We start from the raw sequence: 230,686 nt of genomic DNA, 5'->3' as shown, positions 1-230,686 counted from the left end.
CTCGACCTCCCTAAAATGGATGTGAGAAGTGTGAAATGAGACCCGCATATTAAGAGACATCAGCTGCAATGGTGATATGGACTCTAAAGATGCTTTCGCTGCTGGATTCACAATAAACAGCCACGATCCTCACCTCAAACACTCTCTTTGTTAGGTTTGTAACATTCTATTAGCTTGGTTGCAGTAATATGCTAAAAAGTCAACAGGGACAAGGGGTTTCGTTGATTTTTTCTAAAGCGGCAAGGGGCATATGATAAAGAATATGTGAAAGTTATGGGAATTTAGAATCTGAATTTGTTTTTTGGACAGAAAAAAGGAGCAGTTCCAGTGAGCTGCTCCTTTTTCCTATATTCGAGATTTAGTTTGAGGATACTTCATCCGCCGGATAAACCAAACCGATTTCCCGCCGGGCAAGGTCCATGATTTCAAGGGTAATGAGCGAATTCCCGAGGGTGTTTGTTTCGGATTCCAGCTTTCCTTCCCGAATCAGGGAAGCAAATTCCTTCGCTTCATCAAACATGGAATTTTCATGCTGGTCCACATTGATTTCTTCTGTTTCTCCGCTGCGGTAACGGATGCGGATGTTTTCCATTGTGCTGAACTTATCAATGACGATGCTTCCTGCTTCTCCCTGAATTTCAGAGGGGAGATAGGAGTCTGTGATCTTCGAGAACATAACGATGGCATCGTGCTCTTCGTATTGAAAGAGGATGCTGCCTTCGCCGTCCACTCCGGATTCAAGCAGGTGAGCGGTGGCCTGGATGGAGTTCGGCCTTCCGAATAGCGCAACCATCGGCGCGATGCAGTATATCCCGATGTCCATCATGGAGCCGTTGGAAAATTCAGGCTTGAAGGCGTTTAGAATTTTCCCTTCTTTATAGGCATCGTAGCGGGAGGAATATTGACAGTAGCTCGCTACGTACCGGCGGACTTTGCCGATTTTGTGCAGGTTTTTCTTGATGGATGTAAAGTTCGGCAGCAGGGTGGTTTTCATTGCTTCCATCAGCAGAACCTGGTTGGCTTTCGCGGCTTCGATCATTTTCTTTAATTCAGCTGAATTCGAGGCGATCGGCTTTTCGCACAGAACGTGCTTTCCGCTGTTCATGCAAAGGATCGCTTGTTCGGCATGCAGCGAATTCGGGCTTGCTATGTAGACTGCTTCAAATTCTTCGCTTGCGGCAAAGTCTTCAAGGCTAGTGTATGTATGCGGTGCACCGTGCTTTTCTGCAAACTCCGCTGCACGCTCTTCTGTGCGGGAATAGATGGCATCAAGCTTAAGCTCACCGGTTTGAGCAGCTGCGTCTAAAAATTTTTCTGTAATCCAGTTTGTTCCAATGACTCCGAATCGTATCATGTCAATCTCTCCTTTGACCATGGTTATCCAATTTTATTTTACCATAATCTTAAAAGAAGAAAACCCGCCGGGCTCAGTGCACCGGCGGGTTTTGCATTATGCGTTTTCAGAAGGAACAGCTGCTTCAGAGTCCTTTGCGTCCTCTTGCTTCTCTTCTTTCTTATCTTCCTGAGGCTTAGCTTCTGTTTCTTTGCTTGCTTCCGCCTCTTCTGAAATGGCAGTTGCAGGCTTGTCTAGAAGGTTTGCAGGGTTCAATGCTTTTCCGTCTTTACGGATTTCAAAGTGTACGTGTACGCCGTTCTTTTCATTTAATAGATTTTTCCCGGCCTTACCGATTACTGCATGCTGAGCGACTGTGTCGCCTTCTTCAACCGCTACAGATGCTAAAGATTGATAGACAGTTGTAACATTATCTTCGTGCTGGATTTCAACTACATATCCAAGAATCGGATCCTTTACAGCTCTTAGTACTGTTCCGCTTAGGGAAGCTGCCACGTCGAATTCCTTACCGTCCTTTTGCGCAAGGTCAATCCCTTGGTTCGGACTGTACGTGTTATTATAGGATACGAGTGCCGCTTCCTGCTCTTCTTTAGAGGCCTTGGAATCATAGAACTTTTTCACGATTTGGATTTCTTCTTTGTTCAGAGCAGGTGCTGTGACGTTCTCTACTGGCTTGGAAACTTCAGCCGCTTCTTCTTTGCCCTTTTCAGTTTGGGCTTTGCCTGGCTGGTCAGCCACTGGCTTCATATCACTGTTTGAAGCCTGGTACCATAGAACGCTCGTTAAAATCAACGCTGCACTGACTAGATAAATTGCCGGAAATACCCAGCGTTTTCTGAAAAACTGCTGAATCTTTGAATGTTGAGAAGTACGATTTTTTTCTTCCTCTCTCATCTTCATCACCTCAGCAATCATTCTGAACACAATTCTGAAAATATATACATTTACGGAAAAAAATTTAAAAACGCTTAGTATGCGCCAGTGATTCTGTCATTATGCAGCAGGATAGGATGATGTTGGTTGAAGAAACTTTTGTATTGGGTGCTGACGATTGCACCGGTCGCTTATATGTGGCTGATTTGGACTCTATCAAATATTCCGGGCGACCCAAACGCCCAGAATTCCTTTGAAGCCGTATTTAAAGACTCTCTCCATCTGATAGAGTTCGGCATTCTTTATTGGCTGTTCGCTTTCGCTTTGGCCATTCATGGCAAGTGGAGTGAACGGACGAGCTTAATGGTGGTTATTCTATGCATTGCCTATGGAGCGGCCGATGAGATCCATCAAATGTTCACGCCTTACCGAACGGCAACCTGGTTTGATTTGTTTAAAGATGCGCTGGGGGTGGCCGTTTCTTTTATTATAATGAGAATGACTTATTTTAAATCGAAGGAATCGAGGATGCACCGCTTTTTCCAAAGGCTTGAAATCCTGGATTGGAGGAATGGACAGTGAAGCTGCGAGCAGCGAGACAAGAGGATTTGCCGAGAATCGTGGATATATATAATACAACCATTTCGTCCCGGATGGTCACCGCTGACCTGAACCCGGTCAGCTATGAAAGCCGGGAGCAATGGTTTAACGATCATAATGAACGCTACCCTCTATGGGTCGCAGAGGATGAATCGGGTGTGATTACGAGCTGGATCAGCTTTCAGCCGTTTTACGGCCGGGAAGCCTATAAGCATACAGCAGAGGTCAGCATTTATATCGATCCCGCCTGCCGGGGAGCAGGTCTTGGTAAAAAACTGCTCCAGGCTGCCATCGATCAATGTCCGGCCCTTCATATCTACACGCTGCTCGGATTTGTTTTTGGCCATAACGAACCGAGCATCCGTCTTTTTGAACGTTTCGGCTTTGAACGATGGGGAACCTTCCCTAATATCGCCAACCTGGAAGGAACCGAGCGGGATTTGGTGATTTTAGGAAAAAGGGTGCAGGAATAAGGGATTATTTCGCAGAATCATAAGGTATGGAAATTATTTCTTTCAAGCGGGGGGACGATTCCTTGGAAAAAAACAACCTATGATTGATGCGGAGCTTTTTGAGATTTCCCAGCTGCTGTTTAACGATCCCACTGCGCCGATGCCCAGTCAGACACTCCTGCAATCCAGCCTGTACGACTACACGATTGAGAGTCTTATATTAATTGAGCACTACCTGGATTCTATTAATGGCTCCAGAGAGCTTGCAGCGGATTACTCCCGCGTCATTCTCCGGATCGGAGCCTATACCGGAGAAGTCATCCGCAGGAACGCTGAACGTGAGTATCATTGGTACGATTATAAGGAAGCCATCCAGCTTCAGCCGATTCTCGGGATATGGGGAGAGCAGATTGACACGAAAGCCGTGCTGTACTGCAGTGCAGCCGATCACACAGTCCTCCCTCTTCAAAAAGTAGGCAAGTACTTGGAAAATGGGATAGAGGATAGCTTGATTGTGTTCGGAAGCTACTTTAAGAGCTGCTGAAGAGGAGCTGTTTTATGGAGGGCCGGCAATTGGTGCCGGATCCATAGGCTGCGTTGCTGATCGTACAGGCGGCACCTGAGCTGCTCCCTACCCTCTTTTCCGACCGGTCAATTCGTGCGGTATTTTGGCGGCAGGATTGCCGCGTACATTATTAGCACCCGCCATCGGATGTTTGCTTTCTAAAAAGAAATACAGCCTTCCGTGGAAGGCTGAGGTTTATTGCCGGGCTGTCAGCTTTGTGAGGAAGGAGTCGGCGGCTGCGAGAGTGGTGCCGTTGTAGTAGTAGCTGACAATTTCCTTGTAGGATTTTCCGTCCATGGCCATGAAGTTGGCTCCGTATTGGCTCATTCCGACACCGTGGCCGTAGCCTTTTGTTTGGATGACCACGTTTCCGTCTTTCAGCGTCCAGGTGAAGTCGGTCGATTTTAAGGCGAGCTTGGAGCGCACGTCCCGGCCAGTTAAGGTCTTGCCTCCGATTTCTACTTTTGCTACGCGATTGCTGGATGTTCGTTCGGTTACTTTTCCGACGGAGCCTGCGGATGTTAGTTTGACGCCGAGTTTTTTTTCAAACTCAGCGACCGGGAAAATTTGCTGATTATAGTATTTCGGTGATTCCTCGTCCCATGGGCTTTTGACGCTGCGTAAATATGGAAGGGCGTTGGCCCAGTAGTCTTCTGAATTTTCGGTATAGCCATTGCTTGTGGAGAAGAAGGACGCGGTGATGGGCTTGTCTTCGTACGTGAGGATTTGCCCGGCTGTTCCTGATACGGCGGTCTGGACTTTTTCTGCACGCCAGCTGTAGTCGCTTCCCCAGATTCTTTTTAATTCTTCTTTGTTTTTGTACACTTGATGGATGACTGTGTCTGTTACGTTCGCTTTTGAGCCAGCCGGAGTGGCAATGCCGGTGCCGGCTGTGAGCTGTTTAACGATGACGGTTCTTGCTGCGAGCGCCTGTGCTTTTAACGCCTCCTCCTCAAAGTCCGCCGGCATTTCAGAGGCGACGACCCCGAATACGTATTCTTCGAGTGGCACGTTTTCTACTTTTTTCGCTGCTGTCCGGTACACGGATACGGCTACGTCCGTTTCGGATTTAATCTGGTTCTCCTGCTTTTCCTTCTGCTCGATTTCTTCTCCCAGCTGTCCGCCAGATTTGCTGACAAAGGGAGAAACTAGCAGTGCCGGAATCATGAGAACTAATACAAAAAGTCCGGCTAGTCCGATCCATAGCGGTTTTAATGAATTCATCCACTTGAGCCTCCTGGTTGAGTATGCTTATACTCCATCCTATGGGCTTGGACAACCATTTATGACTTATATTGGCAAACAAGCGCCGTCCTGCCCGCAAGCGCCTGTTCTCTTATTCTCCCCGGCTGCCGGTGCTCCTGTTCAGCTCTCCTTTCGTTGTTTTATCATCTATTCTGTCAATATGGATTGTTTTCTGCATCGTCAAGACCGCTATTATAGAAGCGCCGGTGGAAAAAAGACGAAATAAGTCATGTCCGGTTGTTTCTGCATCTGCCTGTCTTCTTTCTCCCCATTTTAATCATTTAATTTCAAAAAATTCAGTTTTTTAAAAGTGGAAAGGAATGATTTTGTTTAAATCCAGGTATACTGATAGTGTTCCAGCTTAGCACAGCCAATAAAAAGAACCCGCCCAGATGGCGAGTCCCGTTTTAGTGTATAAAATTATGCATTTAAGTCCGAGACAGCTTTTGGTTCTGCTGTGATGGATTCTTCATTTTGCGAGATCCGTTCGATGTCGGCTCCGATTCCGGCAAGCTTGCCGTGGAAATTTACGTAGCCGCGGTCGATGTGCTTAAGTTCAGTTACACGTGTGTAGCCTTCTGACACAAGGCCTGCCAGAACGAGTGCAGCACCTGCACGAAGATCGGTTGCTGCTACTTCAGCTCCTTGAAGCGCTCCAGGTCCTTCGATGATAACGGAACGTCCTTCAATTTTAATCTCCCCGTTCATGCGGCGGAATTCTTCCACATGCATAAAGCGGTTTTCGAATACCGTTTCTGTAATCATGCTTGTGCCCTTGGCCTGAAGCAGCAATGCCATCATTTGAGATTGCATGTCTGTCGGGAATCCAGGGTGAGGCATGGTTTTAATGTCGATCGCTTTTAATTCTTCAGGTCCAATGACTCGCAAACCATCCTTTTCCTCGATGATTTCGATACCCATTTCCTTCATTTTTGCAACGAGTGATGCGAGGTGTTCAGGAACAGCACCTTGCACAAGTACGTTTCCGCCTGTGATCGCAGCAGCGACCATGAAGGTTCCTGCTTCAATACGGTCAGGAATGATGTTATGGCGGGCGCCTTTTAAGGATGCGACTCCTTCAATCCGGATTGTGCCTGTTCCGGCACCGCGGATTTTTCCGCCCATTGCATTGATGTAGTTTGCCAGGTCAACGATCTCCGGCTCTTTTGCACAGTTTTCGAGGGTGGTTGTGCCCTCTGCAAGTGCAGCCGCCATAATGATATTTTCAGTGGCGCCGACACTTGGGAAATCCAAATAAATTTTAGCTCCCTGCAGTCTGCCTTTTACTTCGGCGTCGATGAAGCCATTTCCTACTTTAATGACGGCTCCCATCGCTTCGAAGCCTTTAAGATGCTGATCAATCGGACGTGACCCGATGGCACAGCCGCCCGGCAGCGCAACTCTGGCGCGGCCAAGTCTTGCCAAAAGCGGACCCATCACAAGGACGGATGCACGCATTTTGCGCACATATTCAAATGGTGCTTCTGTACGAAGCTCGCTGGATGCATCTACAATTACCTGATTGTTTTCAAAATGAACATCTGCACCGAGGTGGCGCAGAACTTCATTAATCGTATATACATCGGAGAGCGTAGGTACATCACAAATAATGCTCTTTTCTTCACTGGCTAATAAGGATGCAGCGATAACCGGCAAAACGGCGTTTTTGGCACCTTCTACCTTAACTGTGCCGTTCAACTTCTGACCGCCGCGGACGATGATTTTTTCCAAGGTATTCCCCTCCGCGTCCCAAATTCTCTATATTAATATTCAGTCGTGATGATTGGTGTTCCTGCGACTACACTAGTATTTTCGCCCAATCCGCCGGATCTAACGGCTATTTGCACATTCATTCTGCCTTGTTCAGCCGGAATCGTTCCCTTCCAGCGTGCTGTGTATGCGGATACCGATACGAACGCTTCTTCTTTAAGCTGTTCAAGCGGTTCTGCGTTAAATTCGTTGAGCAAAGCATCAGCAAGATGCAAAACACCTACCATCTTATCATCTCTACTGCCTTTAATACAAGAGAAAATTGTGGGATTTTCATGAATAATGTCGAATGATTGCTTTTTAACATACTGATAAATGCCGGTCCATTTTTTGGAAGCATTTCCACGTCCATGGACCTGATACAGGATATACGAATTCGATTGAGTGTTTGTGTCGGTTGAAATAATCTGCAGCGTTTCCGTGGCATCCAGATCTTTGTTCATTCTGGTGCCCGCCGCCTTCCATCCATTGCTGGTCCGTTCAATCGACCAATTATAAAGACGATGCTTCTGTGTAAAACGTTTCACATTTTCGGAAAACTTTCCGGCTGGCAGCGAAATATTCTTTTTTGTGTAGAGTGTCCACTCTTCCACTTCAATGCCTTGTTTTATGAAGGCTTCTGCCAGCTGCTGAACCTCAGGCGTTTCAGCGGCCTCGCCAAAGTTCCCGTATACTGAAGCGACGACAGCAAACATGATTCCAGTAATGATGATCTGTTTTATTTTATCCATTCCGTCCACGTCCTCTCCTTACTAACAGTGTTGCCGGAGAGCGTTTGGACATACGTGGAAAAAGTCGTCATTCTTCTACAGATTGAAGCATTTTACAAGGTCTTTTGTACTGTTCAGCGTGGGGTTTAACAGAATCAGAAAGCGCTTTGATTCTTCGGCCAGACCCATGCTGGTCAGCAAAATTGTGCCGCTGGGATTGTTCTACTGCAACCCCTTCTCCACCTATATTCCCAGAGGATTCCGGCGGTAAACTTAAAAAAGCGAAGGGAGTTCTTTTGACCAGAAAAAATAGTCAAGAAAGAAGCTGCTGGCAAGGTAGGCGATGCTGATGGTCAGCAATATAAACAGAACCCGCGCCTGCACGACGCGGCCGCTTCTGATAAATTTGTCGAAATTTAGCGACTGAAGCGCCCACCAGGTGACAGCAATAAAAAATAAATGCGACACGAGTCCGGTTAAAGCATTTTGTGTGATTTCAATCATCCTATTCCTCCAAATGCGATTAGTGAGCGGTTTTGTATGCTGATTTCAGTAAATCACTGAAGATGGGCATGCTTTCACCGCAAAGCAAAATGCTATTTTATCATTTCTTATTCAGTAAAAAAAAGAGGTTTTCACCTCTCCTATTATATCGCCCGGCCGCTGTAAAATGTTTAATAATTAAAAGATGTGCGGGAAAATTCCGAAGAAAACGGTACCAGCTGTGCAGATGATGATGACTGCCCCCGCAGCAGGGTGAAAGCGGAGGGGCTTTTCTTCCTTTCCCTGTCTAAAAAAGATCTGGGTGAATACCTGAAAATAATACACGTACGAAATGATCGTCGTTCCGAGCATGATGGCGGCGAGAAAAATCATCGGTGTTTCGCCTGTAAATGCGCTTAACAGGATGGTCAGCTTCGCCATGAATCCGGCTGTGCCCGGAATACCTGCCAGGGACAGCAGAAAAATCCCCATCAGCACGGCAAGAACAGGAGATCTTCTATACATCCCCGCAAAGGAAGCCATATCTCCCGAACCCGTCTGCTGCTCAGTCAGCATCAGAATGGCGAAAGCTCCGGCGTTCATAAACAGATAGGCAAACAAGTAAAACCAAATGGCATCGAACACGAGCGGCGAGCCCGGGGATGCGAAGGCGACAAGTACATATCCGGCATGTCCGATTGAGGAATAGGCAAGCATTCTCTTCACATTCCGCTGTTTCAATGCAATGACATTGCCGGCAATCATCGTAATGGCCGCTAGGACGGCTATATAAGGCTGCAATTCAATGAAAAGAGGCTCTCCATCCAGAATGGATGCATTTATGAAAATGGTATAAAAGAGCCGGATGATCAGGATAAATCCTGCTGTTTTCGAAACTACGCTCAGGAATGCTGTAACCGAGGTTGGTGCTCCTTCATACACATCCGGAACCCACATATGGTAAGGGGCGGCTGCAATTTTAAAGGAAAGACCGGTAAAAATGATGAAAAAGGACAGGCCGAGAATAAACAGGTGATTGGTATTTTCCAGGCTTTGAAGCGCAGCGCTCATTTCCGTTAATGAGACCGTGCCGGTGATGCCGTACAGGTAGCTCATTCCAAAAAGAGTAATGGCCGTTGCGGCTCCGCCGTTGACAACGTATTTCAGGGCGGCTTCATTGGATTTGCTGTTGTTTTTCTTGAAGCCGGCTAAAATGTAGGAGGAAATGGATAGAAGCTCAAGGCCGACAAAAAGGGTGATGAGATCCCTGCTCGAGCTCATGAACATCGCCCCGAGAAGGGCGGTGAGCCAGAGAGTGAAAAATTCACTCCGGTGCGTCACTTCTGATTTTTTCTCCTGGAAGGATAGGAGATAGATGAGAGCAGCACCGGCCAGCAGCAAGGTTTTAAACAGTTTTGCGAAGCCATCGAGCACGAAGCTTTCTCCAAGAATGCCGTTTGCATCATCCGGATTTAAAAACAGGAGGACCGATCCTGCTCCAACGATGGAGGCAAGCCCTATATAGCCAAGCCAATCCTTGTTGAATTTTTTCGGCAGCAGCAGGTCCAGGACAGAAATGAGGATGACTCCGCCAAGAATGATCCATTCCGGTGTCATCAGCAGCCAATTGTAGGAAAGCAGTGTTTGGGCATCCATTTCTTTATCCTCCAATCCCTTTCATAATGGTTTCAATGGCGGGCTGCAGCGGTACGGCGAGTCCATCCGGGAAAATACCGATTGAAATAATCAGGAGGAGCAGCACCCAGGCGGGGCCTGCTTCCTGCCATCTCAAGTCCTGTATGGGCTCAGCCAGTCCTTTTTCTTTGCCAAAGGTCATGGACAAAACCGCCCTCAGCACATAAACAGCCGTTAAAATAAGACCAAGCGCAGCAAGGGCGCCAAGCTCCGGCTGAACGAGAAAGATCCCCATAAATGCCATTAATTCACTGATAAATCCGGACATTCCCGGAAGTCCGAGTGATGCCATCCCGCCGGCCAGCAGAATACCGGAAAGCTGCGGAAGCCTTTTGGCCAGCCCGCCAAGCTCCCTGATGTCAGTAGTCTGAAAGCGCATCGCCAGCTGTCCGGCGAGGAGGAACAGCAGGGCGGAGATGAAGCCGTGGGAAACCGTCTGAAAAATGGCTCCCTGAATTCCTGCTTCATTCACGGCTCCCAGGCCGATTAGGACGATGCCCATATGCGAGACACTTGAATAGGCAAGAATCCTTTTGAAGTCTGTCTGGATGAGTGCGAGAAGAGCCCCGTATAGAAAGTTGACCGTTCCTAAAATCAGGAAGGCCGTTCCAAGTGTCTGAAACGCTTCGGGGAAAATTCCCATACCGAAGCGGATCAGCCCGTAAGCTCCGATTTTCAGGAGTACGCCTGAGTGAAGCATGACCACCGGCGGCGGCGCCTGGGCATGAACGTGCACCATCCAGGTATGCAATGGCACAATCGGAAGCTTTACACCGAACGAAACAAGGAGTGCAAGCATCAGGCCAAGCTGAAGAGGTTCTGGAAAATTCTTAGCCAGATCAATCAGCTTCCCGATGTTCACCGTTCCGGTGAGGGCAAATAAGTAAACGATGACAATCAGAAGCACGGCCGAACCCGCTCCATTAAAGAGGAGGTAATACCAGGCTGCTTTTTCCCGCTCGCGGAAGCCCCATTTTCCAATCAGAAAGAACATCGGAACGAGAGTCACTTCAAGAAAGATGAAAAACAGAATCAGATTCTCAGCAGCAAAAACCCCGAGCATGCCGGTCTCTACAATCAGCAGCAGGGAAAAATAAGCCTTCAGGCCAGATTGAATCAATGCGGATGAAAAGGCAGCAAGCACTGCCAGGACAGAGGCAAGGGTGAGCATGATCAAAGAAAAGCCGTCGATGCCAAGCTCATAATCCACTGTAAAAAAATACTCTCCGCCAAGACTGACGCTGCCCATTTTGAACCAGGGAACGGAAACCGTGAACCGCTCAATTCCGGCCCCAAGCGCATACTGGACGAGAATGATACTTGAAAGGATGAGAGCCGGCATCGCAGCAAAAACTCCGGTAAGCCTAACCGCCCGCACATGTTTTTTGGGGATAAACAGAAGAACGGCTGCTCCGGCAAGCGGGGAAAACACGAGCAAAGTCAAAACAAGACTGTTCATTTTAAGATCCCCCCTGTCAGCAAAAAGACGGCAGCGAGGAGCGCAAGGCCCAGAAATGCTGCAGCTGCATACACCTGGGTCTGGCCGCTTTGCAGGCTGGAGCCGGCTGTCCCAAGCCCCTGCACAAGCGCTGCGGCTCCTTTAACCAGGGTATCTACCAAATAGCGCTCAATCAATTGGCAAAGGAAAGCGATGGCCCTTACCGCTGCAAGGATAGTCACTTTATACAGCTCATCGATATAGTATTTATCCAGCAGCACCTGATGGATCATCGGAATTTTTTTCCGGATCGCGTTTCTTTGGATCCAGCCTTTTTCGTAAATGGCGTAAGCAAGCCCGATTCCTGCAAGTGAAGCTGTTACCGCGGTGATCATGATCCACAGCGGAGGCGGTTCATGTGCCTCTCCGGGCTGCAGCCATTCGCCCAGACCCGGAAACCACGGGGTATTAATGAATCCGGCAAAAATCGCAAGAACAGCAAGAACCAACATCGGGACAATCATAAGTGGTCCCGATTCTGCCCCTCTCTCAAGCTTTACGCCGGTCTGTACTTCCGGACTTACCGCTGCGGCCGCCTGTCCCGTTTCGTTTCCGAAAACGAGGAAGAACAGGCGGAACATATAGAAGGCTGTGAAAAAGGAAGCGAGGACGGAGATCCAGAACAAGCCCGGATTGCCATGAAGCCAGACCGAGGCGAGAATTTCATCCTTGCTGAAAAATCCGGCAAACAGCGGAAACCCGCTAATCGATAAGGCCCCTGTCAGAAATAAGGGTCCTGTCCACGGAAGCCTTCTCCAAAGGCCTCCCATTTTCCGGATATCCTGAGTATGAACGGCATGGATGACGCTTCCGGCCGCTAAAAACAGGAGAGCTTTGAAGAAGGCATGGGTCAGCAGATGAAAAATTCCGGCCGTGTAGCCTGATGAACCAAGAGCAAGCATCATAAAGCCGAGCTGGCTGACGGTTGAATAGGCGAGCACCCGCTTCATATCCGTCTGCACAAGCCCGATGCTTGCCGCGAAAACAGCTGTCAATCCACCTGTCACCGCCACAACGGTCAGAGCCGTTCCGCTCGCTTCGAACAGCGGGTACATAAGGGCAGTGAGGTAAACACCCGCTGCCACCATCGTAGCCGCATGGATGAGAGCCGAGACTGGCGTCGGACCTTCCATCGCATCCGGAAGCCACGTATGCAGCGGAAATTGCCCTGACTTTCCGATGGCCCCGGCAAAAATCAACAGGGCAATAAGAGTCAGCATCCCGTTAGAAATGGCTCCCGCACCCACGTATTGAAAAATCACATCATATTCAAAGCTGCCTGTTTGAGAGAAAAGAAGGAGCATCCCTGCTAAAAGCCCGACGTCCCCGATTCTAGTCATGATAAAGGCTTTCTGTGCTGCTTTTTTGGCCGATTCCTTTGAAAAATAAAAGCCGATCAGCAAGAATGAGCCAAGTCCGACAAGCTCCCAGAAAACGTAAAGCTGCAGGAGATTGGCTGTCATCACAAGCCCGAGCATGGCAAACGTAAACAGACCAAGGTACGCATAGAAAATGGGTATCCGCTCATCCTCTGCCATATAAACCTTGGAATACATATGTACGAGAAGACTGACGAGGGAAACCGTAATCAGCATAAGAGCATTAAGCTGGGTGATTTCAAAGCCTGCTGTAATGTGAAAATCTCCGATGGAAAGCCAAATGCCCTCTGCTTTAAAGGTTTCGTGCTGAAAACGGTCCGCAAGAACAAGAATGGAAAGCAAAAAGGAAAGCAGCATAAGACCTGTTCCAAGCCATGCACTCCATTGGGCCAGCTTCTTCCCGGAGAGGAGCAGAAGCAGGAAGGAAACGAGCGGAAAAAGCGGTATCAGCCAGGCGAATTGCATCATATTCCCTACCCCCTTTTTCTAGGTTCTGTTTTTCTAATGCTTCATCGTATTGTAATCATCGATCCGGACGGATTTGCGGCTGCGGTAAAGAGCGAACAAGATAGCCAGTCCAACCGCTGCCTCTGCCGCTGCTATCGTGATCGAAAACAGCGCGAAAACCTGCCCGGTGATCGCAGGGGCGGCTCCAAGCTTGCTGAAGGCAACGAGGTTGATGTTCACGGCATTCAGCATAAGCTCTACGCAAATAAGAACAATCACCGTATTTCGTTTAGTCAGGGCTCCGTAAAGACCGATGCAGAAAAGGATCAGGGCCAGAACGAGATAGCCGGAAAGCGGAACCGAGCTCATTGCTTCTCCTCCTCTTCCTCTTTTTTTGCGAGAACAATCGCACCAATTAAGGCGGCCAGCAGCAGAACTGAGGTCAGCTCAAACGGAATAATATGTCCGGTAAAGAGCGCGATTCCGATTTGCTCCGTATTATTTTCATGAAGGGCAGCAGGCTCCCCGGTCAGATCGAGATTGTAAATTCCGATGTACATGACTACGGCAAACACGGCGATCCCCGCAAAAACAAGCCACTTTTTCAACCGCCCTGGGGCCGTCTCTTCCTCATCGGTTTTCCGGGTCAGCATGATACCGAACAGCATGATGATCGTCACCGCACCTGAGTAAATAAGGATTTGAACAACGGCAATAAATTCAGCTGTCAGCAGAATGTACAGGCCAGCGATGCTCAGGAAGGTCAGCACGAGTGACACGAGCATATGGATCACCTTTGTGACATTCAGCATGAGGATCCCGCCTGATATGGCTGTTAAAGAGAGAATGGCGAATGCGGCAAACTCACCTGAAATCATTCGACTTTATTCTCCTTTCGGACATGGGTATCATTTTCATCGAGCCATTTCATATCCTTGAAAAGATGGTCCCGGCTGTATTCCGCCAGCTCAAAATGATTGGTCATGACAATCGCTTCGGTCGGGCAGACCTCCGTGCATAAATCGCAAAGAATGCATATTTCAAAATTAATGTCATAGGTCTCGATGATTTTTCCCTTTTTCGACGGATCGGGGTGTTTTTTTCCGGTTAGCGAAATGCAGTCTGTCGGGCAGATGTGGACGCATTGATTGCAGACGATGCATTTTTCCGGATAAAATTTTTGGATGCCTCTGAACCGGTCGGGAAGCTGCAGCGCCTCATTCGGATAATCATATGTCACTTTTTTCTTCGTCAGATTTTTCAGCGTGTAGGAAAGTCCTTTCCCCAAACCCCGCATGATGCCACTCCCTTTATCGTTTTATCGGAAAAACCATTCCTTTATGAGTGCGGTGATAAAAATGTTTGCCAGCGCAGCGGGAAGGAGAACCTTCCAGCCAAATTCCATCAGCTGATCGGCGCGGAGACGCGGAAACGTAACACGAAACCAAATAAGGACGAACACGACCATGCTGAATTTCAGGGCAAACCAGACGGCTCCGGGTATAAAGCCAAGAAACGGAATGCCATGCCACCCGCCCAGGAACAGAACGGTGGTCAGGGAGGCCATCGCAAAAAAGTACACATATTCAGAAAGCATGAAAAACGCCCACCGGAAACCGGAATACTCCACATGATAGCCGGCCACGAGCTCAGACTCTGCTTCCGGAAGGTCAAACGGCGTCCGGTTCAGCTCTGCAACAGATGCAATCAGGAAAATGAGGAAGCCGACCGGCTGGACAAAGATAAACCAGACGTTCTCCTGCGCCCCGACAATTTCATTTAAATTCAGGCTTCCGGAAAGCAAAACCACGCCAATGACACTCATCACAAGCGGTATTTCATAGGAAATCATTTGCGCGGCTGCCCGCATTCCGCCCAAAAGCGAGTATTTATTGTTCGATGCCCAGCCACCCGCTACCACACCCACAGTCGTCAGTCCGGAAACCGCTATATAGTAAAGCAGACCCACCCCGATGTCCGAGAACTGAAAGGCGTCTGTAAACGGAATGACCGCGAGAACGAGGAAAGCCGGTGCAAAGGCAATAATGGGAGCAAGAATGAACAGCGGACGGTCGGCAAGCTTTGGAATCGTATCTTCCTTTAACAGCAGCTTAAGCACGTCAGAGACCGTTTGCAGCAGCCCCCATCGTCCGCCCACCTGATTCGGTCCGATCCGGCCCTGCATAAATCCCATCACCTTCCGTTCGGCTAAAATACCGTACGTCACAAATCCCAGCACCACAAACATAAAGAGCAGGGCAAGAGAGAAAAAGGCGAGAAAATTGAGCCAGCTCGGCTGAGAGGAAATGAGATCCTGCATCATCAGCCATCCACCTCCCCGAGAACGATATCAATGGCCCCTAAAATGGTAATCAGGTTCGCCATGTTTTCTCCTTCCAGCAGCTTTGGAAGAATTTGCAGATTGTAAAAGGACGGTCTTCTGAATTTCAAGCGGTACGGCTCTTTCTTTCCTTCCGAGGCAATGTAGCAGCCGATTTCTCCTCTGGGCGATTCGATCCGGACGTACGTTTCGCCCTTTGGCGGCTTAATAATCTTCGGCACCTTCGCCATAATCGGACCGTTACCCGGGAATTGCCCGAGAGCCTGTTCAATAATTTTCAGCGATTCTTCAATTTCAGCCATCCTGCATTCATACCGGGCAAATGCATCCCCTTTTGTCCGGACCGGTATCTCAAAGTCAAACCGGTCATAAATAGAGTAAGGCTCATCCTTTCTTAAATCCCACTCTGTTCCAGTACACCGCAGATTCGCTCCGCTCAATGAGTATTCAATCGCTTCTTTTTGCGTATAAATGCCAACGTTCTTCACCCGGTTCAAAAAGATTTCGTTTCCCGATACGAGGTCGTGATACCCCTTGAGCTGTTCTCGCATATATGGAACAAATTCAGCAGCCTTCTCAAGCCACCCATCCGGAGCGTCCCACTTGACCCCGCCGACTCTCATGTAATTAAAGGTCAGCCGGGCTCCCGACAGCTCCGTTAATAGATTGATAATCATCTCCCGTTCCCTGAACGCATATAAAAACGGGCTGACCGCTCCGATATCAAGGAGATAGGTCCCCCACCAGACAAGGTGGCTCGCTACCCGGCCGAGCTCCATAGCGAGAATCCTCAAATATTCTGCTCTTTCGGGTGGCTCAATCCCAGCCATTGTCTCCACCGCATGGCAGATCACGTAATTGTTCGTCATCGCCGATAAATAATCCATGCGGTCGGTGTAGGGGATAATCTGGGTATACTGCAGATTTTCTGCAAGCTTTTCCGTTCCGCGGTGAAGATAGCCGACGACCGGGGTGGCTTCTTTGATGATTTCCCCGTCAATCTTAATGACGAGGCGAAAGACCCCGTGTGTGCTCGGGTGCTGCGGGCCTACATTTAACAGCATTTCCTCTGTGCGGATCACCAGCTACACCTCCACATCATACGGTTCATAATCTTTTCTGAGCGGATGGCCGACCCACTCATCCGGAAGCATAATCCGCTTTAAATTCGGGTGATTCGTAAAATGAATGCCCAAAAGATCAAAGGTCTCGCGCTCCGGCCAGTCTGCACCCCTCCACAAATAGGCCACAGATTCAACCTCCGGCTGACCGCGGTCCAGCTTCGTCTTTAAAACAAGGCTTTGCTTATGGGTATAGGAGAATAAATAGAGGTAAATTTCCATATGAGTCTGAAAATCCGTGCCGTGCATTTCCGATAAATAATCGTACTCCATATCCTTATGGTGGCGTAGCAGCGTCGCTGCCTCCAAATACCGTTCTCTTCTCACCGTAATGGTCGGCACTTCCTTAGAGAGCCGGTTAATTGAAGCCTCCTCCACACTCTCATCGCCAAACGCTTCCCGAAGCAGTGCTGCCGTCCGGTTAAGCCTCGGTTCATGAACAGATGGCAAGGGTTTTACAGGTTCCGGAGTTTCTTTTGCGGCAAGCTTCGCCTTCGCCGCGGCAGCCGCTTTAGCTTTGGCAGCAGCCACAGCCTTTGCTTTCGCCTTAGCGGCATCATCCTCCGCAAAACTTTCCGTCCGGGAAGCCTTCGCAAGGGCGGCCGCCTTTGCTTTTGCTGCAGCGGCGGCTTTTTGCTTTGCGAGCTCTTCTGCACTCACGCCTGATTCAGGCTGCCCCCCCTCCTGCCTTTTTTGCTTGGCCAGGGCGGCCGCCTTTGCTTTTGCTGCAGCGGCGGCTTTTTGCTTTGCGAGCTCTTCTGCACTCACGCCTGATTCAGGCTGCTCCCCCTCCTGCCTTTTTTGCTTCGCCAGGGCGGCCGCCTTTGCTTTTGCTGCAGCGGCGGCTTTTTGCTTTGCGAGCTCGAGGGCTTCGGCTTTTCGCTCCTGGTTCGCTTCAGCGGTAACAGCTGCTTCCATGTTCCGGTTTCGTTCTTCCAGCTTTTTCTTCGCTTCTTCTTTCGCTCTGGCAGCTGCTTCTTTTTTCAGCTGCTCCCTTTCTTTTTCATCTGCCATGAATTAGAGCACCCGCTTTCCGGTTTTCGCCTCGTAGCGGATTTTTTCTTTCAGTTTATTAATTCCGTAAATGAGGGCAGCGGGATTTGGAGGACAGCCGGGGATATACACATCCACCGGAACTATTTGATCGACGCCTTTGACGACCGCGTAGGATTTTATATATGGACCGCCAGCCGTTGCGCATGAACCCATCGCGATCACCCATTTCGGTTCGGGCATCTGATCATACAGCCGTTTCAGGATTGGAGCCATCTTCTTCGTAACGGTTCCGGAAACAATCATCACGTCCGATTGCCTTGGAGATGTCCGAAAGAAAGACCCAAATCGGTCAAGATCGTAGTGGGAAGCGCCGACTCCCATCATCTCAATAGCACAGCAGGCGAGGCCGAATGTAAGGGGCCATAAGGAATTGCTGCGCGCCCAGGCTTTCAGCTCTTCCAGTGTGGATAGGAAGACACTTTGCCTGATTTCCTCCAATTCTCCAGGAGGCAGATTTTCAAGTTTCAAGTCCATTTGAGCACCCCTTTTTTCCATGCGTACATCAGACCAATCAGCAGCATCACCACAAAGATCAGCATTTCAATCAGAGCAAAAAGACCAAGCTTCTCATAGGCGACCGCCCACGGATACATAAACACGGTTTCTACATCAAAAATGACAAACATCAGGGCAAATATGTAATACCGGACATTAAATTGAATTCTGGAGTCATGAAAAGGGTCCATTCCGCTTTCGTACGTAGTCATTTTAGCCTGTGTAGGAGCATGGGGCCGAAGCAGCCGCCCAATCGTAAGGGCAACAGCAGGAAGCAGCGAGCCGAGAAGAAGAAAAACGACGATGATTAAATAATTATTCCAGTATGGATAAAGTGAATCCATGATCCCCCTCCACTCTGCTGATTATTTAAACCTTCTAAATATTCTAATAATGTAACCGCTATCATTATAGCAAACATATCCTGGAAGTGTCGATAACCCGGATGGATCAATCATGCAAGCCGGACAAACATTCTTTTCTTTATAACTATGACGGAGGAGTATTTTCATTACTGTTTTTGGCGAAAGTGTGCCGCAAGAGCTGGCATGCAAAAACCCCCTGCTAAGCAGAGGGCTCGGTAACAGCTGTGGAATGCAGCCTCTTATATGGTTTTCTCAGTCCGTACACTCTTCTTTTTGTTAAGAGACTATGGATTTGGAGCTTTGTTTCGAATTCAATATGGCGGCTGTTAAGAATCACGAAATAAGCCTCTTTTAAATCGAGCCAAAGCTCCGGCTTATTTGGAATCTTTAAGACCTTCTTCATTGCTTTTAAGAATATGGCAGCCTGTAATTCATTAGGATGGTCTTTTATGCGGCTGACGTGAAATGCAATGGTTTTGGCCCAGGCAACGTGTATAAGCAGCCTCAGTATAAACAGCCCTGCTCCCAGGGAAACGATCCAAACTCCCATCCTGCTCCTCCTTGCCCTTCCGATCTGTTTCTTTCATTCTACCTAAATTATGCTTCATTTACTATATTTTTCTTGAATTAGGAAAAGGCTTCTAACTCCTATTTTCTTACATTTACCGTGTTATACTGGCTAAGGACAATTAGAAAGGGGGATTCTATTTTGATGCACGAATCATTCCACATCGAAGAAGAGTATGGCCGGAACCTGCCGGAATTCAAAACAGAATTTGAAGCGATCGCCTATTATTTTGACTATCGATTTGAACAGCTTGCTATTTTAAGTGAAGCTGCTGAATATATGAACTGTAAAGAGCTGAATTACACTCCGGAGAGCCTGATAGAACTTGAAACGCTTTACTTCACATGCTTCCGCACAAATGGGTGGAAAGAGCTTCAGCTGACGATTCACGAATTTGAAACAATGATGTCCATCTACTTCGGAGAGGTAGTGACCCGTCATCTTCCAGATACAGATTGGGCCGTTCAGCCATATCCGTTTGATGAAAAAAAATATGTTCTCGGGCTGAATCGGGGGAAGCATACGGATTACTTTAATAATTTGTTTGAGGATCATTATCTGACCGTGAAGAATGAAGAGGAACACTATCTATATAAGCGGTTTAAAAGAATTGAAGCCAGAATTTGACGGGATTCGGTTCGATTGATATTCCATTATTTTCACAGATATTTTATTAATAGAGCCGGAAACCCGGCTCTTTTTTAGAAGTCCGTTACAGCGGGACCATCCTTCTCTCTTTCTGCCGGAAAACGGCCCATTCTTTGAAGCCAATTTCCTTCAGTTTACTGCGGACTTCCTCAAATTCGTCGCCGACCCGCTCCGGTTTGTGGGCATCGGAGCCGAATGTCACGTTCACTCCATAATGAAGGGCCCGTTCCAGGAGTTCTTCTGACGGATACCACCCGCCGCAGTATTTATTCTTGCCGGATGTGTTAATTTCGATCGCTGTATCGGCCTCCGCTATGATCTGAAGCGTCCGCTCTGCTGCATCCGTCTGGATGGCGGAGAACTCAGGGTAGTAGCCCTTCATTGCATCTATGTGACCGAGAATCTGGAATACTCCGCTACGGACAGATTGTGCAATGAGGCTGTAGTAGTTTTCTTTTGTTTGCAGCTTTTGATTCGCGCTTAACCCTTCCCAGCGGTCTTTCTTGAAAATGCTGGCGCCGTCTACAAAGTGGACCGACCCAATGATGTAATCAAGCGGGAACTTTTCGTAAAACTTCTTATATTGAGGCAAATGTTCTGGAAAAAAATCGGATTCTACTCCAAGAAGCACTTCAATTCTGCCTTCATATTCCTTTTTCAGCCGGAGCACTTCCTCCACATATTCCGGAAAATGGCTTTTTGCCATGGATATGCGGGGAAATAGATGATCCTCTTCAGAATACAGGTGCGGCGAATGATCAGAAATGCCAATCATGTCGAGGTTTCGTTCTATCGCTGCTTCAATATAGTCCCGGATTGGCTGGACAGCATGACCGCATCGATCATGATGTGTATGAAAATCAAATTTCATAGGTTCACTCCCTTTCGGATTCCGTTACCTGCTAGTTTACCAGAAAGTTCATCATTCTTTTAACAGCTTCTTTTTCAGGGCTTTGTAAAATTCCTCCGGATTGTCCGGACGTATGTGGGCTGATGCTGCTTTGTCCGTAAAACCATACATTTTCCTCACCTTAACCGGCTTGATAAACTCTATAACGATGGCCGGGTCTTCTTTAACAAAGTCTGCCAGGATTCCATCAAATACATTTTTATCGTTCCCGTGTGCCTCTTTTTCATAATAGGAGACAGACTGAATTTCACTGTATGAAGCATACAGTCTTTTTTTCAGGCCAAGCTGGAGGCAAAGCGCGTCCTCCGTCAATATGAATGGTTCCAGCCGGACAGCTTGAATTTCCCCAAGTAAAAAGAGGATGGTGTAAATATTAAGCAGGAGCATTACAATGGACAGCGATGGACTAAAAGAGTGAAAAAGCACATGAAAAGCAATCGATTCAATGGCAATGGCATGAATAATCATCACGTTGAAAGCAATGGCACTCGTTTTTTTATGGAAGGTGAAGGTATTGGATGCTGCAGCAGGCTTTCTTTTCCAGGAAAAAAGACTGTAATAGAAGAGGAGAGCTTCGCTGGCAAGAACATCTGCAATTCGGGAAGGGTTCTTAGAGCCTTGTAATGCCAGGTCGAGTCTGTATGTAAATGAGTCGGCAGATGAAGCTTGAACATTCCGGATGAAGCCTGGAAGCTCTCTGACAAGCCTGGTGAGAAAGAAGAGCATGAAAATGGCTTCTCCCCCGATGACGAAATAGGGCAGATACGGATATAAGCCCATATATTCCATGGGGATGATCAGCCAGGCAGCAGCGAGTCCGGCCATTATGACGGGGATGATGCTGCTCGAAGAATATCGTTTGCGAATGATAAGCAGGTAGGCGGCAAGCGGCAGGATAAGGATGCAGTCTAATAAGGAGCCGATCACTACTTCAGGATTACCCGCCGGAAAGCCAGGCAGCCTGTATATCAGGGTATTAGAGCCCAGAATGAGGAAGGCCATCAAAAGCATCCAGCCCCACCTTGGAGCAGAAATTGCAGAAGCCGTCATTTCTTTCCCTCCTTTGATACAAGTATAATTCTTCCAATTTATTTCGCATTCTGATTTTTTGTCTATTTCATGAAAAGGGGCTGCAGTCTGCAAAAAGGTTTAAGATTTTAAAAAAGAGGGAAAAGTTTAATTCGGTCTTTCAACCTTTCTTTAGGGAGCGCTAAAGGAGAAGTGATTACTATATTAATTCGAATCAGCAACAGACACTCGATTATTCTTTATAAGGTGAAGAAAGCGGTAAGAGAAACGAAGAAACGCGGGATCACCATCCCTCTTACCATTCCCGCCATTAGCCAAATGATTGGTTTTTCTGAAGAAAACATCCTTGAAGCCATGGAGCTGGGTCAAGACCCTGCAGCTGTCTCTTAACTGGGGCTGTCCTTTGATTGTTCGGCCATGGAATTTAAGTGAGAGGCTACTAGAATGGCTCCCGAAGCGAGGCACATCCAGAAGCAACCACCACATTTTAAATGATGATTATATAGAAAGAAAAGCGGGTTTCTCCCATACCGGGAGAGACCTTTTTAGTGTTTTCTCCTATCATAGTAATTTTTCGTTCCCTTTTTAAGAGATTTAGCAAATTGACTAATAGGTTTTGGAGCTGCTGAATAGAACTCTTCCAAATATAACAAAAAAAAACGGAAACAGATCGCATACGAAATACAGACCATACGCAAAAACCCCTGGTTCCATTATGGAACCAGGGGTTTTCAGTTTAAATTCGGTTATTTCTTACGTCAATTCGGTTAATGGCCCGGCGCAAAGCAAGCTCTGCACGATGAGCATCAATTTGTTCCGCTTTATCGTTCAGGCGGCTTTCGGCGCGCTCCTTTGAAGCTTGAGCGCGTTCAAGATCGATGTCTTCTGCAGCTTCTGCAGCCTGAGCTAAGATCGTTACGTTATCGGGGCGGACTTCAATGAAGCCCCCGCTAACAGCCACGAGTTCCGTGCTGCTTCCTTTTTTCAGGCGTACCGCTCCCGTTTTCAGAGGAGCAACCATCGGAATATGTCCTGGCAGGATTCCAAGCTCACCGCTTTGAGCTTTTACACTGACCATTTCCACTTCCGCATCGTAAACTGGGCCATCAGGAGTAACGACATTGACTTTTACTGTCTTCATACTCATACCCTCCTATGGACCAGATTAGACTTCAACACCCATGCCTTTTGCACTTTCCACTACATCTTCAATGCGTCCTACAAGACGGAACGCATCTTCAGGAAGATGGTCGTACTTGCCGTCAAGAATTTCTCTGAAGCCTTTGACCGTCTCTTTAACAGGTACATAGGAACCTTTTTGGCCAGTGAACTGCTCGGCTACGTGGAAGTTCTGAGACAGGAAGAACTGGATGCGGCGCGCACGGTGAACAACCAGTTTATCTTCTTCAGAAAGCTCGTCCATACCCAGGATGGCGATGATATCCTGAAGCTCTTTGTATTTTTGCAAAGTCTGCTGAACTTGACGTGCCACATTGTAGTGCTCTTCTCCAACGATTTCCGGAGAAAGGGCGCGTGAAGTGGAAGCAAGCGGATCCACCGCTGGGTAAATCCCCATCTCAGACAATTTACGCTCAAGGTTTGTTGTTGCATCAAGGTGAGCGAACGTTGTAGCAGGAGCCGGATCCGTATAGTCATCGGCTGGTACATAGATCGCCTGGATGGATGTTACAGAACCTACGTTAGTTGAAGTGATACGCTCTTGAAGCTGACCCATTTCAGTCGCAAGTGTCGGCTGGTAACCAACGGCAGAAGGCATACGTCCAAGAAGGGCGGAAACCTCAGAGCCTGCCTGCGTGAAGCGGAAGATGTTATCCATGAAGAAAAGAACGTCCTGTCCCTGGTCATCACGGAAATATTCAGCCATTGTCAAACCAGTCAGGGCAACACGCATACGTGCTCCAGGCGGCTCGTTCATCTGTCCGAATACCATGGCTGTTTTCTTGATAACGCCGGAATCCGTCATTTCATGGTAAAGGTCATTTCCTTCACGTGTACGCTCACCAACACCGGCGAATACAGAGATACCGCCGTGCTCCTGAGCGATGTTGTTGATCAATTCCTGGATCAGAACGGTTTTACCTACGCCCGCTCCTCCGAAAAGACCGATCTTACCGCCCTTGATGTAAGGAGCAAGCAAGTCTACAACCTTGATTCCTGTTTCAAGAATTTCAACCTCTGTGGAAAGATGTTCAAATGTAGGTGCCTGTCTGTGAATTGGGTCACGGCGGGACTCAGCAGCAATTGGAGTGTCCAAATCAATGTTCTCACCAAGTACGTTAAATACGCGGCCAAGTGTCAAATCTCCAACTGGAACAGAGATTGGCGCACCAGTATCCGTTACTTCCGTATTACGCTGCAATCCGTCCGTCGATGCCATCGCGATCGTCCGTACAGTATCATCTCCAAGATGAAGGGCAACCTCCAAAGTAAGTGAGAAAGATGCATCAGCTTCGCTTTTTGCAGCTTGCTTAATTGTAAGAGCGTTGTAAATCTCCGGCAGGTGACCGCTTTCGAACTTAACGTCAACGACGGGACCCATAACCTGTGTAACGCGTCCTTTCATGATCGCTTTCCCTCCTAACTAGCTATATAAAACAGTGTATTTTTTCGATCTATTCGAGCGCTGCAGCTCCGCCGACAATCTCGGTAATTTCCTGAGTAATGGCAGCCTGGCGGGCGCGGTTGAACGTGAGTGTGTAGCTGTTGATCAAATCCTTGGCATTATCTGTTGCATTTCGCATCGCTGTCATACGGGCAGCATGCTCAGACGCTTTGCTGTCCAGCAGAGCTCCGTAAATCAAGCTTTCTGCATACTGAGGAAGCAGCACTTCAAGAATTTCTTCTTCATCTGGTTCAAATTCATAAGAAGTACGTTTGCCTTCAGCTGCAATGTCTGTAAGAGGAAGCAGCTTTGTCTGTGTTACATCCTGCTGAATCGCACTGACGTAATGATTGTAGAAAAGATAAAGCTCATCGAACGTTTCTTCTACAAACATGCTGACTGTCTGGCTCGCAATGTTTTTAATGTCGGAGAAGCCCGGCTGATCTCCGAGCCCGACGATTTCCTGTGTCACGGCAATTCCGCGGCGCTTAAAGAAATCCCGGCCAATTTTTCCGATTGCGATGACCGCATACTCATCACTTGAAGCATGGCGGTTTTGGATGGTCTGATAAACAGAACGAAGAATGCTGCTGTTAAAAGCACCTGCAAGTCCGCGGTCAGACGTAATGACAAGATAGCCGGTCTTCTTTACCTCGCGTTTTAAAAGCATAGGGTGGGTGGCTCCGGTAATTCCGTTTGCCACATTCGCTACGACTTCCTGCATCTTGTTCATATACGGAACGAACGATTTTGCATTGTTCTCAGCACGGTTTAGTTTAGCAGCCGAAACCATTTCCATCGCTTTCGTGATCTGGCTCGTCTTTTTTGTTGAATTGATTTTTGATTTTATATCGCGTAATGATGCCAAAGGTACTCACCACCTTGTTTTTAAACTCCGGTTTTATTCATAAAGGGAAGCTTCCATTAACAGAGGCATTTCCCGCTGTTCATGGTTACTTGAACAAATCGGGCACTTACGGGCAATTTGCGCCACCCTGTTTTCAACAGCTCAAAGCAGCTGCCGCAATGCCCGTTCGTGCTGGAAAATATGAGGGGAAGCACCGTTCCGGCGATCCCTCTGCCGTTCATTACTCAGATACGACGAATGTCTTTTTGAAGCCTTTGATAGCAGAAACGAATGCTTCATCTTCAGGAAGATTTCCGGTTTTTCGGATCTGCTCCATCATATCAGCATGGTTTTGATCAAGGTAAGCAGACATTTCGCTCTCGAAACGGTTGATATCCTGTACAGGAATATCATCCAGGTGTCCTTTTGTAAGGGCATAAAGAATCGCAACCTGTTTTTCAACTTTCAGCGGCTTGTGAAGATCCTGTTTTAGAACTTCTACTGTACGCGCACCGCGTGCAAGCTTAGCCTGAGTTGCTTTATCAAGATCGGACCCGAATTGAGCGAATGCTTCAAGCTCACGGTAAGAAGCAAGGTCAAGACGCAGCGTACCTGCTACCTTTTTCATTGCTTTAATTTGAGCAGAGCCTCCAACACGGGATACAGAAAGACCGGCGTTGATCGCAGGACGTACGCCTGAGAAGAACAAGTCAGACTGCAGGAAGATTTGTCCGTCGGTGATGGAGATAACGTTCGTTGGAATGTAAGCGGAGATATCTCCTGCCTGTGTTTCAACGAACGGAAGAGCTGTCAGGGAACCAGCGCCTTTTGCATCGCTTAGCTTCGCTGCGCGCTCTAGCAAGCGGGAGTGCAAGTAGAAGACATCCCCTGGATATGCTTCACGGCCCGGAGGACGGCGAAGAAGCAAAGAAAGCTCACGGTAAGCAGCAGCCTGCTTGGAAAGATCGTCATAAACAACCAGAACGTGCTTGCCGTTGTACATGAATTCTTCACCGAATGTTACTCCTGCATATGGAGCAAGGAACAAGAGCGGTGCCGGCTGGGAAGCAGACGCAGTGACTACAATCGTGTAATCAAGAGCTCCATGTTTGCGAAGTGTTTCAACAACACCGCGAACCGTGGATTCTTTCTGTCCGATTGCTACGTACACGCAAACCATATCCTGATCTTTTTGGTTCAAAATCGCGTCAATTGCTACAGATGTTTTCCCTGTTTGACGGTCTCCGATAATCAGCTCACGCTGGCCGCGGCCGATTGGAACAAGCGCATCGATTGCTTTAATACCGGTTTGAAGCGGTTCATGAACAGATTTACGGTCCATAACTCCAGGAGCAGGACTCTCGATAGGACGGGTTTTCGTTGTTTCAATCGGACCAAGGCCGTCAACAGGCTGTCCAAGCGGGTTCACTACACGTCCGATAAGAGCCTCACCAACAGGAACCTCCATGATGCGTCCTGTACGTTTGACTTCATCGCCTTCGCGAATGTCCTTGTATGGTCCCAGAATGATAATCCCGACATTGCTTTCTTCAAGGTTTTGAGCCATTCCCAAAACGCCGTTTGAAAACTCAACAAGCTCACCAGCCATGACATTGTCGAGGCCATGAGCACGGGCGATACCGTCACCAACCTGGATAACTGTACCTACATCACTAACTTCAATTTCAGACTGATAGGTTTCAATCTGCTTCTTTATAAGAGCACTAATTTCTTCAGCTTTGATGCTCATGAGTTTCACCCCTATCTGTGATCTATTTTGTAACGAGCTGTTTCTCGATCCGTGCAAGTTTGCCGCTTACGCTTCCGTCATAAATACGGTTGCCAATTCTCAGCTTTACTCCGCCGATCAGCGTTTGATCAATAACGTTATGAAGCTTCAGAGCAGTCTTTCCGATTCTTCCGGCAAAGCTTGCGGATAGTTCGGAGAGTTCCTGTTCGCTAAGCAGGCGTACGGAGTAGACGATTGCATTTTCTGTACCGCGTGCGTCATTCGCAAGTTTTGCAAACTCGTCCGCAATTTCAGGAATGCTGTCTGTCCGGTGCCGTTCCACAAGGATGCAGAACGTATTCAATACCTGACTGGTCAAGGAGCTGAAACCTTCCTTAATCAGATCTTTTTTCTTTCGCAAATCCATCTTTGGATGCTGAAGCAGAGCCATAAGCTTTGGGTTCTGCCGAAAAACTTCCTTCACCGTCATCAGATCATCTTCAAATTGATCAAGCATTTTAGTTTCCTTGGCAATTTCAAAAAGCGCTGATGCATATCGTTTGGAAACTGCGGGATTGCTCATCGGCTATCCCCTGCTTCTTTCAGGTAATCGCTGATCAGCTTTTCCTGTGCCTGTTCATTCAGCTCTTTTTCAATAACTTTGGAAGCGATCATAACGGATAGGGACGCAACCTGACTGCGCAGTGCTGCAACAGCCTGATCCTTTTCCTGTTCAATTTCTTTACGTGCAGATTCTTTAAGGCGCATTGCTTCGTTACGGGCTGTAGCAACGATTTCTTCCTTCTGCTGTTCGCCGATTTTCTTCGCATTTTCAATCAGGCCTTGTGCTTCCTGACGAGCCTGCTTCAGCAATTCGCGCTGTTCTTCAATCAATTTAGCAGCCTCAGTGTTTCTTTCTTCTGCTGAATTAATTTCGTTCGCAATGAATTCTTCGCGTTCCTTCATGATTCCAATAAGCGGCTTCCAGGCAAATTTCTTTAACAGCGCAAGAAGAATTAAAAACGCCAAGAGCTGGAACAAAATATCCCCGCCGTTAAAATGTCCTTCACCGGCAGCAGCACCTAATATAAATAAATTGGGCATTGCGTTAATTCACTCCCTCCAAGGGTTACATGATAAAAAGGATGTTTTATGGCTAGTTTGCGGACAAAAAAAAGAGACGGTCTTGCACATAAGAGAATGGCGAAGGTCTTTTATAAAGATGATCTTCGCCACTTCTTCTTATCTGCTGTGCCTCCTATTGGCCCATTACGATAAATGCAATAACAACCGCGATAATCGGAAGTGCCTCAACCAATGCGACACCAATGAACATTGTCGTTTGCAGCGTTCCGCGCAGTTCCGGCTGACGTGCAATCCCCTCAATTGTACGGCTGACAATCATTCCGTTACCGATACCTGCACCAAGTGCTCCCAAACCTACTGCGATTGCAGCTGCGATTACTCCTAAACTCATCTGTATGTCCTCCTTGTAATGGCTAAAATTTTATTTTATAAATCATAAATCTGCTGTTAGTGATCTGTGCTTACTTTGTGAGCCATGTAAACCATGGTCAGCATTACAAAAATAAATGCCTGAATTGCACCTACAAAGATACTGAATCCCTGCCATGCAAGCATTGGCACAATTGCAGTAACGGTGCCTACTATGCCTCCCATTAAACCATCGGCATACCCGCTTGTCGCCAGACCCGCAAGCAATGTGAGCAGGATTTCACCGGCATATATATTACCAAACAAACGCAAACCGAGAGTTAAAGTGTTGGCAAATTCTTCTATGATCTTAATAGGGAATAAAAATTTCATCGGCCTTACATATTCTCGCAGATATTCTCCTGTCCCCTTCATTTTAATGCCATAATAATGGGTCAGTGCGACAATCATTACGGCCAGGGTCATTGTAACGACTGGATCAGCGGTCGGAGATTTCCACCACAGGTTTCCATCAATGACAACTGAGAACGGAAGACCCAGCATATTCGACACGAATATGTACATGAGAATGGTCATCCCGAGAGTAAGGAACCGGCCGCCTGTTTTCCAGTCCATTGTACTGTTGATGATGTTTTTTACAAAATCCATAACCCATTCTATAAAATTCTGCGCCCCTGTCGGTCTAAGAGAAAGAGTGCGGGTAGCGGCGACAGCAATTACAAAAACAATGATACTGGACACTGTAATCATCATAAGGTTAGCCAGGTTGAAATACAGTCCCATAAACTCAACTACAGGTGCTCCATGATCCAATAATATTCACCTCTCTTCCAGCTATTTGCGTAAGTGTTGAACCATAAAATCTATCATAATAACAATGTATATTGTTATTAATCCAATAACTGCAGGAATCAGAGCTATATGTTCCGGATACCGCATCGCGATAAGCACAGCAAGGCCGGCTGCAGCCATTCTCGAGAGCATGCCCATCGAGCCCGTTCTGCCCCCGTGTTCAACTGCATCCGAAAACCGTTTTTGCCCTCTCAGCATCGTCCACAGATTAAATAGACCGAAGCCTGTTCCAATAATCAGACCCAGAAACACTTCTTTGTATTCAGTTAACCCCCAGCAGGCTGTATAAATTGCCAGAAGGTATAGTATGTATTTCAGATAACGCTGGAACATGGGATGCAGTTCAGACATGAAATGCTCAGTCTCCTGGAAAGTAGTGGCGGACTAGTTTCAGCATGCCGTAAATGCCTGCTGCCAGTCCTGAAAGAAGGCCAATGATTAAAAACAGCGGTGCCGTATGAAGGTAGCCGTCTAGCCATCTTCCGGCGAAAATCCCTACTAAAACTGATCCTACCAAATGTGATAGAATGCCAGACATAAGGGCCATCGCCTGCAACGGATGACGATTTTTACTGTTCATCGACAGCACCCCGCAATCACGGTTTTAAAGGTTTTTTTGAGGGAATGTTCTAGTAATTAGAAGGTTTTGAAAACCTTATCATTACCCTCGTATAGCATATCAATTGGCGCTGGGCTGTGTCAATGTGAATCCATGCTAAAAATTCACAAACCCATCAGCCCGGCACAAATTGTTCACATTTGCTGAAAAAATTAGTGTTGACTATGAAAATCGATTGTGATTACGGCTTCGATGATATCTTCGGAATTGCCTTTCTCCGCAAAAATGAGGGCTTTATAGGGCCCGTCGGGCACGTTTATTTCTTTCCTGCTCAGCACTTTTTTTAACCGGCCTTTTCCTGCATTTTTCACCCAGTCAAGATATCCAATAAAATGATACGATGCAGGGTCGTATAATGCAATGCCAATTTCATCCGCCCCGCCCGGCAGGTACAGTTCATACTGAAGAGTCTCCGGTTCATCACCCGGCTGCAGATCAAAGCCCATCAGCCTCGGATAATCCGGCTCATTCATCATAAAGAGATATGGAATGTCGATTTCTTCACGGCCGGCGTTCATCTTAAGCCACCCCTGGTGGGTTCCGTCAGCCAGGTGAATCGGCGTCCCTTCAAGGACGATTTCCACCTCCCTCGAGGATCGAGGCTGCACGTACTGGGTTTTAGGAAACCGCCATGTCAGACCGTCCGCTCTCCCGGGATAAATAAAGGAAAAACGCTGGACTTTCCCTGAATGATTAATCAGGTTCAGCCTGGCTTTGTGCACAGATCTGCGCTGCCCAGAAGAAAATTGTGAAAAAACAAGGGATCCGGGTACAGCCAATACTTCTGTGTTGACCGCTTTCCATACATCAATCCTCCCTGCCCCCTGCCCAATCGGTTCGTAAAGGGCGGCATGCCGGTCCATCAGCGGTTTTGCCGTGTTCATCAGTGCAGCCTTTATTTCCCCGGGGCTCCAGTCCGGATGGGCTTGCTTTACAAGGGCAGCCGCTCCTGCAACAAGCGGCGAGGCCATACTCGTCCCCTGCAGCTTTTTATATTGATTGCCGGGAATCGTGCTTAAAATCTCCACTCCAGGTGCTACAACATCCGGCTTTATCCCCCAGTTTCCTGTGACTGGCCCCCTTGAGCTGAAGCTTGCCAATGTATCCTGTTCATTCGTTTGAGAAATATCTGCCCGTTCGTGAAGAAGCTTCCGGAGCCTCAGCCCGTCTTCTTTGGAAATGGAAGCAGCCGGGATCGTGATGTTTTTCATATTGCCGGAGAAAGACCCCTTCTGATTGTTATGAACGAGAATTCCGGCAGCCCCCTTTTTCTGCGCTGCCAGCGCCATTTCAGTAAACGGTATTTTCCCTCTTTGAGCGATCACGAGCTTTCCTTTGCTGTCGGCCGGAAACTCTTTTTCCCTTCCAAACCCTGCATACACCATTCCGGCAGAGCGGATGGTTTTCCATTGCGCCGCCCCCTGAAAAGGAATCAGGCGGACAGGCTCCGGCATGCCGGATGTACGAAGTGTAAACGCCTTAATTGGCGGAGTGGAAGCCCCTACCGAAATCGCCTTCTCTGCTGTTCCGGGAGAGCCGAGCGTCCATTTCCCCGGACCTGAATTGCCGCCTGCCGCGACTGCAACAATGCCTTTTTCCACCGCTTTGTTTAACGCAAGACTCGTCGGCCAATCCGGTCCATTTACGTCATTTCCTAATGATAGGTTTAAAATATCCACCTTATCCTTTACGGCCCTGTCGATAGCGGCGATGATTTGTTCAGAGGTTCCCGTCCCCCCTGGCCCGAGTGCTCTGTAAATATAAAGGGATGCATCCGGTGCGATGCCTCTGATCTTGCCGTTTGCAGCAATTATGCCGGCTACATGGGTTCCATGCAATGTCGCCACATCCTCATCCCCCATCGTTTCCATCGGATCCCGGTCATCGTCTACGAGATCGTACCCGCCTGCATAATTTTTCCGCAAATCCGGATGGCGGTAATCCATTCCGGTGTCGATGACTCCTACCTTAATCCCTTTCCCGGTCAGGCGCTGATTCTCCCCGTCAAATAAACCTCTCACCCGGTCTCCCCCTACAAAAGCCACGTAATCTGCTGCTTCAGCTTTATAGGCAGCCACAGGTCCCAAATCTTCGACATACGGACGCGATGACAGCAAAGCCAGGTCTTCAGATGATCCTTCAATTGATGCACCTTTAAACACTTCGCTGTATTCCCGGCGGATTTCCACATTCCGAAAGTCCGTTTTCAGCTCGCTTTTAAACGCTTCCCACCGCTCAGGGGCAACAGCAAAAATTCGTCTCGCAGCCTTGTCCGGACGGTTCCGGTCAGGGAGAGGCGGTTTTTCAGGAAAGGTATAGGTGGCGGATGAGGCATGGGGAAGAAGGAGTGAAAACAGGATAAAAAAAGACATCATTCGTTTTTTCATGGGAACACCTCTTGTCCGTTAGCATTCTCCGGAAAGAGCGGTTTTATGACCGTAAAAAAGGCTCAGACTTTATTTTAAGTCTGAGCCTTGCTGATTATTTTGTTCCGAACATTCTGTCGCCTGCATCTCCGAGACCAGGGACAATGTATCCTTTTTCATTCAGCTTTTCGTCGAGGGCCGCGATAAAAATGTCCACATCCGGATGCACGAGCTTAAATTCTTCAACGCCCTCCGGAGCTGCGATTAAACACATGAATTTAATGTTTTTTGCACCGCGTTTTTTAAGGCTGTTGATCGCTTCGATTGCCGATCCGCCAGTAGCAAGCATCGGATCCACTACGATGAAATCACGCTCTTCCACATCGGAAGGAAGCTTTGCATAGTATTCAACGGGCTTGAGTGTTTCAGGATCACGGTAAAGGCCGACGTGCCCTACCTTCGCTGCCGGGATGAGCTTAAGAATCCCGTCAACCATCCCAAGGCCTGCGCGCAGTATCGGAATGATCGCCAATTTTTTTCCGCCAAGCACGTTAGATTTTGCAATCGTGACCGGTGTTTCCACTTCTACTTCTTCCAAAGGAAGGTCACGGGTAATTTCGAAGGCCATCAGGGTCGCCACTTCATCTACCAGTTCACGGAAATCCTTCGTTCCTGTTTTTACATCTCTTATGTACGTAAGCTTATGCTGAATTAACGGGTGATCAAAAACGTATACTTTCCCCAAACCGCTCAACTCCTTATCAATATCTCGTACCTGTTTCATCGCACTTCCATTGATTCTACAGAAAAAGGGCAAGGGTTTCAAGAGGAAGGTTTTTATGAAAAAGCTGGAAAAGGAGCAGCCGCATCAGCTGCTCCCTTCCTGTCCGAACCGGATCCTTCAGTAAAGCGGAAATCTGGAGGTAAGAGCCTCAACGCGTTCCGCTGCTTCTTTCTGCTTTTCCTCATCTTCGCTGTTGTTTAATGCAAGAGCAATAATCGAAGCGATTTCGTCCATTGCTTCCAGCCCAAAGCCGCGTGTCGTTACAGCGGCTGTTCCAATTCTAATGCCGCTTGTTACAAACGGGCTTTCCGGATCGAATGGAATCGTGTTTTTGTTTGTTGTTATGCCGATCTCATCCAGAATTTTTTCTGCGGTTTTGCCCGTCAGGCTGAGTGACCGGACATCAAGAAGAACGAGATGATTGTCCGTACCGCCGGATACGAGATTCATACCTTCTTTAACAAGGGACTCACCAAGGCGTTTCGCGTTCTCAATGATTTTTTCGCCGTATTCTTTGAATTCCGGCTGCAGGGCTTCTCCGAAAGCAACAGCTTTAGCCGCGATGACATGCATAAGCGGACCGCCCTGAATTCCAGGAAAGATGGATTTATCAATCTTTTTAGCAAATTCTTCTTTACAAAGAATCATTCCTCCACGAGGACCGCGAAGTGTCTTGTGAGTCGTTGTCGTTACGAAATCCGCGTAAGGGACGGGGTTCGAATGAAGCCCTACTGCTACAAGACCCGCAATATGAGCCATATCCACCATGAAGTATGCACCCACTTCATCCGCAATCTCACGGAACTTCTGGAAGTCGATTTCGCGCGGGTACGCACTTGCACCTGCAACGATCAGCTTCGGCTTGTGCTCAAGCGCCTTCTGGCGAACATCTTCATAGTTGATGCGGTGCGTTTCTTCGTCTACTCCGTATTCCACAAAGTTGTACTGAACACCGCTGAAATTAACGGGGCTGCCGTGGGTAAGGTGGCCGCCGTGGGAAAGATTCATACCAAGTACTGTATCTCCATGCTCCAGGATGGTAAAGTAAACGGCCATGTTTGCCTGGGCACCGGAATGCGGCTGAACGTTTGCATGCTCAGCACCGAAGATTTCCTTCGCGCGGTCGCGCGCAATATTCTCAACGATATCCACGTACTCACAGCCTCCGTAATAGCGTTTACCCGGATAGCCTTCTGCATATTTGTTCGTCAGCACAGAACCTTGCGCTTCCATTACCGCTTCACTTACAAAGTTCTCAGATGCAATGAGCTCGATCTTCGTCTGCTGCCGTTTTAGCTCCTGCTGCATCGCTTCAAATACGGATAGATCCTGCTTCTGCAAAAATGTCATGTTTATATCCCCCTTGATTGGACAGTAGTGGCTTGCTTATATGCTCCTATTTTACACACATTCTGAACGAAATGTAAAAGACAATCGGCTGATTTTTGAAAAAATAGAGCTAATACCGAACTATAGAGAGTTGATTGAAAGAGATTGTTCGAAATAAGGGGGATGGCGGAAAGCAGGGAATTATTGAAGGAGCAGTTTTGGCAAAGGGGGGCTATATGAATTGGACAGATTCGTGAGCGAAACGGACAAATCATCTGGGGGAATGGACAAATAGAATCGATCAGATTCGTGAGAGGAACGCATTAAATAAGGCGGTATAATCCCAAATAAAATGGAACGGTTTTTGGCGCTTTAACAGGTTTTCTGCCCAGAACTTCAATTAATCCCGCCGTTTCCACCCCTTCCCCGGCCAAAACTAACCACTTTTCACTCTGCTATATCATTCAAGTTAAGCCTATGGGAGGCCTGCTGTTATATGTAATGCTCTTCGGTTGATTAACAGAAAAATGAAAGAGGCTGAGACAAAAGTATTTTAGCTAAAGGTAAACCCGAACTATTAGCTGAGATTTTTACAAAATCTTTCGTCTAAAAGTTCGGGTCTTTATTTGTTGTTAATAGATTTGTGGAACTTACACATATTCTTTAAAAACTAGTGGAATGGAGCGGAGGACACTCGACTCCTACGGGAAATAGAGGAAAGGCTGAGACCCCGCAGGCGAAGCCGAGGAGGCTCAGCTTCCTCCCCGTGGAAAGCGAGTGGCCGTAGCGCAATGAAACGATCTTGTTTTTATTGCTGACGAATTAAAAAATACCAGCATAATATTCGTCTTTAAGCATGGTTAATTTAGTTATGTCCCATCCTCTCCAGTATTACCCCCAGGCCTCTCTATGGGCGCCAGCAAATTCACTTAAACTAACCGGCTTCTTCCCAGTGACCGTTTCAACTGTATTGGTAACACGGTCTTCTGCACCGTTTGAAATCTTTTCTTCCAGTCCTGTCATAAAAGCGGCATACTCTGGTGTTAAGCCTCCTTGAACCATAGCCTGCTCATACTGGCTAAGAGGAAGGTTTCCGTATTGAATGGGGGTGCCGGCTGCATGGCCGATGATCGAGACAGCTTCTGAATAGCTCAAGCTCTCCGGACCGGTAATGATGTGGCTCGTGTTATGCGGCTCTTGATCGATCAATGCACGAACGCCAACTTCCGCAATGTCATCTGCACTGACAAAACCGATTTTTCCATCACCGGCTGCCGACCAAAGCTTGTTTTCTGATTTAATGGTGTGAAGGTGGTGAGGGGCCAGGAAATTCTCCATAAAATAAGAAGGACGGAGAATGGCATATTCAGGTGCCAGCTGCTTGACAGCGAGCTGCAGCTTCCCAAACACTTGACCGTCATCAGAGACGATGGCCGCACCGAGCATGACCACCCGTTTCACTCCGGAATTCAAAGCTTTCTTCAAAAAAGGCAGAACGGCAGGCAGCGGATCAAGCACACCGACCGGTGCAACCAGGTACAATTTTTCAATCCCGTTAAATAGTTCAGCAGGACATTGCCCGCTGTGCCAGTCGAAAGGCACATGCTCTGCACCAGCAAGCCTGGGAACCGATCTGCTGGCAATGCGGATAGAATAGCCGCGTTCCAGAAGCTTGGAAGCAATGCGGCTTCCTGTTGTGCCGGTTCCGCCAGTAAGTAAAATAGTCATGCTATTGACTCCTTTTTAGAAATTTTAGAAATGCCTGAGGTTCATTATTGTAAGCGCCAATAAAGATAAGCGGATTCCAGTAATCTTTGTAACGAAGGATTTTTCCTTCCTCATACTCAATGACACTAATATATTTTTGGTTGTAAGGCAGTCCTGTTTCCAGAATCACTGCTTCGCATTCAAACTCCACGATTACTGTATTTTGGCCTTCGACTGGGTAGTAGTTCGGCTCAGAAAAATGGGTGAAATTCATTTTTTCGGGAAAATCATTCACATGATTGTAGATGGCATCAATCCCTTCCAGTTTTGTTAAAACACCAGAAGGGGCATAGGGAATTTCAAATACGGCGTCTTTATGCCAGATTGTCATCCACTGTTCAATATTGTTTTCCAGCATGTCTTGAAAAAATTGATCCATGATCTTTACGTATTCATTCATCATCATTGCAGCTCCTTTTTTGACTGATTAGTCCAAAATAAGTGAAAGAAAAGCCTCCTATTCAATCCAGAACAGACAGGCTGACTTTCGCATAGCTTTCCAGTGCATCAAAGCTTTTGTTCGTTTTCGCAATAAAGGTAAGGGACAGTCTTGATTGATTCAGGTAGCGGGCAAGGTTTCTTAAATCACCGTGCCGATTTGTGAACTCACCCTCTTGCTTTCCGCGCAAAAGAGCATCATAAAAGGCATCTTCAAGCAGCAGCGACTGCCTGCTGAAGTATTCGGCAAGCTCTTTCTGAAAAGGAAGCTGTTCGACTGCACTATTGATAATGTAGCAGGCGGCAGAACTTTCCGGGTCCTTCAAAGCCCTGATACCTTCAGCAAAAATATCATGGACAGCTTCTTTAACTGAACCCGCTTCACTCAGTCTTTGGACAACCAGCTGATTTTTCGCCTCCAAATACGCTTTGACGGCGGAAAGGAAAAGGTCCTTTTTCGTGCCAAACGTGTCGTATAAACTTTGCCGGCCAATCTCCAAATGCTTGAGCAGCTCTGGAAGCGAGGCACCTTGATAGCCCAGCTGCCCAAACACTTCAGCCGCTTTGCGCAAAACAGTGACCGTATCAAATTCTTTGCTTCTTGCCAATTGCATTCCCCCCTTCAAGTACAGATTATCCTTTTTGGACTGATTAGTCAAATAATAATATTGAGAAGGAAAAGGGACCAACAAAATAAAAAACAGGGAGACAACGCTCTCTGCTTCAACATGTTATCCCAAGGCCCCGCCATTCTCTCAATACCTTTTTTATACCACTGAAGAGAATCCTTCTTACAGCGCTTCTTGGACCCGTTGCCCTCACTAACACGGTCCACATAAACCAAACCGTACCGCTTTTATAAAGGAAACAATGTCGATGATACCCCCGAACATTTCATAACGCAAAAAGAACCGCCTCGCAGAGCGGTTCTTCCTATTTGCAGGATTCATTTTCATTTGCCGTTTCATAAACGGCACGGACCCCGCCAATCAGCTTCGGACGCGTTTTAGCCATGGTAACATGGGCGTGTCCGATTTGGCTGAGGGTGCTTCGGACCGGAACGGCGACGTGCTTCAGATGCATGCCGATGAAGGTATCTCCGATGTCGAGGCCGGCGTCTGCTTTTATATGTTCGACGACAGCTGGATTGGCCATGGATTTAAAGGCATGCGCCGCCATGGCTCCGCCGGCTTTCCTGACCGGGATGACGGTGACGGTCTCGAGGCCGTGCTTTTCGGCTGCCGTTTTTTCTACAACCAGTGCCCGGTTCAGATGTTCACAGCATTGAAAAGCAAGGAAAATTTCGTGTTTTTTGCTAAACCGGGAGAGTTCTTCAAAAATCATGGCTGCGGCATCAAAGGTTCCGGATGTACCGATTTTTTCGCCAATGATTTCACTCGTGCTGCAGCCGATGACGAATAGGCTGTTTTTTTCAAAGGTGATTTGGCTTTCGAGGTCATCCAGGATTGTTTGGAGTTCGGAGCGCCATACTTGGACTTCTTCCATGTTGGTTCACCTCTTGTTAGTTGTTTTCGTATTGCCCGATTTTACCGATGCGGTTCGCGTGCCTTCCGCCTTCAAAATTGGATTGCAGCCATGTTTTGGCGATGTCGCGGGCAAGCCCCGGACCGATGACACGCTCACCCATGGCGAGGACGTTGCTGTCGTTATGCTCGCGTGTGAGCCTTGCACTGTATACGTCATGGACAAGGGCGCAGCGTATACCTTTTACTTTGTTTGCTGCAATGCTCATGCCGATGCCGGTCCCGCAGATCAGGATGCCTCTGTCGGCTTCTCCCGATGCGACTTTTTCGGCAACAGGAACTGCGTAATCAGGGTAGTCAACTGATTGATTGCACTCGCAGCCAAGGTCTTCATAGGAAATGCCCATTTCATCCATAAGGGATTTGATTTCTTCGCGGATTTTCATTCCGCCGTGATCTGATGCGATTGCAACTTTCATTATGCTGCCTCCAGGTTCAGTTAGTTTTCCAGTTTTTCAAGAAGAAGCTTCATCATGTTTTCCAATTCGTCTCTCGTGGCCCGGTACATTTCCTGGGGGCCTCCGTAAGGATCAGTGACATCTCTTTGTTCGGAATCGCTGTGGACAAATTCGGACAGGGTCCAGATTTTATTTTGAGATAGCGGAAACCGCTCAAGCATGAGCTGCTTGTGACTGGCTGTCATGGTGAAAATATGTGTAGCCCAATCGACGCTTTCCTCACTCAGCAGGGTGGAACAATGATTGAAGGCGATCCCTTTTTCTAAAAGGACATCTTTTGTATAACGCGAAGCATCGCTTCCATCCATTGCAAAAACCCCGGCTGATCTCACCTTTATTTCTTCCGACCGCTTCATAAACTGCATAAGCGCTTCGGCCATCGGGCTTCTGCATGTATTGCCTGTGCAAACAAAAAGGACATTCGGCACCGCTTCCACTCCTCTGCTTTCGTCTCGCTATTTATCGCTGCTCCCGATTCTCGGGTGATTAATAATCGTAATTATCTATATTGTACTACTAACTGGACAGAGGACCAAGTCCTCCAAACCGGTTTGGGGTAGATTCAGGGATCTGAATCAAGGATCAGAAAAAACCACTCACCCCAAGCTCATCTTAGACTACTTTAAGAACTCTCTGTAAATGTTTGCACCGCATTGGATTATAATAGAATAAGAAGCTTGTCCATTTCATTTTTTTCTCATACATAAGCGAATTCAACCTGTTTCTTATCATGAAGGAGGAACCCCCACTATGCTTTTTAAAAAATCAGCAGGACCATACATCCTTTTAACTCTGCTATTCATTGCTCTGCTGGCATTGCTGCTGACGGCTATCCAACGTTATTTTCATTCCTCTGAAATCAATCTATTAACAGAAAAAGCAGAGGAGCAAAACCTTGAATATGAGTTGGTTATTCATAACCAATTGACTAACTCCTACAGTTTCACTATTACGGAGTAAGTAAGCTTCCCGGGCTGCTGCAGACACTCGCTTATCCAAAAGCCCTAAAACAAGTGAAAGAGCCGCATCCTCTCTAAAGGATACGGCTCTTTCTCCGTTCGGCAAGCCTTCTACAAAGGAAGCAAAAGCTTGACCCCAAAGGCTAAAAGGATGGTTCCTCCCAATATTTCGCTATAATTGCCAAGCCACCCCTGCACCCTTTTGCCGATGATGAGTCCGGACCATGTAAGCACCATGCTGACGATGCCGAACATCAAAATGGCAAGCATCGTCCTTGCGCCGTATATCCCGAGCGTCAAGCCGACAGAGAAGCTGTCCAGGCTTACACTTAGGGCAAATAAGAGCAGGCCGAATCCCACTGGGGTGATGAGGGGAGCTTCTTCTTTTTTAAAGGAGGCGATCACCATTTGAATGCCGAGAAGAATGAGGAGCCCTCCTCCTGCATAGGCAGCAATCGCACCCAGTTTATCGGATAACAGCTTGCCGAGTCCCATGCCGGCGAGCGGCATCGCGATATGAAAAAGACCGATGACCAAGCCGATGAAAAAAATTTGCCGGAGTCTCAGGGAAATCATGCCCATTCCCAAGCCGACAGAGAAGGCATCCATTCCCAGTGCAAAGGCCATCATAAAAAGGGTTAGAATCTCCCCGATTAACGCTTCTAAACTCATGTATTCCCTCCTCGGACATGCCTGTTTCAGCATATGTCTGTCCAATGAGGGTTAGAACGGGTTATTCGATGGTTACCCGGTGTCCGGCGGCTTTCTTCAGCCGATTCATGACCGCCTGTCCGACGCCGTCCTCCGGAAACGCTTCGCTGTAGATGAGATCAAGCTCCCTGTTTTGATTAAAGCGGCGGAGAACACTGTACAGGTTGGCAGCGATGGTTTCAGGGCTTGCCAGGCTGCCGCAGGCAATGATTTCATCTGCATGGAGCACCTGTTTGTTTTCTTCCGTGGTTAATATGCCTACCTTTTTCCCTTCTGCCATTGCCTCATCGGCGAGACTCTGGAGAAAGGACAGCGAGCCTTTTACGATTGTCAGCGGAGCATTCGGAGCATAATGGGTGTATTTCATGCCAGGGGATTTGGGCGCTTGTGTTTGATCCGTCAACGCCTCGTCCATGGCCACTGGTCCGATCACCTCTTCAAGCTGTTCCTTCGTGATGCCGCCGGGTCTTAAAATGACCGGGACTTGTTTCGTACAATCCAGGACAGTAGACTCTACTCCGACCCCTGTAGGCCCTCCATCCACAATTCCGGCAATTCTTCCGTCCAGGTCCTGAGCGACATGCTCCGCTTCTGTCGGGCTTGGTTTGCCTGAAAGATTTGCACTTGGGGCCGCAATCGGCACGCCGGATTGTTCAATCAGTGCGAGGGCAATCGGATGATCCGGCATACGGATTGCTACCGTTGATAAACCGGCTGTTACGCGTGAAGAGAGCATTCCTTCTTTTACAGGCAAAATAACAGTAAGCGCGCCTGGCCAGAACATGCTCATAATTTTCATGGCATAGGCGGGGATTTCCCTTACAAGCTCTACCGCCTGTTTATGATTGGATACATGAACAATAAGAGGGTTATCCCCAGGTCTTCCTTTTGCTTTATATATTTTTTCAACGGCTTCATCCGAACCTGCATTGGCTCCAAGTCCATATACAGTCTCAGTCGGAAAAGCAACGGTTTCATTGTTGGCAAGCAATTCAGCTGCTTGAATAACTTGTGGATAAAGCTTGGATGAGTCCAGGTTTTTATCCACAGTCCAGTGAATCGTATCCATTTTTATCTGACTCCTTATTTACCTTGTCTTTAAGGCTTTCCCAACTAGTCTACCACCGACTGTCCCTAAGTAAAAGCGGGGAACAGCAATAAGCTTTATCCACAAAATGTGGATAAAGCTTCATTTTCAGTGGATAAGTATGTTGATAAAGTAATTTGACCTATATTTTTCATGAATTTTTCAGGTATTCTTAACCATAACGGCTGAGCCCTCTGCTGCAATGGATGTCTGGACATGCTTGGAATTCCGGAGCACTTCGGGAAGTTCTGTCTCCGCAGCCTGCTGAAATCCGATAAGTCTCAGGAATTCGATTGAGCCGGCGCCGCCTGCAATAAGATAATAATGTTTGAGCTTTTTTTTCCGGCCAACCTCATGAATGCTCTTAAAGAGCGATAGAATGTAAGCCTGGTCCAGCTTGTCCGATACAACTAAAGATCGAAGAAGCCCGATTTCGCCAAACACTTCAAGCCCGATGCAGGCGGCTACGTTGTGATCGGCATCTGTCATCATAACGAACTGGTCTATTTTTTCTTCTATTCCCGCAGCATTGGACCCCGCTGCTTCCACAAACTCTATCAAACGGCCGGCATCGGCTGCTTCCGCTAATTTGAGCTGATAAAACATCGTTCCACCCCATTGTCCTTTGTTACTCCCAATGTATGCGGAAAACTCTCAAATATGCGGAAAGGTTTATGAAAACAGCCCGCCCAGCCATTCAGCCAGAAAGAATTTCACTTCAGGCTCTGCATTTTCCCTGCTCTCTGACGTTACTTCGGCGAGCTTCTTCTCTTCCTGCTCTGCTTCTTTTTCCTGGGCTTCTACCGCCTCTCCGGTTGAAAAGTCCAGAAAGCATAGCGGAGGGAAAAGAACACACCACCAGTTCGCGCCTTCTCCATTCCCGAGGGTGATGAGGATCGCCTCATAGTCTCCTGCCGGATAAATGAACTCTCCGTACAGCTTTGTCGGGAAGTGGACGCTGCTGCCGTATTCTACTTGAATGCTTTGGCTGACTCCTTCTTTTTCCATCACTTTTCTGGCGATGCTCTCTACCGTTTCCATCTTAGAGCGGATCAATTCCCTCGCATCTTCAATAGAAGAAAGATCCTTTACCCATTTCGTAACCTCTTTGTTCACTTCATCTCTTATTTTCAATTTTAAAGCCTGATCCTGCGGTCCATCACTGTTTGCGAGGATTCTCAGGCGGATGGCCTCCTCCGGAATAACGACCGGTCCGTTCTGCTCTGCCGCCTCCGCTCTCTGGGCACCTGCCGGCTGCTGCTGCGTATTTAAAAGCGCTCCCGCTGTCATAATCAATAAATAAATGATAGCCAATGTTTGTTTTTTCATTTCTCCTCAACCATCCCTTCTCTAGCAACAGTATGGCCGGGAGAGAAAAAACCTAAACATGGAATTTCTAAAACTATGAATCTATTCTTGTGAGAGTGACCGTATTTCCTTAAAAAGCTTTTTATAGTAGCCCGCTGCATGGGGAACGAACGCAGCTTTGCCGGCCCATTCCTCAAACGCCGTTCTCTTCCCTGAGATGTCTTCCCGAAAACCGGTGACGCGCACCCGGCTTCCGCCTCCGAGAATCATTTCTTCATAGTCAGCCAGGTTCGCTTTGACCACACCCGCCACTTCTTCCTTCTGCAGAGAAAATTCCCGGATAGGAGCTGCAGCCAAGTAAACATAGACATGGGCGAGCTCTTTATCGATGATCTCCCCGCTTCCCCCGGTCCAGGGAATCACTCCGAGAGGATGCAATTCATGGAAACAAACGCTTAAGCCCAATTCTTCCTTCACTTCTCTAATCCCATCCGCCGCTGTCTCGCCGGCAAGCAGATGGCCGGCAGCGGTAATGTCGTAAAGCGAAGGATAGTCCTTTTTCAATGGGCTCCGAAGCTGAAAGTACAGATCGATTCCGTCTTCAGACCGCTCCGCAATCCAGCAGTGGAACGTCTCATGCCAGAACCCCTTCTTATGAACTTCCTGCCTTGACGCCGTGCCAATCGGACGGCCCTTGACGTCAAAAATTCTCAGAAGCTCCTGATCCATCTTCTTTCTCCTCCCCCGGCCCCTCTATATTTCCGCAAATACCATCCGATCTTTGCCATTGATGTCCCAAACGACTTCAACTTTTGCTTCCGGAAAGGCTTTTCGCAGCAGATCCGCCACTGCTTCCCCCTGGCCTGCACCAATTTCAAAAGCAGCCAGTCCCGGCTTGCTCATAAGGGCCGGCATGCCGGCGCAGAGCCTCCGGTAGAAATCAAGCCCATCTTTTCCCCCTGCGAGCGCCCTTACCGGTTCATGATCCTTCACCACTTCTGACAGCTTTACAATGTCTTCGTCCGGTATGTAAGGAGGGTTGGAAACGATAAGATCAAACGTCTGGCCAAAAAGCGGCTCAAGCAGATCGCCATGAAGGAACTGGACATCTGCTCCGTTTGCAGCGGCATTCCTGGCCGCCACTTCCAGTGATTGCTCAGCGATATCTGTTCCGGTCACGGTCAAATTTTTCAATTCCAGGGCGAGCGTGATGGCAATGGCCCCTGATCCGGTTCCGATATCTGCCGCAGCCAGCGGCTTATCTTCCGGCAGATGGGATTGAACTCTTTTTTTTAAGCCCTCAATCAATTCCTCTGTTTCGGGTCTTGGAATCAGTACTTCCTTATTTACTTCGAACTTTCGTCCGTAAAATTCTTCATATCCGGTTAAGTGCTGAACCGGAACACCTTCTGAATGCTTTTTCACATCCGATTGAAAGGCTTCCAGTATATCTCCGCTGACTTCCATGCGAAAATTAGCCAGCAGCGAGGACCTGTTCATCTGAAGGTGGTGCCTTAACAGCCATTCCCCCGCATTTTCATCCCTGTCCGCATCCGTTAAAAAAAGAGAAGCCCATTTAAGGGCTTCAAATACAGTTGTCATCAAATATCCGCCTGTTCCAGCCTGCTGGACTGATCCTCAACGATGAGAGCTTCGATGACTTCATCAAGCTTTCCTTCAAGGATTTGGTCAAGCTTTTGAATGGTCAGACCGATGCGGTGGTCTGTGACACGGTTTTGAGGAAAATTATAGGTGCGGATCCGTTCAGAACGGTCCCCGGAGCCTACGGCAAGCTTTCGGTTTTGATCGTACTCAGCCTGGGCTTCACGCTGGAATTTATCATAGACGCGGGCACGCAGTACCTTCATCGCCTTTTCTTTGTTTTTAATCTGGGATTTTTCATCCTGGCAGCTTACAACGGTCATCGTCGGAAGGTGAGTCAAACGAACCGCTGACATGGTTGTATTGACACTTTGCCCTCCTGGTCCGCTTGAAGCAAACGTGTCGACACGAATATCCTTTTCATGGATCTCCACTTCGACTTCCTCTGCTTCAGGCAGGCACGCAACCGTAGCGGTTGATGTATGGATCCGCCCGCCGGATTCTGTTTCAGGCACCCGCTGTACACGGTGTGCACCGTTTTCAAACTTCATTTTGGAATAAGCGCCCTTACCGGTGAGCATAAAGATAATTTCTTTATAGCCGCCTACCCCTGTTGAGTTCGCTTCCATTACTTCCGTTTTCCAGCCCTGAGCCTCCGCAAAACGGCTGTACATCCGGTATAAGTCTCCTGCGAACAGAGCCGCTTCATCCCCGCCGGCTGCACCCCGAATCTCCATGATTACGTTCTTATCATCATTCGGATCCTTCGGAACGAGCAGGAGCTTCAATTTGTCATTGAGCGCCGTTTCCTGTTCCTGAAGCTCGGACAGCTCTTCTTTAACCATTTCGCGCATATCCGCATCAAGCTTTTCATCAAGCATCGCTTTCGCATCCGCTATTTGCTCTCTTACCGCTTTGTATTCTCTGTATGCTTCCACTGTATCAGACAGATCAGACTGTTCTTTTGAATATTCTCTCAGCTTTTTGGTGTCACTGATAATATCAGGATCCATCAGGAGCTGATTTAATTTTTCATAACGTTCTTCAACCGCTTGCAAACGATCTAACACGTTCTTCACCTCTGGAGTTTCCTAGCTAATACATTCAGCCGGTCTAATTTTAACCCCCGCACTGGATGAACCGTAAAACCGCCTCTTTATAGCGTGGCGATGCGTTCAGCTGCAGGGAGACGAAATGAACCCCCATAGCTGGAAGTCTCATTTTATCCATAACATTCTAATTATAGTACAGGAAGGGCAAACAATCAAAAGCAATTTCATATGGTAAAGTATAGAGAGAAAACAAGGGAACGCGGCTGATGACAGGATTGCTGCAGCCATTTTGCTCATCGCTGCTCATTTCATCACCGCTTTTATAACGGCGATTCTTATTGCCGGAAAAATGATCATAAAGGGGAGCTGGACATGTCATTTAAAAGTCTTTACATTTATCTTGTGCTGTTCGCGACACTGATGATGTCAATTGGAGGCTCAGTCGGGGTCTTTATGTCCGCAGCAGACTATGTTTCCCCTCCCTCCTATTACCAAAGCTTCAGCGACTTTAAAACCATGAAGCAGGAAGATCCGCAAAACACGCGATCCGAGGCGGAAATCCGCAAGCAATACGAAGAAGCTGAAGAGAACGAAAAACAGCGGGCCCGGAGCCATGCGTTAAACGGCATCATAAAAAGTCTTGGATGGATTGTCATTCCATATCCAGTCTTTCTATATTTCCAGCGCCAAGTCCGCAAAAAAGAATAAAAGGAGATTCGTATGCTGACCAATATCCATCATATCGCCATTATTTGCTCTAACTATGAACGTTCCAAAGCTTTTTATATTGATATTCTCGGCTGCCGGGTCATCCAGGAAACCTTCCGGGAAGAGAGAAATTCTTACAAACTCGATCTCAGCGTAGGCAGCAGCGGGCAAATTGAACTGTTCTCTTTTCCAGATCCGCCTCCCCGCCCGACTCAGCCTGAAGCACAGGGCTTGAGGCACCTCGCCTTCTCCACAGACAACCTGGACGAAGCAGTAAGAAAACTTGCCGGGTACGGGGTTGAATGTGAACCGGTCCGGATGGATGAGCTCACCGGAAAACGATTCACCTTCTTCAAAGATCCGGATGACTTGCCACTCGAGCTTTACGAAAGCTAATTCGACAATCATTCCCGCATTCCCACTACCTTTGCCGAACAGGTTCTTCTTTTGTCTACCGGAAAGGAGAAAGGGGAAAAGAAGCGAATTCCTTCTTATCAATAGATAGGGGGAATGTCTGATGAACACTGCCGCCGTTGCTAAAGAGCTTGGGGTTTCTACGAAAACTGTACAGCGCTGGGTAAAACAGCTGGAGCTGCCAATGGAGCGCAACGAGCTTGGACACTATCATTTCCGGGAAGAGGATCTAAATACATTGAAAGGCGTAAAGGAACAGCTTCACAGCGGTGTCCTCCTTCAGGATATTAAAGCAGAAACCGCACCGCACGCTGCCCCTCCCGAAGCCGAAGCAGTCCCCGTTTCAAACAGTGCCGGCCCCCGGGCTGCCGAGCTTGAAGACCGCCTGAACCTGATGGAGCAAAAATTAAACCATAAAGCAGATGCCGTCGTTTCCTACCAGCTTCTCCAGCACCGCAGAGAGATGGAGGAACTGAATAAAAAGATCCATAAACTCGAGCAAACGATTGATATCCTCTTTGCCCAGCTTCCCGAAGCCAATCCGGAGCCCGTCCTCATGTTCGAAAATCAAAAGCTGAATAAACGCAAAGGGCTGTTGAAGTCGATCTTTAGTTTGTAGGGTTGGATTGGGGTTTGGCGGGGATTTTGGTGTTTGACGGATGGAGTTTGGTGTTGGTGCCTGAGCTTTAGTATAGCAGGGGAAAGCGGGGACTGGCCAAGGTGCCAGTCCCCTGCTGCTTCACCGCAGTGAGGGACAGAGACCCGCGTCTCAAACCCGCTGCGGTGCAAGGGATTGGCGAGAAGGTGCCGGAGCTTTAGTGCTTTAGCAGAGTTGGGGTCAGGCGCAGGGCCTGACCCCACATGCTTCACTGGAACGTATCTAAATGAGGTTTTCCAATGCTCCAATCATGTATTCTTCATTGGCAAGTAAAAGCTCTTCGACCAATTCCGCAGTGATAATAAACTTGACCTTATAGCCATTCTTAATCATTTCAATACCTAGCCGAGAATTAGTGAGTTTTTGTCCAAAGTTTGGGGTTAATCCGCTATTTCAATATATAGAAATAAACCCGACAAATTAGTTAGACTGTTTAGGCCGCATCATTCATTTCTTGACTAGATATTAGCTTTTTCCTCTTTTATTATCTCAAACTTTTCCCATCGATTTCCACAATATTTACAGCGGTAATCAATTTGATATTTTGTGGTCGTAAATACTCTACTAGTTTCATATTTTCGACCTGTATTATTCCCATTACTATCTTTAAATTCCTTTTCTACATTAAACAACTCATCTCTGCTATCAACCTCATATTGTCCTACTAGTTTACGTGCATGTGCTTTATGACAGACTGGACACGCTCTCTTTCTTCCCCTAATCCATTTAAATAATACAAACACCGCAATTAGCACTATCAAAACTATATGTTGTATGATAAATAATCCTAGCGGAATAAGAATCATCGTTCCTAAAACTAACCACAACCATTTCCGAGTAATTTCTTTTGTCTTTTTTTCAACCAGTAAAAGAATTAAGGTAATAATCACCATTCCCAAATAACAAACTCCATATATAACAATACCTTTTATAATTTGTCCTAACTGATCTGCTGTCACCTGGTATGGAATAAGTCCTATTCTTCTAATTCCTTCTTCGGAGTAATACACCTTATAAGTAGCAACTGGAATAATAGTTCCGATAACAATAACTCCTGTTAATATTGACATAGTTATTTTCTTCACACCAGAAATATTAATGATATATAATATGTGTATTAGGAAGAGTGACACTATAATTGCCAATTCAACAGCCTTAAAAACTCCACTTTGAAAATATAAATTATTTAAAGGCTCTACTCTTACATATGAAGAATATCCATTCAAAGAAACAAAAATAAAAAAAAGAACTAGTGAATAAATAATCGCAGTAGACTGTGCTGTAAAAATGAGAATTTCGTTAATTGAAACAATTGGTTCCTTTCTTATTCCCTTTGACAAATTTTTCAACGTGTTATATTGATTCTTATATTGTTGTACAATTCTACCCAACAAACCTGTCTCTTTTGTTTCCTTACTATTATTCTTGTGAATATCATGCTCATTGTTATGATTATTACTTGTTTCACTGTTCTCTGTTTTGTTATTTAAAATCTCTGATTCTTTTAAATAATTTTCATGCCTTAAGTTATTAATATATTCAATAATCACTTCATTGTCTTTTAGTTTTGTATTAATATCTAGAACCATATCTAATCCCCGTAAAACAATATACCTTATAATATTATTCAAACATTGAGGCATTTCCTTTTTCAAAGGCAACACATGTGTAAATGAATGATCATTGAAAAAACTTATTGAATCATTATCTTTTAGTTCTACTTTTGATGTATCTTCAATATAACAACGACAAGAATAAAGTAAATTATAGTTTCTAAAGTACCACCTAAAATTATCATCGAGTATGCCTTCTTGTGCCCTTAACTTCAAATCCAGCATAGTAAGGTCCCAATAATCTCTTATTCTTTTATCGCTTCCTCTTATACTATTGTATGTGAGTGGTACTAAAGTGAAATTCCCAATTGAATGTGATATTTTTGCGAAAACTTCAAACTTTACCCAAATATCTCTATCCTCATCTTGTAAGTGTTTCATCCAATTATCAATTTGTTCAAGAAAATATAAATATTTATGCGTTTCTCTTATTTTATAAGCAAGTTCCTTATTCAATTGATATCTATCGAGATAATTTTGTTCCCAATTAGGTTCAATATATTCTAGTATCCCTCTCATAAACTGATTAAACGTTGTTGCGAACGAATTGACTGTATCAGATTCTAATTTAATTGTGTCATTAATAGTAAATTCTCTATACTTATTGTATGTAACATTTTCAACATTCGGACTAATTAATTGTAATAAAAACTCTTTCACCAATTCTGTGGTATCACCATCAAACCTTGTCGTATAGAGGTTCATGCTCGTTGCAATTTTATAACGTAGTAAATTTTTCAAATCTTGTCCATCTACATATTCCAATGATATTCCAAAATACTTCAAAGTGCTCCAATTTGCAATTTTGCTTTCATCTAAGACAGCCAGCTTTTTTACATCAAAAAAAAGATACTCTGTTACTTCAGCCCATGATGAGTACTGGTTTAATTGTTTAATTCCGTTGATAAATTTATGCTCGTTCAATAATATTCCTTCCTTCATATTGATATTTAAATGGTGTACTGCACGAGTTATCCAGCAAATGTTATATAAGTTACTGTGTCATCAAGAGTTCGAAAAAAGAAGGAATGTGCATATAAATTGTCTCCATTCTCATTAAAATATTGTATTTGTTCATCTGGGTTTTCTACCCAATCAAGTCCCAAGTCTATATCTTCAGATATTCCCTTTCTGAACTGTCTTTTACTTTACAATCCAGAGAACCCCAATCAATTAAGTGGTTATCCTCTATTTTTAACTTTTATACCCAAGCACCATCAGGTTCCGAAGATTTTAGATTGTTTTCACTAATAGGAATTGCGTTGTATTCTTTTATTGTATTTTTACAGCTTCATACTCTCTATTTTCTAGAGATTCTTGTATTTGGTCTAGAATTTCCTGTTCAGATTTTTCTTGGTTTTGTTCTATATTTTCTGTATGTGGGTCTATTACTTGAAAATAATTACCTTTTTCTTTAAATACTACGTATCCTGCCACCTTCTAAAATATTTTTTTCATACCTTATGTTTTAATTTTTATCTGATTCATTTCATAAACTTAAACATTAATTAAAAAACTAATTTAACGAATTTTCATAATTCTAGTCCTTAGTCTCCCAACCATTTTGAGGTATGAAAAAAGGAGTACCTTCTCAAATTCTTGAATAATGTAAGTGATCAAACCGACATTTATGTAAAGAAAGAGGTTGTCCCCAATGTCTATTATACGACAAGGAATTTTGTTTGACATACACGTTTTTTATGATATGAATCCATCAAAGCGATTTGAAGCTATTTTTCTGCCATTGACATTGAACCGATTGTTTTTGCAATTTCTAACAAGTCTGTCTACGAAGCTCCTACTGAGTTAAACTATGCTGCTATGACTTACGCTTTGGTCGAGCGTATTCATCAAGGGATTCCCTCTTTCTCACGTCTAATCGGTAAACTGAACGAATCACAAATTCTTGAAAAAGAGCGATGGTAAAAATGAATTTCGGTTTGGGTTTAAAGCCCATTTAGTCGTTGACCCACCCAGCATTTTTACAAATATTACTTACATTCTAATCCCATACTTTTTTAATAGTTAAACCTATACTGTTTTAATTTTTATAGTAATGGAAAGAGTGTATCCAGTTACACTAGACCACTATGATACATCTTTTTTATCAACACTTTAATAATATTTATAGGTAATCACTATGATCGTTTATTAAATTTGGAATATATATACTGACAAGCTACATTGAAAAGGGTAACTCTCAGTTTCTGAGGGTTTCCTCTATCCAAATGGAAAAACCTCGTTTACTTATGATACGGCCCACCGCAAGCGGGGACAGAGACCTGCGTCTCAAACCCGCTGCGGGGCAAGGGATTGGCGAGAAGGTGCCGGAGCTTTAGTGCTTTAGCAGAGTTGGGGACAGGCGCCTTTCCCCGCTATTATCCCAGCAGCGGTCCTCTTGAGGTGGTTGGCGAGAGCCATACCTGGCCGGTACCGCGGAAGGTCTGCAAGTATCCTTCCCCGCTTGTGGCTGAACCGATGATGCCTTTGGCGGAGCGTTCCACGGTAAATTGGATGCCGCCCGTTCTTAAGATGGCAAAGTTTCCGTCTACTTTAAGGGTGTCGTTATTCAAGTCCACTTTTACGACAGCGTTTGCTGGCACCGGGCTGCTTAATACAATAATTCCTGAGCCGGTCAGCTTCGTCTGAAATAGGCCTTCTCCTCCTCTTGCTGCCGATGAGAGGTTCTTCATGGACTCAATGCCCACCTCCACCGTCGATTCACAGCAATAGAACATGCCTCTGTCGACGATGATGGAATCGCTGTCGATTTCAAGCATCAGAAAATGGCCGAAGCTCGGTTCGAGGAAAATGTCACCGGAACCGTTGTATTTTGGTTTAACCCCTGATTCGTTTGTCAGGACATTGCTTGCGAATTTTTTCATCATGCCTTTTGCCCCGCCAAGAGAGTTGTCCATTTCGATGCTGCCGAGCATGTAGTGAAGGGCGCCGGCTTCTGTCGTAATGCTGCCGTTTCTCAGTTCGATGGCGATTTGGCGAAGCCCCATGCCAAGCTTCTTCGCATAGTACATATCTGTGGGAGAGGTCAGATAGGTGCTTCCATTCAGGTCATTAAACTCCACAATCTTAAATGTGGCATTCTGTGTTTCCAGCTGCTCAATTACACTGTAGACTTCCTGGTTATTTTGGACAATCACGGCTTCTCCTCCTATGTATGTGGTTCAGTATTAATCGTACCACATTTTGGATAAAGCTGTATAAATGACCTTTGCCGCTTAACAGGCTTGAAAAGGGGGTTCTTCAATTGAGAAGGCGGTATTACCTCCGTCCCCCGTTTCGATAAAGAATTGGGGGACGGAGACAGGAACGGTTTACCCTTACTCCCCCAACGCTTTTGAGCCCAGGGGGACAGAGCATGTTCAGTTGACATAATTGGGGACGGAGGTTTAACGCTTTAGCAGAGCGGGGGTCGGAGGCAACACAGGGGAGTGCGCATTCAAAAACTAAACCAAATCCTTACCAAAGCAAAAAAATGCACAGATCATGATCTGTGCATTTTTTGCTTTGGTAAGGAAGGCTTCGCTTAATTATGCGAAGCTTCACTTTCTTCTTTTTTAAAAGCCGGCTTGCCAGGCACCTCGTGATGGTGGCGGCAGCGCGGTTCGTAGGATTCGCTTGCTCCGACAAGAATGATGGGGTCCTGGTAGGCGGCTGGTTTGCCGTCAATGAGACGCTGTGTCCGGCTCGCGGGCGATCCGCAGACGGAACAGACGGCCTGGAGCTTCGTAACGGTCTCCGCAACGGCCATCAGGTCCGGCATGATGCCGAATGGCTCTCCGCGGAAATCCTGATCAAGTCCTGCTGCGATTACACGGTGGCCCCTGTCTGCAAGGGTTGTTACGACTTCCATTATGCCGGCGTCAAAAAACTGAATCTCATCAATGGCCACCACGTCCGTGTCTTCGTCGACCATGTTCAGAACGTCAGCTGAAGAAGGGACAGGGGAACAAATAATGGTGGTTCCATTATGGGATACGACTTCTTTCTCACTGTATCGGTTATCAATCGATGGCTTAAAAACGAGAACGTTTTGTTTCGCATATTGTGCGCGCCGCACTCTGCGGATCAGTTCTTCTGATTTTCCCGAAAACATGCTTCCGCATATGATTTCGAGCCAGCCGCTGAATTTCATCACATACATGCAAACGGCCTCTCCCTTCATTTGGCTGCTAGGCTGCCAAAACGCGGCACAGCCTTTTTCTCCGGTGCTTTTCCTTTGTTATTCTAAGCTGCAAGACCGTTTTACATGCCAATAGTCCCTATGTAAAACGTCTTTTTTCGTGAAAAAAACAGGCAAGTGTGAAGACTTGCCTGTTTTTGTTTCGATCTATTCCAAAATTACTTGATTCCGTATTTTTTATTGAAACGGTCAACACGTCCGCCGGCTTCAGCGAATTTTTGACGTCCAGTGTAGAATGGATGGCACTCGGAGCAAGTCTCGATGCGTACATCTTCTTTGACAGAACCTGTTTCAAATTCGTTACCGCAAGAACATTTAACCATAACTTTTTTGTAGTTAGGATGGATTCCAGCTTTCATTCTTTTCATCTCCTTCTGCCCTGCATTCTTACCGAATCCAGAGTTATCTTGTTCATAAGATGGAATTCATTTGAGTGAAATCATCTATCTGAACGGCATATGAAAAAATTATAACAGGGGTTCCTCATGATTGCAAGAAACAAAATTGGAATCATAAAGGAAATCCCTGCTGATTTTTTCTAAGACCTTCTTGAGCCTGCTGTGCCCGGCTTCATTTCTGCTGTCAGCATTTCAAAAAACTCTTCATTGCCTTTTGACTGCTTTAGTTTGCGAAGGAATTTTTCGACAAAATCCGGCGAGTCTGTCATTGACTTGCGGATCGCCCATAGTTTTTCGAGATGGTCCTTCTGAACAAGTAGCTCTTCTTTCCTTGTTCCGGAACGGCGGATATCAATCGCAGGGAAGATTCGCTTTTCCGCAAGGGAGCGGTCAAGGTGAAGCTCCATATTTCCTGTTCCTTTGAATTCCTCGTAAATGACATCATCCATGCGGGAGCCCGTATCGACCAGGGCAGTTGCAAGAATTGTTAAGCTTCCGCCCTCTTCAATGTTCCGTGCAGCCCCGAAGAAGCGTTTCGGACGATGGAATGCAGCCGGATCAATCCCTCCGGAAAGTGTACGTCCGCTTGGAGGGATGACAAGGTTATAAGCACGTGCCAGACGTGTAATGCTGTCCATCAGAATGATGACATCCTTTTTGTGCTCAACAAGCCTCATGGCACGGTCGAGGACGAGTTCCGCTACCTTGATGTGGTTTTCCGGAACCTCATCAAAGGTCGAGCTGACGACATCGCCTGCAACAGAACGTTCGATATCGGTTACTTCCTCTGGACGCTCATCAATAAGGAGAACAATCAGTTCTGCTTCCGGGTTATTCGTTGTAATGCTGTTGGCAATCTCTTTAAGGAGCATCGTTTTTCCTGCTTTCGGAGGGGCAACGATGAGACCGCGCTGGCCGAAGCCCACTGGTGCAATTAAGTCCATAATCCTTGTGGACAGCATGTGCGGCTCGGTCTCGAGAATGATCTGACGGTCAGGATACAGAGGGGTAAGTGCAGGGAAATGCACCCGTTCCTTCGCTGATTCCGGGTCGTCGCCATTTACGGCATCGACATGAAGAAGACCGTAATAGCGCTCGTTTTCCTTTGGAGGACGAACCTTGCCGGAAACTTTATCGCCATTTCTCAAATCAAAGCGTCTGATTTGGGAAGCGGAAATATAAATATCCTCTGAGCTTGGAGAATAGTTAATCGGTCTAAGGAAGCCAAAGCCCTCAGACTGAATGATTTCAAGAACGCCTTCCATGAATAGAAGGTCTTCTTGTTCTGCATCTGCTTTTAAAATCGCAAAGATGAGTTCTTTTTTTGTCAGCTTGCTGTAGTAAGAAATTTTGAAATGACGAGCATGCTCGTACAATTCTTTCAGCTTCATATTTTCTAATGAAGAGATGGAAACCTTACTCATGTAAACACCACACTTTTACCATATAAAATAGACATACCGGTTTCTTTCCGCCCTATATGTACGATGGACATTGAAAATTGGATTTCAGGATAGAGAAGGAAAAGAAGGAAAAGCTTTGAAGTAGTTGAAGCAGTGAAATTGTGATTGCAGCACTCTTTAGTTTTACCTTATTTCATCCGATTAATCAATACGTTTTCATAGACGTAAAACATTTGAAATAAAAGAGCGGCCGGAGCATGAGCTGCTCCGGCTGCTTTTGTTCTTACCTGATTACAAGATTTGGCTTCTTTTTCAGGCTGTGCTGACCGTCAACAAAACGGACTGTGCCTGATTTAGCCCTCATAACAACGGATTGAGTCGTTCCGCTTGCGGCTTTGAACTGAACGCCTTTCAGCAGTTCTCCGTCTGTTACGCCGGTCGCAGCAAAAATGGCGTCATCCCCTTTTACCAGGTCTTCCATTAAAAGGACTTTGCTTACATCAAGACCCATTTTCAGACAGCGGTTCAATTCCTGGTCATTTTGCGGAAGCAGCTTGCCCTGAATTTCTCCGCCCAGGCATTTTAGCGCTGCGGCTGCAAGCACTCCTTCAGGGGCTCCCCCGGAACCGAAAAGAATGTCTACACCTGTATGGTCAAAGGCTGTATTGATCGCACCCGCTACATCCCCGTCATTGATCAGCTTAATGCGGACGCCAGCCTCGCGCAGTTCATTGATGATGCCCTGATGGCGCTCACGGCTCAAAATCGTAGCTACAACGTCTTCAATCTCTTTGTTTTTTGCCTTCGCTACCGCGCGGAGGTTGTCGATGATCGGTGCATTGATATCAATGCATCCTACCGCGTCAGGCCCTACTGCAATCTTGTCCATATACATGTCCGGTGCATTGAGCATATTGCCGTGGTCCGCTACCGCGATTACAGCCAGAGCATTCCAGCCTCCCTGAGCGAGAATGTTCGTCCCTTCGAGCGGGTCAACCGCAACGTCTACTCTTGGACCGTACCCGTTTCCAAGCTTTTCGCCAATGTAAAGCATCGGGGCCTCATCCATTTCCCCTTCCCCGATGACAACCGTGCCTTTCATTGGAATTGTGTCAAAGACATCCCTCATGGCAGATGTGGCAGCATCGTCTGCCTCATCTTTTTTCCCGCGGCCCATCCAGCGGGCAGATGCTAGTGCTGCAGCTTCCGTTACGCGTACTAGTTCCATCGACAAACTTCTTTCCATCTTTGGTTCCTCCCCTTTGCTGTACCTTTACTATGTATGACCCGCTTTTCATAAAGAAAAGCGGGATAAACATTGAACCTCAATTATGAATTTTGAATTTGTTCGATTTCTTGGTCGGTTAATTTTTCCCGCCAGATAGACGCTCCCATATTTGTCAGCTTTTCTTCAAGCTGGCTGTAGCCCCGGTCTATATGCTCAAGACCTGTCACTTCCGTCACTCCGTCAGCCATGAGGCCTGCAGTTACAAGTGCAGCCCCTGCCCGAAGATCGCTTGCTTTCACCTTCGCACCCTGCAGCTGGCTTTTGCCGGCTACTATGGCCGAGCGGCCTTCCACTTTGATGGAGGCTCCCATGCGCCGGAGTTCATCAATGTGCTTAAAGCGGGCTGAGTAGATGGTATCAGTGACGACGCTTGTCCCATTCGCCTTCGTTAAAAACGAAGTGAACGGCTGCTGGAGGTCGGTCGGGAAGCCAGGGTAGACGAGTGTTTTTACGTCAACCGGCTTTAATTCCTTCTGTCCGCCGACTATCCAGATCTGATCATTGCTCGTTTCGATATGAACGCCTGTTTCCCTGAGTTTGGCAATGAGAGATTCCATATGAAGCGGAATCACATTATCCACAAGCATTTCCTTCCCGGCAGCCGCACCGATGATCATATACGTACCGGCTTCAATCCGGTCGGGAATAATCGTGTGGCGGCACCCATGGAGGTTTTCGACTCCGTCGATCCGGATGACATCTGTTCCTGCTCCTTTGATTCTGGCGCCCATACTGGTAAGCAGGGTGGCCACATCAACGATTTCAGGTTCTTTTGCCGCATTTTCAATAATGGTTCTTCCTTTAGCCAAAACAGCAGCTAGCATAATATTAATGGTCGCTCCTACACTGACTACATCTAAATAAATACGGGCTCCCCTCAGCTCTTCTGCACGCAGGTAAATCGCACCCTGCTCATTGGTCACCTGTGCGCCCAGAGCCTCAAATCCCTTTATGTGCTGGTCAATCGGACGCGGTCCAAGATGGCACCCTCCCGGAAGGCCGATGACCGCTTTTTTGAAGCGGCCAAGCATCGCTCCCATCAAGTAGTAGGAAGCTCTTAATTTTTTTACCTTCCCGTTCGGCAAAGGCATTGAAATCATATTTTCCGGCTGGACATGCATTTCACCGTTATGAAAATCGACTTTTCCTCCGACTTCCTCAAGCAAATCCTTTAAAATATGCACGTCTGATATATCGGGTAAACCTTCAATAATGACGGGTGATTCTGCAAGGATTGCAGCAGGAATCAGTGCCACAGCGCTGTTCTTCGCGCCGCTGATTGTAACAGATCCCTTTAGCAGATCGCCGCCTGCAATATTTAACTTTTCCATGGTGGTCTCCTTCCTCGGAAGCTGACATGTAACGCTGCTCTTTTCAACAAATTCTCCATAAAACCGACAGAACATACGCTGTATATGAAAATTAACATGCGTGATATTCGCAAGGCTGAAATAAGCCTGACTCCATTGTAAAATAAATCCCATTGAAGCTCAAATAGAGGGCAGCAAACACACAGCTTTTTCATTCTCCACAGACGCTTAAATGGCAAGCTGAAAGCTTGCCATTTATCTCTGTCTATTCACGTTCCTATTATTCTATGAACGGCTGTTCCAGTCAGCGAGGAATTTTTCAATTCCCTGATCTGTCAGCGGATGCTTAAACAGCTGATGGATGACCTTAAGCGGAAGCGTTGCAATGTGCGCCCCGTTCAAGGCTGCTTCTGTCACATGCATCGGGTGGCGGATGGAGGCGGCGATAATTTCTGCGTCCAATCCGTGAAGGTCAAAAATCTCAGAAATAGAGGCAATTAAATCCATGCCGTTCTGACCGATATCATCCAGTCTTCCAAGGAATGGTGAAACGTAAGTGGCTCCTGCACGGGCAGCGAGAAGCGCCTGGTTCGCGCTGAAAATAAGCGTTACATTTGTTTTAATGCCGAGCTCCGAAAACTCTTTGACCGCTTTTAAGCCATCCGTTGTCATCGGAACCTTTACCGTAATATTTGGAGCGATTTTAGCTAATTCTTTGCCTTCTTCAATCATTTCTTCGGCTTTTAAAGAAATGACTTCTGCACTTACCGACCCTTTAACTATGTCCGTAATTTCTCTTAGTCGATCATGAAAGGAGATATTCTCTTTGGCTACTAAACTCGGGTTTGTGGTGACGCCCGCAAGGATGCCCATGCTTTCGGCTTCTTTGATTTCTTCAAGGTTTGCTGTATCAATGAAAAATTTCATTTTTTCCCCGCTCCCTTATAAAAATCTGAAAACTGAATCTTGTTATCGCTTACTTTCATCACCTTTGAAAACCGTCTTGCATAAGACGGTTTTCAAATTGTGCGGATTAAGCTCTGTTGGAAGAACCGAATTCGCGCATTTTTCCTTGAACCGTTTCTTTAATCGCATCGCGTGCAGGTCCAAGATATTTACGTGGATCGTACTCTTCAGGCTTCGCAGCAAGAACTTCACGAACCGTTCTTGCAGATGAAATCTGGTTCTCTGTGTTTACGTTGATTTTTGCTGTTCCGTAAGAGATCGCTTTTTGGATATCGTGAGTCGGGATCCCTGTTCCGCCGTGAAGCACAAGTGGAACTCCGGTAGCTGCGCCGATTTCTTCCATCTCTTTGAAGCCGAGGTTAGGCTCGCCTTTGTAAGGGCCGTGAACGGAACCAAGAGCTGGAGCAAGCGTATCAATTCCAGTACGCTCAACAAGCTCCTGGCACTCTTTTGGATCAGCGTAGATTACGCCTTCAGCGATTACGTCATCTTCCTGTCCGCCAACTGTTCCAAGCTCAGCTTCTACCGATACGCCGTGGAAGTGGGCAAGCTCAACTACTTTTGAAGTTGTAGCGATGTTCTCTTCGAACGGGTGGTGGGAAGCATCGATCATAACAGATGTAAAACCTGCGTGGATTGCTTTTGCACAAGACTCAAAGCTTGAACCGTGATCAAGATGAATGGCAACCGGTACAGTTGTTTTGTATTCATCCATAAGTGCTTTTACAAGCGCAACAACGGTTTTGAAGCCGCCCATGTAGCGTGCCGCACCTTCAGATACACCTAGAATTACCGGTGATTTTTCTTCTTCTGCCGCTTGAAGAATCGCTTGAGTGAACTCAAGGTTATTCAAGTTAAATTGACCAACAGCGTAGCCTTCGCTTTTGGCTTTTTGAAGCATTTCTGTCATTGATACTAAAGGCATCTCGAATAGTCCTCCTTATATAGCCTGATTTTGCTAAACCCGAAAAGCTTATCAAATCCAGCTTGACCAGAAAAATTCCTGTATATGTAACTAAGAAATGGATGCATAGCTTTTCTCAAACAATAGCATACCAATAACAAGAAAAATCGGCAACTTTTCAATACAAGTCGAAAAATTCTAACAGTTTATCCGTTTGAGCGGATAGGAAGATGCTTTTTGACTGCGGCGCGGATCTCATCAATGTCGAATGATTTTGCAAAATGGGTAAGCGCCCCAAGGTCTTTCGCCTCCTGAATCATATCCAGTTCTCCATAGGCTGTCATGATGATCACCCGGATATTCGGTTCCACAAGCTTCATTCTTTTCAGGATTTCAATTCCATCCATTCCAGGAATTTTCATATCAAGCAAAACAAGGTCCGGAGGGGTTTGCTCCAGAATTTCAAGCGCTTGGAATCCGCTTGCCGCCTGGTACGTATCATAGCCTTCTTTTTGGAAGACTTCGTTTAAAAGAATCCGGATTCCGTACTGATCATCAACAATTAAAATTTTTTCTCCTGCCATTTCTGCACCTCTTCACGTTTTATCCTTTTAGACCTATGATACTAATTCTTTTTGGATGGTCAATTTCCTGCCTGATATTGGACAATGTTAAACTTTTTGTCTTTTGCCGGAGGATTCCGTATAATTCCTGTGGAAAGCAATCGGAACGTGAAGGAGTTTTTGCATGCTAAAAATATTTACTACCCAGCTTTCCGGTCAATTTCAGCGGATCCAAAGCCAGGAGGAATTTTCAATAGAAGATGGCGGAAGGCTTCTTGCACAGGGCTGTGCAGGAGACGGAACCATCTACATTCATGGCTTTGGCGAGCTTTCGGGAATTGTTGCGGAAGCGGTTGACAGCCTCGAGCCCTTCCCAAACGCAAAGCCTCTTTTTGAGGAAAAAGGCAGCATGGCATCTGTCCTGCCGGCTGACAGGGTGCTTATTTTTACCCGCTTCGCGTCAGATGAGGAGGCTGTGAAGCTAGCGGAGGCCCTTCAAAAGGATGGAATTCCTGTTGTGGCAGTATCTGCGGTTGACGGCGAAAACAAACTGGCTGCCGCTGCAGAGATCCATATTGATTCCAAGCTGAAAAAACCGATGATCCCTGCCGAAGACGGAAGCCGCTACGGTTTTCCTGCCATCATGACCGGACTTTATGTTTATTACGCTTTGCGGTTTACGGTGGAAGAAATACTGAGTGAATACAGGGAGGAAATCTAGGCAGCGGTACTCGCTGATGCTGATGCCGGGATGATAGAACGGTGCTGCTTGCTATGCGGGCAGATGCCTGGTGCCTCCGACCCTCGTAAAGATCAGGCAGCGGGGTCGGGGGCAGACACCTCTCCCCCTTACTCTCCCAGCGCTTTTGCGGGATAGGGGACGGAGCGAGACAAGTAGACATAATAAGGGACGGAGGCAGCCTCCGTCCCCTTTTTTCTGCCTGTTCAGGGACGGAGACGCGGCCTCGCAATCTCTTGTCATGCTTGGCTTCAATCAGAGTGGGGCCGGAGGTTTAGCGCTTTAGCAAAGCAGGGGACGGAGGCAAAGGCTGGTTGCCTATGCGCCGCCCTGTCCAGCGGGGCCAGCTGGTTTGACAGCAAAAGTTTGCACAGCAAAAAGTGCTCAGAGCATGGCTCTTGAGCACTTTTTGAGGCACCGCAGGGGATTGTCCCTGCCTGCCGTTTTACAATTTTTCGGATGCTTTTAATGAAGCCTGGATGAAGTCGCGGAAAAGCGGCTGCGGTCTGGTCGGCCTGGATGTAAATTCAGGGTGGAACTGAGACGCTACGAACCATGGGTGATCCTTGAGCTCGATAATTTCCACTAATCTTCCGTCAGGGCTCGTACCTGAGAAGATGAATCCGGATTCTTCCATCGCCTGACGGTATTCGTTGTTGAATTCATAACGGTGGCGGTGGCGCTCATACACTACTTCATCGGCATAAGCTTCCATCGCTTTTGATCCTTCGGTAAGTTTGCATGGATAGATTCCAAGACGGAGAGTTCCGCCAAGGTCTTCTACATCTTTTTGCTCAGGAAGCAAATCGATGACTGCATGCGGAGTCAATGGATCAATTTCTGCAGAGTGCGCTCCTTCAAGACCGAGTACATTTCTTGCATATTCAATGGAGGCTACTTGCATTCCCAAGCAGATTCCAAGGAACGGCACGCGGTTTTCACGGGCAAATTTCGTTGCGGCAATTTTGCCTTCGACACCACGGTCTCCGAATCCGCCCGGAACAAGAATTCCATCAGCATGAGCGAGTAGGCTGCTCACGTTCTCATCCGTTACTTCTTCTGCATTGATCCAATCAATGCTGATGTCTGCATCAAACGCATAGCCTGCATGGCGGAGTGCTTCCACTACAGAGATATACGCATCCTGAAGCTCTACATATTTCCCGACGAGCGCAATGCGGGTCGTTTTGGAAAGGTTCGTCACGCGGTGGACAAGCTCTTTCCATTCTTCCATATTTGGCTCAGGGCAATCAAGCTTCAGATGATCGCAAGTAATGGTGTCGAGTTTCTGGTCCTGAAGGGCGAGCGGAATGGAGTAAAGTGTATCTGCATCGCGGCACTCAATAACAGCTTTCGCATCGATATCGCAGAATAGGGCTATTTTATCCTTCATATCCTGAGAAATCGGCATTTCTGTCCGGGCTACAATGACATTCGGCTGGATTCCAAGGCTTCTAAGCTCTTTCACGCTATGCTGGGTAGGCTTTGTTTTCATTTCACCGGCAGCTTTAATGTAAGGCACAAGCGTACAGTGAATGTACATCACATTGTCGCGCCCGATATCGCTTTTGATCTGACGGATGGCTTCAAGGAAAGGCAGGGATTCAATATCTCCAACGGTTCCGCCGATTTCAGTAATCACGACATCCGCATTCGTTTCCTTGCCGGCACGGAACACTTTGTCTTTGATTTCGTTCGTAATATGGGGAATAACCTGAACGGTACCGCCAAGGTAGTCGCCGCGGCGTTCCTTTTTCAATACGGTTGAATATACTTTTCCTGTTGTCACGTTGCTGTATTTATTCAGGTTGATATCGATGAAACGCTCATAGTGTCCAAGGTCAAGATCCGTTTCAGCGCCGTCACCGGTCACGAATACTTCACCGTGCTGATACGGGCTCATCGTTCCCGGATCCACGTTAATATAAGGATCAAATTTTTGAATGGTTACATTCAATCCTCTGTTTTTAAGCAGGCGGCCCAGTGATGCCGCCGTGATGCCTTTGCCGAGCGATGAGACAACACCGCCGGTCACGAAAATGTACTTTGTCATTTGATGGTCTTCCCCCTCGCGAGATGCAATCTTTGTATAATTTGTGCTAAACTCAGCCAATTTAGTAAAACAGCAGAGCTTTTCTGCAGCACGGATTCAATGAAGCTTGTTTCTTTGCTTCCTTATGGCAGGAAGCTTTAAATATGGAAATATATGTGTATGCTTCCTGAAAAAATAAGAAAGCCCCCTTCCAATTGCTCAGAAGGGAGCTGATATTATTCATCATCATTCAAGCACTTTAAAAGAGCCCAAATAAAATATTACCTAGTTCAATGTCGAAAGTCAAGATGATTTGTTAATCCTTTTCTTCCTCATCTTCATCCAGGTCCTCTTCGTCCTCATCATCAAGATCTTCGTCCATCAATTCATCGAGATCCTCTTCATCCGCATCATCATCGGTATCATCGGTATCCGCTTCTTCTGCGTCATCTTCCACGTAATCGTCGAGATCGTCGAAATCAAGATCCTCTTCTTCTTCCTCTTCAAAATCATCCGCTTCGAAATCATCCACAACAGCTGCTGCTTTCTTTTTCTTTGTTTTCTTTGCTTTGGGCGCAACGGTCATTTCTTCCTCGAGCGTATCAACCGGGTACCAATTACGAAGACCCCAGCGGTTATCGCCAACTGCAATAAAACGGCCGTCAATATTCAAATCCGTATAGAATTGAGCAATTTTCTCCTCGACCTGCTCGTTTGTTAAACCAAGCATTTTTGTCAGTTCCTTCATCAATTCATGAAAATCAATGGGCTGTTTTTTTTCTGCCATTAACTCACGGGCAACTTCAATCAATGCCATTTCTTTTATTTCTTCTGCAGAGTATTGAGCTAAACTCAAAGTAAGGCACTCCCTTTCCTATTCGTACAAGCTTTATTTTAAGCGCTGACGGCGCAGACATGATCGTCCGGACCCTCCCGCCTTTATGTAAATCCGTTTTACACATAAAATCATATCTTTCATTATAAACAAATTCTAGCACTTTATGCTAGCGTATTCGTAAATTAAAGGTCTACTGAAGCTGCCTGTACGGAGCCGCATCCCTATGAAAATCAGAAGGCCGCCTGGAACTGTTGTTCAGCAAGAACTGAAACGAAGAAGTTTCCCGCGGATTTTGTTCCGGCTGACAGAGTCCTTAAAAAGCCAGGCAGCGATCCTGCACTGCCTGACTGATCCTTACATATTTCTCCGGTATTGCCCGCCTGCTTCATAGAGAGCAGAGGTAATCTGCCCAAGGCTTGCATATTGAACCGTGTTCATTAGTTCGCTGAAAAGGTTGCCGTTTGCTCTCGCTGTCTGCTGGAGTTTTTCAAGGGCTGCAGCCGCTTCCTTTTCATGCTTCTTTTGAAAGGCTTGAAGATTTCGAATCTGTGTTTCTTTTTCTTCTTTGGATGCACGGGCAATTTCCATGTTATCCAAATCTTCTTCGGAAGGCGGGTTTGGATTCAGGTATGTGTTGACTCCGATGATCGGCAGGTCGCCGTTGTGCTTTTTCATTTCATAGTGCATGGATTCATCCTGAATCTTGCCCCGCTGATACTGGGTTTCCATTGCACCGAGTACCCCTCCGCGTTCATTGATGCTGTCAAATTCATCTAAAACGGCCGCTTCAACCAGATCTGTCAGTTCCTCAATGATGAATGATCCCTGCAGCGGGTTTTCATTTTTCGTTAATCCATGCTCTTTTGTGATAATCATCTGAATGGCCATTGCCCTGCGCACCGATTCCTCGGTAGGTGTTGTAATCGCCTCGTCATAAGCATTCGTATGAAGCGAGTTGCAGTTATCATGGAGAGCCATCAGCGCCTGAAGCGTGGTCCGGATATCATTAAAATCAATTTCCTGCGCGTGCAGGGATCTTCCGGAGGTCTGAACATGGTATTTCAATTTTTGGCTTCGTTCATTGGCTCCGTATTTATCCCTCATGACGGTTGCCCAGATCCTTCTTGCCACACGTCCGATTACCGTGTATTCGGGATCAAGGCCGTTGCTGAAAAAGAAGGAAAGGTTTGGTGCGAAATCATCAATGTTCATACCTCTGCTCAAATAGTATTCTACGTAAGTGAAGCCGTTCGAAAGCGTGAATGCAAGCTGGGAGATCGGGTTGGCCCCAGCTTCCGCTATGTGGTAGCCGGAAATGGAAACGGAATAATAGTTTCTTACCCTCTGACTGATGAAATATTCCTGGATATCCCCCATCAGCTTTAATGCAAATTCAGTCGAGAAAATGCACGTGTTCTGCCCCTGATCTTCTTTTAAAATATCTGCCTGCACCGTACCTCGTACCGTTTGCAGCGTATAGGCTTTTGTTTCTTCTTTTTCTGCTTCGCTTAATTCGCGTCCGAGCTCCTCTTTCTTCCGGTCGAGCTGCTGCTGGATCGCGGTATTCATAAACATGGCGAGAATTATCGGCGCCGGACCATTGATCGTCATGGAAACAGACGTGGAAGGCGCACACAAATCAAAGCCGGCATACAGCTTTTTCATATCGTCAAGCGTGCATATGCTGACACCGCTTTCTCCGACTTTCCCATAAATATCAGGACGGTGGGCCGGGTCTTCTCCGTACAGGGTCACAGAGTCGAACGCCGTGCTGAGGCGCTTCGCAGAATCATCCTTTGACAGGTAGTGAAAGCGGCGGTTTGTGCGCTCCGGTGTTCCCTCCCCGGCAAACTGCCTTTTCGGGTCTTCCCCCTCACGCTTGAATGGAAATACTCCAGCCGTGTATGGGAAGGATCCAGGTACATTTTCCCTGTAGATCCAGCGCAAAATATCTCCGGCATCTTTAAACGACGGGAGGGAAATCTTCGGAATTGCCAACCCTGATAAAGAGACGGTTTTCAATTTTGTGATAAGCTCCCGGTCCCGGACCTTTGTGACAAACTGGTCGGCCTGGTATTTTTCCTTTAATGATTCCCAGCTTTCCAGATGATGTCTGGATTCCTTCGTCAGCTCCTCCAAGGCATGGTTTTTCAGCTCCTGCAATGTAGATGCGGCATCTGATTTGCTTTCAGGGAGAAGCTCAAGGACCCCGTCCAGCTGATAGATTTTTGTCGCGATTTTTGCTTGCTGCACGGCCTTTTTATGATAGCTTCGAACGGTCTCGCTGATTTCGCGAAGATAATAGCGCCTGTCACTTGGTATGATGACATTTTGCTTTTTAACGTCTGTTACCGTTTCAAGAGAAGAACTCCATTCTTTTCCTGTTTTTTCACGAATGGTTTGCAGGAGTGCCTGGAAGAGGGTATTTGTTCCGGGATCATTGAACTGGCTTGCAATTGTGCCGTAAACCGGCATTTCGTCGAGGTCCTGTTCGAAAAGGGTGCGGCTCCGCTGGTATTGCTTTTGAACCTGCCGCTTCGCATCCTCTGACCCTTTGCGCTCAAACTTATTGATGACAATGAGATCGGCATAATCGATCATATCGATTTTTTCCAGCTGGGTCGGAGCACCGAACTCACTCGTCATTACATATAAGGACAGGTCACAGATTTCGGTAATTCCTGCGTCCCCCTGGCCGATTCCGCTTGTTTCCACTACGACCAGGTCATAGCCCGCTGCCTTTACAACAGAAATCGCATCCTGAATGGCCAGTGAAAGCTCGGATTTTGACTGCCTCGTGGCAAGACTTCTCATATAAACTCTCGGATTAAAAATGGCATTCATGCGAATCCGGTCCCCGAGAAGGGCCCCGCCTGTTTTTTGCTTCGTAGGGTCAACAGAAAGAATGGCAATCTTCACTTCCGGAATTTCATTCATAAAACGGCGGATTAATTCATCCGTTAATGAGCTCTTTCCCGCTCCACCCGTTCCGGTGATCCCGATAACAGGCGCAGCGGATTCCGACCTATGCAATTCCTCGATCACCTGCTCCAGCGCAGCCGCTGCTTCATCCTTCTGTCCAGCCCTCGTCTCCGCAAGCGTAATCAGCTTTGCAACAGCCGTAACACTGCCTTGCTTCAGCTCATCAAGCTCCCCGGAAAGCTTTGAAAAGGTTGGAAAATCACATTCCTCGAGCATCTGATTGATCATGCCCTGCAGTCCGTTTTTCCGGCCATCCTCCGGTGAGAAAATCCTTGCAATGCCATATTCGTGCAATTCTTTTATTTCCCGAGGAATAATGACACCGCCTCCGCCTCCATAGATTCGGATGTTGGGGGCCCCTTTTTCCTTCAGCAAGTCGAGCATGTATTTAAAATATTCTACGTGTCCGCCCTGATAGGAAGAGATGGCAATACCCTGGGCGTCTTCCTGAATCGCGGCATTCACGACCTCTTCCACAGACCGGTTATGGCCGAGATGAATGACTTCGGCTCCGCTTCCCTGCAAAATTCTCCGCATAATGTTGATCGAGGCGTCATGGCCGTCAAATAAACTTGAAGCTGTTACAAAACGTACCGCATGCTTTGGCTTATAAATAGACATGTTCCGTTTTCCCCCTTGTTTCACCGCCCATCCCCCTGTGCGGCGATTGTCTATTCCGGCTGCTCATGAAGCCGGTTAATGCCGGTTAAAATGAGAGAGGTTTGTGAGGAAATGTATTCTTCAATGGTACAAAGCTTTTGAAGCGCCCATCTCCGGAATGCCCACATCTGCCCCTGAACGAAAATGTTATGGGCCAGCAGCTTTTTTTCGCTCTCACTCAGCTTAAAGGCGTCGTTTTTCATGCAGTTCTCTATCACATTCTCAAACATTCCGACCATTTCCACTTCCTTTTGGAGGACATAGGGCAGCGCATCCTTTGAGAGCGACTTTGCCTCCTGATACATCACCAGCACTTCATCCTGCATGTCATCGATGACCCGAAAATAGTTGGCGATCGCACTTTCAAGCCCTTCTATCGTTCCGTGCTTCGGATTAATGTCTTTTTCCAGCCTGCTTCTTACCTCGTCATAAATCGTGTCGCACACAAGGTAAAGGACATCCTCTTTCTGGCGGATGTATTCATAGAGCGTGCCGATGCTGAAGCCAGCCGCTTTTGCTATTTCACGGGTGGTCGTGCGGTGAAAGCCTTTTTGTTTAAAAAGACTCACCGCTCCTTTGATCATTTGATCCCGCCTTTTTTTTATCAGCCGCTCATCCTTTACGGAAGCCAGTACCTCTCTTCTCATACGATCGGCCCCTTTTTGCCCGCATTATTTTGTAAGCATTCTGGAGATAACCAGTCGCTGAATCTCCTGGGTTCCTTCATAGATCTGAGTGATTTTCGCATCGCGCATATAACGCTCCACCGGATAATCCTTCGTGTAGCCGTAGCCTCCGAACACTTGCACCGCTTCAGTCGTAACCCTCATTGCAGCGTCTCCGGCAAAAAGCTTAGACATCGCGGATTCTTTCCCGTATGGCAGCCCTTCCGATTCAAGCCATGCCGCCTGGTACGTTAACAGCCGGGCGGCTTCAACGCTCGTGCCCATATCGGCGAGCTTAAAGCCGATTCCCTGCTGGGCGGCAATCGGCTTCCCGAATTGCTGGCGCTCTTTCGCATAGGCTACTGATGCATCCAGCGCCCCCTGGGCTATTCCGACAGCCTGAGCAGCAATTCCGTTTCTTCCGCCATCCAGCGTCATCATGGCGATTTTAAAGCCCTCTCCTTCTTCTCCGAGCATGTTCTCTTTAGGAATGCGGCAATCCTCAAAGATGATTTCTGTTGTCGGCGAGGAACGGATGCCAAGTTTCTTTTCTTTTTTTCCGACAGAAAATCCCGGATAGCTGCTTTCTACGATAAAGGCTGTGGTGCCTTTATGCTTCCGGGTGGCATCGGTGACTGCGAAAACGATGTAAATATCAGCAATCCCGCCGTTTGTAATAAAGATTTTTGAGCCATTCAGGATATAATGATCTCCATCAAGCTTGGCATAGGTTTTCATTCCGCCGGCGTCAGACCCGGAACCCGGCTCGGTAAGTCCGTACGCTCCGATCTTTTCTCCCAGTGCCATTGGCTTTAAGTATTTCTGCTTCTGCTCTTCATTGCCGAATTTATAGACAGGCCATCCGGCTAGGGAGGTGTGGGCGGAAAGCGTAACCCCTGTTGATGCACATACACGGGACAGCTCTTCAACTGCAATTACGTAAGCAAGATAATCGCTTCCGATACCGCCGTATTCCTCCGGCCATGGAATTCCCGTCAAGCCAAGCCCGGCCATTTTATCAAAAAGCTCTCTGTCAAAACGTTCTTCTTCATCCCGTTCTGCTGCGGTCGGCTCCACTTCGTTTTTAGCGAAATCCCTGACCATTCTGCGGATCATCTCATGTTCTTCCGAAAGTTTAAATTGCATCTGTCCCATCCCCCGTTTTCAATTTGTCATATGTTTGGAAATAACCATCCGCTGAATCTCACTTGTTCCCTCATAAATTTCGCAAATCTTCGCATCCCGGAAATACCGCTCCACCGGATAATCCTTTGTATAGCCGTAGCCTCCGAATACCTGAATCGCTTCCGTGCTCACTTCCATTGCTGTTTTAGAGGCAAACAGCTTTGCCATGGAAGCTTCCTTTCCGCAGGAGATTCCATTTTGGCGCATCGATGCTGCCTGATAGATTAAGAGCTTTGATGCTTCCACATTTGTTGCCATATCGGCGAGTTTAAAGCCAATTCCCTGCTGGCGGGAGATCGGCTTTCCAAATTGATGGCGCAGGCCCGCATAGCTGACCGACTGTTCAAGAGCCGCTTCGGCAATTCCGAGCGATTGAGCGGCGATTCCAATCCGTCCGACATCAAGGTTTCCCATCGCGATTTTAAAGCCGTGCCCTTCCTCTCCAAGCAGATTTACGGCTGGAACGTGACAGTCTTCAAGTGTGATCTGGACGGTGCGCGACCCGTTCAGCCCCATTTTGTGCTCATCCTTGCCGATCACGAAGCCTTTCGTGTCCTTTTCAACGATAAATGCCGAAATGCCTTTGCTGCCTGCGGCCGGACTTGTCGTGGCGAAAACGATGTAAACATCCGCTTCTCCACCATTTGTAATAAACACCTTGGAGCCATTCAGCACGTAGTGATCTCCTTTGAGAACGGCCTTTGTCTTCAGGCTTGCCGCATCTGAACCTGCTCCCGGCTCGGTGAGGCAGAATGCCCCAAGATACTCTCCTGACGCAAGCTTCGGCACATAGTGATTTTTCTGTTGTTCGCTTCCGAAATAAAGAATCGGGTTCGTTCCGACTGATGTGTGGACGGATAAAATAACGCCGATGGTGGCGCTGACTTTTGACAGCTCATGAATGGCGATGATATAAGAGGTAAAATCCATTCCCGCTCCCCCGAACTCTTCAGGGATCGGGATGCCCATAAAACCGAGTCCGCCCATTTTTTTGAGAATCTCCCTTGGAAACTCCCCCTGCTCCATCCGTTCAACAAACGGCTCGATTTCCGTCCTGGCAAAGTCCTGAACCATTCTCCTCATCATGTATTGCTCTTCTGTAAATTGAAGATTCACCGTTCATCCCCCTTGTGCTTAGGCGTACTCGTAAAAGCCTCTGCCAGTTTTTTTGCCCAGCCATCCCGCTTTTACATATTTCCGCAGCAGCGGACACGGACGGTATTTGTCATCACCGAAGCCTTCATGCAGCGTTTCCATAATGTACAGGCATGTATCCAGTCCAATAAAATCAGCGAGTGTCAGCGGCCCCATCGGATGGTTCATCCCAAGCTTCATCACTTCATCAATCGCCTCAGGGCCGGCGACACCCTCATACAGGGTAAAGATCGCTTCATTGATCATCGGCATCAAAATCCGGTTTGAGACGAAGCCGGGGAAATCCTTTACTTCAACCGGCACCTTCTGGAGATTGCGGGTCATTTCCTCAACCGCTTCATATACCGCATCCTCTGTCGCCAGGCCGCGGATGATCTCGACGAGCTTCATGACGGGTACCGGGTTCATAAAGTGCATCCCGATCACTTTTCCCGGACGATTTGTCGCCGCTGCAATCTCCGTGATCGGCAGCGATGACGTATTGGTTGCTAAAATGGCTTGAGGTCCGGCATGTTTATCAAGCTGGGTGAAAATGGACTTTTTGATCTCCATATTTTCTACCGCTGCTTCAATGATCAGTTCTGCTTCTCCAGCCTTTTGGATCTCCAGTGAAGGCTCAATCCGTCCCATGACGTGTTCCTTTTCTGCAGGCGCCAGTCTTTCTTTGTCCACCTGCCGCTGCAGGTTTTTAGAAATTGAAGCAAGACCGCGTTCCAAAAACTCTTCTTTTACATCCTGCAATATGACGCGAAAGCCGGCCATTGCACAAACCTGGGCAATTCCTGAGCCCATTTGGCCTGCACCGATTACCATAATGGTTTGAATAGTCATGTCCCATCCCCCTGAACTTATTGTTTTACACTTCGATCATGATGGCATCGCCCTGGCCGCCGCCGCTGCAAATGGCGGCAATCCCAATCCCGCCGCCCCTTCTTTTCAGCTCATGGATGAGGGTAAGCAGAATGCGGGCTCCGCTGGCGCCGATTGGATGGCCCAACGCGACTGCTCCGCCGTTTACGTTTACTTTTTCCGGGTCAAGGCCTGCAAGCTGATTGCTTGCAAGTGCTACAGCTGCAAAGGCTTCATTGATTTCAAATAAATCTACGTCCGCTGGTGTCTTCCCTGTTTTCCTAAGCAATTCGCTGATGACGAGCCCCGGTGTTTTCGGAAAATCCTTCGCTTCCAGCGCTATCGCTGAGTGGGCAAGGATGGCTGCCAGCGGTGCTTTCCCTTCTTTTTCGGCCCGTTCCCCGCTCATCAGCACAAACGCCGCCGCCCCGTCGTTTACGCCAGGCGCATTGCCTGCCGTTATCGTTCCGGTCTGGCCAAAAACCGGTTTAAGGGCCGCAAGTCTTTCCAGGGATGTATCGGGCCTGGGTGCTTCATCTTTATCCACGATGACAGGATCTCCTTTGCGCTGCGGAACATGTACCGGCACGATTTCCTCACTGAAAACACCTTTATTGGCCGCTGCTGATGCACGCTGGTGACTCCGCAAAGCCCACTCATCCTGTGCTTCTCTCGTAATCTCCAAATCCAGGGCGGTTGAGTTTCCATAGGTGCCCATATGGACTCCTTCAAAGCTGCAGGTCAGTCCGTCATGAACCATCATATCCTTAACCGGAGAATCTCCCATGCGCACGCCCCATCTTGCTTTCGGCATGATATAAGGAGCATTGGACATGGACTCCATTCCGCCGGCAACAATGACGTCCTCATCCCCTGCCCGGATAATCTGATCGGCCAGCGTAACACTTCTCAAACCGGAGGCACATACTTTGTTGATGGTTTCGGTTTTTACCTCCCATGGAATACCGGCGTAACGGGCTGCCTGCCGCGATGGAATCTGTCCCTGTCCTCCCTGCAGAACATTCCCAAGGATCACCTCTCCGACCTCATCCGGCTTGACACCGCTTCGTTTCAGCGCTTCTTTGACGGCAATTCCACCGAGCTCTGATGCTGTTAATGCCTGCAATGCCCCTCCAAATTTACCAAAGGGAGTACGTGCGCCTCCGACAATGACCGTTTTTCCCATTTTGCATTCCTCCTCTATTTATAGTAAACGCTTTCAAAAAACCGACTGAACGCTCGCTCAGTTTCCCCAAAAAGGGAGAGGCAGCAAATAAAATGCCGCCCTTTTCAGCCCTTTTATGCAATCTCCTTCTTGATGTCCCCGAAGACCGCTTTTTCAAGCAGCTCGGCCACATCATACGTCGATACCGTTTCTTCCACTTCCTTAGCCTTGGTGCCGTCACTAAGCATCGTCAGGCAGTACGGACAGCCTGAGCTGATGACCGTTGGGTTCACGGCGAGAGCCTGTTCGGTCCTCGCTACGTTAATCCGGGTTCCTGTGTCCTCTTCCATCCACATTAAGCCCCCGCCTGCGCCACAGCACATGCCTGACTCACGGTTGCGGGCCATTTCAATGAGCTTGACGCCAGGTATGGCTTTTAACAGATCCCTTGGCGGATCGTACACTTCATTGTAGCGGCCCAGATAGCAGGAATCATGAAAGGTAATGGTCTCATTTACTTCATGGGAAGGCTTGAGCCTTCCTTCTTTTACAAGCTGGGCAAGCAGCTCTGTGTGATGAAAAACCTCAGCCTTGAGTCCGAAATCCGGATACTCATTTTTGAAAATGTTATAGGCGTGAGGATCAATCGTTACGATTTTCGTCACTCCGATTTTCTCAAATTCATCGATGTTTTTCGCTGCAAGCTCCTGGAACAGGAACTCATTCCCCAGGCGCCGCGGCGTATCTCCAGAATTTTTCTCCTTGTTGCCGAGAATGGCGAACTTCACGCCTGCCTCATTCATCAGCTTAGCAAAGGAGAGAGCGATTTTTTGGCTGCGGCTGTCAAACGAGCCCATGGAACCGACCCAGAACAAGTACTCAAACTCTTCATCCTTCTTCTGAAGCTCCTTCACCGTAGGAACCTGGACGTCCTCTCTTGCCTCGCGCCACATTTCGCGTTCTTTCCGGTTTAATCCCCAAGGATTCCCCTGGCGTTCAATGTTGGTCATGGCGCGCTGCGCATCCGCATCAAGCTTGCCCTCGGTCAGAACGAGGTAGCGGCGCAAATCGATGATTTTATCAACATGCTCATTCATAACCGGACACTGATCTTCGCAGTTCCTGCAGGTAGTACATGCCCAGATTTCTTCCTCTGTAATGACTTCGCCAATGAGGCTTGGATTGTAGGCGGAGGCAGCAGCGGCTTCCCGGGAAGCCTGGCCTGCAGAAGACATTGCCAGCTGGTTTCCCTGCGTATTGGCAAAAGCGAAGGCCGGGACCCATGGGGTTTGGGAGGTAACCGCTGCTCCCTTATCAGTCAGGTGATCCCTTAACCGCAAAATCAGATCCATCGGTGACAGCATTTTGCCGGTCCCTGTCGCCGGGCACATATTTGTGCATCTTCCACACTCCACACACGCATATAAATCAATCAGCTGCGACTGGCGGAAATCTTCTATTTTCCCAACCCCGAACGATTCCTGGGATTCATCCTCAAAATCAATTTTATCCAGCTTTGCAGGCGGCCCGATTCTTGAAAAGAAGGTGTTTGCCGGACCTGCAATCAAGTGGGCATGCTTTGATTGCGGAACATACACAAGGAATGTTAGCAAAATCAGCAGATGCACCCACCACGATACATAAAACACTGCAATCGAAGCGGTTTCATTCATGAATCCAAGAATATATGCGAGGGATGAGGCAATCGGTTCTGTCCACGTTAACTCATGGTTATGCCAGATAATCGCCATCGCATTTCCAAGCAGAACCGAAAGCATAAGCCCCCCGATAAAAATAAGAACAAGGCCCGCTTTAAAATTGCGCTTCAAACGGACAAGTTTTTCGATATACCTTCTATAGAACGCCCATACTACAGCGATCAGAATGACAAACGTTACAATCTCCTGGAAAAAAGTGAACCCGGGATACAGCGGTCCAAGAGGCAGATGCTGCCCGGGTGCTATTCCTTTTATGATAAAGTCCACAGCTCCGAACTGGACAAGGATGAACCCGTAAAAGAACATCACATGGATGATTCCGCTTTTTTTATCCTTAAGCAGTTTTTTCTGGCCAAACACGTTAACCCAAATCCGGTCTAAACGTTCCTTCCATTTCCCGTCAAACTCTTCTTTTTTGCCCATGCGGATGTACGTGATCCGCGAGCGGATTAAATGAACAAACAGCGCAACAGCGTAAGCGGTTACAAGCAAGAAAGCCACCAAGTTGATCCACAGCAGTGTGCTCATTCTTTTTCCCCCTATCCCGTGTGTATGTGATTCTCCCTTAAGTGCGGAAAATTTTTAAAACAAACAAATATTCTGAAATCATCCCTACACTCATCATAAATATGAATGAGCATTCAGTCAATCCTTTTCTCCCATTCTTTTTTCATAAATTTCCTTGTCTCGTCCATCATAAGGGTACACCCTTATTGGAAAGAAGGAACCTCTCGATGGTCTTTTTCATTCTCATACTTCTTCTGCTTTTGATCACCGTTTGGATGCGAATTGATTTCTCCCTCGGGTACAGCAGGCACGTCAGGAAGGCGGGGCTTCAAGCCTATCCGCTGCGCAAAGGCGGGCTGCATTTTTTTTCCGACGGCCAGGAATTTTACGCCGATTACTTTCAAGCGATCCGGCAGGCCTCCTCATCGATCTGCGCAAGCTTTTTTATTATCAAAAATGATGAAGAAATCAGTCAGACCTTTCTTAACCTGCTCGGGGAAAAGGCGCAGGAAGGAGTCCGTGTGTTTTTAATGATGGACCGGATCGGTGCAATAAAGGCGCCAAACAGACTTCTTAATAAAATAAGCAGCCAGGGGGTTGAAGTGATCTATTCCCATAAGCCGAAGTGGCCGTTTCTTTTTTTCACCATTCAGGCGAGAAATCACCGGAAGATCACAGTCATTGACCACCACATCGGATACCTTGGCGGGTACAACATCGGGAAGGAATACATCGGCAAAAACCCAAAGCTCGGTTATTGGCGCGATTACCATCTTAAAATTACCGGAGCCGGGATTCAGGATCTGGCCCAGCAATTTCGAAACGACTGGAGAAATGCAGGCGGAAGCTACATGGAACGGCCAAAAGCAGTGCCTGCCGGGAAAGGAGAAGCCGCCTACCGTTTCGTATCAAGCTACGGGAAGTCCTTGGATGATCAGTTCCTATCCTTTATTCATAAAGCTAAAAAAGAGCTGATCATCTGCACCCCATACTTCATTCCAGGCCAAAAACTGCACATTGAACTGCTTCAGGCTCTGGAAAGAGGGGTAAAAATTAAAATTGTTGTGCCTATGCGCTCTGATCACCTGCTCGTCAAGGAAGCCGCTTTTCCGTATTACGGCCCTCTTCTTAAGGCAGGTGCTGAAGTATACCGATTTTATCTGGGCTTTTACCATGCCAAAATCATTGTTTGCGATGATGATTTTTGTGACATTGGCACCGCAAACTTTGACAAGCGAAGCATGTACCTGAACGATGAAATGAATGCTCTGATCTATGACCGCGAATTTACTGCACAGGTCAAAACGAGCATCTTGAAAGACATAAGGAATTCAGAGCAGCTCCTATACGAAGATTATATGAAAAGACCGCTTTGGCAAAAAACAAAAGAAAAAGCCGCATCCGTCGTTTCATTATTTTTGTAATGCCCCGGGTGCGGCAGAAACGGAGAGAGTTATGAAATTACGGTTCGGCTATGTCTCAAATGCCCTTTCTCTTTGGGATTGTTCCCCCGCAAAAACGATGACCTATGCGAGGCATCAAAAGCTTGATGAAGGTGAACGGCTTGAAGCTCTTCGCCGGGTAACGAAGCAAAACCTGGAGCACACACTCCGAATTATCCATTACAATATTGCCCATGAAATCCACCTGTACCGGTTCTCATCAAGTCTCGTTCCCCTCGCCACCCATCCGGATGCCAGCTGGGACTTTATCAAACCGTTTCGGGATGAATTTCAGAAAATCGGTGACCTCGTAAAGGAAAACAGGATGCGCACCAGCTTTCATCCAAACCAGTTCACTTTATTTACAAGCGACCGGGCTGCCATTACGGAGAATTCAGTCAGAGACATGGAGTACCACTACGACATGCTCAAGGCTATGGGGCTTGAGCAGGAAGGATTGATCAACCTCCATGTCGGAGGCGCCTATGGGGACAAAAAAGCATCAGCCGAACGGTTTTTTGACAACATTCAATCCCTCTCCCCTGATGTTTATTCAAGAATGACACTGGAAAACGACGACAAAACCTACACAGCCGCAGAAACGCTGCAGGTTTGTGAAAAAGGGGACATCCCCCTCATGTTCGACTATCACCATTATCAGGCAAACAAGAACGAAGGAGAAGAACAGCTCGAAGACCTCCTCCCGCGCTTTTTCCAAACATGGAAGCGGGTCGGCCTCGCACCGAAAATACATATTTCCTCACCAAAAACCGAAAAGGAATACCGGAGCCACGCAGACTTCGTTGACCTTGAATTCATCATGCCGCTTTTGAAAATGCTAAAAGAATTTGATGTGGACGCAGATATGATGATCGAGGCGAAGCAAAAAGACTTAGCCTTATTCAAGCTGGTGGGAGAAATTGCGGGGATTCGCGGGGTGAAGCGTGTTGATGGCGGGAGTGTGGTTTGGTAGAGGTTAGTGTCCGGCCAGCCTCTTCGGGTGCGCAGGCACACCTGCAGTGCATGTCTTACATAATGGGCTGCCAGAGGTCCGGCTTGGATGGCGAGTTTCACAGTGGGGGGCTGCACAGTGGGGAGGGCTGCTCGGTAGAGGGCCGCACGGTGGAGGGCTGCTCGGTGGAGGGCTGCTCGGTAGAGGGCCGCACGGTGGAGGGCTGCTCGGTGGAGGGCTGCTCGGTAGAGGGCCGCACGGTGGAGGGCTGCACGGTGGAGGGCTGCTCGGTATAGGGCCGCACGGTGGAGGGCTGCACGGTGGAGGGCCGCCTCCGTCACCGGCTCTGCTAAAGGGATAAAGCTCCGGCACCTCTTCTGCCCGGCTCTGCTGTGGCAGGGGATTGCTGTGTTTGTGCTCCGTCCCCTTGTTTGCTGGAAAATGGGGGTCGGAGGAAACCTCCGTCACCGGCTCTGCTAAGACTAAAGTTTCGGCACCGGGCAAGGCACCGCCCAACGACAAACACCAAACGCTAAAAGACGTTCCACCGAAAAATTTTACATCACATCATCTGAGCAGGTATACTGTTGGGTCTGTCCCCCGCCCTGCTAAAGCACTAAAGCTCCGACACCTGCTCTCTCAACCTTTTCGTATCAAGTCTTCCGGAGGGCAGGTCTCTGTCCCCACTTGCGGTGAAGCATGTGGGGACTGGCACCGCGCCTGTCCCCCGCTCTGCTAAAGCACTAAAGCTCCGGCACCACCTCTCAAACCCTTTGTGCCGCAACGGTTTGAAAGCCCCTTCCTCCTTCCCCCGCCGCTTTAAAGCGAAGCGGGCCAGGCACCGCCCAACGACTAACGACAAACCACAAACCACAAACACAAAACACAAAACACAAAACACAAAACACAAAACACAAAAACCCCCTGTACCAAACCGATACAGGGGGTTCACGCACTTACATCTTCTCCGGAGCGGATACTCCGATCAGGGTAAGGGCGTTGTTCAGTGTTTGCTGTGTGGCTTTCATGAGGGCCAGGCGCGCTTTTGATTTTTCTTCGTTATCCGGGTCGAGCACTTTTTCTGCGTTGTAGAAGCTGTGCAGGGTGGATGCCAGTTCAAAGATGTAGTTGGTTACGCGGTGCGGAATCCGTTTTTGGGCCGCTTCGCCAACGACTGCCGGGAATTCGCCGAGTTTTTTCAGCAGTTCGATTTCTTTTTCGGAAAGGGCTCCGTCCAATAGATTTTCTTTTCCGCAGGACAGGCCTTGGTCCTCGCCTTGACGCAGCATGCTGCAGATTCGCGCATGGGCATATTGGGCGTAGTATACAGGGTTTTCGTTGGATTTGGATACGGCCAGGTCCATGTCGAAGTCCATGTGGGTATCTGCGCTTCTCATGGCAAAGAAGTAACGGACGGCGTCGAGGCCGACCTCTTCGGTTAGTTCGCGCATTGTGACGGCTTTGCCCGTCCGTTTGCTCATTTTCATTTTTTCCCCGTCTTTATACAGGTGGACGAGCTGGATGATTTCGACTTCCAATGTGTCCTTGCTGTAGCCAAGCGCTTCGATTGCCGCCTTCATCCGTGGAATGTATCCATGATGGTCGGCTCCCCATACATTGATCAGCTTTGTGAAGCCGCGGTCCAGCTTGTCTTTATGGTAGGCGATATCCGGCGTCAGATAGGTATAGGAACCGTCGTTTTTAATCAGGACGCGGTCTTTGTCATCGCCGAATGCGGTGGAACGGAACCAGGTTGCTCCCTCTTCCTCGAAAATATGGCCTTTTTCGCGAAGCGCTGCAAGGGCCTGATCGATTTTCCCGTTTTCGTACAAGGTGGATTCAGAGTACCAGACATCAAATGGAACGCGGAATTCGTCAAGGTCCTTTCTAAGCTTAGCCGTTTCGAATTCCAGCCCGTATTCCCGGAAAAACGAGAGGCGCTCATCACGATTCGCCGATACGAAGCGGTCGCCGTATTCAGCGGCAAGCTTTTGTCCGATTTCCTGAATGTCCTTCCCCTGATAGCCGTCTTCAGGCATGGGAAAATCATGTCCAAGTGCCTGATGGTAGCGCGCTTCAATGGAAAGGGAAAGGTTATTGATCTGATTTCCGGCATCGTTAATGTAATACTCTCTGGACACATCGTAGCCTGCTTTAGCAAGGATGCTGCACAGGGAGTCTCCTACAGCCGCGCCGCGGGCATGCCCGAGATGAAGCGTTCCGGTTGGGTTGGCGGAAACAAATTCGACCTGCAGTTTCTCGCCGTTTCCGATATTTGTTTCTCCGTATTGCTCGCCAGCTTCGAGGATGGCGGGTACAAGACCGGTAAGATAGGAGTTGTCCATATAAAAATTAATGAAGCCGGGGCCTGCGATTTCGATTTTTTCGATTGAGGCTTTTTGCTTGTCAAAATGGTTCACGATTTCGTCTGCAATGGCCCGGGGTGCTTTCTTTGCCACTCTTGCCAGCTGCATGGCCATGTTGGCAGAAAAATCACCATGGTTTTTGTCTTTTGGCACTTCAAGCACGACGTCCGGAATCTGGGATCCTTCTGCCAGGCCTGCCTTTTCGACTGAAGCCTTGATTTCTTCTTTCAGCCGTTCTTTCATCTGGTCGACAATGTTCATAACGAAGCCTCCTTAAAATTAATCAAAAGGGTATGAAGATGGGTTTGACCTTCTCCCATATGCAATTCATAATCGATCTCAAGCTTGCCTTCAGCTTTATCCTGGTTGACGACTTGGATGATTCTGGACGTATACGTTGTCATCTGAAGGGTTCCGAGAGGGGTTTTATAGTGTGTGAGCGTTTCTGAGTCTTTAATAAAACGCTGTTTCATGGATACGGCGCCCGACCTGAAAACGATGGTTTCTTCCGGTTTCATTTTGACGATGGTCTGAATGGTCCCGTATTCCTGTTCCTCGGTATAAGTCAAATATGGAACCGAATCCTTTATGTAAAAGCTGCCTTCCGAACGGAACTCGATGGTTTCCGTTTCTCCTTCATTTCTGATTCTAGAATGAATGTAGAGGCTTACCGGTGTCTGTTCCTTCATATAAGACACATCCTTCCGCTATAACTACAATAGTATAAAGATTCTTATCGGAAAGTTCAATAGTACACGGAATTTGGCATAAAAAAAAGGACTGTCCCCCATAAATCGCCAAAAGGCTCCTTATTCGGCCAGTCCTGCAGTTCTTTTTATACCTGAGTCGCTTACCCTTTAGACGGAACCCAGCCTAAAATCATTTCGCGGATCAGTTTGCTTGCGGTGTTGGCTGTCTGCTCGGAAGGATCATAAATCGGAGCCACCTCAACAAGGTCTGCACCGACAACATTCACTTCGGAACGGGCAATTTCATGAATGGAAGCAAGCAGTTCTTTTGATGTAATCCCGCCGGCATCGACTGTTCCTGTGCCAGGTGCATGCGCCGGGTCAAGGACGTCGATATCAATGGTTACGTATACCGGGCGGCCTGCAAGCTTTGGCAGGATTTCCTTCAGCGGCTCGAGCACTTCGAATTTGGAGATGTGCATGCCCGCTTCTTTTGCCCATTGGAATTCTTCCTTCATTCCAGAGCGGATGCCGAAAGAATACACGTTACCGGGTCCAATGTGTTCGGCAATTTTACGGATCGGTGTGGAATGGGAAAGCGGTTCGCCTTCGTATTCCTCGCGAAGATCGGTATGGGCATCCATATGGATGATGGCGAGGTCCGGATACTTTTTCGCAACAGCCTTCATGACCGGCCACGAAACGAGATGCTCCCCTCCCATGCCAAGGGGAAATTTCCCGGCTTCCATGAGCCCGTCAATGTATTCTTCAATCATATCGATGCTGCGCTGGGGATTCCCAAACGGAAGCGGGATGTCACCGGCGTCAAAGTATTTGACCTCTTCAAGCTCCCGGTCCAGGTAGGCACTGTATTCCTCAAGGCCGATGGACACTTCGCGGATCCGGGCCGGGCCGAATCTTGAGCCCGGACGGTAGCTCACTGTCCAGTCCATTGGCATGCCGTAAAGGACGGCCCTGCTCTCCTCATAGGATGGATGGCTTTTAATAAAAACATTCCCTGAATAAGCTTCATCAAATTTCATCTTTTTTCACCCTTCCATTCAGAAAGGGCGTTCAATTAAAAACGCCCTCCGGTTTATTTCTTCTTATTTTGTTAAGTCCTGTACAAACTTTGGAAGCACGAAGGCCGCTTTGTGCAGTTCTTTCGTGTAGTATTTTGTGTCAATTTCGTGGAAACGGTCCTCAGGCACTTCGAGAGGATTATGCTTTTTAGATCCGATCGTGAATGTCCACATTCCGCTTGGGTACGTTGGAATGTTTGCGATATAAAGGTTCGTAATCGGGAAGATTTCACGGACGTCACGCTGAACGTTGCGGATCAGTTCCTGTGCAAACCATGGGTTATCTGATTGAGCGACAAAGATTCCATCCTCTTTCAGCGCTTTGGAAATGCCGGCATAAAATCCTTTCGTGAAAAGGTTTACTGCAGGACCGACTGGCTCTGTGCTGTCTACCATAATGACATCGTATTCGTTTTCGCTTTCTGCGATATGAAGGAATCCGTCGCCTACTTTTACTTCGACACGGGGATCCTCCAGTTTTCCGGCAATTTCGGGCAAGTATTTCTTGGAGTACTCAATGACTTTGCCATCGATATCCACAAGTGTTGCTTTTTTTACACCCGGATGCTTTAGCACTTCACGGATAACACCGCCATCTCCTCCGCCGACAACTAAAATGTTCTCTGGATTCGGATGGGTGAACAATGGGACGTGAGCGATCATTTCGTGGTACACGAATTCGTCTTTTTGAGACGTCATGACCATTCCGTCCAATAAAAGCATGTTGCCGAACTCCTCTGTTTCCACCATATCGAGATTCTGGAATTCTGTTTGCTCTGTATGTAAAGTACGCTTAACTTTCATCGTGATTCCAAAGCCGTCTGTCTGCTTCTCTGTGTACCATAATTCGGACATGGATCAATCATCCTTTCTTCTTATACGTTTTAATTATGAGTCTCAGTTTATCGTACCCTAATGGTCTTAAACAAAACCCCGATTCAACCTCAAAAAAAGTATAGAGGAATCCAGCAAAATTGCAAGGAATTTTTCCGCAGGTCCACTGTATTCCTGTTTAGAAATGCGGTTCTTTTCCCATAATGGATAAGAAAAGAACGCCATGAAACGGGGTGCAGAAAATGAACGTGATCCATCCAGCCAGAATACGCCAGACCATTAAGCTGGTTCGCGCTTTGTTTTTTATCAGCCTGCTGGTCCTGACACTGCTGTCCATTGCGGCGGGTATCATTTTGCTCGCTGCCAAGCTGCAGGGTCCTCCGTCATTAAACGTACCACAGTCTACCATTCTTTATGCAAGCGATGAATCAAAAATGGGAGAAACGCATTACGGGGAAAAACGATATTGGACAAGTCTTGAGAAAATATCCCCTTATGCGGTTAAGGCTACTCTCGCTATTGAGGACCGGCATTATTTCGAGCACCATGGATTTGATTTTAAGCGGATTGCAGGGGCGGCCCTCGCCGATTTGAAAGCGATGGCAAAAATACAGGGAGCGAGTACGATCACCCAGCAATATGCACGGAATCTTTATTTAAGCCATGATAAAACCTGGACGAGAAAGCTGACAGAGGCCTTCTATACGGTACGCCTTGAGGTGAATTACAGCAAGGAGCAAATTCTTGAAGGTTATTTAAATACGATTTACTACGGCCATGGAGCATATGGCATTGAAGCGGCAGCCAAAACCTATTTCGGGAAAAGCGCGGAGGACTTGACACTCGCGGAAGCCAGCATGCTCGCCGGCATCCCGAAAGGACCAAGCCAATATTCGCCGCTTTTAAATGCAGAAAAAGCAAAGGAGCGGCAGAAGCTGATTTTAAAAGCAATGGTTCATGCAAAGGCCATCAAGCCGGAACAGGCCGCTGCCGCTGAAAAAATCCCTCTTGCTTTTACAGGTCCTAAAGAGGAAGAGGCGGCTGAAACGGATGCCCCTTACTTCTATGATGAAGCGCTAAAAGAATCAGCGCGCCTTTTAGGAGTAGAGCAGGCGGCTCTTTCCACCCGGGGACTGAAAATCTACACTACGCTTGACCCCGTGCTTCAGAAAAAGGCAGAAAGGCAAGCAGAAAAGGTCATTGATCCTGATTCGGGCATCCAGACCGGTATGATGGCCATGGATCCCGACACTGGAGAGGTCAAAGCGCTTGTCGGCGGGAGAGACTATGAGAAAAGTCCGTTCAACCGGGTGACCCAAGCGCTAAGACAGCCCGGTTCCACCATTAAGCCGCTCCTTTATTATGCGGCCATTAAGGATGGCTTCACCCCTTCCACGATGATGGTCAGCAAACCGACTGTATTTGAATACGATTCCGGTAAATCCTCTTACAAGCCGAGCAACTACAACGATTACTATGCGAACGGTCCGATCACAATGGCCCAGGCGATTGCCTTATCGGATAACATCTATGCCGTGAAAACCCACCTGTTTATCGGTCCAGATAAGCTGGCACATACCGCCCGCTCTGCCGGCCTGACGAGCAAAATGCCGGAAATCCCTTCTCTTGCACTCGGTACAGCGCCGGCAAGGCTTGAAGAAATTGTTAATGCCTATGGAATTCTCGCAAACGGGGGCAAACAAATCCGGCCGGTTTATGTTTTGAAAATTGAAGATTCAGCTGGAAACATTGTCTATAAGAAGGAGAAAACAAAAGCAAAGCAGCTTTTCGATGAGCAGGCAGCCTTTGTAACGACTGAGCTGATGACGGGGATGTTTGATCCGAAACTGAATTCATATGCATCCGTTACCGGCGGGAAGATCGCCAAACAGCTGACGCGCTCCTATGCAGGCAAATCCGGCTCAACCGAAACGGACAGCTGGATGGTCGGCTACAGCCCTGAGCTCGTGACCGGGGTCTGGACGGGCTACGACCGGGATAAAACGATCGATCAAGTAGAGGAAAAAGGGTACGCGAAAGCGATATGGGCCGGGTTCATGGAAGATGCTCTAAAGGGGAAGCCTTTAAAAGAATTCAAGCCGCCCGAGGGGGTAACCGGTGCTTACATCAATCCTGAAAACGGAAAGCTCGCGGGGCCGGGGTGTCCGGTTAAACGATTTGTCTACTTCATTTCAGGAACAGAGCCCACAGATCTGTGCATCGGTCCCGCAGATCCCGAGCCGAATGACCATGAGAAAAAAACAGATAAGAAAAAGGAAAGCTTTTGGAAGAAGCTGAAATTTTGGGAATAGAAAAGCCGGGTGGAGTCCACCCGGCTTTGTCAGGCCTTCAAATCGTCTTTCAGCTTGCCCTCTGAGCGCTGCCACATGCCGGCATCATGGGAAATCAGAAATTGGGCAAGAATCTCTTTTGACTTTTCATCCATATGTTCCACCATGATTTGCCGTTTCATGGATTTATCCATTTTATTCACGTGCTCGGGGAGAGACTTGTAGCCTCTGCGAATGTCACGGTTGACCGTCATCTCACAGGCTGTTGCACCTGCGTAGTATGGCCCCTCTTCTTTGCGGTCAATGGTCACCCATACAAGCCAGAACGGCTTAGCATCCGGAACATCTTCTTTATTCGGCAAAAATTTAATGCCTTTTTCCACAACGCTCCGCGCATGCATGGCTCCGATATCGACGAAGGCCTCCCCCTCTTCTACATCTACAAAGACCGGGGAGATGTTATCCAGACTGAGTGCCCCGACTCCATATCCGCCATGGCCATCCGTCGGATCATTTTTGATAATATTAAAGCCGATATTCTTTTTCTTTTTTTCTTCCATTACAAAAACCTCCTAAAACAGCGGGTTCAAAATCCCGTAAAATAAATTCATAACCAGATCCGATCCCACATTGAGGAACGGCCAGACCGTGTATTGGTCAAGCGGGGTCACAAAAAGAATAATGAAAACAATAAAGCCATATGGCTCAAGCTTCGCCATCCTGGGCCTCACCGTTCTCGGGGCCAGATCCTCTATAATCCGGTAGCCATCAAGCGGCGGCAGCGGCAGCAGGTTAAAAAGCATGAGCGTCACATTCAGCCCGACAAAAATATCAAAGAAGCTTCTGAGCGCTTCGGCCACATTGGGAGAAAAGCTGTCCACCGCTCCCGATACAAGCAGCACGGACCATACCGCTGTCCCAATGAAGGCGAGCACCATATTGCTCAGCGGGCCGGCAACAGAAACAAGAACCCCGGCAAGCCTGGGATTTTTAAAATAAAACCGGTTAACCGGAACGGGCCTCGCCCATCCAAAGCCGGCGATTAAAATCAGGATGGTCCCGAACGGATCTAAATGAGCAAGAGGAGACAGTGTTAGTCTGCCCTCATTTTTGGCTGTCGGATCCCCGAATTTGTATGCGACATACGCATGAGCGAACTCATGAACAGTAAAAGCAACAAGCAATGTAATGATAACATAAGGCAATACTTCCAGAGGAAAGGCTAAAAAATTGTCCACGAACACGTCTCCTTTAATGCGCATATTCCCTGCATCGATTTTCTCATTAAAGTATACTATATTTGGAGATGAATAACAGTTTCAAGTTTTCACGGCTGGCTTAGTCTGTGAATGCCTGGAACGGAAGGAGCGATTTGCATGCCGTACATAACGGTTAAAATGCTTGAAGGCCGTACTGAGGAGCAGAAGAGAGCCCTCGTAGAAAAAGTGACCGCAGCCGTATCGGAAACAACCGGAGCATCTGAGGATAAAATCGTCGTGTTTATTGAAGAAATGACCAAAAACCATTACGGCGTAGCCGGAAAACGACTAAGCGATATGTAAAGAAAGCGGCTGGCTGCAGGAGCTCAGCCGCTCTTTCATTTATATGAGGAGGAAGAGAAAATGAGTCTGCATTCTGCACTTTTGAGCCGGATCGGAATCAAAACGCGAGAGCCCATCCACTTTAAGGACCTCGGCGATATTCTTCGCGCCTTTTCCCGCACGGTTCCTTTTGAAAACTTCCGTATCCTGAACAAAACGTCCGGCAGGCTGGACCAGGCATCCCTAGTCTCTAAACTGGTAAGCGGGCAGGAAGGCGGTGTCTGCTACGAGCTCAATTCACTGCTGTATTATTTTTTAATCGAAAGCGGGATGAATGCCGCCATCGTTCCGGGCACTGTCTATCATCATGGTAATGGAGCCTGGAGTTTAAGCGGAACCCATGCCGCCGTTATCGCGGAAGCCGATGAGGGAGCCTATCTGCTTGATGGAGGATTCGGGATCAATGTTGCACAAACTCCCATTCCGATGAGCGGTGAAACGGTCCAAACAGATACCGGCCAATTCCGGGTTGCCAATAAACCAACTGCGGAAGGGACCCATCTGCTGGAAATGAAGCTGGCGCACGAAGCTGGTGTATGGAAAACCGGGTATGCATTCAATGCGGAAAAGTCATTGAGGCTTTCAGACCTCCACAGCATGCAGCAGAAAATCCAGGAGCATCCCGGATCGCCATTCAACAAAGATCCGCTGGCAGCGAAAAGAACGGCCACCGGCTTTATTACGTTAACAAAGGATTCCTTCACTGTAACCTCGGGGACTAAGTCTGAAAAACAAGCAATATCTGAAACAGAATTTGTTGAAATTGCAGAACGGGAATTTGGATTGAAAACGGGGCCTTTTTTATAAAAGGTGCACCATGGCAAAACGACTGCTGCGGCGGATCGGGGGAGTTTTTCCAGATTGCTGAGCTTTTTTGCCCGCCTGGCCGCCCAATTCCGGACCGTTTTACGTAAATCGGCTAAAATTGCGATTTGGCGACGGAAATAGAAACGATCATTTCGTTATATCGACGGAATGAGAGATATCGGCAATCATAGTGGGATATCGATTTTTCGTGAGAATTCGACATTAGCTGGACATACAAAAGAGCTGCATCCGGCAGCTCTTTTATTAATGCTTCGATTTTTCTCTAAGCGCCTCTACGTATGTGTAGGCTTCTTCTACTTCTTCGTCTGTGTACTTCTGTTTGCTTTTAAGGGTGAACACTTTTTCCTTCACTTCTTCGCGCTCCAGGCTGTCGAAATAAAGGAGGGTGGAAACGAGTTCAAGGAAACGGGCGGATTGTCCGTTCAGATCGGTCATGCATGCGTCGAGCGGCGGCATGTCGAGTTCATAGTTTGACAGGAATTCTTCGCCTGATCCAGTCAGGCTGTAGCGGTATTGATAGTAGCCGCCCTTTTTTTCCCGTACTTCTTCGATGAAGCCCAGGTTGCAAAGCTCTTCGATTCTCAGGGTCAATTCCTCTGAATAGGGTCCGTAAAAGTGAAAGTTGTATTTTTCGTAGAATGGGTAGTCAATTTTTTTCGCGATGTAAATCATTTTCTGAAGTTTTTTCCGTCCAATAACTTCTCCGGCCGACGAAAACACCTTCAAGACTTTTGCATGTTCTTTAAGCAATTCCCCGTCATCTCCTAACTCCTTATTTCTCTCTATCTATTCAGATTGAGCAGTTCGATAATTTTTTTCTTTGCCGTTCGTTTCGTGGATAGATCTTCTATTAAATCCCGTGGAAAGTACAGCTTGTGGTCCGTTCTTCTTTTTCCGGAAATGGCGTCGACGATTTCGGACTGCCTGGACAGCTCTCTGATGTCTCCGTTCGGCATGAGCAGATGGATAGGGAGTCTTTCTTCTTCTTCCCCCGGACGGTAAAAGTCGTATGGAAGGTCGGAGGAGGAATCGAGAACAAGATAGTATTCAGGGTCAATTCCAGCCTTTTTAAAGAGGGCCTTCAGCTCCATCAGCTTCATCATTTGCTCATTGGATGGGTTGAATTCTGTGTATTTGAAGAGGTTCCGGTTCAGGAACCTGCGGCAAAGGTCGGATAAAATTTCATCGGTTTCTTCCTGCCATGCCTGAAAATAAAAGAGAATGACCGATTCATCCAGCTTCAGATAATCCTTCAAAGTGACTTCTTCCTCAAACAGGGAGTAAAAATGAACCGGCTCCTGCTTAAAGGTATAGTATTCCTTATGAAGCTGTTTGGCTCTGTGCAGGATTTTAGTCAAAATCACTTCGGCACTGCGTGTAACAGGATGGAAATAAACCTGCCAATACATTTGATATCGGCTCATAATGTAATCTTCTACAGCATGCATTCCGCTATATTTGATGACAACCTGATCTTCCCTCGGCCTCATAACCCGGAGGATGCGCTCCATGTCGAAATGGCCGTAGCTGACTCCCGTGTAGTAGGCATCGCGCTGCAGATAATCCATGCGGTCCGCATCAATCTGGCTCGAGATCAGCGATACGACCTGCTTATTGGAATACGTTTTGGCGATCACCTCGGCGACTTTTTTCGGAAAGTCCCGCCCTTCTGTTTTAAGCACGCGGTTGACTTCTGTATCCTCTAAAATAATTCTCCGCGTGAAATCTTCATGATCCATGTGGAAAACCTTCTCAAACGAGTGAGAGAACGGACCGTGACCCAAGTCATGAAGCAAGGCTGCACACAGGCTGACCAGCCGTTCCTCCTCGTTCCATTCCGGCCTTCCTTTAAATCCGTCATCAACAATCCGCCTGACAATCTCATATACTCCCAGTGAATGATTCAATCTGCTGTGTTCGGCTCCATGGAAGGTCAGATAGGTGGTACCAAGCTGGCGGACTCTGCGAAGACGCTGGAACTCAGGGGTGCCGATCAGATCCCAGATTAGCTTGTCCCGTACGTGAATATAGCGGTGAACCGGGTCTTTAAATACCTTTTCTTCTGATAACTTACCGTTGCGATTTGCCATTCTTTTCCCTCTTCCGTTTTACTTGTATCCATTATAGCTTTTTTTCGGTGCCGATTACATGCAGCTTCTTGAAAAGTTTTGCACCGGTTCATGGTTCCCGGTGAAGGAGGGCTTTCGATTGGTCTCTTCCTTATTTGCCCTATTCTAAGAAGGAATAACCGGAAAAGGATAAGAAAAAAATCACCAGTGCGTCAGGACGCCTGGCGATTTATTTTTTTAGTTTTTTTTCAATTTTATCCAGCAGCTCGTCTTCGCTCAAGGCTGATACGGGACGGTTATTTACGAACGCGAACGATTTTTTCCGGCCGGGTCCGCAGTAGGATTGGCAGCCAATCTCAATGGATGCATCCGGATCTGCTTTTTTTAAGCGCGGAACAAGCGTTTTAATGTTCGTCGCCTGGCAGTCGTCGCAAATACGAAATTCATTTGTCATGAATCCCCATTTCCTTTCTTTATTAAGAGTTTCTATAGAAAGGGTGTTACCCCTAATGTCTTTTCGCACACTATCCGCTATTTTACCTTGATTCTTTGTGACATGCAAGTTCAGAAAGAATTCAATCATCTTCCGAAACTTTCAAAATTTTTCTATTATCCTTTTAGAAAAAAAGGTATAAAAGAAGGAAAATCAGGCCATTCTGATATCAGGAAAACATTACAGCAAATGGGAGTTGAGATTATGAAACAGAGACAGGATGCCTGGTCTGAAGAAAACGATCTGCTGCTTGCCGAGACCGTTCTGCGTCATGTGCGCGAGGGAAGCACGCAGCTGAATGCATTTGAAGAAGTGGGAGATCATTTAAACCGTACATCCGCAGCCTGCGGGTTCCGCTGGAACGCAGTTGTCCGCCACCAGTATGAAAAGGCACTGCAGCTGGCGAAAAAACAGCGGAAACAAAAAATGAGGTCAATGGGAAAAGGCCAGCCTGCCAAGAAAAAGCTGCTCTATTCACCTGAAACAGCCTCTGTTCCGGCTGAGCCAGTCTATGAAGAGGAGTTCGCCGAGGAGCAAACCTATGAACCTGCTATTAAAGCCTACTCTGTACCTTCGCAGAACGAAATGCTGGATTACGAGGAATTGAACGGGGTTCCCTATACAGCCTTAAAACAGCAGCCGGCCGCCCCTGCCGAAAGCCTGAACATGGATCAGGTCATTGCCTTTCTGGAAACCTTTGAAAGCCGCGCGACCCACAATACAGCTCTTAAGCAGGAAAATATCCGGCTGAAAAGAGAGCTTGATGAATTGTCGCGCCGCAATGAAGAGCTGGAAGAAAAGGTTGCAAAAATGGAAGAAGACAGTGATACGATTCAAGAAGACTACGAGACATTAATGAAGATTATGAACCGTGCCAGAAAGCTGACACTGTTTGATGAAGAGGACCGCAATTCGCCGAAGTTCAAAATGGACCGCAACGGAAATCTTGAAAAAGTAGCCGAGTAACGGATTCCCCCCTCCCCTAATATAGATCAAGACGCTCTTAGTATAGAGCGTCTCTTTTTTTAATCGATCCCTATTTTTTTATTCCGCTCTGCCATGCGCGCGAGATTTTTTTCAAATACAAGCTGCTCATCCATGGAAAGAGAGGATGAAAAGATCCTCCCGCTCAAGTTTTTAAGGGCGGTCAGCAGCTTCAGCATCATATCCTGGATGGTCACGTCCTTTCCGGTCAGCTCGCTGATCGAAGCCATCACTTCAGGGACAATCACGGGATACGCGAATTTTGTGACCGACCCCTTTAAGCTTCTCTCATAGAAGTTCCGGATCAGCTCAGCGCGGTCTGAGCCGCTTCCTGTGACACACAAATAAATCTGGACCGCTACTCCGTTCCGGAGCCGCCTCTGCGAGATGCCGGCAAACTTTTTCCCGCCGATGCTAAGGTCATAGCTGCCCGGGCAGTAGGAGCCTTCAATTTCTCTTGCTTCTATTTTCGCGGCCTGTTCCGGCAGCATTACCTTCACCAGCTCCCACATCGCATCATAGCCTCTGTTAATATCAATTCCTTTATCTGACTCTTGGAAAATAAGCGAAATGTTCAGCACCCCTTCATCAAGGACAACGGCGAGGCCGCCGGAATTCCGAACGACGGCCCGGTACCCTTGGGACGCTAAATACTCTATGCCTTCCTGTATAAAAGGGAGTCTCGAATCCTGGATCCCAAGTACGACTGTGTCATGGTGCACCCATGTTCTGGCTGTAGCGGGAGACGTGCGGGAGCCCGCTGATGCACAAAGCGTATCATCGAAGGCAAAAGACTGCCTGGCATCAAATTGGGGTCCAAGGCTTGATTGATCCAGTATTCTCCACTGAGGCTGCTCTAATAGGCTTAATGGCTTTTCTGTCATGATGGTTTCCCTTTCTTTCCGATCCATTATCAACCTTTCCATTATACCATGAACGCCTGCAGGCAAAAAAAAAGAATCTCCCGCGGGAGATTCTTTTTCAGGAAACGGTTTGCCCTGCTGTGATGAGAGCCAGCTTGTACACGTCCTCTGCACTGCACCCTCGTGAAAGATCGTTAACCGGCATGTTCAGACCTTGCAGAATCGGTCCGACAGCATCGAAGTTTCCTAAGCGCTGTGCGATTTTGTAGCCAATGTTGCCGGCTTCAAGGCTTGGGAATACGAAGACATTGGCATCCCCTTTAATAACAGAGTCCGGTGCTTTTTTCTCGGCAACGGATGGGACAAAGGCTGCGTCAAACTGGAACTCTCCGTCAAGAACAAGATCGGGAGCAATCTCTTTTGCAATGTTCACTGCCTCCGACACCTTTTCTGTTTCCGGGGATTTAGCGGAGCCTTTAGTCGAAAAGCTCAGCATCGCCACACGGGGATCGATATCAAACATGCGGGCTGTATTAGCGCTTTCTGCCGCAATTTCTGCCAGATCCTGTGCATCAGGGGCTATATTAATGGCACAGTCAGCAAATACATATCTTTCCTCGCCACGCACCATGATGAAGACTCCGGATGTCTTTTTCACACCCGGCTTGGTTTTAATGATTTGAAGGGCCGGACGCACCGTGTCTGCTGTAGAGTGAGCCGCACCGCTTACGAGACCGTGAGCTTTTCCCGTATAAACAAGCATTGTACCGAAATAATTTTCATCCTTCAGGATTTCGCGCGCCTGATCATCAGTCGCTTTCCCTTTGCGGCGTTCTACGAATGCCTGCACGAGTTCTTCAAACTCCCCGTACTCGTTCGGATCGCTGATTTCAACACCCTCAAGCGTCACGTTCAGCTGGGCTGCTTTTTCTTCAACCTCACGCTTGTTTCCGATTACGATCGGAGTAAGAATTTTCTCTCCGGCAAGACGGGATGCAGCAGTTAGAATTCGCTCATCTGTCCCCTCAGGTAATACAATTTTTATATTCTGACCGGTTACTTTTTCTTTTAACGTTGTAAACAAATCTGACAAATGGATGCCCTCCTTATATAGTGCCTCTAATGCTTCCTTATTCAGGATACTTGACTCAGCGGGAAATTCAAGTCATCCCCTTCGTTGACAGCGCTGCCACAACGGAATTCTTTTTATTCAAATATTACAGACTACTTTCCCGTACCCTTTTCCATCCTTTATTATCCTTGTTTCCTTCAAGTTTTATTCACAAAATGAACTATGATATAGTTACATAACAGGGCTGTTTTCACTAATGGCCGATCAGGATGACTAGAGTGAATGGGAGTGAAGGAATTGAACGAAATGCCGAAAAATGAAGCCGCACAAACCCTTGACGGCTGGTATAGCCTTCATGATTTCAGAACGCTTGACTGGGCAGCGTGGAAAATCCTGTCAAACGATGAGCGCGAAATAATTACCCGCGAATTTACCGGGTTGCTTGAAAAATGGGGAGCCGTAGAAAAAGCCGGAAAAGGCAGCCACGCCCTCTACAGCATCGTCGGTCAAAAAGCGGATTTCATGATGATGATCTTAAGACCGACCATGGAAGAATTAAACGAAATCGAAACCGAATTCAACAAATCCCGCCTCGCCGAATTCACATTGCCGGCATTCTCTTATGTTTCGGTCGTGGAATTGAGCAATTATCTCGCCGGTGAAGGCGATCCATACGAAAACCCACAGGTCCGGGCAAGACTGTTTCCAGAGCTGCCTAAAGCGAAGCACGTCTGCTTCTATCCAATGGACAAGCGCAGACAGGGAAACGACAACTGGTACATGCTTCCGATGGATGAGCGCAAAAGCCTGATGAGAAGCCACGGCATGATTGGCCGGCAATATGCAGGCAAAGTAAAGCAGATCATTTCAGGATCCGTCGGCTTTGACGATTACGAGTGGGGCGTTACACTTTTCTCAGACGACGTTCTGCAGTTTAAAAAACTTGTCTATGAAATGCGCTTTGACGAAGTGAGCGCCCGCTACGGCGAGTTTGGAACCTTTTTTGTAGGGAACATCCTTCCTGAAGATAAGGTTGCTTCTTATTTTCATATTTAATAAAAAAAGGAGCGAACCCTGAATGCGGGAAGCTCCTTTTTCCTTTTATCTACCGGATGGTTTATTTGCTATATCTGGTTTCTAAAAGCCAATAAACAAATGAATTTAAAAAAATGAAGACCAGAAATTGTAAAACAGTATTTAAATCCAAACCGGTATTATTAAATATATATATACAAACCGCAATAAAGATTATGATGCCTATTCCCAAGTGGGAAAATAAGGCGATTACATTCCTTGACTTATTGATTTTTTTTGCAAGAAAACCAGCTAAAAATGAGGTTGGCACGAAAACAACTATTATTAAGGGAGCTGTGAAAAGGAACGCGAAATAAAAGGAGTAAACAATAATGGTGTTCAAACTATCCTCCAACTCATTGTATGTTAAGTTCAATATAATCATAACTAAAGAAAACACCGCGTAAACACCTAAACCACCAATAAATTTCCCCATTTTCCCCTCATATTCTAATTGAGCCTATTGGTTCCAATTCCAATATAAAAACAGTTGGTTTTTTAAAAAAACAATGTTTTCCCTTTTGAAAAGAATATTTGCTCACTTTATTTCATACTATTTGTGATGAAATAGCATTTATTTTTATCTCTTTTTAGGGGTGGAGGTATGGCAGTTGTCCCATACAACGATAAGGAACTGAAAATGCTGGCCAGGTTAATGAGAGCCGAAGGTGAGGGAGACGGCCAAACCGGAATGCTCTTAGTTGGAAATGTCGGCATTAACAGGGTGCGGGCTTCCTGTCTGGATTTCAAGGATATCAAATCCATTGAACGAATGATCTTCCAAAGCCCAGGCGGATTTGAGGCAACTCAAAAAGGCTACTTTTATCAGCGTGCAAGACAAAGTGAGATTGATCTGGCAAGAAAAGTCATTGCAGGCAAACGATACCGGCCAGGAGAGTACTCTCTTTGGTTCTTCAGACCCGGCGGGAGCTGCCCGGCGACCTGGTACGACCAGGCTAATTCCGGACGCTATAAATCCCACTGCTTCTACACCCCTACCCAGCAGGCCTGCGCATCGGTGTATTCGACCCGCTAATCACAACGATCGAAGAGGAGGATTCTCATGTTCTTTAAAAATCAGGGAAATTCTGGACAGCAGCAGGAAGCATATCCTTATCCTGCTTATGGGTATGACGCTTCATATGACCAGCGGGCCTATCAGCCGTTTGCAATGCAAGGACAGCAGGGCCAAGGCCAAATGCAGCCTGGCCAGGGACAGCAAGGAATGGGCGGCATGCAGGGACAGCAAGGCCAGGGTGGGATGCAAGGTCAGCAGCAGGGGCTTCAAGTTCCGCCTATGCCATCCCAGCCTTCTGCTTCACAAAGCGTGCCAGGCATGCTTCCCCTTGAAGAATCTTACATTGAAAACATCCTGAGACTCAACCGCGGCAAGACAGCCACCGTCTATATGACCTTTGAAAACAATAAAGAATGGAACGCCATGATTTTTAAAGGGACGATTGAAGCAGCCGGCCGCGATCACATCATTTTAAGCGACCCTCAGACCGGACGCCGCTTCCTGCTGCTGATGGTGTACCTGGACTACATTACATTTGATGAAGAAATCAACTACGAGTATCCGTTTGGAATGGCTAGTTATTCGCCTAGATAGAGAGATTTAAAGAGAGAGCCGGCTTAACTTATATGGCCGGGCTCTCTTTTTTATCGCGGGGCCTTATAGAAGCCGGCATGAAAGTGGCGGCTGTGATGCTGACACATGAACCGGAAGCTCCTTCCAGCCCGGCGGTGTGCCTGGCAGGGGACGGGGGTTTAGTGCTTTATCACAGCAGGGGTCAGAGGTGGAAACTCCTTTCCCCTTCTCCCCCAACGCTTCTGTTACTTAGGGGACGGAGCAAATCCAGTAGACATAATGGGGGACGGAGGCACATCCTCCGACCCCCATTTTTCTGCTTTTTCAGGGACAGAGAGGACACCATGTAACCCCTTGTGCTTCTAGGAATTAACAAGAGTGGGGACGGAGGTTTAGCGCTTTAGCCTGGCAGGGGACGGAGGCAAAGGAGTAAGAAAAGGAACCAATCATCCAAAAGGCAAGCAGGTCAGACAGCTTTTCCCATCAATACAAGTCTGGAACCTCTAAATAAAAAAAGCCGTGCTAAGGCACAGCTTCTTCAGCGATTACATAAATTTCACCGCAGCGATTACAATCAGCACCCATGAAGCAAGGAAGCAAAGTCCTCCCAGCGGGGTGATGGCTCCTAATACGCTGATTTGAGTGACGGCAAGGATATAGAGGCTGCCGGAGAATAAGATAATGCCTGCGAACATGATCCATCCAGCCCATGTGACCAGACCGGCCTGAGAAACTTTGTCTGCAAGGAAGGCAGCGGCGAATAGTCCGCCCGCATGGAACATTTGATAGGTGACGGCTTTTTCCCAGATAGCTATGTATTTTTCGGGAATCTTCCCTTCAAGTCCGTGTGCCCCGAATGCACCTAGGCCAACGGCTAGAAAGGCGTTTATAGCGGCAAGGATAATAAACAGCTTCAAATCCATCATCTCCAGTTTTAGAATTCTCTCTTTTTATCATATACTACGGCATTAGCAGTTCCAACTGAACGTTTTGTGACTACTCTCTTTTCCCGAATTTACGGGTCAGCTGATCGACTGCGATGGCGATAATGGTCCCGAGAATCAATCCATTGTTAAATATGGAAATAAGGACCGGCGGGAAGCCCTCAAAGGCATCAGGCGGCACGTACATGGCCCCGGTTCCTGCCAAAAGCGCAATGCCCATCGTATAGAGCATTCTTTGTTTATCCTCTGTTTCATTTACCTGCTTCAGGGCCATTCCAATCATACCTGCGAAGACGACGAATTGAACCGCGAAGCCAACCGGGGCCGGAAGAGCGGCAAACAGGTTAAGGATGAATGGAACCATGCTCATCAGAATAATCAGCAGGTTAGCCAGGATGAACGGAAGCCTTGTCCCGTTCCCGGTGGTTGTGATAAACCCGGCTGCACCCGAGATGGGAACGGGTCCTACCGCTCCTGTGATCCCACTGACCCCATGGCTGATCCCTGCGAAAATGCCGGCGCGCTTTCCACGGCCTTTTTCTTCTTTTATCCCAGTGTCCAGCGCCTTTACTGCCTGCTCAGCTACTTTAATGCTCGCCAGCATGTTGGCGATGAGCAGCAGGGTGATGAAAAACGAAGTGACAATCATTCCGGCATTAAACACAGGTTGTCCAAAAGGAAAAAGGACAGGGAAGGAAAACATAGCGGACGGTTTTTCTACCGGCTTTGCCAAACCAAGCAGAGCAAAAAATCCCCAGCCTGCCAAAAGGCCGATCAGGATCGAGTATTGCTTAAAAAACTGGCGTTTCATCCGGCTCAGGAAAAAGGTAAAAAGAAGAATAACAGCAGCGGCCCCAAATACCGCAGGGTCTACCACAGAGCCTCTGTAGCCAATCCCCATAATGCCTTTTACGATCGGACCGCTCAGCTGGAAAACAAGCAAAAGAAGATAGGTTCCGGTTATAAGAGGGGTGAACAGCCTTGCAAGCTTTTCAACAAGTCCGAACAGGGCGAACAGAAGAAAGAAGCCTCCGCTCATGATGAGCGCTCCCTGAAGATTTTGCAGGGTCTCGATATAACTGGCAAAAAGCGTTGTGCTTAAGCCGGCATAGATTGAGTAAACGCCCCACCAGAGACCGGCGGGTCCTTCATTAATCGGCAATTTGTGCCCAAACAATACTTGCAGGAGGCCCGCCAGCCCAAGCACGAAAAAGGTGCTTTGAATCAGTACAGCGGTTTGTCCTCCATCCAGCTGAAAAAGCTGCCCGATTGCAATCGGGACAACAATTGTCGATGCAATAATAAAGACTGCCCATTGAAGGGCGGATAATAGCAATTTCATACAGATCCCCCATTAGTAAAAAGCCGGAGTACCGGCTTGTCAGAAATCAAACAAGGATGAACCGTTTGCTCCCTCATCCTCAAGCCGTTCCCCGCTGTGAATCGTTTTAGGAGCAGAGGGTTTAGACAATCCCATCATTTTATGAAGCTCATATTCGCTGATGCTATCTGCATTTGATGTTTTTGGTTTTACAGGGGCTTGTGCAGGCTCCTCATCAAGCACAACATCACACAGGCTTTTTACCACAAGGAGTTTTTCCCTGATGGATTGGCTGGATCCGGCGGCTTTTGCAGCCTGCACCTCAGCCTCCATTTTATTCAGCAGCTGGTGTATGGAAATATCCATTTTGCTTCCTCCTTTACCTGGAAATCCATCTGTTTATTTTACCACGAATCGGATGGCATAGGAAAAGCCAGCTTCCAAATAGGAAGCTGGCTTCGATTAAATAGTAAGCAGCCGCGTTTGCCGTAACTCATTATAAGAAAGTTTTAAACCACCACTTCTCCAAGTGGGTGTTCGCAGAACCGTTAAATGATGTCCTCCTTGTCTGAACAGACGAAGGCTTATCATTTTCGCTTCGATGTTAAACTCCCTATTACAGCTTAAAGGTTAAAACTTTATTATCATTACGAACAATGCAGCCAGTGTTCATATAGTACAACATTCGGCTGGATTGTACAAGCGGTTTGCATTATTAAGGCGTTTTGAGTCTTTAGCACCAAAAGAACATTCCCATGTTTCAATCTTCACCATTCGTGCTATTTAAATAGTGGATAACAAATTAGGAGGCGAAGACAGATGAAACCGATCGTAAAAGAATACACAAATGACGAAACGCTGAAGAATGATGTAATGGAGCTTAAAGGCCAAGGTGTAGATCCTAAGGATTTATACATTCTATCTCATGACGATGACCGTACAAACCGCGTTGCAAACAATGCAGATGCAAACACTATCGGACTTTCTGAAATGGGTCTTGGCAGTGCTGTAGGCAACATGTTCAGCAAAAAGGGCGATGAGCTTCGCGCGAAACTTCAAGAGGTTGGATTTTCTGAAGCAGAAGCTGATGCCTACGAAGAAAAACTGGATCAAGGGAAAATTCTTCTGATTGTAACGGATCATGAGCGTGCTAAATCCCTTGTGTAAGTAATCAATCATAATACTTGCAGAATAAAATAGTATAAAACACCTTCGGAAAGCCGGAGGTGTTTTTGCGTGTGCTAAACTTAATAGAATTTAGAAAACGATGGCATTTAGAGCTCTTGTTCGTGCCGTGATACTAGAGAGTCCTACACTTGTAACGACCTGGACTGTTATTGTATAAGTTACGGATGAACTGATCGTGTCATTCCAGGTAAGGTTCGGAATTTCAGAATCCGTTGTTGAAACAAGCAAAGAAAAGCGTTTGCTGATTTGTAAACTCGCTATAGGAGAAGCCGAATCATTCCTTCTTAAACGGACGATGAGGTTATAGTCCGGATTGAGAAGGGCTGCTATTAACAGCTCAACCGACAAATCCAGTTTAACCTGATGCGCGCCAGCACTCGGAGGACTGACTCCCAATGTTAAAACGGTTTGTTCTGCTGTGCCGGCAACAGGAAGATTTGAGTCTGCAGAGGCAGCAAAGAACAAGATTGGCGAAAAATTCCCATTCATATTTGGTGGATAACAGCATCCGCCCACACATTAACACCTCATTTAAATAGATTGGCAGTCAGACTGCTGCCTATGCTAAAACACGCTTATAAAGCGTGATACAGTATGTCCCATTGCCTCCAGCTTCTGTTGTAGTAATAGTAAAGTCAATGGGATTATTAACAGATTGAGAAATGGTATTGCCAGGTTCAGCACTTAGAGCAATCGCAGGGGCAGCTGTACCTGCTGCCGTAACAGCTCCCTGACTTGAAGCTGAGTTAAAAATTTGAAAAGTCCCCGATATATATCCTCCAGGGGCACCCCAAACTTGTTCATCAATTAATACCCCGTTAAAATTCCCGCATATTTCTTCTTTTATAAGCTGGGCTGAAGGACAGCAACCCGCTTTTGAACCACACATTGAAGCATTCTCCTTTCAAATTTTAAATAATAGATTATTCAATATATGTGATGATTCAAACCTTCATGTTGCAACCTGCATCCGTCTAGCTTCATACTATTTTTTGATAGATACAATCGCATTCCTCAGTAAATCAAGCTTTAATGGACATCTTTAACCGTATAATCTGACAGGGATTGTGCCAGCTTTTCTTACTTGAACTTCACAGATTTATCTAAGTTACTGTTATTCTGCGAAAGAAAAACCCGATTAACGTCTATGCAGCCATTTTTTGCGTCAGCTATCATTTACGTATAAAAAAGCCCAGAGTTTCTCTATCACTCTGAGCTTTATCTTTATAATTTTTAAGGACGGCTGTCCACCGTTGGATTTTAAGGCTGTTTACTCAATGCACCAATCAATTTCCCTCAGCCCTTTTCCCTTTAAAAACTCGTTGGTTCTGGAAAAAGGCTTGCTGCCAAAGAAGCCCCGTCTGGCTGAAAACGGACTTGGATGGGGGGATTCAATTACGGTATGCCTGGAAAGGTCGATCAGCTCTTTTTTTGCCTGGGCATGCTTGCCCCACAAGATGAACACGACCGGCTCGTTCTTATTATTCAGGCTTTTGATGACTTCGTCCGTAAACTGCTCCCAGCCTAATCCTTTATGGGAATTCGCTTCCCCCTTCCGGACAGACAGCACGGTATTCAGCAACAGGACCCCTTCCTCCGCCCACTTTACCAGAGAACCGTGGGAAGGCTCCGGGCATCCAAGATCTTCGCACAGCTCTTTATAAATATTTTTCAGAGATGGCGGCTTCGGGACTCCTTCTTTCACAGAGAAGCTAAGCCCGTGGGCCTGCCCAGGACCGTGATAGGGATCCTGGCCAAGGATTACGGCTTTCACCTCACGAAAAGGGGTCAGGTGGAGAGCGTTAAAAAGCTCATATGGATCCGGATAAACCGTCCCGTTTTCATATTCGTTTTTCAGCTTCTCCCTGAGCTCCAAATAATAGTTTTCTGAAAACTGGCCTTCAAGCTCCTGCCACCAGTCATTTTGTATCAGCTGCTTCATATACATCCCCTGCCCTGCTATTTTGCCAGTGAGTTTTCCTGAGCGAGCCTTGAGACAATCGGCATGCCGTCCCAGATGATCTCGCTTGAAGACTCAAGGTTTTTGATTTCCGGTTCCTCAAGAAGCGAATGAAAATTTTGGACCTCCAGCTCACCAAGGCTGTGTTTATCAGCGAGAATGTTTAAAAATCCCTGTCTTACCGAGGAGAGCTGGGCCGACTGATTATCCCCGCTGTTATCAAAGGAATAGACGACACCCGCTACAGGCACCCGCTTTACGATATGCTTCTTCATCACCCTTAAAATGAAATCCCAATCCCAGTAGTTGTGCACATCCAAATCAAAGTAGCCGATTTGGTCATGCAGCTCTCTTTTGTAAAGACTTCCGGATGGAACATAAGTGGAGAATCTTTTCATATTGTGAGCATCGTATTGATACGCAAACAGCTTTCTTTCCTGCGGAAAACGGATGAACCGCTGCCACTTAAAACGGACAATCTCAGCATCCGAGTAGGCGAGGTCCGCCTTGCTCAGTGCGCGCGCCATTCTCTCAAGATGAGACGGCATCAGCAGATCATCGTCATCACACAGCATGATCGCGTCGCCTGTCGCCTGCCTTACACCCAAATTTCTCGCTTGAACATGCCCGCCATTTTCCGTAAGATGCTGAATCTGAATAGGAAGCTCGGGATACATTTCCTTCAGCCGGTCCACCCGTTCACCCGCGTCATTTACGATAATAATTTCATGAGGCTTTAAGGTTTGGCGCATCAGACATTCCATTAGCTCAGCAAGCGCCCATAAACGGTTATATGTTGTGACCACGACAGAAATTTTCATTCTCCGACCCCTCCCTTGCGCATTCTTTGTTTTTATTAAATCATATCTTGCGTCTTATATCATCTTTCAATCGTTCCGTTTTCCCGCTTATTAAAAAGGGTAATGTGTGTTATCTGGTGGTATAGGAGGAAGCGGCATGAAATTATTTGTAGCAGAAAATGGCGTTCAGGCTTTAGATAAAGTAAGAAAACTCGAGGAACAGGGAATCAGCAGGGATTCTATCTATTTATTTGCTCAGGATGAAGAGCGCTCCAAGCATTTAACGGAAAATACAGACACGGGCAAAATGAATACACTGGACCAGGGCCTTTTTAATATGATGGCAAATGCTTTCCGCTCAAGAACTGATGAATTAACTTCCAAATTGGAGGCTCTGGGCGTCAGTCAGAATGAAGCCCTTCAATATGAAAATGAGCTGGCCAGCGGCCGGATTATTATTTTGGCACAGGAAAAAGAACAGCATTCATGAAAATTCGCGGGTGCCGCAGCTCTAAAGGTAATAGGGGGCAGAGACTGCACATGTCTGGGTCTGCGAAAGCTGGAGGACGAAGCCTTTGATAGGCAGATATTGAGGGGGGCTGGCACGGTGCCAGCCCCCTCCCTGATTTTTTTAGCTTAAGCGGACTTCGGCAAACTCGTTTAAAGAGAAGGGCCTGGAGCGTTTTAGGGGCAGACCACAAAAAAAATGCCCGGAGCATGGCTCGAGCATTTTTTAAGGAGGATGGGGGAACCAGCATTCTTTCGGTTCGTCCCCCATCCAACTGCTTTTTTTTGAGGCTTTACTGTTTTTTAATGGTTATGCGCTTTGCGTGATCCGCCTGTCTTTTTCATGATCAGCTGGACAACAAATACCACAATGGCTGCACCGATAATCGCTGGAATAATCGCAAAGCCCTGGATGTCAGGCCCCCATGTTCCGAATAGACCGTGTCCAAGCCATGCTCCTGCAAAACCTGCAATAATGGATCCGATAATTCCTCCCGGCATTGACCCTTTTACTAAAAGGTCACCAACCCATCCGATAACTAACGCTACTAAAACAGAAATAATAATGTTCATTAAATTGTCACTCCTTTAGGTTGTATTACTCTTTACATTCCTTCTAAATACTTCTTTAAAACCTTTTTTACTATAATAAGGTCTTTCGGCTTACCGATTTCCATTTTCAAACAGATAATGCCGACCGGGTCTTTGCTAACGCAGGATAGAACGTTTCATTTGGAAAAAGTCCGTTCCGCCCCTAGAGCAGGAGGGGGATCAAGCCAAAAGTACAGCAAAAAAAGTGCTCAGAGGCTCTGAGCACTTTTTTTCTGTTTACAGACTGGTGTGACGATCAGAATTCGATTTTAAAGAGCTTGGCGCCAAGCGGTTCAAGCCTGGTGGTTCTTGAAATTTGCTCATCTGTTGCACAATCCACCCATTGCCCTTCAGGCAGGGTAATCTCAGCGCCTGCTTCCGCAGAATGGTTCATGACACTCAGGAACGAACCGCGGCGGACCACTTCCACACCTTCAGCTGTCTCGATGGTTTCGGTCCCGGCATGTCTGAAAATATCTTTATACAGAGCTGTCAGCATGCTGTCCTCGAGAGCTGTTCCGATATAATAAACCGTTCCTTTTCCGAAGTGGTTTCTGGTTACGGCAGCGGTTCCCTCGTAGAAGCAGTCTTCATACACAGCAAGAACTTCAGCTGAAACAGGGTCGATGAGATCACACCAGACAGTGGCCGATGATTCCATTCCTTCCAGCGGGCCTGCCGAACCTTTTACTTTGTTCCCCTGACCGGTTTGAAGCGACTCATACTCGTTTATGCGAATGCCGGTCATGTCGCTGAGTTCTCCCGGAAGGGTTTTGCCTGTCACAAAGTTGTTCGGTTTTTTTACACCTGAACGGTAGCTGAACACTACGGTTCCCCCGTTTTCGGCATACTGCTTCAGTTTTTCCGTAAATACGGGGTCTTCAAGGAAATAGATTGGCACAAATACTGCTTTATAGCCTTCAAGGCTGCTGCGGCTGTTTACGGCATCTGTTGCGACATTCAGGTTGTGTGCCGGTGTATAGTGTCTGAGCAGCTCCCGACGATGGGAGAAGGCGCTGCTTTGAGGCTGGATGTTCCATGCCCAGGCGTTTTCCGGATCATAATAAACGGCAGCCTGCGCCTCGATGCGGGAGGCAATCCAGTCATCTCCGTGCTTTTTAAGGGAATCGATGACTTCTTTCACTTCATAGTATTTTCGTTTCGGCAGCCCGTCGTGATCCAAAATGCCGTGGCAGAACTCTTCTGTTCCAAATTGCGCAGCACGCCACCTGAAATAGACGATGGCTTCAGCGCCCCTTGAAATGGCCTGATAGGTCCAGAGCTTAATGTGTCCGGGTCTTGGAAGGTAGCCAATCTTGCTCCAGCCTTGAGCACCGGACAGCTCTTCCATCACCCAGTACCCTTTGCCGTTTTTCGTCCCGCGGCAGAGATCATGCTGATGGGCGATGGCTGCCGGGGAAATGGGTTCAGCGAGCCCGCCCCATACCGGATAGTTATCGTACGCGACATAATCCAGATCCTCCGCCATATCCCACTGGTTAATGGCCTGGTCGGTGTAGACAAAGTTATGGGTGATGAACTGACCGCTTCGTATATGAGCCCGGAGGCATTCGGTCTGAAGCCTGTTGTAGCGTGTGTACGCATCTGCACAAAAGCGGTCAAAATCGAGCAGAAGACTGGGGTTATGCTCCTGATATACTTTACGGGGCACTGGAATTTGCGACCAGTCAGTGTACGTCTGGCTCCAAAAGACCGTTCCCCATTCCCTGTTCAGCTCCCCGAGCGTCCCGTACTTTTCTTTAAGCCATGTTTGAAAAGCATGCCGATCGGCTTCTCCGTAGCTCCGGTCCGATTTTTCATGACCGTATTCATTGTCTGTCTGCCAGCCGATCACATCAGGGTGCGGACCAAAATGCTTCGCCATTTCTGTGACAATTTTTAATGTGAATTCATGAAAAACCGGGCTGTTCACTGTATAGTGTCTTCTTGCACCAAAGGAAATTTGAACCCCATTTTCATCTACGGGTAAAATTTCCGGATGCTTATGGATGAGCCACGCTGGCGGAGTTGCTGTTGGTGTCCCAAGAACAATTTTAATGCCGTGATCAGTCAAAAGCTTGATGGCCCGGTCATATAAAGAAAAGTCATAGCGTCCTTCTTCCGGCTCCATCAGCTGCCAGCCGAATTCAGCAAGCCTGACAACGTTGACCCCAAGCTCTTTCATGAGCCTCACATCTTCGGGCCATCGGGATTCAGGCCATTGTTCAGGATAGTAATCTACTCCGATATACATACAATCACACTCCAGTCTGCTTATTGTGAGGCGGGGACACCGCCGGTTTTTGTAATGAAGGCCGCAAATGATTCCAAGCCTTCCTCGTTCCTTTTAAACACTCCGGCATGCTCAAGAATTTCTGCAAAAACTTTCCCGAGTTCTTCCTGCAGCACACGGTAGCTGTTTTCCTCTGTCAGCTCTGTCTGTTCTTTTATGCGGAGAGCCCAATCGAGATGCTGATTAAGCTCAGGCAGCTGCTTGATGGATTCCTCTGCTCCATCAGCCGGTAAAAGCTTGCTGAGCTGAAGCATTTCTTCCGTCAGCCTTCCCGGCAGCACAGCCAGTCCCATTACTTCAATCAGTCCGATGTTTTCTTTCTTAATATGGTGGACTTCCTGATGGGGATGGAAAATTCCCATTGGATGCTTTTCACTCGTCCGGTTATTCCGGAGGACTAAATCCAATTCAAACAGTCCTCCTCTTCTTCTTGCAATTGGAGTAATCGTATTGTGAGGTTCGCCGTTCGTTTCCGCAAGCACGCCTGCTTCCGGGTCAGAATAGCGCTTCCATTCATTTAATAGGTGCTCTGCTGCCTGAGCAAGCTCTGCTTTGTCCGTTCCCTGGAGCCTTATGACCGACATCGGCCACTTTACCATTCCTGCTTTAATTCCGGGATACCGAGGATACACAAATGTTTTTTCTATTTCCGCCTTCGCCATAGGAAATTCATGACGGCCTCCCTGAAAATGATCATGGCTGAGGATCGATCCCCCTACGATTGGCAGATCAGCGTTGGATCCGAGGAAATAGTGAGGGTATTCGTCTGTAAAATCCATAAGCCTGACAAATGTCTCTTTTGAGATTTTCATTGGTTTATGCTCCCCGGCGAGAACGATGCAGTGCTCTTTATAGTAGACATAAGGAGAATATTGCAAAAACCATTCTTCCCCATTAAGTTCCGCCGGGATAATCCGGTGATTTTGTCTCGCAGGATGGTTCAGCCTGCCGGCATATCCGGCGTTTTCCTTGCACAGAAGACAAGCCGGATAGGTGCTCTCTTCCAGCTGTTTAGCCGCCGCAATGGCTTTCGGGTCTTTTTCAGGCTTAGATAAATTGATGGTAATCTCCATGTTTCCATAAGGAGTTTCAGAGTACCAGTGCTGATTCCTGGCGATTCTGTCTGTCCGGATGTAGTGGATGTCCTGCGCAAACTGATAATATTGATCCGTTGCCGCTTCCATCCCCTCACGTACGGCGGTCTCTCTGAATCTCCGAATCACCTCGGACTGGGAGGGAGTCAGGCAGCCCATCAGTTTCGTATCCAAGAGATCGCGGTACGTAACTGAATCCGCTTCAAGTCTTCCGTTTTCAAAGGCCCAGTCAAGTATTTTCTCTAAAATCGGAACAGGGGAATCCGGAACGGATCCAAGGTACGGCTCCGAATTTTCCCCGTCAAGCTGCAGAACCTCCAACAGCTTGTTTCGAACAAGATCCTGATCCCATTTGGATACGAGCTTTTTTTCGATGCCGTACTGAAGAAGCTCCTCAATAAACGAATAGATAGGCTTTAGCATGGCTTTCCCTCCCTATATGATTGTGAATGGCTTAATAGCCATTCGGATGCTTTTGAAACCAGTTCCAGGCGCTCTCAATCATCACTCGCAATTCCGCATATTTCGGCTTCCAGCCAAGCTCAGCCATTGCTTTTTGCGAGGATGCAACCAGCCTTGCCGGATCGCCCGCCCGTCTTGGAGCCACTTCTGCAGGGATTGGATGGCCTGTTACTTCCCGTGCTGCTTCAATGACTTCCTTCACAGAAAATCCGTTCCCGTTCCCGAGATTGTAGGTTCCGCTCTCCGCCTGGTCACGAAGACGGTCCAAAGCAAGCAAATGGGCATCTGCAAGGTCCGTAACATGAATATAGTCTCTGATGCATGTGCCGTCAGGAGTTGCGTAATCATCCCCGAAGATCATGATTTTTTCCCGCTGCCCAAGGGCTGTTTGAAGGATAATTGGAATCAGATGCGTTTCCGGCTGATGATCCTCACCCAGTTTTCCGTCCATGTGCGCGCCCGCTACATTGAAATAACGAAGCACCATGTACTTAATGCCGTATGCCTTGTCAGACCATTTCAGCATTTTTTCAATGGCCAGCTTTGTTTCTCCATAAGGATTTGTCGGCTCCGTCGGTTCGGTTTCCCCAATCGGAATATTTTTCGCTTCGCCGTAGGCGGCAGCGGTAGAGGAAAATACGATTTTTTTTACATTAAAGTCTTTCATGACCTTTAAAAGGGACAGAGCCCCATAGACATTGTTATCGTAATACTTCAAAGGATCCTCAACACTTTCGCCCACAAGGGAATCTGCCGCAAAATGCATGACAGCCTCAATGTCATTTTCTTCGAAAAGATGCCGCAGAAACGCTTCATCCCGAAGGTCGCCCGTGTAAAGCTTTGCTCCTTCAAGGACCGCCTTGTCATGACCCTTTTGCAGGCTGTCTGCTACAATGACGTCTTCCCCGCGGTCCAATAATTCTGATACAGCGTGGCTTCCAATGTAGCCCGCTCCTCCACATACTAAAATCGACATATGATTTCCTCCTTAAAATTGGGTGATTTCTCTTGCACCTTCGCCAACCTCTACAACATAAAACTCAGGCGTGAGTCCGGTTTCTTTTTCATAGGCCTTGCCGGCTTCTGAAATAAATGCCTGAACAAAGTCCTTTTCGACAATGCTGACTGTACAGCCTCCAAAGCCTGCACCGGTCATCCTTGACCCGATGACTCCAGGCTGCTTCCATGCAATTTCAGCCATCGCATCCAATTCTTTTCCTGTGACTTCATAGTCATCTCTCAAGGACCGATGGGATTCATTCATCAGCTGTCCGAAGCCGTTCATATTTCCTTCCGTAAGGTTTTTGACTGCTTTTAGCGTCCGGAGGTTTTCCATGACGGCGTGTCTTGCCCTTTTCCGGTCGGTTTCGTCTTGAATAAGATGCTGGTTCTCTCTAAATGCTTCTTCGGTCAAATCTCCCAGCGATTCAATATCCAGCTTTTCCTGAAGCTGCTTCAGCGCTCGCTCGCACTCTGCCCGACGCTCATTGTATTTGGAATCCGCCAGTGTTCTGCGCTTTCCGGTGTTGGCAATGATCAGCACCGAATGACTGAGCTTAAGCGGGCTGTATTGATACTCCAGTGTCTGGCAGTTCAATAATACCGCAGAATCCCTTTTTCCCATTCCGATGGCGAACTGATCCATGATTCCACAGCTGACTCCAATAAATTCATTTTCAGCGTGCTGGCTCATTTTGACAAGTTCAATCCGGTCAATCGCTGCTCCCGTAAGCTCATTCATCATAACAGCTGCCGCAAGCTCGATTGAAGCCGACGAAGAGAGGCCGGCGCCATTCGGGATATTTCCGAAAAAGAGAAGATCAAGTCCCCGCACCAGCTCAATGCCTCTGCTGCTGAATTCCTTCATGACTCCTTTCGGATAATTCGCCCAGTCGTGTTCATTTTCATATTGAAGATCTTTTACAGGAAATTCGATGATTCCTTTTTCATCAAAATTGACGGAATACATTCGAAGGAGCCCATCGGTTCTCTCCCTTACAAGACAATACGTTCCCACGTCGAGTGCGCAGGGGAATACATGTCCACCGTTATAATCGGTATGCTCCCCGATCAAATTGACTCTCCCGGGGGCAAAAAACATTCTTGGGTCTTCCCCCAATTCAAACACTTCATTAAATTGATTAATTAACTGTCTAAGCATAGCTCTCCCACCTGACATTATATAAGAAATTTGTGAACAGAATATTAAATTGAAAACGGATTCACACTCTATTTTTATTGTAGAGGTGTGCACTGGCAATGACAATGGTAAAATAGTTAAAAGCTATCGGTATTTTTTTGCTCCGAAAAATGCAGAATCCTAATATGGGCGGAATCAATCACGCAGGTTTTTCACTTTAACTAAATCATTTTTTGCTTCAGGATGAGGAGGAGTCTACTATGGCAGGTCTGCAGCACGGGGCCGTCGCCTTTCGCTTTAAACAGGACCCGGTGAGCGAATTGGCGCAGCTCTGGTCGGTGGGATGGGATCTACAAACCTCCCCAATTTATTCATGGAGCGGAACGGAACGGAAAGATCTTGGCAAGATCATTTTCCAGGTGACCCTTTCAGGATATGGAGACATTCAGATTGACGGAAAAACGCACCGGGTGCACCCCGGCCAGGCATTTGTTGTGAAAAGCCCGAGCAATTACAGGTATTATCTTCCCGAAACGAGTGAAAAGTGGGAGTTTATGTATATCACCTTGTATGGCAAAGAAGCAGACCGCTGCTATGAGCATATCAGGGAGAAAACAAACCAGGTGATCCGCTTCCACCCCGAGTCTGTTCCCGTTAAGCTGGTAAAGCAGATTTTCGATGAAGCCAACAGCAAAAATGTCACATCTGCCTATAAGGGCTCAAGTCTGGCCTACCAGTTTATAATGGAGCTTTATGAATATGTATCGGAAATGGACAGAGAGATGGATGAATGGCCTGAAAGTGTAGTAAGCGCGGTCCTGTTCGCAAGACAATCCTATCAGAATCCGATCGGTCCGGATGAAATGGCGGATGCATCCGGGTTATCAAGGTACCATTTTACGAGGATTTTCAAAAAAGAGACGGGCTTCACACCGATTCAGTATTTAACCAACATCCGGATTTCCAAAGCAATAGAATTGCTTGCCCATACGAAATATACGACGGAGGAAATTGCCGCACTCGTAGGCTATACAAATGCCAACTATTTAAATAAAGTTTGCCGGAAAGTCACCGGAAAATCTCCCGGCGAACTCAGGAAAGAAAAAACAGAATGGCAGTCAGATAAGTTCCTGCAGGAATAGCGTTATGATTTTTCATCGATTTCAATGGTGAGTGACCCTTTAGAGTGAACAATTCTCATCGTTGTTCCGGGGGTCATAATGTTCTCAAAAATATCCTTTGCAGTTTGCAGCGCGAGTTCCATCCGCTCCGCTTTCTCCGCTTCCTCTTCTGTTAAAGCTGACTGGCGGAGTGACGCGAGAACCTGCTCATGATCCTTTTCCAGCCGGGAATAAATTTCATCGTACAGCTCTTCAATCTTCAAAAAACCACCCGCTTTGTTCGTTTGTCCGTTATTATACCATTTCCTGCATGGCAGCAGTCCATAGTGCATCTGCTTGCCTTTACTCTTTGCAGAAAGATGCATGTTCTGCATTCGAATATCATTCCAGGCTGGATCGCTAAAAGTGAAAACATAACCGGATCGTATCCTGCAAGTTTCATTCTGACTGGATTTCCGCTGCCTCCACGCTAAAAAAACCGGGAACTCCAAATTGGCAGTTTCCCGGTTTTTTCACTTTGCTGTTTGAAGAGCTTACTATGAGCTTCACGCTTTGACACATCAGCCGTTTGCAAACCCGGCAGTCGAGAATAGCACATAAACAGAAATCATCGCTACGATGGCTGCAAATCCCATCGGATAAAGCAGCTTCCACGGGGTGATGTCGACCGCTTTGCGATCTTCAAGCGTGTAAACCTCTGTTTTCGGCCAGAATTTTCCGATAAGAAGCATCAAGCCGACACAAAGGACAAAGAGAACGGCAAGGATATGAAGGAAATGAACTCCCGTATCCCAAACCAGCTGGGTAATGGCGTAAACTGAGATAAACAGGGCAAGCGCAATTTTCGCAGCAATGGCCGGCACACGCTTCGTCGTGTAGCCGACAATGATGATGGTCAGAATCGGTACATTATAAAATCCGTTTACGATCTGCAGGTACTGGAAAAATCCCTGCGGTACAAACATGATCAGCGGAGCGACGCACATTGCGAAAACAGCCAGGAAAATCCCGGTGATTTTGCTGTTTTTCACAAGCTGGGCATCTGTGGCATCTGGCCGGAAATACGGCTTGTATATGTTCAGAGTAAAAAGGGTAACCGATGAATTCAGCGCAGAGTTAAATGACGAAAGAATCGCGCCGAAAAGGATGGCTGCAAAGAAACCGACCAGCGGTGTAGGCAGAACATGATTGACAAGCATCGGGTAGGCTTCCATCGGTTTCAGGTCCGGTCCAAAAATGTTGAACGCAATGATTCCCGGAAGAATAAGAAAGGCTGGACCAAGCAGTTTAAAGAAGGCTGTGATAACCAGACCCTTTTGCCCTTCCTTTAAACTTTTCGCAGCAAGCGCACGCTGGATGATGTGCTGGGCTGTCCCCCAGTAGAACAGATTGACAAGCAGCATCCCCGTAAACATTGTACTGAAAGGAACTGGATCGGAATTTGAGCCGACCGAATTTAATTTTTCCGGTGATTTTTCAACAATGGTCTGGAATCCGGCAATCGGGTTCCCATCCCCTAACACGGTTAAGCCCAGGTAAGGAATCAGCAGTCCCCCGACAAGCAGTCCGATTCCGTTGATCGTATCGGATACAGCAACCGCTTTCAAACCGCCGAATATGGCGTAAATGGAGCCGATGATTCCAATCGTCCATACTGTAATCCAGATGGAGGTCTGATAATCTACCCCAAACACTTCCTGTACATTAAAGATTGAGCTGAGTGCGGTTGCTCCGGAGTACAGGATTGGCGGCAGCAGGTTTAAGACGTATCCAAATAAGAATAGGAGTGTGACAATCTGCTTTGTCCCGCTGTCAAACCGTTCTTCGAGAAAGTCGGGGATCGTTGTCAGTCCGCCCTTTAAATATCGCGGCAGCAGGAAGAAGGCAACAAGCACGAGCGCGATGGAAGAACCAACCTCCCAGCCCATCACAGACATATTGAATTGGTAGCCGTCCGCATTCAGGCCAACCAGCTGCTCAGTCGATAAATTGGTCAGAAGCAAAGATCCGGCGATGACCCAGGCGCCCAGACTCCTCCCTCCTAGGAAGTATCCCTCCTGCGTATCAAGCTTTTCCTTTCTTGTTACAAAATAAGAGATAACGGCCACGAGGCCTGTAAAGAAAACAAACGAAACAACAGTCAAAAGATTCACTAAACCCACTCCTCAAAAGCAAAGAGGCAGCGCTTTCACAAGCGCTTACATTTACTTAATTAATTTAATTAACGACACTTGAGCATCTTCCGTGTATATTTTTCTGGCTGTCTCTCATTTTATAAACGCTTTCATGTTTCGTCAACAGGGGCATAATTGCTCGTTTACAGGATTATTTTGCTATCTTCATGCTCGTCTGCACAGCCCGCATACGCAAAAAAGCCATCCAGGGGACAGCTCCTTTTCACTCATTCTATTCTTTTCTCATGTAAGCCAGGGTAGCCCGGATTCCTTCATCATAAGATGTTGCCGGCAGCGGCCCGATCGCCGATTCATATTTTTCTCCGGAAAGAATAACCGGCTCTTCATTTAAATACATCATTTCCCCCATTTCCCTCATGTTTCGGTCAAACCATCCCATCACCCATATCGCACCTTTTCCAATTTTCATAACAGACGCCGGCTTCCCGGTTTCTGACCGGATGATTTGGATGATGTCCTTTCCTCTGATCGTACCTGCACCCGGAATATTCCAATTCTGTCCGTAAGCATGGTCCGCTTCCGCAAGATTCACCGCAGCTTTCGCTCCATCAGGTGTATAGATAAATTCCCGGGGAAGTGTGAGGCTGCCGATATAGATTGCCCGTTTATATTCGGATGTGGGTTTGAGGGTTTGATGAAGAAGCGTGTTCTCTGCGTTTGGACCATAATAATCAGGAAAATGCAAAACCATATAAGGAACCCCTGATTCCATTGCCATCTTTTCCATTGAAAGACGGATTCTTCCTTTCCGGGTATGGGGACTTTTTTGCGCATTTTCCTTCACTTTTTTGCCGTTTTGCTTTCCATATGCATATATATTATCAATGATTACCAATTTGGCCTTCTCATGAGCGGCCGCTGTCAATGCATGCCTCATGATGGCCGGATGCCCCTTATCCCAATCAGGGTAAGGTACGCTTACTGTATGGAAGATGATGTCCGCCTTTTCACATGCTTTGAGGACATCCTCTTCCTCATAAGCATCTCCTGTAAGAATTTTCACTTGTTTCCCTTTAAACAGCCGTTCCATTTTGCTTTGATTCCTTGCAAACGCCGTCACCTCATAGCCCTTGGCAATCAATTCATGGACAAGTGAATAGCCCATCCCTCCTGAAGCTCCCAATACCGCTGCTTTTGTCATCATCTATTCCTCCTTCTTTTATTTAACCAGTGGTCAATTAAGGTGAAAAGCAGGCTGCAAACCGTGTTCGATCTGCAGCTACGTAGATCTTAACAAAGAAACAGTTAAAAATCGGGCATGCCGATCTGCCATCTCCTTTGACACTTCTAAGTCCATATCAATTTTAATATAGTGGGTCACAAATCCATGAAGGGCGAGGAAAACGGACCAGATTTGCGAAACGTCCGCATTTCCTCCGGAAAGCTTGTAAACAGCCTGCGCAAATTTTTCATAGCTTTTATTCGGCTCCTCCGCCAAGTAGCTTTTTACTTCCTCATCCTTTATGAGAAACATGACTTCATAATGGCTTTGATACGTTAACCCAAACTCAATGTAGCCAAGCATGACCTTCCTCAGCTTATCTTCATCGGTTAAATCGTTTTCAGCCATGATTGCATCCAGAACCTCATCAAGCATCCGAAAATCTGACTGAACCATCGCATAAAAGAGTTCAGCTTTGCTTTTAAAATGATAGTAAATGGAGCCATGGCTATAGCCGAGTTCAGAAGCGATTTTTCTCATGGATATATTCCGGTAGCCTTCTGCTGAAAACAGTTCCCTGGCTGACTCCATTATGATCTCTTTTGTCAATTCCTGCTTGACTGCTTTTCGTGCTGCCAACTTTCCACCTCATTTATTAACCACTGTTCAATTAAATCGTACACTTATTTTCCAATCATTGCAAGCCAGGGCAGGTATCTTTATTCCCGGATGCCCAATTGGTATACTAATATTATAGTCATTGGTCTGCTGCAAGCAGAACCATAAATATAGAGGTATGTATAAGGATGGAGGTACATGATATGAAAATGCCAAAAGCATTAACCATTGCCGGATCGGACAGCAGCGGAGGAGCAGGCATTCAAGCTGACTTAAAAACCTTTCAGGAGCATGGTGTATACGGAATGTCCGCTCTTACCGTCATTGTTGCCATGGACCCGCATAATGATTGGCAACATCAAGTCTTTCCGGTAGAGCTCGATGTCATAAAACCGCAGCTTTCCACTATTGTAGAAGGCGTTGGCGCGGACGCAATGAAGACAGGCATGCTGCCAACCGTCGATATCATCCGCCTCGCTGCGGAAACCATTAAAAAGCACAACCTGAAAAACGTTGTCGTCGATCCTGTGATGGTCTGCAAAGGAGCGGACGAGGTCCTTTACCCGGAGCTTGCTGAAGCACTTCGAGATATTTTGACCCCTGTCGCCACTGTGGTGACCCCTAATCTATTTGAAGCGGGTCAGCTGAGCGGCATTGGTGCTATTACATCCGTTGAACAAATGAAAGAAGCGGCCGCGATTATTCATAAGCTGGGGGCTCCATATGTTCTAGTCAAAGGCGGCGGAAAACTGGAGCATGAAAAAGCAGTGGATGTCCTTTTTGACGGAACAGACTTTGAAATCCTTGAAAGTGAGCGGATCGACACATCCTATACCCACGGCGCAGGCTGTACCTATTCAGCCGCAATTGCCGCTAACCTTGCAAAGGGACTGGATGTTAAAAACTCCATTTATGACGCGAAGAAATTTATCACAGCAGCAATCAAACACTCATTCCCGCTAAATGATTACGTGGGACCGACCAACCATGCAGGCTTGAGACTGCACGGTGAGTAAAAAGCTTTAAGCCCGATCGGTGGATTGGGCTTAAGGTATTTTTTGGAGGCCAGAATAAGAAACATCGATTGTATTGATTAACACCATTTCACATATGTTGGATAAGAAAATATCTCCATAAAACACTTTACCAATGTAAGGTTGCTTACTTGATTTAATGTCCGAATTTTCTTTTAAATAGTTATTTAATGATCCAGCGTTGACCCACTCTTCTGTATAAATCCAATCTTTCAGCCTCAAAATCTAATTTTTGCTGATTTAAGACTTCATTTAATTCGTCTTCTGCCATTGTCTGGATTTCTTCAGGAGCTAAAAGAGGAGTTGAAGCCTTAGCTGACACAGACGGATTATTAAATAGACTTACTCCTAAGACTCCGATAAAATTAATCCTATTATTTAAAATAATTCCAGTTATTAGGTAAATCCAACTAAAATTTCATCAAAATAACCCATTACTTAATTGGAATAACTCGCAGAGTAAAAAAACTCATAATTACTAGTCTTGTTCTCTACCATAAGAAACCTGCTAAAAACTCAAACGTTACTCGCTTGAAGTTTTTAAGGTAGTCTTGCACAGTAAAATTTTAAAATCTATTTTACATCGTTGAAAAAGCTCTGCAGATTTTGTAAAACTTTTAGGCATCACTACAGTCTGAAAACTGGGATATCTAAGATCAGGACATTGAGCATTAGCTTTAGGCATCATAGGATTTCCACCCGCCTCAAGTATTGCTACTCCAAAATAGTTATCCACACTTTTATGAAGCAGATGTTATTATTTTGTAAATTATTAGATATACACAGATGATTCTACCTTTACAAACAGTTTATCCACAAGAGTTATCAACATATCCACAAAAGTTATCAACATTTTGTGTGGGTACGTTTGTTCCCTACTATATCTGTAATAGACTTTAGATTCATACACAAGTTGTTCACAGCTTTTACGTTTTCCACAAGGATTTTATGGAATCTGTGGAGAAATAGTTGAAAGGACCATGGAGAAATCTTATCGTGTGTAAGAATAAAAGAAAAATCCGGGGGAAGCTGCTTCGATGTCAGAACTTTTTTTTCTTATTCTCATTGCTTACGCAGTCTGTTTCATCCTGTTCACTCTTTTGTTTGCAATTGTTCACCGTCTTTCAAATAAAACAGGGCCGTTCCGGAATGCAGCGGCGGACGTTGTCGATCTCCTCGTTCTTACGCCTGTTGGCTGGGCCATTTCCCTACTTTACTTTCTTTATCTGGTGGCTGTTTTCCCACTATGGTGGCTGAGGCGGAAATAAGCAGTGCAAAACAGCACACAGAATGCTGCAGCAGGCTGCGTTCCGCCGCAATGCAGCTGAAAAAAAGGCCCCTTTTACAAAAGGAGGCCTCTTCCCATTATTGCTTATCTAATCCTTTGCCCTGAACAAATTCCTTCATATACATTCTTTGCGGATGAGAGAGCATTTTCGCCATTTGGCCCGTCCATGTGTCGCTGCGCTTTCCTTCAGTCCGCTCATGATAATAGGATGAAACGGTCTCATTATAGGTTTGCAGCTGCTCCTTATAGCGCTGATCCTCTGTATCGTATTCATCCTCAAAATAGAGGTGCTCAAAAGGAAGCCTTGGCTTCACATCCGGGTTTTGATCCGGGTGGCCGACCGTAAGACCAAAAAGAGGAATGACTCGTTCCGGGGTTTTAAGGACATCGGATACGGCTGGGAGGTTATTGCGGAGACCGCCTATATAACAGATTCCAAGCCCCATGGATTCTGCTGCAACAGACATGTTCTGGGCAGCTAATGCTGCATCAATGATGGCTACCATAAATTTCTCGGTGCTCTCCAGCGATTCTGTCAGATCAGCACCCTCCATTTCCCCCACCTTTTGATGCCGGAACAGGTCTGCACAAAATACAAAGAAATGACCGGTGTGTGCCACATAGGACTGTCCGCCGGCAAGCTCGGCCAGTTTCTGTTTTTTATCCGGGTCTTTTACCCCTATAATTGAGTAGGCTTGGACATTGCTGGAGGTCGAGGCTGACTGGGCGGCTTTCACAAGAAGATTGATTTGTTCATCCGTTAACGGCTGGTCCTTAAATTTTCGGATTGATCGATGGTTAAGTATGGTTTCAATAGTTGAGTTCATGGAAAATCTCCTCCTTTATGCATACCGGCTGATAATCTGGTCTACTGCCCTGCCATAAGATTCACCAAACATGTTTAAATGTGCCAGCAGATAGTAGAGCTGGTAAAGCGGTTTTCGGTCTTCGTATCCTTCAGATAGGGGAAAGGCCTCCTGATAACTGCTGTAAAACGCTTGACTGAAGCCTCCGAACAGCTCGGTAAAGGCTATTTCAAATTCATGATCTCCGTATAGAACTGAGGGGTCAATTAAAACAGGGTTCCCTGACTCACCGGTCATCCAGTTTCCTCCCCATAAGTCTCCATGCAGGAGAGATGGTTTAGGATGATGTCCGAGCCAGCGGTCAAGATTCATCAGCAGTTTTTCCATGCTCCTTCTTCTCGGTACCGGCATATGCCCTCTCCCGATCGCCAGCTCCAGCTGAGGTTTTAAGCGCTCATTGCTGTAATAGCGGACCCAGCTTCCATGCCAGCCATTTTTTTGCGGAAGCTTTCCCATATAAGTATCGCTTCCGTACCCGAATTTTGTATGAAAGGTTTGATGCATGGCAGCAAGCTTTGTCCCTAATTCCGTCTCCGTATGCTCTGTTTTCCGTCCTTCTATCCATTCCATGAGCAGAAAGGGAACACAGTCTATCGTGCCGGTTTTCAAAACAAACGGAACGGCAATTGCGTTTGATGAAGCAATTTCCTTCAGCCCATCTGCTTCAGCATGGAAAAAATCGATGGATTCCTCTCTGTTCGTCTTGAGGAAGTATTTCCTTGTTTCGGTCTGAAGCATCCATGCTTCATTAATATCCCCGCCGCTGACAGGGGGACGATTGAAGAAGTTTGCTGTTTTCCCCAATTTCGTTCAGAATCAGCTCAAAATTCATGCTTCATCACCTCCGCACGCAGTTAAAGAATATCCAAGCCGGGCCGGTGCAGTCAACTATCTGGATTTATAAAGGTTTGAAATCGAGATCAATAGGAAAATAAAGAAAGTAGTCCAAAAACATTGCATTTTTCGTTAAATGCATTAAAATGAGTAACGTTGCATAAATTATCATCCCTTTAAGGAGTTTTCATATTGACTACATTGACAAAGAAACGAATCCCGCCATCCAGCATAATCAAATTTCTCATCCCTTCACTAATTGGCATCATTCTTTTTATCGTTCCCATTCAATATGAAGAGGCCATTACGATTCCAATTGCCATCATGTCAGGCATTCTTCAGGATGTGCTCGGCAGCTATCTTCCAGCTATTATGACCATCATCATTATTTTAGCACTCGCTGGCACCGTGTTAGCTAAAACAGTGAAACCGGCATTTATGAAAAACAGTCCGTTCTTCACTTCTTTATTCGATGTGCAGCCTGTGTGGTTTATAGCCCGTATACTAGGGGCTGTATTTGCTGTCCTTACATTATTTAAAGCAGGTCCGGAGTGGATCTGGTCTAACGATACAGGGGGGCTGCTGCTCGGCGATTTGCTGCCGGTGCTTTTCAGTGTTTTCTTGTTTGCCGGTCTGTTCCTGCCGCTTCTTCTTAACTTTGGTCTGCTCGAATTTTTCGGCGCTCTGCTTGCGAAGTTTATGCGTCCGGTTTTCAAGCTTCCCGGCCGCTCCTCGATAGACTGTCTCGCTTCATGGCTTGGCGACGGGACGATTGGTGTTCTGCTGACGAGCAAACAATATGAAGAAGGCTTTTATACGAAAAGAGAAGCAGCTGTAATCGGAACAACCTTTTCTGTTGTATCCATTACGTTCAGTATCGTGATTATTGAGCAGGTCAAACTTCAAAGCTACTTTTTCCCATTTTATCTGACAATTGCAGCCGCTGGAATTGTCGCGGCTATCATCTGCCCTAGAATCCCTCCGCTCTCCAGAAAAGCGGATACGTATGCTAATGATGAGGCAGCCGGATTGAACGAAGAGATTCCTGCAGAATACTCACGTGCAGGCTGGGGATTGAAAATAGCTGCAGACAAAGCTGCAAAAAGCAGAGGAGTAAAGGAGTTCTTCAAGGATGGCTCCAAAAATGTGCTGGATATGTGGATGGGGGTTGCCCCGATCGTTATGGCCCTCGGCACGATCGCATTGATTATCGCTGAATTTACTCCCGTGTTTAAATGGCTCGGGCTTCCGTTTATTCCACTGCTTCAGCTATTGCAGGTGCCTGAAGCTGCGGCAGCCTCCCAGACGATTATGGTCGGGTTTGCCGATATGTTCCTGCCATCCGTCATCGGATCAGACATTGAAAGCGACTTGACAAGATTTATCATCGCTGCACTCTCTGTCACCCAGCTGATCTACATGTCAGAGGTTGGCGGATTGCTTTTAGGGTCAAAAATTCCAGTATCCTTCTGGGAACTGTTCGTTATTTTTCTGCAGCGAACGATTATTACCCTTCCAGTCATCGTAATTGCTGCTCATTTGCTGTTTTGAGGTGGGTGGCAGTACCATGTGAGGGGATCCCATTTTTTAGAATGACGCGATTTCCACAAAGAAAACCCCCGGTATTCCGGGGGTTTCTTTTCTCAGCAGGGCTTTTTAAACAGCCCATAAATATGTATGCCGGCTTTGCTCCATTCTTTAATCCTTCAAGAAGCTGCCAGCTAGGTTTTAGGAAACGTAAATCCCTCTCCGAAGACATCCCTCACATCATGAATAACGACGAATGCTTTATCATCAATTTTGTGGACTATTTTTTTTAGCATAAACAGCTCCTGCTTGTTAATGACGATATAAAGGATATCCCGGGATTCCTGCGTATAGCTTCCTTTTGCTGTAATCACGGTGACCCCTCTGTCCATATCCGCATTAACCTTCGCCGCTACCTCATCTGCATGGTCGGAAATGATGGTGGCTGCTTTCCGCGTATCGAAGCCTTCTAAAATGTAATCCAATACTTTTGTGCTGATATAAATGGAGATGACGGTATACATCGTATTGGCTGCACCGATGACGAAGTAGGAGCTCAATACGACAATCATATCAAAGAGGAGCATCGAGCTGCTTACACTCCAGCCAAGATATTTCTGCGTCATCCTTGCAAGGATCGCTGAGCCTCCTGTCGTTCCGCCCGCGCGAAGCACAAGCCCTAACCCGACCCCTATAAAAATCCCCGCAAAGACGGTCCCCAATATCGTATCGTCTGACGAGGGAGCCATACCCTCCGTTAAGTGAAGAAAAACGGATGTGAAGAAGATGGAGATGATGGAATAGTACGTGACACGCTTGCTTAGAAGCCGGTATCCGAATACTAGCAACATTCCATTCAGTATAAAGTTCGTAATCCCCGGAGACCAGCTGAATACATAGTAAAGGAGCATGGAGATCCCCGTTACACCGCCTTCTCCAAGCTCATTCGGAATCGCAAAAAAATTGACTCCAATGGCAAAAAAGAAGGATCCGATAATGAGCAGGCTGTATTCTTTTACGTTCGTCAGCATAAGGCACCCTCCTTTTTCGTTTTACGTAGCAATGGCCGCAAAAAAATCACTGCCGGCAAAGGGCTGCCGGCAGCTTTCTGTTTATCAATATATCACCGCTTTAAGCGATTTTCAATCGTTTAAGCGTGGCTGTTTCCTACTCTTCCATTTCTGTCTGCTTTGTTTCCGTTCCTAAAAAGGCAACAGCGAGAATGCCGACAATAATGGAAAAACAGAAGATGGTGAAGATCGTTCCGATTTCCACTTTTTCTGCAATCAGATAACCGACGAGCAATGGTCCTAAAATTCCGCCAATCCGCCCAAATGAAGCAGCCATGCCCGAGCCGGTGCCCCGAATCGAAGTTGGATATTGCTCTGGTGTATAAGCATACAGCGCGCCCCAGGCACCAAGGTTAAAGAAGGATAGGAGCATACCAAAAGCGAGAAGGGCTGAGGCAGTTTCTGCGTTCCCGAAAAAATAAGCACTCAGGGCTGTTCCGCTAAGGTAAACGATCAGAACAAATTTCCTCCCCTTTTTTTCAATCAGCCAGGCAGCACTGAAATAGCCGGGCAGCTGGGCAAGAGTCATAATCAAAACATACTGGAAGCTTTTAATCAAATCGAATCCCTTAAACGTCATCACACTCGGAAGCCACAAAAACATTCCGTAATAGGAAAACACGACAGAAAACCATAGAATCCAGAGCATGGCGGTGCGTTTCGTGTATTTCCCTTGCCATACCTTGGCCATTTTCTTCCAAACGGTTTCTTTATCCTTAGACTGGACGGCTTTGAAGGCCTTTGAGTCCGGAAGGTTCCAGCGGAGATACAGGGCATAAAATGCCGGCAGTGCACTAATAACGAGAGCCGTCTGCCATCCGAAGCTCGGAATAATGAAATAAGCAATAAGTGCTGCCAGCAGCCATCCGCCTGCCCAGAAGCTTTCCAGCAGGACAACAATTCTTCCGCGTTCGTGAGGCTTTACACTCTCTGACACAAGGGTCGAAGCAACGGGAAGCTCTCCCCCTAGTCCCATCCCTATTAAAAAACGAAGAACTAAGAAAATCGGAAGAGCCCATGCCAATGCCGATAATCCGCTTCCAACCGAAAACAGCAAAAGCGTGATAATGAAGACATTTTTCCTTCCAATTCGATCTGCCATTAAACCAAATACAAGTGCACCAACCGCCATACCGATTGAATTCACCGATCCAATCCATGCCATCTGATCGGGCCTCAGCTGCCAATCTATTGCCAGGGCCGCAATGATAAAGGAAAGAAGACCGACATCCATTGCATCGAACATCCAGCCCATTCCTGCTATCCCTAAAAGCTTTCGCCGTGAAAGCTGTTTTTGCTCCTTCATATGTAACACCCTTCTTTTTGAAAATTCTTCTTTATTATGTCACAAACCGATATGTATGAGAATAAGAAAGGAAACTTTATTGCTTTGGCATACTCAAGGGTGTTCGGATCTTTTCGAAGCTATTATAAGATCATTCTTCCCGTTCGATGGGCCTCATTCAAAAGTACCCAAAACGAAAACCCGGAAAAAGCTTCCCGGGTTCTTAACATCGCTGGTTTACAGACCTTGTTATTGAATAACGGTTCCTTGGGCCGGAATTGGATTCTCCTTTAGCATTTTAGCGAAATGCATGAGGTTGTAGGCAAGCATTTGAACATGCTGCTGGGTGAATTCATTTTTGTAGCCTTCCGCTTCAATAAAGGACGGACCAGGTCCCGCTTCCCCCACCCAGTATGTATCCACATTAGGAGGAATGGTAAAGCCCATATGGGACAGACCATATAGAATGGATTTGGCTGCATCTTTTGCTCCGTCTTCATTTCCGGTAATGACAACGCCGCCGACTTTGTTGTAATAAATGGATTGCCCTTTTTCATTCGTTAAACTGCTTCCACCGTAAATCCGTTCCATCACCATCGTTGCAATGCTGCTTTTTTCTCCGATCCAAAGAGGTGTGCCAATGATTACAACATCTGCTTCCTTTACTTTATCAAAGATCTGGGGCCACTCATCTCCGTCCCCCATATCATCTGATATTCCGAAGGATACCTGGTAATCTGCCACTCTTACGACCTCTGCAAAAACACCCTCGCGCTGCATGATGCCTGTAACCTTTTTAATTAAGGCTTCTGTATTTGATTCTTCATCGCCTTTCTTTAAGGAACAGTTTAGTACCAGAGCTTTCACTGACATGTTGACGCCTCCCTATCAATTTTGTTCAATTAGACACTGAGTTTCTATTTTGCTGTGCATATGTAAATGGCAGCAAGCTTGTAGTATAAAAATTCCACATTTAAGAAATGCTAAACATATGAGCTCTCCTTAACCAATAGATGAATGAAAAAATAGGCAGAAATTCTCAAATAAAACCCTTTAATTTTCAGAATTTTGTGATATACTAATTGTAACAAAACGTTCACAATTTGTTCTTTTATCTGCCACAAATTGGCCAAGTAATGTAAGCGTTACCAAAAATTTTAAGGAGGTAAATGAAATGGATGTTTTCGTTGTTTATCTTTTCATTGCAACCGCGACTCCTTTATTTCTCTGGCCGGAAAGAAAAAAATTAGCTCTAATTCACATTCCTTTTATTGCTGGGATGTGGACCTATTTTATTCTTTATCTCAGCGGAAGCCTTAACTTCATCGACCACTTTGTCCTCAATATGATCTTCGTCGGCAATGTCATTTTTGCCCATATCGCAGCATTCCTGATTTATGCCTTCCCTATCATTAAACGTGAGCACGATAAAAAGCATTCACCAAAATCACCTATTATTGAGTAAGCCTTGCATCGCATGGATGCAAGGTTTTTTTCTTGAGAAGCACAAAAAAACCGGAAGCCTTTGTTCCAGCAGGAACTGTGGCTTCCGGTTTTTTTATATGATTTCAGCGGTTGGGGGAATTCTGCAGCTTTACACAGGAATTCTTCCCAAGGCTCTTGATTCACATCATGCATCAATTAAATTGAATCAGTTAATGTCCGCTATGCTCTTCTCCATGCTCACCGTGTGCAGGAGGATTCTTCTGATGCTCAGAGTGTCCGCCATGGGAACCCATAACCCAAACTGTACCGGCTGCGATAACTACAGCAATGAAAGCAGCGAAAACAGTGTTTATGGTTTGGATCCAGCCGCTCTTCGTTTCCGTCATATGCATGAACATGAGCAGCTGCAGGGCAGCCTGGAAGAAAGCAAAAACGAAAATTACGATTAAGATGGTCGTACTGGAAAAGCCTGAAGCTAACGCAACCCACAGTGCGATAAGAGTGAGTACGATTGACAAACCAAATCCGACCACATGGCTCCAAGGAAACTTGTCATGAGATGTTTGTGTTTGACTAGCCATGATGCAGCACCATCCCCATTAAATAGACTCCAGTGAAGATAAAGATCCAAATGACATCAAGGAAATGCCAGTACAGACTTGAGATGAATAGCTTTGTTGCGGTTTGAGGAGTCAGACCGCGTTTTTTCACCTGAATAAGAATCAATGATATCCAGACGATACCAAGCGATACGTGAAGTCCATGAGTACCTGCCAGAACAAAGAAGGCTGACCAGAAAGCACTGGTTGTTAATGCTGCCCCTTCATGAATATACTCGATAAACTCGTATATTTCATACCCGACAAATCCTGCGCCGAGCAGAAGGGTGAGAATCGTCCAGATGAAAACACCCTTCATGTTATTCCGGCGGAGCTCATGAATCGCAATACCGCATGTGAAACTGCTTGTTAAAAGCAGGAATGTCATAATCAGTACGCCTTCAACTTTGAATAGATCTCCTGGAAGCGGGCCATCAGCCGTTTGGTTGAATAGTGCGAAATAGGTTGCAAAAAGAGTTGAGAACAACGCAATTTCCGCTCCAAGGAAAATCCAGAAGCCAAGAATATTCAATCTGCCTATTTCAGATTGGTATTCAAGCGGCGTGTTAGAACCATCATGTGTATGAGCATGTCCCAATGTGCACGCCTCCTTTATACGGTTGCCCGTTTTTCAGTTTCTTGAATCTCTTCTACGCTGACGTAGAAGCCGTCATCATAATCAAATGAACGCTGGATCATCGTGATAAAGACGCCGATAAGCCCGATGATCGCCATCCACCATAGAGAGAATACCATACCGAAGCCTGCGATACCGAAGCATACAGACATGATCAGCGGTCTGCCGGAATAGCTCGGCATATGAATCGGTTTATAATCTACTGTTTCTCTCTTGCCGGTTGTTTTGTTCTTCTGTTTAATTCTCCACCATGCATCCATTCCTGTTACTTCAGGAATAACGGCGAAGTTATAGTGCGGCGGAATGGCGGTAGTGGTCGCCCACTCAAGTGTCCGTCCATCCCAGGCATCGCCTGTTTGTTCTCTTTCAGCATAACGGTAGCTGTAATAGATGTTATACACAAGAACCACAAATCCTACAGCCATACCCAGTGCTCCGATTGAAGCAACGATATTCAAATCCTGCCATCCGTCAGATGCATCATACGTGTTCACACGGCGAGGCATACCGTCAAGACCAAGGAAGAACATCGGGAAGAAACATACGTTAAAGCCGATTGTGAAAAGCCAGAAGCTCCAGCGGCCAATTCTTTCATTCAGCTTGTGTCCAAACATTTTCGGATACCAGTAGTATAGTCCGGCGAAACATGCAAATACAGTACCTGCAATGAGCACATAGTGGAAATGGGCTACAAGGAAGTATGTGTTGTGATACTGATAGTCAGCAGCCGCCATAGCAAGCATAACCCCTGTTACTCCCCCGATAGTAAAGGTCGGGATAAAGGCCAGCGCCCATAGCATGGCAACCGTAAATTTAATTCTCCCTTTATAGAGGGTAAACAGCCAGTTAAAGATTTTAACTCCTGTCGGGATGGCAATTGCCATTGTCGTGATCGAGAAGACCGAGTTAACACCTGCACTTGAACCCATCGTGAAGAAGTGATGGACCCAAACAAGGAAGCTTAAACCGGAAATAACAACAATCGCTACGACCATGGCTTTATAGCCGAACAGTGCTTTTCTGGAAAAGGTTGCAATAACTTCAGAGAAAATACCAAATGCCGGAAGCACAACAATGTATACTTCAGGATGTCCCCAAATCCAGAATAGGTTCGCCCACAGCATTGGCATACCGCCATCTGCCAGCGTAAAGAAATGAGAACCGAACAAACGGTCAAATGTCATAAGAGCAAGTGCTACAGTCAGTACAGGGAATGCGAAAACGATGATTAAGCATGTAATGAGAGCAGTCCATGTAAACATTGGCATACGCATAAGCGTCATGCCTTTTGCACGCATTTTCAAAATCGTTACCATGAAGTTAATACCGGTCAGCAAGGTACCAATACCAGCTACTTGCAGGCCAAGCAGGTAATAGTTTTGCCCCGGTCCAGGAGAACTTTCCACTCCGGCAAGCGGCATGTAGGCCGTCCAGCCTGCAGAAGGAGATCCTCCAAATACGAAGGAGATGTTAAATAGCATAGCTCCTACGAAAAATGTCCAGAAGCTCAATGAGTTTAGATAAGGATAGGCAACATCGCGCGCTCCGATTTGAAGAGGGACGACAACGTTCATCAATCCAATCAGGAACGGCATTGCCATGAAGATAATCATGATCGTACCATGAGTGGTGAATATCTCATTGTAATGCTGTGAATTTAGAAACTCAGCGCTGTTGACCGTGAGCTGCGCACGCATGAGCATAGCGTCAACCCCTCCGCGGAACAGCATGAGGATCGCGGCAATGATATACATAATGCCAAGTTTTTTATGGTCAACAGTTGTTAGCCAGTTCGTCCAGAGCCATTTCCATTTTTTGAAATAGGTCAGAACGAATATGATTGCAATGGTTGTAAGACCAATAGATACCTGGGCTCCCATAATCAGCGGATCATCAAGGATCAGATTGTTCTTTATAAATTCAAACATTCAATTTCCTCCTTTCCTAGTTGGAGCCTAGTTCGTCCCCGGTGTCATTCTGTTCTTTCTCTTCATCCTTTGAGTGATGTGATTCGTAAGTGATGCCGTATTTCTCCCTGATTCGAAGCACGTATTCAGGATCTTTCGCGTGATCCACAAAATCAAGGTGTGTAGATGAGAATTTCATCGGTTCCACGTGTCCCGGGAACATCAGCTTCTCATACTCCTCTTCTTTCAGTTCAGGAGCACTTTGGGCTTCTTTTACCCAGCTGGCAAACTCTTCTTCTGTCTGTGCATATACTTTGAAGCGCTGATCCGTGAATCCTTCACCGGTGTAGTTGGCGTTACGGCCTTCATAGGTGCCCGGTTCGTCAGCCTGAAGATAAAGCTTCATTTCCATTTCAGACATCGCGTATTTCTGTCCGCCGAGCTGCGGAATCCAGAATGATGCCATATTGTCTGCTGAAGTTAAACGGAATTCCAGTGGACGGTCTTCAGGAATGTAAAGCTGATTAACTGTTTCAATATCCTCTTCCGGATAGCTGAAAATCCATTTCCAGTCTACTGAAGTGGCATAAACGACAAGAGGCTCCTTATCGGAGTGTTCGCTTTCAGGAACTTCTTCCAGACTGTAAATTGCCTGAACAGTCGGGATGGAAAGCGCGATTACAATAATAACCGGGATGATCGTCCATACAACCTCAAGGAACTTGCTGCCTTCCATTTCAGGCGGCTCGTACCCCATGTTTGTAGGGCGCTCGCGGTATTTTATAATGATGAGAATAAATAAGACAAATACAACTGCTATAATAAACAGCATGAATACGATGGAGAGCATGATCAGATCTCTTTGCTCTGCAGCAACCGGCCCCTTAGGATCGAGAACTGCCATCTGGCTGCAGCCGCCAAGCAAGAATACTGAAATTAAAGCTCCAAACAAAAATAAAGGTTTTAAATATTTACCCAAAAGGTTCACCATCCTTCCCAATCCTTGTGCAAAAATGACAAAAAAGTCCAATACCCTTAATCCACTTAAACTTTTACCCTTATAGTAACAGACCATAAACAGAAATGTCTTTTCCATTTCATAATGTCATCCAGTTTTCATACAAAAGTCATAACTTGTTCATTATTTTTTCACAATATCGTCACATAATTGGATAATTATTGATTTAAAAGAAGTTCCCTCCTTTAAAGACTTTTAAAGACTGCTAGCAGAAAAATAAAATTCATGAAACGCTTACAAAAAAGGGAATCAAAGCGTTTCATTTTCAGGGAAAAGTGGAATAGCAGAATTATATCAGGGAGGTGGAGATTTTGTCGAAGGAAAGCACAAAACACCGCAAAGATCATCCCGAACAGGTTCCGACAGATAAAGAAAGCATGCATGATCAGTTCGAGGAAGAGCAAAACGTTGATTCAATTCCGCTTGAGGATTTGAAGCAGGACATGCAGGATGAAAAGAAGAAGCATAAAACAAAGAATGATTCAGATTCCGAAGATAGATTCAAAAAGAATAAATAATAAAAACCGGCGGCTGTCTGCTTAACGCAAACACCGCCGGTTTCAGCTTATTGTTCAGGAACCATCAGCGTCTGTCCTGCCATAATAAAATCAGGGTCTTCAATATAATTTATTTTCATCAGCCGCGGCCAGGGAACCCCTGCATTTGCCGCAATTTCATAAAGTGTATCCCCTTTTTCCACCTTGTACTGCGTATTTACCGGACCCGTTTTTAAACGCTGGGAAACGAAGAGGAGATCCGGCTTGTTTAAGCCATTCAAAGCCCTCAAATACTCCGGTGCAGTTCCGTACATGCCAGCAATGTCTGTCAATGTCTCGCCTTTTTTGACAACATGCTCTTTGCCGCTGCTTCCTCCTCCAAGTTCCATGACCGCAATGGTCCCGCTTACTTCATGCGCAACTGCAAGCAGCGGCCGTCCGTTTGGACTGTCTTCTGCATTTATAAAGAGAACTCCCTCAGGTGCCACATCACCGGAAGGCTCGTCCCCTTTAAACTCTCTCGTGGAATAATAGGCAGAAAACCTAGGTTTTTCCGGGTCATTGATTTGATACGCGGCCACTCCACCCGTACCCTCAAGTCCGATGAAGGCATAATATTGGCCATCGACAATCCCGGCTGCCGCCGTTTCAGGTTCCGGACCCTTTTTCACGCTCCGGTCATCAAGGAGATTCTCATCATTCGGGGTGTTAAAGTATTTCGGAAGGGCCTTTGCGGTTATTTTTTCAAGCTCCGCTCCGCTGTCCCAGACGAGCTTCATATCCTCTGTATCGCGAATAGAAAAGGACCTGCCCCCCAAACTGTATATCGCCTCATACTTTCCTTCTTTATTGACCGGCGCAGATTTTGTCATCACAAGCTTTCCGAGCTGGGACTCGTCAAACAGACCTGCCTCCACCATTCTGTCAATCTGCTTTTGGGACAGCCCTTTAAAATGTCTGGCCTTCAGATCAAATTTGTCTTTTGCTTCCGCTGTGATGATTTCTTCTGAGTAGCCTTCATAATCCTGTGAATCTCCTTCATTTGGCGTAATCAGGTATTCTTTTCCATTCATCTTGAAAATGGCGATTCCATCCGGCTGATACAACCCTAAGACAGGATAGGGTTTAATATCAATTTTTCCGTCTGTTCCTGAAGCATCCATTGCGTTTTCAGACAGGGAATGATCCTTGTAGCCCAGATTATAAACTCTTGTAAACGCCCCTTTTTTTAAGTCCAGCTCGGCAATTGCATTGCTCTCCTGAAGCACGGCATATGCTTTGCTGCTGTCGCTTTTGACAGCGAGGTACTCGGGCTCGAAATTCTGCGGCTGGGTGCTGTCAGGATTTACTTTCCTGATTCCTCTATCCACCTTTACATTCTCATCAAACAGAACGTTTTTAGCCTTGGCTTTATTCACTCCATTCGATAGGTCAATAATGGAGACAGAGCCCTCGGGATTGACTTTGTAATCCCCGCTTGGTTCCCCTTCATTGGCCGACAGCACCTTCTTCCCATCAGGAGTAAACGTCACCATATCCGGAAGGGCCCCCGCTCTGACATGATGGATGTACGTTCCATCCGTCTTCAGAAAAATCACATAGCCCGGATCTGTTTCAGGCTCTGCCGTCACTGCCACAGCCAGGAAGCTGCCGTCCGGGCTCACAGCAACGCTCGTAATATCACTGATCGCTTTTATGGATGGACTTAATTCGCCGAGCGGAATTTGCTTAACCCTTTTCAAGGCTGAAAAATCCCCCTCCGGATCCAAAGCGAGACTAATTATATCCAGCGCCTTCTCTGCTCCGTTAATTGAAAAAAGCTGCTTCGTTTTTTTGTCGTAGGCGACAATCTCCGTTCCTCCCTCATTAAATGCAGCCCCGCTCTCGTATCTGGCTGTAACTTTCATCTCGAGCGGTTCTTTCCCGTTCAAAGAAATTTCCCTGGCTATTGCTCCTGCTGCAGGCTGAGTTAAGAATAATATGCTTGCTAATGAAATAATCCAATACTTCATTTCACGTCCTCCTTCTCGAATCGTACATGGATATTTTTTATTAAAAATCCGAATTCTAACCTTATAAAAAAACTTTCCGGTTAATTTTTGGTTCAAAAAAAATTTTTTTAGAAAGTATTGCAATACTGTAACAGATTTCATATAATCAGTATGCAAACGGTTGCACTTATTTGCACAATCTTAATTTATATTTTTTCAGTAAAATGTAATCGGTAACAAATAAACGTTTTTTTACGCATCAATGTAAGCCCATACATGGAGGAGGAGCAAGAAATGAAAAGTTTATTCACATTTGATTTCTGGCAAAAATTCGGAAAAGCGCTAATGGTTGTCGTAGCGGTTATGCCGGCTGCCGGAATTATGATTTCACTGGGAAAACTGGTTGCCATGATGGGCGGAGACCTCGCACTTGTCATGACCATCGCAAGAGTCATGGAGGATATTGGCTGGGCCATCATTACGAATCTTCACATTCTGTTCGCAGTAGCTATCGGGGGCTCGTGGGCCAAAGAACGCGCGGGCGGAGCATTTGCAGCTCTCATTGCATTCGTTCTAATTAACCGCATCACCGGCGCGATCTTCGGAGTAAGCGGTGCCATGTTTGACGATCCGGAGGCTGTCGTTAACTCCCTTTTCGGACAGGAATTGCTGGTTAAAGATTTTTTCACAACGGTTCTAGGTGCTCCTGCTCTTAATATGGGAGTTTTCGTCGGAATTATCTCCGGCTTCCTGGGAGCGAACCTCTTTAACAAATATTACAACTACAACAAACTTCCTGATGCTCTAGCCTTCTTTAATGGCAAGCGCTTTGTCCCTTTTGCCGTAATCGGAGGTTCCGTTCTTACCGCAATCGTTCTTTCTCTCGTTTGGCCGTTTATTCAGGGAATGCTTAATGACTTTGGAAAATGGATTGCATCTTCTAAAGATACAGCACCCATCATTGCTCCATTTATTTTCGGTACTTTAGAGCGACTGCTCCTTCCTTTCGGACTGCACCACATGCTGACTGTACCAATGAACTACACGGCACTTGGCGGGACTTACACCGTCCTTACCGGGTCAAACGCCGGAGCGATCGTATCAGGGCAGGACCCGCTATGGCTTGCATGGATTGCCGACCTGAATAATTTTCTTGCAGAAGGAAATCAAGCCGGTTATCAAAAGCTTCTCGAGGATGTCCACCCTGCCAGATTTAAAGTAGGACAGATGATCCTTTCAACTGCTTCCCTGATCGGGATTGCTTATGCCATGTACCGCAATGTCGATAAGGACAAGCGTAAAAAGTACAAATCCATGTTCCTTTCTGCCGGTCTTGCTGTATTCCTGACTGGTGTAACAGAGCCGATTGAATTTATGTTCATGTTCGCTGCACCTCTTTTGTATATTGTGTATGCCATTACAACAGGTCTGGCTTTCGCCCTTGCAGATGTCATCAACCTGCGTGTTCACTCTTTCGGATTCATTGAGCTTTTAACCCGCACACCTATGATCTTCAAAGCAGGTCTATGGATGGATTTCGTTAACTTTATCATTGCATGTCTTGTCTTCTTCGGACTCAATTTCGGAGTAGCACATTTCCTTATTAAACGCTTTAACTTCCCTACTCCAGGCCGTAACGGCAACTATATTGAAGAGGGCGAGGGAGAGAAAAAAGGCGGGGCCGTTCAAGAAGGATCACTTGCTCCTGCCATCATCGAACTTCTGGGCGGAGCTACCAACATCACGGACGTAGACGCATGCATGACCCGTCTCCGCGTTACAGTTAAAGACCCTGCCGCTGTTGCAGGCGAGCAGCAGTGGAAAGAACAAGGCGCTCTTGGCCTGATTGTAAAAGACAAAGGTGTCCAGGCCATCTACGGACCAAAAGCTGACGTAATTAAATCTGACATTCAGGACCTGCTGGGAGCATAATATGAAGCTTCTTACTCTCAACTGCCACGCCTGGATTGAAGAAAACCAAATGGAAAAAATAAAAACCCTTGCCAGAACCATCGCAGAAAAAGATTATGATGTCATTGCCCTTCAGGAAGTCAATCAATCTATGAATGCTGAAACAGCAGACGGACTGATAAAAAAGGACAATTATGCGGTAGTCCTGCTGAGCGAGCTTAACAAACTGGGCTCCTCAGAGTACGAGCTTCACTGGGGCCAATCGCATATCGGATACGACATTTATGAGGAAGGCTCGGCAATCCTGACCAAATATCCGATTAAGGAAACCCATTCCTTCCTCATCACAAACAGCACCGATCCTGCTTACTGGAAAACAAGAAGAATCGTCGGGGTAACAGCAGAGGCTGAAGGAGAACTCATCTCCTTCTACTCCTGCCACCTTGGCTGGTGGGACGATGCGGAAGAGCCATTTAAAGAACAGGCCATGTCCCTCCTTCGTCAAGTGCACAAGGAACACCGCTTCTTCTTGATGGGAGACTTTAACAACAACGCCCACATCCGCGGCGAAGGCTACGACCTCCTAACAAGCCAAGGCTTGCTAGACACGTTCGTGCTGGCTGAAGAAAAAGACAGCGGCATCACTGTCCCAGGAAAGATTGCAGGCTGGGAAGAAAACGAAAACCCCCTCAGGATTGACCTGATTTTAACCAATCAGCCACTCCGTGTTGCGAGTTCCGCCGTCATATTCAACGGGGTTAATAAGAATGTAGTATCGGATCATTTTGGGGTAGAGGTTGAGGTAGGATTCAACTGAATGAATGCTGAAAAATAGTTAACCAGCCAGGTTTCCTTTATTGGGGGCCGGCTGGTTTTTTATTTTTTTCCGGCATGCACTGTTTGACATTTCGTGCTTTTCTGGCGTTGTCTGACATTTTTGTCTGACATCGCACCCTTTTCACCCGTTGTCTGACATCCTTGTCTGACATCGCCTACTTTTCCCTCGTTGTCTGACATTATTGTTGACATCGCACGCTTTCCACTCGTTGTCTGACATCCTTGTCTGACATCGCACCCTCTTTTCACCCGTTGTCTGACATCCTTGCCTGACATCGCACGCTTCTCTTCGCGATGTCTGACATTCTTGTCTGACATCTCACCCTTTTTCCCTCGTTGTCTGACATTCTTGTCTGACATTGCATGCTTTTCACCCGTTGTCTGACATTCTTGTCTGACATTGCATGCTTTTCACCCGTTGTCTGACATTCTTGTCTGACATTGCATGCTTTTCACCCGTTGTCTGACATTCTTGTCTGACATCTCACCCTTTTTCCCTCGTTGTCTGACATTCTTGTCTGACATCTCACCCTTTTTCCCTCGTTGTCTGACATCCTTGCCTGACATCGCATGCTTTTTCCCCGTTGTCTGACATTCTTGTCTGTCATCGCATGCTTTTCTCGCGTTGTCTGACATCCTTGTCTGACATCGCACCCTTTTCACCCGTTGTCTGACATCCTTGCCTGACATCGCATGCTTTTTCCCCGTTGTCTGACATCCTTGTCTGACATTGCACCCTTTTCCCCCGATGTCTGACATCCTTGTCTGACATTGCACCCTTTTCCCCCGATGTCTGACATCCTTGTCTGACACCGCCTACTTTTCCCTCGTTGTCTGACATTATTGTTGACATCGCACGCTTTCCACTCGTTGTCTGACATCCTTGTCTGACATCGCACCCTCTTTTCACCCGTTGTCTGACATCCTTGCCTGACATCACACGCTTCTCTTCGCGATGTCTGACATTCTTGTCTGACATCGCACCCTTTTTCCCTCGTTGTCTGACATCCTTGTCTGACATTGCACGCTTTTCCCCCGATGTCTGACATCCTTGTCTGACATTGCACCCTTTTCCCCGTTGTCTGACATTCTTGTCTGACATCGCACCCTTTTCCCCCGTTGTCTGACATCCTTGTCTGACATCGCTTGCTATTCCCCTTTTCACTCGTTGTCTGACATCGCAATCCCTTTACCTATGGAGAGTTGTCCATTCCCAGACTCCCCACTGCCATTGATAATCCAAAAAAAACGGCCTCTCCACATGGGATGGCCGGTTTTTCTGCTTATTCTTCTTTAAGCGTCTTCTTACGGAATTTACTTAAAATCTCATATACGATCGGAACAATTAACAGCGTAAGCAGGGTTGAGCTTGTCAGACCGCCGATAACTGTTATTCCTAGTCCTTTTGAGATCAGACCGCTTCCTTCAAGTCCGAGTGCAAGAGGAGCAAGTGCGCCGATTGTGGCGAGAGCGGTCATTAAGATCGGTCTCAAACGGGTCGTTCCCGCCTCGAGGATCGCCTCGCGGGTTGTGAGTCCTTGGTGTTCTTTATGGATAACCCTGTCAATCAGGACAATCGCATTGGTTACGACGATTCCAATTAACATCAGCGCTCCGATCATAGAAGAGATGCTGATGGTTTCTCCGCCGATGTACAATCCTGCAAGTGCACCGATTAAGGTGAAAGGCAGGGAGAACAGGATGGCAAACGGTGCGAGTCCGCCTCCGAAGGTGATAACGAGTATCAGATAGACAATCGCAATGGCTGCAAGCATGGCCAGGCCAAGCTGGGAGAAGGATTCTTCAATGTCCTGGCTGACTCCGCCCATGGAAAGCTCTACTCCGGAAGGCTTTTTCACATTGTTTATTTCTGTTTGCACATCAGCTGATACTTTTCCGACATTATCCGATTTAATATCACCGGAAACGGAAACGCTGATTTTTCCATCTCTTCTCGTAATCGTATCGGAAGTGGAGCCTTCCTCTACTTCTACAACATCATTAATCGTTACTTCCTGTCCGAGGGAGGAAGTGATTTTCTTATCTGTTAAACTTTCAATGTTTTCGAGCTTTTCATCTTCCGTTTCCAAATAAACATTTACATCCTTGCCGTCTTTCTCGATGGTGGTCACGACAGGGCGCTGCGTTTGCTGGCCAAGCTCCATGCCGATCTGGCCGGCAGTAAGACCTAGTTCGCTCAGTTTTTTCTGGTCAGCGACGAGTGTAAATTCATCATACGTTTTGGATAATCCGCTCTCTACATTTTCCAGATCGCCTGTATCATTCAGGATTTTTTCTACATCTTCCACTACAGGTTTGATTTTTTCGATATCTTCCCCATTAACGAATACCTCTAGGGAATTGCTGCTGCCGCTTGAGGAAAAGCTTTGGGAACCCCATTCTCCTTTTGGAGTCATTTCCTGGAGGTCCTTTATTACTTGTTCTTTTTCAGCTTCAAAATTTTTGAATTCCTCATCGTATTCGACAAAGAACAGTGCCTGATTTTGAGCCCCGGGATTCATCGGGTTTTCTCCGCCAAGGGAATATTGGATCGTCCCTGCTCCTTCCCGGCCATCAAAATATTTCTCGGCATCGAGAGCAATTTTTTCAGACTCTTCACGGGTCTGTCCCGGCTCAGGGCTATACGTAGCCATCACCATCTTCTGTTCTTCATCCGGAAGGAAGCTGACTCCGATGACCGGAACGAGCGCAAGACTTCCGACTAGCATTAGAACAGCAATGGCTGATGTTATCCATTTATGGTTTAATGACCAGTTCAGGACATTTCGGTAAAAGCCTGACAGTTTTCCGGGCTTTTCTTCTTTATGCTGCTTTTCGCTGACTCCTTTTTTGAAGAAGGAGTGTGCCATCATCGGAACGATCGTGATGGCTACCAGAAGAGAGGCAAGCAGCGAGAAGACGATGGTTAAGGCAAACGGGAGGAACAGCTCTCCGATTACTCCTTTTACGAGACCAAGCGGAAGAAATACCGCGATGGTGACAATCGTTGAGGACATAATTGGAACAAACATTTCCTTCGTCGCCGATTTAATTAATTCCATGCCTCTTAGCGGTTCATTTTTCAGTGACATCCTTCTAAATATGTTCTCTATGACAACAATGGAGTCATCGACAACCCGCCCGATGGCAACCGTCATGGCACCAAGCGTCATAATATTCAAGGTGATGTCCATTTGATTCAGAATCAAAACCGCTATAAGAAGAGAAAGCGGGATGGAAATGACGGAAATAATCGTCGTCCGGATATTCCTAAGGAATAAAAGAATGATCAGAACAGCGAATCCTGCTCCGAATAATGCTTTGCTGATCATGGTGTTTACCGATTCTTCAATAGGCTCTCCCTGGTCAAAGGTGGAGGTGAATTGAACACCGGGATATTCCTTTTCCAGTTCGTTCACTTGCTTTTCTACTGCATTTACAACATCTACTGTATTGGCATCTTCAGATTTCACAATTTGGAAGCCAATCGATTCTTCTCCATTTGTTCTCGAAATCGATTCCGCTTTGCCGACAATTTTCACATCTGCGAGCTCACCAAGCTTCACAGTCGGGAGCTTCACATCCTGGTTTGGCTGTGCTTGTCCTTGAGCTGGAGGGTTTTGGACAGCTGAAGCACCTTGCTGAGGTGCGCCCTGCTGACCGGCTGATCCTTGTCCTTGTGCAGGAGCCTGACCTGCTGATCCGGCATCCTGACCGGATTGGGTGCCCTGCTGAGGATTCTGCTGCTGCGCTCCTCCTTCCTGAGCGCCTGGCTGAGGGGACTGCTGGCCAGCCGCACCTTGAGGCATGACAGGAATTTCAATATCTTTCAACTCTTCAGCGGTTGAGACATTTCCATCTATTACAACTGATTTTTCTGTGTTTCCGAATGTATATAACCCAAGAGGGGCAGTGACATCTGAACCTTTGATCATATTCTGGACGGTTTCTTCATCCAGTCCATACTCCTTGAGCTTATCCTGGTTAAAAACAAGCTGGCCCTCTTCGACCTGCTGGCCTGTCAGCTGAACAGATCCGACTCCTTCAATCCCTTCAAAGGACGGGAGTATTTCTTCCTCTGCTCTTTTCGTTAATTCTTCAAGGGATTCCTCATCACTTGAGGCACTTAGAACGATGACCGGAAAAGCATTCAGGCTGAGGCGCGATACCTCGGGGGCCTCTACTCCGTCCGGCAGCTCCAGCGAGCTCAATGCATCCTCTGCTTCCTGCTTGGCTTCATCCATGTTTTTTTCATATCCGTATTCTACTTGAAGGGATGAAACGTTTTGAAAGGAGGAGGAACTCACTGTACTGACTCCGTTTAGATTCTGGAGCTTCTTTTCCATCGGCTCCGACAATTTGTCAGCAACCTGCTGCGGCGTTGCGCCAGGGTATACCGTGGTTACCGTAAGCAGCGGGGTATTAATGTTGGGGATGGTTTCGAGCTTCATATTCAGCCCGGAGTACAAGCCGGCTGCGGTAATGATAATCGTGAGCAGCCACACGGCAAACTTATTCTTTAACGAAAACCCGATTATTCGATTCATTGCTGTCCTCCTATGTAAATTGACTGGTTGGTCACAACCATCTATAATATATCTGACCACCTAGTCATAGTCAATGAAAATAGTGTGAACGGTCATATCCTCTTTAGGGAGCGAAGGACATGAACGATAAAGAACTGATGATTATCCAAAGCGCCATAAAGCTTTTTGCGGAAAAAGGATTCCAGGCTACTTCCATTCAGGAGATTGCATCTGCGAGCGGTATTTCAAAAGGAGCGTTTTACCTTCATTTTAAATCAAAGGATGCTCTTCTTCTGTCAATTTTGAAGCATTATCATTCTCAGTTTGAAGAACAAGCTTCAAAAATTGAAGAATTGGAACCTAGAGCACGGTTTGTTGAGTGGATTTCACTAACCATTGATGTTATTTCGCAGCATCGCGAATTTATTATTACCCAGCTAAGGGAGCAAACCGTTCCCTTTAATAAAGAAATCGAAAATTTTTTCCGTCAGAAAGAATGGGAAGGCTATTTGCTTTATGAAAAATACTTAATTTCCATTTACGGAGATGAGATCCGGCCGTTTCTCGGTGATTTGATCATTATGGCAAAAGGGCTGCTCCGTGCTTATCTGGAGCTGATTATCTTTGATGTTCTTCATTTTGACAAAGCACAGCTTGGTGCTTTTCTCCTTGAACGGATGGACCACTTGGTAGCAGGTTTTTACGAAAGCCCTCTTGTCCCGATTATTTCAGAACAGGACTTAAAAAGAATGTGGAAGTCCCTGCGGACAGCTAAAATTGGTTCCGCGGAATATCTTCTTGAACAGCTTCAGGAAATCAGGAAGCTTGCTCATGATAATGAAGAAATGATGATTACTTTGGATGTTCTCGAAGATGAGCTGCAGGGCAAACAGCTCAGGAAGCCCGTAATTAAAGGGATGGTTTATAATCTGGAGCAGAACGAAGACTTCTCAGAATTTGCCGGACTCATTAAGACGTATATTTTGGAATAGCACAGAATAAAAAAAGGACCCAGGAGCGCAGTTTCAGCAAGCTCTCTTAGGTCCTTTTTTTTAATTAAATACAGCTGCCGCCCATTCAGGGTGATCGATAAACGGGTTGCGGTTATTTTGATAATCGCTGTAAATTACATCATTGCGGTTTCGTTCCCAGCTGCTGACAGGGTCCTGCTGATGCCACTGCAAAAGCACGGATTTTTTCCCCATATATGGAGCCGATCCGTTATTCACATAATTGTTCAGCTCAAGATCCGGTTCTCCGCTGTCGCCTTCATAGCGCACAGCCATGTAAAAAATCATCCGGGCTACATCGCCTTTCACTTCATCGCGCGGCTCCCATGAATCGCTGTCGAAATAGTTGCCTGGCGCCTCTGAATGCTGGGATCCGCCGTTATCGAAATCAAGATTTCCCCTGGAACCGTTTACGGATACGTCTGTCGGGCGAAGGTGATGAATATCGGTTCCCGGTCCCATGGATGTGCCGAAATCACCGTGGGATTTTGCCCAGACATGCTCCCGGTTCCAGTCGTTAACATTTCCGCCGTTAGCAAATTTGCTTTGTGAGCGGCCTGTATAAAGGAGAAGCACATTATTAGAATTAGCTGGGTCTTCATCTGTATTTCTTAATGCATCCCAAACGGCGTCATAAGAGAGTTCACGGTGGTCGTCAATAATATTATGAAGAGCTGATTTTAAGGAAGCTCCAGTTTTGCCAATGGCTGAATTGTAATAGGTTCCATCATATGGCGATGGGGTAGTCGTTCCTCCGCCGCCGTCTGAACCTCCGTCATCATCCGGAGGAACCGTGCCGCCTGCTTTTTCCATTTGGGTTGGACTTTTTAATCCTGCATGGGAAAAATATGCGGACAATGCACCTGTTGCTTTAATGGACTGGCCTTTTAAAGAAGGATTGGATTGAAGCCCGAAGCTGCTTCTGTAGGAAGAAGAAACTTGCACATAAATCATATTAGCAGGGTTCGTTTCCGAGGCTGAGTCTGCGATTGCTACTGCATAATCATTCGGATAGCCGCTCGTTATGACTGAGGTGGCTGAAACAGGCTGTCCCACGACATAGCCTTGAACAGTCTTTGAAGAACCATATTGGCTGCTGATTGCCTGAGATACAGAATACGGGCTGGACCACGTACCGCTTCCGGCTGCATTCGACTGAACCGGTGCAATCAAAGAGAAGATCAAAATAAAGACAAAACTAAAAGAGACAATCGGCTTTACACTTTTTTTCAAAGCTGTTCCTCCTGAGAATATGTTCTCCTTCTATCCACGCAGCCGGCAAATCTTTTTTATCTATTTTGCTCCTTTCTATTATTTCTTTTTCGGAAAGAGACTCACAAGCTCCAATAGTATCAATCTGGAAGAGTCAATAGTCCCTGATCAGCCGAAATAAGAAAGCATATTGTATTAAAATAAATAGACTGAATTTACTTATTTTTCTGAATTAATTATAATAAAGGAGATTCTTTTTATTCTATTAAGGAGGGATTGCTTTATGGACAGTAAAGAAGAGGTGCAGGTACAAGCTGAGAGAAAAAAAGGAGCGCGAATCGATTATACAGCCATCGCTGAATCTCCCGCATTTAAAACACTGCTTTCCAAAAAGAAAACGTTCATTTTGCCCTTATCTTTATTTTTTCTAGCTTTTTATTTTACACTTCCGATCCTCACGGCTTATACAAAGATTCTCAATACACCGGCAGTCGGTGCAATCAGCTGGGCATGGGTTTTTGCCTTTTCCCAATTTGTTATGACCTGGGTTCTATGCTCCATGTACTCCAGAAAAGCCGCCTCTTTTGATGCATTAGTTGAAGAAATTGTCGAGGACGCAAAAAACTAAGGAGGATCTTATGAATCTATTAGCTTTTTCTCTCTTTCTAGCCATTGTTGCTCTGACACTGGTCATCACCTTTGCTGCGTCCAAACGGACTAAAACAACAAGTGATTTTTACACAGCCGACGGGTCCCTGACCGGCTGGCAAAACGGGCTGGCCATTGCAGGGGATTATATGTCGGCTGCTTCATTCCTGGGCATCGCCGGAATGGTAGCGCTTTCTGGTTTTGACGGTTTTTTTTACAGCATCGGTTTTCTCGTTGCCTATCTCGTCGTCTTGTACATTGTAGCCGAGCCGCTTAGGAATCTTGGAAAATATACAATGGCTGATATGATTGCCGCCCGTTTTAACAATAAAAAAATCCGGGGAGTTGCTGCATTAAATACAATCTCCATCTCTATCTTTTATATGATTGCCCAGCTCGTAGGTGCCGGCGCCTTAATCAAGCTTTTGCTTGGGATTGACTACATATGGTCGGTATTGATTGTTGGAACGCTGATGACGATTTATGTGGTTTTCGGCGGAATGACGGCCACAAGCTGGGTTCAGATTGTTAAAGCCCTGCTCCTAATGGTGGGAACGTTTATTATCTCAGTGATTGTCTTTGCAAAATTCGACTTTAACGTAATGAAAATGTTCTCTGAAATGCAGACAGCAACACCGCTTGGCGAAAACTTCCTGAACCCTGGAAATAAGTTCACGAACCCCCTTGATACCATATCGCTCAATCTCGCACTTGTGCTTGGGACCGCCGGACTGCCTCATATATTAATTCGTTTCTTCACAGTTAAAGATGCCATTACCGCTAGAAAATCCGTCGTGTATGCAACGTGGATCATTGGAATCTTTTACGTCATGACCATCTTTCTCGGCTTTGGCGCAGCAGCCTTTGTCGGCTATGACAGAATCGTAGAAGCCAACGCAGCCGGAAACATGGCAGCCCCGCTTCTTGCACAGGTTCTGGGAGGAGACTTTTTATTCGCCTTTGTCTCAGCCGTCGCCTTCGCGACCATTCTGGCTGTAGTAGCGGGCCTTGTCCTTTCAGCTGCCTCAGCCTTTGCACATGATTTTTACAGCCATATTTTACGAAAAGGAAAAGCCACCGAAAAGGAGCAGGTCGTAGCTGCCAGATGGGCCTCAGTAGGAGTCGCCATCCTCTCTATTCTGCTCGCTCTATTTGCCCAAAAGATGAATGTTGCCTTTTTGGTAGCACTCGCTTTTGCAGTTGCTGCAAGCGCGAATCTTCCCATCATTTTGCTGACCATTTTCTGGAAGCGCTTTAACACCGCCGGAGCTGTTTCCGGGATGTTAACAGGGTTATTAAGCTCCCTTCTTTTGGTCGCGATCAGCCCCAACATCTGGTCGCCCGAAGCAGGAGCTGCCATCTTTAAAGGAACACCACTAATCACCCTTACAAATCCCGGAATCATCTCTATCCCGCTGGGCTTTATCGGAGCTTTTCTCGGAACCGTTCTTTCCAGGAAGAAAGAGGCTGAAGGCAAGTTTGATGAAATTGTGGTAAGAGCTAATACAGGGATTAAAGGGGACTATAATTAGGGCGGGGTCTGGCCCGCACTCTGATAAAGAACTAAAGCTCTGGCACCCACTTTCCTAACCCTTGTTCCGCAACGCTTTGAGCCATCAAGCCTCTGTCCCGCTCTGCTTTAAAGCAGCAGGGGCCAGGCACCGTGCCTGGCCCCACTTTCGCTGCCGCACTAAAGCTCTGGCACCGGGGGCGTGAAGCCTTGACGCACAAGGCCTGATAGCTGTACGTCTCTGCCACCGCCTTCTTTAAAGCACTAAAGCTCCGGCACCGATTTTATACGAGAGGGTACCTGTACGCCTCCGACCTTCATTCTGCTAAAGCACTAAACCTCCGTCCCCGTTCTGTCCGATACCCTGCACCATAAGGGTTTACAGAGTCTCCTCTCTGTCCCCAAAACGACTGAAAACTGGGGTCGGAGGAAGCCTCCGACCCCAGTTATGTCTACTGACTTTGCTCCGGCACCTAAGTATAAATCTGTTGGAGGAGTAAGGACGAGAGATTTCCGCCTCTGGCCCTCAGTACTTTACCGCGTCAGGGGTCGGAGGTACTTGTTCCGCACAGCTTCTTCGTTCTTCGTTCAGCTCTGCACGGCGGCCCAGAGGGGTCTGGCCCGCACTCTGATAAAGAACTAAAGCTCTGGCACCCACTTTCCTAACCCTTGTTCCGCAACGCTTTGAGCCGTCAAGCCTCTGTCCCGCTCTGCTTTAGAGCAGCAGGGGCCAGGCACCGTGCCTGGCCCCACTTTCGCTGCCGCACTAAAGCTCTGGCACCGGGTGCGTGAAGCCTTGACGCACAAGGCCTGATAGCTGTACGTCTCTGCTACCGCCTGCTTTAAAGCACTAAAGCTCCGGCACCGCTGCTGCACTAAGCTCCGGCACCGCCCCACTTAAGTAAGCCTGAGCACAGGTCGGCACTATTAAAAACATCTCCATCCCACCAAACAAACACCATCCCTGCCGCCTAATGCCCTCCCAGATACGCCATCTTCACCTGCTCGCTTGAATTCAGTTCATCGGGATGACCGGAAATGACGACACGTCCTGTTTCAAGTACATAGGCCATGTGTGCTACAGATAGAGCCATGTGGGCATTTTGCTCGACCAGCAGAATGGTTGTGCCGCCTTTATTGATTTCCTCGATAATACGGAAGATGGTTTTGACGAGCAAGGGAGCAAGCCCCATTGATGGTTCATCAAGGAGGAGAAGCCTCGGTCTTGCCATCAGGGCTCTGCCCATTGCAAGCATCTGCTGCTCCCCGCCTGACAGCGTTCCCGCCTGCTGCTTGATCCGTTCCTGCAGCCGCGGGAACAGGTCGTATACCAGGTCAAAATCGTCTTTGATGCCTTTTTTATCTTTTCGGAGATAAGCACCGAGCTCCAGGTTTTCTTCGACAGACATGTTGGCAAAGATGCGCCGGCCTTCTGGTACATGGGAAATTCCCTGCTTGACAATGGTTTGGGCAGCTTTCCCCTGAATGTTTTTGTTTTCAAACTGGATGGATCCTTTTTTCGGCTTCAGCAAACCTGAGATGGTTTTAAGGAGGGTGCTTTTTCCGGCACCATTTGCTCCGATCAGGGTTACGATTTCTCCCTGTTTAATTTCCAGTGAGACTTCCTTGAGGGCTTGAATGTGGCCGTAATATACGTTGATGCCTTCTACCTTCAGCATTATGAAACCTCCTCACCCAGATAAGCCTCGATGACTTTCGGATTGTTTCGTACATCCTCCGGACTTCCGGATGCAATCATCTGCCCATGGTCGAGCACATAGATCCGCTCGCAAACCCCCATCACAAGGGGCATGTCATGCTCAATCAAAAGCACTGTCAGATTGAACTCCTTGCGAATAAAGCGGATGAGTTCCATTAAATCTCTCGTTTCCTGCGGGTTCATGCCTGCGGCAGGTTCATCGAGGAGGAGAAGCTTTGGATGGGCGGCGAGGGCCCTGGCAATTTCAAGTCTCCGCTGCTGGCCGTACGGAAGGTTTTTTGCTTTATCATCACGATACCCTTCCAGGTTGAAAATTTTAAGAAACGCAAGAGCTTTTTCTTCCATGTCCTGCTCTCCTCTGAAATGCCTCGGCAGCCTGAAGATTGTTTCGGCGATCGTATGCTTAGACAGCGAGTGGTAAGCGACCTTAACATTATCAATTACGGACAGCTCTCCGAAGAGCCGGATGTTTTGGAACGTACGGCTGATTCCTTTTTGGGTAATCTTATAGGGCGGCAGGTTTTTCAGTATCTCTCCGTTTAACGAAATGGATCCTTCCGTTGGGGCGTAAACACCTGTCAGCAGATTAAAAAAGGTTGTTTTCCCGGCACCGTTCGGCCCGATCAGTCCTGCCAGCTCTCCTTCCTTTAGCTCAAGATTCACGTTTGAAACGGCCTTCAGCCCTCCAAATTGAATGCTGACGGAATCCACTTTAAGCAGGGGTTTGGCGGTTGTCATTTGAGCGGCCTCCTTGAGACGATCGTTTGGTTTTAAAGAAGGATGTGATTTCCTTAGTGCCCATCAGTCCTTGTGGACGGTACAGCATCATCACAATCAGCACCAGGCTGTAGATAATCATTCTGGTTTCCGGATAATCCTGAAGAAAGGTTGAGACAATTGTCAGCAGAATCGCAGCAATGACAGCTCCTGACATGCTCCCCAATCCGCCCAGCACTACGAATATCAAAATATCAAATGACTTGAGAAAACCGAAGTTCGAGGGCTGGATAATGTAAAAGTTGTGCGCAAACAGGCTTCCTGCCACTCCCGCGAAAAACGCTCCGATCACAAAAGCCATTACTTTGTAGTATGTCGTATTGATCCCCATTGCGTCAGCTGCCGTTTCATCTTCCCGGATGGAAATGCATGCTCTCCCATGAGTGGAATTTGTGAAATTGCGTATTACCAGGATGGCAGCAAGCAAACAGCCGAAGATCCAAGGCCACGTTGCAAGATTCGAGACCTGCATCCCGCTTGCTCCACCTACGTAGTCAATATTAAGAAGCATAATTCGAACAATTTCCCCAAATCCCAATGTGGCGATGGCAAGATAATCTCCTTTAAGACGCAGGGTTGGGATGCCGATAACGAGCCCCGCAGCCGCCGCAGCAAGTCCGCCGGCAAGCAGCGCCAAGCCAAACGGCAGCTGGAGGTTCATGGTGAAAATCGCAGAGGCATATGCCCCTACTGCGAGGAAGCCCGCATGCCCAATTGAGAACTGCCCTGTAATTCCAATGATAAGGTGCAGACTTACAGCAAGCATGATATTAATGGCGATGGTGAAGAGGGCATTTACATAGAACGGATTTAATATTCCCCCGGAAATAAGAAATTGAAAAAGAACAAAGCCTGCAAGTGCGCTTCCAATAGACAGCCAGAAACCTATCGTGTGTTTTTGCTTAGCCATAGCCATCCCTACACTTTCTCTCTCATATTTTTCCCGAAGAGCCCGGATGGACGGAAAATGAGAATAAGGATCAGGACAATGAATGCTACCCCGTCACGCCATAATGAGAAACCGAGGGCACTGACTAAGGATTCAACGACGCCAAGGACAAGACCTCCGACCATTGCCCCGGGAATGATTCCGATTCCGCCTAGGACAGCGGCTACAAATGCCTTGAGTCCGGGGATGATGCCCATAAGCGGTTCAATTTTTATGTAATATACTCCAAAAATAACACCCGCTGCCCCAGCTAAGGCGGAGCCAATCGCAAAGGTTGCGGAGATTGTATTATCCACATTGATGCCCATGAGCTTTGCCGCCTCCGCATCATGCGATACAGCCCGCATCGCTTTTCCAATTTTCGTGCGGTGAACAATAAACTGCAGCAGAATCATCAGGAAAACGGAAATGCCTAAAATAAATAATGATTGCGAGCTGATATTCAGCCCAAATAATTCAATGGTTTCTTTTGGAAGGACCGTTCCGGGATAGGCTTCCGGCTGTGCGCCGCGTACATAGATCATTCCGTATTCAATAAATAGAGAGACACCGATTGCTGTGATTAATGCTGCGATTCTCGTAGCATTGCGGAGAGGTTTATACGCAATTCTTTCAATCATCATTCCAAACAGGGCACAGACCGTCATCGCAAGCAGCAAGGCGGGCAGGAAGGGAAGCTTCAGGACGGTAATCGAATAAAACCCTACAAAAGCACCAACCATGAACACATCGCCGTGTGCGAAGTTAATCAGTTTAACAATTCCGTAAACCATCGTGTAACCCAAGGCAATCAATGCGTAAATACTTCCAAGCGATATGCCGTTGATCAGCTGCTGGACAAATTCCATCGCTAACTCTCCTTATCTTGCCTCATATTTTAGTCGTTTCAATTCAAGGAGGAAAAAAGAAAGGGGGAAAGCCCCCCTTTCCCGCACGGTTCCCGTTATTCCGGGTCCACCTTTGTTTTAAACTCCTGCTCCCCGTTCTTGTATTCCAGGATGGATGCTGATTTTACAGGATCATGGTTGCTGTCCAGCGTCAAATTCCCGGATATGAGCTCCAGATCCTTTGTTTCTTTAAGAGCTTCCTGGATTTTTGCAGGCTCCGAGCTTTCTGCACGTTTAATTGCATCTGCTAAATAATAGGCTGTATCGTAGCCTAGAGCGGCAAAGGCATCCGGTGACTTATCCTTATATTTTGCTTTAAACGCCTCTACGAACTTTTGGATTTTTTCATCCGGGTCACCGGAGGAGTAATGATTGGTAATGAATGTATTATTCAGGGCATCCGCACCCGCAATTTCTGCAAGCTTCGGAGAATCCCAGCCGTCTCCTCCCATAAATGGAACGTCAATGCCGAGCTCGCGTCCCTGTTTGATGATCAATCCCACTTCCTCATAGTATCCAGGCAGAAAAACAAAGTCCGGCTTCGCCGATTTGATTCTCGTCAAGGTCGCACTGAAGTCTGTATCCTTAGCGATATACGCTTCCTCAATCGCTACCTTTCCGCCAGCTTCGGTAAATGCTTCCTTGAAGGCCGCAGCCAGCCCTTTGGAATAGTCACTGGATGAGTCCACGTAAACGGCCGCTGTTTTCGCATTCAGATCCTCTGCAGCGAAGTTCGCAGCCACTGTTCCCTGAAAAGGATCAATAAAGCAAGTTCTAAATGCAAATTCGTTCACTTTTCCATCTTTGCTGGTAATCGCAGGATTTGTTCCTGTAGGTGTGATGAGAGGAACTTTATTCTTCGCAAGAATTTCAACCTGGGCCAATGTATTTGTGCTTGTAGCGGCCCCCACAACAGCGGCCACCTTATCCTGGCTGACCAGCTTCAACGCTCCAGCCGTTGCTTCAGCTGCTTCTGATTTATTATCCACTTTAACCAGCTCCAGCTTTTTCCCGTCAATGCCCTCTTTATTTATCTCTTCAATCGCGAGTTCAAGTCCTTCTGAAACGGATTGCCCATAAGAAGCAACACCGCCTGAAAGCTCCAGATTCGCTCCGATTTTAATGGTATCGCCGCCTGATCCGCCTGTTTGAGCTCCGCATCCTGCCAGTATCCCCGCAAATAATGATAGTGATAGAAAAATACCCGTTAATTTTTTCTTTTTCATCAGTATGGCCCCCCGTTATACTTGGTATGAATACAAGAAACGCTTCCTTTCCTTTTTTGCCGGCGTTTCAGGAGATTTGCCTGCCACTTTAATGAGCAGCTTTTTAAGCAAACGAAAACCGGTTAGAATAGTTTAAATTAAATTAATATTCTGAAAATATTTTACATAATAGATTCTCTTTCGTCTAGTAGTTTCGTAAGCCTTTTTATCACTTTATTCTTACAAAAAGCGACAACCACTCTAAGTCTTTTCGCATGTATTTTGATAAATGACTGCTAATTGATTACGAACAGCAGCAGGAAGGAAATAATGTTATCATGATCGACCGATTCTTATTTTAACCGTAAGCCCGGAAAAGGAGGAAAAGAATAAACTAATAATCATTTTTTCGTTTTCAAACAGTCCCCCAACATGGAAAAAGAAGCCATTCCCTTTAAAAAGGAAATGACTTCTTCGTTATTTATCTCCCGAAAACATGGAGTGTCTCTTATGAAAAGACACATTCAGCACGAGCCCGAGGCCAAACATTGTGGCTAAAACCGAACTTCCTCCATAGCTCATTAATGGCAGCGGAATTCCTGTAATCGGAAGAAGACCGATGACCATCCCTATGTTTTGGAAAACATGAAACATAAATAAACCGATCATTCCGACGCATATAAACAACTCGAACATATTCCTCATTTGGCCAAAACCAATAATAACAATCCGATAGATGAGAATGAAGTACAGGCAGACGATGACACAAGCCCCAAAGAAGCCAAACTCCTCCCCGATCATTGTAAAAATAAAGTCAGAGTGGGCTTCCGGAATGTAAACTTCCGCATTGCCAAAGCCTTTTCCTGAAATCGTGCCGGATCCGATTGCCGTTATAGACTGCTTTAACTGGTAGCTTATACCTGAACCGTATCTTTCAGGATCCAGCCAGGCATAGATTCTATCAATCTGGTATTTTCCGGCGATAAGAAGCAGCCATTCAATTTTGTATATAAACAAAATCACTAATGCTGCTACAGTTGAGACAACTGCTGTTATCACAACGCCGATAATTCTCCAATTGATTCCCGAAACAAAAATTACGGTACCGGTTATAACCAGGATGACGAGCGATGTGCCGAAGTCATTTTGCAGCAGGATCAAGACAATTGGCATTCCTGAAAGCAAACCTGCTTTCACCAGATATTTAAGGTCGTCTGAAATCCTTCCCATCCCGTACGTTTCACTGTGTTTTTTCGTCATATAGGAAAGCATCAGGATGAGAAAAATCTTCATGTACTCAGATGGCTGGATGGAGCCGATGCCCGGAAACTGAAACCAGGCTTTAGCTCCATTCACCGGCTTGGCTATGCTTTCCGGGGCCAGCAGCAATAATACGAGCAAGAGGATGCCGAATCCGTAAAGAAAAGGAGTGAGCCGTTCAATTTGTTCAAAATCAAAAGCTAGAACGATTGCCATAATGATTGCACCAACAGCAAACCAAAGCATTTGTTTCATCAAAAAGTTTTCCGTGTATTGTCCATGATTCTGGGCACTGTAAATGGCTACGAAGCTTGAGCACATAATCAGCATCAGTACCAGCAATAAATGATTGTCAAAAAAGCTTTCTTTAAACCGCTGCAGCACGCTCACCTTTTCCATCGCATAATATCGATCATTTTTATCTTTATTATACTTGAAAAAACTGGATTTCCAAGATGCTGTTTTTCAGCCGTTGGAAAAGGGGATAGGTGCCCGGTTACTCCGCCCGGTCTGCCTGGGGCGGCTGCTCGAGCCATCCTCTATCAATCATCAGCTTTGCACCTTCTTCTACATACAGCAGAATATCCTTCATCAGAAGCATATAATGGGCCCCAACATCCCGTCTCATGGAAGCGGACAGAGACCTTCCGAGAAGCCAGATAGCCGTTGAAGTAGAAGTCGTGATCATAAACATATTGAGCTTATCCGAAAAAGGGCCGATGGCTGAGTCTGTCACTTCCAGTGTAACGGGCAGGGTCCCTAAATGCCCATCTTTTTTCAACAGCTCGTTAAAGGTATCGATTTGTTTCTGCGCAAGCTTTTTTCCTTTGATGAAAAATTGCTTCACATCATGGTCTTTGCACGTTTGAATCAATCCCAATAAATGAATCATTCCGATATAGTTTCGCTCAATAATAAAGAAGGCTTCCCCTAACTCAATGGCATTGAGTCCCCGTTCGTTTATCCAGCCGTTTAAAAAAGAGTCCTTTTGGACAATCTTTGGATGAGCTGGGTAAGGTATTTTCGGCGGGCGGTCATAAATTCCCTTTGAGAACATTAAATCGACCGCTTTTTTGTATATGTTTCCTGCTCCTTCTTTCGTTTGCATAAAAAATTCGAGCACGTCACGCCGTCCAACAGTGATGAACGAATAGGAATATCCCATCAGTCCCAGCTGGCTGACACGGTAAACGTAGCTGAGTGCGTATAAGTCTGTAAACAGCGGCGGAGCGTCCTCATCTAAATCCGCTTCTCCAAATCCAAAGGGGACCGGAAAGTTTTCCGACTCAAACTTTTCTTTTATCCAGCTGCTTATGGAGGTGGAGAGGCCATAGGCTTCCTCGACAATCGGTTTTATTTCCTCATCTTCCATGTGAATAAGAAAGTGCTTTAATAAACAGGATGATGCCGTCTCCTGCATGTAGGCCGTCCACAAGGCTGATATTTCAGGAGTAGTTAAATTAATATTATGCTGTACCAATGGATGTCCTCCCGCCCGGTTTTTCTTACTATTTGCATAAAGAAGATTTCTATTCCCTGTTTCAGGGTATTTGTGAGAGCGTTTTGATCAGCTGCTGCTTTGCCATTGTAAAAAAGGAGGGCGCATTTTAATCATGAAGGCTTTCTGACCCAGCAGGGGGACACAGCTTAGGAGTTTAAAAAATGGCCTCTTTCTTTTTAAAGAATGTACTCGACCGCTTCCGGGCTTTTGAGCTGTTGAGGCAGTCTCAATGCGGCTGGACGGTTGCCAGGCCCATGCGGCTGAAGGGTGGAAAGCTCACGGGACAGCACCGGATTGCTTCAAAGGGAGTTCCGGAGGATGGAGAAAAATAAGCCGTGCACACGCTGAATTCCCTGGAAGAGCATCCCAATATTCAGACCCGCTTACTGAAAATGTTTCACATGAAACAAAAAAGAAGCGTTCTTAGCGAGCGCTTCTTTTTCGTTTATTCATCATTTTTTTTGCAATCGGATAGATAACGGGGGCCCATTTCATCAGTTTTCTAATTAATTTACCCATGTGGATCCCTCCTTATTATCTATACGTTTCCCAACTTTTACTCCATGTAAACAGCCATTATTTTTTAATGATCGGAATCCAGACTTCGCATCTGTAATCATCTGAATATGGGTCACCTGCAGGATACACTTCCAGCTCGGGCCCTTCCGCAAGCTCATACCCGGTGGAAGGAAACCATTCTCCGAATATTCTTCCCCACACCTCCTGAATGGCATGAGGCATCGGCCCATTGGATTCAAACACCGTCCACTTCCGGGGAGGGATTATGCGCTCTTCCAGGCCGCTGTTACGAAATCCTTCAGGTTTTTCAGCAGCGATCATATAGCTCATTGTCTCCTGTTCCTGGTTAAAATCCATGCAGATTCCGAGAAAGCCCATTGATCCGGTCAGAGGCTCAAGCTGTTCATTAAGGCCGTTCGTCTGATTGGCCTCCTGCCAAAACTTACTTATTTCACCTTGCTGGGCACTTTTTGCAGTAGATAGTTTAATGGCTTTGCCGACTACAGGAAAAGCTTCCTTTTCTATGAACCGGTAATTCATTGCTTTTGCTCCTTTCAGCTGAATTTGAAAAGAAATACGGGGGTACGCTTTAAGGACGCACTCAGCTTTTCGCACCTCTGAAGGGCTCATCCCGTGCGCCTTTTTAAAGGCTTTTGAAAAGGATTCAGGGGTCTCATATCCATATTTCAGGGCAACATCGATGATTTTCACGTTTGAATTTGCCAGCTCCTGAGCCGCTATCGTCAACCTTCGCTTTCTGACATAATCCCCAGGCGTCACACCCGTGACCATCAAAAACATTCGCTGGAAATGAAACTTTGACATACAGGCAATCGCTGCAGCTTTCTCCATCGTAATTTCATCATCTAAATGCCGCTCTATATAATCGAGGCTCTTATTCATATGAATCAAGGCTTCCATCCCCGCATCTCCTTTCCTGGTCCACTATAACAGGCTGAAAACCGTTCCTCCTGTCATTTTTTGCTTTTCCTTCACTGGTTTTCTTTTTCAGCAGACCCCTTTCCTTCTTCTCGAAAAAAAAAGACCAGCCAATGCTGATCTTTTTAATCTTCCGCAGACAAAATTTCCGATAAGGATTGAAACCCTTCATCACTGAGCCGCAGATCATTGATGCTTCTTTTCATGTGCAGGTCGATCAGCTGATGGAGATCTTCGGCGTTCTTTTCTCTCATTGCCTCGACCATGCGGTTATGCTCTTCCGCCCTGGCATTATGCCCGGTCTCCACTTGATAAAAGACATCAAATAAAAATAAATACACATTATTTTGGTTTAAGAGCTGCTCCATATAGCGGATTAAAAATTTATTGCCGCTTTTTCTCGCAAGATACAAATGAAACTCTTTGTTTACATTCACATAGCCCTTTAAATCTTTATTTTTGTATGCTTCCTGCTCTTTTTTCAGCAGGCTGTTCAGCTTTCCAAAATCTTCTTCTTCCATTCTGTCCAATCCATAACGGACTGCAAGATGCTCAAATTCTCGTCTCATATCGAAAAAAGACAAAATCTCTTCTTTCGATGGCTGAACGACATAGGATCCTTTATTCGGAACAATCTCAATAAGCCCTTCTGACTCAAGCTTTTTAAAAGCGAGCCTGATTGGCGTCCGGCTGACCTTCAGTTTTTCGGATATCGTTTGCTCGACAAGCTGTGTGCCAGGAGCAATCTTTCTCCCCAGAAGTGCTTCTTTTAAATGCATGTAAACCCTTTGTTCCGTTGTCTGTTTTTCCACGTCCCTCACCCTTCAGCCGTGATTTTCATCTTATACCCGTCCATTAACTGAACTCCTATCATAAACGAAAATGGCTTTGGGTTAAAGGTGCAAGGGAAAATCAGGCAAATGATTTAAAGTTGCGCCCCATAATCTCATTCATATTATGGATGGTAACAAAAGCGTCTTCATCCACTGACTGAATATATACTTTAAGGCGGTGAAACTCTCTTCTAGCCAAAATTGTCGTTATGACTTCTTTTTCATCATTCGAGAAGGCTCCTTTAGCGATGTGGACAGTGGCTCCTTTATTCAGCTCCAGAAGGATAAACTGTTTAATCTTGTCACTCTCGCCACTGATAATGACAATCTCTTTGTTTTCATTCATCATTTGCATGGAGTAATCAATCAGGAATCCTTTAATAAGCAAGCCGAAAAAAGCATACATTCCTGTTTGAATACCGAAAACCCCCGCTGATGACAGGACGATCAGGATATCGGCAAGCAAAACGGCCCGCCCCATTTCCATATGGGTGAATTTATTAATTATTCTCGCGACGATATCCGTTCCGCCTGTTGACGCCTGCTGGCTAAATACGAGTGCGCTCCCGAAGGATCCGATAATCATCCCGATAATCAGCTCGATCAAGATATCGTCGCTCATCGGACGCTCCATTGGGAGGAAAATGCTGAAGCCCCATACAAGAAGGCTCAGCATGACACTTGAATATAAAGAAACGGCCCCGAATGCAGATCCAATGATAAAAAAGCCGATCAGAAAAAGCACAGAGTCCAGCATGAGCATAATCTGCCCTACCGGAAGCGGAAGGAAGTCATGAATGACGATGGAAAGACCTCCCGTCCCTCCCGCTGCAAGGTCATTAGGAGACAGGAAAAAGTGGATGTTAACCGCGACGAGGATCAACCCAATATTTATTTTTAAAAATGATAGGATTTTAGGACTCATTCGGAGACCTCCTTTTCACAAAAATTGTCGTTCAAAATTGTTCAACAATCCAGATTATAACGAGCTGGAATATGGATGTAAATGATTAAATTTCAAGTAAGCCCTTACATTCGAACTATTTTTCAGGAAGCCTTCACGCGCTTAAAAAAACAGCATTTTTTACCCCCAACACTCAAAAGTCAAATAATTGACAATTTTCACTTAAAGTGTTTCTCTAAAATTAGATTGTAAGCGATTGCAATCAATGGACTACATAAACGGGAGGAGAATGAAGCATGTACAAATTTCCAAACTCGGAAGGCTCCATTATTCAATTTAAAGACCGTTATGACAATTTTATCGGGGGAAGATGGGAGCCTCCGGTTAAGGGAGAGTATTTTGAAAATGCTACACCTGTTACAGGAAAAGTATTTTGCCAGATTGCCAGATCCACAGAAGAAGACATCGAGCTTGCCCTCGACGCTGCCCATAAAGCAAAGGATTCATGGGGGAAAACCTCCGTTACCGAGCGGTCTCTCATCTTAAACAGGATTGCAGACCGCATGGAAGAAAACCTCGAAAAACTTGCTGTTGCTGAGACCTGGGAGAATGGTAAAGCAGTCAGAGAGACGCTGAATGCGGACATACCGCTCGCTGTAGACCACTTCCGCTACTTCGCTTCCGTTATCCGGGCTCAGGAAGGAAGCATTGCGCAAATTGACCATGATACAGTAGCCTACCATTTCTACGAACCGCTCGGTGTAGTCGGACAAATCATCCCCTGGAACTTCCCGATCCTTATGGCCGCCTGGAAAATCGCTCCCGCTCTTGCTGCAGGAAACACCATTGTCCTAAAGCCCGCTGAACAAACTCCTGCCTCACTCATGTTCTTACTGGATCTGATTGGAGATTTAATCCCTGAAGGGGTGTTAAACGTTGTGAATGGATACGGAGTGGAGGCCGGAAAACCGCTTGCCTCCAATCCAAGAATCAACAAAGTAGCCTTTACCGGCGAAACAACAACCGGCCGTCTGATCATGCAATATGCCTCCCAAAATATTATTCCGGTGACCCTTGAGCTGGGAGGAAAGTCTCCGAATCTGTTTTTCGAGGATGTCATGCGGGAGGACGATGAATTTCTGGACAAGGCGGTTGAAGGATTCGTCATGTTCGCTTTAAATCAGGGTGAAGTCTGTACGTGTCCTTCCCGCGCACTCGTTCAGGAATCCATTTATGAACCGTTTATGGAACGCGCCATCGAACGGGTCAAAGCCATCAAAACAGGGAACCCCCTTGACCCGAGTGTCATGATGGGAGCTCAGGCTTCTTCCGAACAGATGGAAAAGATTCTATCCTATCTTGAAATCGGGAAATCAGAAGGAGCAAAATGCCTGACTGGCGGTGAACGAAACCGGCTGGATGGAGACCTTGCTGACGGATATTACGTACAGCCGACAATCTTTGAAGGAAAAAACAACATGCGCATCTTTCAGGAAGAAATTTTCGGACCTGTGCTTTCCGTTACTTCCTTCAAACATCCGGAAGAGGCACTCGCTCTCGCTAACGACAGTTTATACGGTCTTGGAGCCGGCTTATGGACACGCGATATGAACACCGCTTTCCAATTTGGACGATCCATCGAAGCAGGACGGGTATGGACAAACTGCTATCATCAATACCCGGCACATGCTGCCTTTGGCGGCTATAAAATGTCCGGTATCGGCCGTGAAAACCATAAAATGATGCTTAGCCATTATCAGCAAGTTAAAAATCTGCTCGTAAGCTACAGCACAAACAAACTCGGATTCTTTTAAAAACAGAAGGGAGGTGCTTAAGAATGGCCGAACGCGTAACCGCGACAGAATCCGCCTTAGCTTTAATCGAGACACTTCAAACCAGGCACGGACCCATTCTATTCCATCAATCAGGAGGCTGCTGCGATGGAAGCTCTCCCATGTGCTATCCGGAAGGGGATCTTCTGATCGGCAGCCAGGACCTCCTTCTTGGACAAATAGGCGGATCACCCTTCTATATTCATAAAAAGCAATATGAGTATTGGAAGCATACACAGCTCATCATTGACGTAACGGATGGGCGCGGCGGAATGTTCTCCCTGGAAGGCGCGGAGGGAGTAAGATTTTTAAGCCGCTCCCGCCCGTTTACATCCGAGGAGATTCATGAACTCGAGGCAGAAACGGAAGCGGGGAGAAGACAGCAATAGCTGGAAGCTTCTGACCGCTGGTGCTTGGAGATTTCGTCTTGTTTCCGATGCAAGACCCTCCGAGCGGTGTTGGGCGGGCATTGCCTTGCTCCCGTATACCGGCGGGCGATGCTTGCCTCCGAATGGGGTTTGATGGAGATTGCCTTGCTTCTGTATGCTGGCAGGCGATGCTTGCCTCCGAATAGGGTTTGATGGAGATTGCCTTGCTTCTGTATGATGGCGGGCGATGCTTGCCTCCGAATGGGGTTTGATGGAGGTTGCCTTGCTTCCGTATACCGGCGGGCGATGCTTGCCTACGAATGGGGTTTGATGGAGATTGCCTTGCTTCTGTATGCTGGCAGGCGATGCTTGCCTCCGAATAGGGTTTGATGGAGGTTGCCTTGCTTCTGTATGATGGCGGGCGATGCTTGCCTCCGAATGGGGTTTGATGGAGGTTGCCTTGCTTCTGTATGCTGGCAGGCGATGCTTGCCTCCGAATAGGGTTTGATGGAGGTTGCCTTGCTTCTGTATGCTGGCAGGCGATGCTTGCCTCCGACCCCCGCTCTGCTAAAGCATTAAACCTCTGGCACCATTTCGCAAGAGCTTTGCGGCACAAGGGCTTACAAGGTCTCATCTCTGTCCCTGAATAGGCTGAAAAACGGGGTCGGAGGCTGCCTCCGACCCCAATTATGTCTGCTGATTCCCCTCTGTCCCCATAGCATCAGAACCGTTGGGGGAGAAGGAAGAAGCGATGTCTGCCTCTGTCCCTCGATCCTTTACCGTGACGGGGGACGGAGGCACTCGTCCTGTACATCCTGTAAAACCGGCGAACCGAACTAAAAACACAGGAGAAACGGCCGCCAGCACTATAAAATCACCGTTGTCCATAAGACGAATGGGACTGGCCTTGTGTCAGTCCTTTTTTTCCTTAGGTTAAGGGGGTTTTACAACACTCCCTTCAAAAAAACCGGCTCCCATCCATGGGAGCAGGCCGCTGTCATAAATTGTTGATATATTTTTCAAAAACATATCCAAAGTCTTTAATGCTGTACTGCTTTTTCGTATCCATCAGCCAGCTGAAGGCGGTTTGATTCACTTTCTTAAATTCTTCTGAAAGACTGCCCTCGGTGCTTCTCATGTTTCCAAGGGTAGCGGAAGCCATTTGCAGACTTTGCTTCGCATATTCAAGGGCTTGGTGGCTTTCTTTATTGATCTCAGCAATTTTAATGAGAGCTTTATATAAACCCTTAAGCTCTTCCAGATGTTTTTTATGTACATCAATAGAGTACGCAGTATTCCCCATTTTAAACTTAATTTCGACATCGAGGTCTACCGTTCCCGCTGTTTCGAGAAAGACCTCGCTTATCTTATTTGAACGGTACTCCATACGGCGCAGCGTTCTCTTCTTGCTGGCTGCACTTGCCCCGTCCAGATGGACGAGTGCACGGTTTGTAAAGCAATACTCATCCGCTTTTGATTTAATCAGAAAAAAGATGCGTTCATTTTCCTCATGGAGGATATAATCATCAGCGTCTACTTTGTCGTAATCGGCGGGCTTAATGACACTCCCGATATCACTTAAGCCAAGCATATCGGAGGCTACTTTTCCAAACATATTCATCTTCCTTTCTTATGCAAAACTTCCCTTTCCAGTTTACCATATTCTTCTGTTCTCTCATCCTGCGGATCGTTAGACAATTGGATATTTATCCTTAAGGAATTATCTCGGCCGCGCCACAATGCCGTTATGCACTTTGATAAACCCGTGCCTCAGGATATCAAACCCTCCCTCATATACATACAGGCCCATCTGTCTAATATCCATAAGCTCCCGGTACGTATGATTCATTACATCTGCCATAATCGTATAAAAGAGCTTTGACTTTATCTGGCATCTCGGAGTGGTCATAATCACGTATCCGCCGGGCTTTAAAAATTTCCTGTGCCAATCCATCGCTTCCTGCTTGAGATCATCCGGAAAATGCTCAAGCAATCCCACACTTAATACAATGTCGAATTCCTTTCCAAATTCCAGGTTTCGAATGTCCTTAACTACATAGGTGATGTTCATCTGGTCTTTATACCAAACCTTTACGTTTCCAGTGGCGGGATTTGTTCCGAGAAACGGATACGTATCGGGGAAATGGCCAAAACGGTCTGTTTTACAAAATTCATCGTAATCCGCCATGACCACCTCTCCCCCCGGATACATGGCATACAGCTGCATGGCTTCGTATCCTTCCGCCGCTCCGAGAAAGAGGATTCTTGGCCTGACTACATCCAGCCCTTCAAACAGCGCCCTTTTGCCCCGGGGATCCCAGATTCCGTCTTCAATCCGGTGAGCATAATTCCAAAGTGAAAGACGGATGGTTTCCCCAAGTGCACCTCTTACATCTTTCAGCTGAAAACGGGCAAGATGATGCCATAGCTGTTTCTTGCTCGCGTTCAGTTCTCCTGGCACATCCTTCACAAACCATTCATGAAAAGAGCGGTTAAAGTATTCCCATGAGGTTTTCACAGACATTTCCCCGTGTGCTTCTTCGTAAGTCCGCTTTGATTTGGAAATCGTCTTTACTTCATAGGGCCGTCCTGCTTGTTTCCACGTCAGGCTGGACCAGTCTGAGACAGTTCCAGCGTTATAAAAGCGGTCTTTTTCTTCATTTTTCACCTTCCGCATATCGGCACGCCAGCTTGGAAAAAGCTCCGTTTTTCCAGCATCTTCTTCTGTGTAGCGAAATGCATTTTGAGTTTGGTAAACCATTGTCATCCGTCTCCCCTCAGAATAGGATTCTGCAGCTGAAACCCAGTTTGGAATGTAAGCGATTTCTATAAAATACTTCCACGTCGTTCTTTTTATCCCTGCATGAAGGGGGTTTTCTTAGGAGAGAAAAAGTGTTATGATAATAAATGTTTTTTTACTATAACTATAGGTGGCGAGTAAATTGTCAGATGATTCAAAACAACGTGATAAGTTTGTTCCTTATATTCCTTCGTCTAAATCACTGCCAGAGCTCACCGTAACCGCAATTGCACTAGGAATTATCCTTGCCATTGTATTCGGTGCAGCGAATGCGTACCTTGGTCTCCGCATCGGTTTGACGGTATCCGCGTCCATTCCGGCTGCTGTTATTTCGATGGCCATTTTGCGAGGTTTATTTAGAAGGAATTCGATTTTGGAAAACAATATTGTTCAAACGATGACCACAGCCGGGGAAGCAGTCGGAGCTGGAGCTGTATTTACACTTCCTGCATTGTTCCTCTGGGATGTGAATGTCAGCCAGGGGCTGATTATATTCGTCGTTCTTACCGGGGGTTTCCTTGGTGTATTTATGATGGTTCCTCTTCGTCAGCTTTTAATCGTTAAAGAGCATGAGATCTTGCCCTATCCGGAAGGCACGGCTTGTGCAGAGGTATTGAAATCCGGAGAAAAAGGCGGAAACAGTGCCAAACTGATCGGAATCGGTCTATTAATCGGGGGAGGGTTCAAAGCTCTCGGTGATGGATTTAAATTATTTAAAACAGAAGTAGAAACAGGGATCTCGAATTTTAAAAACGCGGTTGTCGGGATTGATACCCTTCCAGCGCTCCTTGGTGTCGGCTACATTATCGGTCCCAGAGTTGCAGGTCAAATGCTTGGCGGAGGACTTCTGGCCTGGATCGTTCTTATCCCGGCTATCGGGTTCTTCGGAAGCGGTTCTGCGGCTGCAGTATTTCCGGCTGAGGCTCCAATCAGCGAGCTTGATGCCTGGGGTATCTGGGAAGGCTACATCCGCTACATTGGCGCCGGAGCGGTTGCGGTTGCCGGGCTGATTACCCTGGCTAAATCACTTCCTACCCTTTTCAGCTCCGCATTTGCTACGTTTAGAGGTGTACGTGATAACAAAGGAGCTATGAAGGCAGCCCCAATCCGTACAGAGCAGGATATTCCAATGAAATATGTGCTTCTTGGGATTCTTGCGATCGTTTTGATTATTGCTTTTGTTCCGGTTACAGACATCGGAATTATCGGTGCTCTTGCCATTGCAATCTTCGGATTTTTATTCGTATCCGTCGCGTCACGCATTGTCGGGGTTGTAGGAAGCTCATCCTCTCCTGTATCAGGAATGACAATTGCTACCCTCTTAATCGTTACGGTCGTTTATAAAGCAACAGGCTTCTCAGGAATGGACGGAATGGTGGCCGCCCTTCTTGTAGCAGCGATTGTGTGTACAGCGCTGGCTGTAGCCGGCGACATTTCACAGGATTTGAAGACAGGCTACATTGTTGGAGGGACTCCTTGGAAACAGCAAGTCGCCATGATGATCGGGGTTGTTGCTTCCGGCTCTCTTGTCGGCTTCATCCTGATTCTTATGGATAATGCTTATACAATGGGATCTGCGGAGCTTCCTGCTCCAAAAGCAGCTCTGATGAAAATTCTTGCAGAAGGTGTTCTCGGCGGAGATCTCCCTTGGGACTTGATCTTTATCGGAGCAGCGATTGCTGTGACGCTTGAATTCTTTGGTTTAAACTCTCTTGTTGTAGCTGTAGGTATCTACCTGCCAGTTCATATCAGTACTCCGATTATGATCGGCGGATTTGTCCGCTACTTCGTTGAAGTTTTCTCTAAGACGAAGGAAGCAATTAAAGAACGGACAGACCGAGGAACACTCTTTGCATCCGGTCTGATTGCAGGTGAGGCTCTGATCGGCGTAGTCATTGCGGTTCTCCTTTACTTTGAAGTGAACATTCCGGAAAACGCGTTATTCCCAAGCAATCTTCTGCCATTTATCTTATTTATGCTCCTGGCCGTATTGCTCTGGTTTATCTCGTTCAAAGGAAGCAAAAAAGGTGTTTAAACGCAAAAAAGAGAGGAACCTGCTTGAGCTGGTTCCTCTTCTTGCAGACCATGTTTCGTTTGAAAGAAAAGAAAATGGAAAAGGAATTCTTCTTGTACAGCGGACAAACGCCGTCGAACGATTCTCCGTCCGCTTTCTGAAACAGCCGGCCGTCCGCACCATCCAAATGGACGAGTACGGTACGTTTATCCTTTCCGAAATGGGAGAGGAAGCAACGGTGGATGATCTCGCCAGCCGGATGAGCGCCCATTTTGGAGAGAATGCAGAACCGGTTCTCCCAAGACTTACAAAATTCCTGCAAATTCTAGAATCACAGGAATGGCTGAATTGGAAAAATGAATAGAGTATAAGGAAAAATCCTCCATCAGCGGGAGGATTTTTTTGTGAAACGAAGAGTGAGTGTACAACAAGGATCACTTTTTACGTATACGACAATGATTTGACCGGTTTTTTTCGATCAATCGGCTTATATAGGCGTTACGACTGTTTTTTATAGTGCTTACAGCCGCTTTTATTGTAATTCGGGCCGCTTTAACTTTGTATGCGATAGCTTTATTGTCCGTATTATTGCTTTTATTGTCCGTATTATCATTTTTTTGTCCGTACTATTGCTTTATTGTCCGTACTATCGTTTTTATTGTCCGTATTCCTAATATAAAGACTTTTCGACAACAATTGACATTCTGTGTTACTCATTTCTAGTAACCAGAAGCATATGCCAAATCCCCGATCCCCGATCCATACGGTTCGAAAGGGGTTTACCGTTCACTGCAGTCCCTTGGTACGAAATCATTCCGCACTTCGGTAAAGCGAGGCGCACGTTCTCACTTTCACTGCCGACTAAAGCTCCACCACCTGCTCCGCCGTTCCTTATGTAAAACGGGCTTGCAGTGTGCTGTCTGTTCTCTGCTCCGATACAGCAGCAAATCCATGATACTGGTGCTGTATTCCGTAAAACCAGCCAGCCAGGATCATAATCCTTTCATGTATTCAGCAGACGGTATATCCATTCATCACCAGAACCATCGTCCGAGAATTCTTCTTCCGCTGACTTGGCATTTCCTATAAAGGAGAAGGTTCCGCTGCTTAATACCCCGATCCGGTCAAAGAGGGTCATGATCTCGTTTAAGTCATGGGTCGTATATACAATGGTCTTTCCTCTATCTGCCAGCGTCTTAACGAGCCGGTTGATTTCAAGCTTTGATTGGAGATCGATTCCAACTGTCGGTTCATCCATCAGCAGAACATCCGGATCGTGGATGAGGGCGGCAGCAATATTGAGCTTTCTTTTCATGCCGCCGGAGAGCTTCCTTACTTTCTCGTTCCAGTGTCCTTCCAGCTGGACCTCCTCACAGAGCTTTTTCAGCTGCTCTGTGGAGGCCTTTGCACCGGAGAGCCTGCTGAAGGTAATCATATTCTCTTTGACGGTATGCTGCTCCCACAGAGCGATATCCTGCGGGATGTAGCCAATAGCTTGCCGGACCTTCCTCTTTTTCTTCCAGCTGTCCATGCCGTTAATATACGCTGTCCCGGAATCAGGAGCAGCAATGGTTGCCAGAATGGAAAGCAGGGTAGACTTCCCGGCTCCATTTCGGCCCAGAAGACCGAACACCTCGCCCTTTGGGATGCTGAGGGCAATCTCTTTGAGCGGCTGTTTTTTGCCATAGGATTTTGAAACATTTTGGATATCAATCATCACGATGCACTCCTTAGTCTGGAGATGGAAAGAAAGGCTAACAGACTGCTGAGTGCAGCATAGGCACCCATCTTCAGCCAGGCTAAGCCGCTGCTGATCTCCCAGTTATAGAGAGGGGCTTGAGGCATCCAGGCTTCCAGCTGCTCAAGCTGCCCTATGATTTCACCTGCCGGAATAATCCGCCCGCCGGCCAGACACAGGATGAATATCCAAACGGATCCGGTTGCGTAGTAGATCCCCGGATAGGCGGAGAGAGAAGCGGCAAACAGACTGATGCACATGGCAAGTGTAATGAACCCCGCCATCGGAATCAGGATATGTGCCGGCATGCCGGGAGCAAGCGTGCGCATGATTAGCCAGCTGATTCCCGCCTGGAGGAAGTGCAGGACCCAAAAGGAGCTGAGTGTGTTCACTACATACCCGTTCAGACCGGCTGGAAGCGTCTGTATTCTTTTGTACAGCACGTCCTTTTCTTTTACTACCCAATCAGTGGTGAACATACATAAGACCAGGGTAAGAACTGTCCAAACCTGCAAGGGAGACTGCAGCAATCCTGAGGGAGATTCCGCAGAGCTTTCTTCTTTTCCTCCTGCAGCTTCATAGCGGATGGTCATTAGCGGCTTGGGCTCCCATTGCTCATCTGCCCTCTCATAGGCTTTTTCACCGACATTTTCCGGGAACAGATAGTCTCCCGCGTATTTATCTGCAATCTTTTCGGCCCGTTCCGCTGCTTTAGCGTTAGAGGTAAACCGGATTACTTCGCTCGAAGCTATTTCCCTGACCACACCTGAGGCGACCGACAGAGGAGACACGCGCATTTCAATGATTCCTTCCCGGTCGCCTTCCATAATAGACTCCTTAAAGCCCTCTTTTATAATAAATACGGTATCCGCTTCTTCCCTCAGCAGCATCGTTTTGGCAGATTCCTCTGAAGCTGGAATAATAGAGAGCCGTTCCTGTTTTTTGAGCCTCTCTATTAGCGTTTTGGAGAAATCCGACTGATCAAGATCTGCGATGGCTACCGGGATTTTAACCTCTTTTGCTGTTCTTTCCCCCAGATAAGCCCATCCAGCCAGCGCAGCTGCAGGCAGAAGAAGCACGATCAATAATAAAATAGGCTGTTTAAGCCGCTGTGTTAGTGCAAACCGCATCATTTTCATGCACCTTCTCTCTTTTGACTTATCGCTGCACCTGCACACATGAGGACAAGCAGGGCAATGAGAAGAGCAGAAAGTCTGCCAAGGTCCGCCTGCTCCCCTGCAATGATGGAAAACGCCGCATCAAGCACGTGAGTATTGAGGATCCACGCCTGCCACGCTTCCAGCCAGGAGGGAAGATAAAAGGCAGGAATAAAATGGCCTCCCATAACGCTTCCGGCTGAAATAAGGAGGGCTGAGACCACCTGGAAAAGGCGGTCACTTCGCAGCAAAGCGGACAAGGAAGCAAATAGCGCCGTGAAAAGTGCGAGGAGGAGAATCATTCCTCCAGCTGTCTTCGCGATCTCTTCCCCGCCCCATATGTCCGCTTCTTTAAAGGCGTACAGTCCGCCTGCAAGAAGAGGCAGGAGGAATACAACAGCTGCTGCCCATTCTGCAAGATGGATTTTCCACCCGTCCATCCGGTAAAGAAGCAGCCTTGTTCTTATACCAGGGGTGAGCTGGCCTCTCATAAAGAGAAGGATTTGATAGGCCCACACCATCAAAAGCAGCACAAAAATCGACACACCGTAATAATGAAACACGTTCTGCAGGAACAAGCTGTTCTCTTCTGTCATTTCAAACACTTCATTCCTGCCAAGGGCATGAAGGGAAAAGTTCAGCAGATCTCTTTTGTATTCGGTTTTCCGGTCTTCAGGTGAGAGGCCAGCTTCAGACATTACATCGTAGACGGTATTGATGCCGCTCTGCGCCGCTGAAGTATAGTCTGCTGCGCTCTCCATTACCTGCCTGAATAGATAGGCCTGAAGAGGCTTCTTTTCATTGCCTGTTACCGTAAGCGGAACATTTTCTCCGGACAGGATGGTCTGGCTGAAATCCTTGGGGAGGATCACCATGCCCGCAATTTTATTTTCTTTCAGGAGAGTTCTTGCCCGTTTTTCATCTGTAATAACCGGTTTAACAATGGCTGTAATTTCTTCACTATCCGTAAGCTGTTTGATTACATACTCGGTCTGAAACGTTCGGTCCTGATCCACTATGGCTGCCTGAAATGGCTCAAGGCGTTCCCTGTCCGTGAACGCCTTCGCCGCAATAAAAGCCATTCCGCCCATAAGGATGAGCGGAATAGCGAATAAGAGAATAAGAGTTTTCCATTTTTTTAAGACGCTTTTCAAAGTGAAAACCATCAAATAGATGAAAGGCCTCATTCCAATATTAAATTACCCCAAGCTGCAGTAGAATGTCCTGCAGTTTAGCGCCGGCTTTCATTTGAATATCAGACATTTGCTCAGGAGTAATGTTGTTAACGTTCACTTCATCCCCTGTGCTTACTTTTGGAATATCTGCTTTTTCTTTTAATTTTGTTTTCGTATCGATTTTCAGGGATATAGTGCCTTGAGCCATGTCGTCACCGCCGCTGAGTTCAATTTCAAACAGCTGGTTATTATACTTGTCTTTCACGCTTACATCCTGGTTTTGGACAATGGTTCCCTCAACAGCTACCGGGCTGCCTGTGGACTCGCCTTCCGTTCCAAGAGAAAAATCACGGGTGATCTTCTGTTTGGCAGGATTTTCGCCTTCAAATTCTGATTTCATCGTAAAGCTGACGGCCTCTTCAGCATCTTCCATTTTGCTGATGAGTTCTGCTTTCAAGTCTTCTGTGCGGCTCTTATCTTTCCGCGCAATTTTATTCGTCACAAGAATTTCTGCTGCTTCGGAGCCGTCTCCAGGGATGATTTCCACTTTAAATTCTTGATCCTGCTTGTTTCCATTGTCATATGAAAAATCCATTGTGTGGATGGCAATGGTATCGGCTTCATCCGATGACCCGGCAGATATTTTCATTTCACGGTCAATTACCAGCTGGTCTTTAACCATTAATACAGAAGTAACACCTTCAGGAATTTTTGCATCCTTAAATTCTGTTTTTGCATCCTTAAGGCCCTCTTTAATATCGTCTTTCACGGTTTCAGGATTCAGCATATCCATTTGGCTTGCTCCTGAATTCGCAACCTTCACCGCACGCTTGGCAATAATGTCCTGCAGCTTTTCATCCTTGATCAGTTGATCCAGTACATTGTTTATGAAAGCTTTTGTCTCTTTTTCATTCATCTTCATTGTCAGCTGTGTGACATTGATTTTTTCTCCGTTATGTTCATAGGAAACGTTGTCTTTTTTCGTAAAAAACTCATCCTTCAGTTCCTTGTTCAAGAAATCCGCATATGTATCCTGCACATGCTTTTCTTCTTCCTCTGTGAGCTCTAAATCCTCTATCGACAGCGGCTTAAAGCTGAGTTCTTCCGGACCGTCGTACATTGGATCAAGCTGCCGCATAAATTGTCCATACTCATCTGCATTCAGATAAAAGTATTTATCGTAGATATCCGGAACCTTCGCAGCCACCATTTTAGGAGACTGGTAGACTTCCATATCCAGCAGGCTTTCTCCGCCAACCTCAATGCCCGCTTCCGTGAAGCTCGTATTATTCTTTGGATCCTGCTCTGTCACGGCTGTAACCGCTGCTTCGTTCAAAAGGTCCATAAACATTTCAAAATCCGGAGGGACCACTCCATCTGTTTCTAAGCCCATAGAAACTTTTGTATTAGTGCTGGATGCCTGTTCTGCTATTTTTTCCTGAAACTCCGTCAGCTCTCCATTTTGCTCTTCAAAATCTTCCGCCGCTTTTTGAAACGTTTTGATTTCATAAAGCAGATACTGCTGCTTCGGTGATAAATTTCCAAACAGCGCATATGCTGCAGTTCCTCCAATAACTAAGAATGCAACAATTCCTGCTATGACCCATTTCAGCGGAAATTTTCCCGGCTGTCTTACCGGAGCTGTTTCCACTGCAGCCGCGGACTCTGATCTTGAATTACGCTGATCCATATCGCTCATTTTCTTAAAAACCTCCTGAATTATGTATGCTCTTGCCAGATAATGGCGGACACTCCAACTATCATAAATAAACAAAATTTCTATTTCTATACATTCGACAATCTTTGCAAACTTTTAATCTAAAAGCCGCACGACTATCTATGCAGATCGATCTGCAGCGGAGGTCCATTTATCCTATACCCCTTTATGGGAAAATAAAACAAATATAGCCTTCTTTTTACAAAATCTTGCTTCACGCATTAAATAATGATTCAAAGTGATTCAGGATGCTCTAACCCAGCCCGGCGGCAAGAAAAAATAAACGAAAAAAACCGGGAGAGCTTTCCGCCATCCCGGACTTCCGCCGCTTTACCTGCGGCGCTATTATAATACGTTTATAAAATGGACCTTCAAATAGCTGCCCTGTTTAAAAGCAGGGGCGGTTCGGAAATCCTCCGGCAGCTTAAAACTCTCCAATATGCGGTATTTCACTTTTTCTTCTTTAAATGCCTGGTCAATAAACCCTTTGAACTTTTCATCGCTGACGCTGCTTGCGTTAGTAGAGGCCGCAATCACTCCGCCGCTAGCAGTGAGATGGATGGTCTCTCTTAATAAATCTTTATAATCCTTTGCTGCACTGAAAATATGCTTTTTCGATTTAGCGAAGCTGGGAGGGTCAAGAATGACCAAATCGAACGTTTTCTCTTTTCTGGCTGCATATTTAAAATATTTGAAAACATCCTCCACGATGATTTCCTGTGCTTCATGGTCGATTCCATTTATACTGAATTGTTCAATGGTTTTCGGCAGGCTCCGGTTGGCTACATCAACACTGACAGTCTTTGCAGCGCCACCAAGCGCCGCAAAGACAGAAAAGGCTCCTGTATAGGAGAACATGTTTAAGACGGTTTTCCCGTTCGAATAGCGGTCTCTAATTGCCTGACGGACCTCCCGCTGATCAAGAAAGACGCCGACCATCGCTCCCTCATTCAAATACACAGCAAATTGAACGCCGTTTTCTTTCACAAGCAGAGGATATGGGGCTTGTTCTCCCCAGACGAAATCATCTTCTTCAATGTATTGGCCTTTTTCATTGAACCGCTTTTTTTGATAAATGCCTTTTGGGCCTGCAGCATGCTGCAGTGCGGTCATTATCTCGTTCCTGAACGTATAAATTCCCTTGCTGTACCAGTTGATCAGGCAGTATCCCTCAAAATAATCGATCGTTAATCCGCCGATTCCATCCCCCTCGCCGTTAAACAGGCGGAATGCCGTTGTTTCTTGACTATTAAACAGTGAGCTGCGGTAATCTGCCGCCTCTTTCACTTTTTTATTAAAAAAGAGCTGGTCGATCTGCTCATCCTTCCTGCGGCTTAAAATCCAGCCAATTCCCTTGTTTTGGATGCCGTAATACCCCGTTCCCAGATAACCGCCCTTTTGGTCCGAAATTGTAAAAAGTTCGCCTTCCTCTTTAAGGTTTCCCGCGTTTTCAATCATATCTTTTTCCACAAGAGGATAGTTTTTCTGAAACAGTTTTACAGATGCGGGTTTTGCCTGAAGCTTTTGCATGAACCATCACTCCGAGTCTTTTAAGTCTTCTTCTCTAATAGCAAAGTATATCATATTATCCCTCCAGCCTTCTTTCTGCTAAACTGTATTTGAAAACGTTTTACTACATAGAGACGGATGGAGGTCTATCGAATTGACGCTTAAAATGGGGTTTATCGGATTTGGGAAAAGTACGACGATTTTTCATTTGCCTTATGTACTGATCCGGGACAGGTATGAAGTAAAAAAAATCTACAGCCGCAGTCAAAAGCCGGAAATGGAACAGCCATACAGAGATCAAAACATTGAATTTGTTTACAGGCTTGAAGAGCTTTTACACGATAGCGAAATTTCCTTAATTACCATCTGCACATCAGATGACACACACTTTGACTATGCAAAAAAATGCCTGGAGCATGGGAAGCACGTCCTCGTTGAAAAGCCATTCTGCTATACGGGCGAAGAAGCAAAAGAGCTTCTGGACCTAGCAGCGAACAAAAACCTGATCATTATGCCGTACCAGAACAGAAGATTTGATTCCGACTTTCTTGCCCTTCAGCAAGCCATCAGCAGCCGGAAACTGGGCAGGGTAACGGAAATTGAATCCCACTTCGATTATTATCGTCCGGAAGCCCCCGATTCAAACAGCAGCAGCCGTTACGGTGGCGCGGTATATGGACTCGGCGTTCATTTAATCGATCAGGCTGTATCTCTTTTCGGAACACCGAAAAAGGTTTACTATGATATCCGTTCCGTCCGGAATCCAAATAATTCGGATGATTACTTTCATATAGAGCTTTTCTACGGGGAATTGAAGTATATTGTCAAAATGAGTCATCTTGTTAAACAGCCTTATCCTAAGTTTATCGCACATGGAACTGGGGGCAGTTTTATTAAATACGGAATCGATCGGCAGGAGGAAGACCTATTCTCCGGGAAGTCCCCGCTTGAAGAAGGGTTTGGATTGGATCCAGCCCGTTCGTTCGGACGAATTGCCTGGGTCGATGCCGGTGAAGAAAAAGAGGAAACTCTACTAACTCCAAAAGGAGACTACGGGACCGTTTACGATATGCTCTATGAAGCTGTGGTGAACGGGGCGCCTAAGCCCGTAACAGACGAAGAAATATTGACTGTCATTGAGATTCTTGAGCGCGGTGTCAATGGGGAAAGTCCAAAAGTATTAAGCTACTAAACCAAAATCATTCATTTCCTGGGCAATATAGACCAGCTGTTCAGGCTATATATGAATCCCGGGTTTGGGTACCCCTCCCGCTTTGACGATTCCAAGGCAGGTTACCAGGAGACAGTAGAAAGGAGCTGACCATATAGTGTCAGCTCCTTATTTATTCATACTTGAGAGAAAATCTCCTAAAAGATCGTCTTCCCTATCATTCTCTTCGTTTTCTGATTCTAATTCTCTGACCTGGGTTTGCATTTGGTCAAAACTGAAATCCTCCAAGTCATCATCAGAGCCTATATCCGGTACTGGATCCTCCTCCATGGGATTTTCCACTGGGGCAGAGGCGGATGAAGCGGCCTGTTCTTCAAAGAGAATCAACTCATCCGGATCCATTGTATGGCTGTTTAAAGAAGCAAGCAAGGCTGTCGCTCTGACCGGATTGGCAAGCAGCTGGTGAATCATGCTGCCAAGCAATGCTTCAGAATGTTCATGCTTCAGCCAATTTCTTTGTTCCTTTGTGAGCTGGCGGGGGAGAGGGATCGTCAGCGTCTGTTTTTCTTTAGACAAAGACTCTCCTACTCCTTTCAGCACAAATTCGCCAATTCTGCTTGAGAAGTTTCTTTTTTCCGTTTCTTTAAGCTTTGAGAGCTGCTTTAACAGGTGATCGGGAGTATCAGAGGGGACCCTGAACGTGATCGCCTGGCCCCGCTCTATACGTTTATCCGACGGTTTCATCTAGTCATCACCTTATTTGGATGAGGAAGCCGGCTGCTTTTCATCCTTTTTTTCTGATTTTCTTGTTTTGCGCACATAATCGGTAATTAGTTTGTAGTAAGCATTTGACATCATCCAGATGCTTTCCTTTTCATCTTCGAAAAACTCAATGTTATACCCGTCAAGATTGTTGTTGAGCGCCTTTATATAGTCTTTTAGAACAGAAGCGCCACCGCCGACAAAGTAGCAGATCTCCGTTTGGGAATTGCGCTGCCAAACGTTGCGCAGGAAGCGGTATTGTTTTTTTGCAAGCTCCAGCAAAATACGGTCCGTAATATCATGAACGCTTGTCCTGCTTCCCTTTACCATGATGTGGTTCCGGTCATTTTTGCGGGTAATGATCTCAACCACATCTCTGCGGCTATCAAGCTCTACCCCATGCTTTGTTAAGATTTCTTCCCGGATTGCTTCAAGAGATTCAGAGACTCCCAGATTAAATCCCTGGGCCTTATCATCATCAACATTGCGGTTGCGGATGACAGCGATATCTGTGGAGAGACCACCGATATCCTGTATGAGAATTCTCTTATCAATCAGATCTTTATTAATAATGTTTAAATCGTTATCCATGACCAGGTTGATGTAAGCTGCAAAGCCCTCTGGATACACTTTCACTTCGTCAAAACGAATGTTCACTTTAAGACCCTGATATTTTGGCGTTACAAGGAACTCAACCTGATGTACGGATCCGAGCAGCTGGGAACGGTATCCAACATCTTTCCCTTCTTTTACTTCTCTCAGAGGCAGACCTGTACCAAGGGTATAGTTCGCATCAATAACCTGGTTGTTTTTCTTAAATCCTTTTTCAGATGTTCCGTTCACTGCATCAAGTGCAAGTGAAGCGAACAGCATAACGAGCGTCTGGTCTTCTTCGGATTTGCTGCTTCCCGGATCTAATTCTGTAGAGTTATTGCTTTTTGCTGCCAGGCTCCCTACACGGTAAATAACATTGTTTTCTTTTAATGCTGGAGAGTGCACACGGATGTGAATGTTTTCAAGCGGATCCTTTTCATTAAGCTCCTCGATGCCAATTACCGGGCGGTCCTCTAAATCTCTTGCGATAACGTTTGGTATGTATAATTCTGAGTCTAGTTTTCCGAACAGTGCTTTTACTGCATCGTTCCCTACATCGACTGCTGCGATTCTAGAAAGATTCATAGTCAACTTTCCCTTCTTTAATTAAGTTCTTTATACCATTCGTAATCATGGTCTCCTTTTAAGGTAATACATAAAAGGCTTTCTTTCAATACAGGTTTTAGCGTTTTCAAAAATGTTTACAACACTTCTCTTTTTGTGTACACCTCTTCTATTTATGTATACACGATTACAATTTTGTAAACATACGGACACGACAGTTTGTGTTCGTTTTTGTATACTTGTAAACATTTATGTAAACATACAGATACATTTTGTAAACATGTATACATTATTGTTTACCAGAACATTTTCTTTCGATTCCACAAAAATGGCAACTATTAAATTGTATTTTTATGTTATTTATTCAATCTTATGGGTATAGAAGATTGGTAGCAAGTAACACGAAATTAGGGGGAACGTGATGAAAAACGTAAAATTCTGGTGGGCTGCGATCCTGCCCCTGCTGATCTTAAGTGCATGCGGAACAGCTCCACAAAACGTAATCGAAAGTTCATCCGCTGCACAAGAAAATCTGGACAATGTAATGGTGGAATTTACGATTGAGAACAAAGGAAAACAGAGTTATAAAGGGACACAAAAACTGGATTTTAAAAACAAGAAAACATTAAAAGAGTATGATAACGGGAATTTAATCTATATCGATCCCAGTTCCGGAATTCTAGGTCTAGAAGGCGAAAATTCAGAGATGAACGAGGGGGAAGAAGAGTATTACAGAAACCTCTCGGAGCAAGAGCTTAATATGGGACGCGATTACATTGCCTATCTAGAAGGGATTGATCCGGAACTCCAAAATAAATTTAAGATGGAGTCTGAAACCGATCTTTCCTATGTATTAACCTTCAACGGAACAGATGAGGAAAAACAATCCCTATTAGAGAAAGAAAGAGCGGATTACTACAAAAATCTCTTTGAAGCGGATCAATCAGATAATAAAAAGCAAGAGAACATCCGTCTTAAAAAGTATGATATCTCGATCACAATCGACAAAGAAACAAATTTTATGACAAAGCTCATTATCCACCAGATCTTCTCTGAAAAAATACAAAATGAAACACAAAACATTGATCACAGGAAAGAATATATTTATTCATCCCACAATAAGCTGGAAGACATTGCTAAGCCTGAATCGGAAGAAGAATTACCGGCTGAAAAACCTGCTGAAGAGCCTTCCGAAGAACCCGCTGAAGAACCTGCTGAAGAGCCAGCAGAAAGCGAAGACAATGCAGCATATGAAGAAGAGGCGGCAAAATATGTAGATGCGCTCATTCAAGCGACCGTTTATCAAAACACAGATAATTACATCAGCAAAGCTCCTGATGCTGAAAGCGATGATCAGAAGAAGAAAAGCGCAGAAGAGCAAAAGGGATTCTTTATTGCGGCATTTGAAACCAATTTAACGAATGCACTTAAATCATTTGGTGCTTCGCCATCACCCGAAAAACTGGAAAAAGCAACAGCTGCATTTAAAAATGCTCTTTCACAGACGAAGTACGAGATAGTAGATTCAAAATCAGCCGAAGACGGCACCTCTTATACAGTTACTCTGAGTATTGAAGGATTCAGTGAAACCAAGCTCCTTTCAAAAGACCTGACAGACGCAATTACAAGCTTTCAAGAAGGAAAGATGTCCGGACAGGAATTTGGCGACAAGTATTTAGATATCCTTACAAAGGTATACAGCGGTAAGATCTCACTGGAACCCGCAAAAGAAGCGACTGTAAACGTCCTCCGCAATCCGGATGGAACGTATGCTGTCCTCATGCAGGATGAATATTTATTAACGTTTGTACAGCAATAGTAACAGCATAAAAAACCCCCAAGCATTTGGGGGTTTTATTATGATGTATTTGAAGGGCTTTTGAGTGATCAGAATCACTCTTTCTCCTGGCATCATTGCCATACCGCTGCAAGTGCTTAAGGTCCAATCCTATCAAAACCATGCCCTCTTTCTTCCATCATCCATACCTGGTTTCAAGCATAGCAGGTACTTACTGCTACTCATTCTCGTATTGATTGAGCCATTCACAAAAGATCGCGTAATCTGCATTGGTTTGACGCTTGTACCCCATTGCCGTGAACGAAATCTGATCGGCGAACCGGCGTGTGTCAGACCCGATCGCTTTTAATATTTCAATTTCACTGTGATGGGTAAGGAAGGAATCTGCTAAATCTGCATCGGCTCTTGCATGGATTTTGGCTGTAATTCTTCCCATTGTATCCAATGCTTCATCCATTTGCTGCGGCCCGTCAATATGCTTAGCCTTCAGCTTTTTTTTAACGGGGGAACGTTCCCTGATATAAAAGTGGCGCCCCTCCATTGTTACGTAGCCTAGAAATGGATCCTCATGATGGTGCATAGCCTTTTGGGTGGATATCACCCTTTCACCCTGATGGGCATGCTCTTCCCAAAATTCCCTTCCTGCCGGAAGAAAATATCCTGGAATGGGCGCACGGACTTCTTTTACTTCCAGTACTAAATCGTCCAGGCCATGTTCCCCTTCGTCCCCTTCAATCAGGACATAAAAACGGTCAAGGCCGATAGAAGCTGTACCCGAGCCAAGTTTTTTGGAAATATCTTTGATTTTGTAGTAAGAGAGATCCCTTTGGTCATTTTTATCTAAAGACGCGATGTAGTCTTTCCATGCTTCTTTGATCATTACCGATTCATGTTCCGAGGCGTGCTGGATTTCTTCTGACCATTTAAAGCTCCGGACTCCCTGATCATTTAGTTCTGTATAGTCATCGAGCAGCTTATTCATTCTTCTTTTTTTTAATTTTTTCAGCAGTTTCCGGACTGGATTTTTTGAGTTTTCCGAAGTGAAATAAAAGGTTACAGGATCATCTTTTCCTTTGGCAAATCGTTTCATCTGATCCGTATAAGCCTTTAAATACGTGTGAATCCTTGCTTCCTGCTCTTCCTCGGTGTACCCTTCCGCTTCACAAAAAAGCGCGATGCTTGCCGACATTCTCAGCAAATCATATAAATAAGAGCCCATTGTTCCTTCATCGAAATCATTTACATCGAATACGAAATCTCCCTTTTCATTTTGAAAGGCTCCGAAATTTTCAATATGCAGATCCCCTTGTATCCAAATCGGCTTGTCCTCCGGTGTATGAAAAGAAAAAGGGATTTTCGTTACATCAAAATAGAACAAATAGGCGCTTCCTCGGAAAAATCTAAATGGACTCTCTGCCATTTTACGATACTTTTCCAGCCTCATTTCCCGGGAAAGATTCATGATGGTGCCGTCCAGTTCATTTAAAATCGCATCGATGGTCTGATGGCGCAGCATCCTTTTTAATGAGCTTGCCCGGTCTGCTATGTTTGCTGTTTCCACTCAAGTCTCCCCGCTTTCCTTACCATGTTAGAATAAGTATATTCCTAATTTCTGAATCATGCAAAAGGCTTGTGAAGAATAACGCAAACTTTGCTAAGATGAATGTATCCGGATGGAGATGAGGGTGAAAATCATGGACATAAAGCATTTGCAATATTTCATAGAAGTCGTCAAATTTAAGAGCTTTACAAGGGCCGCCAACCATTTGTTCATTACACAGCCTACAATCAGCAAAATGATTAAAAATCTGGAAGAAGAACTCGGGGTCACGCTATTTGAACGCTCCCGCAAAAAGCTCATTTTAACGGATGCGGGACAGGTGATCTATGATCAGGCTAAATTGATTGATCATGCCTTCCGTAACCTTCAAATGGAGCTCGATGATTTGCTGAGCCTGAAAAAAGGTGTGATCCGCCTAGGGCTGCCTCCTATTATCGATACCGGTTTTTTTCCGAAGATGATTGGCTCCTTTCATGAACAGTATCCGGATATTACCTTCCATTTGGTTGAAGACGGCTCGAAAAAAATTGAGGAAGAGGTCGCCTCCGGCGGTCTTCATGCAGGAATTGTCGTTCTTCCGGCGAATGAAGATGAATTCACCTGCCTTTCCTATATGGAAGAGGATTTCAGGCTGGTTTTGCATCCGGATCACCGGCTGGCTGAACAGGAAGAAGTTACACTTCGCGAGCTTGAATCCGAGCCGTTCATTCTTTTTAATAAAGATTTTGTCCTCCATGACCGCATTTTGACAGCATGCAACAGCGCAGGATTTCAGCCAAAGGTCGTCTCCGAAAGCTCTCAATGGGAATTTATTGAAGAGATGGTCTCGTGCAGACTCGGAGCAGCCATGTTCCCTGAGAGCATATGCCGACACCTTTCAGATAAAGTCCGTTCAGTAAAGATCGTGGACCCGGCTATAAGCTGGCATTTGGCCGTTATTTGGAAAAAAGACCACTACCTCCCCTTCGCCGCAAAAGAATGGCTTCATTACGTAAAACAGCAATTAAAGATACCGTAGAGCTGTATACCTAACGCTGCTTCCGGATACGGCCCGATTAAGACCTAAGAACGCTCGCTTAAAGAGTGGTATTAGGTGTTTTTTTTATTTCATCCTCGCTATCCCCCGTTCTATCATTCCAATTTGGAAGCATTTACATAGACACATGGAATCCTAAGAATAAAAAACAACCATTTTACTTACATTTTTTCTCATACTACACTAGCCCTATAACAAGACTGCCATTGAGACAGGACAGAAGGGATCTGACGGAATGGAAGCAAAAAGAGCGAAAGAAAGCCGTATTGTTAATACCGATCAAGTATTAACTTGCGATTTAAATAACTACAACACTCTGTTCGGCGGTGTGCTGATGAAAAAGCTGGACAGCTGTGCCACTCTTTCTGCGAGAAGGCATGCGCGGGCCAAGGAGTGCGTAACTGCATCGACAGACTCCATTGACTTCTTATGCCCGATTCATCAAACGGACTCTGTATGCATTGAATCCTTTGTATCCTTCACAGGAAGTACATCAATGGAGATTTTCTGCAAGGTGATAGCGGAGGACATGATCAAGGGCGAGAGAAGAATTGCAGCTACAGCATTTCTCACGTTTGTCGCGCTGGATGAGAGCAAAAAACCCCTTGCGGTTCCGCAGGTTATTCCTGAAACCGAAGAAGAAAAATTCCTCTATGAAACAGCGAATCAACGTGCGGAAATGAGAAAGCTCAGAAGAACAAAAAGCAAGGAGCTCGCTAAAAATATTACGTTAAACAAGCCATGGGATTACGAATAAAAAAAGGGCGGGGATAGGAATGGTTGCTGCTTCAAACATGGAAGATCTGCAAATGCTTCAAGCTGAGCTGGAAAAAATGAAAGACGGATATCCGGAACTGTTCAGCAAATGGATTCATCTGGTGAATTTGACACGTCAGCTGCAGTTTAAACATCATTTTATGGGAAGCATGCTGCTGGATGAAAAACCTGGCCGCTACTACCCAAGCACAGCAGAAAAATCCGTTTTAACGCTCTATAAAGAAGAGGTGCAAAAGCTGAAAATGGAACCTGAATTTCCTGTTTTGCGCAAACTTTTAAGTCAATATCATGAGACGGGGTTCTCAAAAATCAGCCGGCTCTCCCTCGGTCATCCACCCGAATCTCTTGTCGGTGTTACCATCGCATAATGGAATTTGACCCTGTGTCGAAAACACGGGGTTTTTTCCTATTGATTTTCCGTTCCATACCAGATATCCTTCCCTTAGAAGTGATTCACTTTTTGGAGGAATGAGAAATGGATAGAACCTTCCGCGTCGCGGCTAACCTGGTACAAAAACAGCCGGAATTTATCCGGGCTTGTCTTTATACCTTTATTGCCGCGGCAATTGTAATGTGCGGATACGGATTAGGCTGTTTAGCAGGAATTCTTCTCTTTTAATTCGTAACCTGCTGAAACTCCTGGCTTATAGAGCCGAAGAACCTGGCAGACGGATGGCCCTGCAGCTTGAAAAGCCTTGTAAAGGCAGGGCCTGGCACGGGCTCTCTATAGTGGAGGCGCTGGAGGGAGCAGGATAAGAAATGGCATTCAACCGCCCTGTCCCCGGCGCACATTCCATTTGGGAAATTGTTCGTCATATTACTGCAGCAAATGAAATGGTGACAAAAAGGATATAGTAAGGCAGGTCCAAAACATGCTTATAGAGGATAAAGTATTTGCGGAGGATGTATTAAGGCATCTTTTTTCAGGAGCCCAGGTTGACGGAGTGCAGTTTGGATTTTCACCGGCTGCTATTAAGATTTATTTTACCAATTATGAAAACACAGAGGACTATGGCGGACAGCTCTATTTAAACATTGAATCAAAGTGGTGTGTGTTTGATCAGCCGCCTCAGATATACCCTTCGAATGAGGATGAAATGGAAAATGACTCGGAGGATGAAGAATACTCGAGAGTTTATAGCATAAGAAGGAAAAAAGTTGCGGATATAAGGTTAGGAGAAGAAACACCGCATCTTTATATCACGCTGGAGAAAGGCTCTGTTCTTTTTGTAAATGGTTCTCACGGATTATACGAGTGCTGGCAGGCAGGCGTGCAATACGACGATGAGACCTGGCTCGTTGTGGCGGTTCCGGGCAGGGACATTGCTGTGTGGGCTCCTGACCGGTTTTATATAAGCTGAAAACAGCTGACGGAATGAAAACCGCCAGCTGTTTTATTTGGTTATTGCACACTTCTTTTATGAAATCCTTTGGCAAAGTAGACAGCCAGCAGAAGCGCAAACCATATCGGTCCAACGATCAGAGCCACTCTTGTATCTGCACTGAATGCCATGAGTACGACAACCATCCCTAAAAAGGCAAGGGCGATATAGTTTGCATAGGGAAACAGCGGCATTTTGTATTTCAGATTTTTTACCTGCTCCCGGCTTAATGACCTGCGGTAGCGCATCTGCGACAGAAGGATGATTCCCCATGTCCAAATCGCCCCAAATGTAGAAATGCTTGTTACCCACACAAAGGCTTTTTCAGGCACGAGATAATTCAGGACCACACCGACAAGCAGGGCGGCAGCAGAAGTGAGGATGGCCAGTCCCGGCACTCCCCCTTTTGTGATCTTGCTGTAAGATTTGGGGGCTTCATCCTGCTGGGCAAGGTTAAACAGCATTCTCCCGGTACTGAAGATTCCGCTGTTGCAGGAGGACAGGGCCGCCGTTAAAACGACAAAGTTAATAATTCCGGCTGCGCCCGGAATGCCCAGTTTTTCAAAGGTTAACACGAACGGGCTCCCCTGGGTTCCAATCTGGTCCCAAGGATAAATGGACATAATGACAAAAAGAGCACCGACATAGAAAATCAAAATGCGCCAGAACACGGTATCAATCGCTCTAGCCAAAGATTTTTCAGGATTTTTTACCTCCCCTGCTGTCACACCGATCAGCTCAATTCCAAGAAAGGCAAACATGACCATAGACAGTGACAGCATAACCCCTTCAATGCCATTCGGGAAAAATCCCCCATTGCTCCAAAGGTTGGAGATACCGGTAGCCACTCCGCCATTGCCAATTCCAAAGATGATAATGCCGGCTCCGATGATGATCATTCCAATAATCGTCACAATTTTAATAAGGGCGAACCAGAACTCCAGCTCACCGTATGCTTTAACGGCCAGGAAATTTACAGAAGTCATTATGATCAAGGCGAGCAGCGCCCATATCCACGGTGCGACCTGCTCCTCCGGCACCCACATCGTCATGTATTTCGCCACAGCTGTAATTTCCGCCATACACGTAACAACCCATAGGAACCAGTAATTCCACCCCGTTAAAAACCCAGGCAGCGGCCCAAGGTAATCCCTGGCGTAACGGCTGAAAGAGCCGGCAACAGGCTTTTGGATCGCCATCTCGCCAAGTGCTCTCATAATAAAGAACATAATCATTCCTGCAAATGCGTAGGCGAGCAAAATTCCAGGCCCTGCAAGCTCAATGGCAGCTGCGGATCCAAGGAACAAGCCTACCCCTATTGCTGCACCGAGCGACATAAGGGTAATATGCCTTTCCTCCAGCCCCCGCTTCAATTCGTTGTTTTGCTGATTTTGCATGTTTCCCCTCTCCCTTCTGACCAAAAAACGCGCTGAGTTTATAGCTGAATAATCCTATATTGACAGAATGTTCCGGCTGGAAGGAGCTTTTTGTTAAATTGCCGAGAACGCTGAAATTGCAAAGGATTTAGATCAGCTTCAACTCTTTTTGTTATCGCTTACATAAGATTTTAGATAAAAATTTCTTTTTTATCAATAGTCAGTATTAAGCTCACTAGAAAATCCTATCATGATTTTTGAGGGAATGCCAGCGTCATTTTTTAGGCACTTGGAACGAAAATAAAAAAGGGGAGAGCAAAATTTTTCCTGCGTAAAGGTTTACCAGCACCCTGTTTTAGGCTATTTATCATTAGATGAGCTAATTACGGGAGGAATGGGTATGCCGCAGAATCATACGATGATGCAGTTTTTTGAGTGGCATTTAAAGGCAGATGGGGAGCATTGGAAAAAGCTTAAAGAGATGGCCCCTGAATTAAAAGAAATTGGCATTGATTCTGTATGGATTCCACCTGTTACGAAAGGACAATCAGCTGAAGACACAGGATACGGGATATATGATCTTTATGATATTGGCGAGTTTGAGCAAAAGGGTACCACCCGTACAAAATACGGCACGAAGAAAGAGCTGCTGGAAGCCATTGCCGCCTGTCACGAAAATGAGATTCAGGTATATGCAGACGTTGTGATGAACCACAAGGCAGGAGCTGATGAAACGGAAACATTTAAAGTGGTGGAAGTCGATCCGGATAATCGTGAAAAGGTCATATCGGACCCGTTTGACATCGAAGGCTGGACGAAATTCACCTTTCCCGGACGCAAAGACACCTATTCCTCCTTTAAATGGAATTTCGGGCACTTTAACGGAACCGACTATGATGCAAAGCAGGACCGGACCGGGGTTTTCCGTATTCTTGGCAAAAACAAAGACTGGAATGAAAATGTAGACGACGAGTTTGGCAACTATGATTACCTCATGTTCGCCAATATTGATTACGACCACCCTGATGTCCAGAAGGAAATGATTGAATGGGGCAAATGGCTTGCGGATACATTGGACTGCGACGGCTACAGACTGGATGCCATTAAGCATATAAACCATGAGTTTATTAAAAACTTTGCAAAGGAAACCGCTGCCCATCGCGGTGAGAATTTTTATATGGTCGGTGAATTCTGGAACTCCGAGCTTGCTGCCTGTCAGGAATTTCTAGATCAGATTGACTATCAAATGGATCTATTTGACGTCTCCCTCCACTATAAACTGCACGAAGCTTCATTAACGGGACGCGACTTTGATCTGTCGACGATTTTTGAAGACACACTTGTCCAGTCACACCCTATGAATGCAGTCACGTTTGTCGACAATCATGATTCCCAGCCAAATGAAGCCCTTGAGTCATGGGTCGGCGATTGGTTTAAACAAAGTGCCTATGCCTTAATTTTGCTTCGAAAAGACGGGTATCCTTGTGTATTCTTCGGGGATTATTACGGAATAGGCGGCGAGGAGCCGGTTGAAGGGAAGAAAATAGCCATTGATCCCCTTCTCTACGCAAGATCCAGCAAAGCCTATGGCGATCAGGATGATTACTTTGACCATCCGAATACAATCGGATGGATCCGGATGGGCACCGATGAAATGGAACGCTCAGGCTGTGCAGTAGTCATTTCTAACGGAGATGAAGGGGAAAAAAGGATGTTTGCCGGCGAGCATCGCGCAGGTGAAGTCTGGGTCGATATGACTGGAACAAGAGAGGATAAAGTACAAATCGGAGAAGACGGCTTCGGCACATTTCCTGTAAACGGCGAGAGCGTTTCAGTATGGGCTCTGCCGGATGAAGAGCAATAAAGTTTCCAATGGCAGCCTGGCTGTTGCTGCCAATGCCCCTTATATACGCCGCTGCCTCAAATAGAGCAGCGGTTTTTCCCATTTCAAAACCCGTTTGAACGAAACCTCTTATTTAGGTAAACTCCATATCATTTCAAATTAACAACACCTTTACATAAAATTTTCTTCCTTTACCAAGGAATGGACTATAATGGATAGAGATTATGATTTTCGAGGTGTATAAACGTATGAATGAAACGTACCTTTCCGATCCCCAGCTTTTTACCCTGGATGCCGTTTATCTTATTGAATCAAGAGACAAAACAGAAATGCTTAAACGGATTGCTTCCAAACAGATTGAGGAAGAGAAGCAATTTTTATCTGCGGTCTCCAAGAAAATTGACCTCCACATCTGGAATGCTGTTTACACCCGGGAAATGATGAAGCTAGGCGCTGCCAGGAGCTACCTTCACCGTGTATACAACCGATTTTACACTTCCATATCGAAACAATCATCCCTCTCCGACCTTCATTCCCTTGAACTTGAAATGGCAGCTGCCTATTTTGACCTCTTCATTGGCGACTTGGACGAAGCGGAAAGCTTTGTAGCAAACAAAATTCTTCCTTACCTGCACATGAATATTGAACATCATCTTTCCATTAGAAAGCTGTCTGAGGATCTCGAAATTTCAGCCGGCTATGCCTCCTCCTGCTTTAAAAAGGAAATGGGCATCAGCATTATGAAATACGCGAAAAAAATTAAGATTGAACGGGCAAAAATCCTCCTCTCCACTACAAACAAAAGCATTTTTGAAATTAGTATGATCCTGTGTTTTCATGATCAGGGACATTTCAGCAAAACCTTTAAATCACTTACTGGAATGTCACCGACCCATTACAGGAGAAAGCTCCCTGCATCGCAGCCATCTTTCTAGCAAGCCATTCGGAGCCTCTTTGAGCTGAAGCCTTAAGGGGAGCAGCTCCGGACGAGGCAGAATAGGGTGAACCTGCGCATACTGCCCTTGCCCGGCAGTTCATTACCCGGGATTCAATTGATTCCCTCATTCACGGTGCAAAGCTCCCCTGCAGCCTGAAGGCTCTTGATATCCGGCTGACCAGAGAAAAAGCAGCCGGGTTGATTCTCTTTGCAGTATTTGAACTCAATATAGAACAGTATATACGTCCCGATTCGATTAACCCATGCTTTACAAACACTATATAGCATCTTTACATGTTCGTAATTGAGAATACACATTATTATCCTATTATGAGAATAGTTACATATTTTCATAATGGGAGGAATAAAATTGAAATTTACTGGATTAGTAAAGAAGAAGATTGTTCCAATCGCCACTGTTTCCGCCCTTGCCCTTGGCACTCTAATCGGCGCAGCTTTTACACCCCAGGGAGCCCATGCTGAAAAATCTTCGGCTAAAGAAGAAATCGCAAAGAAGATTAAGGAAAAAAATCCGAAAATTAAGAATGTTATCTTCCTTATTGGTGATGGCATGGGCGTGACTTATACGACTGCGCACCGTTATATGAAGGATAACCCGCGTACAGAAGACATCGAGCTGACCGCATTTGATAAACATTTGGTCGGTATGCAAACCACCCATCCTGACGATCCTGCCCAAAACATAACAGATTCCGCTTCTGCCGGAACAGCTATGTCAGGCGGCGTTAAAACCTACAACAATGCTATTGCTGTCGATAATGACCTTTCTGAAGTTAAGACAGTACTGGAGCAGGCAAAATCCCAAGGAAAGTCCACAGGTCTTGTTGCGACTTCCGAAATCACACATGCTACCCCTGCTTCTTTTGGCGCCCATGATGAATCCCGCAGAAACATGAACCAAATCGCGGACGATTACTATGATGAAATGATTAAAGGCAGCCACAAAATCGACGTGATGCTTGGCGGCGGAAAGTCAAACTTTGTCCGCAGCGACCGCGATTTAACTAAGCTTTTCAAAAAGGACGGCTACAACTACGTTACGAATAAAAAAGACATGATGAAAAACAGAAACACCAAACTGCTCGGCCTGTTTGCTGACGGCGGTATGGATAAAATGATTGACCGAAAAGCAGAAACCCCTTCTCTTGAGGAAATGACCCGCGTGGCTCTCAAGCAGCTGAGCACAAATAAAAACGGTTTCTTCTTAATGGTCGAAGGAAGCCAGATTGACTGGGCCGGCCATGACAACGATATCGTTGCCGCAATGAGCGAAATGGAAGACTTCGAAAGAGCATACAAAGCAGCCATTGAATACGCGAAAAAGGACAAGCATACATTAGTCGTTGCGACAGCTGACCACTCTACCGGCGGTTTTTCAATGGGAGCAGGCGGGGAATACAACTTTAAAGTGGAGCCTCTTCTTGCCGCGAAAAAAACACCCGACTATATGGCTGCAAGAATCATGGAAGGAATGGACGCTGAAAAGGTCCTAAAAGACAACATTGCGCTCGAGCTGACACAAGCGGAAATCAATAGTGTGAAAGCTGCAGCTGAGAAGAAGAACATGACGGAAATCGATAATGCCATCGAGCAGATTTTCAACAAGCGTTCCTTCACAGGCTGGACCACATCCGGCCATACCGGGGAAGAAGTACCGGTTTACGCTTACGGCCCTGGAAAAGAGCAATTTGCCGGTCTTATTGATAATACAGATCAGGCAAAGAAAATCTTCAAGATTTTGAAAGAAAGCAAATAAGCCTGTTAAAACGCGCTGTATGGGAGCCAATGCCCTGCAGCGCTTTTTTTGTTCATTTTTGATGACTGGATCTGCCAGACTGATTGCTGCAGGACCAGAGCAATAGGCTCTGCCCCTTCAGCGATAAACAAACTAAACTTTCTATACATTCCGACGATAACAGGCTATCAGCCATTATTGATGATAGAATAGAAACATGACGGTTAGAGGAGGATTTTTCATGAAGGAGCAATTAATCGAGCGTTTTATCTCGTATGTTAAAGTGGATACCCAATCCAATGAAGAAAGCAATACCTGTCCATCCACTCCAGGACAGCTTATCCTCGCTGAAAGACTGGCAAAAGAACTTCAGGCACTCGGAATGGAAGAGGTTTCAATGGATGAAAACGGATATGTAATGGCCACCCTCCCATCCAATACAGAAAAGGACGTTCCAGTCATTGGATTTCTGGCGCACGTTGATACAGCTACAGACTTTACCGGCACAAACGTGAATCCTCAAATCCTGGAAAACTATGATGGTGAAGACATTTTGCTGAACCGGGACCTGAACATCGTTCTTTCTCCAAAGGAGTTCCCGAACCTCAAACATTACATAGGCCACACATTGATTACAACGGATGGGACAACCCTTCTCGGAGCAGATAATAAAGCCGGGGTCGCTGAGATTATGACCGCGATGGATTATTTGATCCAGCACCCCGAAATCAAGCATGGAAAGATTCGCGTGGCGTTTACTCCGGATGAAGAGATTGGACGGGGGCCTCACCGGTTCGATGTTAAAGCCTTCGGTGCCTCGTTTGCCTACACAGTAGACGGCGGTCCGCTTGGCGAGCTTGAATATGAAAGCTTCAATGCAGCCGGAGCCAAAATCACCATTAAAGGCAAAAACGTTCATCCCGGCACAGCGAAGAATAAAATGATCCATTCCGCCAAAATTGCGATGGAATTCAACAGCAGCCTGCCAGCTGATGAAGCTCCTGAATCGACCGAAGGATACGAAGGCTTTTTCCATCTCACTTCCATCACGGGAGATGTGGAGGAAACGAAGCTCAGCTACATCATCCGCGACCACGATAAAAACAAATTTGCTGACCGGAAAGTACGAATGGAACAAACGGTGGCGGACTTCCAGAAAAAATACGGCGAGGACCGCATCCTCCTGGAAATGAACGATCAATACTACAACATGCGGGAGAAGATCGAGCCTGTTAAAGAAATTGTAGACATCGCCTACGACGCAATGAAAAGCCTCGAAATTGAACCGCTCGTTTCCCCTATACGCGGCGGTACGGACGGCTCACAGCTCTCCTACATGGGGCTTCCGACGCCAAACCTATTTACAGGCGGCGAGAACTTCCATGGACGGTATGAATTTGCTTCCGTGGATAACATGCTGAAGTCCGTTCAGGTAATCGCAAAGATTTCCCAGCTTTTTGAGGAGCGGGCCTGACATCTGGCAGGGATTTCAGACAGCTAAGGTTCAATACGGGTACACAAAGCGCTTTAGAGCCATGCTCTGAGCGCTTTTTTGCGGCCGTTCATGCGTCCCGCTTTATGCCCGTCGGCAAGCTGCTCCAGCATTTTCATGACTTCCGCAAGCGTGGACATGTCCTCACCATCCGTTCAAGTTTAGATCAGTCAAGATTTTAGCTCTCCAGTTAAAAATTCCGCATACATTCGCCTGAACGCATAGGGCCGAAACATGTTCGCTGCGTGCCCAGTGTGAGGAATCTCTTTATAAACGGCATGAGGGACTACCTCGCCCAGGTCGGTTATGCCGGATTTAAACAGGTTATCATGGTCTCCCATGACCCATAGCACGGGTACTTCTATTTTTTCAAGATCGCTTCTTAAATCATACTCAAGCCTGTGATCGATTGCCTTTTTTAATACATCCTCATGAAGCTCCAGCCCATATTTATAATAAAGCTTAGAGGAAATGAGGGCATACGGATCCACAACCCCGCTTTTAGGAAAAAGGTCCTTTGAATAGCGTCTGAGCCACTCTGGATAGTTTTCATATTGGTGCTCCCTGAAATGCTGCAGCACGTAGGTTAAAGGAGAATCTGAATTATAGTGGCCCCCTATATAGCATAAACTGGATACCTTTTCTTTATATTTTGCTGCAAAAATCGTACTCGGATAGCAGCCGTAGCTGATGGAGCATAGATGAGCCTTTTCAATTTGCTCCCGCTCATACAGCTCCTCCAGCTGGCGGGTAAGGCCCTCCAGTGAAAAATCAGTCTGTCTGCCGCGGTCCTCCCCGTGGCCTAATAAATCATAAGCATACGTATTGAAATGATGGCTAAAGTAATCGATTTGTTTCCTGAATGCCCGTTTAGAACCCGTCAGTCCGTGTATAAAAATAATGGTTTCCTTCATAAGACCTCCAAGCTATAAGATTGGGTGCCATTTCAGCATATCATAAAACCCCCATCGGCCGTGACGGGGGCTTAGGAATTCCTATTCTTTTGGCTCTTCCATTTCTAGGTCATTTTCTATGGCATAGGCTTCCAGGTCTTCCTTGAAGGACTTCCTTTCGCTGGATACCTTATCAAGCAATTCACTTCCCTGTTTAAGCATAGCCTCATCCTGATTGGTTATGGAATCTGCCATAAGCTCAATGCCTTTCATGTTTTCCTCAATACTTGCTGTAAATCGTTCATGGAGACGCTGCAGCTCTTCATCCGTAATCTCAAGTGCATTCGCTTTCTCTGACATTTTGGTATATGCCGGTACAACCGTTTCTTCGATGACTTTAGCTATTTCGTTCTCATCGACCGCTCCGCCTGCCGCTTTTTCATAGGTCTTCATTGCTTCCTGTTCGATGTCGATCATCTCAGGAAGCTGTTCGTTTGTATACTCCATGATTTCTTCCTGCAAGGGGCTTGAGCATGCGGATAAAAAAAGGATAAGAACTACTGGTATAAAACTCACATTTTTTTCATTTCTGTCTCCTTATCTGAAAAACTATGTATTTTCTAGTTCTTTTACCACATTAAAATGCGATTTAAACTCAAAAATTTACATAAATAGTTTTATAGACAGGTAAAAAGACCTTATCAGGAGGTGTCTGCCTCCGACCCTCACTCTGCTAAAGCACTAAACCTCTGTCCCCACTTCGATTCACACCTTGCCGCACAAGGGATGACGGGTTTTCTGCTCCGTCCCCTTATACGCAGGAAAAAGGGGACGGAGGCTGCCTCCGTCCCCCATTATGTCTACTGGTTTTCCTCCGTCCCCTGCCGGTCAAAAGGTCTGGGGGAGTAAAGATAGGAGATGTTTTCCTCTGTCCCTCTGTGCATTAACGGATCGGGAGACGGAGGTCTTTACTGCCAGATGCCTGGCCGTAGCCCGTGACCGAACTCAAAGCCAGCCTCCGGGCTCATGAAGCATCTCTAATTCCTGGCTTCGTGGACTTTCAGTTTTTTTCCTTTAATCGTTGTCTCCTTCATTGCCTTCAGGACAAGAGGGCCTTTTCCGTTCAGGATTTCAACGTAGGAGATGTTGTCCTGAATAGTAATAATGCCAATATCCTGTGCGGTGACCCCATCAAGCTTGGAGATGGTTCCAACGAAATCCACAGCTCGGATTTTCTTTTTCTTCCCTCCGTTGAAATAAAGCTTCATGATTCCTTTATTCAGGACTGCACTTTTATCCTTTTTCAGCTCCGGTTCTTCTGATATTTTTTCATCAAAAGCGGGCTGCGCTTCCTTTACCTCATCCCTGGCAGGTGCATCTTTTCTATCCAGCTCAAATCCGATGTATTCTTGAATTTCTGCGAGGAAACGGTCTTCAAAAGGAGTCGCAAAGGTGATGGCCTTTCCTGAGCGGCCGGCGCGTCCCGTCCTTCCAGCGCGGTGAACGTAGCTTTCCTTTTCAAGCGGGAGGTCGTAATTGATGACATGGGTAATATTTTCAATATCAATGCCCCTCGCTGCTACATCCGTGGCCGCCAAATACCGGAACTCACCCCGCTTGAATTCATTCATGACGGCGAAGCGATCCTCCTGAACCATTCCGCCATGGATTTTATCAACGGTATATCCAAGCCGGTCCAGCATGTCAAAAAGCTCGTCCACCCGATCCTTCGTGCGGCAGAACATGATGCAGCTGTCCGGATTTTCGATCACTGTCACATCCCGCAGCAGCCTGAATTTTTCCTCCTCCTGAACAATATAAAGAGAATGTTCAATCCGGCCTCCAGCCTGTTCCCCTGATTGAATCTCGATATCTGTCGGATTGTTCATATACCGGTGACACAGTTTTTCGATATCCTCCGGCAATGTGGCAGAAAACAGCAGCGTGGTCCGTTCTCCAGGAAGCTCCTTGATAATGGCCTCAACCTGCTCAATAAATCCCATATTCAGCATCTCATCCGCTTCATCGATGACAAAATACTTTAATTGATCCAGTCTAAGCGTCCCTTTTTGGATGTGATCCAAAACACGCCCCGGAGTTCCTACAACCATGTGGCTTTTTTGCTTCAGCTCGGCTTTTTGGCGGTCAAACGGCTGCTTGCCGTATACCGCTGTTGCTTTAATCCGCTTGTAGCGGCCGATGTTCATGATCTCTTCCTTCACCTGGGCAGCAAGCTCGCGTGTCGGGGTTAAAATGAGTGCCTGGGGTTTGTTTTCCTCCCAGTCCACCAGCTCACAGAGCGGAATGGCAAAAGCGCCTGTCTTTCCGCTTCCTGTTCTTGATTTAACGGCTGCGTCTTTACCATCCAAAACAGGCTGGATGACCTTATCCTGCACCTCCGTCGGGGAATGGTAGCCCAAATCCTCCAATGCCTTTACAATCTCTTCGCTTAATGCAAAATCTCTGAAGCTGCTTTTACTCAAAACGGGTTAGCCTCTTTTCCTAAAATGTCCTCCGTTTATTATACGGTCAAGCACAGGAATTTAATAGCTCCGGCAAATTGACGGATTTCCTCCCGTTTCTTATACTTGAAGAATTGAAAGCGGGGGCTGAAAACATGGATTTTACTATGCGGTTTCTATCCTTTTATGTCATTCAGGCAGAGGACCAGGACTCAAAGAGATTTAAACACTACCAAACATTGGATCAGGAGGAGTTCGAGGCCAGTGCGCTGAAGGACTTTCTTGACGGTGAACTAAAGCGGATCGTGAAAAGAAAAGCTGAAAAGCATCCGCCATCTGAACAGGTTCCGACGAAAATCGGCCATTTTGCCGTTGAGCCAGGCTATGATCTGGATTCCAATCCAAATTACAATATGCTTCACCGCCTGCGGTTTGCCGGGACGAAAGAGGAGTTTAACGAAGGCTGTGAGAAGCTCGTCCGAACGTACCTCGATACAAGCGCCGTCCGGGGCGGAGCCTTTATCGTGGCTTCCGCCGTTCCGCGAAAATACTTCGACGATTCCTTTGTGTTTATTTTAAAATGTGACTTTGAGCCAAAGGTCGCTTCCATTGCAGATGAATCGGCCCTGATCCGCAAAGTGGAGATGGCCATCACAACCAAAAACATGAAATCCATTCAATACCCTTTTATGCCGGAGGAAGGGATGACAGAGGAGTCAGAGCTGAAAATCCATCAAGCCTCCCATGCACGGTATTTTGAAGACTTTCTGAAGTATGTGGAGTATGGGGAATCCATGCCGGAAATTATGAAAACACAAGTGATGTCGATGGTGCAGGAGCATGTACTCGAAACCTTCGGGGAACACAGCGAAGAGCGGCAGCAATTTGAGCAGGACATGGAAATCTGGGAAGCAAGCGAAAAAAGGGAAATTCAAGAGCGCCTTGATACAAGCCAGGTGGTTGAAGCAGCCGCCCAGATTGTGGAGCATACACCTGAGGCACAGCTGAAAATGAAGCTTGGTGATACGGAGATTAAAGGCCTGCTATCAGATTTTGGAGAGAATATTCACCTATCTAAAATCAATGGCCGGTATGTTGCGGTTATCGAAGCGGAGTCCATCCTATTTGAAAAAGGCTTCTCCCCTATTGAGTTTCATAAGCCCGGGGATCTAAGTCAGGTAGTTAACCAAATCATCCAAAAAAGCAGCCGGGAGTAGGACGGAGTGCCTGGCCCTCACTCTGATAAAGCGCTAAAGCTCCGGCACCATCTCTTCGATTCCTTGTGCCGCAATACATTGAAGGTTCGAGTCTCTGTCCCCGCCTGCGTTAAAGCAGTGCGGGACTGGCACCGTGCCTGGCCCCACTTTCACTGCCGCACTAAAGCTCCGGCACCTGACCCCTCAGGCCTTGATATACATGGTCTGACGGAGATGTGTCTCTGTCCCCCACCTCTTTAAAGCGGTAAAGCTCCGGCACTTTTACACACCGCCATCCATCTCCAGCAGGAAAGTTCCGGATTCTTCTGCCTACTGCCATATTGCCTCATACCCCTTCGGCTGTTTTATAATCCAGCCTTCTTTTTCGAGTTTTTTAAATGCCTTTTGAATATCTTTTTCCTCCCAGTCCTTTAAGTACCCGTACAGCGGAGTCTGGTCCAGCTCCTGGTCCCTCACCTGGTAGGAGGTTCTGCCTTTGAGGAGCTGGGCGGCGAGATGAAGGGGCTGTTCCTTTAGCGAGCGGCTTAGTTCCCCCATGATATGAAATACCTGCCCGAACGTTAACCTTTGGTTTTTCACCTGGATGCAGATGTCTTGCGGATCAAAGGGCTCCACAGCGTTTGCTTTTTTAAGCTGTGCTGTTAAACCGTCCAGCTCTTCCTGTGCTTCCTCCAGTGAGCGTGAACGGACTTCCTTTAGCATGGAAATGGCCGGAAGCTCAAATTGTGACAGCCAGATGAGCTCTGATTTTTGACGGCCTTCAGGAATGTCAGCCTGCAGAAGCTGCTCCGAGAACAGTAAAAACGGAGTAGCTGTTACTTCGGGTCTTATTGGAAACCGCATTAACGGCTCTTTAAGTACAACTGCTTCCAAAAGACCGGAGAGCTTATGTTTCCAGAGGCTTATCTGCTCTAGATCTTTGAGCAGCTGGACGTTTTGGACGGCGATCTCATTGAATTGCCTTTCAATGGTCGCGATCCTTTTGATGGCCCGGTCCATATCCGGTTCTTCTTCCAGCTCAACTCTCGAATGTTTCACATGGAACAATCGCTTATGTTTGCAAAGCTCGCAAAGTTGAATGATCATTTGATTCTCTGAATCAAACTGCATTTCTTTTTCATGGCTGCAGGGCTCCGGGAGATTTCTGTAGGGACGCATAACAATTTCCACCCGGTGTCTCCAGTAAGAAACTTCCTCCGGGGGGGTTAACAGGGAAACGAGAGAGGAACGGTTCATTCTTTCAACCGCTTCTGTAACACCCTTTTTCTCTTTAGCGAATCTTACAAACGGGTGCTGTTCATAGCTTTGTTCAATCAATTGCTCCCATTCCTCTTTGCTTTTCATGGAAATGTCCGCACAAAATAAGAAATCCCGAACCACCCTCTTCACATGTGAATGGAGATTGTCCTTAGTCATGTCAGGATAATTTCCTTTATAGAAGGCTTCTTCAGTTTGCGGGATGCCATGGGCATTTGAAAAATCGTTCCATAAAAAGGATTCCGGTTTCATCAGGTGCGGATGGACCCGCTCCTGCCGGTTAAGAAAAACGGGGAAAAACGCTTGGCGGTCCAGCTTTAGAAAATGCTGTAGCTTTTGGATTTCCTCTTCCGATAGGACAAGACCATCCAGGCTTTCCTGGATCCGGTTTAGGAGGGCGCGCTCTTGTTTATGACCGGCGGAGCGGACTTCTTTATTCTTCTTGCCGAGCGGAAGCAGGGCAAGGGACGGGTATGAATCAAAGTATTGGGCGTGTGATTGCAAGCTCATGGCCATTCCTGCTTTCCTTTTGTTTAGAGACCATTATATAGAGGAACGGGCAGGAATTAAAATGAAAAGGTGCTGTTCTACTTTCTCAGGCTGCTGTATTGAATATGGATCCTATTCTCCGGTTTTGAATCGAACGTATAAAGCACCAGCAGAAACATCCACTCAAGCGGCTTCATGAGAAGGTAAACGGCGTCCGCGGACCAGCTTGACCGGATGTGGCGGCTGAGCGGATATCCATATTTGTCATAAAAGTTTCTGATCTTCCGGTGCAGGGTGGGCGTATACTCCTCCAATAGATGCTCAAAGGCATTGGCAATCAGCAGCTGCCGATTGACTGAGATTCGCTCTCCATTTCTTATTCCTGCCCGGATCGGTCTGACCAGACTTTTGTGCCCCTTGAGAGATACGGTGCACAAATAGTGGGCATCCCCTTCGATGATGACCGGCGGCGGAGCCGGAATGCGAGAATACAAATAGCTGCTCGTATCAAAGAAGATCCGGATAAACCCATCTGGACGCTGTCCGAACAGAACGAGGATCAGCTGCAGAACGAACAGGGCCGGGAAAAGCATCAAAGCGGTTAATCCCATGAGCCTGCGGTACGAGCTTGTTTGCTGGTAAATCCAGCGGATGATCTTCTTTTCCCCTTGATAGGAGTCCCTTTCAAAGCTGTCCATCATCCGATCCATCGAGTCTTTCATCACAGCCAGATAAAGCAGGCCTGTGAATCCGAGTGAGGCCGAAAGGAGAAACGTATAGAGATTGGATTGAAAGACAGTATGGACCAAATAGTTCACTGAAAAAAGGAGATTCAGCCCGAGAATGGAGCTGCAGATCGCATACAGGACGGGAGAAACCCTTTCCTTTGACCCGCCCAGAACACAGCAGGCGATGAGACCGGCTAGCTGCCAGCCCTGAAACGTGTAGATTTCCGCAGGTGCGAGCGATGAGTAAACACTGATTAATTTTGTATCAATATATTGGGTTAATGGCTGCCCAGCAGGTGCGTTCGAGCTGTCAAGCATATGAAAAACGGCTACAGCTAAATAGCCAAAGACGGCTGTGACCAGATTCAAACCTCCTGCTTCCTTTTTCCTTTGCTTCCAGCCGAAGCTTTCAAAAAACCGCTTCAATACGAATAGAGGCCATATTAGAAACGGCGCTGCCATTAATAAGTAAACCAGCACTGCCAATTGGGAGTCCCCCTCTTTTATCTTGTCTGATTACTTCTATACTAGCATATTTACTTATTATGGCATTCTATAAAAAACGCACGGGGGAATCGTTCCCCCGTGCGGTAAGTCACACCATTATTTTGCAAATATCGTTTGTAAATTCAACCGGATCCTGGATGGGCAGGCCTTCAATTAATAGAGCCTGGTTATAAAGCAAGCCTGTGTAGAGCGTGAGCTTCTCTTCATCTTTTCCGAACGCATCCTTCAAGGATTGATAGACTTCATGGTTCGGGTTGATTTCAAGAATTTTATCAGCCTGCACGCCTTGGCTATCCGGCATGGCTTTCAAAATCTTTTCCATTTCGATAGAAATTTCTCCGTCTGAAGTCAGGCAGACAGGATGAGATTTCAGGCGTTTGGAGATGCGGACATCCTTGATTTTCCCTCCGAGGATTTCCTTCATACGGGTAAACAGCTCTTTGCTGCCAGCATCTTCTGTCTCTGCTTCTTTTTCCGCTTCTGTGTCTTCGATCCCCAGGTCACCGCTTGAAACAGATTTGAATTCCTTTTCCTTATAAGCCGTCAGCATACGGATTGCGAACTCGTCCACTTCGTCTGTAAAGTAGAGGATCTCGTAGCCTTTTTCGGAAACAAGCTCTGTTTGCGGCAGCTTTTCAATGCGGGCGTGGCTCTCACCGGACGCATAATAGATGTATTTTTGATCCTCCGGCATTCTGGATACATACTCGGCAAGGGTAACCAGCTTTTTCTCTGCCGAGGAATGGAACATAAGCAGATCCTGAAGATCTTCTTTGTTTGCACCAAAATCACTGTATACGCCGTATTTCAGCTGTCTGCCGAAGGAAGCATAAAACTTCTCATACTTCTCGCGGTCTTCTTTCATCAGGCCGAGAAGCTGGCTTTTGATCTTGTTTTTAATATTTTTGCCAATCAGCTTCAGCTGGCGGTCATGCTGCAGCATTTCACGTGAAATGTTCAAGGAAAGATCTTCAGAATCGACCATTCCTTTCACAAAGCTGAAATAATCAGGAAGAAGGTCTGAGCATTTTTCCATGATCAATACACCGTTTGAATACAGCTCCAGCCCTTTCTCAAACTCCTTTGAATAGTAATCATAAGGTGCCTGTTCCGGCACGAAAAGAATGGCATTGTAACGGACCGCACCATCGACGCTGATATGAATATGCTTCAGCGGTTCATCGAAACCATAGCGCTTCTCGGAATAGAAATTTTTATAATCCTCATCGGTCAGTTCGCTTTTATTCTTCCTCCAGATTGGCACCATGCTATTGACAATCTGTTCATCCATGAAGTCTTCGTATTCATTTTCGCTGTCTTCCTTCAGCCTGCTTTCCGTGATGTCCATTTTGATCGGGTAGCGGATGAAATCGGAGTATTTTTTGATGATGGATTTTAAACGGTATTCATCCAGGTATTCATCATAGTTTTCGTCCTCTGTATTTTCTTTAATCGTCAGAACAATCTCTGTCCCGACCGTTTCTTTTTCTGCTGTTTCAATCGTGTAGCCGTCTGCCCCTTCCGATTTCCAAAGGTATGCTTCCTCGCTGCCAATCGGCTTTGTCAAAACCGTTACCGTATCCGCCACCATGAAGGCTGAATAAAATCCTACACCGAATTGGCCGATAATATCGTGGCCGTCTTTTGCTTCATTCTCGGATTTAAAAGCAAGAGATCCGCTTTTTGCAATGATCCCCAGGTTGTTTTCCAGCTCTTCCTTCGTCATTCCGATTCCTGTATCAGAAATGGTCAGCGTCCGGTTTTCTTTATCTGCCGAAACCTTTATGTAGTAGCCCTCTTTATTAAACGTCAAAGTGTCGTCTGTCAGTGCCCGGTAATAGATTTTGTCGATGGCATCGCTTGAGTTGGAAATAAGCTCACGCAAGAAAATTTCTTTTTGAGAGTAGATTGAGTTGATCATCATCTCCAGCAATCTTTTTGACTCTGCCTGGAATTGCTTTTTTTCCATGGAAAAATCTCCTTTCCTTAGCCCTATTTAGTATATGTCTGCTCTATCAGTTTATAAAATTAGCACTCTATCATCAAGAGTGCTAATCAATATTTTTTATTTTTCCTTAAAGTTCTGCCAAATTTGGCTGTTAATCAACAGGTGTAAAAAAACAACACCATGCTTAAACATACTCTTCCCGCAAAAACAGACTTAAAAACCGCTGCGATCAGCCGAATAGCTTCACTAGACCATAGCCGAGCACGGAGAGAAGGACGGACCCTATCAATCCTGCGAGGAACGGTTTCATGCCCAGACGGCGGAAACTCCGGAAGTGGACATTCATTCCAAGGCCCGCCATCGCCATTCCAATAAGCAAATAGGAAAGCTCTGTCATGGCCTTAGCAGCCGATTCGGGTACAATTCCCAACGTATTTAGTCCGGCCATAGCCAGAAAGCCGAATATAAACCAAGGGACAGATGCAGGAGAAAGAGTCCGCTTCTCTTTTCCGCGTTCGTCTCTTTGCATGATAAAACCTAGTACAAGTGCAACCGGAACCAGCAAAGCCACTCTCGTCAGCTTGGCAATTACAGCACTGTCAACCGCCTGCCCGCCCCCTGCAGCGCCAGCGGCTACAACGTGGGCAACCTCGTGGAGGGTAGCTCCTGTGAACAGCCCGTATTCAGCAGGCGTCAGGCTCAGCAAGGAATAAAAAAGGGTGTAGCCGAGCGTAAAAATTGTTCCAAGTACCGCTATGACTGCTGCACTGACCGCAGTCTCCTCCTCATTCGCCTTCAGCTGGGGAGAAACAGCCGCAATAGCTGCCGCCCCGCAAATCGCCGTTCCGCAGGCCGTCAGCAGACCGAGCTTGCGATCCACCCCAAGCTTCCGGCTCAGTCCGTATACGATTACAAGTGCAAAGATGATGTTAATGATGGAAATGACGAGCACACTCCATCCCGCATGATACACATCCGCAAGGTTCAGTCTCATGCCAAGCAGAATAATGCCGGCTCTCAAAAGCTTTTTGCTGGAAAAGGCAGTGCCCGGTAAGACATTCTCCTGTATGCCAAACGACGCCCGCCAGACCATCCCCATTAACAGTGCAAGAACCAGGGGTCCAAGCATAGATAACAAGGGCAGGCCTGCTGCATAGTGAGCCGCCGCTGCCAGCAGAAGCGTAATGCCGACTCCTTTGAGCCAGCCGGTATTTATAGGGTGTTTCATTGGTTTAACAGCTGTTTTTTCCATGAAGTCTCACTTCCTTCTGTTGTTCTCTATAGTTTAAAGGTGATTTTGTTATTAGTAAAATATATAATAGTAATGGTTATTATTAAATAAATTAATAGTCGGATTTAGCATTGCCTCCGACCCCCGCCGTGCTAAAGCGCTAAACCTCCGTCCCCATTGCAAACAACACCTTGTAGCACAGGCGAACACGGGTGTGCACCTCCGTCCCCCGCATAATGGGAAAAAGGGGTCGGAGGCAGCCTCCGACCCTAATTATGTCTGCTGGTATTGCTCCGTCCCCTCTCCTCTAAAAGTGCCGGGGGAGTAAGGGAAAGAATTAATCCCCTCCGTCCCCAATCTTTACCTGCGACAGGGGCCGGAGGCATTGGCCAAAATCGTTTCAACTGCCGCATGTCAGCGAAAAACGCCCGTTCCAAATCCCATCATTTACCACATGTATAATGATTCATACCAGACTAAGTAGAAAGAGGGCGGGATCAGCATGTATTATGACGCACTCAGAACCTTTGTAACCCTTGCAGAAGTCAAAAATTTCACAAAAGCGGCGGAAATTCTCCATATTTCACAGCCGAGTGTCAGCCTGCACATTAAAAACCTGGAGAAAGAATTTCAGACAAAGCTCTTCATCCGATCTCCAAAATCCTTGAAGATTACTCCAACCGGCGAAATTTTATATGGACGGGCCAAGCAAATCATCCATATTTACGAACAGACGAAGCAGGATATTCTTGAGCATCATCACGATGTAAAAGGGAAGCTGACCATCGGAGCGAGCTTTACGATCGGGGAATACATCCTGCCCTCATTCCTTGTTGATTTTCAGGCTCAATATCCAAACCTGAAGCTTGAGGTTGTAATTGGAAATACAGAAGAAATTGTTCAGTCGGTCCGTTTGTTCAAGGTCGATATCGGGTTGATTGAAGGCCAGACGAATGAAAAGGAGCTGCTTGTTAAGCCATTTATGGATGATGAACTGTTTATTGCGGCTCCAAAGGGACATAAGCTGGCGGGAAGAAAAGAAGCAAGGATTGAAGACCTGCACAACCAGGTATGGGTGACAAGGGAAGAGGGGTCCGGTACCCGTGAGTATTTGGAGCATGTGATCCGCTCCAATGGATTAAAGGTCGAGTCCTTTCTGACCATCAGCAGCAACCAGGGGATAAAAGAAACCCTGATCAGCGGAATGGAGGCTTTGTCTCTTCTCTCCCTCCATGTAATCGAACGGGATTTAACCAATAAAGTGCTCTCCATCATCCCATTAAAGGATCACACCTTCAAAAGAAAACTCTCCATGGTGTACTCACCGGCCATGAAGAGCAAGATGAATGTGGCTGCTTTTGTTGAAGAGCTTTCAAAACGATAAGTTGAATGTGTCTCAGGAATGTTTTGCTTTAGTTCCTGCAGATAAATTTCCGAGCTTGCGGAGCCCTGCAAGATCTAAGATACTGAATCCAATTTTTGAAAAAACAGGCAGGATAACAAAGGCCGCGACATCAGTGATTTCCTGAGTCAGACCTAAACCTGAAGGCCCGATAAGCCAAACCGAGGGATAGCTGATCCAAAAAAGCGTTAAATACAGAGCGATCCTTGAATAATGCCGGCCAAGCTTTTGTCCTCCATGATACGCTATACGCCGCAGAGGGTACCAGATGGTGTATAAAATAATCAATAGAGCGGCAACTCCCAGCACATACCAAATGTAGTTCAGAGGCTCCGGTGAAAAATCAGCAATCAGACCTGTCAGAATCATGAAAACGTCCGCGGAAATGAGCGTAGCTATGATTGCTTTGTCTGCTTTTTTTTCGTAAAACATAGCAGTAAGAGCTAAGGCCAGCAGCAGAAGCGGGGTGGTGACAGCCCAGTCCAAATATCGGGCAAAGTATACAGTCCCTTCAGGCCTCTCCAGCAATCCCTGTCCGAGAGCAATGGACAAATAGGCTGCTCCAGACCACGCCGGAATGATCCCTGCAATTGCGTATTCATACATAGGCACTCCTTTGGGATTCCTGCTCAATATATAAAAATAGGCAGCTCCTAAAATCATCACTATAAAATAGATATAATTTAATACACTTACTACATCATCCATCTTCCTCACCTCACCTCCAGTGTTTCCATCTAAAAAGAGGTCAATTCATCTTTACTTTTTCAGTTGTTTGATTTCAGAAAAAAACCGGCTATCCCACGCAGGGATAACCGGTTTCTGTTCAGTTCACTATTCCGGAAAGGATCACCTTCCAGACAAGCTTAAACTCCTCCTCAATATCCGGGGAAGCCCACTCTTTTGCGTGCGCGGGATGATGGAACTTAGCGGTTGCTATAAAAATTCCTTTAGCTGTTTCTTTCGCATCAGCCGATTTGAACTCCTGATTAGCCATTCCATCCTGAATGAACGGGACCATCTGGCTGACAAGTTCTGAAATATGAGCGCTGATAACATCCACTGATTCTTCGGCCAGTGCCGTATACATCGCAAAAAGCTCAGGATCTTCCTTAACGAGAGAATGTTTAATATGAATGAGCGTTTGCACCCATTTGAGTAAGCGTTCTGTGGCAGAGCCGTCTTTTTTCAAAACCCCCTGTAAAGGCTGAATGATGGCGTGAAGCCATCTCTCAGCAACTGCCTCGCGCAGAGAGGCTTTGCTTGGAAAATGCCGGTAGATGGTGCCGTGGCTGATCTTTAGCGCTCTTGCCACATCCACTACACTTGTTTTTTCTGGACCAAACCTTCTGAGCACCTGCTCTGCCGTATCCAGAATGGTTTCTCTTGTTAATTGTTCAGACACTTTTTACTCCACTCCCAGTATTCCCATTTGTTCGGCTGCATAGCGTGTTCCGGCCACTGCCTCAGCAGGAACAGCTTCTTCCATTCTGCCAAGATCCGCATCGGTAAGCTCAAGGCTCATCGCTCTAAAAGCATCTTGAAGCTGTGAACGTTTTCGGGCACCAATCAGCGGAATAACATCCCCGCCTTTCGATAAAACCCATGCAATGGCAAGCTGTGCCACGTTTACTTGCTTTTCATCCGCAATTTCACGCAGTTTTTCCACAAGTTCCAAGTTCTTGTCCAGGTTTTCCCCCATAAAGCGTGGAGCAAAAGAGCGGAAATCTGGAGCGCCCTGACGATCCTTGGACCACTTGCCGCTAAGTAATCCACGAGAAAGCACACCATATGCAGACAGGCTGATTCCAAGCTCTCGAAGAGTCGGAAGGATTTCTTTCTCAATCCCCCGGCTGAAGAGAGAATACTCGATTTGCAGCCAGGAGATTGGATGAACCGTATGAGCCCGGCGAATCGTTTCCGCATTCGCCTCCGAAAGCCCGATGTGCTTCACGTATCCCGCTTTCACCATATCCGCTATCGCGCCCACGGTTTCCTCAATCGGTACACTTGGATCTACACGCGCCGGCTGGTAAAGATCAATATAGTCCACACCAAGACGCTGAAGTGTATGTGCCAGATTATTCTTGATCGCTTCCGGTCTGTTGTTCATCCCGATCCAGCCACCATCAGGAGATCTTAAGATTCCCGTTTTGACTGCAATAAACGCCTGTTCCCTTTTATGGCCCTCTAAAGCCTCCCGGAGCAGCAGCTCATTGTGGCCAGTACCATAGAAGTCACCCGTATCAAAAAGAGTGACCCCCTTTTCCAGCGACTCATGAATGGTCGCGATGCTTTCTTTTCTATCTGCTGCCCCGTAAAGATCAGACATTCCCATTAATCCTAATCCGAATGCTGAAACGGGGGCACCGCCGATTTTTCTGTTTTCCATTAAAGAAAACCTCCATACATTTGATAAGGCCATAATAGCATAACGCTTAAACAAGTTACAAGTGACAGTTTTCGTTTTTTGTCATTTGTTAATAAGAACTAAGTTTCTTCTTTATGATAGGCTCAAGCCCGGACCGACAGCATGCCCTGCCCATATGTATAAAGGGACCACCTTTTTGAGGAGAGATAAAATGAATCCCTATCAAATGTATTCCGGCTATGGACCGCAGCAGGCTGATTATTCCATGATCTACCCCTATCAAATTCCGGCTTATTCTTATGGACAGAACGTTGACCGTCAGCCGCTTGAACGGAGGGTCAGCGCCCTGGAAAGGCAAAACGACCAGCAGGCACGGGAGATTAACCGATTAAACCAGCAGGTAACCCGACTGAATCAGGAAGTAAACCGGCTGAATCAGGTTCAGGAGCGCCAGGCCCGCCGTCTGAACCGCTTGAATCAAAGACTTCGTGCGGTCGAAAACAGATTGAGCATTCCATTTTTAGCTGAAGACGGGTTTTAAAAAGAAGCAGCCGCGGCTGCTTCTTCTTTCGTCTAAATTCGCCAATAGACCTGACCGCGTCTCTATAAGGAACAGTCGAATAGAAAAGGAGGTGTACACATTGAAACGGATTCGAAATTTACTCTTTGTACTTTTGCTCGCAGGTGCACTTTCCTTTCCAGTCTCAGCTTTTGCTGGAGCGGGCCAATCCCAATCGCAAGCCGGATTTTTTTTATTCTTTTCCTTTTCTCTTCATCTCAGCCGTACAGTCAGTTATTCATACACGAATCATCAGCACGGAGAGGACTGGCTCGGTCATTTGATCAGCTGGTGGAAAAACTATGACCGGCGAGGCAGGGATAAAGGCCTCTGGTGCCAACAAGGCGGAGGAAATGATGACGGCTGCTTAACGTCAGCTGAGGTTTGGAAGAGATGGGACTGCTTCTGACAGATCCATTCTGAATAAAGCGTCCGGATGCCAAAATAGGACATCCGGCCTTTTTTTATGAAAAAACCTGCTAAAATAGAAAAAAAATCCGGAGGAATAAGTGAAAGGTAAACAACTTGAAATCCCAAAGTGGGGACCTTTTCTCCGGAATCAATGGCGTGAACGTTTTGCAGGTCACATCTGACTCCGGAGGAACAGAACGAAATCTATTTAGATTCGTTTTTGTGGCATTTGTGCAGCTGGGAGAGGATACATTCTCTAAAGAATCGTGACGCCGCTCAGGCTTTTCACGGGCAAAAAAAGAAGAAGTGCACCATTTTTTATCAGTTCGTGGACGAAGCATTTCTTATCGATCATGCCGGTTCGCTTACAGCTGATCAGCTGCCTTATGACCGGCGCCATATGGATTATGGAGATTTGTATGTGATGGATTGGGAACTCAGATGGACATTTGTGATGACCCATGAGGAAAAGTGCGGCCTTACTTCATCAGAATATAACAAACATCCATCCGGCCGGGGATGGATGTTTGTTAGTGATCTTATACCGCTGCTGTTCTATTTTTTCGAACTAAAGCAATGATGCCGGCGATTAAGTAAGCGGCGCCGCCGAAAACACCAAAGAATAGCGAAGCAAGGCTTCTAACAATGCCGGTAATGATCAGCAGAATACCGGCTGCTTTCGTTTTGTTCTTGAGAAGAAAGATCGACACAATTCCAATGACCGTACAAATAAGTGCGACAACTGTGATGTAAAGTGAGCCGCCGCTCATGCCGTTAATAATCTGATCCGCGGAAAGTCCAGCGCCGGCTAAGCTCTCATCCTGGAGCAGCTGTTCAACCAAACTCCTTGTTTCTTCTGTATTGTTTGTGCTTATGTACAAAATAAAAGCTCCAGCCAGCAGCAGACCATTCAATACGATGCCTGCGATAATGAATATCAATTCAGCTACACGACTCATTTCAAACTCTTCCTAAATATGACAAAATCTTCTTTCAATCTATCCTATATTTCTTGATGGTTCCACAGTCAGCCGCTCCACATAGATCCCTATTTGGTCCTTGCGGGCTGACTCCACATAAAAAGGTTCGCCAAAGGTAAGAGTCGCTTTACGGACCTTCAGCCAGGCCTTGAACGTTCCTGGCCCTTCATAGATGGCCGGGACGATGGGAACCCGGGCGAGATTTGCAATGGTCACGGCTCCCCTTTTAGCGGGTACCTCCTCGGCTGTTCTCGTTCCGCTTGGGAAGATCCCGACTATTTTACCGGATTTAAGCAGCTTTACAGGTGTTTTGATGCTGCTCGGTGACGGATTTTCCCGATTGATGGGGAAGGCATTGATTTTATAAAGTATAGCTGAGATTCCTTTTCTTCGGAACAGCTCCTGCTTCGCCATAAAGTGGACAGGCCGCGGCATGCTGATTCCAAGCACTGCCACATCCAGCCAGCCTGAATGAGAGCAGGTCACTACATAGCCCCCGTCTGCAGGCAGGCAGTGCTTATTTTTCACTTCGATTTTCCCTGTTGCCCGAAGAATAATCCGTGCCAAATTTGCAAAAAACGTATACATGAAACCGCCCTCTTATCACTTGATTTTAGTATCTAGTACTAATTATAACAAAGAGGCTTTCAGCGGTGCAACGCCGGAAAAACTGCAGACAGATTCTCCCAAACTTCGCTCCCGATTTCGTTGAGTGCCTGCTTCGTTCCATATTTCCCGTGACTTCGGTAATCCCGATCCATGCCGCCTCCTAATCCGAGAAACTGTTCGGATGGCTTAAAATGCAGCCCCAATACGGGAATTCCCAGATTGGAATGAAATCCCGTCTGCCAGGCTGCACCCGGGTACCGTTCAATCCGGACAGGGTCACTAAATTGTATTCCATGTCTTTCAAGAAGCTGACAATGCTCTCTCCCCTGTAGAATAATCAAGTTCGGGTTAAGAAATTTCAATTTATCCTCAAAGAAAGCCATGGAAAAAGCAGAACCAAGCAACTCCTTCTTTTGTTTAATCCGGCCCATATGGGTTTTTGTAGCAATCGGGAACAGATCAGAATGAATGACAGACTGGTACCCGTCCAGGCTGTAAAAGGAACCGCCCATTCCGTTTAGAAAGCCTTCCAATTTTGCTCCGCCCGGCCTGCCAAACCACGATCGATAAGCAGAATCTCTTAGAAAATACGTTTCATAGAAACGGATGGTTTCAGCAAGCTTCCGGTCATCCTTCTTGTACTCCTCCATGGAAACCCCTTGTTCCCGTATGTAAAACCTGGCCTTGCGCCCACTCAGCAGCTGCTGATCCCGTCCAATAAATTCTTTTGGAGAAGGGTTGGTGGCAACTGTAAGCCAGCCACCCGGTGCTGCATTCCCCAGCCAGACCACAGGCGTTGAGGAATCGATCAGCTGGGATGCGAGCGGACTGCTCTCCAGCTCCTTCTGATAATCAGCAGCACGGGCTACCAGCCTTTTTGCTTGATCAAACATGCTCCCATCCATTTGCAGCCCTCTTTCTGTGCGTATATAACAGATATTCTCTTGAACACCTCTGTTGAAACGGCAGGATGTGCCGGCCCCTCCCAGATTTCTTCCATTAAGTTTGCATTTACTTTCGATCCCTTCTTGCTTAGACTAAATTGTAGAAATTCGTCAGAAAAAGGTGGGGCGTTTATGCTCTTTAATACATTTGAGTTTATTTTCTTTTTTCTCCCAATCGTATGGATTGGGTACTTCCTTTTAAAAAAGGTAAAGCTTGTGACCGGAGCAAAGCTTTGGCTTATCGCAGGCTCTTTGTTTTTCTACAGCTGGTGGAACATCGCCTATCTGCCGCTGCTGCTGGGTTCCCTTTTCGTTAATTTTGGAATCGGGACATTGCTCAGTAAGAAAGATACGGAGATTCATAGAAAAGCCGTTTTAACTTGGGGGATTGTGCTGAATGCTGCTCTCCTTGGGTACTTTAAATATTCGGATTTCTTTTTAATGAATGTAAATGCTGTAATGCCTGGCGAGCTTTCTCTTCTCAATTTGGCGCTGCCGCTCGCCATCAGCTTTTTTACCTTTCAGCAAATTGCCTATCTGGTTGATGCCTATCGTTTTGAGGCAAAAGATTATACCTTTTTGGACTATGCGCTGTTCGTTACTTTTTTCCCACAGCTGATCGCAGGACCGATCGTCCATCATAAAGAGGTCATGCCGCAGTTCGAAAAAATGAAAAACCATGGCATTCAGCTTAACAATGTATCTGCCGGTTTATTTATTTTTACAATGGGGTTATTTAAAAAGGTAGGGATTGCGGATACGCTCTCGGTGTTTGTTAATGAAGGGTTTCGTCAGCCGGAGAGCCTTACCTTTATTGAAGGCTGGGCTGTATCTTTATCCTATACGTTCCAGCTTTACTATGATTTCAGCGGGTATTCGGATATGGCGATTGGAGCCGCTCTTCTTTTTAACATTAAGCTGCCCGTCAACTTCTTCTCCCCCTATAAAGCTCTGAGCATTCAGGATTTCTGGAGAAGATGGCATATGACGTTAAGCCAGTTTCTGACGAAATACATTTACATCCCTCTAGGCGGGAACCGGAAAGGCAGGGTCCGTACCCTTCAAAATATTATGATTGTTTTTCTAATCAGCGGATTCTGGCATGGTGCCGGCTGGACTTTTATTTTCTGGGGATTTTTGCATGGACTGGCGAGTGTGGTTCAAAATATCTGGAAGAGCTTCGGTCTGAAGCTTAACAAATATGCCGCGTGGTTTATCACGTTTAACTTCGTCAATGCTGCCTGGGTTTTCTTTAAAGCTGAAACGATGACCGATGCGTGGCTCGTATTAAAATCCATGGCGGGGCTAAACGGGTTCGTGGTTTCATCCGCTGTTATGCCTCCTGCCTGGGCTGAATTCTTTCAGTCTATCGGAGCGGGAACGGCCAATTTTTCTATCAGCATGGAGCAGTGGGATCTCTGGTTTTTATTTGCGGTCCTGATCCTTACGCTGAGCCTGAAGAATTCGATTCAGTGGAAGGAACAGTTTAAGCCTACAATCGCCTATTCTGTGGCCATTGCTGTCCTATTCAGTTATTCAATATTAAACCTGACAAAAATCAGTGAGTTTATCTACTTTAATTTCTAGGTGGTTTGCGCTATGAGCTATAAAAAGTGGCTGCTCTCGACTATGGTCCTCTGTATGACTCCGCTCATCCTGATTGGCGGCTTCAACCTGTTTATGGATCCGCTCTGGATGTTCAGCCATTCCCATAAATACAATCACATACAGGAATCCTTCAATGAAAGACAGCAGAAATTAAATAAAATTGCCTATACGGATGTAGAGTTTGATACCCTCCTGCTCGGCAGCAGCCGGACAACGTACATCAACGAAGATGAATTTAAAGGGCATAAGGCTTTCAATTTTGCTGCAAGCGGGATGTCCGTTCAAGAATACAGCCCCTATATTGAGTTTATTAATGAAAAAAGGGGAAAAAAGGTAAAAACGATTATTCTGGGCCTGGATTTTTTTGCGACGGCTGAAAACAGGAAGATTGAAAATCCAAACACCTACATCCGCAATGTAAAGGATATAACGTATCCGCTGAAAACCCTGCTTTCCTATGAAACGTTCTCAACCTATTCCCTGGCTAATTTCGAGGCATCCTATTACGGCCGCAACCAGTTTAAACGGAACTACAGCCGCGAAAATACAGCCGTACCAAAAGAAAACAGCGAGTCGAAGAAAATGAAAATTAACGATACGGTCGAGACGTACAAACGTCACGTATACGGCGAGACGTACCGGTACAATAAAAACTATAAAAACCTGCTGTCCGAGCTGAAGCGAAGCAACCCGGATGTGCGCTTTATTGTGTTTACCACCCCGGTTTCAGCCCCTCTCTATAAAACAATGATCGAATCCGGGCGGTTTGCAGATTATGAACACTGGTTAAGGGATGTGACAAGCGTTTTCGGAGAGGTTTACCATTTTATGTATCCAAATACCATCACAAACAGCTCAGACAGCTTTTATGATGGCCATCATTTTTATCCGGAAGTCGGCGAGCTGATTGCCCATAAAGTTTCCGGCCAGCCCGATCCATCCATCCCCGGTGATTTTGGGATGGTGCTCACAGAAGAAAACCTGAGAGAATCAATAAGAACGATAAAAGGCAAGGGCCGGTAAAGAACCCTTGCTTTTTTTTATGGGTAAACTCTTCTCGGCTTCGGCATACTAACAAGCAGCAGAAACGGTCAAGGATGTGGAAGGAATGAATTTTTTATCTAGTCAGGAAACCCTTACAGCTGTCGAATGGACGCTAAGATCCGTACTAGCCTTTTTATTTATGGTCATCGTCGCCAAGCTGCTCGGGCAGCGGACGATTTCCCAGCTGCGGCTGCTTGATTTTGTCATAGCGCTTGTCATCGGAAACATCATCGCCCACCCATTATCAGATCCACACCTTGGCATGAAAGGTTCAGTCATCTCAACCTCTGTGCTCGTTTTGCTCTACCTTGCAGGCGTGTACATGATGCTGAAATGGCCCTGGTTCAGACGGCTGACAAACCATAAATCAATCACTGTTGTCGAAAACGGCAAAATCCTTCATCAAGGGCTAAAAAAAGCAAGAATCTCCATCGATGTCCTGCTGGAGGAATTAAGAGAAGAAAAAGTAGATGATGTGAAAAAAGTGGCGCTGGCGATGTGGGAAGCGGATGGAAAAATGTCCGTGTTCCTTCACCCTGCCTATGAACCACTGACTCCTGCTCTTATGCAGATGCAGACGGAAGCATTTGACTTCCCAAGAACAGTCATTAAGGAAGGCCGCTTGGCAACAGAGGTTCTGACCATTCTGAATAAGGATGAAGCCTGGCTCCGCACACGCTTACAGGCTCAGTTCCGGACGGATGTGAAGCAGGTGCTGCTCGCTACTCTCGACAGAAAGGACAATCTGCAGGTCTTTCTCTATCAATAATTTATTGCTCTAATCGGATTTCCTTTATTTTCTGGCGGACCTCATCCGGCCACCATGCGCCGCAGTCGTCCGATACGACGCAGGCTGCGCAGACCTCCAGATCATAGACCATCATTCCGCTGATTGGAGGGGAGTAAAGGTGGAGCGTAACCAAATCCTTTCCGCCCGCTGCCTTCATTTTATGAACCCCCTTTTTCGGCGCATACAACAATCGCCCATGTTCATGCTGCTCCTCAAACAATTCAGAGGGCAGCCCATTTTCCTTCACCTCATAAACCGTATTCACAGATGTGCCGTCCAGCACCTGAATCCAGCCTTCGGAGTTTCCGTGATCATGCGGCGCACACTCAATCTGCGACCAGTTCATCACCAGCAATTCTACTGCCTCGTTCTGGTAAAGCAGCTTGCGGTAATACGGTCTACCTTCCGCCGTCTCCAGCAGCGGCTCCACGTCGGCAAGCTGAACATCCAAGCTGATTAAAGCGGTTTTCAGCTCTTCTCTAGAAGGCTGCTGCAGCGAATCCAGCACACTTTTTGCCTTATAGGTGATCGTCATCTGAATCTCCTCCCCGGCATTTCTCTTCCTTTCTATCCTTATGACGGGATCCGGCTCACGTATGAAAAAACTTTCCCTGCTTACGGGCAATCATCATAAAAAAGAAGAAGTCCTGAAGATACTAAAAACACCAATATGATAAAAACGATATTCACCAAACAAAGCTTATTAAAGGAGTATCGGAATTTTCTGCTGTGCCAGAATCTAACACCTGTCTACTATCCTGTCCGCGCACGTTTATCGTGCTCGCGCTCCTGGGAGTACTCTTAACGCTCCGCGGCAGGGAAAGCACAAAAAACCAGGGATCGTGATCTCTCCAAGGTACAAACCGGCACTCACAGCTACACCTTAAGCAGATCCCGAATATCCTCTTCCGTTAAAGCCATTGGCATTTTTTCATCAAAATCGATGATTTCCTTGATCAGCTTTTTTTTCCGCTCCTGGAGGTCGTTCATCTTCTCTTCGATCGTTCCTCGGGTCACAAGCTTGATGACGTTGACCGGATTTGTCTGGCCCATCCGGTGGGCCCGGTCGGAGGCCTGATCCTCGACGGCCGGATTCCACCATGTGTCGTAATGAATAACCGTATCCGCCCCCGTCAAATTCAAGCCTGTCCCTCCGGCCTTTAAGGAAATGAGAAACAGATCGCGCTCCCCGGCGTTAAAGCGGCGGGCTGTTTCCACCCGTTCATCGGATGGCGTCTGGCCATCAAGGTAAAAGTAAGGGCGGCCCTGAACGGCTAACGTTCTGCCGATCAGCTCAAGCATTTTCGTGAATTGTGAAAAAATCAGCACCCTCCGGCCAGATCCTTGAGCTTCTTCAATGATCTGCAAAAGCAGTTCAAACTTCGCCGAGCCACCGCTGTATTGGCTGACAAACAGTGCCGGATGGAGGCAGATTTGCCGAAGCCGGGTCAAGCCAGCGAGAATCCTGATCCGGTTTTTCTGAAGCGTATCCTTGTTCAAATGCTTAAGCGTATCATGGCGCAGCTTGGCCAAATAGGCGGCATACAGCTTCTTTTGCTCAGGTAGCAGCTCCGTCATTTCCATGGATTCCATTTTCTCCGGCAGCTCCGAAAGCACATCCTCCTTCATCCTGCGCAGCATAAACGGGCGGATTCTGCGCGCAATCTGCTTTTTCGTCAGATTACTGTATTCCTTCAGCCCCATGAACAATTCCGGAAAGACGGTATGAAAAATCGACCACAGCTCTTCACGGGCGTTTTCTACCGGTGTTCCGGTCAGCGCGAACCGGTGATCCGCCGCTATTTTTCTTACGGCCTTTGCGGTCTGGGTCAACGGATTTTTGAAGGCTTGAGCCTCATCAAAAAACACGGTGTGAAACCTTTCTTTCTCATACTCCTGGATGTCCTTCCTCAGCAAAGGATAGGAGGTAATCACGACATCTGCCGCTTCCTTCCGGTACCGGGCCATCCGTTCCAATTTTGATCCATCCATAATGGCCGCCTTTATTTCAGGTGCGAAGGTGTCCAGCTCATGCTTCCAGTTGTACAGCAGCGAGGAAGGAGACACGATGAGAACCTGCTTTTTCGTGCTTCGGATATGAGGAAGCTCAGATAAAATGAACGCAATGCTTTGCAGCGTTTTGCCAAGGCCCATATCATCTGCCAATATCCCTCCAAACCCGTTCCGGGCGATGGCCTTCAGCCATTTGTAGCCGGTCTTCTGATAATCTCTCAGCACCGTTTCCAGCTGCTCCGGCACCTTCGCCTCCAGCTCATTTGGAACAAGCAGGCCCGTAATCGTATTTTTAAATTCAAACACCGTATTTTCATCTACTGCATCAAGGAGCTGCAGCCCTTTTACGTACGGAACCTCAAGCTCTTTTTCCCACTCCTCCTCCTGAATCGGAAGAGCCTTTAAAAACCGCTGAATTTCTTTGTATTCCCTTGTCTCAAGCGACAGTAAAGCCCCGCTCTTCAGACGGTAATACTTCCGCTTTTCATCCAAAGCCAGCAGGACATCTCGAATTTCCTTTTCATTGATGCCGGTGAGCTCAAACTTGAACTCAAGCCAATTGGTCCGCTCTCTATTCGCCCGCACATCGATTCTCGGCGGTTTGCTTTCTTTAAAAATCCTCATTCTTACCGCTGTCGTAGCATGCACTTGTGCAAACCGTTCAAGCTTCGGCAGCACATGATACAAAAACTCATACTCGAGCAGCTCATTCTGCAGAAAATACCCTCCATCCGTCCGGCCGAACGAGCTCTCCTCCATCAGCTTAAGAATGACATCCTCCTTATCCGTATCACGGATGAGGGAAGTGAGCGCCTGAACCTCTTTGCTGTCGAGCGGATTGAAGACGATGTTGCCATAATGAAACTCAAGGCCTGCCAGGAGGCGGTTCTTTACCCGGTCGAGGTAAAGCTTTGCCGTAAAAGATGAGTCTGCCATCCTCTTAGAGAGCGTATCCGAAATAAATACCTCCCCCAGCTTCCTCAGCCCTGGAACAACCTTCTCCAAATACACCCCGATCTGCTCGGGAGGGATGGACAGGGATTCCGCTCCCGAAGCATCCAGTACCCGCTTCAATTCCATCAAGCGCCCAAAATTTTCCGAATCGAGCTGGAACAGAACACCTTGATGGAGGACGGCGTTATAAGGCTTAAAATACATCACGCCGTTCAACCCGTCAGCCTTCAGCACATACCCCCTGCCCTTTTCATAAAAATCAAACCGCAATGGCAGGCGTTCCTTAGAAACCTCGAGCTCATACATCCGGCCGTTCTGCTGAATTTCCACTGCCGGGGCTTCCATCAGAGCAGGAAGAAGGCTTGCCCATGAAAGCGGGGAAAGCAACAACGGCTCTTGCGGAATTGGAAGACTCTGCTCATTTTGCACGACCTTGATCAGCTGCTGCAGGACGGCATCCGTTTCTCTCGAAAAGCAGTGAGAGGCTGGCTCGTACAGAAGATCATCGGACAGACGAATCGCCGCACCGTCTCTAAATCGGCTAAGAAACTCTCGTATAGACGGGACCGAAATGGACTCCACCTTCATTTCCATCCGAACCAGAAGCTCATCATTTTCAGTCCGGAAAGGCAGGCATTGAAAAATTGCGCTAAGAACCGTCCGCCTCTCAAAATAAAGCTGCTCTCCGGAGGCCTGGGCGGAGCGTTTATTGAACGCCGTCAGCAAACCGTCCGTCAGCGCAGGATTAGGAACATCCACGGAATCCTCCGCAGCACTTGGGACCGTTCCGCTGCTCCGGTAATCCAGGATCGACAGCAGCACCGCCGCCACATGCTGGCACTCCTGCTTAAAGGAAACAAGCTTCGGACAGCTGCAAGAAGCTGAAAATGCTCCATCCAGATCTGCTTTAATGGACACCTGAAAATCCTCCGTACTGTGAACCACTGCATCACAGCCATCTTCCCTGTAATCCCTGAATGTTATTTTATTTGAGCGCTTTAGCGATTCTCCGCTTTTAACGGAAACCCGTCCGCATTGTTTTTCTATAATTTTTTTGTTCAGATTTATATTCAAACGTCATTCTCCTTAAGAGAAGCTGGATTCATGGCATTATCTTATCATATTGGGGTGGTGGGATGGGGGTTGGAGAAGGGTTTGCCTCCGTCCCCCACTCCGCTAAAGCAGAAAGCCTCCGGCACTATACGTATCGGCCCCTTGCCGCATAAGGGATGACAGGCTTTATCCTCCGGCACCAATTCCGCGTGAAAAAGGGGACGGAGGCAGCCTCCGTCCCCAATTATGTCTACTAGTCCTGCTCTGTCCCCTGTACAATAGAAGCGTTGGGGGAGTAAGGAGAAGCCGTTTCTCCCTCTGTCCCCCGATGCTTTACCGAGACGGGGGTCGGAGGCACGTTGAAAAGCGGCTCCGGGTCACACCTCGGACCGACCGATGCACTTTGAATGGCCATGGCACTACTAGACCTGTTAGATTCGTGCGCGCCTGTCCCGCACTCTGCTAAAGGACTAAAGCTCCGGCACCGCCTCTCCAATCCCTTGTGCCGCAACGCTTTGAGCTGGTGCTCCTCTGACCCGCCCTGCGTTAAAGCAGAGCGGGTCAGGCACCGCGCCTGGCCCCACTTTCGCTGCCGTACTCTTTGAATGGCCATGGCACTACTAGACCTGTTAGATTCGTGCGCGCCTGTCCCGCACTCTGCTAAAGGACTAAAGCTCCGGTACCTCCGCCGCTCTTTTCTCTATAAACCCTTATCAAGCACTCTCTCTCCCATGCCATTCTCATCCAAAACAGCCCCAACTGCTTCAAACCCCGCCACAGCAGCTCTGAGACTCCCCTGAAAGTAAAGCGCTTGCATAATTTGAAATCCGCGTTATAATACTTGTATACAAGTATACTTGAATATGAGAGGGTTAGCCTATGGACAATAACAAGCCTGCTATGTATCCGGCGAAATGGCTTTCAAAGGCTTCGTCCGGTGAGAGAATCGCGTGTGAGCTTAGGATCTCGATTATTTCAGGTCAAATTGAAAGCGGTGCCATTTTATCTGAAAACAAAATAGCTGCGGATTTTTCTGTTAGCCGGTCACCTGTCAGGGAGGCTTTGAAACTGCTGGCCTCTGAAAATATGGTTCGGCTCGGGAGAATGGGCGCCGTTGTTACGGGTTTAACAGATAACCATATAGAAGAAATTTATGATGTCCGCCTGATGATTGAATCGTTTGTTTTTGAGCGGCTCGCCAAGGCCGATACGGATGATCTTGTGCGGGAGCTGAGCAAAATTTTTGAAATGATGAAGGTAGCGGTGAAGTATGGGGATGCGGATGAGTTTTCCTATCAGGATGTCCTGTTTCATGAAACGATCATCAAAGCAATCAGCCATTCCTACCTTCTTATGATCTGGAATAATTTGAAGCCTGTGATGGAGAGCTTGATTCTCATATCGATGCGCGTCCGCTTCAAAGAGAAATATGAGGATTTTACAAGGGTTCTGGATAATCATGAGCTTTACATTAAAGCCATTCAAACAAAAGACAGAAGGAAGATGATTCAATCGCTGCATCAGAATTTTGACGACGTTCAGGGAAAGGTTGAAGATCTGTGGATGTCGCAGCAGCTGCTGTCTAAAGGAGTTGAGCCGAAAAATGAGTAGCTACATGCTGGGAATTGATATAGGGACTACAAGCACGAAGGCCGTATTGTTTACAGAGGCAGGAGAGGTTATCCAGCAGGAAAATATCGGGTATCCGCTTCACACACCGGATATCTCGACGGCAGAGCAGGACCCGGAGGAAATGTTTCAGGCCGTGATGGAAGCAGCCTCGAATATTATGAGACGCCATCCTGATAAGCACGTCTCGTTTGTTTCATTCAGCAGTGCGATGCACAGCGTCATCGCCATGGATGAGCATGACCAGCCGCTGACACCGTGCATAACGTGGGCGGATAACCGGAGTGAGGCGTGGGCGAGGAAAATCAAGAACGAGCTGAATGGCCACGAGATTTACAGACGGACCGGGACTCCCATCCACCCGATGTCCCCTTTAAGCAAGATTGCGTGGATGGTTCATGAGTTTCCTGAGAGGGCTAAAAAGACGAAAAAATACATCGGGATCAAAGAATACGTTTTCAAAAAGTTCTTTGGTCAGTATGTCATCGACCATTCGCTCGCTTCTGCGATGGGGATGCTGAACCTTGAAAACCTGGACTGGGATGAAGAAGCACTGGCTATTGCCGGAGTGTCGCGGGATCACCTGTCCGAACCCGTCCCCACCACCACGATTTTCAGGAATTGTGACCCAGATCTAGCCAAGCAGATCGGGCTCGATCCTGATACCCCTTTTGTAATCGGGGCAAGTGACGGGGTACTGTCGAACCTTGGAGTAAACGCAATCAAAAAAGGGGAGATTGCCGTCACCATCGGAACAAGCGGTGCGATACGAACGATTATCGACAAGCCGCAAACCGATGATAAGGGAAGGATTTTCTGCTACGCCTTAACAAAAGATCACTGGGTCATTGGGGGACCTGTCAACAGCGGAGGCATGGTGCTTCGCTGGATCCGCGATGAGTTTGCCTCCTCTGAGATAGAAACGGCAAAGCGGCTTGGTATTGATCCGTACGATGTTTTAACGAAGATTGCCGAACGGGTAAGGCCTGGGTCGGATGGGCTTCTTTTCCATCCTTACCTTGCTGGAGAGCGGGCTCCCCTATGGAACCCGGATGTCAGGGGCTCATTTTTCGGCCTGACGATGTCCCATAAAAAAGAGCATATGATCCGGGCAGCTTTGGAAGGTGTTATCTACAACCTGTACACCGTGTTTTTAGCGCTGACGGAGTGCATGGACGGTCCTGTTACACGGATTCAGGCGACAGGAGGCTTTGCGAGGTCGGAGGTATGGCGCCAGATGATGGCTGATATCTTTGAGTCGGAGGTCGCTGTCCCGGAGAGCTATGAAAGCTCGTGTCTCGGAGCCTGCATCCTCGGTCTTTATGCCACCGGTGCCATTCAATCACTTGATGAAGCGGCTGATCGAATCGGCAGTACGAGCCGGCATACGCCAAAGGAAGAAGCCGCCAGAGAATATAGGCAGCTTGTGCCCATCTTTATTCATTTATCGAGGGCGCTTGAAGAGGATTACGGACGAATCGCGCAATATCAGAGAAATATAACCAGATTATAAGGAGAGATGATCATGCCATTAGTTATCGTCGCAGCGGGAATCCTCGTATTATTGCTGCTTATCATGGGCTTAAAACTGAATACATTTGTTTCGTTGATTATTGTTTCGTTCCTGGTCGCCATAGCACTTGGGATGCCTCTTCCGGATATTGCTAAAACAATTGAAGCAGGACTCGGCGGCACGCTCGGCCATTTAGCCTTGATCTTCGGTCTTGGGGCGATGCTCGGTAAGCTGATTGCCGATTCAGGCGGCGCCCAGCGGATCGCCATGACCCTTGTCAACAAGTTCGGGGAAAAGAACATCCAGTGGGCCATTGTCGTATCTTCCTTTATCATCGGCGTCGCTCTTTTCTTTGAAGTAGGACTTGTTCTCTTAATCCCAATTGTCTTTGCTATTTCCAGAGAATTGAAGGTTTCGATTCTTTATCTCGGAATTCCGATGGCCGCAGCGCTATCCGTAACACACGGCTTCCTGCCGCCGCATCCCGGCCCTACTGTCATTGCCGGTGAATACGGAGCAAACCTTGGAGAAGTGCTTCTTTACGGCTTCATTATCGCGATTCCGACGGTCATAATCGCAGGACCGCTTTTCACAAAGATGGCTAAGAAACTCGTACCTGCTTCCTTTACGAAAACCGGAAGCATCGCCTCATTAGGCGAGCAGAAGGAATTCAAACTTGAAGACACACCAGGCTTCGGAATCAGTGTATTTACCGCCATTTTGCCGGTTATCCTGATGTCCATCGCCACCATCATTACGCTGACTCAGGAAACGCTGGGCATCGAGGATAACTTCGGTCTTGCCATTGTGCGCTTTGTCGGAGAAGCCTCTATGGCGATTCTGATTTCCCTGTTGGTGGCCATATATACGATGGGACTGGCGCGGAACATCCCAATCAAAGACATTATGAATTCCTGCTCTGCGGCCATTACCCAGATTGGAATGATGCTCCTCATCATCGGGGGAGGAGGCGCCTTTAAGCAGGTGCTGATCGACGGCGGTGTCGGTGATTATGTAGCAGAACTATTTAAAGGGAGCACCCTTTCCCCGATTCTGCTTGCCTGGATCATCGCAGCCATTCTCCGCATCTCTCTCGGTTCAGCAACGGTTGCAGCCTTGACGACCGCAGGACTCGTCATTCCAATCCTCGGTCAATCTGACGTTAACCTGGCACTCGTTGTGCTTTCAACCGGTGCGGGAAGCTTAATCGCCTCCCACGTCAATGACGCAGGCTTCTGGATGTTCAAGGAGTACTTTGGATTAACAATGAAGGAAACCTTTGCTACGTGGACCTTGCTTGAAACCATTATTTCAGTCGCAGGACTCGGCTTCATCATGCTGCTGAGCTTGTTTGTATAAGAACAAAAGGCTGGATGAAGAACTTTTCTCTTAAAACGATCCCTAAATTGAAGAAAGGAGCATCCTTTGCGGGTGCTCCTTTTTTATGAATTAGTCTAGCCGCCTGAAGGACGGGCTCTTTGCGTAAAGCAGGACTGTACAGCCGATTCCAATCACAGCGGCAGCGGCAAGCAGGCTTTGAATGCTGATGGAAGCGGCCACAAGGGCTGAGAGGACGGCAAACGAGATGGACTCAAGTCCGCAGATTAAACTCATGACACGGCCTAGCTGGTCTTTATTAGCTACCTCATCATCTAACTTTAAAAAACTGGAATTGATTTTCAAGTCAAGCGAATTAGATCAAATATTGTAATCATTTTTATTTTTCTGAAAAATATATTGTCCGGCTTTCGATTTTTTGTTAGTATTGTAGACATATTTTCTGACAATTATCGTCAATTTCGTTAGGAGGCTATGTTCATGCTTACGTTTCTTGCATCAATCGCACTGCTTATCTTAGGCTACTTGTTCTACGCAAAGGTGGTGGAGCGAATTTTCGGCATCAAGCCTGACCGCAAGACACCCGCCTACACGAAAGAGGACGGTCTTGATTATGCTCCATTGCCCTGGTGGAAGGGCTGGCTGATTCAATTATTGAATATTGCAGGATTAGGTCCTATCTTTGGCGCATTAATGGGCGCACTTTACGGGCCTGTAGCCTTCATTTGGATTGTATTCGGCTCAATTTTTGCCGGAGCGGTACATGATTATTTTTCAGGCATGATGTCACTCCGCCATAACGGAGAGCAATATCCAGCCATGATTGGGCGCTATTTAGGAAAAAACATGAAGTACGTGATCAACGTGGTCTCCCTTATCTTAATGATTTTAGTTGCAGCAGCCTTCACCGCGGGTCCTGCACAGCTGATTGCACAGGTTACACCCTTGTCGTTCGGTACGGCTCTGGTTATCATATTTGCCTATTTCCTACTAGCTACGATTTTGCCCATAAATAAAGTTATTGGTAAGATTTATCCAATATTTGGAGCAATTTTGATCTTTATGGCTTTAGCCATAGGAACAGCTCTGCTGTTTTCGGACAAACCAATCCCAGATCTGACTCTTGCCAATTTACATCCCAAGGAACTGCCGATTTGGCCGCTTCTCATGGTAACCGTATCGTGCGGAGCAATCTCAGGATTCCACTGCACGCAAAGTCCGCTTGTAGCCAGAACACTTAAAAATGAAAAAGACGGGCGCAAGGTTTTTTACGGAGCCATGATCGGGGAAGGGATCATCGCCCTTATCTGGGCCGCTGCCGGAATGACGCTCTTCAACGGCACGGGCGGATTGCAGGCTGCCATTACCGCAGGCGGACCCGCGGGGGCGGTAAACGAAATCTCCACCTCACTCTTAGGGACATTCGGGGGGATTCTTGCGATTTTAGGGGTTATCATCCTGCCCATCACAACAGGGGACACTGCTCTTCGCTCCTCGCGCATGATCCTGAGTGAAATGGTCGGCGCAAAAAAGAAAACAAACTGGAAGCAGGCCCTGCTATACTCCATTCCAGTCAGCGTTCCAGCTCTGTATTTATCTACCATCGACTACTCCTTCCTGTGGAGGTATGTCGGCTGGTCCAACCAGGTCGTGGCCGCCGTCACGCTTTGGGCAGCAACTGTCTACTGTCTGCAAAAAGGGAAATTCCATTGGATATGCGGAATTCCAGCGATGTTCATGACCGCTGTCGTGACCACCTATATTTTCTATGCTCCGGAGGGATTCGGCTTAGACTATACGCTTTCCATGATTCTTGGGTCGATTCTTACTTTAGCCGTTGGGGTTTGGTATGTTTATCAGATTCGCCACTATAAGCAGCCGATGGAAGCCGGAGCTGCCGCTTGATTTTTAACCAGAGCCCTTTTGGGGCTCTGGTAATTTTATTGAAACAGCAGCTAAGAACGGAGTGGGGAAGAATGACCAGGAAAAACTTGCGTGGATTTACAACCATTTCTTTTGGCATCGCTCTGTGTGTCATCATCGTATTACCCGTTTCGGTTTGCACAGCCTTTATGGCGATAGACAAACCAGCAGAGCGCTTCATTCAAACACTGGCAGCCTTTACATTTTTTCTTTCTATTGTTGGCATCCCCTTGAGCATCACATCGATGTTCAGCAAAGAAAATCCTGTGAAAAGAGTGTTTGCTCTGATTGTTAATCTCTCTCCCCTGTGCCTGCTTCTGTTCGTGCTGATAGCAGAGTTTGCAGATGAATTCCTTCGGACAGCGCCTTAAACTCAAAAAAATTTCCATATCTTCTAAAATATATAAACAAATCCCCCTCCAAAGGTGGTAAACTCATATCAACAGTCAGACCCTCCATCCGTTTAATGTAAGCGTTTTCGAAAATACAAAGATAAAAAGGTTGATGAAAATTGGCAATGCAGATTAAGGAATCATCCATTTTCAATCACAGCGGGAATAAAATCAAAACCGAAGACCGGGAGATTTCAATTCTTGCAAAGCTCGGGGAGCCAATGATTGCGGTGTTGGGAAATGTTTTGAGTGACGGGGAATGCTCGGAGCTCATCCGCCTTTCACAGGATACAATGAACCGCTCTAAAATCGGATCGCACCGGGAAGTGAGCGACCTAAGAACGAGCAGCAGCACGTTTCTTCCAGAAATGGATCATGGTGTGACAGCACGGGTTGAAAAGCGGATCGCCCAGATTATGAATGTTCCGGAGAGTCATGGCGAGGGGCTTCATATCCTAAACTATAAAACGGGCGAAGAATACAAAGCCCATTTCGACTACTTCAAAAAGGAAACCAGCAACCCGAGAATCAGCACTCTTGTTATGTACTTAAACGATGTAGAAGAAGGCGGAGAAACGTATTTCCCCCACCTGAAGCTTTCCATCACCCCGCAAAAGGGGATGGCCGTTTACTTTGAATACTTCTATCAGGATCCCGCTCTCAACGAATTAACCCTGCACGGTGGCGCTCCAGTCCTCTCCGGAGACAAATGGGCAGCAACAATGTGGGTGCGGAGAAAGCAATACCGGTGAAAAAAGCCAGGCAAAACCCCGGAAATGGAGGGTTTGCCTGGCTTTTGTTATGGATGATCAATCGTTCTTTGCTTTTCAACCCTAAGGTTTAACTGAGGACCAGTTTTTTTTTACTTAACTGAAGCGTTTCCGCGGTTGATGTAAAAATCTCATCAAACAGGCCGGGATTCTCTGTCAGGGAAAGTCCATAGGACGGGATCATTTCTTTAATTTTCGGGCTCCAGTCAAACATATGCTCAGGGAAGCACTTTTCCAACACCTCAAGCATGACATGAACAGCTGTCGAAGCACCAGGAGAAGCGCCAAGCAGGGCAGCAACCGTACCATCCGCTGCACTGACAACCTCCGTCCCGAACTGAAGAGTCCCCTTGCCGCCGGTTTCCGTATCCTTTATTACCTGCACGCGCTGTCCCGCAACTACTGTATGCCAATCCCTGCTTTTGGCATTCGGAATAAACTCGCGCAGCTCCTCCATGCGTTTTTCATTTGAGAGCAGAACCTGCTGGATCAAATACTTCGTCAACCCCATCTCCTTCATTCCTGCAGCCAGCATCGTAAACAGGTTATTCGGCTTAACCGATCCAATCAGATCAAAATTGGAGCCGGTCTTCAGAAATTTTGGCGAAAAGCCTGCAAACGGTCCAAAAAGCAAGGACTTCTTGCCCTCTATGTACCGCGTATCAAGATGCGGGACAGACATAGGCGGTGCGCCGACCTTTGCTTTTCCATATACCTTCGCATGATGCTGTTCAACGACCTCCGGATTGCTGCAGACCAGGAACAGACCGCTGACCGGAAAGCCTCCAATTTGTCTGGACTCAGGGATTCCGGTTTTTTGCAGCAGCGGCAGGCTGCCGCCCCCGCCGCCGATAAACACAAATTTTGCCGTATGGTATTCAACTTGGCCGGTCTCCCCATTATGAACCTTAAGCTCCCACAATCCCTCACTGTTCCGTTTCAGGTCCTTCACACTATGCCTATAGCGGATATCCACGCTTTGGCCCTGCAGATAGTCAAACAAACTCCGGGTCAACGCTCCAAAATTTACATCCGTTCCTGAATCAATCTTTGTGGCTGCAATCGAATCATTGGACTTGCGGCCATTCATAACCAGCGGCATCCATTCCTTCAGCGTTTCACGATCCTCAGAAAACTCCATTCCCTGGAACAGAGGGCTATTTGACAGCGCTTTAAATCGCTTTCTCAAAAAAGCAACATTCTTTTCACCCTGAACCATGCTCATATGCGGAATCGGCATAATAAAATCCTTCGGCTGATGAATCCTGCTGTTTTTTACAAGATACGCCCAAAACTGACGCGAAAGCTGAAACTGCTCATTAATGGTAATGGCTTTGGAAATATCAATCGTTCCGTCCGGTTTTTCAGATGTATAATTAAGCTCGCACAGCGCCGCATGGCCCGTACCCGCATTATTCCACTCATTCGAGCTCTCTTCACCCGCTTTGCCGAGCTTCTCAAACACCTTAATATCCCATTCAGGCGCCAATTCTTTCAGCAGCGAACCAAGCGTTGCGCTCATCACTCCAGCACCAATTAAAATAACATCCGTCTTTTTCTGCATGCTGCTCATTATGATCTTCCTCATCCCCTATAGTTGTAAAAAGAGCGGGCAAGCCCGGACTCTTAAAGAATCTCACACTCACAAAAACCAGTCTAAGTAAACGTCCTATTAACTGATAATTATAAACTATTTTGAAGTAATTAAAAAGTTAGAATTTGGTCAGGGTGACATTGTTTCCTAAATCTTCGCTCTGTTAAGCTTGGCTGCTGATTCGTTCGCTTATCCTTGACCCGTAATTTTACAGAGATGCAGCTGAACTTTAATGATAGAGCCCTCAATTGAAAACTTTCAACTAGGTTAAACAATACCTAACATTAGCTTTCTTACTTTTTCATACCCTTCTAACTCTCTTTTAAAGTCTGGATAATTGTTTATCGAGATTTTTAACAGATCATTATGTGGATAAAGAGAGAAAAAGTCTTTATTTAACAGATTTCTTTGGTTTTTTGGCCTCTTATTATTATCTACCGCGTGCGGAATTATATTTATTATTTCCTTAGTATAAAGGTTTTGAAGCTGGTTCAATTGATCAAGGTGTTTCATTATTTTTCACTGCCCTTTTAATTTTCAGTTTTTTATATCTAAGGTAAAGTTGTGCTCGAATAAAGTACAAACTTTACTATTTAATCGTTATTAAACTTCAATTGTTCTTCGATGTACCCTTTCAACTCTACTTCTATATCTTCGTATGATTCATCAAGCAGCTCCCCTGCAATTCTACTTCCAGGAATTTTCATTGAAATTGGCATACCCATGAAATAACGGTCGCATTCCCAAATATTAATGATATACAAATCAGTATGCTCACCGTTTTCATCAGATATTCCAATAGAGATTGAGGAACTGTATCCAGGATGAAAAGGGTCATTCCCAAGTCTGTCATATCCAACATCAAAATCTAAACCTTTCTTTTTAAAAACAGATTTATTCTCGTCTAACAGCTTTTCAATTAAATCTTTTAATGCCGCTTCATTATTTTTAATCTTTTCTTTTAGATCTAAAGTGAATTCTTTTTCTGCATATTTCATTTATTAACCCCACAGTTTCTTTAAGGAATAGGCGTATAATCATGCGTCAGCACCTCATCTATTAAGATACTTGTCTATTTCCTTGATTGTATTTTAACTTCCATGCTCTTCCGCCATTTCCTCCTTCGACCATCCCACCCCCCACCTTTATTCTAAAAGCTATGTTAAAGGATAATGTTGTTATTTGCCGAAACGGAACATTTGTTCTATAATTAGTTTATAAGAACAAGTATGGGTGGGGTTCGGAATGGCATTGAAGGATATTATAAAAGAGATACAAAAATTAACCACCGAAGAACAACTGCGGTTAAAAAACTTTTTCCTAAAAACACTTGCCTCTTATTCTGCAAGTGAGCCTATCTTTAAAGATATATCTGAACAGAAACATAAAGATGGATACACCTGCATACATTGCCATTCCATCAACGCTGTCCGATTTGGAAAATATCGAATTAAAGCGGGAGCGAAAGTTGTTCAACGCCAGAGGTACCGCTGCAAGGACTGTGGAAAAACATTTACGGATGTAACCAATACCCCGTTAAAGGGAACCCACCTTCCTCATAAATGGCTTGATTTTATCCAATGTATGATTGATGGGTATTCATTACGTAAGTCATCAGAGCTAATCGGAGTTCATTACGTCACCCTGTTCTACTGGCGTCACAAGGTTTTATCCGCTTTGAAACAGATGGACATTGAACATTTTTCGGGTATCGTCGAAATGGACGAGACCTATTTCCTGTACTCTGAAAAAGGGAAACGGAAGATAATTGGTCGTAAAGCACGCAAGCGTGGTGGTGCTTCTCGATTCCGTGGCATCAGCAAGGAACAGGTCTGCGTCTTGGTTGCAAGAGACCGCCAAAAGCAAACTTTCTCAAAAGTGTTGGGGAGAGGTCGCGTCGTTAAATCGGAACTTGAACAAGCAATCGGTTCCAAGTTATCCACTTCAAATACCCTTTGCACGGATGCCTGGAGGGCTTTCAAATCCTATGCAAAGGAAAAAGAAATCGAGCATTACACATTCAAATCCGATGGAAAAGAACGGGTAAAAGGGCTTTACCATATCCAAAATGTAAATAACTATCACAGCCGCTTAAAGGGATGGTTGAAGCGTTTTAATGGTGTGGCGACGAAGTATCTCGACCATTATTTGAGCTGGTTTCTGTTTCTGGATGTAATCCGCTTCCGAAACAACTCTACAACCGTAAATAAGATGATTGTCGATAGCTGCTTATTTCCGACCGTTGCCACTTATGATAAATTAAGGTTATCTACATTCTGAGTTTCATAAACCTTGTTCAACTAACGTGGCAGGATAGCTTATTTAGAAACATAGAAACAAAGAAACATTAGGGGAGGCATATTTTATGTTAAATAAAGAGGTATTGTCTCAAAAGTTTACGAATTTTGCCAAAAATGAATGCAAAGATTCAAGTGGATTATACGAATTTTTAGCATTAGAAATTGCTAAAGATAATGAACTATTAGAACTTTGCACGAATGCACGTAATGGACAACCAGTTCCAAACTTACTTTTCGGTGCTGTACATTACCTTCTGTTAAAAGGATACAATCACAAATTAAAAGACTTTTACCCAAGCATTGTGATTGAAGCTAAACCACCTAGCCAGTCGTTTGAATACTTTAAAGAATTTTGCATAATAAACAAAAATGAACTAATACAGCTTTTACAAACGAAACTTGTCCAAACAAATGAGGTACGAAGATGTGCTTACCTTTATCCCCTTTTTTGTTTAATTTACGAACAAACGAAAAAGCCGTTAGCTCTTATTGAAATCGGTACAAGTGCTGGTTTACAACTTCTTTGGGATAAGTATTCCTATTCATACAATACAAATGAAGTTGTTGGAAACAAACAGTCAAGATTACATATCACTTCAGAGTTAAAAGGTGAAACAACACTATATCCATTCTTAGCCCCACCACCAGTGGCAACAAGAGTGGGAATAGATTTAAATACAGTTGATTTAACCGATGAGGAAGAATATTTGTGGTTAAAATCCTTAATATGGACTGAACACAAAGAAAGACTAATGATGTTTGAAAGAGCAGCTAGTTATATTAAGGAATGTCCAGTTCAATTGGTTGAAGGAGACGGGGTATCTTTATTGAGCGAGATTGTTAACAGTGTGTCAAATGAAAGTACCGTTTGTATTTTCCATACACACGTAGCGAATCAAATGCCAATAGAGACAAGAAAACAACTTTTAAGCATTGTTGAATCACTTGGAAAGGACCGAGATGTTTTTCATATCTACAATAATATCCAGGATAGAGACCTACATCTAGATTTTTATTTAAATGGAGTGGAACATAAACAGACAGTAGCCGAAACAGAAGGTCATGGTAAGTGGTTTAAATGGTTACTTCAAAGTGAAATACAATGAAAATAATTAGACATTAAAAGTTACTTGTTAAACTAACGGGTGCCAATCTTCATTAAGAATTTAAAACAAGGACCCCAAATCGGGTCCTTGTTTTATGGTCATTTATCAACAATATTATTTAACATAGCTATTCTAAAAGATAGCAGATTGACAATTAACAAAAATCCTTTTATAGTTAAAAAGCAGCATAATTGAAAATGATTATCATTATTAATATCAGGAAGCCTATGGTTTTCCTGCATTTCATTTAAAAGGAGAAACGAAAGATGAAGAAACTTTTAGTTCCGGTGTTTTTAATGCTAGTTCTTGTTATTAGTGCCTGCGGGAAGGGAGAGGCCCCTGAGAAGGAGGCTGCTTCAGGCTCAAAGGAACCTGAATTTATAACTTATCAATCAGAGACGGGTGCCGTTGAAGTTCCGGCAGATCCGAAGAGGGTTGTTTTGCTTTCTGGCTTTACAGGCAATGTGCTGGATCTCGGAGTGAATGTGGTCGGAGTGGACGTATGGTCTAAGAACAATCCGACGTTTTCAAAGGAATTGAAGGATGTTGAGGAAGTTTCAGACGAAAATCTGGAAAAGATTATTGAGCTGGATCCGGATCTAATTATAGGCTTATCCAATATTAAGAACGCAGATAAATTGAAGGAAATTGCACCGACGGTTACGTATACATGGGGCAAGCTTGATTATTTGAGCCAGCATGTTGAAATCGGCAAGCTGCTGAATAAAGAAAAAGAAGCGCAGGCGTGGGTTGATGATTTTAAAAAGCGGGCAGAAGCAACGGGAGATGAAATCCGCGGGAAAATCGGGGAGGATGCAACCGTGTCCGTCATTGAAGCCTTTGGTAAAGACCTTTACGTCTATGGCGCTAACTGGGCGCGCGGAACGGAAATTCTCTACCAGGCTATGGATTTAAAAATGCCTGAAAAAGTGAAGGAGGACGCAGAAAAAGCGGGCTATTACACCATTTCCGCCGAAGTGCTTCCGGAATACGCCGGAGATTATGTCATTTTAAGCAAGTACTCGGATGCCGATACCTCCTTTGAGGAAACGGAAACGTTCAAAAACATCCCGGCTGTGAAAAATGGCCAGGTTTATGAAATGAAAGGGGAAGGCGCCTCCTTCAGTGACCCGGTCACTCTTGAGAAGCAGCTATCCTTCATTAAAGAGTCCTTTCTCGGCAACTAAAACTATTTGAGGAATTCCACTGCGGAATTCCTCTTTTTTGCCTTAGCCGAACATTAGATTAACGCAAGGAGTGTGCCGCCTGCCGCTCCTGCCGCGACAATAAGCCAGGGCGGAAGCTTCCAGTAGACCAGCATACTGAACAGGACTGCAGCTAATGCAAAATCGACTGGCTCCAGGATGGAGCTCGTCCAGATCGGCTGGTAAAAGGCCGAAATTAAAATTCCAACTACAGCCGCATTTACGCCCATCAACGCCCCTCTTACTTTAGGGCTTCGGCGCAGGCTGTTCCAGAAAGGAAGTGTTCCGGCGATCAATAGAAAGGCCGGCAGGAAAATGGCGGCTGTGGCGAACAAGCCCCCAGTCCATCCACCCATAACCGCACCGAGATAGGCGGCGAAGGTGAACAGCGGTCCCGGAACGGCCTGGGCAGCTCCGTACCCCGCAAGAAACGCCTCTTCACTAACCCATCCGGTTGGCACAAATTCCCGTTCAAGCAGAGGCAGCACAACGTGTCCTCCCCCAAAAACGAGGGCTCCGGAACGGTAGAAGCTGTCAAACATCGCCACCCATTGGAGCGAGGTCACCTCTCTCAAAATCGGAAGCAGAATAAGCAAGCCAAAAAACAGCGTCAAGCATACTGCAGCAAAACCGCGTGAGATCGGAAAACGGAACGGTTCATCCGATTCTGCCTGCTCGTTCCTGTAAAGGAGAAAACCAAACAAGGCCGCTAAAAGGATTACCCCAACCTGAGTGAAGGCCGTCTGCCACAGCAAGGTCACAACGAGCGCAGCCAGGGCAATCGCCTTTCGTTTTAAGTCGGGCGTCAATTTTTCAGCCATCCCTATAATGGCATGTGCCACCACTGCCACAGCAACGAGCTTCAGCCCATGAAGCCAGCCCGCACCGCTAACATCAAAGCCCTGAACAGCCAAGGCAAACAGGATAAGAACCGCAACAGACGGCAAGGTGAAGCCAAGGAACGAAACGATCCCCCCTAAAACTCCCGCCCGCATAAAGCCGATGCCGATTCCCACCTGGCTGCTGGCAGGCCCGGGCAAAAACTGACAAAGAGCCACTAAATCCGCATAGCTCTTTTCATCCAGCCACTTCCTGCGGCGAACGTACTCCTCATGAAAGTACCCTAAATGGGCAACCGGACCGCCGAAGGATGTGAATCCCAATCTGGCTGATACCATCAAAATTTCCAGCAGTGACCCCAGCAGGCTTTTCTTCGATTTTTGCATGTCGGTTTCCTCCAAATCTGCATATGCTATTTGATCTCTTTAAGCAATTCGTACGCCTTGTCTCTCGCTTCAGCAAGAACCCTGTTTCCTTTTTCCGTCGTCCGGTAATACTTTCGTATTTTCCCTTCGACCTTCCTCTGTTCCTTCCACAGCAGCCCATCCGTTTCCATCGAATGCAGGATCGGATATAGCGTCCCGGAGCTGATGCTGTAGCCATGCTCTCTTAGCTCCTGCGCCATCCAAGCTCCAAATATCGGCTGCTCCATCGCATGATGCAAAATATGAATCTGAATAAACCCAAGAAACAGCTTTCGTACTACTTTATCCTCCACACGTACACCCCTTGTATCGAAAAGCAATATCGGTTTTCTATAATGGATCATACCACGGTTCTGCCGCCATTGCTGCCTGATTTACAGAAACTTTACATGGTGGGGGGGATGGTGGTTGTTTCGATGTTTGTCTGACATTCTTGTCTGACATGGGCTCGTTTTCCTCGTTTGTCTGACATTCTTGTCTGACATGGGGCTCGTTTTCCTCGTTTGTCTGACATGGGGCTCGTTTCGACGTTTGTCTGACATTCTTGTCTGACATGGCGCTCGTTTTTCCGTTTGTCTGACATGGCGCTCGTTTCCCTGTTTGTCTGACATTCTTGTCTGACATGGGGCTCGTTTCCTCGTTTGTCTGACATCCTTGTCTGACATGGCGCTCCTTCACCTCGTTTGTCTGACATCCTTGTCTGACATGGCGCAATTTTCCTCGTTTGTCTGACATCCTTGTCTGACATGGCGCTCGTTTCCTCGTTTGTCTGACATCCTTGTCTGACATGGGGCTCGTTTCCTCATTTGTCTGACATCCTTGTCTGACATGGCGTTCGTTTCCCCGTTTGTCTGACATTCTTGTCTGACATGGCGCTCGTTTTCCCGTTTGTCTGACATCCTTGTCTGACATGGCGCTCGTTTCCACGTTTGTCTGACATCCCGCTCGTTCACCCCCTTTGTCTGACATCCTTGTCTGACATGGCGCTCGTTTCCACGTTTGTCTGACATCCCGCTCGTTCACCCCCTTTGTCTGACATCCTTGTCTGACATGGCGCTCGTTTCCACGTTTGTCTGACATCCTTGTCTGACATGGCGCTCGTTTTCCTCATTTGTCTGACATCCTTGTCTGACATGGCGCTCGTTTCCACGTTTGTCTGACATCCCGCTCGTTCACCCCCTTTGTCTGACACCCTTGTCTGACATGGCGTTCGTTTCCCCGTTTGTCTGACATTCTTGTCTGACATGGCGCTCGTTTTCCTCGTTTGTCTGACATCCTTGTCTGACATGGCGCTCGTTTCCACGTTTGTCTGACATCCTTGTCTGACATGGCGCTCGTTTCCTCGTTTGTCTGACATCCCGCTCGTTCACCCCCTTTGTCTGACATACTTGTCTGACAAACCGCTCGTTTTCCCCGCTTGTCTGACATTCTTGTCTGACAAAGCCCCCTCCATCTCCCCGTTTTCCAAAAACCCACCACCACACCCAAAAAAAGAGCGATCCCACAATGGAATCGCTCTTTTGCATTACTTAAACGCCGGTATGGCGGTTTCGTCGTATTTTTCTTCGAGGAACTTGCGCACTTCGGGACTGGTCATGGCTTTGCCGAGCTTTTGGATGGGCTCTGAGTCTGCGTTGTCCTTGCGGGCGACTAGGCTGATGGCAAAGTCGTTTTCGACGCCTTCGGTCAGGAGTGCGTCGCTTTTCGGGGTCAGTCCGAGTGGAGCCGCGTAGGCTGGTGTCATGATGACGGCATCTGTGTCGTCATAGGTTCTGGCGAGCATCAGCAGGTCTACTTCCTTGAATTGAAGGTTTTTTGGGTTTTCTTTGATGTCTGCTTTCGTGTAATAGACGTCTTTTTTCTCTCCTAATGTAAGGACTTCATGCTGGGCCAGGAGGGAAAGCGAGCGGTCGATGTTGGATACATCGTTGGCGATGGCCACGGTAGCTCCTTCCGGCAGGTCTTCTATAGACTTATGGTTTTTAGCGTATACTCCGTAATTTGCGAAGTAGATCGGCTTCACCAAGACGAGCTCTGATTGGTTGTTGCGGTTATACTGCTCCATGTACGGCACGTGCTGGAAGAAGTTCGCATCGACTTCCTTTGCTGCCAGGGCGTTGTTTGGCTGGACATTGTCGCTTAGTACGACCGTTTCAAGGGTAATCCCTTCTTCAGCGAGCTTTGGCTTGACGAGCTCAAGAATTTCCGTCATCGGGGGGATGAGGGAGGCGACCTTTAGGGTCACTTTTTCCTGTTTTGGCTCCTCTTTGTTTTCTTCTGCCTGGTCCGCTTGACCGCAGCCTGCGAGCATCAGGAATAGCGCTGTCATTAAAACGATTAATTTTTTCATGGTTTTCCTCCAACTGTTTATCGTTTATCGATCATTCTTGCAGTGCTCATTCCGATAAATTGAACGAGCTGCACGAGAATGACCATTATGATGATCATGTACATCATTAAGTCTGTTTTAAATTGCTGATAGCCATACCGGATGGCGAAGTCTCCAATCCCGCCGCCGCCGACAACTCCCATGATGGTCGAGTAGGAGATAAAGCTGATCACGGATGTCGTTAAGCCGAGAACGAGGCCGGAGCGGGCTTCCACGAACAGAAATTTGAAAACAATCTGCCTGACGGAGGCTCCCATCGAGACGGCCGCTTCCAAGATCCCTTTTGGAACGTCCAGCAAGGATTGCTCGACGAGCCGGGAATAATGCGCAACCGCAATGACCGAGAGCGGAATGGTGGCAGCCGCGGTGCCGATGGCCGTGCCGATGACCCACCTTGTAAAGGGAATGAGAAAAACGACCAGCAATAAAAACGGGAACGAACGAATGATATTGACGAGCAAATTCAGGGTCGAGAAAACAAACCGGTTCTCAAGGAGCTGGCCTTTTCTGCATAAGAAAAGAAGGGTGCCAGCGGGGAGTCCGAGAAGCACTGCTGCGAGGATTGAGATCCCCACCATGACGAACGTTTCCCCTATCGCCTGCCAGATTTCTGTTCCATATAGAGTCAGTACTTCAGGCATGACCGGCTTCACCGTCCCTTGTCAGTTCATCGACAAAATATTGTGCACTGTTTTCTTTATACTGAATCCCTTTTGGCTCGTTTTCGACCGTTTTATAAATCTCTCCCTCAGCCATGATCGTCACACGGCTGCAGATGCTTTTAATGACATCCATTTCGTGACTGACGATGACTATCGTTACGCCGAGGCTTTTATTGATTTCCTCCAATACCCCAAGCAGCTCAGCTGTTGTACGGGGATCCAGCGCGGAGGCCGGCTCGTCGCACAGCAAAACCTGGGGCCTGTTCGCGAGTGCCCGGGCAATGGCGACGCGCTGCTTTTGTCCGCCGCTCAGCTGAGAAGGATATTGGCTGGCATAGCTTTTAAGCCCTACAAATTGAAGGCATTCCAGCACACGGCCCTGCCGCTCTTTCTTTGGAACACCCGCAAGCTCCAGGGATACGGCGACATTATCGTAAACCGTCTTGTTTGAGGCAAGATGGAAATGCTGAAAAATCATCCCGATCGATTGCCGGGCCTCCCTGAGCTGCCTGCTGTTCATCCCGGTGAGCGTTTGCCCGTTTACTGAAACTTCTCCTTCGTCAGGCTGCTCCAGTACATTCATCAGCCGCAGCAGCGTGGACTTTCCCGCTCCGCTGGCGCCGATGATTCCGTGGACTTCCCCTTGATGAATCGTTAAAGACACAGACTTGACAGCCTGAAACTGTGCAAAACGTTTACTCACTTTGTCCAAAATAATCACAAAAAAACCCCTTTCTAGGGATAGAGGGTGACGGCAGTGCTTCAAATTATAGCTCAATTAGGCAAGGTTGTCATTCCAGCGGGTTTTTCCGAAACACTTCTCGCTTTGAATAACCGGTCTTGTCCTCTATAATTAAATTATCACAATTATCAATCTCTTAGTCTTTGCGAATGCGATGTTTAAAACAGGGAGGAAATGAAAAATGGAAAGCAATCATAGGCCCGACCAGAAAGAACATACGTCTGCAGGACAGTGTCCTGTCACTCATCACAAAGACAGTGCCATTACGACATCAAATGCTCCCGGCGGAACGACGAACAGAGACTGGTGGCCGAACCAGCTGAACCTTTCCGTTCTGCGCCAGCATGACCGGAAGTCCAACCCGATGGGCGAGGATTTCGATTACCGGGCTGAATTTTCAAAGCTCGATTATGATGCGCTAAAGGAAGATCTTCATTCACTCATGACTGACAGCCAGGAATGGTGGCCGGCTGACTACGGCCACTACGGTCCTTTCTTTATCCGGATGTCCTGGCACGCGGCAGGTACATACCGGACAGCTGACGGGCGCGGAGGCGGCGCATCAGGCTCGCAGCGCTTTGCCCCGCTGAACAGCTGGCCGGATAACGTCAATCTCGATAAAGCACGGCGCCTGCTGTGGCCGATCAAACAAAAATACGGAAATAAAATTTCCTGGGCGGACCTTTTGGTGCTGACCGGAAACGTAGCGCTTGAGTCCATGGGATTGAAAACCTTTGGCTTTGCCGGAGGACGCGAAGACATCTGGCATCCGGAGGAGGATGTGTATTGGGGTACGGAAAAGGAATGGCTCGCTGATAACCGCTACTCCGGCGACCGGGAATTGGAGGATCCGCTTGCAGCCGTACAGATGGGCCTCATCTATGTAAATCCGGAAGGTCCGAACGGAAAGCCGGATCCGCTTGGAAGCGCCCGCGATATCCGGGATACCTTCGGACGCATGGCAATGAACGACGAAGAAACAGTGGCCCTTATCGCAGGCGGTCATACCTTCGGGAAGGCTCACGGAGCAGGAGATCCATCCCATGTAGGTGATGATCCGGAAGCGGCTACGCTTGAAACCCAGGGTCTTGGCTGGATCAGCACATACGGAAGCGGAAAAGGACGGGATACGATTTCAAGCGGTGTGGACGGCGCGTGGACGACCAATCCGACGAAATGGGATAACGGCTACTTTGACCTGCTGTTTGGGTATGAGTGGGAATTGACGAAGAGTGCAGCGGGCGCTTATCAATGGACCCCTGTCGATATGACCGAGGAGCATATGGCCCCGGACGCTGAGGATCCTTCCATCCGGGTTAAGACGATGATGTCAACAGCGGATATGGCGCTGCGGATGGATCCGGAATACGGGAAAATTTCCCGCCGGTTCCATGAAAACCCTGAAGAGTTTGCCGATGCGTTTGCCAGGGCATGGTTCAAGCTTCTGCACCGCGATATGGGACCAAGAGTCCGCTATATGGGTCCTGAGGTTCCGGAAGAAGAGTTAATCTGGCAGGATCCTGTTCCAGCCGTTGATTATGAGCTTTCTCAAGCAGAAATACAGGACCTGAAAGAAAAAATCCTGAGCTCGGGATTAACGGTGAGCGAGCTAGTCAAGACAGCCTGGGCTTCCGCGAGCACCTATCGCTTTTCAGATATGCGCGGCGGGGCGAATGGTGCCCGTATTCGTCTTGCTCCCCAAAAAGACTGGGAAGCAAACGAGCCGGAACAGCTCTCCAAGGTTCTCGATGTGTACGAGAGCATCCAAAGCCAGCTTGACAAAAACGTCAGCCTCGCCGATTTAATTGTCCTCGGCGGAAATGCAGCCGTTGAAAAAGCCGCCAGAGATGCAGGCTTTGACTTAGCGGTGCCATTTAATCCCGGCCGCGGCGATGCGTCCGAGGAACAAACCGATGCTGTAAGCTTCGATGTGTTAGAGCCTGTATCAGACGGCTTCCGTAACTACCAGAAAAAAGAATACTCAACAAGCCCGGAAGAAATGCTGATCGATAAAGCGCAGCTGCTTGGCCTGACCGCTCCGGAAATGACGGTTCTTGTCGGAGGCTTGCGTGTACTCGGCGCAAACTATGGCGGCACCAATCACGGAGTATTCACCGACCGCACCGGTGCGCTCACAAACGACTTCTTCATCAGCCTGCTCGATATGGGCATTGAATGGAAAGAAGCAGGCTTCAACCAATACGAGGGCCGCGACAGAAAAACAGGTGAGGTCGTCCGTACGGCTACACGCTTCGATCTCGTCTTCGGTTCCAATTCTGTCCTTCGGGCGCTCGCAGAGGTCTACGCGCAGGACGATAACAAAGAGAAATTCGTCCGCGACTTTATCTCGGCCTGGACGAAGGTGATGGACGCCGACCGTTTTGATCTTAAATACACGAATCAACTCGTAACCGCCAATCAAGCATAATGAAAAGCACCTTATCCGAATCGGGTAAGGTGCTTTTTTATATACATAGTTACGGGAAACGGGGAAACGATAGAACTGAATCTTATTTCGCCAGGAGGGAAACCGATGCAAAATCAAAACATCAGCCAGCCCGGACAGCAGCCCGCTCCCGGCATGCAGCCAGCTGCATCAAAGGATCACGGGGGCCATGAGCTATTCGATGCCCATGAAGTCATCGCCGGAATCATCACGATGCTTGATCAATACCAGATGTACGAGCAGCACATGAAGGACCCCGAGCTCAAAGATATCGCCCAGCGCCAGACAGCATTCGTGACCCAAATGTACAACACGATCGTTGATGCGTTCTCAACCGGCCAAAAGCCGGCTGTCTCCACCCAGGTATACAAAATGACCCAAAACAACGACACCGTATACGGAGTAAAGCCCGGCCAGCCTAAAAAGCCGAACCAATCCGTATCCGAGCTCTCCGATCAGGGCCTGTCTGCGTACATGCTCAGCAACACGAAATCACTGGCCACCCTGCTCGCCATGACCGCACTCGAGATGACCAATCCCGTCCTCCGCCGCGTCATCGCCGACAGTGTCCCGAATTTTATCGAGCTAAGCTACGAAATCTTCCTTTATCAAAACAAGCACGGCTACTACCAGGTCCCGCAATTGATGCAGCAGGACATGAATGCGATGCTGAACAGCTATGGGAAAGCACCAGGAAACAGGGTGCATTGATGCTTGAGACCGGGCCTTTTGGGGTCCGGTTTTTTATATGCAC

General features: G+C 46.7%; 218 protein-coding genes, 1 other RNA gene and 1 pseudogene. 67 read left to right on the top strand and 153 right to left on the bottom strand.

What is annotated here, in order from left to right; genetic code table 11:
- Positions 1-358: 358 nt before the first annotated feature.
- Together ACQCVE_RS05750 and ACQCVE_RS05745 are read right to left on the bottom strand one after the other, a co-directional pair.
- The gene (locus ACQCVE_RS05750) at positions 359-1,354 is read right to left on the bottom strand and encodes a Gfo/Idh/MocA family protein (protein ID WP_426862019.1); all 996 of its coding nucleotides are present in this window, start codon (positions 1,352-1,354) and stop codon (positions 359-361) included.
- Between the two features lie 96 nt (positions 1,355-1,450).
- On the bottom strand, positions 1,451-2,248 hold the full coding sequence (locus ACQCVE_RS05745; protein WP_426862018.1) for a peptidoglycan DD-metalloendopeptidase family protein: 798 nt from the start codon (positions 2,246-2,248) through the stop codon (positions 1,451-1,453).
- Positions 2,249-2,374: 126 nt separating this feature from the next.
- Between ACQCVE_RS05745 and ACQCVE_RS05740 the strand changes: the two genes are divergently transcribed.
- The 3 genes from ACQCVE_RS05740 to ACQCVE_RS05730 all read left to right on the top strand — a co-directional run bounded on the left by ACQCVE_RS05740 (position 2,375) and on the right by ACQCVE_RS05730 (position 3,823).
- Complete coding sequence (locus tag ACQCVE_RS05740; RefSeq protein ID WP_426862017.1) at positions 2,375-2,809, top strand: VanZ family protein; 435 nt, start codon at positions 2,375-2,377, stop codon at positions 2,807-2,809.
- The gene (locus tag ACQCVE_RS05735; RefSeq protein WP_426843052.1) at positions 2,806-3,300 is read left to right on the top strand and encodes an N-acetyltransferase family protein; all 495 of its coding nucleotides are present in this window, start codon (positions 2,806-2,808) and stop codon (positions 3,298-3,300) included. Before ACQCVE_RS05740 ends, ACQCVE_RS05735 begins: the two co-directional genes overlap by 4 nt.
- 79 nt (positions 3,301-3,379) lie before the next feature.
- Complete coding sequence (locus ACQCVE_RS05730) at positions 3,380-3,823, top strand: hypothetical protein (protein ID WP_426862016.1); 444 nt, start codon at positions 3,380-3,382, stop codon at positions 3,821-3,823.
- A 216-nt stretch (positions 3,824-4,039) separates the two neighbouring features.
- Here the strand turns inward: ACQCVE_RS05730 and spoIID are convergent, their stop codons facing one another.
- From spoIID to ACQCVE_RS05650, 16 genes are all read right to left on the bottom strand, one after another.
- Entirely contained in the window at positions 4,040-5,068 is a 1,029-nt protein-coding gene (spoIID, locus tag ACQCVE_RS05725) for a stage II sporulation protein D (RefSeq protein ID WP_426843054.1), read from the bottom strand.
- Positions 5,069-5,509: 441 nt separating this feature from the next.
- Complete coding sequence (gene murA / locus ACQCVE_RS05720) at positions 5,510-6,820, bottom strand: UDP-N-acetylglucosamine 1-carboxyvinyltransferase (protein WP_426862015.1); 1,311 nt, start codon at positions 6,818-6,820, stop codon at positions 5,510-5,512.
- A 32-nt stretch (positions 6,821-6,852) separates the two neighbouring features.
- A complete protein-coding gene (locus ACQCVE_RS05715) occupies positions 6,853-7,590 on the bottom strand; it encodes a YwmB family TATA-box binding protein (protein ID WP_426862014.1) in 738 nt (245 codons plus the stop codon).
- A 252-nt stretch (positions 7,591-7,842) separates the two neighbouring features.
- Positions 7,843-8,073, bottom strand: coding sequence for a DUF1146 family protein (locus ACQCVE_RS05710; RefSeq protein WP_426843057.1), 231 nt, complete (start codon positions 8,071-8,073; stop codon positions 7,843-7,845).
- A 177-nt stretch (positions 8,074-8,250) separates the two neighbouring features.
- On the bottom strand, positions 8,251-9,708 hold the full coding sequence (gene nuoN, locus ACQCVE_RS05705; protein WP_426862012.1) for an NADH-quinone oxidoreductase subunit NuoN: 1,458 nt from the start codon (positions 9,706-9,708) through the stop codon (positions 8,251-8,253).
- Positions 9,709-9,712: 4 nt separating this feature from the next.
- Entirely contained in the window at positions 9,713-11,206 is a 1,494-nt protein-coding gene (locus ACQCVE_RS05700; RefSeq protein WP_426862010.1) for a complex I subunit 4 family protein, read from the bottom strand.
- The gene (gene nuoL, locus ACQCVE_RS05695; protein ID WP_426862009.1) at positions 11,203-13,092 is read right to left on the bottom strand and encodes an NADH-quinone oxidoreductase subunit L; all 1,890 of its coding nucleotides are present in this window, start codon (positions 13,090-13,092) and stop codon (positions 11,203-11,205) included. Before nuoL ends, ACQCVE_RS05700 begins: the two co-directional genes overlap by 4 nt.
- A 33-nt stretch (positions 13,093-13,125) precedes the next feature.
- Positions 13,126-13,440 carry an NADH-quinone oxidoreductase subunit NuoK gene (nuoK, locus tag ACQCVE_RS05690; RefSeq protein ID WP_426843061.1) on the bottom strand — a complete coding sequence of 105 codons (315 nt, stop codon included), beginning with the start codon at positions 13,438-13,440 and terminating at the stop codon, positions 13,126-13,128.
- Positions 13,437-13,946: an NADH-quinone oxidoreductase subunit J gene (locus ACQCVE_RS05685; RefSeq protein WP_426862136.1), complete on the bottom strand. Its 510-nt coding sequence runs from the start codon at positions 13,944-13,946 to the stop codon at positions 13,437-13,439. The genes nuoK and ACQCVE_RS05685 overlap by 4 nt, the downstream gene beginning before the upstream one ends.
- On the bottom strand, positions 13,946-14,368 hold the full coding sequence (gene nuoI / locus ACQCVE_RS05680; protein ID WP_426843062.1) for an NADH-quinone oxidoreductase subunit NuoI: 423 nt from the start codon (positions 14,366-14,368) through the stop codon (positions 13,946-13,948). The genes ACQCVE_RS05685 and nuoI overlap by 1 nt, the downstream gene beginning before the upstream one ends.
- A 21-nt stretch (positions 14,369-14,389) precedes the next feature.
- Positions 14,390-15,394 (bottom strand): NADH-quinone oxidoreductase subunit NuoH, encoded by a 1,005-nt coding sequence (gene nuoH, locus ACQCVE_RS05675; protein ID WP_426862008.1) that lies wholly within the window; start codon positions 15,392-15,394, stop codon positions 14,390-14,392.
- Positions 15,394-16,494, bottom strand: coding sequence for an NADH-quinone oxidoreductase subunit D (locus ACQCVE_RS05670; protein WP_426862007.1), 1,101 nt, complete (start codon positions 16,492-16,494; stop codon positions 15,394-15,396). The genes nuoH and ACQCVE_RS05670 overlap by 1 nt, the downstream gene beginning before the upstream one ends.
- A gap of 3 nt (positions 16,495-16,497) precedes the next feature.
- Positions 16,498-17,547: an NADH-quinone oxidoreductase subunit C gene (locus tag ACQCVE_RS05665; RefSeq protein WP_426862005.1), complete on the bottom strand. Its 1,050-nt coding sequence runs from the start codon at positions 17,545-17,547 to the stop codon at positions 16,498-16,500.
- Between the two features lie 3 nt (positions 17,548-17,550).
- Positions 17,551-18,063: a NuoB/complex I 20 kDa subunit family protein gene (locus tag ACQCVE_RS05660; RefSeq protein WP_123912875.1), complete on the bottom strand. Its 513-nt coding sequence runs from the start codon at positions 18,061-18,063 to the stop codon at positions 17,551-17,553.
- Positions 18,054-18,428, bottom strand: coding sequence for an NADH-quinone oxidoreductase subunit A (locus ACQCVE_RS05655; protein ID WP_426862003.1), 375 nt, complete (start codon positions 18,426-18,428; stop codon positions 18,054-18,056). The genes ACQCVE_RS05660 and ACQCVE_RS05655 overlap by 10 nt, the downstream gene beginning before the upstream one ends.
- A gap of 220 nt (positions 18,429-18,648) precedes the next feature.
- Positions 18,649-18,999 carry a hypothetical protein gene (locus ACQCVE_RS05650; RefSeq protein WP_426862002.1) on the bottom strand — a complete coding sequence of 117 codons (351 nt, stop codon included), beginning with the start codon at positions 18,997-18,999 and terminating at the stop codon, positions 18,649-18,651.
- A gap of 159 nt (positions 19,000-19,158) precedes the next feature.
- On the opposite strand from ACQCVE_RS05650, the gene ACQCVE_RS05645 reads away from it, so the two are divergent.
- Positions 19,159-19,644: a hypothetical protein gene (locus ACQCVE_RS05645; protein WP_426862000.1), complete on the top strand. Its 486-nt coding sequence runs from the start codon at positions 19,159-19,161 to the stop codon at positions 19,642-19,644.
- Between the two features lie 85 nt (positions 19,645-19,729).
- Here ACQCVE_RS05645 and ACQCVE_RS05640 read toward each other — a convergent pair whose 3' ends face one another.
- A complete protein-coding gene (locus ACQCVE_RS05640; protein WP_426861999.1) occupies positions 19,730-20,536 on the bottom strand; it encodes a histidinol-phosphatase in 807 nt (268 codons plus the stop codon).
- A gap of 51 nt (positions 20,537-20,587) precedes the next feature.
- On the bottom strand, positions 20,588-21,625 hold the full coding sequence (locus tag ACQCVE_RS05635; protein WP_426861997.1) for a hypothetical protein: 1,038 nt from the start codon (positions 21,623-21,625) through the stop codon (positions 20,588-20,590).
- Between the two features lie 171 nt (positions 21,626-21,796).
- Between ACQCVE_RS05635 and ACQCVE_RS05630 the strand changes: the two genes are divergently transcribed.
- Positions 21,797-21,994, top strand: a complete 198-nt coding sequence (locus tag ACQCVE_RS05630; RefSeq protein WP_426843072.1) for a hypothetical protein — start codon at positions 21,797-21,799, stop codon at positions 21,992-21,994.
- A 346-nt stretch (positions 21,995-22,340) separates the two neighbouring features.
- Here ACQCVE_RS05630 and ACQCVE_RS05625 read toward each other — a convergent pair whose 3' ends face one another.
- From ACQCVE_RS05625 to ACQCVE_RS05530, 20 genes and pseudogenes are all read right to left on the bottom strand, one after another.
- Positions 22,341-22,745, bottom strand: coding sequence for a F0F1 ATP synthase subunit epsilon (locus ACQCVE_RS05625; protein ID WP_426861995.1), 405 nt, complete (start codon positions 22,743-22,745; stop codon positions 22,341-22,343).
- Between the two features lie 24 nt (positions 22,746-22,769).
- The gene (atpD, locus tag ACQCVE_RS05620) at positions 22,770-24,191 is read right to left on the bottom strand and encodes a F0F1 ATP synthase subunit beta (protein ID WP_426843364.1); all 1,422 of its coding nucleotides are present in this window, start codon (positions 24,189-24,191) and stop codon (positions 22,770-22,772) included.
- A 46-nt stretch (positions 24,192-24,237) separates the two neighbouring features.
- Positions 24,238-25,095: a F0F1 ATP synthase subunit gamma gene (locus ACQCVE_RS05615; protein ID WP_426843075.1), complete on the bottom strand. Its 858-nt coding sequence runs from the start codon at positions 25,093-25,095 to the stop codon at positions 24,238-24,240.
- A gap of 220 nt (positions 25,096-25,315) precedes the next feature.
- A complete protein-coding gene (gene atpA, locus ACQCVE_RS05610) occupies positions 25,316-26,824 on the bottom strand; it encodes a F0F1 ATP synthase subunit alpha (protein ID WP_426843076.1) in 1,509 nt (502 codons plus the stop codon).
- A gap of 22 nt (positions 26,825-26,846) precedes the next feature.
- The gene (locus ACQCVE_RS05605; RefSeq protein WP_426843077.1) at positions 26,847-27,386 is read right to left on the bottom strand and encodes a F0F1 ATP synthase subunit delta; all 540 of its coding nucleotides are present in this window, start codon (positions 27,384-27,386) and stop codon (positions 26,847-26,849) included.
- On the bottom strand, positions 27,383-27,907 hold the full coding sequence (gene atpF / locus ACQCVE_RS05600) for a F0F1 ATP synthase subunit B (protein WP_426843078.1): 525 nt from the start codon (positions 27,905-27,907) through the stop codon (positions 27,383-27,385). Before atpF ends, ACQCVE_RS05605 begins: the two co-directional genes overlap by 4 nt.
- Before the next feature lie 154 nt (positions 27,908-28,061).
- Positions 28,062-28,280: a F0F1 ATP synthase subunit C gene (atpE, locus tag ACQCVE_RS05595; protein WP_426843079.1), complete on the bottom strand. Its 219-nt coding sequence runs from the start codon at positions 28,278-28,280 to the stop codon at positions 28,062-28,064.
- Between the two features lie 56 nt (positions 28,281-28,336).
- Entirely contained in the window at positions 28,337-29,071 is a 735-nt protein-coding gene (atpB, locus tag ACQCVE_RS05590) for a F0F1 ATP synthase subunit A (RefSeq protein WP_426843080.1), read from the bottom strand.
- 21 nt (positions 29,072-29,092) lie between these two features.
- Positions 29,093-29,461 (bottom strand): ATP synthase subunit I, encoded by a 369-nt coding sequence (locus ACQCVE_RS05585; protein ID WP_426843081.1) that lies wholly within the window; start codon positions 29,459-29,461, stop codon positions 29,093-29,095.
- Positions 29,462-29,468: 7 nt separating this feature from the next.
- Positions 29,469-29,690, bottom strand: coding sequence for an AtpZ/AtpI family protein (locus ACQCVE_RS05580; protein ID WP_426843083.1), 222 nt, complete (start codon positions 29,688-29,690; stop codon positions 29,469-29,471).
- A gap of 191 nt (positions 29,691-29,881) precedes the next feature.
- Positions 29,882-32,116 carry a S8 family serine peptidase gene (locus ACQCVE_RS05575; RefSeq protein ID WP_426861994.1) on the bottom strand — a complete coding sequence of 745 codons (2,235 nt, stop codon included), beginning with the start codon at positions 32,114-32,116 and terminating at the stop codon, positions 29,882-29,884.
- Between the two features lie 94 nt (positions 32,117-32,210).
- The gene (gene upp, locus ACQCVE_RS05570; protein WP_426843085.1) at positions 32,211-32,840 is read right to left on the bottom strand and encodes a uracil phosphoribosyltransferase; all 630 of its coding nucleotides are present in this window, start codon (positions 32,838-32,840) and stop codon (positions 32,211-32,213) included.
- Between the two features lie 156 nt (positions 32,841-32,996).
- Positions 32,997-34,229: a serine hydroxymethyltransferase gene (gene glyA, locus ACQCVE_RS05565; protein ID WP_426861993.1), complete on the bottom strand. Its 1,233-nt coding sequence runs from the start codon at positions 34,227-34,229 to the stop codon at positions 32,997-32,999.
- 870 nt (positions 34,230-35,099) lie between these two features.
- Positions 35,100-35,936 carry an NmrA family NAD(P)-binding protein gene (locus tag ACQCVE_RS05560; RefSeq protein ID WP_426861991.1) on the bottom strand — a complete coding sequence of 279 codons (837 nt, stop codon included), beginning with the start codon at positions 35,934-35,936 and terminating at the stop codon, positions 35,100-35,102.
- A 1-nt stretch (position 35,937) separates the two neighbouring features.
- Positions 35,938-36,378: a nuclear transport factor 2 family protein gene (locus ACQCVE_RS05555; RefSeq protein WP_426861989.1), complete on the bottom strand. Its 441-nt coding sequence runs from the start codon at positions 36,376-36,378 to the stop codon at positions 35,938-35,940.
- Positions 36,379-36,436: 58 nt separating this feature from the next.
- Positions 36,437-37,021, bottom strand: a complete 585-nt coding sequence (locus tag ACQCVE_RS05550; RefSeq protein ID WP_426843089.1) for a TetR/AcrR family transcriptional regulator — start codon at positions 37,019-37,021, stop codon at positions 36,437-36,439.
- Positions 37,022-37,167: 146 nt separating this feature from the next.
- Positions 37,168-37,297, bottom strand: a pseudogene (locus ACQCVE_RS05545) (family 1 glycosylhydrolase); the annotation flags it as partial.
- A gap of 49 nt (positions 37,298-37,346) precedes the next feature.
- Positions 37,347-37,919, bottom strand: coding sequence for a TIGR01440 family protein (locus tag ACQCVE_RS05540; RefSeq protein ID WP_426861988.1), 573 nt, complete (start codon positions 37,917-37,919; stop codon positions 37,347-37,349).
- Between the two features lie 16 nt (positions 37,920-37,935).
- A complete protein-coding gene (gene rpiB, locus ACQCVE_RS05535; RefSeq protein ID WP_426843091.1) occupies positions 37,936-38,376 on the bottom strand; it encodes a ribose 5-phosphate isomerase B in 441 nt (146 codons plus the stop codon).
- A gap of 20 nt (positions 38,377-38,396) precedes the next feature.
- Positions 38,397-38,852: a low molecular weight protein arginine phosphatase gene (locus ACQCVE_RS05530; RefSeq protein ID WP_426843092.1), complete on the bottom strand. Its 456-nt coding sequence runs from the start codon at positions 38,850-38,852 to the stop codon at positions 38,397-38,399.
- Positions 38,853-39,165: 313 nt separating this feature from the next.
- Between ACQCVE_RS05530 and ACQCVE_RS05525 the strand changes: the two genes are divergently transcribed.
- Positions 39,166-39,375, top strand: coding sequence for a hypothetical protein (locus tag ACQCVE_RS05525; RefSeq protein ID WP_426861987.1), 210 nt, complete (start codon positions 39,166-39,168; stop codon positions 39,373-39,375).
- Positions 39,376-39,485: 110 nt separating this feature from the next.
- On the opposite strand, the gene ACQCVE_RS05520 is transcribed toward ACQCVE_RS05525, so the two are convergent.
- From ACQCVE_RS05520 to prfA, 7 genes are all read right to left on the bottom strand, one after another.
- Positions 39,486-40,046, bottom strand: a complete 561-nt coding sequence (locus ACQCVE_RS05520; RefSeq protein ID WP_426843094.1) for a manganese efflux pump MntP family protein — start codon at positions 40,044-40,046, stop codon at positions 39,486-39,488.
- A gap of 61 nt (positions 40,047-40,107) precedes the next feature.
- Positions 40,108-41,154: an L-threonylcarbamoyladenylate synthase gene (locus ACQCVE_RS05515; protein ID WP_426843095.1), complete on the bottom strand. Its 1,047-nt coding sequence runs from the start codon at positions 41,152-41,154 to the stop codon at positions 40,108-40,110.
- 180 nt (positions 41,155-41,334) lie between these two features.
- On the bottom strand, positions 41,335-41,778 hold the full coding sequence (locus tag ACQCVE_RS05510; RefSeq protein ID WP_426843096.1) for a hypothetical protein: 444 nt from the start codon (positions 41,776-41,778) through the stop codon (positions 41,335-41,337).
- A gap of 66 nt (positions 41,779-41,844) precedes the next feature.
- The gene (spoIIR, locus tag ACQCVE_RS05505) at positions 41,845-42,501 is read right to left on the bottom strand and encodes a stage II sporulation protein R (protein WP_426861986.1); all 657 of its coding nucleotides are present in this window, start codon (positions 42,499-42,501) and stop codon (positions 41,845-41,847) included.
- Positions 42,502-42,582: 81 nt separating this feature from the next.
- Positions 42,583-43,209 carry an NUDIX hydrolase gene (locus ACQCVE_RS05500; RefSeq protein WP_426843098.1) on the bottom strand — a complete coding sequence of 209 codons (627 nt, stop codon included), beginning with the start codon at positions 43,207-43,209 and terminating at the stop codon, positions 42,583-42,585.
- A 24-nt stretch (positions 43,210-43,233) separates the two neighbouring features.
- The gene (gene prmC / locus ACQCVE_RS05495) at positions 43,234-44,082 is read right to left on the bottom strand and encodes a peptide chain release factor N(5)-glutamine methyltransferase (RefSeq protein ID WP_426861984.1); all 849 of its coding nucleotides are present in this window, start codon (positions 44,080-44,082) and stop codon (positions 43,234-43,236) included.
- Positions 44,082-45,152, bottom strand: a complete 1,071-nt coding sequence (gene prfA, locus ACQCVE_RS05490) for a peptide chain release factor 1 (RefSeq protein WP_426843365.1) — start codon at positions 45,150-45,152, stop codon at positions 44,082-44,084. The genes prmC and prfA overlap by 1 nt, the downstream gene beginning before the upstream one ends.
- A 354-nt stretch (positions 45,153-45,506) precedes the next feature.
- Between prfA and ACQCVE_RS05485 the strand changes: the two genes are divergently transcribed.
- From ACQCVE_RS05485 to ACQCVE_RS05475, 3 genes are all read left to right on the top strand, one after another.
- Positions 45,507-45,842 (top strand): hypothetical protein, encoded by a 336-nt coding sequence (locus ACQCVE_RS05485; protein ID WP_426843100.1) that lies wholly within the window; start codon positions 45,507-45,509, stop codon positions 45,840-45,842.
- 12 nt (positions 45,843-45,854) lie between these two features.
- Positions 45,855-46,238 (top strand): SMU1112c/YaeR family gloxylase I-like metalloprotein, encoded by a 384-nt coding sequence (gene gloA2 / locus ACQCVE_RS05480; protein ID WP_426843101.1) that lies wholly within the window; start codon positions 45,855-45,857, stop codon positions 46,236-46,238.
- Positions 46,239-46,359: 121 nt separating this feature from the next.
- Entirely contained in the window at positions 46,360-46,875 is a 516-nt protein-coding gene (locus ACQCVE_RS05475; protein WP_426861982.1) for a MerR family transcriptional regulator, read from the top strand.
- Between the two features lie 497 nt (positions 46,876-47,372).
- On the opposite strand, the gene ACQCVE_RS05470 is transcribed toward ACQCVE_RS05475, so the two are convergent.
- The 10 genes from ACQCVE_RS05470 to ACQCVE_RS05425 form a co-directional block, all read right to left on the bottom strand.
- Positions 47,373-49,451 carry a hypothetical protein gene (locus ACQCVE_RS05470; RefSeq protein ID WP_426861980.1) on the bottom strand — a complete coding sequence of 693 codons (2,079 nt, stop codon included), beginning with the start codon at positions 49,449-49,451 and terminating at the stop codon, positions 47,373-47,375.
- 1,454 nt (positions 49,452-50,905) lie between these two features.
- Complete coding sequence (locus tag ACQCVE_RS05465; protein ID WP_426861978.1) at positions 50,906-51,685, bottom strand: AIM24 family protein; 780 nt, start codon at positions 51,683-51,685, stop codon at positions 50,906-50,908.
- Positions 51,686-52,071: 386 nt separating this feature from the next.
- Positions 52,072-52,689 carry a thymidine kinase gene (locus ACQCVE_RS05460; protein WP_426843104.1) on the bottom strand — a complete coding sequence of 206 codons (618 nt, stop codon included), beginning with the start codon at positions 52,687-52,689 and terminating at the stop codon, positions 52,072-52,074.
- 197 nt (positions 52,690-52,886) lie between these two features.
- Complete coding sequence (rpmE, locus tag ACQCVE_RS05455; RefSeq protein ID WP_426843105.1) at positions 52,887-53,087, bottom strand: 50S ribosomal protein L31; 201 nt, start codon at positions 53,085-53,087, stop codon at positions 52,887-52,889.
- Positions 53,088-53,266: 179 nt separating this feature from the next.
- Positions 53,267-54,550: a transcription termination factor Rho gene (gene rho, locus ACQCVE_RS05450; protein ID WP_426843106.1), complete on the bottom strand. Its 1,284-nt coding sequence runs from the start codon at positions 54,548-54,550 to the stop codon at positions 53,267-53,269.
- Between the two features lie 262 nt (positions 54,551-54,812).
- Positions 54,813-55,775 (bottom strand): class II fructose-bisphosphatase, encoded by a 963-nt coding sequence (gene glpX, locus ACQCVE_RS05445; RefSeq protein WP_426843107.1) that lies wholly within the window; start codon positions 55,773-55,775, stop codon positions 54,813-54,815.
- Positions 55,776-55,858: 83 nt separating this feature from the next.
- Entirely contained in the window at positions 55,859-57,148 is a 1,290-nt protein-coding gene (locus ACQCVE_RS05440; RefSeq protein WP_426843108.1) for a UDP-N-acetylglucosamine 1-carboxyvinyltransferase, read from the bottom strand.
- Positions 57,149-57,412: 264 nt separating this feature from the next.
- The gene (fsa, locus tag ACQCVE_RS05435; protein WP_426843109.1) at positions 57,413-58,054 is read right to left on the bottom strand and encodes a fructose-6-phosphate aldolase; all 642 of its coding nucleotides are present in this window, start codon (positions 58,052-58,054) and stop codon (positions 57,413-57,415) included.
- Positions 58,055-58,160: 106 nt separating this feature from the next.
- Complete coding sequence (locus ACQCVE_RS05430; RefSeq protein ID WP_426843110.1) at positions 58,161-59,018, bottom strand: class II fructose-bisphosphate aldolase; 858 nt, start codon at positions 59,016-59,018, stop codon at positions 58,161-58,163.
- A 185-nt stretch (positions 59,019-59,203) separates the two neighbouring features.
- Positions 59,204-59,581, bottom strand: a complete 378-nt coding sequence (locus tag ACQCVE_RS05425) for a response regulator (protein WP_426861976.1) — start codon at positions 59,579-59,581, stop codon at positions 59,204-59,206.
- A gap of 163 nt (positions 59,582-59,744) precedes the next feature.
- Between ACQCVE_RS05425 and ACQCVE_RS05420 the strand changes: the two genes are divergently transcribed.
- Positions 59,745-60,281: a DUF2529 domain-containing protein gene (locus ACQCVE_RS05420; protein WP_426861974.1), complete on the top strand. Its 537-nt coding sequence runs from the start codon at positions 59,745-59,747 to the stop codon at positions 60,279-60,281.
- A gap of 463 nt (positions 60,282-60,744) precedes the next feature.
- Here the strand turns inward: ACQCVE_RS05420 and ACQCVE_RS05415 are convergent, their stop codons facing one another.
- The 9 genes from ACQCVE_RS05415 to ACQCVE_RS05375 all read right to left on the bottom strand — a co-directional run bounded on the left by ACQCVE_RS05415 (position 60,745) and on the right by ACQCVE_RS05375 (position 74,076).
- The gene (locus ACQCVE_RS05415) at positions 60,745-62,352 is read right to left on the bottom strand and encodes a CTP synthase (protein ID WP_426843113.1); all 1,608 of its coding nucleotides are present in this window, start codon (positions 62,350-62,352) and stop codon (positions 60,745-60,747) included.
- 295 nt (positions 62,353-62,647) lie between these two features.
- Complete coding sequence (gene rpoE / locus ACQCVE_RS05410; protein WP_426843114.1) at positions 62,648-63,187, bottom strand: DNA-directed RNA polymerase subunit delta; 540 nt, start codon at positions 63,185-63,187, stop codon at positions 62,648-62,650.
- A gap of 336 nt (positions 63,188-63,523) precedes the next feature.
- A complete protein-coding gene (gene icmF / locus ACQCVE_RS05405) occupies positions 63,524-66,772 on the bottom strand; it encodes a fused isobutyryl-CoA mutase/GTPase IcmF (RefSeq protein ID WP_426862135.1) in 3,249 nt (1,082 codons plus the stop codon).
- Between the two features lie 50 nt (positions 66,773-66,822).
- Positions 66,823-67,458, bottom strand: coding sequence for a TetR family transcriptional regulator (locus tag ACQCVE_RS05400; protein WP_426861972.1), 636 nt, complete (start codon positions 67,456-67,458; stop codon positions 66,823-66,825).
- Positions 67,459-67,482: 24 nt separating this feature from the next.
- On the bottom strand, positions 67,483-68,622 hold the full coding sequence (locus tag ACQCVE_RS05395) for an acyl-CoA dehydrogenase (protein WP_426843117.1): 1,140 nt from the start codon (positions 68,620-68,622) through the stop codon (positions 67,483-67,485).
- A gap of 18 nt (positions 68,623-68,640) precedes the next feature.
- Complete coding sequence (locus ACQCVE_RS05390; RefSeq protein ID WP_426843118.1) at positions 68,641-69,777, bottom strand: acyl-CoA dehydrogenase; 1,137 nt, start codon at positions 69,775-69,777, stop codon at positions 68,641-68,643.
- Positions 69,778-69,795: 18 nt separating this feature from the next.
- Positions 69,796-70,647 carry a 3-hydroxybutyryl-CoA dehydrogenase gene (locus ACQCVE_RS05385; RefSeq protein WP_426843119.1) on the bottom strand — a complete coding sequence of 284 codons (852 nt, stop codon included), beginning with the start codon at positions 70,645-70,647 and terminating at the stop codon, positions 69,796-69,798.
- A gap of 25 nt (positions 70,648-70,672) precedes the next feature.
- On the bottom strand, positions 70,673-71,851 hold the full coding sequence (locus tag ACQCVE_RS05380) for an acetyl-CoA C-acetyltransferase (RefSeq protein ID WP_426843120.1): 1,179 nt from the start codon (positions 71,849-71,851) through the stop codon (positions 70,673-70,675).
- A 113-nt stretch (positions 71,852-71,964) separates the two neighbouring features.
- Entirely contained in the window at positions 71,965-74,076 is a 2,112-nt protein-coding gene (locus ACQCVE_RS05375) for a heterodisulfide reductase-related iron-sulfur binding cluster (RefSeq protein ID WP_426843121.1), read from the bottom strand.
- Between the two features lie 185 nt (positions 74,077-74,261).
- Here ACQCVE_RS05375 and cls point away from each other — a divergent pair, with 185 nt between their 5' ends.
- Complete coding sequence (gene cls, locus ACQCVE_RS05370; protein WP_426861970.1) at positions 74,262-75,479, top strand: cardiolipin synthase; 1,218 nt, start codon at positions 74,262-74,264, stop codon at positions 75,477-75,479.
- A gap of 31 nt (positions 75,480-75,510) precedes the next feature.
- Complete coding sequence (gene uvsE / locus ACQCVE_RS05365) at positions 75,511-76,470, top strand: UV DNA damage repair endonuclease UvsE (RefSeq protein ID WP_426861968.1); 960 nt, start codon at positions 75,511-75,513, stop codon at positions 76,468-76,470.
- Between the two features lie 935 nt (positions 76,471-77,405).
- Here uvsE and argS read toward each other — a convergent pair.
- From argS to speE, 4 genes are all read right to left on the bottom strand, one after another.
- The gene (gene argS / locus ACQCVE_RS05360) at positions 77,406-79,076 is read right to left on the bottom strand and encodes an arginine--tRNA ligase (RefSeq protein ID WP_426861966.1); all 1,671 of its coding nucleotides are present in this window, start codon (positions 79,074-79,076) and stop codon (positions 77,406-77,408) included.
- Positions 79,073-79,504: a DUF1934 domain-containing protein gene (locus tag ACQCVE_RS05355; RefSeq protein ID WP_426843125.1), complete on the bottom strand. Its 432-nt coding sequence runs from the start codon at positions 79,502-79,504 to the stop codon at positions 79,073-79,075. Before ACQCVE_RS05355 ends, argS begins: the two co-directional genes overlap by 4 nt.
- A gap of 161 nt (positions 79,505-79,665) precedes the next feature.
- Positions 79,666-80,547 carry an agmatinase gene (speB, locus tag ACQCVE_RS05350; RefSeq protein WP_426843126.1) on the bottom strand — a complete coding sequence of 294 codons (882 nt, stop codon included), beginning with the start codon at positions 80,545-80,547 and terminating at the stop codon, positions 79,666-79,668.
- A 63-nt stretch (positions 80,548-80,610) separates the two neighbouring features.
- Positions 80,611-81,441, bottom strand: coding sequence for a spermidine synthase (gene speE / locus ACQCVE_RS05345; protein WP_426843127.1), 831 nt, complete (start codon positions 81,439-81,441; stop codon positions 80,611-80,613).
- Between the two features lie 221 nt (positions 81,442-81,662).
- Here speE and ACQCVE_RS05340 point away from each other — a divergent pair, with 221 nt between their 5' ends.
- A complete protein-coding gene (locus tag ACQCVE_RS05340; RefSeq protein WP_426861964.1) occupies positions 81,663-83,732 on the top strand; it encodes a transglycosylase domain-containing protein in 2,070 nt (689 codons plus the stop codon).
- Positions 83,733-83,761: 29 nt separating this feature from the next.
- Here the strand turns inward: ACQCVE_RS05340 and ACQCVE_RS05335 are convergent, their stop codons facing one another.
- Positions 83,762-84,271, bottom strand: coding sequence for a YwhD family protein (locus ACQCVE_RS05335; protein WP_426861962.1), 510 nt, complete (start codon positions 84,269-84,271; stop codon positions 83,762-83,764).
- 12 nt (positions 84,272-84,283) lie between these two features.
- Entirely contained in the window at positions 84,284-84,949 is a 666-nt protein-coding gene (locus ACQCVE_RS05330) for a site-2 protease family protein (protein WP_426843130.1), read from the bottom strand.
- Between the two features lie 138 nt (positions 84,950-85,087).
- Here ACQCVE_RS05330 and ACQCVE_RS05325 point away from each other — a divergent pair, with 138 nt between their 5' ends.
- Both ACQCVE_RS05325 and ACQCVE_RS05320 read left to right on the top strand, forming a co-directional pair.
- Positions 85,088-85,273 (top strand): 2-hydroxymuconate tautomerase, encoded by a 186-nt coding sequence (locus tag ACQCVE_RS05325; RefSeq protein WP_426861960.1) that lies wholly within the window; start codon positions 85,088-85,090, stop codon positions 85,271-85,273.
- Positions 85,274-85,333: 60 nt separating this feature from the next.
- Entirely contained in the window at positions 85,334-86,119 is a 786-nt protein-coding gene (locus tag ACQCVE_RS05320) for an arylamine N-acetyltransferase family protein (protein ID WP_426861958.1), read from the top strand.
- 264 nt (positions 86,120-86,383) lie between these two features.
- Here the strand turns inward: ACQCVE_RS05320 and ACQCVE_RS05315 are convergent, their stop codons facing one another.
- From ACQCVE_RS05315 to ACQCVE_RS05305, 3 genes are all read right to left on the bottom strand, one after another.
- Positions 86,384-86,890, bottom strand: coding sequence for a YwgA family protein (locus ACQCVE_RS05315; RefSeq protein ID WP_426843132.1), 507 nt, complete (start codon positions 86,888-86,890; stop codon positions 86,384-86,386).
- Positions 86,891-86,922: 32 nt separating this feature from the next.
- On the bottom strand, positions 86,923-88,230 hold the full coding sequence (locus tag ACQCVE_RS05310; protein WP_426843134.1) for an HD domain-containing protein: 1,308 nt from the start codon (positions 88,228-88,230) through the stop codon (positions 86,923-86,925).
- A gap of 208 nt (positions 88,231-88,438) precedes the next feature.
- The gene (locus ACQCVE_RS05305; RefSeq protein ID WP_426843135.1) at positions 88,439-88,663 is read right to left on the bottom strand and encodes a DUF1450 domain-containing protein; all 225 of its coding nucleotides are present in this window, start codon (positions 88,661-88,663) and stop codon (positions 88,439-88,441) included.
- Between the two features lie 240 nt (positions 88,664-88,903).
- Between ACQCVE_RS05305 and ACQCVE_RS05300 the strand changes: the two genes are divergently transcribed.
- The gene (locus ACQCVE_RS05300) at positions 88,904-89,668 is read left to right on the top strand and encodes an RsfA family transcriptional regulator (RefSeq protein ID WP_426843366.1); all 765 of its coding nucleotides are present in this window, start codon (positions 88,904-88,906) and stop codon (positions 89,666-89,668) included.
- A gap of 59 nt (positions 89,669-89,727) precedes the next feature.
- Here ACQCVE_RS05300 and ACQCVE_RS05295 read toward each other — a convergent pair whose 3' ends face one another.
- Both ACQCVE_RS05295 and pta read right to left on the bottom strand, forming a co-directional pair.
- Positions 89,728-90,570: a lipoate--protein ligase family protein gene (locus ACQCVE_RS05295; RefSeq protein WP_426862133.1), complete on the bottom strand. Its 843-nt coding sequence runs from the start codon at positions 90,568-90,570 to the stop codon at positions 89,728-89,730.
- 97 nt (positions 90,571-90,667) lie between these two features.
- A complete protein-coding gene (pta, locus tag ACQCVE_RS05290; protein WP_426861957.1) occupies positions 90,668-91,642 on the bottom strand; it encodes a phosphate acetyltransferase in 975 nt (324 codons plus the stop codon).
- A gap of 285 nt (positions 91,643-91,927) precedes the next feature.
- Here pta and hemQ point away from each other — a divergent pair, with 285 nt between their 5' ends.
- The 3 genes from hemQ to gerQ all read left to right on the top strand — a co-directional run bounded on the left by hemQ (position 91,928) and on the right by gerQ (position 94,307).
- Positions 91,928-92,677, top strand: a complete 750-nt coding sequence (hemQ, locus tag ACQCVE_RS05285) for a hydrogen peroxide-dependent heme synthase (RefSeq protein WP_426843368.1) — start codon at positions 91,928-91,930, stop codon at positions 92,675-92,677.
- Between the two features lie 622 nt (positions 92,678-93,299).
- Entirely contained in the window at positions 93,300-93,731 is a 432-nt protein-coding gene (locus tag ACQCVE_RS05280; RefSeq protein WP_426843137.1) for a cell wall hydrolase, read from the top strand.
- A gap of 27 nt (positions 93,732-93,758) precedes the next feature.
- Positions 93,759-94,307, top strand: coding sequence for a spore coat protein GerQ (gerQ, locus tag ACQCVE_RS05275; protein ID WP_426843138.1), 549 nt, complete (start codon positions 93,759-93,761; stop codon positions 94,305-94,307).
- Between the two features lie 524 nt (positions 94,308-94,831).
- On the opposite strand, the gene ACQCVE_RS05270 is transcribed toward gerQ, so the two are convergent.
- From ACQCVE_RS05270 to ssrS, 4 genes are all read right to left on the bottom strand, one after another.
- On the bottom strand, positions 94,832-95,203 hold the full coding sequence (locus tag ACQCVE_RS05270) for a DUF423 domain-containing protein (RefSeq protein ID WP_426843139.1): 372 nt from the start codon (positions 95,201-95,203) through the stop codon (positions 94,832-94,834).
- Positions 95,204-95,282: 79 nt separating this feature from the next.
- Complete coding sequence (locus tag ACQCVE_RS05265) at positions 95,283-96,572, bottom strand: purine/pyrimidine permease (RefSeq protein WP_426843140.1); 1,290 nt, start codon at positions 96,570-96,572, stop codon at positions 95,283-95,285.
- A gap of 39 nt (positions 96,573-96,611) precedes the next feature.
- Positions 96,612-96,917 (bottom strand): YwdI family protein, encoded by a 306-nt coding sequence (locus ACQCVE_RS05260; RefSeq protein ID WP_426843141.1) that lies wholly within the window; start codon positions 96,915-96,917, stop codon positions 96,612-96,614.
- A gap of 104 nt (positions 96,918-97,021) precedes the next feature.
- A non-coding RNA gene (gene ssrS / locus ACQCVE_RS05255) (6S RNA) lies at positions 97,022-97,219 on the bottom strand.
- Between the two features lie 151 nt (positions 97,220-97,370).
- Between ssrS and ACQCVE_RS05250 the strand changes: the two genes are divergently transcribed.
- Complete coding sequence (locus ACQCVE_RS05250) at positions 97,371-97,718, top strand: general stress protein (protein WP_426843142.1); 348 nt, start codon at positions 97,371-97,373, stop codon at positions 97,716-97,718.
- Positions 97,719-97,808: 90 nt separating this feature from the next.
- Here ACQCVE_RS05250 and ACQCVE_RS05245 read toward each other — a convergent pair whose 3' ends face one another.
- From ACQCVE_RS05245 to ACQCVE_RS05230, 4 genes are all read right to left on the bottom strand, one after another.
- The gene (locus tag ACQCVE_RS05245) at positions 97,809-98,255 is read right to left on the bottom strand and encodes a hypothetical protein (protein WP_426843143.1); all 447 of its coding nucleotides are present in this window, start codon (positions 98,253-98,255) and stop codon (positions 97,809-97,811) included.
- A gap of 43 nt (positions 98,256-98,298) precedes the next feature.
- Positions 98,299-98,628, bottom strand: coding sequence for an S-Ena type endospore appendage (locus tag ACQCVE_RS05240; protein WP_426843144.1), 330 nt, complete (start codon positions 98,626-98,628; stop codon positions 98,299-98,301).
- Positions 98,629-99,009: 381 nt separating this feature from the next.
- A complete protein-coding gene (locus ACQCVE_RS05235; protein WP_426843145.1) occupies positions 99,010-99,681 on the bottom strand; it encodes a uracil-DNA glycosylase in 672 nt (223 codons plus the stop codon).
- A gap of 17 nt (positions 99,682-99,698) precedes the next feature.
- A complete protein-coding gene (locus ACQCVE_RS05230) occupies positions 99,699-100,520 on the bottom strand; it encodes a glycosyltransferase family 2 protein (protein WP_426861956.1) in 822 nt (273 codons plus the stop codon).
- Between the two features lie 136 nt (positions 100,521-100,656).
- On the opposite strand from ACQCVE_RS05230, the gene ACQCVE_RS05225 reads away from it, so the two are divergent.
- A complete protein-coding gene (locus tag ACQCVE_RS05225; RefSeq protein ID WP_426843147.1) occupies positions 100,657-100,989 on the top strand; it encodes a general stress protein in 333 nt (110 codons plus the stop codon).
- Positions 100,990-101,309: 320 nt separating this feature from the next.
- Here the strand turns inward: ACQCVE_RS05225 and ACQCVE_RS05220 are convergent, their stop codons facing one another.
- The 5 genes from ACQCVE_RS05220 to ACQCVE_RS05200 form a co-directional block, all read right to left on the bottom strand.
- Entirely contained in the window at positions 101,310-101,579 is a 270-nt protein-coding gene (locus ACQCVE_RS05220) for a GlsB/YeaQ/YmgE family stress response membrane protein (RefSeq protein WP_426861955.1), read from the bottom strand.
- Positions 101,580-101,853: 274 nt separating this feature from the next.
- Positions 101,854-103,851, bottom strand: a complete 1,998-nt coding sequence (locus ACQCVE_RS05215; protein WP_426861954.1) for a beta-galactosidase — start codon at positions 103,849-103,851, stop codon at positions 101,854-101,856.
- Positions 103,852-103,871: 20 nt separating this feature from the next.
- Positions 103,872-105,407, bottom strand: a complete 1,536-nt coding sequence (gene galT, locus ACQCVE_RS05210; protein WP_426861953.1) for a UDP-glucose--hexose-1-phosphate uridylyltransferase — start codon at positions 105,405-105,407, stop codon at positions 103,872-103,874.
- A 31-nt stretch (positions 105,408-105,438) separates the two neighbouring features.
- On the bottom strand, positions 105,439-106,422 hold the full coding sequence (gene galE, locus ACQCVE_RS05205; RefSeq protein WP_426843152.1) for a UDP-glucose 4-epimerase GalE: 984 nt from the start codon (positions 106,420-106,422) through the stop codon (positions 105,439-105,441).
- Positions 106,423-106,434: 12 nt separating this feature from the next.
- Positions 106,435-107,607: a galactokinase gene (locus ACQCVE_RS05200; RefSeq protein WP_426843153.1), complete on the bottom strand. Its 1,173-nt coding sequence runs from the start codon at positions 107,605-107,607 to the stop codon at positions 106,435-106,437.
- A gap of 239 nt (positions 107,608-107,846) precedes the next feature.
- On the opposite strand from ACQCVE_RS05200, the gene ACQCVE_RS05195 reads away from it, so the two are divergent.
- Complete coding sequence (locus ACQCVE_RS05195) at positions 107,847-108,728, top strand: helix-turn-helix domain-containing protein (RefSeq protein ID WP_426861951.1); 882 nt, start codon at positions 107,847-107,849, stop codon at positions 108,726-108,728.
- Positions 108,729-108,730: 2 nt separating this feature from the next.
- On the opposite strand, the gene ACQCVE_RS05190 is transcribed toward ACQCVE_RS05195, so the two are convergent.
- The 4 genes from ACQCVE_RS05190 to ACQCVE_RS05175 form a co-directional block, all read right to left on the bottom strand.
- Positions 108,731-109,081, bottom strand: coding sequence for a hypothetical protein (locus ACQCVE_RS05190; RefSeq protein ID WP_426861950.1), 351 nt, complete (start codon positions 109,079-109,081; stop codon positions 108,731-108,733).
- 186 nt (positions 109,082-109,267) lie between these two features.
- Positions 109,268-110,860 (bottom strand): solute:sodium symporter family transporter, encoded by a 1,593-nt coding sequence (locus ACQCVE_RS05185; RefSeq protein WP_426843156.1) that lies wholly within the window; start codon positions 110,858-110,860, stop codon positions 109,268-109,270.
- Positions 110,861-111,113: 253 nt separating this feature from the next.
- The gene (locus ACQCVE_RS05180; RefSeq protein ID WP_426861948.1) at positions 111,114-112,043 is read right to left on the bottom strand and encodes an SDR family NAD(P)-dependent oxidoreductase; all 930 of its coding nucleotides are present in this window, start codon (positions 112,041-112,043) and stop codon (positions 111,114-111,116) included.
- Between the two features lie 78 nt (positions 112,044-112,121).
- Entirely contained in the window at positions 112,122-112,703 is a 582-nt protein-coding gene (locus tag ACQCVE_RS05175; protein WP_426861946.1) for a TetR/AcrR family transcriptional regulator, read from the bottom strand.
- Positions 112,704-112,885: 182 nt separating this feature from the next.
- On the opposite strand from ACQCVE_RS05175, the gene ACQCVE_RS05170 reads away from it, so the two are divergent.
- Together ACQCVE_RS05170 and ACQCVE_RS05165 are read left to right on the top strand one after the other, a co-directional pair.
- Positions 112,886-113,698, top strand: coding sequence for a bifunctional hydroxymethylpyrimidine kinase/phosphomethylpyrimidine kinase (locus tag ACQCVE_RS05170; protein WP_426843159.1), 813 nt, complete (start codon positions 112,886-112,888; stop codon positions 113,696-113,698).
- A 1,055-nt stretch (positions 113,699-114,753) separates the two neighbouring features.
- Positions 114,754-114,984, top strand: coding sequence for a hypothetical protein (locus ACQCVE_RS05165; protein WP_426843160.1), 231 nt, complete (start codon positions 114,754-114,756; stop codon positions 114,982-114,984).
- A 97-nt stretch (positions 114,985-115,081) separates the two neighbouring features.
- On the opposite strand, the gene nfsA is transcribed toward ACQCVE_RS05165, so the two are convergent.
- Both nfsA and ACQCVE_RS05155 read right to left on the bottom strand, forming a co-directional pair.
- Positions 115,082-115,831 carry an oxygen-insensitive NADPH nitroreductase gene (gene nfsA / locus ACQCVE_RS05160; RefSeq protein WP_426861945.1) on the bottom strand — a complete coding sequence of 250 codons (750 nt, stop codon included), beginning with the start codon at positions 115,829-115,831 and terminating at the stop codon, positions 115,082-115,084.
- A gap of 15 nt (positions 115,832-115,846) precedes the next feature.
- Positions 115,847-116,674 (bottom strand): fructosamine kinase family protein, encoded by an 828-nt coding sequence (locus ACQCVE_RS05155; RefSeq protein WP_426861944.1) that lies wholly within the window; start codon positions 116,672-116,674, stop codon positions 115,847-115,849.
- A 222-nt stretch (positions 116,675-116,896) separates the two neighbouring features.
- On the opposite strand from ACQCVE_RS05155, the gene ACQCVE_RS05150 reads away from it, so the two are divergent.
- Positions 116,897-118,255: a YjiH family protein gene (locus ACQCVE_RS05150; RefSeq protein WP_426861942.1), complete on the top strand. Its 1,359-nt coding sequence runs from the start codon at positions 116,897-116,899 to the stop codon at positions 118,253-118,255.
- Between the two features lie 170 nt (positions 118,256-118,425).
- Here the strand turns inward: ACQCVE_RS05150 and ACQCVE_RS05145 are convergent, their stop codons facing one another.
- The 3 genes from ACQCVE_RS05145 to ACQCVE_RS05135 all read right to left on the bottom strand — a co-directional run bounded on the left by ACQCVE_RS05145 (position 118,426) and on the right by ACQCVE_RS05135 (position 121,459).
- Positions 118,426-119,262 (bottom strand): YitT family protein, encoded by an 837-nt coding sequence (locus ACQCVE_RS05145; protein ID WP_426861940.1) that lies wholly within the window; start codon positions 119,260-119,262, stop codon positions 118,426-118,428.
- A 136-nt stretch (positions 119,263-119,398) separates the two neighbouring features.
- On the bottom strand, positions 119,399-120,607 hold the full coding sequence (locus ACQCVE_RS05140) for an MFS transporter (protein WP_426861939.1): 1,209 nt from the start codon (positions 120,605-120,607) through the stop codon (positions 119,399-119,401).
- A 228-nt stretch (positions 120,608-120,835) separates the two neighbouring features.
- Entirely contained in the window at positions 120,836-121,459 is a 624-nt protein-coding gene (locus ACQCVE_RS05135; protein ID WP_426861937.1) for a flavodoxin family protein, read from the bottom strand.
- 301 nt (positions 121,460-121,760) lie between these two features.
- Here ACQCVE_RS05135 and ACQCVE_RS05130 point away from each other — a divergent pair, with 301 nt between their 5' ends.
- On the top strand, positions 121,761-122,051 hold the full coding sequence (locus ACQCVE_RS05130; protein WP_426843167.1) for a spore morphogenesis/germination protein YwcE: 291 nt from the start codon (positions 121,761-121,763) through the stop codon (positions 122,049-122,051).
- 190 nt (positions 122,052-122,241) lie between these two features.
- Here ACQCVE_RS05130 and qoxD read toward each other — a convergent pair whose 3' ends face one another.
- Genes qoxD through qoxA form a run of 4 tightly spaced genes read right to left on the bottom strand, consistent with a single transcriptional unit; the run spans position 122,242 to position 126,166 of the window.
- On the bottom strand, positions 122,242-122,613 hold the full coding sequence (qoxD, locus tag ACQCVE_RS05125) for a cytochrome aa3 quinol oxidase subunit IV (RefSeq protein WP_426843168.1): 372 nt from the start codon (positions 122,611-122,613) through the stop codon (positions 122,242-122,244).
- The gene (gene qoxC, locus ACQCVE_RS05120; RefSeq protein WP_426843169.1) at positions 122,606-123,229 is read right to left on the bottom strand and encodes a cytochrome aa3 quinol oxidase subunit III; all 624 of its coding nucleotides are present in this window, start codon (positions 123,227-123,229) and stop codon (positions 122,606-122,608) included. Before qoxC ends, qoxD begins: the two co-directional genes overlap by 8 nt.
- Positions 123,230-123,243: 14 nt before the next feature.
- Positions 123,244-125,196, bottom strand: coding sequence for a cytochrome aa3 quinol oxidase subunit I (qoxB, locus tag ACQCVE_RS05115; RefSeq protein WP_426843170.1), 1,953 nt, complete (start codon positions 125,194-125,196; stop codon positions 123,244-123,246).
- 16 nt (positions 125,197-125,212) lie between these two features.
- Complete coding sequence (gene qoxA, locus ACQCVE_RS05110) at positions 125,213-126,166, bottom strand: cytochrome aa3 quinol oxidase subunit II (RefSeq protein ID WP_426862131.1); 954 nt, start codon at positions 126,164-126,166, stop codon at positions 125,213-125,215.
- Positions 126,167-126,495: 329 nt separating this feature from the next.
- Here qoxA and ACQCVE_RS05105 point away from each other — a divergent pair, with 329 nt between their 5' ends.
- Positions 126,496-126,711, top strand: a complete 216-nt coding sequence (locus tag ACQCVE_RS05105; protein ID WP_426843172.1) for a hypothetical protein — start codon at positions 126,496-126,498, stop codon at positions 126,709-126,711.
- 47 nt (positions 126,712-126,758) lie between these two features.
- Here ACQCVE_RS05105 and ACQCVE_RS05100 read toward each other — a convergent pair whose 3' ends face one another.
- Complete coding sequence (locus ACQCVE_RS05100) at positions 126,759-128,702, bottom strand: choice-of-anchor I family protein (RefSeq protein WP_426861935.1); 1,944 nt, start codon at positions 128,700-128,702, stop codon at positions 126,759-126,761.
- Between the two features lie 273 nt (positions 128,703-128,975).
- Between ACQCVE_RS05100 and ACQCVE_RS05095 the strand changes: the two genes are divergently transcribed.
- Together ACQCVE_RS05095 and ACQCVE_RS05090 are read left to right on the top strand one after the other, a co-directional pair.
- On the top strand, positions 128,976-130,613 hold the full coding sequence (locus ACQCVE_RS05095; RefSeq protein WP_426861934.1) for a PTS transporter subunit IIBC: 1,638 nt from the start codon (positions 128,976-128,978) through the stop codon (positions 130,611-130,613).
- Between the two features lies 1 nt (position 130,614).
- Complete coding sequence (locus ACQCVE_RS05090; protein ID WP_426861932.1) at positions 130,615-131,409, top strand: endonuclease/exonuclease/phosphatase family protein; 795 nt, start codon at positions 130,615-130,617, stop codon at positions 131,407-131,409.
- 1,303 nt (positions 131,410-132,712) lie between these two features.
- On the opposite strand, the gene ACQCVE_RS05085 is transcribed toward ACQCVE_RS05090, so the two are convergent.
- Positions 132,713-135,976 (bottom strand): efflux RND transporter permease subunit, encoded by a 3,264-nt coding sequence (locus ACQCVE_RS05085; protein WP_426861930.1) that lies wholly within the window; start codon positions 135,974-135,976, stop codon positions 132,713-132,715.
- Between the two features lie 119 nt (positions 135,977-136,095).
- Here ACQCVE_RS05085 and ACQCVE_RS05080 point away from each other — a divergent pair, with 119 nt between their 5' ends.
- Positions 136,096-136,947, top strand: coding sequence for a TetR/AcrR family transcriptional regulator (locus ACQCVE_RS05080; protein ID WP_426861928.1), 852 nt, complete (start codon positions 136,096-136,098; stop codon positions 136,945-136,947).
- A 60-nt stretch (positions 136,948-137,007) separates the two neighbouring features.
- Here ACQCVE_RS05080 and ACQCVE_RS05075 read toward each other — a convergent pair whose 3' ends face one another.
- Positions 137,008-138,198 carry an endonuclease gene (locus ACQCVE_RS05075; protein WP_426861926.1) on the bottom strand — a complete coding sequence of 397 codons (1,191 nt, stop codon included), beginning with the start codon at positions 138,196-138,198 and terminating at the stop codon, positions 137,008-137,010.
- A gap of 262 nt (positions 138,199-138,460) precedes the next feature.
- On the opposite strand from ACQCVE_RS05075, the gene ACQCVE_RS05070 reads away from it, so the two are divergent.
- Together ACQCVE_RS05070 and ACQCVE_RS05065 are read left to right on the top strand one after the other, a co-directional pair.
- Positions 138,461-138,805: a DUF485 domain-containing protein gene (locus tag ACQCVE_RS05070; RefSeq protein WP_426861924.1), complete on the top strand. Its 345-nt coding sequence runs from the start codon at positions 138,461-138,463 to the stop codon at positions 138,803-138,805.
- Positions 138,806-138,815: 10 nt separating this feature from the next.
- Positions 138,816-140,357: a solute symporter family protein gene (locus ACQCVE_RS05065; RefSeq protein ID WP_426861922.1), complete on the top strand. Its 1,542-nt coding sequence runs from the start codon at positions 138,816-138,818 to the stop codon at positions 140,355-140,357.
- Between the two features lie 949 nt (positions 140,358-141,306).
- Here the strand turns inward: ACQCVE_RS05065 and ACQCVE_RS05060 are convergent.
- From ACQCVE_RS05060 to ACQCVE_RS05030, 7 genes are all read right to left on the bottom strand, one after another.
- Positions 141,307-142,014: an ABC transporter ATP-binding protein gene (locus tag ACQCVE_RS05060; RefSeq protein ID WP_426843181.1), complete on the bottom strand. Its 708-nt coding sequence runs from the start codon at positions 142,012-142,014 to the stop codon at positions 141,307-141,309.
- A complete protein-coding gene (locus tag ACQCVE_RS05055; protein ID WP_426843182.1) occupies positions 142,014-142,793 on the bottom strand; it encodes an ABC transporter ATP-binding protein in 780 nt (259 codons plus the stop codon). Before ACQCVE_RS05055 ends, ACQCVE_RS05060 begins: the two co-directional genes overlap by 1 nt.
- Positions 142,768-143,742: a branched-chain amino acid ABC transporter permease gene (locus ACQCVE_RS05050; RefSeq protein ID WP_426843183.1), complete on the bottom strand. Its 975-nt coding sequence runs from the start codon at positions 143,740-143,742 to the stop codon at positions 142,768-142,770. Before ACQCVE_RS05050 ends, ACQCVE_RS05055 begins: the two co-directional genes overlap by 26 nt.
- A gap of 8 nt (positions 143,743-143,750) precedes the next feature.
- A complete protein-coding gene (locus tag ACQCVE_RS05045) occupies positions 143,751-144,629 on the bottom strand; it encodes a branched-chain amino acid ABC transporter permease (RefSeq protein ID WP_426843184.1) in 879 nt (292 codons plus the stop codon).
- A 95-nt stretch (positions 144,630-144,724) separates the two neighbouring features.
- A complete protein-coding gene (locus ACQCVE_RS05040) occupies positions 144,725-145,894 on the bottom strand; it encodes an ABC transporter substrate-binding protein (protein WP_426843185.1) in 1,170 nt (389 codons plus the stop codon).
- Positions 145,895-146,350: 456 nt separating this feature from the next.
- Complete coding sequence (locus ACQCVE_RS05035; RefSeq protein ID WP_426843186.1) at positions 146,351-147,532, bottom strand: FtsW/RodA/SpoVE family cell cycle protein; 1,182 nt, start codon at positions 147,530-147,532, stop codon at positions 146,351-146,353.
- Between the two features lie 97 nt (positions 147,533-147,629).
- Positions 147,630-148,613: a DUF3231 family protein gene (locus ACQCVE_RS05030; RefSeq protein WP_426843187.1), complete on the bottom strand. Its 984-nt coding sequence runs from the start codon at positions 148,611-148,613 to the stop codon at positions 147,630-147,632.
- A gap of 182 nt (positions 148,614-148,795) precedes the next feature.
- On the opposite strand from ACQCVE_RS05030, the gene ACQCVE_RS05025 reads away from it, so the two are divergent.
- Positions 148,796-148,966 carry a hypothetical protein gene (locus ACQCVE_RS05025; RefSeq protein WP_426843188.1) on the top strand — a complete coding sequence of 57 codons (171 nt, stop codon included), beginning with the start codon at positions 148,796-148,798 and terminating at the stop codon, positions 148,964-148,966.
- 244 nt (positions 148,967-149,210) lie between these two features.
- On the opposite strand, the gene ACQCVE_RS05020 is transcribed toward ACQCVE_RS05025, so the two are convergent.
- From ACQCVE_RS05020 to ACQCVE_RS05010, 3 genes are all read right to left on the bottom strand, one after another.
- Positions 149,211-150,074 (bottom strand): AraC family transcriptional regulator, encoded by an 864-nt coding sequence (locus tag ACQCVE_RS05020; RefSeq protein ID WP_426843189.1) that lies wholly within the window; start codon positions 150,072-150,074, stop codon positions 149,211-149,213.
- Positions 150,075-150,217: 143 nt separating this feature from the next.
- Positions 150,218-150,904, bottom strand: a complete 687-nt coding sequence (locus tag ACQCVE_RS05015) for a GntR family transcriptional regulator (RefSeq protein WP_426843190.1) — start codon at positions 150,902-150,904, stop codon at positions 150,218-150,220.
- A 100-nt stretch (positions 150,905-151,004) separates the two neighbouring features.
- Positions 151,005-151,850, bottom strand: coding sequence for a YitT family protein (locus ACQCVE_RS05010; RefSeq protein WP_426843191.1), 846 nt, complete (start codon positions 151,848-151,850; stop codon positions 151,005-151,007).
- Positions 151,851-152,125: 275 nt separating this feature from the next.
- Between ACQCVE_RS05010 and exaC the strand changes: the two genes are divergently transcribed.
- Both exaC and ACQCVE_RS05000 read left to right on the top strand, forming a co-directional pair.
- Positions 152,126-153,643, top strand: coding sequence for an acetaldehyde dehydrogenase ExaC (exaC, locus tag ACQCVE_RS05005; RefSeq protein WP_426843192.1), 1,518 nt, complete (start codon positions 152,126-152,128; stop codon positions 153,641-153,643).
- A gap of 23 nt (positions 153,644-153,666) precedes the next feature.
- Positions 153,667-154,050, top strand: a complete 384-nt coding sequence (locus ACQCVE_RS05000) for a DUF779 domain-containing protein (RefSeq protein ID WP_426861920.1) — start codon at positions 153,667-153,669, stop codon at positions 154,048-154,050.
- Positions 154,051-155,026: 976 nt separating this feature from the next.
- Here ACQCVE_RS05000 and ACQCVE_RS04995 read toward each other — a convergent pair.
- Complete coding sequence (locus ACQCVE_RS04995) at positions 155,027-155,644, bottom strand: PH domain-containing protein (protein WP_426861918.1); 618 nt, start codon at positions 155,642-155,644, stop codon at positions 155,027-155,029.
- Positions 155,645-155,749: 105 nt separating this feature from the next.
- Complete coding sequence (locus ACQCVE_RS04990) at positions 155,750-156,790, bottom strand: class I SAM-dependent methyltransferase (RefSeq protein ID WP_426861916.1); 1,041 nt, start codon at positions 156,788-156,790, stop codon at positions 155,750-155,752.
- Between the two features lie 181 nt (positions 156,791-156,971).
- Here ACQCVE_RS04990 and ACQCVE_RS04985 point away from each other — a divergent pair, with 181 nt between their 5' ends.
- Positions 156,972-158,864, top strand: a complete 1,893-nt coding sequence (locus ACQCVE_RS04985; RefSeq protein ID WP_426861914.1) for an OPT family oligopeptide transporter — start codon at positions 156,972-156,974, stop codon at positions 158,862-158,864.
- Positions 158,857-159,207: a PqqD family protein gene (locus tag ACQCVE_RS04980; protein ID WP_426843197.1), complete on the top strand. Its 351-nt coding sequence runs from the start codon at positions 158,857-158,859 to the stop codon at positions 159,205-159,207. The genes ACQCVE_RS04985 and ACQCVE_RS04980 overlap by 8 nt, the downstream gene beginning before the upstream one ends.
- Before the next feature lie 639 nt (positions 159,208-159,846).
- On the opposite strand, the gene ACQCVE_RS04975 is transcribed toward ACQCVE_RS04980, so the two are convergent.
- The 5 genes from ACQCVE_RS04975 to ACQCVE_RS04955 all read right to left on the bottom strand — a co-directional run bounded on the left by ACQCVE_RS04975 (position 159,847) and on the right by ACQCVE_RS04955 (position 166,160).
- A complete protein-coding gene (locus ACQCVE_RS04975; RefSeq protein ID WP_426861912.1) occupies positions 159,847-160,560 on the bottom strand; it encodes an ABC transporter ATP-binding protein in 714 nt (237 codons plus the stop codon).
- Complete coding sequence (locus ACQCVE_RS04970; protein ID WP_426843200.1) at positions 160,560-161,720, bottom strand: ABC transporter permease; 1,161 nt, start codon at positions 161,718-161,720, stop codon at positions 160,560-160,562. The genes ACQCVE_RS04975 and ACQCVE_RS04970 overlap by 1 nt, the downstream gene beginning before the upstream one ends.
- Complete coding sequence (locus tag ACQCVE_RS04965; protein ID WP_426861910.1) at positions 161,717-162,892, bottom strand: ABC transporter permease; 1,176 nt, start codon at positions 162,890-162,892, stop codon at positions 161,717-161,719. The genes ACQCVE_RS04970 and ACQCVE_RS04965 overlap by 4 nt, the downstream gene beginning before the upstream one ends.
- A gap of 40 nt (positions 162,893-162,932) precedes the next feature.
- Positions 162,933-164,612 carry a hypothetical protein gene (locus ACQCVE_RS04960; protein ID WP_426861908.1) on the bottom strand — a complete coding sequence of 560 codons (1,680 nt, stop codon included), beginning with the start codon at positions 164,610-164,612 and terminating at the stop codon, positions 162,933-162,935.
- A 363-nt stretch (positions 164,613-164,975) separates the two neighbouring features.
- Positions 164,976-166,160 (bottom strand): class I SAM-dependent rRNA methyltransferase, encoded by a 1,185-nt coding sequence (locus ACQCVE_RS04955; RefSeq protein WP_426861907.1) that lies wholly within the window; start codon positions 166,158-166,160, stop codon positions 164,976-164,978.
- A 133-nt stretch (positions 166,161-166,293) separates the two neighbouring features.
- Here ACQCVE_RS04955 and ACQCVE_RS04950 point away from each other — a divergent pair, with 133 nt between their 5' ends.
- Positions 166,294-167,331, top strand: a complete 1,038-nt coding sequence (locus ACQCVE_RS04950; protein ID WP_426861905.1) for an oxidoreductase — start codon at positions 166,294-166,296, stop codon at positions 167,329-167,331.
- A 147-nt stretch (positions 167,332-167,478) separates the two neighbouring features.
- Here ACQCVE_RS04950 and ACQCVE_RS04945 read toward each other — a convergent pair whose 3' ends face one another.
- Entirely contained in the window at positions 167,479-168,054 is a 576-nt protein-coding gene (locus tag ACQCVE_RS04945) for a hypothetical protein (protein ID WP_426861904.1), read from the bottom strand.
- A gap of 12 nt (positions 168,055-168,066) precedes the next feature.
- Positions 168,067-169,251, bottom strand: coding sequence for a ParM/StbA family protein (locus ACQCVE_RS04940; RefSeq protein WP_426861902.1), 1,185 nt, complete (start codon positions 169,249-169,251; stop codon positions 168,067-168,069).
- Between the two features lie 400 nt (positions 169,252-169,651).
- Here ACQCVE_RS04940 and ACQCVE_RS04935 point away from each other — a divergent pair, with 400 nt between their 5' ends.
- Positions 169,652-171,049: a DUF6612 family protein gene (locus ACQCVE_RS04935; RefSeq protein ID WP_426861900.1), complete on the top strand. Its 1,398-nt coding sequence runs from the start codon at positions 169,652-169,654 to the stop codon at positions 171,047-171,049.
- 196 nt (positions 171,050-171,245) lie between these two features.
- Here ACQCVE_RS04935 and ACQCVE_RS04930 read toward each other — a convergent pair whose 3' ends face one another.
- Positions 171,246-172,589: a DUF2252 domain-containing protein gene (locus ACQCVE_RS04930; protein ID WP_426861898.1), complete on the bottom strand. Its 1,344-nt coding sequence runs from the start codon at positions 172,587-172,589 to the stop codon at positions 171,246-171,248.
- Positions 172,590-172,722: 133 nt separating this feature from the next.
- Between ACQCVE_RS04930 and cidR the strand changes: the two genes are divergently transcribed.
- The 5 genes from cidR to ACQCVE_RS04905 all read left to right on the top strand — a co-directional run bounded on the left by cidR (position 172,723) and on the right by ACQCVE_RS04905 (position 175,763).
- Positions 172,723-173,607 (top strand): cidABC operon transcriptional activator CidR, encoded by an 885-nt coding sequence (cidR, locus tag ACQCVE_RS04925; RefSeq protein ID WP_426861897.1) that lies wholly within the window; start codon positions 172,723-172,725, stop codon positions 173,605-173,607.
- Positions 173,608-173,860: 253 nt separating this feature from the next.
- Complete coding sequence (locus ACQCVE_RS04920) at positions 173,861-174,382, top strand: acyl-CoA thioesterase (protein WP_426843210.1); 522 nt, start codon at positions 173,861-173,863, stop codon at positions 174,380-174,382.
- A gap of 19 nt (positions 174,383-174,401) precedes the next feature.
- On the top strand, positions 174,402-174,770 hold the full coding sequence (locus ACQCVE_RS04915) for a hypothetical protein (RefSeq protein WP_426843211.1): 369 nt from the start codon (positions 174,402-174,404) through the stop codon (positions 174,768-174,770).
- 107 nt (positions 174,771-174,877) lie between these two features.
- Positions 174,878-175,021 (top strand): hypothetical protein, encoded by a 144-nt coding sequence (locus ACQCVE_RS04910; RefSeq protein WP_426843212.1) that lies wholly within the window; start codon positions 174,878-174,880, stop codon positions 175,019-175,021.
- A gap of 253 nt (positions 175,022-175,274) precedes the next feature.
- Positions 175,275-175,763: a hypothetical protein gene (locus tag ACQCVE_RS04905; protein WP_426861896.1), complete on the top strand. Its 489-nt coding sequence runs from the start codon at positions 175,275-175,277 to the stop codon at positions 175,761-175,763.
- A gap of 41 nt (positions 175,764-175,804) precedes the next feature.
- Here the strand turns inward: ACQCVE_RS04905 and ACQCVE_RS04900 are convergent, their stop codons facing one another.
- Positions 175,805-177,181, bottom strand: coding sequence for an amino acid permease (locus ACQCVE_RS04900; RefSeq protein ID WP_426843214.1), 1,377 nt, complete (start codon positions 177,179-177,181; stop codon positions 175,805-175,807).
- Between the two features lie 379 nt (positions 177,182-177,560).
- On the opposite strand from ACQCVE_RS04900, the gene ACQCVE_RS04895 reads away from it, so the two are divergent.
- The 4 genes from ACQCVE_RS04895 (at position 177,561) to pepT (ending at position 183,170) form a co-directional block, all read left to right on the top strand.
- On the top strand, positions 177,561-179,024 hold the full coding sequence (locus ACQCVE_RS04895; RefSeq protein ID WP_426861895.1) for an alpha-amylase: 1,464 nt from the start codon (positions 177,561-177,563) through the stop codon (positions 179,022-179,024).
- Positions 179,025-179,251: 227 nt separating this feature from the next.
- On the top strand, positions 179,252-179,938 hold the full coding sequence (locus ACQCVE_RS04890) for a helix-turn-helix domain-containing protein (RefSeq protein ID WP_426861894.1): 687 nt from the start codon (positions 179,252-179,254) through the stop codon (positions 179,936-179,938).
- Between the two features lie 372 nt (positions 179,939-180,310).
- On the top strand, positions 180,311-181,717 hold the full coding sequence (locus tag ACQCVE_RS04885) for an alkaline phosphatase (protein WP_426843217.1): 1,407 nt from the start codon (positions 180,311-180,313) through the stop codon (positions 181,715-181,717).
- Between the two features lie 220 nt (positions 181,718-181,937).
- Positions 181,938-183,170: a peptidase T gene (gene pepT / locus ACQCVE_RS04880; RefSeq protein WP_426843218.1), complete on the top strand. Its 1,233-nt coding sequence runs from the start codon at positions 181,938-181,940 to the stop codon at positions 183,168-183,170.
- A 188-nt stretch (positions 183,171-183,358) separates the two neighbouring features.
- Here pepT and ACQCVE_RS04875 read toward each other — a convergent pair whose 3' ends face one another.
- The 3 genes from ACQCVE_RS04875 to ACQCVE_RS04865 all read right to left on the bottom strand — a co-directional run bounded on the left by ACQCVE_RS04875 (position 183,359) and on the right by ACQCVE_RS04865 (position 186,564).
- A complete protein-coding gene (locus ACQCVE_RS04875) occupies positions 183,359-184,102 on the bottom strand; it encodes an alpha/beta fold hydrolase (protein ID WP_426861892.1) in 744 nt (247 codons plus the stop codon).
- Positions 184,103-184,183: 81 nt separating this feature from the next.
- On the bottom strand, positions 184,184-184,588 hold the full coding sequence (locus ACQCVE_RS04870) for a hypothetical protein (RefSeq protein WP_426843220.1): 405 nt from the start codon (positions 184,586-184,588) through the stop codon (positions 184,184-184,186).
- 530 nt (positions 184,589-185,118) lie between these two features.
- Complete coding sequence (locus ACQCVE_RS04865; RefSeq protein ID WP_426843221.1) at positions 185,119-186,564, bottom strand: DEAD/DEAH box helicase; 1,446 nt, start codon at positions 186,562-186,564, stop codon at positions 185,119-185,121.
- 134 nt (positions 186,565-186,698) lie between these two features.
- Between ACQCVE_RS04865 and ACQCVE_RS04860 the strand changes: the two genes are divergently transcribed.
- Complete coding sequence (locus ACQCVE_RS04860) at positions 186,699-187,760, top strand: DUF3900 domain-containing protein (RefSeq protein ID WP_426861891.1); 1,062 nt, start codon at positions 186,699-186,701, stop codon at positions 187,758-187,760.
- A 309-nt stretch (positions 187,761-188,069) separates the two neighbouring features.
- Here ACQCVE_RS04860 and ACQCVE_RS04855 read toward each other — a convergent pair whose 3' ends face one another.
- From ACQCVE_RS04855 to ACQCVE_RS04840, 4 genes are all read right to left on the bottom strand, one after another.
- The gene (locus tag ACQCVE_RS04855; RefSeq protein WP_426843223.1) at positions 188,070-189,527 is read right to left on the bottom strand and encodes an RQC-minor-2 family DNA-binding protein; all 1,458 of its coding nucleotides are present in this window, start codon (positions 189,525-189,527) and stop codon (positions 188,070-188,072) included.
- Between the two features lie 77 nt (positions 189,528-189,604).
- Complete coding sequence (locus ACQCVE_RS04850) at positions 189,605-190,714, bottom strand: DUF6688 domain-containing protein (protein ID WP_426862129.1); 1,110 nt, start codon at positions 190,712-190,714, stop codon at positions 189,605-189,607.
- Between the two features lie 115 nt (positions 190,715-190,829).
- Complete coding sequence (htpG, locus tag ACQCVE_RS04845; RefSeq protein ID WP_426843224.1) at positions 190,830-192,710, bottom strand: molecular chaperone HtpG; 1,881 nt, start codon at positions 192,708-192,710, stop codon at positions 190,830-190,832.
- Positions 192,711-192,918: 208 nt separating this feature from the next.
- Positions 192,919-193,941, bottom strand: a complete 1,023-nt coding sequence (locus ACQCVE_RS04840; protein ID WP_426843225.1) for a YeiH family protein — start codon at positions 193,939-193,941, stop codon at positions 192,919-192,921.
- Between the two features lie 481 nt (positions 193,942-194,422).
- On the opposite strand from ACQCVE_RS04840, the gene ACQCVE_RS04835 reads away from it, so the two are divergent.
- The gene (locus tag ACQCVE_RS04835) at positions 194,423-195,304 is read left to right on the top strand and encodes a LysR family transcriptional regulator (RefSeq protein ID WP_426861889.1); all 882 of its coding nucleotides are present in this window, start codon (positions 194,423-194,425) and stop codon (positions 195,302-195,304) included.
- 12 nt (positions 195,305-195,316) lie between these two features.
- Here ACQCVE_RS04835 and ACQCVE_RS04830 read toward each other — a convergent pair whose 3' ends face one another.
- The 3 genes from ACQCVE_RS04830 to ACQCVE_RS04820 all read right to left on the bottom strand — a co-directional run bounded on the left by ACQCVE_RS04830 (position 195,317) and on the right by ACQCVE_RS04820 (position 197,714).
- Positions 195,317-196,030: a bacteriorhodopsin gene (locus ACQCVE_RS04830; protein WP_426861888.1), complete on the bottom strand. Its 714-nt coding sequence runs from the start codon at positions 196,028-196,030 to the stop codon at positions 195,317-195,319.
- A gap of 118 nt (positions 196,031-196,148) precedes the next feature.
- Complete coding sequence (locus tag ACQCVE_RS04825; protein WP_426843228.1) at positions 196,149-196,727, bottom strand: TetR family transcriptional regulator; 579 nt, start codon at positions 196,725-196,727, stop codon at positions 196,149-196,151.
- Positions 196,728-196,730: 3 nt separating this feature from the next.
- Positions 196,731-197,714 carry an aldo/keto reductase gene (locus tag ACQCVE_RS04820; protein ID WP_426843229.1) on the bottom strand — a complete coding sequence of 328 codons (984 nt, stop codon included), beginning with the start codon at positions 197,712-197,714 and terminating at the stop codon, positions 196,731-196,733.
- 190 nt (positions 197,715-197,904) lie between these two features.
- Here ACQCVE_RS04820 and ACQCVE_RS04815 point away from each other — a divergent pair, with 190 nt between their 5' ends.
- From ACQCVE_RS04815 to ACQCVE_RS04805, 3 genes are all read left to right on the top strand, one after another.
- On the top strand, positions 197,905-198,234 hold the full coding sequence (locus ACQCVE_RS04815) for a hypothetical protein (protein WP_426861887.1): 330 nt from the start codon (positions 197,905-197,907) through the stop codon (positions 198,232-198,234).
- A 100-nt stretch (positions 198,235-198,334) separates the two neighbouring features.
- Positions 198,335-198,661: a hypothetical protein gene (locus ACQCVE_RS04810; protein WP_426861885.1), complete on the top strand. Its 327-nt coding sequence runs from the start codon at positions 198,335-198,337 to the stop codon at positions 198,659-198,661.
- A gap of 222 nt (positions 198,662-198,883) precedes the next feature.
- A complete protein-coding gene (locus ACQCVE_RS04805) occupies positions 198,884-199,243 on the top strand; it encodes a DUF4275 family protein (RefSeq protein ID WP_426861884.1) in 360 nt (119 codons plus the stop codon).
- Here ACQCVE_RS04805 and ACQCVE_RS04800 read toward each other — a convergent pair.
- Genes ACQCVE_RS04800 through ACQCVE_RS04790 form a run of 3 tightly spaced genes read right to left on the bottom strand, consistent with a single transcriptional unit; the run spans position 199,203 to position 201,157 of the window.
- The gene (locus ACQCVE_RS04800; RefSeq protein WP_426861882.1) at positions 199,203-199,622 is read right to left on the bottom strand and encodes a DUF4064 domain-containing protein; all 420 of its coding nucleotides are present in this window, start codon (positions 199,620-199,622) and stop codon (positions 199,203-199,205) included. The two genes, ACQCVE_RS04805 and ACQCVE_RS04800, sit on opposite strands and share 41 nt — an antisense overlap.
- A 39-nt stretch (positions 199,623-199,661) precedes the next feature.
- On the bottom strand, positions 199,662-200,231 hold the full coding sequence (locus ACQCVE_RS04795) for a lysophospholipid acyltransferase family protein (protein WP_426861880.1): 570 nt from the start codon (positions 200,229-200,231) through the stop codon (positions 199,662-199,664).
- A gap of 59 nt (positions 200,232-200,290) precedes the next feature.
- Complete coding sequence (locus ACQCVE_RS04790) at positions 200,291-201,157, bottom strand: hypothetical protein (RefSeq protein WP_426861879.1); 867 nt, start codon at positions 201,155-201,157, stop codon at positions 200,291-200,293.
- A gap of 171 nt (positions 201,158-201,328) precedes the next feature.
- On the opposite strand from ACQCVE_RS04790, the gene ACQCVE_RS04785 reads away from it, so the two are divergent.
- From ACQCVE_RS04785 to ACQCVE_RS04775, 3 genes are all read left to right on the top strand, one after another.
- Positions 201,329-202,783, top strand: a complete 1,455-nt coding sequence (locus ACQCVE_RS04785) for an MBOAT family O-acyltransferase (protein WP_426861877.1) — start codon at positions 201,329-201,331, stop codon at positions 202,781-202,783.
- Positions 202,784-202,795: 12 nt separating this feature from the next.
- Positions 202,796-203,827: a hypothetical protein gene (locus tag ACQCVE_RS04780; RefSeq protein WP_426861876.1), complete on the top strand. Its 1,032-nt coding sequence runs from the start codon at positions 202,796-202,798 to the stop codon at positions 203,825-203,827.
- 85 nt (positions 203,828-203,912) lie between these two features.
- A complete protein-coding gene (locus ACQCVE_RS04775) occupies positions 203,913-204,617 on the top strand; it encodes a DUF421 domain-containing protein (RefSeq protein ID WP_426861874.1) in 705 nt (234 codons plus the stop codon).
- Position 204,618: 1 nt separating this feature from the next.
- On the opposite strand, the gene ACQCVE_RS04770 is transcribed toward ACQCVE_RS04775, so the two are convergent.
- On the bottom strand, positions 204,619-205,173 hold the full coding sequence (locus ACQCVE_RS04770) for a cysteine dioxygenase (protein WP_426843239.1): 555 nt from the start codon (positions 205,171-205,173) through the stop codon (positions 204,619-204,621).
- Between the two features lie 341 nt (positions 205,174-205,514).
- Positions 205,515-208,679 carry an SNF2 helicase associated domain-containing protein gene (locus ACQCVE_RS04765; RefSeq protein ID WP_426861872.1) on the bottom strand — a complete coding sequence of 1,055 codons (3,165 nt, stop codon included), beginning with the start codon at positions 208,677-208,679 and terminating at the stop codon, positions 205,515-205,517.
- An 858-nt stretch (positions 208,680-209,537) separates the two neighbouring features.
- On the opposite strand from ACQCVE_RS04765, the gene ACQCVE_RS04760 reads away from it, so the two are divergent.
- From ACQCVE_RS04760 to ACQCVE_RS04750, 3 genes are read left to right on the top strand one after another with little or no spacing between them, the layout of a single operon-like run.
- A complete protein-coding gene (locus ACQCVE_RS04760) occupies positions 209,538-210,269 on the top strand; it encodes a GntR family transcriptional regulator (RefSeq protein ID WP_426843241.1) in 732 nt (243 codons plus the stop codon).
- Entirely contained in the window at positions 210,262-211,800 is a 1,539-nt protein-coding gene (gene gntK, locus ACQCVE_RS04755) for a gluconokinase (RefSeq protein WP_426861870.1), read from the top strand. Before ACQCVE_RS04760 ends, gntK begins: the two co-directional genes overlap by 8 nt.
- Positions 211,801-211,812: 12 nt before the next feature.
- Positions 211,813-213,159: a GntP family permease gene (locus ACQCVE_RS04750; protein WP_426861869.1), complete on the top strand. Its 1,347-nt coding sequence runs from the start codon at positions 211,813-211,815 to the stop codon at positions 213,157-213,159.
- A 90-nt stretch (positions 213,160-213,249) separates the two neighbouring features.
- Here the strand turns inward: ACQCVE_RS04750 and ACQCVE_RS04745 are convergent, their stop codons facing one another.
- Entirely contained in the window at positions 213,250-213,414 is a 165-nt protein-coding gene (locus ACQCVE_RS04745) for a hypothetical protein (protein WP_426843244.1), read from the bottom strand.
- Positions 213,415-213,618: 204 nt separating this feature from the next.
- On the opposite strand from ACQCVE_RS04745, the gene ACQCVE_RS04740 reads away from it, so the two are divergent.
- From ACQCVE_RS04740 to ACQCVE_RS04730, 3 genes are all read left to right on the top strand, one after another.
- Positions 213,619-215,043: a carbon starvation CstA family protein gene (locus ACQCVE_RS04740; protein ID WP_426861867.1), complete on the top strand. Its 1,425-nt coding sequence runs from the start codon at positions 213,619-213,621 to the stop codon at positions 215,041-215,043.
- 71 nt (positions 215,044-215,114) lie between these two features.
- On the top strand, positions 215,115-215,432 hold the full coding sequence (locus ACQCVE_RS04735) for a 2-acyl-glycerophospho-ethanolamine acyltransferase (RefSeq protein ID WP_426861865.1): 318 nt from the start codon (positions 215,115-215,117) through the stop codon (positions 215,430-215,432).
- 146 nt (positions 215,433-215,578) lie between these two features.
- Positions 215,579-216,205, top strand: coding sequence for a 2OG-Fe(II) oxygenase (locus ACQCVE_RS04730; RefSeq protein WP_426862127.1), 627 nt, complete (start codon positions 215,579-215,581; stop codon positions 216,203-216,205).
- An 88-nt stretch (positions 216,206-216,293) separates the two neighbouring features.
- On the opposite strand, the gene ACQCVE_RS04725 is transcribed toward ACQCVE_RS04730, so the two are convergent.
- From ACQCVE_RS04725 to ACQCVE_RS04715, 3 genes are all read right to left on the bottom strand, one after another.
- Positions 216,294-217,796 (bottom strand): malate:quinone oxidoreductase, encoded by a 1,503-nt coding sequence (locus tag ACQCVE_RS04725; RefSeq protein WP_426861863.1) that lies wholly within the window; start codon positions 217,794-217,796, stop codon positions 216,294-216,296.
- 288 nt (positions 217,797-218,084) lie between these two features.
- On the bottom strand, positions 218,085-218,330 hold the full coding sequence (locus ACQCVE_RS04720; protein ID WP_426861861.1) for a YxiJ family protein: 246 nt from the start codon (positions 218,328-218,330) through the stop codon (positions 218,085-218,087).
- Between the two features lie 80 nt (positions 218,331-218,410).
- Positions 218,411-218,815: a hypothetical protein gene (locus ACQCVE_RS04715; RefSeq protein WP_426861860.1), complete on the bottom strand. Its 405-nt coding sequence runs from the start codon at positions 218,813-218,815 to the stop codon at positions 218,411-218,413.
- Between the two features lie 247 nt (positions 218,816-219,062).
- Between ACQCVE_RS04715 and ACQCVE_RS04710 the strand changes: the two genes are divergently transcribed.
- The 3 genes from ACQCVE_RS04710 to ACQCVE_RS04700 all read left to right on the top strand — a co-directional run bounded on the left by ACQCVE_RS04710 (position 219,063) and on the right by ACQCVE_RS04700 (position 222,410).
- Positions 219,063-220,097, top strand: a complete 1,035-nt coding sequence (locus tag ACQCVE_RS04710) for an IS1595 family transposase (protein ID WP_426861858.1) — start codon at positions 219,063-219,065, stop codon at positions 220,095-220,097.
- Between the two features lie 85 nt (positions 220,098-220,182).
- Positions 220,183-221,223, top strand: coding sequence for a DUF2332 domain-containing protein (locus ACQCVE_RS04705; RefSeq protein WP_426861856.1), 1,041 nt, complete (start codon positions 220,183-220,185; stop codon positions 221,221-221,223).
- A 266-nt stretch (positions 221,224-221,489) separates the two neighbouring features.
- On the top strand, positions 221,490-222,410 hold the full coding sequence (locus tag ACQCVE_RS04700; protein WP_426861854.1) for an iron-hydroxamate ABC transporter substrate-binding protein: 921 nt from the start codon (positions 221,490-221,492) through the stop codon (positions 222,408-222,410).
- A gap of 53 nt (positions 222,411-222,463) precedes the next feature.
- Here ACQCVE_RS04700 and ACQCVE_RS04695 read toward each other — a convergent pair whose 3' ends face one another.
- The 7 genes from ACQCVE_RS04695 to ACQCVE_RS04665 all read right to left on the bottom strand — a co-directional run bounded on the left by ACQCVE_RS04695 (position 222,464) and on the right by ACQCVE_RS04665 (position 227,465).
- Positions 222,464-223,654 (bottom strand): chromate transporter, encoded by a 1,191-nt coding sequence (locus ACQCVE_RS04695; RefSeq protein ID WP_426861852.1) that lies wholly within the window; start codon positions 223,652-223,654, stop codon positions 222,464-222,466.
- Between the two features lie 26 nt (positions 223,655-223,680).
- Positions 223,681-223,986, bottom strand: a complete 306-nt coding sequence (locus ACQCVE_RS04690) for a PadR family transcriptional regulator (RefSeq protein ID WP_426843252.1) — start codon at positions 223,984-223,986, stop codon at positions 223,681-223,683.
- A gap of 509 nt (positions 223,987-224,495) precedes the next feature.
- Positions 224,496-224,633 (bottom strand): hypothetical protein, encoded by a 138-nt coding sequence (locus ACQCVE_RS04685; RefSeq protein ID WP_426861851.1) that lies wholly within the window; start codon positions 224,631-224,633, stop codon positions 224,496-224,498.
- A 9-nt stretch (positions 224,634-224,642) separates the two neighbouring features.
- Entirely contained in the window at positions 224,643-225,050 is a 408-nt protein-coding gene (locus ACQCVE_RS04680; protein WP_426861849.1) for a hypothetical protein, read from the bottom strand.
- Positions 225,051-225,218: 168 nt separating this feature from the next.
- Positions 225,219-226,043: a MetQ/NlpA family ABC transporter substrate-binding protein gene (locus tag ACQCVE_RS04675; RefSeq protein WP_426843254.1), complete on the bottom strand. Its 825-nt coding sequence runs from the start codon at positions 226,041-226,043 to the stop codon at positions 225,219-225,221.
- 17 nt (positions 226,044-226,060) lie between these two features.
- Positions 226,061-226,723 (bottom strand): methionine ABC transporter permease, encoded by a 663-nt coding sequence (locus tag ACQCVE_RS04670; protein ID WP_426843255.1) that lies wholly within the window; start codon positions 226,721-226,723, stop codon positions 226,061-226,063.
- Positions 226,716-227,465 carry a methionine ABC transporter ATP-binding protein gene (locus ACQCVE_RS04665; RefSeq protein ID WP_426861848.1) on the bottom strand — a complete coding sequence of 250 codons (750 nt, stop codon included), beginning with the start codon at positions 227,463-227,465 and terminating at the stop codon, positions 226,716-226,718. Before ACQCVE_RS04665 ends, ACQCVE_RS04670 begins: the two co-directional genes overlap by 8 nt.
- Before the next feature lie 202 nt (positions 227,466-227,667).
- Between ACQCVE_RS04665 and katG the strand changes: the two genes are divergently transcribed.
- Together katG and ACQCVE_RS04655 are read left to right on the top strand one after the other, a co-directional pair.
- On the top strand, positions 227,668-229,914 hold the full coding sequence (gene katG, locus ACQCVE_RS04660; protein WP_426861845.1) for a catalase/peroxidase HPI: 2,247 nt from the start codon (positions 227,668-227,670) through the stop codon (positions 229,912-229,914).
- A gap of 105 nt (positions 229,915-230,019) precedes the next feature.
- Positions 230,020-230,643 (top strand): spore coat protein, encoded by a 624-nt coding sequence (locus ACQCVE_RS04655; RefSeq protein ID WP_426843258.1) that lies wholly within the window; start codon positions 230,020-230,022, stop codon positions 230,641-230,643.
- Positions 230,644-230,686 lie beyond the last annotated feature (43 nt).

The sequence above is a fragment of the Metabacillus sp. 113a genome, assembly GCF_050107635.1.
Taxonomy (GTDB): Bacteria; Bacillota; Bacilli; order Bacillales; family Bacillaceae; genus Metabacillus_B.
The sequence above is the reverse complement of the archived record's forward strand: the minus strand, read 5'-3'. Positions and strand labels throughout refer to the sequence as shown.

What these genes read in the sequence shown, in the direction of transcription:
- ACQCVE_RS04705 (WP_426861856.1), top strand. Translation starts at nt 220,183, where the DNA reads ATGTTAAATAAAGAGGTATTGTCTCAAAAGTTTACGAATTTTGCCAAA.
- ACQCVE_RS05425 (WP_426861976.1), bottom strand. Translation starts at nt 59,581, where the DNA reads ATGGCAGGAGAAAAAATTTTAATTGTTGATGATCAGTACGGAATCCGG.
- ACQCVE_RS05420 (WP_426861974.1), top strand. Translation starts at nt 59,745, where the DNA reads ATGCTAAAAATATTTACTACCCAGCTTTCCGGTCAATTTCAGCGGATC.
- qoxD (WP_426843168.1), bottom strand. Translation starts at nt 122,613, where the DNA reads ATGGCTAGTCAAACACAAACATCTCATGACAAGTTTCCTTGGAGCCAT.
- ACQCVE_RS04790 (WP_426861879.1), bottom strand. Translation starts at nt 201,157, where the DNA reads ATGGATGGGAGCATGTTTGATCAAGCAAAAAGGCTGGTAGCCCGTGCT.
- katG (WP_426861845.1), top strand. Translation starts at nt 227,668, where the DNA reads ATGGAAAGCAATCATAGGCCCGACCAGAAAGAACATACGTCTGCAGGA.
- galE (WP_426843152.1), bottom strand. Translation starts at nt 106,422, where the DNA reads ATGTCGATTTTAGTATGTGGAGGAGCGGGCTACATTGGAAGCCACGCT.
- qoxA (WP_426862131.1), bottom strand. Translation starts at nt 126,166, where the DNA reads ATGGTGAACCTTTTGGGTAAATATTTAAAACCTTTATTTTTGTTTGGA.
- pepT (WP_426843218.1), top strand. Translation starts at nt 181,938, where the DNA reads ATGAAGGAGCAATTAATCGAGCGTTTTATCTCGTATGTTAAAGTGGAT.
- ACQCVE_RS05640 (WP_426861999.1), bottom strand. Translation starts at nt 20,536, where the DNA reads ATGAAATTTGATTTTCATACACATCATGATCGATGCGGTCATGCTGTC.
- ACQCVE_RS05750 (WP_426862019.1), bottom strand. Translation starts at nt 1,354, where the DNA reads ATGATACGATTCGGAGTCATTGGAACAAACTGGATTACAGAAAAATTT.
- ACQCVE_RS04975 (WP_426861912.1), bottom strand. Translation starts at nt 160,560, where the DNA reads ATGATTGATATCCAAAATGTTTCAAAATCCTATGGCAAAAAACAGCCG.
- gerQ (WP_426843138.1), top strand. Translation starts at nt 93,759, where the DNA reads ATGTTCTTTAAAAATCAGGGAAATTCTGGACAGCAGCAGGAAGCATAT.
- ACQCVE_RS04710 (WP_426861858.1), top strand. Translation starts at nt 219,063, where the DNA reads ATGGCATTGAAGGATATTATAAAAGAGATACAAAAATTAACCACCGAA.
- ACQCVE_RS04655 (WP_426843258.1), top strand. Translation starts at nt 230,020, where the DNA reads ATGCAAAATCAAAACATCAGCCAGCCCGGACAGCAGCCCGCTCCCGGC.
- ACQCVE_RS05660 (WP_123912875.1), bottom strand. Translation starts at nt 18,063, where the DNA reads ATGGACTTGAAACTTGAAAATCTGCCTCCTGGAGAATTGGAGGAAATC.
- ACQCVE_RS05180 (WP_426861948.1), bottom strand. Translation starts at nt 112,043, where the DNA reads ATGACAAAAGCAGCGGTATTGGGAGCTTCAGGAGGGATGGGCTATTCA.
- speB (WP_426843126.1), bottom strand. Translation starts at nt 80,547, where the DNA reads ATGAAATTTGATGAAGCTTATTCAGGGAATGTTTTTATTAAAAGCCAT.
- ACQCVE_RS05260 (WP_426843141.1), bottom strand. Translation starts at nt 96,917, where the DNA reads ATGGATATTTCCATACACCAGCTGCTGAATAAAATGGAGGCTGAGGTG.
- ACQCVE_RS05460 (WP_426843104.1), bottom strand. Translation starts at nt 52,689, where the DNA reads ATGTATGTGATGAAATTCAGCGGCTGGCTCGAAATCATATGCGGAAGC.
- argS (WP_426861966.1), bottom strand. Translation starts at nt 79,076, where the DNA reads ATGAACATTGTCGACCAGATGAAAGAACGGCTGAAAGAAGAAATCAAG.
- ACQCVE_RS05510 (WP_426843096.1), bottom strand. Translation starts at nt 41,778, where the DNA reads ATGTTTTATCAGCTCAAATTAGCGGAAGCAGCCGATGCCGGCCGTTTG.
- ACQCVE_RS05295 (WP_426862133.1), bottom strand. Translation starts at nt 90,570, where the DNA reads ATGACAGAAAAGCCATTAAGCCTATTAGAGCAGCCTCAGTGGAGAATA.
- ACQCVE_RS05525 (WP_426861987.1), top strand. Translation starts at nt 39,166, where the DNA reads ATGCTTTTTAAAAAATCAGCAGGACCATACATCCTTTTAACTCTGCTA.
- ACQCVE_RS05395 (WP_426843117.1), bottom strand. Translation starts at nt 68,622, where the DNA reads ATGCAATTTAAACTTTCGGAAGAACATGAGATGATCCGCAGAATGGTC.
- ACQCVE_RS05355 (WP_426843125.1), bottom strand. Translation starts at nt 79,504, where the DNA reads ATGAAGGAACAGACACCGGTAAGCCTCTACATTCATTCTAGAATCAGA.
- ACQCVE_RS05485 (WP_426843100.1), top strand. Translation starts at nt 45,507, where the DNA reads ATGTCATTTAAAAGTCTTTACATTTATCTTGTGCTGTTCGCGACACTG.
- ACQCVE_RS05145 (WP_426861940.1), bottom strand. Translation starts at nt 119,262, where the DNA reads ATGCTGACGAACGTAAAAGAATACAGCCTGCTCATTATCGGATCCTTC.
- ACQCVE_RS04915 (WP_426843211.1), top strand. Translation starts at nt 174,402, where the DNA reads ATGGTTGCTGCTTCAAACATGGAAGATCTGCAAATGCTTCAAGCTGAG.
- ACQCVE_RS04770 (WP_426843239.1), bottom strand. Translation starts at nt 205,173, where the DNA reads ATGACGATCACCTATAAGGCAAAAAGTGTGCTGGATTCGCTGCAGCAG.
- ACQCVE_RS05540 (WP_426861988.1), bottom strand. Translation starts at nt 37,919, where the DNA reads ATGGAAGAAGTCCAAGTATGGCGCTCCGAACTCCAAACAATCCTGGAT.
- ACQCVE_RS05555 (WP_426861989.1), bottom strand. Translation starts at nt 36,378, where the DNA reads ATGATGAATGAATACGTAAAGATCATGGATCAATTTTTTCAAGACATG.
- ACQCVE_RS05035 (WP_426843186.1), bottom strand. Translation starts at nt 147,532, where the DNA reads ATGGAAAAGGTGAGCGTGCTGCAGCGGTTTAAAGAAAGCTTTTTTGAC.
- ACQCVE_RS04740 (WP_426861867.1), top strand. Translation starts at nt 213,619, where the DNA reads ATGCTTACGTTTCTTGCATCAATCGCACTGCTTATCTTAGGCTACTTG.
- nuoN (WP_426862012.1), bottom strand. Translation starts at nt 9,708, where the DNA reads ATGGATGCCCAAACACTGCTTTCCTACAATTGGCTGCTGATGACACCG.
- ACQCVE_RS05000 (WP_426861920.1), top strand. Translation starts at nt 153,667, where the DNA reads ATGGCCGAACGCGTAACCGCGACAGAATCCGCCTTAGCTTTAATCGAG.
- ACQCVE_RS05745 (WP_426862018.1), bottom strand. Translation starts at nt 2,248, where the DNA reads ATGAGAGAGGAAGAAAAAAATCGTACTTCTCAACATTCAAAGATTCAG.
- gloA2 (WP_426843101.1), top strand. Translation starts at nt 45,855, where the DNA reads ATGCTGACCAATATCCATCATATCGCCATTATTTGCTCTAACTATGAA.
- ACQCVE_RS04760 (WP_426843241.1), top strand. Translation starts at nt 209,538, where the DNA reads ATGGACAATAACAAGCCTGCTATGTATCCGGCGAAATGGCTTTCAAAG.
- ACQCVE_RS05375 (WP_426843121.1), bottom strand. Translation starts at nt 74,076, where the DNA reads ATGAGCACACTGCTGTGGATCAACTTGGTGGCTTTCTTGCTTGTAACC.
- nuoH (WP_426862008.1), bottom strand. Translation starts at nt 15,394, where the DNA reads ATGATGCAGGATCTCATTTCCTCTCAGCCGAGCTGGCTCAATTTTCTC.
- atpE (WP_426843079.1), bottom strand. Translation starts at nt 28,280, where the DNA reads ATGAGTTTAGGAGTAATCGCAGCTGCAATCGCAGTAGGTTTGGGAGCA.
- ACQCVE_RS05710 (WP_426843057.1), bottom strand. Translation starts at nt 8,073, where the DNA reads ATGATTGAAATCACACAAAATGCTTTAACCGGACTCGTGTCGCATTTA.
- ACQCVE_RS05040 (WP_426843185.1), bottom strand. Translation starts at nt 145,894, where the DNA reads ATGAAAAAGAAAAAATTAACGGGTATTTTTCTATCACTATCATTATTT.
- cidR (WP_426861897.1), top strand. Translation starts at nt 172,723, where the DNA reads ATGGACATAAAGCATTTGCAATATTTCATAGAAGTCGTCAAATTTAAG.
- atpA (WP_426843076.1), bottom strand. Translation starts at nt 26,824, where the DNA reads ATGAGCATCAAAGCTGAAGAAATTAGTGCTCTTATAAAGAAGCAGATT.
- ACQCVE_RS05715 (WP_426862014.1), bottom strand. Translation starts at nt 7,590, where the DNA reads ATGGATAAAATAAAACAGATCATCATTACTGGAATCATGTTTGCTGTC.
- ACQCVE_RS04785 (WP_426861877.1), top strand. Translation starts at nt 201,329, where the DNA reads ATGCTCTTTAATACATTTGAGTTTATTTTCTTTTTTCTCCCAATCGTA.
- ACQCVE_RS04875 (WP_426861892.1), bottom strand. Translation starts at nt 184,102, where the DNA reads ATGAAGGAAACCATTATTTTTATACACGGACTGACGGGTTCTAAACGG.
- ACQCVE_RS05250 (WP_426843142.1), top strand. Translation starts at nt 97,371, where the DNA reads ATGAAACCGATCGTAAAAGAATACACAAATGACGAAACGCTGAAGAAT.
- ACQCVE_RS05625 (WP_426861995.1), bottom strand. Translation starts at nt 22,745, where the DNA reads ATGAAGACAGTAAAAGTCAATGTCGTTACTCCTGATGGCCCAGTTTAC.
- rho (WP_426843106.1), bottom strand. Translation starts at nt 54,550, where the DNA reads ATGAGTAAGGTTTCCATCTCTTCATTAGAAAATATGAAGCTGAAAGAA.
- ACQCVE_RS05520 (WP_426843094.1), bottom strand. Translation starts at nt 40,046, where the DNA reads ATGAGTTTAGAAGCGTTAATCGGGGAGATTCTAACCCTTTTTATGATG.
- ACQCVE_RS05020 (WP_426843189.1), bottom strand. Translation starts at nt 150,074, where the DNA reads ATGGAAGCCTTGATTCATATGAATAAGAGCCTCGATTATATAGAGCGG.
- ACQCVE_RS05440 (WP_426843108.1), bottom strand. Translation starts at nt 57,148, where the DNA reads ATGGAAAAGTTAAATATTGCAGGCGGCGATCTGCTAAAGGGATCTGTT.
- ACQCVE_RS04970 (WP_426843200.1), bottom strand. Translation starts at nt 161,720, where the DNA reads ATGAAAATGATGCGGTTTGCACTAACACAGCGGCTTAAACAGCCTATT.
- ACQCVE_RS04935 (WP_426861900.1), top strand. Translation starts at nt 169,652, where the DNA reads ATGAAAAACGTAAAATTCTGGTGGGCTGCGATCCTGCCCCTGCTGATC.
- ACQCVE_RS04730 (WP_426862127.1), top strand. Translation starts at nt 215,579, where the DNA reads ATGCAGATTAAGGAATCATCCATTTTCAATCACAGCGGGAATAAAATC.
- ACQCVE_RS05575 (WP_426861994.1), bottom strand. Translation starts at nt 32,116, where the DNA reads ATGAAAAAACGAATGATGTCTTTTTTTATCCTGTTTTCACTCCTTCTT.
- icmF (WP_426862135.1), bottom strand. Translation starts at nt 66,772, where the DNA reads ATGTCTATTTATAAGCCAAAGCATGCGGTACGTTTTGTAACAGCTTCA.
- ACQCVE_RS05585 (WP_426843081.1), bottom strand. Translation starts at nt 29,461, where the DNA reads ATGTCTGAACTGCATCCCATGTTCCAGCGTTATCTGAAATACATACTA.
- ACQCVE_RS04675 (WP_426843254.1), bottom strand. Translation starts at nt 226,043, where the DNA reads ATGAAAAAATTAATCGTTTTAATGACAGCGCTATTCCTGATGCTCGCA.
- ACQCVE_RS04715 (WP_426861860.1), bottom strand. Translation starts at nt 218,815, where the DNA reads ATGAAATATGCAGAAAAAGAATTCACTTTAGATCTAAAAGAAAAGATT.
- ACQCVE_RS05165 (WP_426843160.1), top strand. Translation starts at nt 114,754, where the DNA reads ATGTCAGAACTTTTTTTTCTTATTCTCATTGCTTACGCAGTCTGTTTC.
- ACQCVE_RS05095 (WP_426861934.1), top strand. Translation starts at nt 128,976, where the DNA reads ATGAAAAGTTTATTCACATTTGATTTCTGGCAAAAATTCGGAAAAGCG.
- glpX (WP_426843107.1), bottom strand. Translation starts at nt 55,775, where the DNA reads ATGGAAAGAAGTTTGTCGATGGAACTAGTACGCGTAACGGAAGCTGCA.
- ACQCVE_RS04900 (WP_426843214.1), bottom strand. Translation starts at nt 177,181, where the DNA reads ATGCAAAATCAGCAAAACAACGAATTGAAGCGGGGGCTGGAGGAAAGG.
- ACQCVE_RS05605 (WP_426843077.1), bottom strand. Translation starts at nt 27,386, where the DNA reads ATGAGCAATCCCGCAGTTTCCAAACGATATGCATCAGCGCTTTTTGAA.
- galT (WP_426861953.1), bottom strand. Translation starts at nt 105,407, where the DNA reads ATGCTAAAGCCTATCTATTCGTTTATTGAGGAGCTTCTTCAGTACGGC.
- ACQCVE_RS04745 (WP_426843244.1), bottom strand. Translation starts at nt 213,414, where the DNA reads ATGAGTTTAATCTGCGGACTTGAGTCCATCTCGTTTGCCGTCCTCTCA.
- ACQCVE_RS04990 (WP_426861916.1), bottom strand. Translation starts at nt 156,790, where the DNA reads ATGGTTTACCAAACTCAAAATGCATTTCGCTACACAGAAGAAGATGCT.
- ACQCVE_RS04960 (WP_426861908.1), bottom strand. Translation starts at nt 164,612, where the DNA reads ATGAGCGATATGGATCAGCGTAATTCAAGATCAGAGTCCGCGGCTGCA.
- glyA (WP_426861993.1), bottom strand. Translation starts at nt 34,229, where the DNA reads ATGACATTTTTGCAGAAGCAGGATCTATCCGTATTTGAAGCGATGCAG.
- ACQCVE_RS04780 (WP_426861876.1), top strand. Translation starts at nt 202,796, where the DNA reads ATGAGCTATAAAAAGTGGCTGCTCTCGACTATGGTCCTCTGTATGACT.
- spoIID (WP_426843054.1), bottom strand. Translation starts at nt 5,068, where the DNA reads ATGAATTCATTAAAACCGCTATGGATCGGACTAGCCGGACTTTTTGTA.
- ACQCVE_RS04995 (WP_426861918.1), bottom strand. Translation starts at nt 155,644, where the DNA reads ATGTTTGGAAAAGTAGCCTCCGATATGCTTGGCTTAAGTGATATCGGG.
- ACQCVE_RS05050 (WP_426843183.1), bottom strand. Translation starts at nt 143,742, where the DNA reads ATGGCTAAGCAAAAACACACGATAGGTTTCTGGCTGTCTATTGGAAGC.
- uvsE (WP_426861968.1), top strand. Translation starts at nt 75,511, where the DNA reads ATGAAATTACGGTTCGGCTATGTCTCAAATGCCCTTTCTCTTTGGGAT.
- ACQCVE_RS04905 (WP_426861896.1), top strand. Translation starts at nt 175,275, where the DNA reads ATGCTTATAGAGGATAAAGTATTTGCGGAGGATGTATTAAGGCATCTT.
- ACQCVE_RS05140 (WP_426861939.1), bottom strand. Translation starts at nt 120,607, where the DNA reads ATGAAGGAGCAAAAACAGCTTTCACGGCGAAAGCTTTTAGGGATAGCA.
- ACQCVE_RS05320 (WP_426861958.1), top strand. Translation starts at nt 85,334, where the DNA reads ATGAGTCTGCATTCTGCACTTTTGAGCCGGATCGGAATCAAAACGCGA.
- spoIIR (WP_426861986.1), bottom strand. Translation starts at nt 42,501, where the DNA reads ATGAAAAAACAAACATTGGCTATCATTTATTTATTGATTATGACAGCG.
- gntK (WP_426861870.1), top strand. Translation starts at nt 210,262, where the DNA reads ATGAGTAGCTACATGCTGGGAATTGATATAGGGACTACAAGCACGAAG.
- ACQCVE_RS05655 (WP_426862003.1), bottom strand. Translation starts at nt 18,428, where the DNA reads ATGGATTCACTTTATCCATACTGGAATAATTATTTAATCATCGTCGTT.
- rpiB (WP_426843091.1), bottom strand. Translation starts at nt 38,376, where the DNA reads ATGAAAGTTGCAATCGCATCAGATCACGGCGGAATGAAAATCCGCGAA.
- ACQCVE_RS04840 (WP_426843225.1), bottom strand. Translation starts at nt 193,941, where the DNA reads ATGGAAAAAACAGCTGTTAAACCAATGAAACACCCTATAAATACCGGC.
- ACQCVE_RS05090 (WP_426861932.1), top strand. Translation starts at nt 130,615, where the DNA reads ATGAAGCTTCTTACTCTCAACTGCCACGCCTGGATTGAAGAAAACCAA.
- rpmE (WP_426843105.1), bottom strand. Translation starts at nt 53,087, where the DNA reads ATGAAAGCTGGAATCCATCCTAACTACAAAAAAGTTATGGTTAAATGT.
- ACQCVE_RS04895 (WP_426861895.1), top strand. Translation starts at nt 177,561, where the DNA reads ATGCCGCAGAATCATACGATGATGCAGTTTTTTGAGTGGCATTTAAAG.
- ACQCVE_RS04720 (WP_426861861.1), bottom strand. Translation starts at nt 218,330, where the DNA reads ATGAAACACCTTGATCAATTGAACCAGCTTCAAAACCTTTATACTAAG.
- ACQCVE_RS05070 (WP_426861924.1), top strand. Translation starts at nt 138,461, where the DNA reads ATGGACAGTAAAGAAGAGGTGCAGGTACAAGCTGAGAGAAAAAAAGGA.
- ACQCVE_RS05085 (WP_426861930.1), bottom strand. Translation starts at nt 135,976, where the DNA reads ATGAATCGAATAATCGGGTTTTCGTTAAAGAATAAGTTTGCCGTGTGG.
- ACQCVE_RS05280 (WP_426843137.1), top strand. Translation starts at nt 93,300, where the DNA reads ATGGCAGTTGTCCCATACAACGATAAGGAACTGAAAATGCTGGCCAGG.
- nuoI (WP_426843062.1), bottom strand. Translation starts at nt 14,368, where the DNA reads ATGCGGGGTTTGGGGAAAGGACTTTCCTACACGCTGAAAAATCTGACG.
- ACQCVE_RS05215 (WP_426861954.1), bottom strand. Translation starts at nt 103,851, where the DNA reads ATGTATATCGGAGTAGATTACTATCCTGAACAATGGCCTGAATCCCGA.
- speE (WP_426843127.1), bottom strand. Translation starts at nt 81,441, where the DNA reads ATGTCCGAATTATGGTACACAGAGAAGCAGACAGACGGCTTTGGAATC.
- ACQCVE_RS05325 (WP_426861960.1), top strand. Translation starts at nt 85,088, where the DNA reads ATGCCGTACATAACGGTTAAAATGCTTGAAGGCCGTACTGAGGAGCAG.
- ACQCVE_RS05560 (WP_426861991.1), bottom strand. Translation starts at nt 35,936, where the DNA reads ATGACTATTTTACTTACTGGCGGAACCGGCACAACAGGAAGCCGCATT.
- ACQCVE_RS05400 (WP_426861972.1), bottom strand. Translation starts at nt 67,458, where the DNA reads ATGAGAAGAGAGGTACTGGCTTCCGTAAAGGATGAGCGGCTGATAAAA.
- ACQCVE_RS05385 (WP_426843119.1), bottom strand. Translation starts at nt 70,647, where the DNA reads ATGACTATTCAAACCATTATGGTAATCGGTGCAGGCCAAATGGGCTCA.
- ACQCVE_RS05580 (WP_426843083.1), bottom strand. Translation starts at nt 29,690, where the DNA reads ATGAACAGTAAAAATCGTCATCCGTTGCAGGCGATGGCCCTTATGTCT.
- ACQCVE_RS04890 (WP_426861894.1), top strand. Translation starts at nt 179,252, where the DNA reads ATGAATGAAACGTACCTTTCCGATCCCCAGCTTTTTACCCTGGATGCC.
- ACQCVE_RS05080 (WP_426861928.1), top strand. Translation starts at nt 136,096, where the DNA reads ATGAACGATAAAGAACTGATGATTATCCAAAGCGCCATAAAGCTTTTT.
- ACQCVE_RS04920 (WP_426843210.1), top strand. Translation starts at nt 173,861, where the DNA reads ATGGAAGCAAAAAGAGCGAAAGAAAGCCGTATTGTTAATACCGATCAA.
- ACQCVE_RS05500 (WP_426843098.1), bottom strand. Translation starts at nt 43,209, where the DNA reads ATGGATCAGGAGCTTCTGAGAATTTTTGACGTCAAGGGCCGTCCGATT.
- fsa (WP_426843109.1), bottom strand. Translation starts at nt 58,054, where the DNA reads ATGAAATTTTTCATTGATACAGCAAACCTTGAAGAAATCAAAGAAGCC.
- ACQCVE_RS05415 (WP_426843113.1), bottom strand. Translation starts at nt 62,352, where the DNA reads ATGACAAAGTACATTTTCGTGACCGGCGGTGTTGTCTCATCGCTCGGC.
- ACQCVE_RS04815 (WP_426861887.1), top strand. Translation starts at nt 197,905, where the DNA reads ATGAATCCCTATCAAATGTATTCCGGCTATGGACCGCAGCAGGCTGAT.
- ACQCVE_RS05265 (WP_426843140.1), bottom strand. Translation starts at nt 96,572, where the DNA reads ATGAAATTGCTATTATCCGCCCTTCAATGGGCAGTCTTTATTATTGCA.
- ACQCVE_RS05340 (WP_426861964.1), top strand. Translation starts at nt 81,663, where the DNA reads ATGAACGTGATCCATCCAGCCAGAATACGCCAGACCATTAAGCTGGTT.
- ACQCVE_RS05025 (WP_426843188.1), top strand. Translation starts at nt 148,796, where the DNA reads ATGGCCTCTTTCTTTTTAAAGAATGTACTCGACCGCTTCCGGGCTTTT.
- ACQCVE_RS04940 (WP_426861902.1), bottom strand. Translation starts at nt 169,251, where the DNA reads ATGAATCTTTCTAGAATCGCAGCAGTCGATGTAGGGAACGATGCAGTA.
- ACQCVE_RS05650 (WP_426862002.1), bottom strand. Translation starts at nt 18,999, where the DNA reads ATGGGAGTTTGGATCGTTTCCCTGGGAGCAGGGCTGTTTATACTGAGG.
- ACQCVE_RS04910 (WP_426843212.1), top strand. Translation starts at nt 174,878, where the DNA reads ATGGATAGAACCTTCCGCGTCGCGGCTAACCTGGTACAAAAACAGCCG.
- ACQCVE_RS05380 (WP_426843120.1), bottom strand. Translation starts at nt 71,851, where the DNA reads ATGGGAAAAACGGTCATTGTCGGAGGCGCACGTACTCCCTTTGGTAAA.
- atpF (WP_426843078.1), bottom strand. Translation starts at nt 27,907, where the DNA reads ATGCCCAATTTATTTATATTAGGTGCTGCTGCCGGTGAAGGACATTTT.
- ACQCVE_RS04670 (WP_426843255.1), bottom strand. Translation starts at nt 226,723, where the DNA reads ATGCCTGAAGTACTGACTCTATATGGAACAGAAATCTGGCAGGCGATA.
- ACQCVE_RS04750 (WP_426861869.1), top strand. Translation starts at nt 211,813, where the DNA reads ATGCCATTAGTTATCGTCGCAGCGGGAATCCTCGTATTATTGCTGCTT.
- nfsA (WP_426861945.1), bottom strand. Translation starts at nt 115,831, where the DNA reads ATGAACTCAACTATTGAAACCATACTTAACCATCGATCAATCCGAAAA.
- htpG (WP_426843224.1), bottom strand. Translation starts at nt 192,710, where the DNA reads ATGGAAAAAAAGCAATTCCAGGCAGAGTCAAAAAGATTGCTGGAGATG.
- ACQCVE_RS04795 (WP_426861880.1), bottom strand. Translation starts at nt 200,231, where the DNA reads ATGTATACGTTTTTTGCAAATTTGGCACGGATTATTCTTCGGGCAACA.
- ACQCVE_RS05055 (WP_426843182.1), bottom strand. Translation starts at nt 142,793, where the DNA reads ATGACAACCGCCAAACCCCTGCTTAAAGTGGATTCCGTCAGCATTCAA.
- ACQCVE_RS04700 (WP_426861854.1), top strand. Translation starts at nt 221,490, where the DNA reads ATGAAGAAACTTTTAGTTCCGGTGTTTTTAATGCTAGTTCTTGTTATT.
- ACQCVE_RS04775 (WP_426861874.1), top strand. Translation starts at nt 203,913, where the DNA reads ATGAATTTTTTATCTAGTCAGGAAACCCTTACAGCTGTCGAATGGACG.
- ACQCVE_RS05130 (WP_426843167.1), top strand. Translation starts at nt 121,761, where the DNA reads ATGGATGTTTTCGTTGTTTATCTTTTCATTGCAACCGCGACTCCTTTA.
- ACQCVE_RS05230 (WP_426861956.1), bottom strand. Translation starts at nt 100,520, where the DNA reads ATGAAAATTTCTGTCGTGGTCACAACATATAACCGTTTATGGGCGCTT.
- ACQCVE_RS05190 (WP_426861950.1), bottom strand. Translation starts at nt 109,081, where the DNA reads ATGCAGAACATGCATCTTTCTGCAAAGAGTAAAGGCAAGCAGATGCAC.
- ACQCVE_RS05135 (WP_426861937.1), bottom strand. Translation starts at nt 121,459, where the DNA reads ATGTCAGTGAAAGCTCTGGTACTAAACTGTTCCTTAAAGAAAGGCGAT.
- nuoL (WP_426862009.1), bottom strand. Translation starts at nt 13,092, where the DNA reads ATGATGCAATTCGCCTGGCTGATACCGCTTTTTCCGCTCGTTTCCTTC.
- ACQCVE_RS04800 (WP_426861882.1), bottom strand. Translation starts at nt 199,622, where the DNA reads ATGAGTCGTGTAGCTGAATTGATATTCATTATCGCAGGCATCGTATTG.
- ACQCVE_RS05310 (WP_426843134.1), bottom strand. Translation starts at nt 88,230, where the DNA reads ATGGCAAATCGCAACGGTAAGTTATCAGAAGAAAAGGTATTTAAAGAC.
- ACQCVE_RS04680 (WP_426861849.1), bottom strand. Translation starts at nt 225,050, where the DNA reads ATGTCAGACAAACGAGGAAACGAGCGCCATGTCAGACAAGGATGTCAG.
- ACQCVE_RS04835 (WP_426861889.1), top strand. Translation starts at nt 194,423, where the DNA reads ATGTATTATGACGCACTCAGAACCTTTGTAACCCTTGCAGAAGTCAAA.
- ACQCVE_RS05170 (WP_426843159.1), top strand. Translation starts at nt 112,886, where the DNA reads ATGAAAATGCCAAAAGCATTAACCATTGCCGGATCGGACAGCAGCGGA.
- ACQCVE_RS04955 (WP_426861907.1), bottom strand. Translation starts at nt 166,160, where the DNA reads ATGCAAAAGCTTCAGGCAAAACCCGCATCTGTAAAACTGTTTCAGAAA.
- ACQCVE_RS05060 (WP_426843181.1), bottom strand. Translation starts at nt 142,014, where the DNA reads ATGCTGAAGGTAGAAGGCATCAACGTATATTACGGCCACATTCAAGCC.
- ACQCVE_RS04945 (WP_426861904.1), bottom strand. Translation starts at nt 168,054, where the DNA reads ATGAAACCGTCGGATAAACGTATAGAGCGGGGCCAGGCGATCACGTTC.
- ACQCVE_RS05100 (WP_426861935.1), bottom strand. Translation starts at nt 128,702, where the DNA reads ATGAAGTATTGGATTATTTCATTAGCAAGCATATTATTCTTAACTCAG.
- ACQCVE_RS05475 (WP_426861982.1), top strand. Translation starts at nt 46,360, where the DNA reads ATGAACACTGCCGCCGTTGCTAAAGAGCTTGGGGTTTCTACGAAAACT.
- ACQCVE_RS05635 (WP_426861997.1), bottom strand. Translation starts at nt 21,625, where the DNA reads ATGACGGCTTCTGCAATTTCTGCTCCAAGGTGGGGCTGGATGCTTTTG.
- ACQCVE_RS04685 (WP_426861851.1), bottom strand. Translation starts at nt 224,633, where the DNA reads ATGTCAGACAAACGTGGAAACGAGCGCCATGTCAGACAAGGATGTCAG.
- ACQCVE_RS05335 (WP_426861962.1), bottom strand. Translation starts at nt 84,271, where the DNA reads ATGGAAGAAAAAAAGAAAAAGAATATCGGCTTTAATATTATCAAAAAT.
- nuoK (WP_426843061.1), bottom strand. Translation starts at nt 13,440, where the DNA reads ATGAGCTCGGTTCCGCTTTCCGGCTATCTCGTTCTGGCCCTGATCCTT.
- ACQCVE_RS04735 (WP_426861865.1), top strand. Translation starts at nt 215,115, where the DNA reads ATGACCAGGAAAAACTTGCGTGGATTTACAACCATTTCTTTTGGCATC.
- exaC (WP_426843192.1), top strand. Translation starts at nt 152,126, where the DNA reads ATGTACAAATTTCCAAACTCGGAAGGCTCCATTATTCAATTTAAAGAC.
- ACQCVE_RS05430 (WP_426843110.1), bottom strand. Translation starts at nt 59,018, where the DNA reads ATGCCTTTAGTATCAATGACAGAAATGCTTCAAAAAGCCAAAAGCGAA.
- ACQCVE_RS04695 (WP_426861852.1), bottom strand. Translation starts at nt 223,654, where the DNA reads ATGCAAAAATCGAAGAAAAGCCTGCTGGGGTCACTGCTGGAAATTTTG.
- ACQCVE_RS05305 (WP_426843135.1), bottom strand. Translation starts at nt 88,663, where the DNA reads ATGACAAATGAATTTCGTATTTGCGACGACTGCCAGGCGACGAACATT.
- ACQCVE_RS05515 (WP_426843095.1), bottom strand. Translation starts at nt 41,154, where the DNA reads ATGGATACGATTCACTGGACTGTGGATAAAAACCTGGACTCATCCAAG.
- prmC (WP_426861984.1), bottom strand. Translation starts at nt 44,082, where the DNA reads ATGACAACTGTATTTGAAGCCCTTAAATGGGCTTCTCTTTTTTTAACG.
- ACQCVE_RS05240 (WP_426843144.1), bottom strand. Translation starts at nt 98,628, where the DNA reads ATGTGTGGTTCAAAAGCGGGTTGCTGTCCTTCAGCCCAGCTTATAAAA.
- hemQ (WP_426843368.1), top strand. Translation starts at nt 91,928, where the DNA reads ATGCCGAAAAATGAAGCCGCACAAACCCTTGACGGCTGGTATAGCCTT.
- ACQCVE_RS05010 (WP_426843191.1), bottom strand. Translation starts at nt 151,850, where the DNA reads ATGAGTCCTAAAATCCTATCATTTTTAAAAATAAATATTGGGTTGATC.
- ACQCVE_RS05065 (WP_426861922.1), top strand. Translation starts at nt 138,816, where the DNA reads ATGAATCTATTAGCTTTTTCTCTCTTTCTAGCCATTGTTGCTCTGACA.
- ACQCVE_RS05235 (WP_426843145.1), bottom strand. Translation starts at nt 99,681, where the DNA reads ATGAAGCAGCTGATACAAAATGACTGGTGGCAGGAGCTTGAAGGCCAG.
- ACQCVE_RS04830 (WP_426861888.1), bottom strand. Translation starts at nt 196,030, where the DNA reads ATGGATGATGTAGTAAGTGTATTAAATTATATCTATTTTATAGTGATG.
- ACQCVE_RS04870 (WP_426843220.1), bottom strand. Translation starts at nt 184,588, where the DNA reads ATGGAGTATACAAACGAACAGCTTCCTGAGATGATCGACATCGAACAG.
- ACQCVE_RS04855 (WP_426843223.1), bottom strand. Translation starts at nt 189,527, where the DNA reads ATGAGCTTGCAATCACACGCCCAATACTTTGATTCATACCCGTCCCTT.
- ACQCVE_RS05045 (WP_426843184.1), bottom strand. Translation starts at nt 144,629, where the DNA reads ATGGAATTTGTCCAGCAGCTGATCAACGGCATATCGCTTGGAAGTATT.
- ACQCVE_RS05220 (WP_426861955.1), bottom strand. Translation starts at nt 101,579, where the DNA reads ATGAACATTATTATTTCTGTTTTAGTAGCGTTAGTTATCGGATGGGTT.
- ACQCVE_RS05665 (WP_426862005.1), bottom strand. Translation starts at nt 17,547, where the DNA reads ATGGCAGATGAAAAAGAAAGGGAGCAGCTGAAAAAAGAAGCAGCTGCC.
- ACQCVE_RS04725 (WP_426861863.1), bottom strand. Translation starts at nt 217,796, where the DNA reads ATGAGCAGCATGCAGAAAAAGACGGATGTTATTTTAATTGGTGCTGGA.
- ACQCVE_RS05730 (WP_426862016.1), top strand. Translation starts at nt 3,380, where the DNA reads ATGATTGATGCGGAGCTTTTTGAGATTTCCCAGCTGCTGTTTAACGAT.
- ACQCVE_RS05195 (WP_426861951.1), top strand. Translation starts at nt 107,847, where the DNA reads ATGGCAGGTCTGCAGCACGGGGCCGTCGCCTTTCGCTTTAAACAGGAC.
- ACQCVE_RS05225 (WP_426843147.1), top strand. Translation starts at nt 100,657, where the DNA reads ATGAAATTATTTGTAGCAGAAAATGGCGTTCAGGCTTTAGATAAAGTA.
- ACQCVE_RS05200 (WP_426843153.1), bottom strand. Translation starts at nt 107,607, where the DNA reads ATGCTTAGACAGTTAATTAATCAATTTAATGAAGTGTTTGAATTGGGG.
- ACQCVE_RS04820 (WP_426843229.1), bottom strand. Translation starts at nt 197,714, where the DNA reads ATGGAAAACAGAAAAATCGGCGGTGCCCCCGTTTCAGCATTCGGATTA.
- ACQCVE_RS05700 (WP_426862010.1), bottom strand. Translation starts at nt 11,206, where the DNA reads ATGAACAGTCTTGTTTTGACTTTGCTCGTGTTTTCCCCGCTTGCCGGA.
- qoxB (WP_426843170.1), bottom strand. Translation starts at nt 125,196, where the DNA reads ATGTTTGAATTTATAAAGAACAATCTGATCCTTGATGATCCGCTGATT.
- ACQCVE_RS04860 (WP_426861891.1), top strand. Translation starts at nt 186,699, where the DNA reads ATGGATTTTACTATGCGGTTTCTATCCTTTTATGTCATTCAGGCAGAG.